This is a genomic window from Frigoribacterium sp. AC512, from assembly GCF_979258295.1.
In genome coordinates this window covers 284,931-513,694 of the sequence record NZ_OZ409850.1, presented here as the reverse complement: position 1 = coordinate 513,694, position 228,764 = coordinate 284,931, and the positions used below count along the sequence as shown (strand labels likewise).

At 73.2% G+C, this 228,764-nt stretch carries 207 protein-coding genes and 1 pseudogene (2 of these 208 cut by a window edge); 83 read left to right on the top strand and 125 right to left on the bottom strand.

Going from position 1 to position 228,764, the window contains the following annotated elements:
- The 7 genes from ACZZ97_RS02280 to ACZZ97_RS02250 all read left to right on the top strand — a co-directional run.
- On the top strand, positions 1–1,100 hold the 3' portion of the coding sequence (locus tag ACZZ97_RS02280; RefSeq protein ID WP_463472164.1) for a hypothetical protein. 52 nt of this gene lie to the left of the window's left edge; only the last 1,100 of its 1,152 coding nucleotides appear in the window; the start codon falls outside the window, past its left edge; its stop codon occupies positions 1,098–1,100.
- Complete coding sequence (locus ACZZ97_RS02275) at positions 1,097–1,792, top strand: bifunctional 4-hydroxy-2-oxoglutarate aldolase/2-dehydro-3-deoxy-phosphogluconate aldolase (RefSeq protein ID WP_463472163.1); 696 nt, start codon at positions 1,097–1,099, stop codon at positions 1,790–1,792. Before ACZZ97_RS02280 ends, ACZZ97_RS02275 begins: the two co-directional genes overlap by 4 nt.
- Entirely contained in the window at positions 1,789–2,844 is a 1,056-nt protein-coding gene (locus ACZZ97_RS02270) for a sugar kinase (protein WP_463472162.1), read from the top strand. Before ACZZ97_RS02275 ends, ACZZ97_RS02270 begins: the two co-directional genes overlap by 4 nt.
- Positions 2,845–2,958: 114 nt before the next feature.
- On the top strand, positions 2,959–3,594 hold the full coding sequence (locus ACZZ97_RS02265; RefSeq protein ID WP_463472161.1) for an MOSC domain-containing protein: 636 nt from the start codon (positions 2,959–2,961) through the stop codon (positions 3,592–3,594).
- Between the two features lie 249 nt (positions 3,595–3,843).
- The gene (locus ACZZ97_RS02260) at positions 3,844–4,434 is read left to right on the top strand and encodes a PadR family transcriptional regulator (RefSeq protein WP_314102230.1); all 591 of its coding nucleotides are present in this window, start codon (positions 3,844–3,846) and stop codon (positions 4,432–4,434) included.
- Between the two features lie 78 nt (positions 4,435–4,512).
- Complete coding sequence (locus ACZZ97_RS02255) at positions 4,513–6,072, top strand: MFS transporter (protein WP_463472160.1); 1,560 nt, start codon at positions 4,513–4,515, stop codon at positions 6,070–6,072.
- A gap of 290 nt (positions 6,073–6,362) precedes the next feature.
- The gene (locus ACZZ97_RS02250; protein WP_463472159.1) at positions 6,363–7,505 is read left to right on the top strand and encodes an acyltransferase family protein; all 1,143 of its coding nucleotides are present in this window, start codon (positions 6,363–6,365) and stop codon (positions 7,503–7,505) included.
- Between the two features lie 119 nt (positions 7,506–7,624).
- On the opposite strand, the gene ACZZ97_RS02245 is transcribed toward ACZZ97_RS02250, so the two are convergent.
- Both ACZZ97_RS02245 and ACZZ97_RS02240 read right to left on the bottom strand, forming a co-directional pair.
- Complete coding sequence (locus tag ACZZ97_RS02245; protein WP_463472158.1) at positions 7,625–8,494, bottom strand: ADP-dependent NAD(P)H-hydrate dehydratase; 870 nt, start codon at positions 8,492–8,494, stop codon at positions 7,625–7,627.
- Positions 8,478–9,245 carry a histidine phosphatase family protein gene (locus ACZZ97_RS02240; protein WP_463472157.1) on the bottom strand — a complete coding sequence of 256 codons (768 nt, stop codon included), beginning with the start codon at positions 9,243–9,245 and terminating at the stop codon, positions 8,478–8,480. Before ACZZ97_RS02240 ends, ACZZ97_RS02245 begins: the two co-directional genes overlap by 17 nt.
- Before the next feature lie 156 nt (positions 9,246–9,401).
- On the opposite strand from ACZZ97_RS02240, the gene ACZZ97_RS02235 reads away from it, so the two are divergent.
- Positions 9,402–9,755: an MmcQ/YjbR family DNA-binding protein gene (locus ACZZ97_RS02235; RefSeq protein ID WP_463472156.1), complete on the top strand. Its 354-nt coding sequence runs from the start codon at positions 9,402–9,404 to the stop codon at positions 9,753–9,755.
- A 193-nt stretch (positions 9,756–9,948) separates the two neighbouring features.
- On the opposite strand, the gene epsC is transcribed toward ACZZ97_RS02235, so the two are convergent.
- The 5 genes from epsC to ACZZ97_RS02210 all read right to left on the bottom strand — a co-directional run bounded on the left by epsC (position 9,949) and on the right by ACZZ97_RS02210 (position 15,450).
- Complete coding sequence (gene epsC, locus ACZZ97_RS02230) at positions 9,949–10,500, bottom strand: serine O-acetyltransferase EpsC (protein ID WP_463472155.1); 552 nt, start codon at positions 10,498–10,500, stop codon at positions 9,949–9,951.
- A gap of 1 nt (position 10,501) precedes the next feature.
- Entirely contained in the window at positions 10,502–11,440 is a 939-nt protein-coding gene (gene cysK, locus ACZZ97_RS02225) for a cysteine synthase A (protein ID WP_463472154.1), read from the bottom strand.
- 457 nt (positions 11,441–11,897) lie between these two features.
- A complete protein-coding gene (locus ACZZ97_RS02220; protein ID WP_369878173.1) occupies positions 11,898–13,604 on the bottom strand; it encodes an FAD-binding oxidoreductase in 1,707 nt (568 codons plus the stop codon).
- On the bottom strand, positions 13,601–14,614 hold the full coding sequence (locus tag ACZZ97_RS02215) for a lysophospholipid acyltransferase family protein (protein WP_463472153.1): 1,014 nt from the start codon (positions 14,612–14,614) through the stop codon (positions 13,601–13,603). Before ACZZ97_RS02215 ends, ACZZ97_RS02220 begins: the two co-directional genes overlap by 4 nt.
- A 2-nt stretch (positions 14,615–14,616) precedes the next feature.
- A complete protein-coding gene (locus tag ACZZ97_RS02210) occupies positions 14,617–15,450 on the bottom strand; it encodes an SDR family NAD(P)-dependent oxidoreductase (protein WP_463472152.1) in 834 nt (277 codons plus the stop codon).
- An 86-nt stretch (positions 15,451–15,536) separates the two neighbouring features.
- On the opposite strand from ACZZ97_RS02210, the gene ACZZ97_RS02205 reads away from it, so the two are divergent.
- From ACZZ97_RS02205 to ACZZ97_RS02190, 4 genes are all read left to right on the top strand, one after another.
- A complete protein-coding gene (locus ACZZ97_RS02205; RefSeq protein ID WP_314102400.1) occupies positions 15,537–16,358 on the top strand; it encodes a hypothetical protein in 822 nt (273 codons plus the stop codon).
- The gene (locus ACZZ97_RS02200) at positions 16,355–18,775 is read left to right on the top strand and encodes an SDR family oxidoreductase (protein ID WP_463472151.1); all 2,421 of its coding nucleotides are present in this window, start codon (positions 16,355–16,357) and stop codon (positions 18,773–18,775) included. The genes ACZZ97_RS02205 and ACZZ97_RS02200 overlap by 4 nt, the downstream gene beginning before the upstream one ends.
- A gap of 23 nt (positions 18,776–18,798) precedes the next feature.
- Positions 18,799–19,626, top strand: coding sequence for a ferritin family protein (locus ACZZ97_RS02195; protein WP_123546824.1), 828 nt, complete (start codon positions 18,799–18,801; stop codon positions 19,624–19,626).
- Between the two features lie 121 nt (positions 19,627–19,747).
- Positions 19,748–20,095 carry a helix-turn-helix domain-containing protein gene (locus ACZZ97_RS02190; protein WP_123546825.1) on the top strand — a complete coding sequence of 116 codons (348 nt, stop codon included), beginning with the start codon at positions 19,748–19,750 and terminating at the stop codon, positions 20,093–20,095.
- A gap of 58 nt (positions 20,096–20,153) precedes the next feature.
- Here ACZZ97_RS02190 and ACZZ97_RS02185 read toward each other — a convergent pair whose 3' ends face one another.
- From ACZZ97_RS02185 to ACZZ97_RS02165, 5 genes are all read right to left on the bottom strand, one after another.
- Positions 20,154–20,495: a biopolymer transporter Tol gene (locus ACZZ97_RS02185; protein ID WP_463472150.1), complete on the bottom strand. Its 342-nt coding sequence runs from the start codon at positions 20,493–20,495 to the stop codon at positions 20,154–20,156.
- 179 nt (positions 20,496–20,674) lie between these two features.
- Positions 20,675–21,883 carry a GAF domain-containing protein gene (locus tag ACZZ97_RS02180; protein ID WP_463472149.1) on the bottom strand — a complete coding sequence of 403 codons (1,209 nt, stop codon included), beginning with the start codon at positions 21,881–21,883 and terminating at the stop codon, positions 20,675–20,677.
- Positions 21,884–22,056: 173 nt separating this feature from the next.
- Positions 22,057–22,695, bottom strand: a complete 639-nt coding sequence (locus ACZZ97_RS02175; protein WP_463472148.1) for a hypothetical protein — start codon at positions 22,693–22,695, stop codon at positions 22,057–22,059.
- Between the two features lie 175 nt (positions 22,696–22,870).
- Positions 22,871–23,449, bottom strand: coding sequence for a type 1 glutamine amidotransferase domain-containing protein (locus tag ACZZ97_RS02170; protein ID WP_314102389.1), 579 nt, complete (start codon positions 23,447–23,449; stop codon positions 22,871–22,873).
- Positions 23,450–23,563: 114 nt separating this feature from the next.
- Positions 23,564–24,526, bottom strand: coding sequence for a sugar-binding transcriptional regulator (locus ACZZ97_RS02165; RefSeq protein ID WP_123547337.1), 963 nt, complete (start codon positions 24,524–24,526; stop codon positions 23,564–23,566).
- 132 nt (positions 24,527–24,658) lie between these two features.
- On the opposite strand from ACZZ97_RS02165, the gene ACZZ97_RS02160 reads away from it, so the two are divergent.
- Entirely contained in the window at positions 24,659–26,416 is a 1,758-nt protein-coding gene (locus tag ACZZ97_RS02160) for a glycerol-3-phosphate dehydrogenase/oxidase (protein ID WP_463472147.1), read from the top strand.
- A gap of 152 nt (positions 26,417–26,568) precedes the next feature.
- Here ACZZ97_RS02160 and ACZZ97_RS02155 read toward each other — a convergent pair whose 3' ends face one another.
- The 3 genes from ACZZ97_RS02155 to sigK are packed head-to-tail and all read right to left on the bottom strand — an operon-like array spanning position 26,569 to position 27,894.
- Positions 26,569–26,883, bottom strand: a complete 315-nt coding sequence (locus tag ACZZ97_RS02155; protein ID WP_463472146.1) for a DMT family transporter — start codon at positions 26,881–26,883, stop codon at positions 26,569–26,571.
- Positions 26,883–27,245 (bottom strand): DMT family transporter, encoded by a 363-nt coding sequence (locus ACZZ97_RS02150; protein WP_463472145.1) that lies wholly within the window; start codon positions 27,243–27,245, stop codon positions 26,883–26,885. The genes ACZZ97_RS02155 and ACZZ97_RS02150 overlap by 1 nt, the downstream gene beginning before the upstream one ends.
- Before the next feature lie 58 nt (positions 27,246–27,303).
- The gene (gene sigK, locus ACZZ97_RS02145; protein ID WP_463472144.1) at positions 27,304–27,894 is read right to left on the bottom strand and encodes an ECF RNA polymerase sigma factor SigK; all 591 of its coding nucleotides are present in this window, start codon (positions 27,892–27,894) and stop codon (positions 27,304–27,306) included.
- A gap of 231 nt (positions 27,895–28,125) precedes the next feature.
- Between sigK and ACZZ97_RS02140 the strand changes: the two genes are divergently transcribed.
- On the top strand, positions 28,126–28,803 hold the full coding sequence (locus ACZZ97_RS02140; protein ID WP_314102008.1) for a GntR family transcriptional regulator: 678 nt from the start codon (positions 28,126–28,128) through the stop codon (positions 28,801–28,803).
- A gap of 44 nt (positions 28,804–28,847) precedes the next feature.
- Here ACZZ97_RS02140 and ACZZ97_RS02135 read toward each other — a convergent pair whose 3' ends face one another.
- Positions 28,848–29,888, bottom strand: a complete 1,041-nt coding sequence (locus tag ACZZ97_RS02135; protein ID WP_463472143.1) for a hemolysin family protein — start codon at positions 29,886–29,888, stop codon at positions 28,848–28,850.
- Complete coding sequence (locus ACZZ97_RS02130; protein WP_463472142.1) at positions 29,885–31,315, bottom strand: hemolysin family protein; 1,431 nt, start codon at positions 31,313–31,315, stop codon at positions 29,885–29,887. Before ACZZ97_RS02130 ends, ACZZ97_RS02135 begins: the two co-directional genes overlap by 4 nt.
- 273 nt (positions 31,316–31,588) lie before the next feature.
- Here ACZZ97_RS02130 and ACZZ97_RS02125 point away from each other — a divergent pair, with 273 nt between their 5' ends.
- Positions 31,589–32,392 (top strand): hypothetical protein, encoded by an 804-nt coding sequence (locus ACZZ97_RS02125; RefSeq protein ID WP_463472141.1) that lies wholly within the window; start codon positions 31,589–31,591, stop codon positions 32,390–32,392.
- A gap of 81 nt (positions 32,393–32,473) precedes the next feature.
- On the opposite strand, the gene ACZZ97_RS02120 is transcribed toward ACZZ97_RS02125, so the two are convergent.
- The 3 genes from ACZZ97_RS02120 to ACZZ97_RS02110 all read right to left on the bottom strand — a co-directional run bounded on the left by ACZZ97_RS02120 (position 32,474) and on the right by ACZZ97_RS02110 (position 34,644).
- Positions 32,474–32,785, bottom strand: a complete 312-nt coding sequence (locus tag ACZZ97_RS02120) for a putative quinol monooxygenase (protein WP_314102002.1) — start codon at positions 32,783–32,785, stop codon at positions 32,474–32,476.
- A 41-nt stretch (positions 32,786–32,826) separates the two neighbouring features.
- On the bottom strand, positions 32,827–33,651 hold the full coding sequence (nadE, locus tag ACZZ97_RS02115; RefSeq protein WP_463472140.1) for an ammonia-dependent NAD(+) synthetase: 825 nt from the start codon (positions 33,649–33,651) through the stop codon (positions 32,827–32,829).
- A gap of 237 nt (positions 33,652–33,888) precedes the next feature.
- A complete protein-coding gene (locus ACZZ97_RS02110; protein ID WP_463472139.1) occupies positions 33,889–34,644 on the bottom strand; it encodes an esterase/lipase family protein in 756 nt (251 codons plus the stop codon).
- A gap of 90 nt (positions 34,645–34,734) precedes the next feature.
- Between ACZZ97_RS02110 and ACZZ97_RS02105 the strand changes: the two genes are divergently transcribed.
- The 4 genes from ACZZ97_RS02105 (at position 34,735) to ACZZ97_RS02090 (ending at position 38,783) form a co-directional block, all read left to right on the top strand.
- Positions 34,735–35,721: a helix-turn-helix domain-containing protein gene (locus ACZZ97_RS02105; protein ID WP_463472138.1), complete on the top strand. Its 987-nt coding sequence runs from the start codon at positions 34,735–34,737 to the stop codon at positions 35,719–35,721.
- Between the two features lie 84 nt (positions 35,722–35,805).
- The gene (locus ACZZ97_RS02100; protein WP_314101998.1) at positions 35,806–36,249 is read left to right on the top strand and encodes a hypothetical protein; all 444 of its coding nucleotides are present in this window, start codon (positions 35,806–35,808) and stop codon (positions 36,247–36,249) included.
- A gap of 61 nt (positions 36,250–36,310) precedes the next feature.
- Positions 36,311–37,735 carry an MFS transporter gene (locus ACZZ97_RS02095; protein ID WP_463472137.1) on the top strand — a complete coding sequence of 475 codons (1,425 nt, stop codon included), beginning with the start codon at positions 36,311–36,313 and terminating at the stop codon, positions 37,733–37,735.
- Between the two features lie 211 nt (positions 37,736–37,946).
- A complete protein-coding gene (locus tag ACZZ97_RS02090) occupies positions 37,947–38,783 on the top strand; it encodes an alpha/beta fold hydrolase (protein ID WP_463472136.1) in 837 nt (278 codons plus the stop codon).
- 192 nt (positions 38,784–38,975) lie between these two features.
- Here ACZZ97_RS02090 and ACZZ97_RS02085 read toward each other — a convergent pair whose 3' ends face one another.
- From ACZZ97_RS02085 to ACZZ97_RS02075, 3 genes are all read right to left on the bottom strand, one after another.
- Positions 38,976–39,560 carry a hypothetical protein gene (locus tag ACZZ97_RS02085; RefSeq protein WP_463472135.1) on the bottom strand — a complete coding sequence of 195 codons (585 nt, stop codon included), beginning with the start codon at positions 39,558–39,560 and terminating at the stop codon, positions 38,976–38,978.
- A gap of 256 nt (positions 39,561–39,816) precedes the next feature.
- Positions 39,817–39,999: a hypothetical protein gene (locus ACZZ97_RS02080; protein WP_314101994.1), complete on the bottom strand. Its 183-nt coding sequence runs from the start codon at positions 39,997–39,999 to the stop codon at positions 39,817–39,819.
- Between the two features lie 375 nt (positions 40,000–40,374).
- A complete protein-coding gene (locus tag ACZZ97_RS02075; RefSeq protein WP_314101993.1) occupies positions 40,375–41,418 on the bottom strand; it encodes a LacI family DNA-binding transcriptional regulator in 1,044 nt (347 codons plus the stop codon).
- A 218-nt stretch (positions 41,419–41,636) separates the two neighbouring features.
- On the opposite strand from ACZZ97_RS02075, the gene ACZZ97_RS02070 reads away from it, so the two are divergent.
- The 4 genes from ACZZ97_RS02070 (at position 41,637) to ACZZ97_RS02055 (ending at position 47,064) form a co-directional block, all read left to right on the top strand.
- A complete protein-coding gene (locus ACZZ97_RS02070; RefSeq protein WP_463473745.1) occupies positions 41,637–42,872 on the top strand; it encodes a sugar ABC transporter substrate-binding protein in 1,236 nt (411 codons plus the stop codon).
- Entirely contained in the window at positions 42,869–43,978 is a 1,110-nt protein-coding gene (locus tag ACZZ97_RS02065; protein WP_463472134.1) for a carbohydrate ABC transporter permease, read from the top strand. The genes ACZZ97_RS02070 and ACZZ97_RS02065 overlap by 4 nt, the downstream gene beginning before the upstream one ends.
- A complete protein-coding gene (locus ACZZ97_RS02060) occupies positions 43,975–44,910 on the top strand; it encodes a carbohydrate ABC transporter permease (protein WP_463472133.1) in 936 nt (311 codons plus the stop codon). The genes ACZZ97_RS02065 and ACZZ97_RS02060 overlap by 4 nt, the downstream gene beginning before the upstream one ends.
- Before the next feature lie 93 nt (positions 44,911–45,003).
- Positions 45,004–47,064 carry an MGH1-like glycoside hydrolase domain-containing protein gene (locus tag ACZZ97_RS02055; RefSeq protein ID WP_463472132.1) on the top strand — a complete coding sequence of 687 codons (2,061 nt, stop codon included), beginning with the start codon at positions 45,004–45,006 and terminating at the stop codon, positions 47,062–47,064.
- A 289-nt stretch (positions 47,065–47,353) separates the two neighbouring features.
- On the opposite strand, the gene ACZZ97_RS02050 is transcribed toward ACZZ97_RS02055, so the two are convergent.
- From ACZZ97_RS02050 to ACZZ97_RS02040, 3 genes are all read right to left on the bottom strand, one after another.
- Positions 47,354–48,241, bottom strand: a complete 888-nt coding sequence (locus ACZZ97_RS02050) for an NAD-dependent epimerase/dehydratase family protein (protein ID WP_463472131.1) — start codon at positions 48,239–48,241, stop codon at positions 47,354–47,356.
- Positions 48,242–48,503: 262 nt separating this feature from the next.
- Positions 48,504–48,887, bottom strand: a complete 384-nt coding sequence (locus ACZZ97_RS02045) for a cupin domain-containing protein (protein WP_314103673.1) — start codon at positions 48,885–48,887, stop codon at positions 48,504–48,506.
- 80 nt (positions 48,888–48,967) lie between these two features.
- Positions 48,968–49,711: an SGNH/GDSL hydrolase family protein gene (locus ACZZ97_RS02040; protein WP_463472130.1), complete on the bottom strand. Its 744-nt coding sequence runs from the start codon at positions 49,709–49,711 to the stop codon at positions 48,968–48,970.
- A 233-nt stretch (positions 49,712–49,944) separates the two neighbouring features.
- On the opposite strand from ACZZ97_RS02040, the gene ACZZ97_RS02035 reads away from it, so the two are divergent.
- Both ACZZ97_RS02035 and ACZZ97_RS02030 read left to right on the top strand, forming a co-directional pair.
- Positions 49,945–54,690 (top strand): Ig-like domain-containing protein, encoded by a 4,746-nt coding sequence (locus ACZZ97_RS02035; RefSeq protein ID WP_463472129.1) that lies wholly within the window; start codon positions 49,945–49,947, stop codon positions 54,688–54,690.
- 395 nt (positions 54,691–55,085) lie between these two features.
- A complete protein-coding gene (locus ACZZ97_RS02030; protein WP_463472128.1) occupies positions 55,086–55,529 on the top strand; it encodes a hypothetical protein in 444 nt (147 codons plus the stop codon).
- A gap of 237 nt (positions 55,530–55,766) precedes the next feature.
- Here the strand turns inward: ACZZ97_RS02030 and ACZZ97_RS02025 are convergent, their stop codons facing one another.
- The 8 genes from ACZZ97_RS02025 to ACZZ97_RS01990 form a co-directional block, all read right to left on the bottom strand.
- Complete coding sequence (locus ACZZ97_RS02025) at positions 55,767–57,068, bottom strand: Y-family DNA polymerase (RefSeq protein ID WP_463472127.1); 1,302 nt, start codon at positions 57,066–57,068, stop codon at positions 55,767–55,769.
- Complete coding sequence (locus ACZZ97_RS02020) at positions 57,061–57,471, bottom strand: LexA family protein (RefSeq protein ID WP_463473744.1); 411 nt, start codon at positions 57,469–57,471, stop codon at positions 57,061–57,063. Before ACZZ97_RS02020 ends, ACZZ97_RS02025 begins: the two co-directional genes overlap by 8 nt.
- Positions 57,472–57,598: 127 nt before the next feature.
- Positions 57,599–58,645 (bottom strand): medium chain dehydrogenase/reductase family protein, encoded by a 1,047-nt coding sequence (locus ACZZ97_RS02015; protein ID WP_463472126.1) that lies wholly within the window; start codon positions 58,643–58,645, stop codon positions 57,599–57,601.
- Positions 58,646–58,739: 94 nt separating this feature from the next.
- Complete coding sequence (locus ACZZ97_RS02010) at positions 58,740–59,321, bottom strand: TetR/AcrR family transcriptional regulator (RefSeq protein ID WP_463472125.1); 582 nt, start codon at positions 59,319–59,321, stop codon at positions 58,740–58,742.
- Positions 59,322–59,388: 67 nt separating this feature from the next.
- Complete coding sequence (locus ACZZ97_RS02005; protein ID WP_463472124.1) at positions 59,389–59,868, bottom strand: nucleoside deaminase; 480 nt, start codon at positions 59,866–59,868, stop codon at positions 59,389–59,391.
- A gap of 97 nt (positions 59,869–59,965) precedes the next feature.
- Positions 59,966–60,400 carry a VOC family protein gene (locus tag ACZZ97_RS02000; RefSeq protein WP_463472123.1) on the bottom strand — a complete coding sequence of 145 codons (435 nt, stop codon included), beginning with the start codon at positions 60,398–60,400 and terminating at the stop codon, positions 59,966–59,968.
- Between the two features lie 81 nt (positions 60,401–60,481).
- Positions 60,482–61,450 carry an aldo/keto reductase gene (locus ACZZ97_RS01995; RefSeq protein ID WP_463472122.1) on the bottom strand — a complete coding sequence of 323 codons (969 nt, stop codon included), beginning with the start codon at positions 61,448–61,450 and terminating at the stop codon, positions 60,482–60,484.
- Entirely contained in the window at positions 61,447–62,385 is a 939-nt protein-coding gene (locus tag ACZZ97_RS01990) for a helix-turn-helix transcriptional regulator (RefSeq protein ID WP_463472121.1), read from the bottom strand. Before ACZZ97_RS01990 ends, ACZZ97_RS01995 begins: the two co-directional genes overlap by 4 nt.
- Before the next feature lie 140 nt (positions 62,386–62,525).
- Between ACZZ97_RS01990 and ACZZ97_RS01985 the strand changes: the two genes are divergently transcribed.
- Positions 62,526–62,957, top strand: coding sequence for a VOC family protein (locus ACZZ97_RS01985; protein WP_463472120.1), 432 nt, complete (start codon positions 62,526–62,528; stop codon positions 62,955–62,957).
- A 165-nt stretch (positions 62,958–63,122) separates the two neighbouring features.
- On the opposite strand, the gene ACZZ97_RS01980 is transcribed toward ACZZ97_RS01985, so the two are convergent.
- From ACZZ97_RS01980 to ACZZ97_RS01970, 3 genes are all read right to left on the bottom strand, one after another.
- The gene (locus ACZZ97_RS01980) at positions 63,123–64,133 is read right to left on the bottom strand and encodes a MerR family transcriptional regulator (RefSeq protein WP_463472119.1); all 1,011 of its coding nucleotides are present in this window, start codon (positions 64,131–64,133) and stop codon (positions 63,123–63,125) included.
- An 87-nt stretch (positions 64,134–64,220) separates the two neighbouring features.
- The gene (locus ACZZ97_RS01975) at positions 64,221–64,571 is read right to left on the bottom strand and encodes a hypothetical protein (protein WP_463472118.1); all 351 of its coding nucleotides are present in this window, start codon (positions 64,569–64,571) and stop codon (positions 64,221–64,223) included.
- A gap of 57 nt (positions 64,572–64,628) precedes the next feature.
- On the bottom strand, positions 64,629–65,219 hold the full coding sequence (locus tag ACZZ97_RS01970; protein ID WP_463472117.1) for a DUF1349 domain-containing protein: 591 nt from the start codon (positions 65,217–65,219) through the stop codon (positions 64,629–64,631).
- 24 nt (positions 65,220–65,243) lie between these two features.
- Here ACZZ97_RS01970 and ACZZ97_RS01965 point away from each other — a divergent pair, with 24 nt between their 5' ends.
- The 4 genes and pseudogenes from ACZZ97_RS01965 to ACZZ97_RS01950 all read left to right on the top strand — a co-directional run bounded on the left by ACZZ97_RS01965 (position 65,244) and on the right by ACZZ97_RS01950 (position 66,933).
- Positions 65,244–65,831 carry a sugar O-acetyltransferase gene (locus tag ACZZ97_RS01965; RefSeq protein WP_463472116.1) on the top strand — a complete coding sequence of 196 codons (588 nt, stop codon included), beginning with the start codon at positions 65,244–65,246 and terminating at the stop codon, positions 65,829–65,831.
- Complete coding sequence (locus ACZZ97_RS01960; protein WP_463472115.1) at positions 65,828–66,385, top strand: TetR/AcrR family transcriptional regulator; 558 nt, start codon at positions 65,828–65,830, stop codon at positions 66,383–66,385. Before ACZZ97_RS01965 ends, ACZZ97_RS01960 begins: the two co-directional genes overlap by 4 nt.
- 30 nt (positions 66,386–66,415) lie before the next feature.
- Positions 66,416–66,685 (top strand): annotated as a pseudogene (locus tag ACZZ97_RS01955) (SDR family NAD(P)-dependent oxidoreductase); the annotation flags it as partial.
- 98 nt (positions 66,686–66,783) lie between these two features.
- The gene (locus ACZZ97_RS01950; RefSeq protein WP_314100628.1) at positions 66,784–66,933 is read left to right on the top strand and encodes a hypothetical protein; all 150 of its coding nucleotides are present in this window, start codon (positions 66,784–66,786) and stop codon (positions 66,931–66,933) included.
- Positions 66,934–67,051: 118 nt separating this feature from the next.
- Here ACZZ97_RS01950 and ACZZ97_RS01945 read toward each other — a convergent pair whose 3' ends face one another.
- Positions 67,052–67,654 (bottom strand): TetR/AcrR family transcriptional regulator, encoded by a 603-nt coding sequence (locus tag ACZZ97_RS01945; protein WP_463472114.1) that lies wholly within the window; start codon positions 67,652–67,654, stop codon positions 67,052–67,054.
- 62 nt (positions 67,655–67,716) lie between these two features.
- Between ACZZ97_RS01945 and ACZZ97_RS01940 the strand changes: the two genes are divergently transcribed.
- Entirely contained in the window at positions 67,717–68,364 is a 648-nt protein-coding gene (locus ACZZ97_RS01940) for an NAD(P)-dependent oxidoreductase (protein WP_463472113.1), read from the top strand.
- Between the two features lie 214 nt (positions 68,365–68,578).
- Here ACZZ97_RS01940 and ACZZ97_RS01935 read toward each other — a convergent pair whose 3' ends face one another.
- On the bottom strand, positions 68,579–69,679 hold the full coding sequence (locus tag ACZZ97_RS01935) for a VanZ family protein (protein WP_463472112.1): 1,101 nt from the start codon (positions 69,677–69,679) through the stop codon (positions 68,579–68,581).
- Positions 69,680–69,808: 129 nt separating this feature from the next.
- Between ACZZ97_RS01935 and ACZZ97_RS01930 the strand changes: the two genes are divergently transcribed.
- Positions 69,809–70,270 carry a hypothetical protein gene (locus tag ACZZ97_RS01930; RefSeq protein WP_314100624.1) on the top strand — a complete coding sequence of 154 codons (462 nt, stop codon included), beginning with the start codon at positions 69,809–69,811 and terminating at the stop codon, positions 70,268–70,270.
- Positions 70,271–70,298: 28 nt separating this feature from the next.
- On the opposite strand, the gene ACZZ97_RS01925 is transcribed toward ACZZ97_RS01930, so the two are convergent.
- The 5 genes from ACZZ97_RS01925 to ACZZ97_RS01905 all read right to left on the bottom strand — a co-directional run bounded on the left by ACZZ97_RS01925 (position 70,299) and on the right by ACZZ97_RS01905 (position 74,749).
- Positions 70,299–71,300: an NAD-dependent epimerase/dehydratase family protein gene (locus tag ACZZ97_RS01925; RefSeq protein WP_463472111.1), complete on the bottom strand. Its 1,002-nt coding sequence runs from the start codon at positions 71,298–71,300 to the stop codon at positions 70,299–70,301.
- 156 nt (positions 71,301–71,456) lie between these two features.
- Entirely contained in the window at positions 71,457–72,503 is a 1,047-nt protein-coding gene (locus tag ACZZ97_RS01920; RefSeq protein ID WP_463472110.1) for a sensor histidine kinase, read from the bottom strand.
- A 92-nt stretch (positions 72,504–72,595) separates the two neighbouring features.
- Positions 72,596–73,267 carry a response regulator transcription factor gene (locus ACZZ97_RS01915; RefSeq protein ID WP_314100621.1) on the bottom strand — a complete coding sequence of 224 codons (672 nt, stop codon included), beginning with the start codon at positions 73,265–73,267 and terminating at the stop codon, positions 72,596–72,598.
- Positions 73,254–73,922, bottom strand: a complete 669-nt coding sequence (locus ACZZ97_RS01910; protein WP_463472109.1) for a DedA family protein — start codon at positions 73,920–73,922, stop codon at positions 73,254–73,256. Before ACZZ97_RS01910 ends, ACZZ97_RS01915 begins: the two co-directional genes overlap by 14 nt.
- Positions 73,919–74,749 carry a phosphatase PAP2 family protein gene (locus tag ACZZ97_RS01905; RefSeq protein WP_463472108.1) on the bottom strand — a complete coding sequence of 277 codons (831 nt, stop codon included), beginning with the start codon at positions 74,747–74,749 and terminating at the stop codon, positions 73,919–73,921. The genes ACZZ97_RS01910 and ACZZ97_RS01905 overlap by 4 nt, the downstream gene beginning before the upstream one ends.
- Positions 74,750–74,889: 140 nt before the next feature.
- Between ACZZ97_RS01905 and ACZZ97_RS01900 the strand changes: the two genes are divergently transcribed.
- Both ACZZ97_RS01900 and ACZZ97_RS01895 read left to right on the top strand, forming a co-directional pair.
- Positions 74,890–75,687 (top strand): COG4705 family protein, encoded by a 798-nt coding sequence (locus ACZZ97_RS01900; protein ID WP_463472107.1) that lies wholly within the window; start codon positions 74,890–74,892, stop codon positions 75,685–75,687.
- 61 nt (positions 75,688–75,748) lie between these two features.
- Positions 75,749–76,246 carry a DUF2231 domain-containing protein gene (locus ACZZ97_RS01895; protein ID WP_463472106.1) on the top strand — a complete coding sequence of 166 codons (498 nt, stop codon included), beginning with the start codon at positions 75,749–75,751 and terminating at the stop codon, positions 76,244–76,246.
- Positions 76,247–76,449: 203 nt separating this feature from the next.
- On the opposite strand, the gene ACZZ97_RS01890 is transcribed toward ACZZ97_RS01895, so the two are convergent.
- From ACZZ97_RS01890 to kdpF, 5 genes are read right to left on the bottom strand one after another with little or no spacing between them, the layout of a single operon-like run.
- A complete protein-coding gene (locus tag ACZZ97_RS01890) occupies positions 76,450–78,948 on the bottom strand; it encodes an ATP-binding protein (RefSeq protein ID WP_463472105.1) in 2,499 nt (832 codons plus the stop codon).
- A gap of 4 nt (positions 78,949–78,952) precedes the next feature.
- Entirely contained in the window at positions 78,953–79,558 is a 606-nt protein-coding gene (gene kdpC / locus ACZZ97_RS01885) for a potassium-transporting ATPase subunit KdpC (RefSeq protein ID WP_463472104.1), read from the bottom strand.
- Positions 79,559–79,585: 27 nt separating this feature from the next.
- Positions 79,586–81,742 carry a potassium-transporting ATPase subunit KdpB gene (gene kdpB / locus ACZZ97_RS01880; RefSeq protein ID WP_463472103.1) on the bottom strand — a complete coding sequence of 719 codons (2,157 nt, stop codon included), beginning with the start codon at positions 81,740–81,742 and terminating at the stop codon, positions 79,586–79,588.
- 2 nt (positions 81,743–81,744) lie between these two features.
- Positions 81,745–83,418, bottom strand: a complete 1,674-nt coding sequence (kdpA, locus tag ACZZ97_RS01875) for a potassium-transporting ATPase subunit KdpA (protein ID WP_463472102.1) — start codon at positions 83,416–83,418, stop codon at positions 81,745–81,747.
- On the bottom strand, positions 83,418–83,507 hold the full coding sequence (gene kdpF / locus ACZZ97_RS01870; RefSeq protein WP_071257733.1) for a K(+)-transporting ATPase subunit F: 90 nt from the start codon (positions 83,505–83,507) through the stop codon (positions 83,418–83,420). The genes kdpA and kdpF overlap by 1 nt, the downstream gene beginning before the upstream one ends.
- Before the next feature lie 230 nt (positions 83,508–83,737).
- Between kdpF and ACZZ97_RS01865 the strand changes: the two genes are divergently transcribed.
- Positions 83,738–84,034: a potassium transporter TrkG gene (locus ACZZ97_RS01865; RefSeq protein ID WP_463472101.1), complete on the top strand. Its 297-nt coding sequence runs from the start codon at positions 83,738–83,740 to the stop codon at positions 84,032–84,034.
- Between the two features lie 115 nt (positions 84,035–84,149).
- Here the strand turns inward: ACZZ97_RS01865 and ACZZ97_RS01860 are convergent, their stop codons facing one another.
- From ACZZ97_RS01860 to ACZZ97_RS01850, 3 genes are all read right to left on the bottom strand, one after another.
- Complete coding sequence (locus ACZZ97_RS01860) at positions 84,150–86,015, bottom strand: BCCT family transporter (RefSeq protein WP_463472100.1); 1,866 nt, start codon at positions 86,013–86,015, stop codon at positions 84,150–84,152.
- Positions 86,016–86,069: 54 nt separating this feature from the next.
- On the bottom strand, positions 86,070–87,365 hold the full coding sequence (gene nhaA / locus ACZZ97_RS01855; protein ID WP_463472099.1) for a Na+/H+ antiporter NhaA: 1,296 nt from the start codon (positions 87,363–87,365) through the stop codon (positions 86,070–86,072).
- 132 nt (positions 87,366–87,497) lie between these two features.
- Positions 87,498–87,875, bottom strand: coding sequence for a TrkA C-terminal domain-containing protein (locus ACZZ97_RS01850; RefSeq protein ID WP_463472098.1), 378 nt, complete (start codon positions 87,873–87,875; stop codon positions 87,498–87,500).
- 86 nt (positions 87,876–87,961) lie between these two features.
- Between ACZZ97_RS01850 and ACZZ97_RS01845 the strand changes: the two genes are divergently transcribed.
- Positions 87,962–88,222 carry a GNAT family N-acetyltransferase gene (locus ACZZ97_RS01845; protein ID WP_463472097.1) on the top strand — a complete coding sequence of 87 codons (261 nt, stop codon included), beginning with the start codon at positions 87,962–87,964 and terminating at the stop codon, positions 88,220–88,222.
- Positions 88,223–88,481: 259 nt separating this feature from the next.
- On the opposite strand, the gene ykgO is transcribed toward ACZZ97_RS01845, so the two are convergent.
- Positions 88,482–88,604: a type B 50S ribosomal protein L36 gene (gene ykgO / locus ACZZ97_RS01840; RefSeq protein WP_055795327.1), complete on the bottom strand. Its 123-nt coding sequence runs from the start codon at positions 88,602–88,604 to the stop codon at positions 88,482–88,484.
- Positions 88,605–88,672: 68 nt separating this feature from the next.
- Positions 88,673–89,074: a hypothetical protein gene (locus ACZZ97_RS01835; RefSeq protein WP_463472096.1), complete on the bottom strand. Its 402-nt coding sequence runs from the start codon at positions 89,072–89,074 to the stop codon at positions 88,673–88,675.
- On the opposite strand from ACZZ97_RS01835, the gene ACZZ97_RS01830 reads away from it, so the two are divergent.
- Positions 89,024–89,689 carry a GTP-binding protein gene (locus ACZZ97_RS01830; RefSeq protein WP_463472095.1) on the top strand — a complete coding sequence of 222 codons (666 nt, stop codon included), beginning with the start codon at positions 89,024–89,026 and terminating at the stop codon, positions 89,687–89,689. The two genes, ACZZ97_RS01835 and ACZZ97_RS01830, sit on opposite strands and share 51 nt — an antisense overlap.
- Positions 89,690–90,366: 677 nt before the next feature.
- Here the strand turns inward: ACZZ97_RS01830 and ACZZ97_RS01825 are convergent.
- Positions 90,367–91,101 carry a hypothetical protein gene (locus ACZZ97_RS01825; protein WP_463472094.1) on the bottom strand — a complete coding sequence of 245 codons (735 nt, stop codon included), beginning with the start codon at positions 91,099–91,101 and terminating at the stop codon, positions 90,367–90,369.
- A gap of 234 nt (positions 91,102–91,335) precedes the next feature.
- On the opposite strand from ACZZ97_RS01825, the gene ACZZ97_RS01820 reads away from it, so the two are divergent.
- Together ACZZ97_RS01820 and ACZZ97_RS01815 are read left to right on the top strand one after the other, a co-directional pair.
- Positions 91,336–92,862 (top strand): MFS transporter, encoded by a 1,527-nt coding sequence (locus ACZZ97_RS01820; RefSeq protein WP_463472093.1) that lies wholly within the window; start codon positions 91,336–91,338, stop codon positions 92,860–92,862.
- On the top strand, positions 92,855–93,835 hold the full coding sequence (locus tag ACZZ97_RS01815) for an alpha/beta hydrolase (protein ID WP_463472092.1): 981 nt from the start codon (positions 92,855–92,857) through the stop codon (positions 93,833–93,835). The genes ACZZ97_RS01820 and ACZZ97_RS01815 overlap by 8 nt, the downstream gene beginning before the upstream one ends.
- 96 nt (positions 93,836–93,931) lie before the next feature.
- Here the strand turns inward: ACZZ97_RS01815 and ACZZ97_RS01810 are convergent, their stop codons facing one another.
- Positions 93,932–94,675: a TetR/AcrR family transcriptional regulator gene (locus tag ACZZ97_RS01810; protein ID WP_463472091.1), complete on the bottom strand. Its 744-nt coding sequence runs from the start codon at positions 94,673–94,675 to the stop codon at positions 93,932–93,934.
- Positions 94,676–94,755: 80 nt separating this feature from the next.
- Between ACZZ97_RS01810 and ACZZ97_RS01805 the strand changes: the two genes are divergently transcribed.
- Positions 94,756–95,622 carry an NAD(P)H-binding protein gene (locus tag ACZZ97_RS01805; protein WP_192129535.1) on the top strand — a complete coding sequence of 289 codons (867 nt, stop codon included), beginning with the start codon at positions 94,756–94,758 and terminating at the stop codon, positions 95,620–95,622.
- 28 nt (positions 95,623–95,650) lie between these two features.
- On the opposite strand, the gene ACZZ97_RS01800 is transcribed toward ACZZ97_RS01805, so the two are convergent.
- Positions 95,651–96,004, bottom strand: coding sequence for a hypothetical protein (locus ACZZ97_RS01800; protein WP_314100601.1), 354 nt, complete (start codon positions 96,002–96,004; stop codon positions 95,651–95,653).
- A 162-nt stretch (positions 96,005–96,166) separates the two neighbouring features.
- Positions 96,167–96,562: a hypothetical protein gene (locus ACZZ97_RS01795; RefSeq protein ID WP_463472090.1), complete on the bottom strand. Its 396-nt coding sequence runs from the start codon at positions 96,560–96,562 to the stop codon at positions 96,167–96,169.
- Between the two features lie 415 nt (positions 96,563–96,977).
- On the opposite strand from ACZZ97_RS01795, the gene ACZZ97_RS01790 reads away from it, so the two are divergent.
- The gene (locus ACZZ97_RS01790) at positions 96,978–97,241 is read left to right on the top strand and encodes a hypothetical protein (protein WP_463472089.1); all 264 of its coding nucleotides are present in this window, start codon (positions 96,978–96,980) and stop codon (positions 97,239–97,241) included.
- Here the strand turns inward: ACZZ97_RS01790 and ACZZ97_RS01785 are convergent.
- From ACZZ97_RS01785 to ACZZ97_RS01775, 3 genes are all read right to left on the bottom strand, one after another.
- Entirely contained in the window at positions 97,212–97,544 is a 333-nt protein-coding gene (locus ACZZ97_RS01785) for a helix-turn-helix domain-containing protein (RefSeq protein WP_399539818.1), read from the bottom strand. The two genes, ACZZ97_RS01790 and ACZZ97_RS01785, sit on opposite strands and share 30 nt — an antisense overlap.
- Before the next feature lie 65 nt (positions 97,545–97,609).
- A complete protein-coding gene (locus ACZZ97_RS01780) occupies positions 97,610–98,107 on the bottom strand; it encodes a helix-turn-helix transcriptional regulator (RefSeq protein ID WP_463472088.1) in 498 nt (165 codons plus the stop codon).
- Positions 98,108–98,283: 176 nt separating this feature from the next.
- Positions 98,284–100,305 (bottom strand): serine hydrolase domain-containing protein, encoded by a 2,022-nt coding sequence (locus tag ACZZ97_RS01775; RefSeq protein ID WP_463472087.1) that lies wholly within the window; start codon positions 100,303–100,305, stop codon positions 98,284–98,286.
- Between the two features lie 214 nt (positions 100,306–100,519).
- Between ACZZ97_RS01775 and ACZZ97_RS01770 the strand changes: the two genes are divergently transcribed.
- A complete protein-coding gene (locus ACZZ97_RS01770; protein ID WP_463472086.1) occupies positions 100,520–100,789 on the top strand; it encodes a hypothetical protein in 270 nt (89 codons plus the stop codon).
- 120 nt (positions 100,790–100,909) lie between these two features.
- Here the strand turns inward: ACZZ97_RS01770 and ACZZ97_RS01765 are convergent, their stop codons facing one another.
- The 3 genes from ACZZ97_RS01765 to ACZZ97_RS01755 all read right to left on the bottom strand — a co-directional run bounded on the left by ACZZ97_RS01765 (position 100,910) and on the right by ACZZ97_RS01755 (position 103,107).
- Entirely contained in the window at positions 100,910–101,320 is a 411-nt protein-coding gene (locus ACZZ97_RS01765) for a hypothetical protein (protein WP_463472085.1), read from the bottom strand.
- Between the two features lie 83 nt (positions 101,321–101,403).
- Complete coding sequence (locus tag ACZZ97_RS01760) at positions 101,404–101,973, bottom strand: recombinase family protein (protein WP_463472084.1); 570 nt, start codon at positions 101,971–101,973, stop codon at positions 101,404–101,406.
- Positions 101,974–102,129: 156 nt separating this feature from the next.
- On the bottom strand, positions 102,130–103,107 hold the full coding sequence (locus ACZZ97_RS01755) for a LacI family DNA-binding transcriptional regulator (RefSeq protein ID WP_463472083.1): 978 nt from the start codon (positions 103,105–103,107) through the stop codon (positions 102,130–102,132).
- Positions 103,108–103,348: 241 nt separating this feature from the next.
- On the opposite strand from ACZZ97_RS01755, the gene ACZZ97_RS01750 reads away from it, so the two are divergent.
- From ACZZ97_RS01750 to ACZZ97_RS01710, 9 genes are all read left to right on the top strand, one after another.
- Positions 103,349–104,173, top strand: a complete 825-nt coding sequence (locus tag ACZZ97_RS01750; RefSeq protein WP_314100586.1) for an ABC transporter permease — start codon at positions 103,349–103,351, stop codon at positions 104,171–104,173.
- Positions 104,170–105,003: an ABC transporter permease gene (locus ACZZ97_RS01745; protein ID WP_463472082.1), complete on the top strand. Its 834-nt coding sequence runs from the start codon at positions 104,170–104,172 to the stop codon at positions 105,001–105,003. The genes ACZZ97_RS01750 and ACZZ97_RS01745 overlap by 4 nt, the downstream gene beginning before the upstream one ends.
- Positions 105,000–106,109 (top strand): ABC transporter ATP-binding protein, encoded by a 1,110-nt coding sequence (locus ACZZ97_RS01740; protein WP_463472081.1) that lies wholly within the window; start codon positions 105,000–105,002, stop codon positions 106,107–106,109. Before ACZZ97_RS01745 ends, ACZZ97_RS01740 begins: the two co-directional genes overlap by 4 nt.
- 115 nt (positions 106,110–106,224) lie before the next feature.
- On the top strand, positions 106,225–107,298 hold the full coding sequence (locus tag ACZZ97_RS01735; protein ID WP_463472080.1) for an extracellular solute-binding protein: 1,074 nt from the start codon (positions 106,225–106,227) through the stop codon (positions 107,296–107,298).
- Positions 107,298–108,524, top strand: a complete 1,227-nt coding sequence (locus tag ACZZ97_RS01730; protein ID WP_463472079.1) for an adenosine deaminase family protein — start codon at positions 107,298–107,300, stop codon at positions 108,522–108,524. The genes ACZZ97_RS01735 and ACZZ97_RS01730 overlap by 1 nt, the downstream gene beginning before the upstream one ends.
- A gap of 34 nt (positions 108,525–108,558) precedes the next feature.
- On the top strand, positions 108,559–108,807 hold the full coding sequence (locus ACZZ97_RS01725) for a zinc-ribbon domain-containing protein (RefSeq protein WP_123546918.1): 249 nt from the start codon (positions 108,559–108,561) through the stop codon (positions 108,805–108,807).
- Between the two features lie 258 nt (positions 108,808–109,065).
- Positions 109,066–109,572, top strand: coding sequence for a DUF4383 domain-containing protein (locus tag ACZZ97_RS01720; RefSeq protein WP_463472078.1), 507 nt, complete (start codon positions 109,066–109,068; stop codon positions 109,570–109,572).
- Positions 109,573–109,787: 215 nt separating this feature from the next.
- A complete protein-coding gene (locus tag ACZZ97_RS01715) occupies positions 109,788–110,390 on the top strand; it encodes a TetR/AcrR family transcriptional regulator (protein WP_314100580.1) in 603 nt (200 codons plus the stop codon).
- A gap of 381 nt (positions 110,391–110,771) precedes the next feature.
- Positions 110,772–111,059 (top strand): hypothetical protein, encoded by a 288-nt coding sequence (locus ACZZ97_RS01710; protein WP_314100579.1) that lies wholly within the window; start codon positions 110,772–110,774, stop codon positions 111,057–111,059.
- A gap of 57 nt (positions 111,060–111,116) precedes the next feature.
- On the opposite strand, the gene ACZZ97_RS01705 is transcribed toward ACZZ97_RS01710, so the two are convergent.
- The 6 genes from ACZZ97_RS01705 to ACZZ97_RS01680 form a co-directional block, all read right to left on the bottom strand.
- On the bottom strand, positions 111,117–111,335 hold the full coding sequence (locus ACZZ97_RS01705) for a hypothetical protein (RefSeq protein ID WP_463472077.1): 219 nt from the start codon (positions 111,333–111,335) through the stop codon (positions 111,117–111,119).
- A gap of 166 nt (positions 111,336–111,501) precedes the next feature.
- The gene (locus tag ACZZ97_RS01700) at positions 111,502–113,025 is read right to left on the bottom strand and encodes a cryptochrome/photolyase family protein (RefSeq protein WP_463472076.1); all 1,524 of its coding nucleotides are present in this window, start codon (positions 113,023–113,025) and stop codon (positions 111,502–111,504) included.
- Positions 113,026–113,341: 316 nt separating this feature from the next.
- Complete coding sequence (locus ACZZ97_RS01695; protein ID WP_463472075.1) at positions 113,342–115,459, bottom strand: iron ABC transporter permease; 2,118 nt, start codon at positions 115,457–115,459, stop codon at positions 113,342–113,344.
- Between the two features lie 4 nt (positions 115,460–115,463).
- On the bottom strand, positions 115,464–116,456 hold the full coding sequence (locus ACZZ97_RS01690) for an iron-siderophore ABC transporter substrate-binding protein (protein WP_463472074.1): 993 nt from the start codon (positions 116,454–116,456) through the stop codon (positions 115,464–115,466).
- Positions 116,453–117,391, bottom strand: a complete 939-nt coding sequence (locus ACZZ97_RS01685; RefSeq protein WP_463472073.1) for an ABC transporter ATP-binding protein — start codon at positions 117,389–117,391, stop codon at positions 116,453–116,455. Before ACZZ97_RS01685 ends, ACZZ97_RS01690 begins: the two co-directional genes overlap by 4 nt.
- Positions 117,392–117,461: 70 nt before the next feature.
- Complete coding sequence (locus ACZZ97_RS01680; RefSeq protein WP_463472072.1) at positions 117,462–117,905, bottom strand: MarR family winged helix-turn-helix transcriptional regulator; 444 nt, start codon at positions 117,903–117,905, stop codon at positions 117,462–117,464.
- A 102-nt stretch (positions 117,906–118,007) separates the two neighbouring features.
- On the opposite strand from ACZZ97_RS01680, the gene ACZZ97_RS01675 reads away from it, so the two are divergent.
- The 12 genes from ACZZ97_RS01675 to ACZZ97_RS01620 all read left to right on the top strand — a co-directional run bounded on the left by ACZZ97_RS01675 (position 118,008) and on the right by ACZZ97_RS01620 (position 128,948).
- Complete coding sequence (locus tag ACZZ97_RS01675; RefSeq protein WP_192043249.1) at positions 118,008–118,376, top strand: VOC family protein; 369 nt, start codon at positions 118,008–118,010, stop codon at positions 118,374–118,376.
- Positions 118,377–118,469: 93 nt separating this feature from the next.
- A complete protein-coding gene (locus ACZZ97_RS01670; RefSeq protein WP_463472071.1) occupies positions 118,470–119,807 on the top strand; it encodes a hemolysin family protein in 1,338 nt (445 codons plus the stop codon).
- A gap of 457 nt (positions 119,808–120,264) precedes the next feature.
- Entirely contained in the window at positions 120,265–120,408 is a 144-nt protein-coding gene (locus tag ACZZ97_RS01665; RefSeq protein ID WP_158614632.1) for a hypothetical protein, read from the top strand.
- 100 nt (positions 120,409–120,508) lie between these two features.
- Positions 120,509–120,829, top strand: a complete 321-nt coding sequence (locus ACZZ97_RS01660) for a hypothetical protein (protein WP_314103999.1) — start codon at positions 120,509–120,511, stop codon at positions 120,827–120,829.
- Between the two features lie 165 nt (positions 120,830–120,994).
- Positions 120,995–121,459 carry a MarR family winged helix-turn-helix transcriptional regulator gene (locus ACZZ97_RS01655; protein ID WP_463472070.1) on the top strand — a complete coding sequence of 155 codons (465 nt, stop codon included), beginning with the start codon at positions 120,995–120,997 and terminating at the stop codon, positions 121,457–121,459.
- Between the two features lie 100 nt (positions 121,460–121,559).
- On the top strand, positions 121,560–123,188 hold the full coding sequence (locus tag ACZZ97_RS01650) for a serine/threonine-protein kinase (RefSeq protein ID WP_463472069.1): 1,629 nt from the start codon (positions 121,560–121,562) through the stop codon (positions 123,186–123,188).
- Between the two features lie 110 nt (positions 123,189–123,298).
- Positions 123,299–123,448 carry a hypothetical protein gene (locus tag ACZZ97_RS01645; RefSeq protein ID WP_314104307.1) on the top strand — a complete coding sequence of 50 codons (150 nt, stop codon included), beginning with the start codon at positions 123,299–123,301 and terminating at the stop codon, positions 123,446–123,448.
- A 195-nt stretch (positions 123,449–123,643) separates the two neighbouring features.
- Positions 123,644–125,140 (top strand): Mur ligase family protein, encoded by a 1,497-nt coding sequence (locus tag ACZZ97_RS01640; RefSeq protein ID WP_463472068.1) that lies wholly within the window; start codon positions 123,644–123,646, stop codon positions 125,138–125,140.
- 191 nt (positions 125,141–125,331) lie between these two features.
- A complete protein-coding gene (locus ACZZ97_RS01635; protein ID WP_314104302.1) occupies positions 125,332–126,003 on the top strand; it encodes a hypothetical protein in 672 nt (223 codons plus the stop codon).
- The gene (locus ACZZ97_RS01630) at positions 125,985–126,911 is read left to right on the top strand and encodes a S26 family signal peptidase (RefSeq protein WP_463472067.1); all 927 of its coding nucleotides are present in this window, start codon (positions 125,985–125,987) and stop codon (positions 126,909–126,911) included. The genes ACZZ97_RS01635 and ACZZ97_RS01630 overlap by 19 nt, the downstream gene beginning before the upstream one ends.
- Positions 126,908–128,230: a hypothetical protein gene (locus ACZZ97_RS01625; protein ID WP_463472066.1), complete on the top strand. Its 1,323-nt coding sequence runs from the start codon at positions 126,908–126,910 to the stop codon at positions 128,228–128,230. Before ACZZ97_RS01630 ends, ACZZ97_RS01625 begins: the two co-directional genes overlap by 4 nt.
- A gap of 262 nt (positions 128,231–128,492) precedes the next feature.
- Entirely contained in the window at positions 128,493–128,948 is a 456-nt protein-coding gene (locus tag ACZZ97_RS01620) for an SRPBCC family protein (protein ID WP_463472065.1), read from the top strand.
- A gap of 117 nt (positions 128,949–129,065) precedes the next feature.
- On the opposite strand, the gene ACZZ97_RS01615 is transcribed toward ACZZ97_RS01620, so the two are convergent.
- A complete protein-coding gene (locus tag ACZZ97_RS01615; RefSeq protein ID WP_463472064.1) occupies positions 129,066–129,407 on the bottom strand; it encodes a DUF3140 domain-containing protein in 342 nt (113 codons plus the stop codon).
- Between the two features lie 281 nt (positions 129,408–129,688).
- Between ACZZ97_RS01615 and ACZZ97_RS01610 the strand changes: the two genes are divergently transcribed.
- The 4 genes from ACZZ97_RS01610 (at position 129,689) to ACZZ97_RS01595 (ending at position 132,983) form a co-directional block, all read left to right on the top strand.
- Entirely contained in the window at positions 129,689–130,357 is a 669-nt protein-coding gene (locus tag ACZZ97_RS01610; protein ID WP_463472063.1) for a biliverdin-producing heme oxygenase, read from the top strand.
- 66 nt (positions 130,358–130,423) lie between these two features.
- Positions 130,424–131,377 (top strand): SDR family NAD(P)-dependent oxidoreductase, encoded by a 954-nt coding sequence (locus tag ACZZ97_RS01605; protein WP_463472062.1) that lies wholly within the window; start codon positions 130,424–130,426, stop codon positions 131,375–131,377.
- 83 nt (positions 131,378–131,460) lie between these two features.
- Positions 131,461–132,432, top strand: coding sequence for an AraC family transcriptional regulator (locus ACZZ97_RS01600; RefSeq protein WP_463472061.1), 972 nt, complete (start codon positions 131,461–131,463; stop codon positions 132,430–132,432).
- 119 nt (positions 132,433–132,551) lie between these two features.
- Complete coding sequence (locus tag ACZZ97_RS01595) at positions 132,552–132,983, top strand: BLUF domain-containing protein (protein WP_314103088.1); 432 nt, start codon at positions 132,552–132,554, stop codon at positions 132,981–132,983.
- Between the two features lie 139 nt (positions 132,984–133,122).
- On the opposite strand, the gene ACZZ97_RS01590 is transcribed toward ACZZ97_RS01595, so the two are convergent.
- The 9 genes from ACZZ97_RS01590 to ACZZ97_RS01550 all read right to left on the bottom strand — a co-directional run bounded on the left by ACZZ97_RS01590 (position 133,123) and on the right by ACZZ97_RS01550 (position 145,249).
- A complete protein-coding gene (locus tag ACZZ97_RS01590; protein ID WP_123546943.1) occupies positions 133,123–133,320 on the bottom strand; it encodes a hypothetical protein in 198 nt (65 codons plus the stop codon).
- Positions 133,321–133,492: 172 nt separating this feature from the next.
- The gene (locus ACZZ97_RS01585; RefSeq protein ID WP_463472060.1) at positions 133,493–134,578 is read right to left on the bottom strand and encodes an AraC family transcriptional regulator; all 1,086 of its coding nucleotides are present in this window, start codon (positions 134,576–134,578) and stop codon (positions 133,493–133,495) included.
- 327 nt (positions 134,579–134,905) lie between these two features.
- Positions 134,906–136,180, bottom strand: coding sequence for an ice-binding family protein (locus tag ACZZ97_RS01580; protein ID WP_463472059.1), 1,275 nt, complete (start codon positions 136,178–136,180; stop codon positions 134,906–134,908).
- Between the two features lie 281 nt (positions 136,181–136,461).
- The gene (yicI, locus tag ACZZ97_RS01575) at positions 136,462–138,681 is read right to left on the bottom strand and encodes an alpha-xylosidase (protein ID WP_463472058.1); all 2,220 of its coding nucleotides are present in this window, start codon (positions 138,679–138,681) and stop codon (positions 136,462–136,464) included.
- 94 nt (positions 138,682–138,775) lie between these two features.
- On the bottom strand, positions 138,776–139,717 hold the full coding sequence (locus ACZZ97_RS01570) for a carbohydrate ABC transporter permease (RefSeq protein WP_463472057.1): 942 nt from the start codon (positions 139,715–139,717) through the stop codon (positions 138,776–138,778).
- Positions 139,714–140,688 carry a carbohydrate ABC transporter permease gene (locus tag ACZZ97_RS01565; protein ID WP_314102149.1) on the bottom strand — a complete coding sequence of 325 codons (975 nt, stop codon included), beginning with the start codon at positions 140,686–140,688 and terminating at the stop codon, positions 139,714–139,716. The genes ACZZ97_RS01570 and ACZZ97_RS01565 overlap by 4 nt, the downstream gene beginning before the upstream one ends.
- Positions 140,681–141,976 (bottom strand): ABC transporter substrate-binding protein, encoded by a 1,296-nt coding sequence (locus ACZZ97_RS01560; RefSeq protein ID WP_463472056.1) that lies wholly within the window; start codon positions 141,974–141,976, stop codon positions 140,681–140,683. The genes ACZZ97_RS01565 and ACZZ97_RS01560 overlap by 8 nt, the downstream gene beginning before the upstream one ends.
- 84 nt (positions 141,977–142,060) lie before the next feature.
- Complete coding sequence (locus ACZZ97_RS01555) at positions 142,061–144,127, bottom strand: beta-galactosidase (RefSeq protein WP_463472055.1); 2,067 nt, start codon at positions 144,125–144,127, stop codon at positions 142,061–142,063.
- A gap of 105 nt (positions 144,128–144,232) precedes the next feature.
- Complete coding sequence (locus tag ACZZ97_RS01550) at positions 144,233–145,249, bottom strand: LacI family DNA-binding transcriptional regulator (RefSeq protein WP_463472054.1); 1,017 nt, start codon at positions 145,247–145,249, stop codon at positions 144,233–144,235.
- A 289-nt stretch (positions 145,250–145,538) separates the two neighbouring features.
- On the opposite strand from ACZZ97_RS01550, the gene ACZZ97_RS01545 reads away from it, so the two are divergent.
- Positions 145,539–150,755: a glycoside hydrolase family 3 N-terminal domain-containing protein gene (locus ACZZ97_RS01545; RefSeq protein WP_463472053.1), complete on the top strand. Its 5,217-nt coding sequence runs from the start codon at positions 145,539–145,541 to the stop codon at positions 150,753–150,755.
- Between the two features lie 374 nt (positions 150,756–151,129).
- Here the strand turns inward: ACZZ97_RS01545 and ACZZ97_RS01540 are convergent, their stop codons facing one another.
- The gene (locus tag ACZZ97_RS01540; protein WP_463472052.1) at positions 151,130–152,119 is read right to left on the bottom strand and encodes a LacI family DNA-binding transcriptional regulator; all 990 of its coding nucleotides are present in this window, start codon (positions 152,117–152,119) and stop codon (positions 151,130–151,132) included.
- Between the two features lie 126 nt (positions 152,120–152,245).
- On the opposite strand from ACZZ97_RS01540, the gene ACZZ97_RS01535 reads away from it, so the two are divergent.
- Together ACZZ97_RS01535 and ACZZ97_RS01530 are read left to right on the top strand one after the other, a co-directional pair.
- Entirely contained in the window at positions 152,246–154,384 is a 2,139-nt protein-coding gene (locus ACZZ97_RS01535) for an aldo/keto reductase (RefSeq protein WP_463472051.1), read from the top strand.
- 270 nt (positions 154,385–154,654) lie between these two features.
- The gene (locus ACZZ97_RS01530; protein ID WP_463472050.1) at positions 154,655–155,362 is read left to right on the top strand and encodes a hypothetical protein; all 708 of its coding nucleotides are present in this window, start codon (positions 154,655–154,657) and stop codon (positions 155,360–155,362) included.
- Positions 155,363–155,690: 328 nt separating this feature from the next.
- Here the strand turns inward: ACZZ97_RS01530 and aztD are convergent, their stop codons facing one another.
- The 4 genes from aztD to aztB form a co-directional block, all read right to left on the bottom strand.
- On the bottom strand, positions 155,691–156,974 hold the full coding sequence (aztD, locus tag ACZZ97_RS01525; RefSeq protein ID WP_463472049.1) for a zinc metallochaperone AztD: 1,284 nt from the start codon (positions 156,972–156,974) through the stop codon (positions 155,691–155,693).
- Positions 156,975–157,017: 43 nt separating this feature from the next.
- Positions 157,018–157,935 carry a zinc ABC transporter substrate-binding protein AztC gene (aztC, locus tag ACZZ97_RS01520; protein ID WP_314104628.1) on the bottom strand — a complete coding sequence of 306 codons (918 nt, stop codon included), beginning with the start codon at positions 157,933–157,935 and terminating at the stop codon, positions 157,018–157,020.
- A gap of 176 nt (positions 157,936–158,111) precedes the next feature.
- Positions 158,112–159,518, bottom strand: coding sequence for an ABC transporter (locus tag ACZZ97_RS01515; protein ID WP_463472048.1), 1,407 nt, complete (start codon positions 159,516–159,518; stop codon positions 158,112–158,114).
- Complete coding sequence (gene aztB / locus ACZZ97_RS01510) at positions 159,515–160,474, bottom strand: zinc ABC transporter permease AztB (RefSeq protein WP_463472047.1); 960 nt, start codon at positions 160,472–160,474, stop codon at positions 159,515–159,517. The genes ACZZ97_RS01515 and aztB overlap by 4 nt, the downstream gene beginning before the upstream one ends.
- A gap of 44 nt (positions 160,475–160,518) precedes the next feature.
- On the opposite strand from aztB, the gene aztA reads away from it, so the two are divergent.
- Positions 160,519–161,271, top strand: a complete 753-nt coding sequence (gene aztA, locus ACZZ97_RS01505) for a zinc ABC transporter ATP-binding protein AztA (protein WP_463472046.1) — start codon at positions 160,519–160,521, stop codon at positions 161,269–161,271.
- Positions 161,272–161,525: 254 nt separating this feature from the next.
- A complete protein-coding gene (locus ACZZ97_RS01500; RefSeq protein ID WP_463472045.1) occupies positions 161,526–162,206 on the top strand; it encodes a class I SAM-dependent methyltransferase in 681 nt (226 codons plus the stop codon).
- A 214-nt stretch (positions 162,207–162,420) separates the two neighbouring features.
- Here ACZZ97_RS01500 and deoC read toward each other — a convergent pair whose 3' ends face one another.
- From deoC to ACZZ97_RS01465, 7 genes are all read right to left on the bottom strand, one after another.
- Positions 162,421–163,119, bottom strand: coding sequence for a deoxyribose-phosphate aldolase (gene deoC / locus ACZZ97_RS01495; protein WP_463472044.1), 699 nt, complete (start codon positions 163,117–163,119; stop codon positions 162,421–162,423).
- Positions 163,116–164,753 (bottom strand): GMC family oxidoreductase, encoded by a 1,638-nt coding sequence (locus ACZZ97_RS01490; protein ID WP_463472043.1) that lies wholly within the window; start codon positions 164,751–164,753, stop codon positions 163,116–163,118. Before ACZZ97_RS01490 ends, deoC begins: the two co-directional genes overlap by 4 nt.
- Entirely contained in the window at positions 164,750–166,132 is a 1,383-nt protein-coding gene (locus tag ACZZ97_RS01485) for an alpha/beta hydrolase (protein WP_463472042.1), read from the bottom strand. Before ACZZ97_RS01485 ends, ACZZ97_RS01490 begins: the two co-directional genes overlap by 4 nt.
- Before the next feature lie 446 nt (positions 166,133–166,578).
- Positions 166,579–167,802, bottom strand: coding sequence for a DUF2254 domain-containing protein (locus ACZZ97_RS01480; RefSeq protein WP_463472041.1), 1,224 nt, complete (start codon positions 167,800–167,802; stop codon positions 166,579–166,581).
- Positions 167,803–167,980: 178 nt separating this feature from the next.
- Positions 167,981–170,626: an MMPL family transporter gene (locus ACZZ97_RS01475; RefSeq protein ID WP_463472040.1), complete on the bottom strand. Its 2,646-nt coding sequence runs from the start codon at positions 170,624–170,626 to the stop codon at positions 167,981–167,983.
- Positions 170,627–170,758: 132 nt separating this feature from the next.
- Positions 170,759–171,409 (bottom strand): TetR family transcriptional regulator, encoded by a 651-nt coding sequence (locus ACZZ97_RS01470; RefSeq protein WP_463472039.1) that lies wholly within the window; start codon positions 171,407–171,409, stop codon positions 170,759–170,761.
- Positions 171,410–171,639: 230 nt separating this feature from the next.
- A complete protein-coding gene (locus tag ACZZ97_RS01465; protein ID WP_463472038.1) occupies positions 171,640–174,231 on the bottom strand; it encodes an excinuclease ABC subunit UvrA in 2,592 nt (863 codons plus the stop codon).
- Positions 174,232–174,501: 270 nt separating this feature from the next.
- On the opposite strand from ACZZ97_RS01465, the gene ACZZ97_RS01460 reads away from it, so the two are divergent.
- On the top strand, positions 174,502–175,827 hold the full coding sequence (locus ACZZ97_RS01460; protein WP_463472037.1) for a GDSL-type esterase/lipase family protein: 1,326 nt from the start codon (positions 174,502–174,504) through the stop codon (positions 175,825–175,827).
- Between the two features lie 30 nt (positions 175,828–175,857).
- Positions 175,858–176,610 (top strand): L,D-transpeptidase family protein, encoded by a 753-nt coding sequence (locus ACZZ97_RS01455; protein WP_463472036.1) that lies wholly within the window; start codon positions 175,858–175,860, stop codon positions 176,608–176,610.
- A gap of 199 nt (positions 176,611–176,809) precedes the next feature.
- On the opposite strand, the gene ACZZ97_RS01450 is transcribed toward ACZZ97_RS01455, so the two are convergent.
- From ACZZ97_RS01450 to ACZZ97_RS01425, 6 genes are all read right to left on the bottom strand, one after another.
- Positions 176,810–177,175 (bottom strand): hypothetical protein, encoded by a 366-nt coding sequence (locus tag ACZZ97_RS01450; protein WP_463472035.1) that lies wholly within the window; start codon positions 177,173–177,175, stop codon positions 176,810–176,812.
- Positions 177,172–178,329 (bottom strand): serine hydrolase domain-containing protein, encoded by a 1,158-nt coding sequence (locus tag ACZZ97_RS01445; protein ID WP_463472034.1) that lies wholly within the window; start codon positions 178,327–178,329, stop codon positions 177,172–177,174. The genes ACZZ97_RS01450 and ACZZ97_RS01445 overlap by 4 nt, the downstream gene beginning before the upstream one ends.
- Positions 178,326–178,922: an ArsR/SmtB family transcription factor gene (locus ACZZ97_RS01440; protein ID WP_463472033.1), complete on the bottom strand. Its 597-nt coding sequence runs from the start codon at positions 178,920–178,922 to the stop codon at positions 178,326–178,328. Before ACZZ97_RS01440 ends, ACZZ97_RS01445 begins: the two co-directional genes overlap by 4 nt.
- Positions 178,923–179,121: 199 nt before the next feature.
- Positions 179,122–180,240, bottom strand: a complete 1,119-nt coding sequence (locus ACZZ97_RS01435; RefSeq protein WP_463472032.1) for an SDR family oxidoreductase — start codon at positions 180,238–180,240, stop codon at positions 179,122–179,124.
- Positions 180,240–181,157: an SDR family oxidoreductase gene (locus ACZZ97_RS01430; protein ID WP_463472031.1), complete on the bottom strand. Its 918-nt coding sequence runs from the start codon at positions 181,155–181,157 to the stop codon at positions 180,240–180,242. Before ACZZ97_RS01430 ends, ACZZ97_RS01435 begins: the two co-directional genes overlap by 1 nt.
- A gap of 62 nt (positions 181,158–181,219) precedes the next feature.
- A complete protein-coding gene (locus tag ACZZ97_RS01425; RefSeq protein WP_463472030.1) occupies positions 181,220–182,437 on the bottom strand; it encodes an ROK family transcriptional regulator in 1,218 nt (405 codons plus the stop codon).
- A gap of 126 nt (positions 182,438–182,563) precedes the next feature.
- Between ACZZ97_RS01425 and ACZZ97_RS01420 the strand changes: the two genes are divergently transcribed.
- Both ACZZ97_RS01420 and ACZZ97_RS01415 read left to right on the top strand, forming a co-directional pair.
- A complete protein-coding gene (locus ACZZ97_RS01420; RefSeq protein WP_463472029.1) occupies positions 182,564–184,759 on the top strand; it encodes an alpha-galactosidase in 2,196 nt (731 codons plus the stop codon).
- A gap of 175 nt (positions 184,760–184,934) precedes the next feature.
- Positions 184,935–185,219, top strand: a complete 285-nt coding sequence (locus ACZZ97_RS01415; RefSeq protein WP_463472028.1) for a hypothetical protein — start codon at positions 184,935–184,937, stop codon at positions 185,217–185,219.
- A 34-nt stretch (positions 185,220–185,253) separates the two neighbouring features.
- Here the strand turns inward: ACZZ97_RS01415 and ACZZ97_RS01410 are convergent, their stop codons facing one another.
- From ACZZ97_RS01410 to ACZZ97_RS01375, 8 genes are all read right to left on the bottom strand, one after another.
- The gene (locus ACZZ97_RS01410; RefSeq protein ID WP_314103663.1) at positions 185,254–185,847 is read right to left on the bottom strand and encodes a TetR/AcrR family transcriptional regulator; all 594 of its coding nucleotides are present in this window, start codon (positions 185,845–185,847) and stop codon (positions 185,254–185,256) included.
- Positions 185,848–186,013: 166 nt separating this feature from the next.
- Positions 186,014–187,057: an SDR family NAD(P)-dependent oxidoreductase gene (locus ACZZ97_RS01405; protein WP_463472027.1), complete on the bottom strand. Its 1,044-nt coding sequence runs from the start codon at positions 187,055–187,057 to the stop codon at positions 186,014–186,016.
- A gap of 213 nt (positions 187,058–187,270) precedes the next feature.
- Positions 187,271–187,966: a YqjF family protein gene (locus ACZZ97_RS01400; protein ID WP_463472026.1), complete on the bottom strand. Its 696-nt coding sequence runs from the start codon at positions 187,964–187,966 to the stop codon at positions 187,271–187,273.
- Positions 187,967–188,164: 198 nt separating this feature from the next.
- The gene (locus tag ACZZ97_RS01395) at positions 188,165–188,983 is read right to left on the bottom strand and encodes an SDR family oxidoreductase (protein WP_463472025.1); all 819 of its coding nucleotides are present in this window, start codon (positions 188,981–188,983) and stop codon (positions 188,165–188,167) included.
- A gap of 96 nt (positions 188,984–189,079) precedes the next feature.
- Positions 189,080–189,934, bottom strand: coding sequence for a cytochrome c oxidase assembly protein (locus ACZZ97_RS01390; RefSeq protein ID WP_463472024.1), 855 nt, complete (start codon positions 189,932–189,934; stop codon positions 189,080–189,082).
- Positions 189,927–190,469 carry a DUF2243 domain-containing protein gene (locus tag ACZZ97_RS01385; RefSeq protein ID WP_463472023.1) on the bottom strand — a complete coding sequence of 181 codons (543 nt, stop codon included), beginning with the start codon at positions 190,467–190,469 and terminating at the stop codon, positions 189,927–189,929. The genes ACZZ97_RS01390 and ACZZ97_RS01385 overlap by 8 nt, the downstream gene beginning before the upstream one ends.
- Before the next feature lie 66 nt (positions 190,470–190,535).
- The gene (locus tag ACZZ97_RS01380; protein ID WP_463472022.1) at positions 190,536–190,940 is read right to left on the bottom strand and encodes a hypothetical protein; all 405 of its coding nucleotides are present in this window, start codon (positions 190,938–190,940) and stop codon (positions 190,536–190,538) included.
- Between the two features lie 320 nt (positions 190,941–191,260).
- Positions 191,261–191,998, bottom strand: coding sequence for an SDR family NAD(P)-dependent oxidoreductase (locus ACZZ97_RS01375; RefSeq protein ID WP_463472021.1), 738 nt, complete (start codon positions 191,996–191,998; stop codon positions 191,261–191,263).
- A gap of 76 nt (positions 191,999–192,074) precedes the next feature.
- Between ACZZ97_RS01375 and ACZZ97_RS01370 the strand changes: the two genes are divergently transcribed.
- The 3 genes from ACZZ97_RS01370 (at position 192,075) to ACZZ97_RS01360 (ending at position 195,410) form a co-directional block, all read left to right on the top strand.
- On the top strand, positions 192,075–192,692 hold the full coding sequence (locus ACZZ97_RS01370; RefSeq protein ID WP_463472020.1) for a hypothetical protein: 618 nt from the start codon (positions 192,075–192,077) through the stop codon (positions 192,690–192,692).
- 124 nt (positions 192,693–192,816) lie between these two features.
- Positions 192,817–193,680 (top strand): DUF1775 domain-containing protein, encoded by an 864-nt coding sequence (locus ACZZ97_RS01365; protein WP_463472019.1) that lies wholly within the window; start codon positions 192,817–192,819, stop codon positions 193,678–193,680.
- A 341-nt stretch (positions 193,681–194,021) separates the two neighbouring features.
- Positions 194,022–195,410 (top strand): PepSY-associated TM helix domain-containing protein, encoded by a 1,389-nt coding sequence (locus ACZZ97_RS01360; protein WP_463472018.1) that lies wholly within the window; start codon positions 194,022–194,024, stop codon positions 195,408–195,410.
- 159 nt (positions 195,411–195,569) lie between these two features.
- Here ACZZ97_RS01360 and ACZZ97_RS01355 read toward each other — a convergent pair whose 3' ends face one another.
- The 4 genes from ACZZ97_RS01355 to ACZZ97_RS01340 form a co-directional block, all read right to left on the bottom strand.
- On the bottom strand, positions 195,570–198,023 hold the full coding sequence (locus ACZZ97_RS01355) for a beta-xylosidase/alpha-l-arabinosidase (protein ID WP_463473743.1): 2,454 nt from the start codon (positions 198,021–198,023) through the stop codon (positions 195,570–195,572).
- A gap of 134 nt (positions 198,024–198,157) precedes the next feature.
- Positions 198,158–199,099 carry a carbohydrate ABC transporter permease gene (locus ACZZ97_RS01350; RefSeq protein ID WP_463472017.1) on the bottom strand — a complete coding sequence of 314 codons (942 nt, stop codon included), beginning with the start codon at positions 199,097–199,099 and terminating at the stop codon, positions 198,158–198,160.
- Positions 199,096–200,118: a carbohydrate ABC transporter permease gene (locus ACZZ97_RS01345; protein WP_463472016.1), complete on the bottom strand. Its 1,023-nt coding sequence runs from the start codon at positions 200,116–200,118 to the stop codon at positions 199,096–199,098. Before ACZZ97_RS01345 ends, ACZZ97_RS01350 begins: the two co-directional genes overlap by 4 nt.
- Positions 200,119–200,125: 7 nt before the next feature.
- Positions 200,126–201,412 (bottom strand): ABC transporter substrate-binding protein, encoded by a 1,287-nt coding sequence (locus tag ACZZ97_RS01340; protein ID WP_463473742.1) that lies wholly within the window; start codon positions 201,410–201,412, stop codon positions 200,126–200,128.
- Between the two features lie 161 nt (positions 201,413–201,573).
- Here ACZZ97_RS01340 and ACZZ97_RS01335 point away from each other — a divergent pair, with 161 nt between their 5' ends.
- Positions 201,574–202,605, top strand: a complete 1,032-nt coding sequence (locus ACZZ97_RS01335; protein WP_463472015.1) for a LacI family DNA-binding transcriptional regulator — start codon at positions 201,574–201,576, stop codon at positions 202,603–202,605.
- A 192-nt stretch (positions 202,606–202,797) separates the two neighbouring features.
- On the opposite strand, the gene ACZZ97_RS01330 is transcribed toward ACZZ97_RS01335, so the two are convergent.
- Entirely contained in the window at positions 202,798–203,067 is a 270-nt protein-coding gene (locus ACZZ97_RS01330) for a GlsB/YeaQ/YmgE family stress response membrane protein (protein ID WP_123546987.1), read from the bottom strand.
- Positions 203,068–203,499: 432 nt separating this feature from the next.
- Here ACZZ97_RS01330 and ACZZ97_RS01325 point away from each other — a divergent pair, with 432 nt between their 5' ends.
- On the top strand, positions 203,500–203,970 hold the full coding sequence (locus tag ACZZ97_RS01325; protein WP_463472014.1) for a hypothetical protein: 471 nt from the start codon (positions 203,500–203,502) through the stop codon (positions 203,968–203,970).
- 34 nt (positions 203,971–204,004) lie between these two features.
- On the opposite strand, the gene ACZZ97_RS01320 is transcribed toward ACZZ97_RS01325, so the two are convergent.
- From ACZZ97_RS01320 to ACZZ97_RS01300, 5 genes are all read right to left on the bottom strand, one after another.
- A complete protein-coding gene (locus tag ACZZ97_RS01320; protein ID WP_463472013.1) occupies positions 204,005–205,174 on the bottom strand; it encodes an AI-2E family transporter in 1,170 nt (389 codons plus the stop codon).
- 81 nt (positions 205,175–205,255) lie between these two features.
- Positions 205,256–206,536: a saccharopine dehydrogenase family protein gene (locus ACZZ97_RS01315; protein ID WP_463472012.1), complete on the bottom strand. Its 1,281-nt coding sequence runs from the start codon at positions 206,534–206,536 to the stop codon at positions 205,256–205,258.
- Positions 206,533–208,110, bottom strand: coding sequence for an APC family permease (locus ACZZ97_RS01310; protein WP_463472011.1), 1,578 nt, complete (start codon positions 208,108–208,110; stop codon positions 206,533–206,535). Before ACZZ97_RS01310 ends, ACZZ97_RS01315 begins: the two co-directional genes overlap by 4 nt.
- 182 nt (positions 208,111–208,292) lie before the next feature.
- Entirely contained in the window at positions 208,293–208,958 is a 666-nt protein-coding gene (locus tag ACZZ97_RS01305; RefSeq protein ID WP_463472010.1) for a hypothetical protein, read from the bottom strand.
- Between the two features lie 255 nt (positions 208,959–209,213).
- The gene (locus ACZZ97_RS01300; protein ID WP_463472009.1) at positions 209,214–216,101 is read right to left on the bottom strand and encodes an IPT/TIG domain-containing protein; all 6,888 of its coding nucleotides are present in this window, start codon (positions 216,099–216,101) and stop codon (positions 209,214–209,216) included.
- 224 nt (positions 216,102–216,325) lie between these two features.
- Here ACZZ97_RS01300 and ACZZ97_RS01295 point away from each other — a divergent pair, with 224 nt between their 5' ends.
- Together ACZZ97_RS01295 and ACZZ97_RS01290 are read left to right on the top strand one after the other, a co-directional pair.
- The gene (locus tag ACZZ97_RS01295; RefSeq protein WP_463472008.1) at positions 216,326–217,453 is read left to right on the top strand and encodes an NAD(P)-binding domain-containing protein; all 1,128 of its coding nucleotides are present in this window, start codon (positions 216,326–216,328) and stop codon (positions 217,451–217,453) included.
- A gap of 169 nt (positions 217,454–217,622) precedes the next feature.
- Positions 217,623–217,841, top strand: a complete 219-nt coding sequence (locus ACZZ97_RS01290; RefSeq protein ID WP_463472007.1) for a hypothetical protein — start codon at positions 217,623–217,625, stop codon at positions 217,839–217,841.
- A 30-nt stretch (positions 217,842–217,871) separates the two neighbouring features.
- Here the strand turns inward: ACZZ97_RS01290 and ACZZ97_RS01285 are convergent, their stop codons facing one another.
- The 9 genes from ACZZ97_RS01285 to rhaS all read right to left on the bottom strand — a co-directional run.
- Positions 217,872–219,074, bottom strand: a complete 1,203-nt coding sequence (locus ACZZ97_RS01285; protein WP_463472006.1) for an FAD-dependent oxidoreductase — start codon at positions 219,072–219,074, stop codon at positions 217,872–217,874.
- Positions 219,075–219,270: 196 nt separating this feature from the next.
- The gene (locus ACZZ97_RS01280) at positions 219,271–220,233 is read right to left on the bottom strand and encodes an ATP-grasp domain-containing protein (RefSeq protein WP_463472005.1); all 963 of its coding nucleotides are present in this window, start codon (positions 220,231–220,233) and stop codon (positions 219,271–219,273) included.
- Positions 220,234–220,386: 153 nt separating this feature from the next.
- Positions 220,387–221,625, bottom strand: a complete 1,239-nt coding sequence (locus ACZZ97_RS01275) for an alpha-hydroxy acid oxidase (RefSeq protein ID WP_463472004.1) — start codon at positions 221,623–221,625, stop codon at positions 220,387–220,389.
- A gap of 4 nt (positions 221,626–221,629) precedes the next feature.
- Complete coding sequence (locus ACZZ97_RS01270; protein WP_463472003.1) at positions 221,630–223,144, bottom strand: rhamnulokinase; 1,515 nt, start codon at positions 223,142–223,144, stop codon at positions 221,630–221,632.
- The gene (locus ACZZ97_RS01265) at positions 223,141–225,186 is read right to left on the bottom strand and encodes a bifunctional aldolase/short-chain dehydrogenase (RefSeq protein WP_463472002.1); all 2,046 of its coding nucleotides are present in this window, start codon (positions 225,184–225,186) and stop codon (positions 223,141–223,143) included. The genes ACZZ97_RS01270 and ACZZ97_RS01265 overlap by 4 nt, the downstream gene beginning before the upstream one ends.
- Before the next feature lie 88 nt (positions 225,187–225,274).
- Entirely contained in the window at positions 225,275–226,438 is a 1,164-nt protein-coding gene (rhaI, locus tag ACZZ97_RS01260) for an L-rhamnose isomerase (RefSeq protein WP_463472001.1), read from the bottom strand.
- Positions 226,435–226,914 (bottom strand): L-rhamnose mutarotase, encoded by a 480-nt coding sequence (locus ACZZ97_RS01255; protein WP_463472000.1) that lies wholly within the window; start codon positions 226,912–226,914, stop codon positions 226,435–226,437. The genes rhaI and ACZZ97_RS01255 overlap by 4 nt, the downstream gene beginning before the upstream one ends.
- A gap of 100 nt (positions 226,915–227,014) precedes the next feature.
- A complete protein-coding gene (locus tag ACZZ97_RS01250; RefSeq protein ID WP_463471999.1) occupies positions 227,015–228,514 on the bottom strand; it encodes an arabinose isomerase in 1,500 nt (499 codons plus the stop codon).
- A 122-nt stretch (positions 228,515–228,636) separates the two neighbouring features.
- On the bottom strand, positions 228,637–228,764 hold the final stretch of the coding sequence (rhaS, locus tag ACZZ97_RS01245; RefSeq protein WP_463471998.1) for a rhamnose ABC transporter substrate-binding protein. The gene runs 937 nt beyond the window's last position; the window shows 128 of its 1,065 coding nt (coding positions 938–1,065); the start codon falls outside the window, past its right edge; its stop codon occupies positions 228,637–228,639.

Sequence of the window (228,764 nt, the reverse complement as noted above, 5' to 3'; positions counted from 1 at the left end):
CCCGCCAGCAGCTCCGCCGGGCCGGCGCTACGGATCGCGACCTCACCAGGGCCGTGCGGTCGGGCGACCTCCATCGGCCGCGCCTCGGCTGGTACAGCAACCTGCCCCTCGACGACGACCGCGTCACGGCGGTCCGGGTCGGCGGGCGGCTGACGGGCGCCTCCGCACTGTTCCACCTCGGCGGTTGGATGTGGGATCGTCCAGAGACGGTCTGCGTCTCCGTCCCGCCCCACGCCGCGCGGCTCCGTCGGTGTCGACGATCACGGGTCGTGTGGGATCCGGTCGAAGTCCGCAAGCGAGGCGGCGTGGCCGTCGTCTCGATCGCGGACGCCCTCGTCCGCGCAGTCCTCGAGGAGGACTTCGAGATCGCGGTCGCGCTCTGCGACTGGGCCCTCCACCAGGCGCGCCTCTCGGACGCCGAGTTCTCCGGGGTCCTCGCCCGTCTGCCCGCCGATGCCCGCGGCATCGCCGACTGGGTCGACGCCGACAGCGAGAGCATCCTCGAGAGCGTCGTGCGCACGCGGCTCCGGCGGGCGGGCTTCCACGTCACCTCGCAGGTGCCCGTCGGCTTCGGCCGCCACACCGACCTGGTCGTGAACGGTGTGCTCGGAGTCGAGACGGACGGGCGCAAGTGGCACGCCGACCGGTTCGACGCCGACGTGAGCAAGGACATGGCGACCTTCATCCGCCGGCGGATCCCCGTGCACCTCAGCTACGACCTGATCACGGAGCACTGGGACGTCGTCCTGGCCGCGATCGAGGCGGCGGTCCTGATGCACCGTGACGGGACGGCTGCCGGGCCCGTTCCCGCGACGCGCACGCGCGTCCGCGACGACCTGTCGACCGGACGGACACCAGGTCCGGGCCGAGGGCGGGACGACGCGCCCGGACGCCGGTCGACGCACGGACGCTCGCGACCTGGCCGACGGTGGCGCCTGCCACGTCGTCGGCCCGACGAGGCACACCACAGCTGGTCCCGCCGCCGAGAGCTCGCCCAGCGGCACCGAGCTCAGGCCCGGGCCCCGCGCGGGTCAGCCTTCTCCCGTGCCTCGAGTCATACTGGTCATGACCACCGCACCGGCGCGAAGGACTCACGATGACCGTCAGCAGCACGTCCACGGCCGCTCAGGCCCTGACCGGCCCGAGAGGCCGGACGCCCGCCTCAGCTGCTCTCCGAGGATCGCGCGTCATCGCCGTGCTCCGCGCGCCCACGGCCGGGGAGCTCGAGCCCGTGGTCGAAGCCCTCGTCCGCGGAGGCATCCAGAGCATCGAGCTGACGCTCACGACGCCAGGTGTCCTGGCCGTGCTGCCCGAGCTCGCCCGGCGCTTCGCCGACGCGGCCGAGATCGGCGTGGGGACCGTCACCACGGTCGAGCAGGGCCTTTCCGCCGTCGACCACGGCGCCTCCTACATCGTGACGCCGATCACGTCGCCGGCCATCGCCGCCGCGATCACGAGCTGCGGCGTGCCCTTCTACCCCGGTGGCCTCACGCCGACCGAGCTCTGGTCGAGCTGGGCGTCGGGCGCAACCGCGGTCAAGCTCTTCCCTGCCTCGACGGTGGGGCCCGGCTACCTGGGGCAGCTGCGCGGCCCCTTCCCCGAGCTGGAGGTCGTGCCGTCAGGCGGCATCGAGCTCGACGACGTCCCGGCATGGATCCGCGCGGGCTCCCTCGCCGTGAGCCTCGGCGGTCCGCTCCTGCGTGACGCGTTCGCCGGAGGCGCTGCGAGCGCCCTCGAGGAGCGTGCACGCCGCGTCGTCGGGCTGGCCCACGAGGCCGGGGAGGCGCGGTGACGGACGCGACCGCCACCTCCTCGAGCTCGACCAGGCGACCACGGGTCGTCACGCTCGGCGAGACCATGGGGCTGCTCTCGAACGCGGAGCCGGGGCCGCTCGCCCACGCGAGCACGATGCAGCTCGGCATCGGCGGCTCGGAGTCCAACGTCGCCATCGGCCTGAGCAGGCTCGGCGTGGACGTGACCTGGTTCGGCCGAGTGGGCGACGACTCCGTCGGCCGTCTCGTCGCTCGGGAGATCCGCGCCGAGGGCGTCGACGCCCGGGTCACGATCGACGACGGCGCGGCGACCGGCCTGATGATCAAGGAACGTCGGACCTCGACCTCGCAGAACGTCACCTACTACCGGGCCGGGAGCGCCGGATCGCGTCTGTCGGCCGACGACCTCGACGAGGCGGCCATCGCCTCGGCGGACGTGCTGCACGTGACCGGCATCACGCCGGCGCTCTCCGGCTCAGCGGCGCAGGCGGTCCGCCGAGCCGCCGACGTCGCCCGTGAGGCGGGGGTCCTGGTGTCGTTCGACGTCAACTACCGGCGTGCCCTGTGGTCGACGGACGACGCCGCGACGTTCTGCCGGGAGTTCGCAGCCGGCTGCGACGTGCTGTTCGCCGGAGAGGACGAAGCCGCGATGCTGCTCGGACCGGCCGCCTCGGCGTCGTTCGCGACCGACGCCGCCGCCGGTTCCCCGTCCGATGCCGCTGCCGCTGCCGCTGCCGCTGCCGCTGCCGCTGCACTGGCTCGCGGCCTCGCCGAGCTCGGTCCGCGGCAGGCCGTGGTCAAGTGCGGTGCGGCCGGTGCCGTGGCGATGGTCGACGGCCAGCTCGTCACGCAGGAGGCCGTGCCGATCGTCGCCCACGACACGGTCGGGGCCGGAGACGCGTTCGTCGCGGGCTACCTCGCGGAGCTCGCAGCCGGGAACGACGCACCGACCCGCCTGCAGACCGCCGTGACGGTCGGGGCGTTCGTCTGCCTGGCAGCCGGGGACTGGGAGGGCCTGCCCCGACGGTCCGAGCTGGGGCTGCTCCACGCCCGCGAGGCAGTCACGCGCTGACGAACGTCGACACGGTCGCAGGCCCGGAGGCACGCCGCCGCCGCGCCGTGTCTCGCGCGCCCGCCGTGCGCTGTCCGCCTTGTCGAGGGTCGTGGTCTCGGGCACGATGGCCCCATGCCCCACGTCACCGCGATCTGCCGCGTCCACGCTCTGCTCGACGACTCCGGCAGCGTCGGCGTGACCGCGATCGACAAGCGACCGGTCGCGGGGCCGGTGCCCGTCCGCAAGCTCGGCCTGAGGGGTGACGTCCAGGCCAGTCGTGCCCACCACGGCGGCGAGGACAAGGCCGTGTACGCCTTCGCGGACGAGGACGCCGACCACTTCGCCGACCTCCTCGGCCGTGAGGTGCTTCCCGGCTCGTTCGGCGAGAACCTCCGCACGTCGGGCCTCGACGTCACCGGCGCCGTCATCGGCGAGCGGTGGGCCGTCGGCGAGCGTCTCGTCCTCGAGGTGACCATGCCGCGGACTCCGTGCGCCACGTTCGCGCGTCGACTCGGCGAACGGGGCTGGGTACGGCGGTTCCAGGATGAGGGCAGGCCCGGCGCCTACCTCAAGGTGGTCGTCGGCGGCGAGGTCTCGGCGGGCGACGACCTCCGGGTCGTCTCGCGCCCCGGGCACGGCGTCACCATCGGCGAGTGCTTCGCCGGGCTCGCTGCCGAGCGCGCGGCGCTGCTGTTGAGCGATCAGGAGTCGCCGTCGCTCGCGCCCGTGATGCGCGACGTCGCCGAGCTCGCCGCTTCCCGCGCCTGAGTCCTCGACAGCGCGGCGGCGGCTGCGTCAGCGGTTCCGCTCGCGGCGTCGGCGTCGGCGGCGTCGGGGGCCGGGGGCGGAGCGCCGGGAGCCCGGTCTTCGGCGCGTCCGGCCTGCTCGACGCCTGAGGGCGCCCGCAGTGACCCCGCAGTGACCCCGCAGTGACCTCGCAGTGACCCCGCAGTGACCCCGAGTTGCGTGAACTGCATTTTATTTGACACGAACGACTACTCGTGCGAGAGTACCTCGGTGTCCTCCATCCGCCTCTTCGTGCTCGACTCGTTCGCACGCCACGGTGAGATGCACGGGCACCAGCTCAAGCTCCAGGCCGAGCAGGAACACGTCCACCAGTGGACCGACATCTCGGTCGGCGGGCTGTACGGCGCCCTCAAGCGCCTCGCCGCCGAGGGCCTGCTCGCCCCCGTCCGCACCGAGCGCGAGGGCAACTTCCCCGAGCGACAGGTCTGGGCGATCACCGACGACGGCCGCACGGCCCTCGCCGACTCCCGCCGGCACGCGCTCGAGACCGTCGTGCTGCGGCCCGACCCCTTCGACCTCGCGCTGACCCGCGTCGACCCCGATGCCATCGACGACCTGATCGACACGGTCCACGAACGCCGCCGAGCGGTCCGTCGCCTCCTCGACGACGAGATCGAGCACCACCGTCGCGCCAGCCCCTGGCTCTCCGTCGCCGAGAAGCACGCGATGGCGCACCGAGAGCACCGGCTCCGCGCCGAGCTCGACTGGCACGACACGCTCGTGGACGCGCTCCCCGAGATCGTCGCCGACGAGGAGGCGGGGGCCAGGCACGCACTGACCCCCGGCTCCCCCGGTCGGTAGCGACCGCCTCCTCGACTCCCGTCTCCCTCTTCCGGCCACCCGCCGGGCACCCGCCCCTGCCCCCTGAAAGGCACTTCCATGACCGACGCCACCGCCCGGGCAGCCGCCCCGGCGCCCGCCATTCCCCGCCAGTCGTGGCTCGCCCTGTCGGCGCTGCTGCTCGGCATGTTCATCGCCCTGCTGGACACGACGATCGTCAACGTCGCGCTGCCGACGATCAGGACGAACCTCGACGCCTCCGAGTCGACCCTCTCCTGGATCATCTCGGGATACGCGCTGGCCTTCGGACTGACGCTCATCCCGGCCGGCCGCATCGGTGACCGCATCGGGCACAAGTGGGTCTACTTCTCCGGTGTGCTGCTCTTCACGCTCGCGAGCCTCGCCTGCGGCGTGGCCACGAGCGACCACCAGCTCGTCGTGTTCCGCGTCGTGCAGGGGCTCGCGGGCGGCATCTTCGTGCCGGCCGTGACGGCGTTCATCCAGCTGCTGTTCCCGGGGCGGTCGCGCGGCAAGGCCTTCGCCATCATGGGAGCCGTCATCGGCGTCTCGTCGGCCCTCGGTCCGATCATCGGAGGACTGCTCATCCAGGCGTTCGGCGACGAGCACGGCTGGCGTCTCGTGTTCTTCGTGAACCTGCCCCTCGGCATCATCACGCTGATCGCGGCCGCCGTGCTGCTCCCCCGTCGTGACGAGTCCGTGCCTCGCCCGGACCGCGGGCTCGACTGGTTCGGCCTGCTGCTCGTGTCGGCGGCCTTCGTCGCGCTGCTCGTCCCGCTCATCCAGGGGCAGGACGAGGGCTGGCCCCTCTGGACCTACCTGAGCATCGCCGGCGGCCTCGTGCTGCTCGTGCTGTTCGGGCTGTGGGAGGTGGCCTACACCCGCCGAGGACGCACGCCGCTGGTGCCCCCGAAGCTGTTCTCCCACCCGCAGTTCACAGGCGGAGTCGTCTTGGCCCTGGTCTACTTCGCGGCCTTCACGAGCATCTTCTTCACGATCTCGCTGCTCTGGCAGTCGGGTCTCGGGAACAGCGCCCTCGCCTCCGGCGCCGTCGCCATCCCGTTCGCGGTCGGCAGCATCATCTCGTCGTCGCAGAGCAACCAGCTCGCCCAGAAGCTCGGCCGCAACGTGCTCGTGCTCGGCACGGCGCTCGTCACGATCGGGCTCGGAGCGATGTGGATCATCCTCCTCGTCGTCGAGCCGGCCGACCTCACCAACTGGATCCTGCTGGTCCCCCTCCTGGTGGCCGGCCTCGGGAACGGCTTCTTCATCGCCCCGAACGTGCAGTTCATCGTGGCCACGGTCGACCCGCAGGACGCCGGCTCGGCCAGCGCCGTGATCTCCGCGATCCAGCGCATCGGCTCGGCCGTGGGCATCGCCATCATCGGCAGCGTGCTCTTCGGGTCGCTGCCCGGCGGCCGCGAGCTGGCGACGGCGGCTGGTCGCGCCGCGGGCTTCACGGACGCCTCCGCCGCGGCCATGGGCGTCAGCGCGGCGTTCGCGCTCGTCGCCTTCGCGCTGGTGTTCGCCCTGCCTCGACGAGTGGGCCACGGCCGGCCCGCCGGAGCCGGCGACGGCAGCAGCTCCCGTCAGGAGACCCGCGACGGCTCGGGCGCACACGCCGAGGCTCCCTCGGCCTGACGGTCACGCGAGGTCCGCGCCTCGCAGCGCCCTCGGACAGGGCGTCGACGACTCAGGAGTCGCCGACGCCCTGTCGCCGTCCCGGCACGCTCCCTGCCCGCTCTCGCCACCGCCTCCTGAATCGTCGACGCGCTCGACGCGCTCGACGCGCCTGCCCCCTCGCCGCGCTCGACGCGCTCGACGCGCCTGCCCCCTCGACGCGCACGACGCGCCTGTCCGCCCCGCGCACCTCGCCGCCCCGGGGTGACCGCACCCGGGCAGATCGGAGGTCCGGCAGGCAGACTGGCCCGATGCCCCTCGCCTCTCCGACGACATCGACGCGCCGCGACCGCGTTCTGCCGCTCGACGGCCTGCGCACGGTCGCCATCGCGTTCGTGGTGCTCTACCACCTGCACGTGCCCGGCTTCGGCAGCGGATTCGTGGGCGTCAACGTCTTCTTCGTGCTCTCCGGCTACCTCATCACGACGCTGCTCCTCGGCGAGCACGCCCGCACGGGCCGAATCCGCCTGGGCCGCTTCTGGGTGAGGCGCATCCTGCGCCTCTACCCGACGCTGCTCACCGTGGTGGTCGTCGGCGCCGCCCTGTGGTGGCTGATCGGCGACTACCAGGGCTCGACCATGAGCGCCCTCGGCGCTGCCGCGGTCGCGCTCACCTACACGGGCAACGTCGCCCGCTCGTTCTTCGGCGAGTCGCAGGGCGTCTTCTCGCCCATGTGGAGCCTCTCGATGGAGGAGCAGTTCTACATCGTCTGGCCGCCCCTCCTCATGCTCCTCATCGCGGTCGTCGCCACCCGCCGGGTCATGGTCGCCGTGCTCGGCGCACTCGTCGTGGCCTCCGTGGTGGCGTCGGGCTTCCTCTTCGAGGCACCCGGGGGCGGGTCCACGCCCGACATCTACTTCAGCCCGGTGCTGAACGTGGCTCCCCTGCTGCTCGGCTGCGGGCTGGCGCTCGTCATGGGCTCCGAGAAGGGGCAGGCGCTCTTCCGCGGAGGCCTCGGCAGCGCCGCCACCTGGGTCGGCCTCGCCGGTGTCGTCGGCTCCCTGGCGGTGATCGGCAGCGGCTGGCAGCAGAGCGTCACGACGTTCACGGTGATGTTGCCCGGCGTGGCGATCGCGTCGGCACTGCTGATCGGCGGCCTGGTCTCCCGGCCGTCGCTCCCCGCCCGGGTGCTCTCGCTCAGCCCCGTGGCCTGGTTCGGCCGGGCTCTCTCGTACCCGATCTACCTGTGGCACGTCGTCTTCATCGCGCTGATCACCCCCGTCGTCCCCGGTGCGCTCGGCGTCGTGGCCGTGATCGCCGCGTCCGTCGTGACGGCGTACCTCTCGCACCGCTTCGTCGAGGGCCCTGCCCTCCGTCTCAAGGACCGGCTCGGCACGTCCGCCAAGGAGGCGCGGAGCGCGACACCGGCAGAGCGCGAGCTGACGAACGCCTGACGGGCGCGAACACGGCGGCGGCCGCGGCCGCCGTCTGGGCTCCCCATCCAGCCGCTCCACGACGCGGCGCCGGCGACGACGACACGCGACCCGGCGTGGCCTGACGCGCGTTCCTCGGCCTAGGAGCCGACCTCGACGAGCACGCGCGGCAGCTCCGTGAGCAGCTCGCTCGCGAGGAACCCGAGGGGCCCCACTCCGACGGCCAGCCGGTCGCCCGCCGACGAGTGGGCGTGGGTCGCCCACGTCGCGGCCTGTGCCGGCGTGGCCCCGCGGGCGGCGAGCCCCGCCACGGCCCCTGCGAGGACGTCCCCGCTGCCCGAGGTGCCCAGGCCGACGTGGCCGGCACCCGAGCGCAGGAGCCGCCCGTCCGGGGACGCGACCAGGCTCTGGCAGGCGACCACCGCCTCCCACCGGGCTGCGATCTCGAGCAGGTCGCTCGGCAGGTCGTCCACGTCTCGGTCGAGCAGCCGGCCGGCCTCGCTCGTGTTCGGGGTCATGACCAGTCGGCCGCGCAGCCGGTCGACCGCACCCCCGCAGCGCGGCAGCACCCCGAGGGCGAACGCGTCGAGGACGACCACCGTCTCGTCCCCCACGAGGTCAGGCAGGAGGCGCACCAGGGCCTCGGCCTCGTCGGCGTCGTCGAGCCCCGACCCGGCGAGCACGGCGTCGGCGCCCTGCAGGTCCTCGGCCGCGGCCCCCAGCGAAGAGCCGACCACATGCCCCTCCGGGGTCTCGCCCAGGGGAACGACGCCCGCCTCTGGCAGGGCCACCGCGACGTGCGGGGCGACCGAGCCGGCGACGGCGAGCGTGAGACGACCCGCGCCGACGCGCAGCGCTGCGAGCGCGCCGAGCATCGCTGCACCGGGCGTGCGCGCTGCTCCGCCCACGACGACGACCTGCCCTCGCGAGTACTTGCCGTCGCCGGCGGTCGGGAGGGGCCAGTCGCGCAGCAGCTCGGGGGTGATGACGTGCTCAGTGCGGTCGGACATCGCGGTCTCCTTCGTGGACGGTGACGGGTGCGTCCTGCTCGGCCAGGTGGTCGACGTCCGCGAAGCGGTCGAGGGTCCACCAGGAGGCGCCCGCCTCGCGGCGCAGGGTGGTCACGGAGGCGTTCGTGACGGTGTTGCCGCGGGCGAACTCGAGCAGGTCCTCCTCGCTCATCCCGGTGCAGACGTAGACGACGAGCATGATGACGGCATCGTGCGCGGTGAGCACGACGCGCTGGGTGTCGGTCTCGTCGGCCAGGTCGTCGAGGTCGCGGAGCACCGAGCGGACGCGGAGGGCCACGTCGGCCCAGGACTCACCGCCGGGCGGACGATGGTAGAACTTGCCCAGCCGGTGTCGTCGCGCCGCCTCCTCGGGGCGCCGCACCTCGACCCCGCGACGGGTCAGCAGGTCGAGCACCCCGAGCTCGCGGTCGCGGAGTCGTTCGTCCACGCGGATCGTGGGGTCGAGACCGGCCTCGTCCGCCGCCGTCTCGATGGTCTGTCGGGCACGCAGGTAGGGCGAGCACCAGAAGGCGGTGCCGCTGCCTCCGTCGCCCCCGGCGACCGCGCCCGGGTCGAGGCCGTCGAGCCATGAGGCGAGCGCGCGCGCCTGTGCGATCCCCTTCTCGCTGAGGGGGACGTCGGCGTCGCGCTCGTCGACGTCGATCGTCTCGGAATCGGCTGCCTCGGCGGCCGTGGCGGCGACGTTCGCGGTGCTCTCGCCGTGGCGGACGAGGAGGAGTTCCCTGATCATGTCGACGACGGTAGGCGGTCGCGCGGCGTCGCGACCACCCGGCCGTGCCGTCGGCGGCTAGAGTGTCGAGACCTGGCCGGCGCCTCCTCGCCACGACCTGCGGCGCGTGGCATCCTGCGGCGCGTGGCATCCTGCGGCGCGTGGCATCCTGGGCCCGTGGCGACGACGACCGAGCAGGTGCAGGCGATCTGCGCCGAGCAGCCCTCTGCCGAGCTGACGTTCCCGTTCGGGCTCGAGATCGCCGTGTACAAGGTGCGCGGGAAGATCTTCGCCCTCGTGCCCGTCGACGCTGACCAGCCGTCCGTCTCGCTCAAGGCGGTGCCGGAGCACGCCGAGCAGCTGCGTGCCGAGCACCCCGAGATCACTCCGGGGTGGCACCTCGACAAACGGCACTGGATCACGCTCGACCTGTCGGGCGACCTGCCCGCGACGATGGTCGAGGACCTCGTGGGCAACTCGTACGACCGGGTGATCGCGGGCATGCCGAAGTCGCGGCGTCCCCTCGCGTAGGCGGCCGCCCGCGCGGCGCGGCGGTGCCGTCGCGCGTTGCTGCGACGGCGTCGACGGCGTCGAGGACTCAGGCGTCGACGACGACCTGTGCCGCCCAGCCCGGTCCCGAGTCCAGCGTCGACGCCAGCACCTGATTCCTCGACGCGGAGGCAGGGAGGCGGACGAGCGGCGGGCTAGTACCGGCAGCGCCGGGCTAGCCGCGTCGCGGCCGCGCGACGGCGGGCACGCCCACCGCGACCGACCCGGGCGGCACGTCGTGCGTGACGACCGCGCCCGCGCCGACGACGCTGTCGGCCCCGACGACGACCCCGCCGAGCACGGCCGCGCCCGCGCCGATCGTGACGCCGCGCTCGAGCGTCGGGTGCCGACGTCCGGCGACGCCGCGACCGCCCTTGCCCCCGAGAGTCACCCCGTGGAACAGCGTGCAGTCGTCGCCGACGACCGCCGTCTCGCCGACCACGGTCCCCATCCCGTGGTCGATGAACAGCCGTCGCCCGAGCACGGCGCCCGGGTGGATCTCCACCCCGGTCGCCGTCCGTGCGACCTGCGACAGCACCCGGGCGACGAACCGAGAGCCGAGGAGGCGCAGCACGCCTTCCGCACGCCACAGCCGACTGGTCAGGCGGTGCGCCCAGACCGCGTGCAGCCCCGAGTAGACGAGTGCCGTCTCGAGCCGTCCGCGGGCCGCGGGATCACGTCGCCGGACGGTGGCGAGGTCCTCGCGGAGCCGCGCGACCAGCCGCACGCTAGGCGTCCGCGAGGTCCTGGAACAGCACCGTCGAGAGGTAGCGCTCGCCCGTGTCGCAGACGATCGCGACGATGCGCTTGCCGGCGTTCTCGGGGCGGGCGGCGATCTCGAGGGCGGCGTGCACGATGGCTCCCGACGACATCCCGGAGAGGATGCCCTCCTTCGTGCCGAGGTCGCGCGCGACGCGGAGGGCGTCGTCGAGCTGCACGGGGAAGACCTCGTCGATCTGCGACCGGTCGAGCACCTCCGGCACGAAGTTCGCGCCGATGCCCTGGATCTTGTGCGGTCCGGCCTTGCCCTCGCTGAGCAGCGGCGAGTCGGCGGGCTCGACGGCGACGACCTTCACGCCCGGCACCTCCTCGTGGAGCACCTGGCCGACGCCCGTGATCGTGCCGCCGGTGCCGACGCCCGCGACGAAGAAGTCGACGGCCCCGTCGGTGTCACGGATGATCTCGCGCGCCGTCGTACGGCGGTGGATCTCGGCGTTCGCCTGCGTCTCGAACTGCTGGGCCCAGATGGCGCCCTCGGTCTCGTCGACGATCTGCTTCGCGCGCTCGACGGCGCCGCGCATGCCCTCGCTGCCCGGGGTCAGGACGACCTCGGCGCCGTACGCCTTGATCAGGGTGCGGCGCTCGACGCTCATGGTCTCGGGCATCGTGATCACGACGCGGTAGCCGCGGGCAGCGCCCACGAGGGCGAGGGCGATGCCGGTGTTGCCGCTCGACCCCTCGACGATCGTGCCGCCGGGCTGCAGCTGGCCCGATGCCTCGGCCGCGTCGACGATGGCGACGCCGAGACGGTCCTTGACGCTGGCGCCCGGGTTGTAGAACTCGAGCTTCACGACGACCTCGGCGCCGCCCGGCACCGCCAGGCGGTTGAGGCGCACGAGGGGCGTGTCGCCGAAGGCGGAGGTGATGTCGTCGTGGATGCCGGTCATGCGCGTCTCTTCCGTGAGGTGGGTCGGTACGTACGAACAGACCTCAGTGTAGGCAGCGAGCCTGCGCCGCCGCCCCAGATGACGCCCGACGGCCGTCCGTCGACGCGGCGGCTCGAGCGGGCGGTCGACGCGCCGGCGCGAGCTGGCCGTCGACGCGCCGGCGCGAGCGGGCCGTCGACGCGCCGGCGCGAGCGGGCCGTCGGTGCTGCGGCTCGGGCGGGCCGACGACGCGTCGACGGATCAGGAGACGGAGGAGGCGCGGCCTGTCCCGCCGAGGACGCAGCACCCCTGACGACGCCCGCGCCTGAGTCCCCGACACGAGTGCGCGACGCGGTAGCGCAGCCGCGCGGGAAGGCGGAGCGACAGCGCGACAGCGCGAAGGCGCGACAGCGCGACGCCCCGCCGCACACGAGGTGCGACGGGGCGCCGAGCCCGAGCGACGGGCGGACGACGCTGCCTACGCGCCGGTGACCTTGCCCGGGTTGAAGACGCGCCCCGGGTCGGCCGAGTCGAACAGCCCCTGCATGACGGCGACGCCCTCGGGCGAGACGTCCTGGGCCAGCCAGGGCTGGTGCTCCAGGCCGACGCCGTGGTGGTGCGACACGGTCGCGCCGGTGTCGATGAACGCCTGCTGGATGGCGTGCTTGACGACGTCGTACTCTGCCTCGGCCTGCTCGCCGTGCTCGAACGCGAACGTGAAGTAGAGGCACGCGCCCGAGTGGTACGAGTGCGACAGGTGGCCCATGATCCAGCCCTGGACGCCGATCTGGTCGAAGGCCTGGTTGGCGGCCGCGTAGACACGTGACGACACGGCGCGCAGCTTCGACCAGGGCGCGGCGGTCTCCGACACGTCGGCTGCGCCGCCGTGGTCCATGAAGAAGTCGCGCAGGTAGGGCGTGTCGAACTTCTTCTGGTCGTAGAGCTTGCCCGGGCCCTTGCCGACGCCCATGCCCTTGTTCGCCTTGACGATCTTGGCGACCGCCTTCTGGGTCTGGGCGACGTGCTCGGGGCTCCCCTCGTAGCCGATGAACGAGAGGCACATCGCGTCGACGTCCCAGCCCTTGGCCTTGAGCACCTTCGGCAGGGCGTCGTTGACGACCTTCGAGATGCCCGTGCTGGCCTTCGACGTGGCGAACGAGAACGCCGTCTCGTGCGCGTCCGAGACACGGGTCACCGACGGGCGGGCGTCGCTCTCGGCGATGGCCTGCATGGCGGCCAGGCCGTCGTGCCACGACGGGAACAGGTAGGCGAGGATCTCGCGCTTCTCGGGCAGGCGGTGCACCTGGGCGGTGACCTCGGTGATGACGCCGAGGCGCCCTTCCGAGCCGATGATCATCTCGCGCAGCGAGGGCCCGGTGGAGGCGCTCGGCACGGCGCGGATCGCGAGGACTCCCCCGGGGCGCACGACGCGCAGCCCCTTCGTGATGTCCGCGATGTCGCCGTACTTGTCGCTCTGCATGCCGGAGGAGCGGGTCGCGACCCAGCCCCCCATGGTCGAGTGGGTGAAGCTGTCGGGGAAGTGGCCGAGGGTCCAGCCGCGCGCGTTGAGCTGTTCTTCGAGGTCGGGGCCCTGGCCGCCGGCCTGGATGCGGGCGAGGCCGCCGTCCTCGTCGATGTCGAGCACCTTCGAGAGGCGGCCCATGTCGAGCGAGACCACGGTGCGCTCCTCGGTCGGCATCGGCTCGAGGCTGCCGACGATGTTGCTGCCGCCGCCGAAGGGGATGAGCACGACGTCGCTCGCGACGGCGAGGTCGACGATCTGCTGCACCTCGGCCTCGTCGGCGGGGTAGACCACCAGGTCGGGCACGCGCTCGAGGATGCCCGCGCGGATGCGGATCAGGTCGCGGATGCTCTTGCCGTAGGTGTGGACGACGCGGTCGTGGTCGCCCTGGTCGACGTGCTCCGGGCCGACGATCTGCACGAGCGAGTCGAGCACCTCGGCCGAGGCGCGCGAGGCGGGGACGGTCAGCTGGGCGAAGTCGAGCCCGGTGTCGTGCTGGCCCTGGGTCAGCTCGACGCCGACGATCTTCTTCACGAACGGGGCGAACCCGGGCTTGTCCTCGTGGTGGAACGCGACGCCCTCGACGCCCCAGCCCCACCACTTCATGTGGGCGACGCCGTGGTCGGCGGCCGTGGTCTGGGGCTTGTTCTGGACGTCGGTCACGGTCGTGCTCCTTCAGAGGGGTGTTCGGGGCCCAGGATGCGGGCGGTGTTCGCGTCCTTGAGACGCAGGATCTCGGCGCGGAGCCGAGCGGAGAAGTCGAGGGGCGTCTCGCCGGGATCGGGACGCATCGGGTCGCCGAACGCGACGCCGACGGGCAGCCGGCCGGGTCGCGGCCAGCTCGAGCCGCGCGGGTGCGCGATGTGCGCCCCGATCAGCGCGAGGGGGATGATCGGCACGTCGCAGGCGGCGGCGAGCGCCGCGGCACCGGGCTTGAAGGAGGCGACGGTGCCGTCCTTGGACCGCGTGCCCTCCGGGAACACCAGCACCGGGTAGCCGCGCTCGAGCAGCGAGCGGGCGCTGACGGTCGGCTGGCCGGCGCGGCGGCGGGCGGCGACCTTGGCTGCGGCCTTTCGGCGCGCCGCGGACGGGATCGCCGTCGCGCCCGTCGACGGGTGCGCGGCCGCGGCGGCTGCGGCGGCCACGGCCCCCGGCGCCTGGGGCGTCGGGGACCCGGGCGTGCCCGCCGGGGTCGCGGTCGACGACCCGCGCTGCACGGGGAACGCGTTGAAGAAGAGCTCGGTCAGCTTGCGGCGCCACGGCACGTCGAAGAAGTAGTCCGCGGCGGCGCCGGTGGCGAGGTACCGGGCGAGTCGCCGCGGCAGGGCGCCGAGGATGAGCGGCGCGTCGAGGTGGCTCGAGTGGTTGGCGACCACGATGAAGCCGCCCTCGACGCCCTTGAGCCGGTCGCGGTCGATGACGGTGACGCTCGTGATCGACCAGATCGTGGGCTTGAGGACGACGCGCTGGGCGACGTAGCGGGCCATCGCGTGGCCGCGCGAGCTGAAGCGGTCCTTGACGTCGACGGCGGCGCGGGCGACGGCGTCGCGACGCGGGCGAGCCGCGCGAGCGTCGGCGGACGACGACGACGAAGGAGACGACGACGCAGCAGACGAGGCGGACTCCGCCTCGGCGGCCTCCTGGGTCTCGTCGGGTCGGTCGTCGCGGGCCACCGTCACCGCTCCACCGGAGCGTCCGTGCCGGCAGCACCGCCGGCAGCACCGCCGGCAACAGCGTCCGCGGGCGCACGGCGGCTCGACGAGATCGCGCCGGACACGGCGCGCACGGCGCTGCCCGGGGCGTGCTTGACCAAGCCGATCAGCACCTTGTACCGAAGCGTGGGCATGGACACCACCTTGCCTCTCTCGACGTCGCGCAGGCACGCGGACACCAGTCGTTCGGCGCTGAGCCACATCGAGTTGGGTATGGACGACGACCGGATCCCGGCACGCTGATGGAACTCCGTGCGCACCCACCCCGGCTGCAGGACCGTGACGCCCACGCCGGTGCCCTTCAGCTCGACCGCGAGGCCCTCGCTGAACGAGTTGACCCACGCCTTGATCGACGAGTAGCTGCCCATCGCCATGAAGCCCGCGACGCTGCCCACGTTGACGATGTGGCCGGAGCCACGGAGGCGCATCGCGCGCCCCGCGGACGCCGAGAGCACCAGCACGCTCCGCACCATCACCTCGAACGCCCGGTCGTGCACGGCCGTGTCGGTGCTCGTCAGCGGCTCGTGCACGCCGAAGCCGGCGTTGTTGACGAGCAGGTCGACCGGACGGTCGACCTCGGCGAGCCTGGCGGCCACCCGGTCGACGTCGGCACGGTCGCCGAGGTCGGCGGAGAGCACCTCGACGTCGCGTCCGAGGGCCCTCAGCTCGAGGGCGGTCAGGTCGAGTCGGGCGGGGTCGCGGGCGACCAGGACGAGGTCCCAGCCGCGGGCGGCGAGTTGGCGGGCGAATTCGGCTCCGATGCCGGACGTGCCCCCGGTGACGAGCGCTGTTGCCATGCCGCTTACGATACGGTCTTGTCGGGAAACTGCGTGCATCGTGTCCCGTTCACCACCGCGATGAGGTCCCCCGGAGGAACACAGCCATGACGACCGATCGCGACCCCTACGACTCGAGCACCTTCGACATCCGCGAGTTCACCCTGACCGCCCAGGGCACGCTCCGCGCCGAGCTCGACCTGGCGCCCTTCGAGGCCGCGCCGCTCGGCCCGGACGAGCTCCGCCTCCTGCGCCACCTCGGCCGCCTCGAGAGCGCGACGATGGAGCACCTCCGCAACCTGCTCGTCACCGCCACGCACAAGGACGCCCGGGTCACCGCGTTCCTCGTCACCTGGGCCTTCGAGAAGTACTGGATCGCCGACGCGGTCGACGCCGTGCTCGAGGCGAACGGCGAGCCGCGCCTCAAGGACGTCGAGGAGGGGCCCCGCCGACACAGCCCCGGCGAGGCGGTCGAGCGGCGTGGCCCGATCACCCGCGCGATCGAGGCCATCGGCCGCGGCGTGCCCATCGTGGCCGTGCACATGACCACCGGCCTCGTCGACGAGTGGGTGATGCGGCACGCGTACGACGTCCTCGTCGAGCGCGCCGACAGTCCCGCGCTGACCGCGATCGTCGAGCGCCTCCGCACCGTCAAGGCGCGGCACGAGGAGTTCTTCGACGTCGAGGCACGCTGGCGCCTCGAGGACTCGGCCCGTGCCGTGAAGCAGACCCGCGCCTCCTTGTCGACGGCGGTCTGGCCGCTGGGCGCCGTCGAGCGCTCGGACGCCGAGCGCACCTTCTTCGACGCCGCGGTGTGGGGCGGCGCGGCCGGCCACCTGCGAGCGGACGCCGTCGGCGACCGCGTCGCCTCCCTGCCCGGACTCGACGCCTCCGTGGGCGCCGCCGTGACCCGAAAGCTCACCGCATGACCGCCCCTGCCCCCTCCTCCGTCCCCGGCTCGACCGTGACCAGCCTCGGCTCGGCGCACGTGCTCCTGACCGGCGGCACCGGCTTCGTCGGCCAGGCGATCCTCGAGCGGCTGCTGTCGTCGCACCCCGACACGACGGTCACGCTGCTCATCCGCCCGAAGGCCGGCACGTCGGCCCTGGCCCGCCTGCGGCACCTCCTCAAGAAGCCCGTGTTCGCGTCCTGGCGCGAGCGCGTCGGGGCGGACGAGGTCGAGCGCGCGCTGACCGAGCGGCTCCGGGTCGTCGAGAGCTCCCTCGGCTCGCTGCCGGCCCTGCCGGGCGACCTCGACGTCGTCATCCACAGCGCGTCGACGGTGTCGTTCGACCCGCCGATCGACCAGGCGTTCGACACGAACGTGGGCGGCGCCGTCGGTCTCTACGAGGCGCTGGTCGCGGCGGGCGGCGACCCGCACGTCGTCCACGTCTCGACGGCCTACGTCGGGGGCATCCGCAAGGGCGTCTTCCCCGAGGCGGCGCTCCGCCACGACGTCGACTGGCGCGCCGAGCACGCGGCCGCCCGCGACGCTCGTGCCCGCGTCGAGGCGGCGTCGCGCCAGCCCGAGACGCTCCGCGGGTTCCTGGCCGAGGGCCGGGCGGGCCACGGCAAGACCGGCCCGCAGGCGGTCGCGGCCGCAGCCGAGGAGGCGCGGGTCGCCTGGGTGGCCGCTCGTCTCGTCGACTACGGGCGCACCCGCGCCGAGACCCTCGGCTGGACCGACGTCTACACGCTGACCAAGGCCTTCGCCGAACGCGCCGCCGAGCAGATCTGGGCGGCCGAGGGCCACCGGCTGTCCGTCGTCCGCCCCGCGATCGTCGAGAGCGCACTTCGCCACCCCTACCCGGGCTGGATCGACGGCTTCAAGGTCGCCGACCCGCTGATCATGTCGTACGCCCGCGGCCTGCTGCCCGAGTTCCCCGGGGTGCCCGACAGCGTGCTCGACATCGTGCCGGTCGACTACGTGGTGAACGTGGTCCTGGCCGTCGCCGCGAACCCGGCCGGCGCCTCCTCGGCCTCTGCCGTCGACTCCGGTGCGGCCGGCGCCGTCGCGTCGGGCGCTGCGACCGACGGCGCGGCCTCGGCCCCGGCACCCGAGCCGCAGTACTTCCACGTCGCGTCGGGCAACAGCAACCCGTTCCCGATCCTGCGGATGTTCGACAACCTCAAGACGTTCTTCACGGCGAACCCGCTGCCGCGCGACGAGCACACGAGCATCCCCGTGCCGCACTGGAACTTCCCCGGCGTGCGCAAGGTGGAGGGCGCGATCCGGACCGCCCAGCGTGCGAACGACTGGCGCGAGCGCGTGCTCGTCCGCCTGCCCTCGACGACCCGCACCCGCACGGCCCTGACCGGCGTGCAGACGCGGCGGGCCGACCTCGAGTCGCTGCAGAGCCTCACCGACCTGTACCGGCACTACGTGCAGTCCGAGATCATCTTCGACGACCGCCGCACGCGCGCCCTGCACGACGGCCTCCCCGAGGAGGCGCCGGCCGACATCGGCTTCGACGTCACGGACATCGACTGGGAGGACTACTTCCAGACCGTGCACTTCCCGTCGATCACGGCGATGACGCGGGCGTTCTCGGTGCGTCCCGCCGCGGCCGGTGCCGTGCTCGACGCCCGGGCGCTGCCGCAGCGCACCGACGTCGTCGCCGTCTTCGACCTCGAGGGCACCGTGCTCGACTCGAACATCGTCGAGCAGTACCTCTGGGTGCGCTCGAACGGCTTCCGCAAGGCTGCCTGGCCCGCCGAGGTCGCGTCGCTGTTGACCGGGCTGCCCGCCTACCTGCGCGCCGAGGGGCGCGACCGCGGCGAGTTCATCCGGGCGTTCCTCCGCCGGTACGCCGGCATGCCCGTCTCGCGCCTGAAGGGCGTCGTCCGCTCGGCCGGCTACGCCGAGACGGTCCGCCGGCACACCCTGCCCGAGGCGCTCGCGCGCATCGCCGAGCACCGCGCCGCCGGCCACCGCACCGTGCTCGTCACGGGCTCGATCGGCACCCTGGCGACGCCCATCGCCCACCTCTTCGACGAGGTCGTCGCGAGCACGATGCACGAGCGCGACGGCGTCCTCACGGGCTACCTCGCCCAGCCGCCGCTCGTCGACGAGGCCCGTGCCGCGTGGCTCGCGCAGTGGGCCCTCGAAGAGGGAATCGACCTCTCGGGGTCGTACGGGTACGGTGACAGCCACGCCGACCTGGCGTGGCTCGAGATGCTCGGCAACCCGTCCGCCGTCAACCCCGACGCCAATCTCGCACGCGAGGCGCTCCGAAGAAGATGGAGCATCCGAGATTGGTCGCGTGCCCGCGGTTCGTCCGCGTCCGGAACATCGACGGCCCCCGCCGTCGGCACCACCTCGAAAGGAGAAGGAGACAGGGTCTGACGACCCGCGCCTCCTCACGCCACATGGCATTCGACATCGACAAGTTCGCCGCCACCAGCGAGCGCATCACCTGGGACGACCTCGACCTGGACCACTTCAAGGAGAACCCGCTCAGCCCGGACTCCCTCCGCACGCTGCGCTACATGGCCGACGTGGAGTACCACACGGTCTGCTACACCCGTGACCTGCTGACGACGCCCTCGCACAAGGAGGGCGACGTCTCGACCTTCATGACCATGTGGAACCGCGAGGAGTTCTGGCACGGCGAGGCCCTCGCCGCGATCCTCGAGGTGCACGGCGAGAAGGTCGACTACGACCAGCTGCGCGCGAACCGCCTGAAGCTCGGCTGGCGCGACAAGCTCGACCCCGTCAAGCAGGGTCTGCTCGGCAAGTTCGTCGGCTCGGACTTCGTGGCCGTGCACATGTCGTGGGGCGCCGCCAACGAGTACTCGGCCGTCGCCGCCTACAAGCGGATGGCCGCCCTCGAGAAGGACCCGGTGCTCGCCGAGCTGCTCGTGCGCATCGCCCGCCAGGAGTCGCGCCACGTCGCGTTCTACGTCTCGCAGGCCCGTGAGCGCCTGCTCAAGAGCAAGAAGGCACAGAAGCTGACCCGCTTCCTGCTGCAGAAGGTCTGGGCACCCGTCGGCTCGTCGATCATGGAGCTCGACGACGTGAAGTTCGTCTTCGGCCAGCTCATGAGCGGCGAGGAGGGCCGCAAGGCCGCCGAGAAGCTCGACGCCAACATCTCGAACCTGCCCGGCATGTCGGGGCTGACGATCTTCCAGAAGGCGCTCGACGGGCTCGGCGTCACGCACGGCCCCGCCGCGGGCGGCTCGGTCAGCGTCGCCTGACGACCCGTCCGGCACAGCTCCCTTCCTCGGCCGCAGGTCGTCCCGCCTCGGCGGGGCGGCCTGCGGCTCCGTTAGTCTGGGGCGGTCGGGCACCCGGCCGACCAGCGAGAGGCGACACCACGTGAAGACGAGCCACCTGAGGCACTTCCTCGTCGCGGCCGAGGTGCTGCACTTCCCCGTCGCGGCCGACAAGCTCGGCATCTCGCGGCAGAAGCTCGAGTCGTCGATCGAGGCGCTCGAGCTCGAGTTCGGGCAGAAGCTGTTCGACCGCGACGCCTCGCCCTACCGCCTGACCAAGGCGGGCCGCGCGGCCGTGGTCGTCGCCGAGGAGGAGCTGGCCAGCCCCTCGACACCGCCCGCGCCGCCTGCTCCCCCGGCCGGCGGCAAGGCCAAGGCGTCGAAGGGCAAGGGGCGAACCCCGGCGGTCAAGGGGCAGCCGAAGCCGTTCAAGAAGCGCCAGGGGCGCTAGGGGCAGCAGGGCGCCCGGGGGCGCCAGGGGCCACAGGAGCCATGGGGCGCCAGGGGCCCTAGCCGACCTCGCCGCCGCTCGCCTCCGCGAACCAGTCCGCGTACCGGGTGTTCTCGGCCATGCGGCGGGTCTCGTCCGGGGCGTCGTCGTCCCACCAGACCGGGCCCCGCTCGCCGAGCGCCGTCTTCGCGGCGTCGACCCGGGCCCGGGCGGCCTCGCGGGCCTCGGCGTCGTCGTCGTCCAGCGCGGTCTTCTTCGCGCGCCGCGCCTCCATCAGCTCGTGCACGAGCTCGGCCCGACGCTCCTCGGGCAGCGACGGGTCCGTGCGGCGCCAGAGGCGACCGCGGACGACGAGGTAGCGGCCGTCGGGCGTGACGAGGGGTGCGGGTGAGTCGGCCATGCGGCCAGTCTGCCGCGCCCCGCCGCGCCCCGTGCCGCCCTGCCGCGCCCCGCCCCGGATCCCACGTCGACGATTCAGGAGACGGCGTCGACGGCGGTCCCGAGGTCCGGGCACGGGCACGTTCGCGACGACGTCTCCTGAGACCTCGACGCGGGTCCCGGACGCGAGCCCTCAGGCGCTCAGCCGCCGACCGGCGCGACCCTCAGCTCGCGCTGCACCTGCAGGGCCAGCTCACGCAGCAGCACGAGGTCGACGCTCTCGGCGCTCCGCGGCTCGGCGTCGACGACGCAGAGGGCGCCGATCCGCACGCCGTCCGGGCTCTCGACGGGGTGCCCCGCGTAGAACCGCACGCTCGGGTGCGAGACGAAGCGGTCGTCGCGCCAGGCGTCGGGCACGACCATCGCGGTGCCGCTCCGCACGGTCTTCGAGCAGAAGGACGACGCGATGGGCACCTCCACCTGTGACGACCCGGCGACCGACTTGTTCCAGTGGCGCCCGTCGTCGATGAGCGAGAACGCGGCCCCCTGGGCGCCGAGCAGCACCCGCGCCCGCTCGACGATGTCGTCGAACCGCTTCTCGGCCGGCGTGTCGAGCAGCCCGAGGGCGCGGACGGCGGCGATGCGCGTCTCGTCGGTCTGGGGCGCCTCGCGGGCGGTCCGCGCGGTGCTCCCCGCGGCCAGGGCGGCGTCGACCAGCGGCGCGACCACGGCGGCGAGGGCCGCAGCCCAGGCCGGGTAGGGGACGGAGGTGCGGGCCGGCTCCCCGAGGCCCTCGGGCGCGGCGACGGGGCCGGGCGGGCACACCATCGACACCCGGGCCCTGGCAGCGCAGAGCCCCTCGGTCACGCGGTTGAGCTCGTCGGCGTGGGCGTCCACGACGCCGCCGCAGCGCAGGGCGAACTTCGGCACCGAGCTCGGCGGCTGGATGCCCGTCACGACGATCTCGCACGACGGGTCGACCTCCTCCTCGAGGGCGTCGAGCAGTGCCGCGAGCCCGGCGGCCCAGCGCGACCGCGGGACCAGCCGCAGGGCGTCGCTCACACCCAGCACGACGACGACCGCGTCGTAGCGCCCGAGGTCGCGACCCCGGACGAAGGAGGCGGCGGTCGCTACGGACACGTCGGCGTCGGCCAGCGCGTCGACGTCGGCGCCGCGGCCGGTCAGCGCCGACAGGGCGCGGGCCAGCGTGCCCGGCAGGGCGAGGTCGTGGCTGCGGACGCCCCAGCCGACGGCAGGACCGTTGCCCAGCACGAGCACGCGATCGGGATCGGTGCCGGGGGCGTGGCCGCTCGGGTGGTCGTCCGGACACGGCGTCGAGAGCAGCTCGTCGACGACGCGGTACCGCGCGCGGACCCAGGCCCGGACGAGAGGGAGGGGGAGGCGGCGCATGCGGGTACTCCGACCCGGACGACGGGCGTGATCGAGGGGGCCGGGGCGGCGTGGTCGCCCGGGCACGACGGGTGGGGTGAGTCGATGATGCTCGCGCCGGGGCGCGCCGGCAAGCCCCCGCTCGGGGCGGGCCCGCTCTCGTCAGGAAGACCGAGAGAACGACGACGAGCGCGTCAGGAAGAGGACGACGACGAGGGGTCGGCCCCGGTCGTCGGAGCGGACCGGGACGCCGCCTGTGCCCGCAGCTCGGCGAGGTCGTCGTCGAGGCCGGCGAGCCGCTCGGCCCGGGCCTCGCCGTAGGCGGCGTCGACGACGACGGAGGCGGCGCGCACCCGGGTCACGACGGCCGCGCCGACGTCCCCCCAGGCTCGGGCGACCGCCGTCTGGACGATGTCGTCGACGTACTCGGCGTCGTCGCGCAGGGCGTCCAGCCGGTCGGCGACGGCCGTGTACGTCTTCTCGCGGAACCAGAGGGTCTCGTCGTCGCCCTTGCGGTAGTCGTGCTGGTGCCGGGAGCGGCCCTTGGAGCGGAGCGCCTTCTGGCGCGCCTCCCCGATGCGGCGGTTCTGGTACCGCTGCTCCTCGGCGAGGCGGTGGAGCGTGCGACGGACGGAGGCGGCGGTCTCGTCGTGGTCGAAGACGTCGTCGTCGCGCAGCGCACGCACGACGATGCGGTTGGCGACCGACACGATCGCGGCGGCCCGCGAGATCAGCAGGCCCTCGACGACCGCGCGCTCCAGGGCCCCGGGGTCGACCGGCGCCGGGTCAGGGCTCGCGGGGCCGGCGCTGCCGCGCGTGCTCCGCCACCTCACGACGCCTCCCCCGCTGCTGCCGCCCGTGCTGCTGCCGCTGCCATGACCTGCTCCTCGTCGACCGGGCCGTCCTGACACGGCGCCTCCTCTGATTAAAGACCCGGTGCCGGGACCGCGACGAATCGTCGGTCCCGGCACCGGGGCGAGGGCACCGCGGCAGGTGCGGCCGGGCGCCTCAGCCCTGGCTGCCGCCGGCGGTCACGAGGGCGTCCTGGACGGCGCCGACGAAGTCGTCGAGGTCGTCGGGGGTGCGCGAGGTGACGAGGGTGAAGCCGCCCTCGACGTCCGTGACGACGGAGCGGTCGACCCACGAGCCGCCCGCGTTCGTGGCGTCGGTCCGCAGCGAGGCGAAGGAGGTGAGCTCCTTGCCCTTCAGGAGGTCCGCCTCCACCAGCAGCCAGGGGCCGTGGCAGATGGCGGCGACGGGCTTGCCTGCCGAGGCGAAGGCCTCGACCAGCGAGACCGCGCCGTCGTCCTGGCGGATCGTGTCGGCGTTGATGGTGCCGCCGGGCACGAGCAGCAGGTCGAAGTCGGCCGCGTCGGCCTCGTCGAGGGTGGTGTCGGGGCGGACGGTCTCGCCCGGGTCCTTGTCGCCGACGAGCGTCTGGATCGGCTCGGTCGACTGCGCGGCGACGACGACGGTCGCGCCGGCCTCGCGCAGGGCACGGGCGGGCACGACGAGCTCGTCCTGCTCGACGCCGTAGTTGGTGACGATCGCGAGCACGCGTCGTCCGGTCAGATCGGTGGTGGCCATGGGGCTCTCCTCCTCCGGGCCCGCGGGGCGGGCCGATCGATGTCGAGCACCGGTCTACGCCGCGGGGCTGGAGGGGCACTCGGGAGCCTGTCCCCCGGTCGCCCCGGCTGCGCCTCAGCTCGCGAGCAGCGCCCGCGCCGTCCCCTCGTCGAGGATGAGGTCGGTCGCGAGCCCGGCGGCGAGGGCACCGCGCACCCCCGCGACCTTCGCCTCGCCGGCCACGACGCACACCCGACGCGGCGCACGTCGGATGGTCTCGAGGTCGGGTCCCGTGCCGCGGGCGTTCATGGCGATGTCGGCCGACGAGCCGTCCTCGCGGTAGAACACGGTCGCGACGTCGCCGACGACGCCGTCGCGGTCGAGGCTCAGCTGGTCGCTCTTCTCGAGGTAGCCCCCCGACCAGACGTGGCTCGGCACCCGGGCGTCGCGCGAGCCGACCCCGAAGACGACCAGGTCCATCGAGGCCTGCAGCTCGAGCACGCGCTTCGTGCTGCTCTCGCGCCAGAGCGCGCGCTTGGTCGCCGGGTCGTCGAAGAACGCCGGCACGGGGAACTGCTGCACCGCCGCCGAGTACGCGGCCCCGAAGCGCCGCAGGATCTCGCTCGCGTACTCGATGCCCGTCGTGCGCGTGTTCGCTGCGCCGTTCAGCTGCACCACGACGGAGTTGTGCGTCGCCCGGGGCACCAGCGACCGGCTGACGGCGCTGAGGGTCGCACCCCACGCGACCCCGACCACCATGTTCGAGTCGACGTAGGGCGTGATCGTGCGGGCCGCCGACAGGGCGACCCGCTCGAGCCGGTCGATCTCGCTGATCTGGTCGGGCACGGGCACGACGTGCGCGACGACGCCGAAGCGGTCGTGCAGGGCCGCGGCCGACCTCGTCGCCTGGTCGAGCGGCGACTTGATCTGGATCTCGACGAGGCCCGTCTCGCGGGCGGCCTTGAGGAGGCGCGAGACCGACGAGCGGGACGTGTTCAGCTCCGAGGCGATCGCCTCCATCGTCAGGTCCTGCATGTAGTACAGGTGCGCCGCACGGAGCGCGTCGTGGGTCTTCTCGGACGTCGTCGCCTCGGCCATGGGCACCTCCGTGCACATCTGTGCAGATACGTTGCACCCTCGTCAGGAGGGGTCGATCATGGACACTACCGGCCCGAGCAGCCGGCGCACGACCCCACCGCTCACCGAACGCAACGGGAAAGAAGCTCCACTGTGACCGAGTCGAAGAAGACAGGGACGATGCGCGCCAACGTGTCGCGCATCGCCGACCGCCCCCACGCCCAGGTGCTGATCGTCGGAGGGGGCATCAACGGCATCGCCACGTTCCGCGACCTCGCCCTCCAGGGCGTCGACGTCGTCCTCGTCGAGCGCGCCGACTACGCCTCGGGCGCCTCGGCTGCCTCGTCGCACATGATCCACGGCGGCATCCGCTACCTCGAGAACGGCGAGTTCCGCCTCGTCCGCGAGAGCGTGGAGGAGCGCAACGGCCTCCTCAAGATCGCGCCCCACTACGTCAAGCCGCTGCAGACGACGATGCCGATCTTCTCGACGTTCTCGGGCATCCTCAACGCCCCGCTGCGCATGCTCACGCACAAGCAGCGCAGCACGAAGGAGCGCGGCGCGCTCCTCATCAAGGTCGGCATGACCATGTACGACTCGTTCTCGCGCGACGGCGGCTCCGTGCCCCGTCACAAGTTCCTGGGCCGCAAGGCCGCGCTGGCCGAGATGCCGCACCTGAACAAGGACCTGAAGTACACGGGCACCTACTACGACGCCTCGGTCCACGAGCCCGAGCGCCTCGCCCTCGACGTGCTCAAGGACGGCCTCGCCGCAGGCGACAACGCGCGCAGCGCGAACTACCTCGAGGCCGCCGGCACCGCCGACGGCGGGGTCGTGCTGCGCGACGTCGTGACCGGCACGGAGTTCACCGTGACGGCCGACGTCGTCGTCAACGCCTCCGGCCCCTGGACCGACCTGACGAACGCCGCGCTCGGCGCCGAGTCGCAGTACATGGGCGGCACCAAGGGCTCGCACATCGTCGTCGACAGCCCCGAGCTGCTCGAGGCCACGAACGGCCGCGAGATCTTCTTCGAGAACAACGACGGCCGCATCGTGCTGATCTACCCGCTGAAGGGCCGCGTGCTGATCGGCACGACCGACCTCGAGGCCGACATGGCCGAGCCCGCGGTCTGCACCGAGGAGGAGGTGGACTACTTCTTCGACCTCGTCAAGCACGTCTACCCCGACATCGAGATCACGCGCGACCACATCGTCTACCGCTACTCGGGCGTCCGTCCGCTGCCGAAGCACGACGACCTCGCCGCCGGCTTCGTGTCGCGCGACTACCGCATCGTCGAGACCGAGGTCGCGGAGCTGCCGACCAGCAAGGTGCTCAGCCTCGTCGGCGGCAAGTGGACGACGTTCCGCGCCCTGTCGGCGCACCTGTCGACCGAGGCGACGAACCGTCTCGGCGTGACCCGCACGGTCGACACGACCGGCATGGCGATCGGTGGCGGCAAGGACTTCCCGACCACCGACGCGGCCCGCACCACCTGGGTCGCGGCCCACGCCGACGGCCTCAGCCGCGAGCACGTCGACCGCCTCCTCACCCGCTACGGCACCCGTGCGGAGAGCGTGATCGAGGTGCTGCTCGACCAGCCGTCCGAGCCTCTGGCGAGCGACCCGGGCCTCACCACGGCCGAGATCGCTTACTTCGCCGAGCACGAGGACGCGGTGCACCTCGCCGACGTCGTCCTGCGCCGCACCAACCTCGCCTTCGTGGGCGGCGTCACGATCGAGCTGCTCAGCGAGATCGCCGACGTCCTGGCGTCGAGCCTCGGCTGGACGGCCGACGAGCGCGAGGCCGAGATCGAGGCCACGCTCGACGTGCTGCGCACGTCGCACGGCGTCGAGGTGTCGTCCCAGCACGTGCCCAGCGGCACGCCCGTCGTGAGCACGCCCGCCTCGTAGGAGGCGCCTCCCGCGACCACGAGACCCGCCCGCCCCTCGGGGCCGGGCGGGTCTCGTGCGTCCGGGGCCGGGCGCGGTGGCGCCCGTCGCAGCACCGGGCCGGCCGGGCGCTCCGGCGACCGTCGCGGCGCCGGGCCGTCCGGGTGCGGGGACTAGTGCCCGACCTCGATGAGGACGACCCCCGCGACGATGAGGACGATGCCGGCGGCCATGGTCGCCGTCAGGGGGTCCTTGAACAGGAGGCGTCCGAGCACCGCGGTGAGGGCCACGCCGGTGGCCGCCCAGACCCCGTAGGCGACCCCGATCGGCAGGCCGAGCGCCAAGGCGCCTGCGAGCAACGAGAACGCGGTGACGTAGCCGAGGGCCACGGGCACGTACCAGCGCCTCCGCCCGTCGGTGGCGAGCTTGAGGCTGATCGTCGCGCCGACCTCGCAGACGATGGCGATCGCGAGCAGGACCCAGCCCATCAGGCGTCGCCCCCGCGCGCCCGCGCGGCGTGGGCGCGCTGCGACCCGAGCTCGACGAGCAGCACCCCCGCGATCACCAGCACCAGCCCGGCCACCGTCACGCCGGTCAGCGCCTGCCCGAAGAGCACGGCCGCCATGACCGCGGTCAGCGCCACGCCCGAGGCGCCCCAGATGCCGTAGGCGACGCCGATGGCCATGCCGCCCCGCAGCACCCGCGACAGGCAGAGGAAGGCCGACAGGTACCCGGCGACGACCAGCGCGTACCAGCCGGGGCTGTCGACGGCCGCCTGCAGCGACAAGGAGGCGGTGACCTCGACGACGATCGCGCCCGCCAGCCAGAGCCAGGTCGCGAGTGGGTGCACGGGGCGAGTCTACGGACCGTCGGCCCGGCTGCCGTCCGGGCGGGCGGGCGGGGCGAGCTCAGGCCTCGGCGAACCCGGCGGGCTCGACGAGGCGCCTCAGGGCGACGAGCCCGTCGCGGAGGCGCGTCTTCATGGTGCCGAGCGGCACGCCGGCGCGGCTCGCCGCCTCCGCGTGGGTCAGGCCGCCCCAGTACGTCAGCTCGAGCGCCTGCCGCTGCACGGCCGAGAGCCCGCCGAGCGCGCGGGTGACGCGTGCGTGCTCGAGGCGCACCGCGGCCGTCTCGGCGACGTCGTCGCGGACCGGGTCGAGGTCGCGGACGCCGACGGCGACGTCGCGGTCGCGGCTCGCCTGCGACGACCGCACCCGGTCGATCGCCCGTCGCCGCGCCTGCACGAGCAGCCACGACAGCGCGGTGCCCCTGGCCGGGTCGAAACGGGAGGCGTCCTGCCAGACCGCGAGGAACACCTCCTGCACGACCTCTTCCGACTGGGCGGGATCGACGAGCACCCGACGCACGAGGCCGTGCACGCGCGACGCAGTGCGGTCGTAGAACGCGGCGAAGGCACGCTCGTCGCCGCGGGAGAAGGCGACCACGAGGTCGTCGTCCGAGGGCGAGAGCTCGGCATGCTGCACAGGTGCGAGGGTCACGGTGTCGTCCGGTCGGTGTGGGGTACGAGGGGGTGGGAGGCGCTCCCCCCGAGTGCTGCGGCCACTGTATGCGCCTGCATGATTTTGGTGTCCCCCACTTCGGGGGCCGGACCCTCAGCAGCTGGTCCACTGGTACATCAGGATCGACGCTTCACCCTCCACACAGGACATTTCCTCGGTATCCTGGAGTGCAGAGCCGCACGCCCTGCCCGCCCACGATCGGAGACACCTGTGCCCGTCCCCACCTCTGCCCCCACGACCGAGCGGCAGCTGCTGCGCGACACGGTCCGCGACCGTCTCCGCGAGGCGATCCTCGACGGCACGCTCGAGCCCGGCGAGCGCCTGCACGACGACGAGCTCGTCGCCTGGCTGCAGGTGTCGCGCACGCCGATCCGCGAGGCTCTGAGCGACCTCGTCCGCGCCGGCCTCGTCGAGATGGCGCCGAACCGCTGGACGCGGGTCGCGACGCCCGACGCCGGCCAGGCCGTCGAGGTCGTCCAGACGCTCGGGGTGCTGTTCGGCGGGGCCGTCCGCCTCGCCGTGCCGCGCCTCCCCGAGACGGTCGTGAAGCAGATCAGCTCCGCTGTGGAGGCCTGCATCGGCGACATCGAGCGAGAAGACGGCCCGGCGCTGAACGCCCACGCCGTCGCCCTCTTCGACACCTACGTCGAGCACTGCGGCAACAGCGCACTCAAGAAGGTCTGCCGCGACGTCACGGACGGCCTCGCCTACTCGCTCCGCGTGCCGAACATCGTCCAGGTGCTGAACTGGGGCGAGATGAGCACTGCGCTCACGGCCCTCGAGCAGGCGACCCGCGACCGCGACCCGATCCGGGCCGAGCTCGCCGCCGAGGCGATGCACGAGCTGCCGGGCGAGCGGCCCCTCTCGCCCGAGCGCCCCGGCGCCTAGCGACCGACGCACGACCGGCAGGCACGACCGGTCGCGGCGCACGGCTAGACGGTCGTCGCGTCGTCGACCTCGCCCACGAGCTCCTCGATGATGTCCTCCAAGAAGAGCACGCCGGTCGTCTCGCCCATCACCGAGACGGCCCGGGCGACGTGCGCACCGCTGCGGCGCATCGACGCCAACGCGTCCTCGAGGTCGGCGTCGTGCGGCACCGCGCCGAGCCGCCGGACCCGCTTCGCCGGCACGGGCGCGTCGAGGGTCTCGGCCGAGGTCAGGTCCATGACGTCCTTGAGGTGCAGGTAGCCGGTCGGCTGCCCCTCGCCGTCGGTCAGCACGTAGCGCGAGTAGCCGTGCTCGGCGACGGCGAGCTGCACGTCGCGCGGGGTGGCTCCCGGCGCGAGCCGCACCATCTCGGCCACGGGCACCTCGACGTCGCGCACCTTGCGGGTCGTGAACTCGAACGCTGCCGAGAGCGTGCCCGACGCGTCCGACAGCACTCCCTCACGGGTGGACTGCTGCACGATCGTGGCGACCTCGTCGAGCGTGTAGGTGCTCGTCGCCTCGTCCTTCGGCTCGACGCGGAACAGACGCAGCACCGCGTTGGCGACGCCGTTCAGCGACCAGATCACGGGCTTGAACACGGTCGCGACGAACACGAGCGGAGGCGCGAGCAGCAGGGCCGCCCGGTCCGGCACCGAGAACGACAGGTTCTTCGGGATCATCTCCCCGACGACCACGTGCAAGAAGGTGACGAGCACCAACGCGATCACGAACGCGACGACGCCGATCGCCTCGGGCGTCAGGGGCGTGGCCGCCAACGGGATCTCGAGGAGGTGGTGGATCGCCGGCTCGGACACGTTGAGGATGACGAGCGAGCAGACGGTGATGCCGAGCTGGCTCGTCGCGAGCATGAGCGTGGCGTGCTCCATCGCCCACAGGGTCTTCTTCGCCGCCTTGCTGCCGGCCTCGGCCCGCGGCTCGATCTGGGAACGGCGAGCGGAGATGACCGCGAACTCGGCGCCGACGAAGAAGCCGTTGACGATCAGCAGCACGAACAGCCAGACGATGCCGGGCAGGTACTCGTTCATCGCTTCAGGTCCTCTCGCAGTCCGGCGACGACCCGGTCGTGGTCGGTGGGGGCAGGCTCGGCGGCGTGCGCCGTGTCGGCGGCGCCCACGTCGCGGGTGCCCGCGGGGGCGAGGCCGGAGGCGGTCGGCAGCTCGGCCGGCGAGGGCACGAACCGCAGGCGCTCGAGCCGCTGCCCGACCACCCGCTCGACGCGCAGCGTGCCGCCCTCGAGCTCGACCTCGTCGCCCACCTCGGGCAGGCGGTCGAGCTGCTCGGTGACGAAGCCGCCGACGGTCTCGTAGTCGCCGTCGTCGGGCACCCGCACCGTCGCGCGGTCCCAGAGCTCGTCGGGGCGGAGGGCGGCGTCGAAGACGACGGTGCCCGACGACCGCACGATGCCGGCCTTCGCGCGGTCGTGCTCGTCCTCGAGCTCGCCGACCAGCTCCTCCACCAGGTCCTCCAGGGTGACGAGGCCCGCCGTGCCGCCGAACTCGTCGGAGACCACGGCGATCTGGAAGCCCTCACGACGCAGCAGGCCGAGCAGGGTGTCGACGCCCATCGACTCGGGCACGAAGCGCGCGTCCGACACGAGGCCGGCGACCGGGACGGACGCCCGCTGCTCGGCGGGCAGGGCGAAGGCCTGCTTGACGTGCACGACGCCGACGATGTCGTCGCTGTCGTCACCGATCACGGGGAACCGCGAGAAGCCGCTCGCCAGCGCCGTCTCGACGACGTCGGCGGCGGTGTCGGTGGAGCGGACCGTCGTCATGCGGACCCGGGGGGTCATGACGTCGACCGCCGCGTGCTCGGAGAACCGCAGGGTGCGACCCAGGAGGGTCGCGTGGTCGTCGTCCAGCATGCCCTCGAGCGCCGAGCGCCGCACCAGCGAGCTCAGCTCTTCCGCGGACCGGGAGCCGGACAGCTCCTCCTTCGGCTCGATGCCCATCGTGCGGATCGCGGCGTTGGCGGTGTTGTTGAAGAGCAGGATGACCGGCTTGAACACGGTCGTGAAGGTCGCCATGAACGGCACGACGAACTTGGCCGTCGCGAGCGGCAGAGCGAGCGCGAAGTTCTTCGGGACGAGCTCGCCGACGACCATGGAGAAGAGCGTCGCGATCACGATGCCGACCACGGCGCCGATGCCCGGGACGACGGCCGCGGGCACGCCGAGCTCGCCGAGCGGGGCGGCGAGCAGCGAGCTGATCGCGGGCTCGAAGGTGTAGCCGGTGAGCAGCGTCGTCAGGGTGATGCCGAGCTGCGCACCGGAGAGGTGGGTCGACGTGATGCGCAGCGCCTTGATCGTCGGCGCGAGGCGCTTCTCGCCCCGGGCCTGGCGGGCCTCGAGGTCGTTCCGGTCGAGGTTCACCAGCGCGAACTCGGACGCGACGAAGAAGCCGGTGCCGACGGTCAGGACCAGACCGACGGCGAGCATGGCCCACTCGTTCACTGAGCCCCTCCTCGCTCGTCAGAGACACCATGGGGCGTCAGGGCGCGGAAGGGCGTCGGCATGTGAGAGGGAGGGTCGTCCATGCGGTGATGGTAAGGAGCGACGCCGCGACGATGCTGTGAACCTGCAGTGCGTGCAGGTCGCCCTCGCGGCCGAGTGGTCGACTCCTGCTCCGGCCGGCCGGCTGATCGACCGTTCGTGACCACTCGGCACCAGGGCAGTGGGCGTCGGTCGCAGCCCGTACGCTGGGAGCCGATCGATCGGAGACACCCTGTGACTGACATGAGCCTCCGGCTGCCGACCAGGCGCTTCCGCGCCGTGTTCGCGCTGGGCACGCGGCACGCGGCGACGCTGCCGCTGCCCACCGCCCTCGGCAAGCCCAACCTCTTCGGCGAGTGGGACGACGAGACCGAGCTCAGCAGCCTCTACGTGGGCTTCGGCACGGGCCAGGTGCACCTCGACGCCGTCGGCGGCGGGGTCGGCACCGGCGTCGAGCACCATTTCCACGACGCCGCGGGCGACGACACCGACACCAGCCCGTGGGGCCCCGGCGACACCGCCCAGGTCGTCGCGTGGGCGACGGCGTTGCTGACCGACCTGCAGGCGCTGATGCCCGACCTGATCGACGACGTCGACGACGCCGCGGCCTGGCACGACGCAGGTCTCGACCTCTGGGTGTGCGAGGTCGAGGAGCCGACGCACCTCGACCTGGTCGAGGTCGACATCGAGGGCGAGCTGCTCACCCTGCCCTGGCTCGGCGCCGGGCACGTCGAGCACGACCACGTCGACGAGGCGCCGGACGACGTCCGCGAGCACCCGATCGCCCTGCTCTGGGCTGCCGACGAGCACCGCACGCCCGACCAGCCGATCGCCGAGGCGTGGCTGACCCCGGGGACCGAGCAGACCGTCACCCGGGCGCTGCCCGGCGTCGACTGGGCCGCCGTCGGCATGCCCGCCGACGAGGTCCTGCCCTGGCTCGAGGGGATCTACCTGAACCACCACGTGCTGCCCGACCCTGCCGGCACCATCCTCACCGGCGTGCTCGAGCGCCTCGGCGGGATCGACGGGATCGACTGACCCGGGTCGGCCCGGGGCGGTCTGCATCGGCTCGGCCCAGATCGGGTCGGCCTGCATCGGCTCGGCCCAGATCGGGTCGGCTCAGGCCAGGTCGCCCGACTCCGACAGCGACGGCTCTTCCGGGCCGGTGAGCTGGTAGTCGTGCACGTCGCTGTGCCGGATCTCCGCCTCCTGCTCGTCGGTGGGGCCGGAGCCGCGGAAGTCGTCGAGCGCGTTCTGCGAGACCCAGCGCTCGGCGACGTTGATGCGGCCCGGGTCGACGATGTCGGGAGACAGGGCGTAGTCGAGGCAGCCGGGCGCATCACGGCCCGCCTCGACGAGGCTCACGCAGGAAGCGAGGTAGTCGTCTCGCAGCTCAGGGTCGACGAGCAGGTGGCCGGTCACGATGATCATGGGTCGCAGTCAACACCGGGCGACCGACAGCGGGACGCGTGTCAGGCGCGCCACCACTCGTCGACCGGACTGGCCGGCACGCGGCGCTTGTGCTCGGTCGCGAGGTAGCGCGCCTCGATCAGCTCGGCGATCGCCTCGTCGACGTCACCGCCCTCGAGGTAGTCGTCGATGTCGGCGTAGGTGAGGCCGAGGTTCGCCTCGTCGGTCTGGCCGGGGGTCTCGTCGAGCAGGTCGGCCGTCGGCGCCTTCTCGTACAGCCGCGCGGGTGCGCCGAGGTGGGCGAGCAGCGCCTTGCCCTGGCGCTTGCTCAGGCCCGTGAGCGGCACCAGGTCGACCCCGCCGTCGCCGTACTTCGTGAAGAAGCCGGTCAGTGCCTCGGCGGCGTGGTCGGTCCCGACGACGAGCAGGCCGCGCTCGCTCGCGATCGCGTACTGGGCGACCATGCGGGTGCGCGCCTTCACGTTGCCCTTGGCGAAGTCGCTGAGCGGGGAACCCGTCGCCTCGGCGACGTCCTGCGCCGTACCGTCGACGCCGTGCTGGATGTTGACCACGAGCCCCTCGGCCCCGTCGATGAACCGCAGGGCGAGCTGGGCGTCTTCTTCGTCGGCCTGCACCTTGTAGGGCATCCGCACGGTGACGAGCTCGGCCGTGCCGCCGTCGCGGCGGACCCCCTCGACCGCGAGCTGGCAGAGGCGCCCCGCGAGCGTGCTGTCCTGGCCGCCGCTGACGGCGAGCACGAAGCCGCCGGCACCGGTCGTCTCCAGGTAGTCGCGGAGGAACGCGACGCGTCGCTCGACCTCGGCGGCCGGGTCGATCTCAGGGCGGACGGCGAGCTCGGAGATGATGGTGGCCTGCAGCGCTCTCATGCGACGACTCTAGCCACGCGCCGCTCGACCGGCACCCGTCGCGCCGGTCGGATCGGCTCGCCGGGCGGGACTACTTCGACGTCGAGAGGGCCACGAAGGCGGCGACGGTCAGCCCGAGGCCGACGAGGGTGATCGCGCTGACGAGTCCGATGAAGAATTCGGCCATGGGAGGCTCCTGCCTGGTCGAGGTGACGGGAGCCCATCCTCTCAGACCGCGGCTGACCGGTCGGCGTCCGATCAGCCGAGGGCCGGCGAGGAGCCGTCGGCGTCGGGCGCAGGCCGACCGGCGACCGCGAGCACCGTCGCCACGGTCCGCGGGTGCGCCAGCACCCGGAAGTGCCCGCCGGTCGGCAGCTGCACGTTGTCGGCGCCGACCAGCACGCTGCTCTCGGGGATGTGCGGGTCGAACTCGCCGTAGATCGAGGTGATGCGCTCGTTGACGGCCTGGTCGCGCGACAGCATCACGGTCGTGGAGTCACGAGGCGAGAAGGCCCGCAGGCTCGGCAGCACCAGCCAGGCGGCGTACCGGGAGCCGCTGAAGGGCGTGCAGACGGCGACCATGCGGTCGACCCGACGGGTGTCGTCGAGCAGCGCCATCAGGTACTTGCCGACCAGCCCGCCCTTGCTGTGCGCGACGACGACCACGTCGCGCAGGTCGTGCTCGAGCACGTACGCGGCGACGTCGCGGGCGGTCGCCTCCACGGGCCGGCCGTTCCGTCGGAGCGACTCGATCACGTGCACCGGGTGCCCCTCGTCGTGCACCCGCTCGATCAGCGGGCGGAGGAACGCCCAGGTCTCCCAGATGCCGGGCAGCACGAGCACGGGTCGCCCGTCGCCCGAGAGGTAGTCGTCGGAGCCCCGCGGCGAGAGCACCGCGCGCAGCTGCCACCAGGCGGCGAACGCGTAGTCCTGCAGCCACCAGACGCCGTGCCGCAGCGCCCGACGGAGCGCCGGGCGGGGCGGCCGAGGAGGCGCGGCGGGGGCGTGCGACATGGTCCCTGCACAGTAGGGGGCCGGGAGGCGGCTGTCCGGTCGCCGAGTCGCCGACGCGACCCGCGCCTCCTGCGTGTGAGGATGTCGACGATGGACGAAGAGGCCGGCACCGAGGCGACGCCGCCGCCGTTCCGCGGTGCCGTGCACGGCGACGACCTCGACGCGGCCCGCGAGCTCTACGAGGCCCAGTACCCGGGCGAGGGATTCCGGCTCGACCAGCTCGACCGTCCGTTCGAGTACCGCTACGCGGCGGTCGGCGACGGCGACGTGTCGCTCCGCACCTCCGAGTTCCACGGGTCGGCCCGCGGCACGGCCGACGCCGTGCCCGAGTACGTCGTGTCGTGGCTGGTCGAGGGGCGCGGCACGGTCGACGTCGGACGCGACGCGGTCGAGCTGCGGCCGCTCGTGCCCCGGATCGCCCCGACCAGGGCCTATTCGTTCGACTTCTCCGACTACCGGCAGCGGCTCGTGCACGTCGGCGCGGCGCACCTCGAGCGGCTGGCCGCCGAACGCGGCGACGTGACGTCGGGGCCCGTCACCTTCTTCCATGCCGCCCCCGTCGGGGACACGGCGCTGCGGCGCTGGCGGGCCGTGCTCTCGGAGACGACCCCGGTGCTGCTCGACCTCGCCGCGCCTCCCCTGCTGCGGGCCGAGGCGAACCGGCGGCTCGCCCTCGCCGTGCTCGAGACGTTCCCGCACGAGGCCGGGCAGGCCTCGGCCGTGGCGCTCGCCCCTGGCGCCCCCGTCGTGCCGGGGGCCCGACGCCTCGCCCTCGCCGTCGAGTACCTGCACACGCACGCCCAGGAGCCGATCGGCGTCGCCGACGTCGCCCGGGCCGCCGACCTCAGCGTGCGGGGGCTGCAGGTGGCCCTGCAGCGGGCCCTCGACGTCAGCCCGACCGTGCTCCTGCGCCAGATCCGGCTCGACCGGGTGCACGCTGACCTCTGCGTCGCGACGCCCGAGACCGCCACGGTCGGGAGCGTCGCGCGCCGCTGGGGGTTCAGCCACCTCGGACGCTTCTCGGCGTCGTACCACGAGCGGTTCGGCGAGCACCCGAGCGTCACGCTGCGGAGCTGACGGGCGCCGCTCGCGAGCGGAGAGGGCGACGCACGGACCGGACATCGCCGGGCGGCCGGGGCCGAGTGGTGGCAACGTGGCAGGGTGACCGACTACCAGAGCACCCCAGACACCGCCGCACGACCCGGACGCGGACGGACGGGAACCGTCGACGACGCCTCGCACGCCCGGCAGCACGACGGCCGCGACCTGATGGGCCCGGTCGAGAACCTCACGCGCATCATGTGGACCGGCACGCTGTGGTTCGCCGCCGCCGTCGTCGCGGTGGCGCTCGCCCTCGGCGCCGTGCTCGTGTCGGGCTGGCGACCCGACGTGCTCTCGACGCCGGTCGAGACGCTGTTCTGGATCGGCGCCTCCGTCGTGGCCCTGAGCCTCGGCCTGATCGGCTGGTCGGGCTGCCCGATCCTCGAGGTGAGCGTGCCCGTCGCGGACCGGAACAAGACCCGGACGATGCAGCTCGGCACGTTCAGCTTCCTCGTCGGCTCGGCGGCGACGATGCTCGCCGTGCTGCTCGGGCCGGCCGGCTGAGGTCGGACCCGGGCCGCGCGGGACGTTGCCGTCACGGTCTCGGCTCCACTAGCATCGACGCGTGATCGAATCGATTCGATCAACTTTCTTCCCCCAGCCGAGAGACCCGACGATGTCGACGACGTCCCCCCGACCCGGCACGCCTGCCGCACCCGACCACGAGACCCGGAGGGCACGGCTGGCCGTCGCGCTGCTGTTCCTCACGAACGGCGCGTTGTTCTCGAACCTGCTGCCCCGCTACCCGGCGATCAAGGACGCGCTCGACCTGTCGAACGCCTCCTTCGGCCTCGCCGTCGCAGCCGGACCGGTCGGCGCCATCGTCGCCGGCCTCGCCGCCAGCTGGCTGATCCGTCGCTTCCGGTCGTCACGCGTCGCGGTGGTCGGCACGGTCGTGACGGCCGTCGTCGTCCTGCTGGCCGGCCTCTCCCCCGTCGGCGCGCTGTTCGCCGCCGCGCTGTTCGTGGCCGGCGCGCTCGACGCGATCGTCGACGTCGCACAGAACTCCCACGGGCTACGGGTGCAGCGCCGGTACGGGCGCTCGATCCTCAACTCGTTCCACGCGATCTGGAGCGTCGGCGCCGTCACCGGCGGCTTGATGGGCGGCGCTGCCGCCGGTCTCGGCGTGCCGATCGGCGTGCACCTGGCGATCTCCGGCGTCGTCTTCGGCGTGGTCGCGATCGTCTCGTACCGGCTCATGCTCCAGGGGCCGGAGCCCACCTCCGAGCTCGAGGAGGCGCCCGCCACGCCGACCGAGGGGGTCGCGTCGTCGTCGACGTCCGCCCCGGTGCCCGTGGCCGGTGGCGCACCCGAGGGCGGGACCGGTGCCGGGGACGGAGCCGGCGCCTCCTCGGGGGTCGACTCCGACTCAGTGGCCGACGCAGGCGCACGCGTCCGCCGCTCGGCCGTGAGGCTGGGCACCTGGGGCGTGCTGATCGCGCTAGTGCTGATCGCCGCCTCCGGCACGGTCGTCGAGGACGCCGGCAACACCTGGGCCGCCCTCTATCTCTCGGGCTCGCTCGGCGCCGGCGTGACCGTCGCCGCGCTCGGCTTCGTGGCGCTGCAGGGCGCCCAGTTCGTCGGACGGATCCTCGGCGACCGACTCGTCGACCGCTTCGGCCAGCGTGCCGTCGCCCGGGTCGGCGGGGCCCTGGTGTTCGTCGGGATGGGGCAGGCGCTGGCGTTCCCGTCGGTCGGGACGACCATCCTCGGCTTCGCCCTCGCCGGCTTCGGCGTCGCGACGTTGATCCCCGCGGCCATGCACGCGGCCGACACGCTGCCGGGGTTCCGGCCGGGCACGGGGCTCACGCTCGTCAGCTGGCTGATGCGGCTCGGGTTCCTCGCCGCCCCGCCGCTGATCGGCGCCGTCGCCGACGCGAGCTCGCTGCGGGTCGGGCTGCTGCTGATCCCGGCCGTCGGGCTCGTCGTGCTCGCACTGTCGGGCGTGCTCGCGGGGCGGCAGCGCTCGGCCCCGCAGCCGCACGTCTGACCTGCATCTGCGGAAGGGGCCCTGCAGCAGCGGCGGGGGCGCACCTCCTTCGGGCTCTCGCCCTGGAGCCTCCTGTCCGTGATGCGGGCGGTCCTGCGACTCGGGCTGTCCGCTGCGCGAAGCACGGGGACGGGCCCTCGGGCAAACCGCCAGGAGGCGGGCGTACGAACGAGAGGACAGGCCGCAGGTGCGGCCGAGGAAGGCAGGAACCATGACCGAGATCACCGCCCACCACGGGCTCTTCAAGGACACGAACCTCCACGTCGACGACTTCGGCGGCAGCGGACGCACCGTCGTGCTCATCCACGGCTGGCCCCTCTCGGGCGAGTCGTGGAGCAAGCAGGTCCCCGCGTTCGTCGAGGCCGGCTACCGCGTCGTCACCTACGACCGACGCGGCTTCGGGCGCAGCGACAAGCCGAAGACCGGCTACGACTACGACCACCTCACCGAGGACCTGCACACCGTCCTCACCGAGCTCGACCTCGACGACGTGACGCTCGTCGGCTTCTCGATGGGCGGCGGCGAGGTCGCGCGCTACGTCAGCAAGTACGGCACCGAGCGCCTGCACAGCGTCGTCTTTGCGTCGGCCGTGCCCCCGTACCTGATGAAGACCGACGACAACCCCGACGGCCCCCTCACCAAGGAGGCGGCTGCCGAGATGACCGCCGGCCTCACCAAGGACGAGGACTCGTTCTACGACGACTTCACCACCGGCTTCTTCTCGGTCGACGGCGTGCTCAAGGTGTCGGAGGCGGACCGCCAGGACGCGCTGCGCCTCGCGAAGCAGGCCGACAAGGCCGCGGCCCTCGCCGCGATGAACTCGTTCGCCACGACCGACTTCCGCGAGGACCTGACCAAGGTCACCGTGCCGACGCTGGTCATCCACGGCGACGGCGACGCGACGGTCCCCTACGAGGGCTCGGGCGCGCGCACCCACGCGGCGATCGCCGGCTCGGAGCTGCACGTCATCGCGGGCGCGCCGCACGGCGCGAACGTCAGCGACGCGGACGAGTTCAACCGCGTGGTGCTGGAGTTCCTCGCGCGCTGAGGCCGCCCGTGCTCTGAGCCCGCTCGTGCTCTGAGCCCGCCCGGGCTCTGAGCCCGCTCGCTCGATGAGCTGGCTCGAACGACACCCCCGTATCCGCACTGCACCCCTCGTTCCGAGGGTGTCCTGCCGGATCGGGGGTGTCGTTCGTGGCGGCGGCAGGCGCACCCGCGCGTGCGGTCGTGTCGGGCGCGGCTAGAAGTCGACCGGCGGTCGGTCCATGGTGGCGACTCCCGACGAGATGCCGATGATGATCGCGATCGCTCCGCCGAGCACCGAGAGCCCGAGGAACAGCCAGAGCGGTGCGGCGCTCCCTCCCACGCGGCGCCGCAGGACGACGCTCCGGCCGATCAGGTAGATGAGCACGCTGAGGATCGACCAGGCCCAGTGGAACGGCCGTTCGACGCCGCGTGCCCGCAGCGTGCGTCGGTCGAGCCAGGAGAGCACGACGAGGCCGATGCCGACGACGAGGCTGACGACCATCGCGAGCGTGTAGTCGCCCTGCCCCACGCCGGTGCTGCCCGGCGCCAGGAGCTCGACCGATCGCCTGATCTCGACCGCCGCGAACACGCACGTGACGATCGGCGAGAGCGCGATCGCGGCCACGTGAGGGGTGGCGCCGATCTGCTGCCCCGTCACGGGCGGCCGGGGCTCGGCCTGCTCGGTGGTCGGGGCGGCCTTCGCGCCGGTCGGGTGTGCGGCCAGTGGCTCCGCCGGTCGTGACGAGGAGGCGGCCGTCTCGCTCCCGGGCAGTCGGTCGTCTCGCTTCGGATCGGTCACGGTGTCCCCCTCGTGGTCGTCGCCGCCGGGGAGCCCTGCTCCGCGACGGCCGCCCGGACGTCTGCGTGCCGGGCTCGTCCCGTCAGCCTAGGACCGCCTCCTGGACGGTGTGCAGGCCGCGCACCCTGCCGCCGAGCGCCGAGCGCCGAGCGCCGAGCGCCGGGCGCCGGGCGCCGGGCGCCTCCGCACCCCTCGGACCCGCGCACACCCGTCGGCTCGACCCTGGATGTGCGCGGATCCCGCGGCTGCCGCAGGCTCAGGGCCGGTACTCGGGGCGCTGATCCGGGCCGGGCACGGGGCCGGGGTGCGGCTTGTGCGCGCCGTCGCTGCCGAACACGGCCACGGCCGAGAGAGCCGTCCGCACGCCGACCAGCAGCACTCCCACGACAGCGCCGAGCACGCGCAGGAGGCGGCGGCCCCGACCCACAGGACTCGTCACGACGCCCCCTCCCCGCGCTGGCGCCTCGGGGACCGGCCCGACCCTGACAGCCCTGGCCGCGCCTCCGGCGCTCGCTCGGTCGTTCCCGCTGCACGCGTCGCACGCCGCTGCCGCTGCTCGTCGCGCAGCACGACGCACAGCCCCACGAACCCCGCCGCGGCGGCGAGCGGCGCCACCCACCAGATCATCTGCCGACCCTGGCGCGTCGCGGGTGTCCCGTCCAGGGCCAGTGCGACGAGTTCAGGACGAGCGGGCCGGCGCGTCCTGAACCGTGCACAGATCATGACCATTTGGACCTGAGTTGCGCGAGTCAGGAGGCGAAGTCCTGAATGAGGAGGCGCGAGCGGGGCGAGCGGGGCGGGAGGCGGCGGCAAGCTAGCGGAGCACGAGGCGCGGGGCGAGCAGGCGGTGCCGCGGGTCAGCAGCCGACCCGGGCGACGCGACGCGGGCCGCGGGGCCCTGGTGCAGCAGCAGGTCCAGGGTGGCGTGGGCCACCTCCTCGACGGGCTGGTGCACGCTCGAGAGGCCGAGGGCCGCGGCGACGGGGGTGTCGTCGTAGCCGACCACGGGCACCGAGCGGCCGAGCACCATGAAGGCGCCGAGGGCGAGGGAGTCGCTGGCGCAGACGACCGCGTCGATCGTGCGGCCGGTCTCCGCGAGGTGCGCGACAAGCTGCCTGACCCGGTCGGAGGCGAGCGAGACCTGGTCGTCGACGGTCAGGTCGACTTCGTCGAGCTCCGCGGCGTGGAGCCCGCCGTGGGCGAGCATCGTGTCGCGCCAGCCCTGCCGTCGCTCGGTGCCGATGCCCGAGGTGGACGGCCAGCCGAGGAACGCCACGCGGCGTGCTCCCCCGTCGAGCAGGGCCCGGGTCGCCTCCGCGACGCCGCGGTGCCCGTCGACGTCGACCCAGCGCCGGGCGGGGTCGGCCACGTCGCTGCCCCACGGCCGTCCGAAGGACACGAAGTCGGCCTCGGCACGCAGCAGCCAGTCGGTGCGGGGGTCGTCGTACGAGGTCGACGTGAGCACGAACGAGTCGACGTCGGCCCCGTCGAGGAGGCGGCGGAACTGGGCGACCTCGTCGAGCGGGTCCTTCGCCGTGAAGAGCAGAACGCGGAGGCCGTGCTGGTCGGCCCGCTCGGTCAGGGCGTGCAGGAACCGGTCGAGCACCGCACCCGAGATGCCGTTCGCGACCGGGTCGAGGCGCACCCCGATCGTCGAGCTCTTGCGGGTGCGCAGCCGCCGCGCCGAGGCGTGGGGGCGGTAGGCGAGCGAGGCGATCGCCTGCTCGACCCGGGAGCGCGTGGCGGGAGCGACGATCTCGGGCGTGTTCAGCACGTTGGAGACGGTCTGGCGCGAGACCCCCGCCTCCTTGGCGACGTCCACGACCGTGGGCAGGCGCGGCGACTCGACACTCGGCACCGCCCACCTCGTCTCGCTCGTCGTCGTCGATCAGCCCCGCGTCGCAGCCCCGCGTCGTCCGCGGAGCGCACCCCGCCGCGACCTCGATTGACAGCCGCGCGAGCAGGTGCCTACTCTAGCGACCACCCGGTTTTGATCGTTCAAACCCGCAACGACACGACCACCGGGACGACCGTTCTCGACGAGGAGACACCGTGCAACGACGCATCCGCCGCCTGATGGCCTTCGGCGCCATCGCCACCGTGACCGGGCTCGCCCTCAGCGCGTGCGGCTCCGGCTTCAGCGAGGGAGGCGGCGACGGCGCGAGCTCCGACGGCGCCCTCACCTCGAGCGACGACTCGCTCACCGTGCTGATCGCCTCGAGCGGCGACGCCGAGGCCGCGGCCGTCCGCGACGCCGTCGCGAGCTGGTCGGGCGACAGCGGCACCGACGCCGAGGTGAGCGTCGCCAGCGACCTGCCGCAGCAGCTCAGCCAGGGCTTCGCCTCCGGCTCGCCCGCCGACGTCTTCTACCTCTCGACCGACGCCCTCGCGGGCTTCGCCGAGAACGGCAGCCTGCTCGCCTACGGCGACCAGCTGAGCGAGACCGACGACTTCTTCCCCACGCTCGTCGACAGCTTCACCTACGACGACCAGTTCTACTGTGCCCCGAAGGACTTCTCGACCCTCGGCCTCGTGATCAACGAGCAGATGTGGCAGGAGGCGGGCCTCACGGACGCAGACGTCCCCACCGACTGGGACGGCCTGTCCGACGTCGCGGCGAAGCTCACCACCGCCGACCACGTCGGCCTCGCCTTCGGGGCCGAGTACGCCCGCGTCGGCGCCTTCATGGCCGAGGCCGGCGGCTCGCTGACGAACGAGGACGGCACGGAGGCGACGGTCGACTCGGAGGAGAACGTCGAGGGCCTGACCTACGTCAAGGACCTCATCACGAGCGGGAACGCCGCGTTCGCCGCCGACCTCGGCGCCGGCTGGGGCGGCGAGGCCTTCGGCACCGGCAAGGCCGCGATGACGGTCGAGGGCAACTGGATCGCCGGCGCGATGAACGCCGACTACCCCGACGTCGACTACCGCGTCGCCGAGATGCCCGCCGGCCCCGGCGGCCAGGGCACCCTGCAGTTCACCAACTGCTGGGGCATCGCCGCCGACAGCCCCAACCAGCAGGCCGCGCTCGAGCTCGTCGAGCAGCTCGTCAGCACCGACCAGCAGCTCGCCTTCGCCGACGCCTTCGGCGTGATGCCGAGCGTGCAGTCGGCCGCCGACCAGTGGAAGACGGACAACCCCGACTCCGCCGCGTTCCTCGACTCGGCCGACTTCGCCGTCGGCGTGCCGACGCAGCAGGGCTCGGCCGACGTGATCGCCGACTTCAACTCGCAGCTCGAGGGCCTCAGCTCGGCGGAGCCCGCCGACCTGCTCGAGTCGTTCCAGTCGAACTACGCGGCGATCCTGCCGTGAGCACCGCCTCGCCCCGCGCCGGCCGAAGGGCCCGCCCCGGCACCGCCTCGCGGGGCGAGGCCACCTCGGGCTGGCTCTTCGTCACCCCGACCATCGTGGTCCTCGGGTTGTTCCTGCTCGTGCCGATGGTGATGGCCCTGTGGGTCAGCGTCTCGGACTGGAGCGGTCGCGGCTCGCCTTTCAGCTCCTCCGTCGGCTTCGTCGGCCTGCAGAACTACGACGACCTCGTGAACGGAGGCGGGCTGGCGGCCAGGGACTTCGGCATCTCGCTGCGCAACAACGCCTGGTACGTCGTCTTCGTCGTGCCGGTCCAGACCGCGGTGTCGCTGTTCCTCGCGGTGCTGGTGAACCGGCAGGTGCTGCGCGGCCGGGGCTTCTTCCGCACCGCCTTCTACTTCCCGTCCGTGACGAGCTCGGTCGCCATCACCGTCGTGTGGCTGTTCCTCTTCACGCAGACCGGCGCCGTGAACCGCGCCCTGTCGTGGCTCGGGATCGAGGGGCCGGCCTGGTTCCAGGACCCGAGCGGCGTCGTCCACAACGTCCTCGGGGCGGTGGGCATCACCGGTCCGGCGTTCCTCACCGACCACGACCTGCTCGGCGTGAGCTGGTGGGACTGGTTCGCCGGCCCCTCCGTCGCCATGAGCGCCTTCGTGCTGATGGCCGTCTTCACGACGAGCGGCACCTTCATGCTGTTGTTCATCGCGGCGCTGCAGAACCTCGGCGGCGACGTGCAGGAGGCGGCGATGATGGACGGCGCGAACGCCTGGCAGCGCTTCTGGCGCGTCACCCTGCCGCAGCTCCGGCCGACCCTCTTCACGGTGCTCACGCTCGGCCTGATCGGCACCTGGCAGGTCTTCGACCAGATCTACACGGGCACGCAGGGCGGGCCCGCCAAGACGACGCTGACGCCGTCGTACCTCTCGTACACCTCGGCCTTCGCCGGGCAGGACTGGGGCCGCGGCGCCGCCATCGCGTTCGTGCTCTTCGCGATCATCGTCGTGCTCACGATCGTCCAGCGGGCCGTGCTGCGCGAACGGCCCGTCTCGCGGCGACGGACGTCGCTGTACGAACCGAAGGACACGACCCAGAAGGAGGCGGGCCGATGACCGCCACTGCCCCCGTCACCGACCTGGTCGGCACGGGCCGACCCGCCGGACCTCCCTCGTCGTCGCCTGCTGCGGACCGCAGGGGTCTCCGGCCGCCTCGCCGCACCTCCTCGCTGGTGTCGTCGTCGGTGCTCTACGCGGCTCTGATCGCACTGGCGCTCGTCTACATCGTGCCGTTCCTGGTGAGCGTGGCGACGTCGTTCAAGACCGACGCGGACGCCGCGGCCGACCCGCTCTCGCTCGTGCCCGCCACGTGGACGACGGCGGCGTTCCAGACCCTGTTCGTCAACAGCGACTTCCCGACCTGGGCGACGAACAGCGCGATCGTGGCGGTGTTCGTGACGGCCGGCCGGGTGTTCTTCGACTCGCTGGCGGGCTACGCGCTCGCCCGGCTGCGGTTCCGCGGGCGGGGCGTCGTCTTCGCCGCGCTGATCGGCGTGATGGCGGTGCCGAGCGTGGTGCTGCTGATCCCGAAGTTCCTGGTGATCAACCAGCTCGGCATCTACGACTCGTACGCCGGCATGATCATCCCGCTGCTCGTCGACGCGGCCGGGGTGTTCATCATGAAGAACTTCTTCGAGTCGATCCCGCCGAGCGTCGAGGAGCAGGCCCGGATCGACGGCGCCGGCACGTTCCGGGTGTTCTGGTCGATCGTGCTGCCGATGGCCCGTCCCGCGCTGATCACGATCATCATCCTGTCGTTCCAGGGGTCGTGGAACGAGCTCTCGCACTTCATCATCTCGACCCAGTCGCCCGAGCTGACGACCCTCACGAAGGGCGTCGCGGGGCTCGCCTCGGGGCAGCTCAGCCAGGGCAGCCAGTACCCGGTGAAGCTCGCGGCGGCGGTCGTCATGACCATCCCCGTGGCCGTGATCTTCTTCGTGTTCCAGCGCCAGATCATGAACAGCAGCGACGGGGCCGTGAAGGAGTGAGGGCAGGGAGCCGGCCCTCACCGGGGCCGGCTCCGTCCCACTCGCACGCAGCACCTCCCCCGCACGCCCCTCAGCGCAAGGACCCCTCCCGTCATGACCGACGCCACGTCACGACCCACGACCGTCGCCGATGCAGCCGCCGACGCCACGTCAGCCGCCGCGGCCGAGCCGCTCCAGCCGTTCCTCGCCGCCGAGACCGTGGTGCTCAAGGCGCCCGCCCAGGCCTGGTCCGACGCCACCGGCGCGATGGGCGCCGCTGCGATCCACGGCGTCTGGGCCGGTGACACCCGCGTGCTGCGCGGGCACCGGGTCGAGGTCCGGGGCAGCAGGGTCGAGACGATCGCGGCGGTGCCGCTCGGCGCCTCCTCGATCCGGTTCGAGTCGCTGCTGCGAGGCCTCGACGACCACGGGGCCGACCCCGACGTGCGGCTGTCGCTGCTGCGCGAGGTCGGCACCGGCGGGGTCCGCGAGACGCTCACGGCGACGTCGCGCCTCCCCCGCGAGCTCGACGTCGTCGTGAGCGTGGCCGTACGGCCCGACGCGTCGTCGATGGACGAGGTGAAGGCCGGGCTGCCGGCCGTGCCGCCGCGTGACCTGCAGGTCGACGGGGTCCGCGCCTCCTGGTCGGGCGGCGACGCCGTGACGACGCTGACGCTGACCGCCTCGGGAAGCGCAGCGGGCGGGGCCGGCGGCGGAGGCACGACGGGCGGCGAGGACGCAGGAGGCGCGGTGCGGATCGAGGCCACCGCCGACGGCGAGCTGCGGCTGACCTGGCGACTGCACGTGCCGGCCGGGGGCGCCGCCTCGGCCGGGCTCGAGATCACGACCGTGCTCGAGGGCGCGGTCGTGGCCGGCGTCGAGGGCGACCAGCGATGGGGCGCACTCGACCCTGCGCCGCACGACGACCGTCTGGCCCGCTGGCTCCACCAGGCGCTCGGCGACCTGTCGGCCCTCCGCATGACGACGACCGACCGACCCGACGACGTCTTCTTCGCCGCGGGCGCCCCCTGGTTCTTCACCCTCTTCGGCCGCGACTCGATCTGGGCTGCGCGGCTCGCGCTGCCGCTCGACCCCGACCTCCGCGTCGCCGCCGGCACCCTGCGCGTGCTCGCGGGCCTGCAGGGCACGCGCGAGGTCACGGCGAGCGCCGAGCAGCCCGGCAAGATCATGCACGAGCTGCGGCAGCGGCCGCTCGAGATCCACGGCGAGGGCGTGACCCTCGCCCCCCTCTACTACGGCACGGTCGACGCGACTGCGCTGTGGGTCTGCCTGCTGCACGACTCGTGGCGAGCGGGCCTCCCCGACGACGAGGTGCGGGCCCTGCTGCCGCACCTGGAGGCGGCGCTCGACTGGATGCGCGACCACGGCGACAGCGACGACGACGGGCTGCTCGAGTACGTCGACGAGACCGGCCACGGCCTGTCGAACCAGGGCTGGAAGGACTCGGGCGACAGCGTCCAGTGGAGCGACGGGCGCCTCGCCGACGGACCGATCGCGCTCTGCGAGGTGCAGGCCTACGCGCACGAGGCGGCGGTGCACGGCGCCGACCTGCTCGACGCGTTCGACCGACCCGGGGCCGACGAGTGGCGCGGCTGGGCCGACAGCCTGCGGACGGCGTTCCGCGAGCGCTTCTGGGTCACGGACGCGCGAGGCAGGTTCCCCGCCGTCGCCCTCGACGCCGACAAGCGCGCCGTCGACACGGTCACGAGCAACATCGGGCACCTGCTCGGCACCGGACTGCTCGACGCCGACGAAGAGGCGCTGGTCGCCGCCCGTCTCGCCGGCCCCGAGCTCGCGAGCGGCTTCGGCCTCCGCACGCTCAGCTCGGACGCGGTCGGCTTCTGGCCCCTCGGCTACCACCTGGGCACGGTCTGGACCCACGACACCGCGGTCGCGATCGCCGGCCTCGCCGCGACGCACCACCACGAGGAGGCGCGCCTGCTGTCCGAGGGACTGCTCGCCGCCGCACCCTGGTTCGGCTACCGCATGCCCGAGCTGCACGGGGGCGACGCCGCGGCCGACGTGCCCGCGCCGGTGCCGTACCCGGCGTCGTGCCGGCCGCAGGCGTGGTCGGCGGCCGCCGCCGTCGCGGTGTGGGCGGCGACGTCGCGGCCGTGCGCCTGCGGCGCCGCCGCTGACGGCTCCCGCACCTAGGGACGCGACTGCTGCCTCCTCCTCGGTGCAGTTCCGCTCGGCGCAGTGGGTTCGGCGGGTTCCCGTCGCCCGCGGCGGGTCGGCGCCCACCCGCCGCGGGCTACGGCGACCCGCCGACTTCGCGCTGTGACCCGCCGCGGGCTACGGCGACCCGCCGACTTCCCACTCGGTCGCGGAGGAGGCGGGCCACCGGGACGTGGACCGGTACGGGTACGGGCGGCACCGCCCCGTCCTCAGCCCTCGAGGGGATCGATCCCCGTGACCGGGCCGTCGCCCCGTCCGATGCGGGTCACCGAGGCGCGAGTGCGCGGCCGTCGGCGTCGAGGTGGTCGCGCCACGAGCGCCTGGCCGTCCAGCCGAGCAGCCGCTCGGCCTTGGCGGTCGAGATGCCCGACGCGTCGACGCGGGCGAGCTCACGGAGCTCGACCGCGTCGCCGTGGTGCCGGCGCAGCGTGGCGGCGAAGTCGTGGCCGCCCGCGTTGTCGGCGGCGGCGACGTAGAAGACCTCGTGGCCCGGAAGGTCGGACTCGGCAGCGAGGAGGAGCGCGTCGGCGAGGTCGTCCGAGTCGACGTAGCTGCCGAAGTTGGCGCTCTCCGGCGACGCCTCGCGCACCTGGGGGCCGAGGTTCTCCTCCCAGTTGCTCTCGTCGTGCACCGTGCTGGGCCGGATCGAGATAGCCCGCAGGTCGGACCGCCGGATGGCCGCGTCCATCAGCTGTTCGCCGAAGGCCTTCGAGAGGGCGTACGGGTCCTGCGGGTGCAGCGGGTGCTCCTCGTCGACGGGGACGTAGTCGGGCAGGAACGGCCGCTCCGGGAAGAAGTTGCCCACGATGCTCTCGCTCGACACGTTGACGAAGCGGGGCACGCCGAACCGGACCGCCGCCTCCACCAGGTTGAAGGTCGACATCAGGTTCGTCTGGAAGACGACGTGCGCCGGGTTGCCGGTGGGCTGCGGGATGGCGGCGACGTGCACGACCGCGTCTGCGCCGGCGACTGCGGCGAAGGCGGAGCCCGCGTCGGTGAGGTCGGCCATGACGTACCGGCCGGGCACCACATCTCCCGCGTCGAAGACCGGCCGGACGAGATCGACGCCGAGCACGTCGTGGCCCGCCTCGACGAACCTGCGCACGGCTGCGCGGCCGACCTTGCCGCGTGACCCGGTGATGACGACCTTCACGGTGATCTCCTCCGACGACCGTCCGCGCCGCCGCCGGTCGGGGCGCCGGGGTCGTCCGCTGAGCCGACGTGCGCGACCCTACGCCGAGACCGCCGGTGCGGGGTGCCCGGTGTCGTCCGCCTCGCCCGGGCGGCCGCGGCCTCGGCCCGGGCCCGCCGACCCCGGTCCGTAGGCGAGAAGGGACGCGGCAGGGGCGGGCCCACGCCGGCCCAGTCCCTTCTCACCTGTCGCGCGGCCCCGGCGCGGTCGGCGACGCCTCCCGTCAGCGGAAGTCGCCGAGCTGGCGCTCGACCGGCACCGTCCCCTCGACGACGACGTCGCCGGTGTGCGCGGTGGTGACCGTCTCGATCAGGACGATCTCCACCTCCTCGTCGGCGATCGGGTTGTGCTGGACCCCCCGCGGCACGACGTGGAACTGGCCAGGGCCCAGCACCACCTCCTGGTCGCCCGGCAGCTGGATGCGGAGGCGGCCCGAGACGACCAGGAACATCTCGTCCTCGGCCTCGTGGGCGTGCCAGACGAGCTCGCCGAGCAGCTTCGCGACCTTCACGTACTGGTCGTTGACCTGCCCCACGACCCGAGGCGTCCAGTGCGCCTCGACCTGGCTCAGCTCGTGGGCGAGGTCGATGCCGCTGATGTCCGTCACGAGGCCATCCTGCCGTGCGGGCGCGCCCCTGCGTCGGACGGCGCGCGTCGGGCTCCCGCCACCGGTCGCAGACCGGCGCCCTAGGCGCCCTCGTCGAGGAGGCGCGTGAGCTCGGGCGCGAGGGCCGCGGCCCAGAGCTGGTGCACCCGCGACCACGACCAGAGGCGGCCGCGGACCTGCGCGGCACCGGCGTCGAGGTCGGGGAAGCGCACGAAGACGCAGTCGCCGCGACGACGCACGAGCTCTGCGGTCGCCGCGTCCAGCCGGGCGACCTGCCGCCGGATCAGCTCCCGGCCCGTCCAGGCGGTCTCGGTGAAGCGGTCCATCGGCGGGATGCCGCCGACGATCACGGGGGTGAGGACACGGCCGGGCCGACGAGCGCAGTCGAGGAGCCGGTCGAGGTCGCGCGTCCAGGCCTCGGCCGAGGTCATCAGCATGACGTCGCTGAAGCCGAGGGCGACGACGGTCACGTCGACGTCGGCGAGCGCCGCGGTCCCGTTCTCCGCCGCGTCGCGGACCGTGAGCAGGGCGGTCCCGGCCTCGCTCCAGACCAGCGGCCGGCCGCGCCGTGCCTCGACGAGCGACGCCACGCGGGCGAGGGTGGTGAGGTCGTCGTGGAGCACGCCGAAGCGGGCCCCGGCGGGGCTGCCGAGCCAGCCGACCCGGTCGGCCGACGGGTCGGCCCGAGCCTCGACTGCGGCCTGCAGATCAGCTGCCGTCGGGGCCGGCGGGAACGTCCCGCCGCGGACGAGGTGGCGGAACCAGGCCAGCCGGAGGCGCAGCACCGGACGCAGGACCCAACGCGCCAGCCCCGTCGCCCCCATGATCGCGACCGTACCCCGTCGCCCGTCTGCGACGACGTGGGTGATCCGCTGAGCGCACCCGCGCCTCCTGCGATGTCCGCAGAACGAGTGCCGCCCCACTCCTGACAGCCTCGGGGTACCCCACTTGACGGCACAAGTGAGGACAGTCGACCGATGTCGGGACCGGGGACCGCTTGACTCTGACGGCTCGATGATCCCCGTCGCCGAGCACCCACCCGACGAAAGGCTCCGCCGTGCCCACCAAGCACCGCGCTCGATCAGCGCGCCCCCACCTCCGACTGCTGGCAGGCAGCTGCGTCGTCGCGCTCGTCGCCGGCGGCTCGGCCCTGCTCGTGCCCCAGATGGCCTCCGCGGCCGAGAAGTTCTCGACCGCGACGATCTACGGGACCGTGTCCGGCTCTTCCTCCGTGGTGTCGATCGACCGGACCACCGGTGCGACGACCACCGTGCTCACCGAGCCGACCGGCGCGACCGGGCTGAACCAGCTCGGCTTCACGAACGACGGCGACAAGCTGCTGATGACCAACGGGACGAACGTGTACGAGTACACGGCGTCGGCGTCGACGCCGGGCACCGCCTGGGAGACCACCGCCCGCTCGACCGGCGCCACGGTGGCCAACCAGATGGGCGGGGTCGACCCCCGGACGGACAAGTACTGGTTCGGCGGGTTCGCCTCGTCGACGGCCGACGAGGGCACGTTCACCTTCACGAACTACGACCCGGCCACGAACACCATCGCCGGCACCCCGACGACGGTCAAGACCCTGTCGGCTCCCGGCGGCAACGGCGACCTCGCGTTCGACCGCCTCGGCAACATGTACTTCATCTCGAGCAGCGCCGTGCCGTCCGGGGGCACCGGCACCGCCCAGGTCTTCCGCGTCGACGCCGCGGCCCTGGACGGGTGGACCACGAGAGCGACCCCGGTGGGTCCCGTCATCGCGCCGCCGTCGGCCCTCACCTCGCTGGCCTTCGCCGACGACGGCTACCTCTACATCTCCGGCAGCGGGGCGAACAGCTTCCTCAAGGTGAACCCCGTCACGGGTGACATCCTCGAGCGGCGCTCCCCCCGTTCCGCCCTGACCGACATGGGCACGCGCCAGTACCCCTCCACCGGCCAGGCGTCGACGACGCTCTCCGAGGGGCGCCACGACGCCGACGACCAGTTCACCGTCGCCGTCGGCGGCGGGGACATCCCGAAGCCGGCCACCGCGAGCACGACCGACAAGGGCACGTCGGCGACCGCCGGTCCCGTCATCCTGCTGCCCGGCCAGTCGTACACGGCGACGCAGACGCCCGCCAACGACAAGACGAACCCGGCGGACTACGCGACGGAGTACCGGTGCACGGACATCGGGACCGGCGCCGTCGTGTCGGAGGGCACGGGCAGCACCGCCGCCTTCACCGTGCCGTCGGCCAACGGCAGCAACGTGAAGTGCGAGTTCACGAACCCGCTCGCGGGCCCGACCGCCCAGGACGACGCGTCGCGCGGCGCCGTCGAGGGCCGTCCGGTCACCGTCGACGTGCTCGCGAACGACTCCGGCGACCTCGACGCCACCAGCGTGCGCCTGCTCGCGCCCGCCGTCACCGGTGCACAGCTGTCGAGCGACGGCCGCACCCTCGTCGTCCCCGGCGAGGGCACCTGGACGGTCGACGCCGCCACGGGCCGCGTGACGTTCACCCCCGCCGACGGTCTCGTCGGGGACCCGACGAAGGTGAGCTACACCGTCGACGACGTCCGCGGCAAGCGCGGCTCGGCGGCGATCACCGTCGCCTTCGCGGGCACCGCGGTCGCCGACGCCGCGACGACCAGCCAGGGCGCCGCCGTCGAGATCGACGTGCTCGGGAACGACCGCGGCCGCATCGACCGCACCTCCGTGACGTTCCCTGCGGCCGGACAGCCCGCCGGCGCCGTCCTCTCGGACGACGGACGCACGCTGACCGTGCCCGGCCAGGGCACCTGGACCGCGTCGCCGACCACCGGCAAGGTCACGTTCACGCCCGACCCCGCGTTCCGCGGCGACGCGACGCCGGTGACGTACCGCGCCCTCGACGGCGACGGCACCGCCTCCACCGCTCCGATCTCCGTGTCGGTCACCTCTCTCGCCCCCCGGGCCACGGACGACATCGCGACGACCGGGCAGAACGCCCCCGTCACGGTCGACGTGACCGCCAACGACGCCCCCGGCGTGACCGGCGGCACCCCGGTCGACCCGACCACCGTCGTGTTCCCCGCCGCGGGCCAGCCCGCCGGGGTCACGGTCTCGGGCGACGGCCGCGTCGCGACCGTCGACGGCCAGGGCACCTACCGCGCCGACCCCCGCACCGGCGTCGTGACCTTCACCCCGGCGCCCGGCTACGCCGGTCGCGTCGACGTCGTCACCTACCAGGTGTCGGACATCAGCGGCCTGACGGACACCGCCACCATCGAGGTGACCGTGAACACGGTCGCCCCGACGGCGAAGCCCGACCGCCCGACCACGACCCAGGGTCGCCCCGTCGTGACCGACGTGCTCGACAACGACGTGGCCGGCAACGAGCAGACCCCGATCGACCCGACGAGCGTGTCGTTCACCACCCCCGGCCAGCCCGCCGACGCGACCGTGTCGAAGGACGGCCGTACCCTCACCGTGCCCGACCAGGGCGTCTACGAGATCGACCCGGGCACCGGCGAGATCACCTTCACGCCCGAGCCCGCGTTCCGCGGCGAGGCCACCCCGGTCAGCTACTGGGTCGCCGACAGCGACGGCGAGTCGTCCGTGACGACCGTCACTGTCACCGTCGCCCCGGTGGGCCCGGCGCCCGCCGACGACACGGACGCGACGAGCCAGAACACGCCCGTCCTGATCGACGTCACCTCGAACGACGCACCCGGCGTGGAGGGCGGCACGCCGCTCGACCCGACCACCGTCGTCTTCCCGACCACCGGCCAGCCCTCTGGCGCGACGGTCTCGGACGACGGCCGCACGCTGACGGTCCCCGGCCAGGGCACCTGGACGGCCGACCCGACCACCGGAAAGGTGACCTACACGCCCGCTCAGGGCGCCACCGGCACGACGAGCCCCGTCGTCTACCAGGTCGCCGACACGGGCGGGGCCCAGGGCGCCGGCCGGATCACGGTCACCGTGGCGCCCGTCACGCCGACCGCGACCGACGACACGGCCGAGACCCGTCAGGGCACCCCGGTGACGGTCGACGTGGTCGGGAACGACCGCGGCGGCAACGCCCGGACGCCGATCGAGCCGACCTCGGTCGTGTTCCCCGCGAAGGGACAGCCCGCGGGAGCAGCCGTGTCGACCGACCGCCGCACGCTCACGGTCGCCGACCAGGGCAGCTACACGATCGACCCGACCACCGGAGCGATCACCTTCACCCCGGTCGCGGGCTTCCGCGGCGAGGCCTCGCCGGTCGTCTACGGCGTCTCCGACGTCGACCGCACCTCGACCACGGCGACGCTCACCGTCACCGTGCGGGAGGTCGGGCCGAAGGCCCAGGACGACACGGCCAGCACGCCGCAGAACACCGCGGTCACCGTCGACCTCCCGCGGAACGACGCCCCCGGCGTGGCAGGCGGCACGGCGGTCGACCGGAGCACCGTGGTCTTCACCGCCGCAGGCCAGCCGAAGGACGCCGTCGTCTCCGACGGCGGCCGCACGCTGACCGTCCCGGCGCAGGGCGTGTGGACCGTCGACCGCACCTCGGGCGTCGCGACCTTCACGCCGGCCGACGGCTTCGCCGGCTCGACGACGCCGGTCACGTACCGGATCGCCGACGCGGGGGGCGCCACGAGCACCGCCGTCGCCACGGTCACGGTGACCCCGGTCGCCCCGCGTGCCGGGGACGACCAGGCGACCACCCCGCAGAACACCCCGGTCACGGTCGACCTCGTCGCCAACGACGCCGCGGGCGTCCGCGGCGGTGCGACGATCGACCCGACCTCGGTCGTGTTCACGACGACCGGCCAGCCGACCGGAGCCGCGCTCTCCGACGGCGGGAGGACCCTCACCCTGCCCGGCGTCGGCGTGCTGCGGATCGACCCCGCGACGGGCTCGGTCGTCTTCTCTCCGGCTCAGGCCTTCGTCGGCACCACGGCACCGGTCACCTACCAGGTCGCCGACGCACGCGGACTCACCGCGACGGCCACCGTCGTGGTCACCGTCACCTCGGTCGCCCCCACGGCCGCACCGGACAGCGCGCAGACGCCGGCCAGGACCCCCGTGACGATCGACCCCGTGGCGAACGACGCGCCCGGCAACGCCCGCACCCCGCTGGCCCCGACGTCCGTCAGGCTGCTCGACGGGACCGGCTCGCCGGTCACGACCGTCACGATCGCCGGCACCGGGACCTTCACGGTGGACGCGACGACGGGACGGGTCACCTTCGCCCCCGAAGCCGCGTACACCGGCACGGCGACCGTGCCCTACGTCGTCAGCGACGTCGACGGCGGCATCGCCCGCTCGACCGTCTCCGTGACGGTGGGCGCTCCCCCGACCGCCGTGGACGACCGCGGCACGACGGCCCCGGGCACGCCCGTGACCGTCACGGTGACGGGCAACGACAGCTCGGGCTCGACCGCGCTCGACCCGCGCTCGGTGCAGCTCGTCGACCCGGCCAGCGGCGAGCTCGTCTCGTCGGTGACGGTGCCCCGCACGGGCACCTGGCGAGTCGGCATCGACGGCACGATCACCTTCACCCCCGAGGCGGCGTTCTCCGGGACAGCGGCCGTCACCTACTCGGTCGCCGACGAGGACGGCAGCCGCTCGACCGCCGAGCTGGCCGTGACGGTGCCCGCGGCGCCGGGCGTCGCCGTCGCCCCGGCAGCTGACGGAGGCGGCCTGGTCGTCACCGCACCCGGCGGCGGCAGCCTCGCCTTCACCGGCACGGAGCTGGCGGTGCCCGCGAGCATCGCGGTGCTGCTGCTGGTCGCGGGCGGGACCCTGCTGGTGCTCCGTCGCCCGCGGAAGCCGGCACGCCGGCACTGAGCTGCGGGGCACCGGCCGGCAGCGCTGAGCTGCCCGCCCCGGTGAGCCGAGGAGGCGCACGGCACCCGCCGTGCGCCTCCTCCGTCGTCCGCGTGCGCTCGACGCTGCTGCGGCTGCTACTGCCGCTGCTGCCGCCGCCGCCGCTGGGCGCGGGGTCGGCGGGTTCCTGTCGCCCGCAGCGTGTCGCTGTCGCCCGCGGCGGGTCGCTGCCGGGTGCGGCGGGTTCCCGTCGCCCGCGGCGGGTGGGCGCTGACCCGCCGGCGGCTGCGGAAACCCGCCGACTCCAGGATGGTGGGCGCGGCGCGGCACGGACGGGCGGAGGCTCACGAAGGAGGCGGTGCTCCCCTCGATCGCGGGGGCGCGGTGCCGAGACGATCGGCCCTAGCGTCAGCAGCATGTCCTACGAAGAACCGATGGTCGCCTACGACTACGGACCGAGCTTCTCGTCCATCCTCACGACGCTCGCCGCGGTGGCGCTGCTCGGGCTGGGCATCGTGCTCGCGGTCCTGCTGGTGCGACTCTTGCTCGTGGCCACACGAGCGCTCACCGTGTTCAGCCGTGAGCGCGAGCTGCGCCTCGAGGTGCTGCTCGCCGAGTCAGGCGCTGCCGCGCCCCCGGCGCCCGCTGCCGCACCCGCACCCGCATCCGCACCCGCACCCGCACCCGCACCCGCACCCGCACCCGCGACCGTGGAACCGGAACCGGAACCGGAACCGGCACCGGCCGCACCGCCGGCACCGGCCGAACCCGCACCTCCCTCGGCGGACGGCGACGGTACCGAGGACACGCCTCCCCCGGGAGGCGACGCCACAGACGGCGGGGACGTCACGCCGCGCTGAGTCGCGAGACCCGCGATCCCCCCGGCGCTCCGAGCGAGTGTCGGCGGGTTCCCGTCGCCCACGGCGGGCGGGCGCTGACCCGCCGGCAGGCACAGGAACCCGCCGACCGCGACAGCGACCCGCCGACCGCGACAGCAACCCGCCGACCGCGACAGCAACCCGCCGACTCCGGCAGTGCGAGATGTTCCGGGTCCCGAGCGACGTGCGGACCGAGGCGTTCCACGCCGGTGACGAGGGTCAGTTCGCCTTGACGGTGGCGAGCTCGTCCCAGTGGGTGGTCGCTCGGGGCGAGACCATGTCGCGCTTCATCGACCAGCCTCGTCGGTGACGGAGGCCGGCGACCCCGAGCCCGAGGGTGTCCTCGCCGAACTTGCCCGCGATGCGGTCGATGACCGCGCCGTAGGCCGGGGGCGCGGCGCCCTCGAGGTCGAACACGTCGAGGCTCGCGTGCTCGTCGCGCGGGGTGAGCTCCATCAGCGTGACGCCCGCGCGCACGTACCGCTTGCCGGCCTCGAGCTGCGGGCCGAGCGCGGCTATCGCCGCGCGGGCGAGGGTCGCCGCGTCGTCGGTGGGCTCGGGGAACGCCACCGACACCGAGTGGTTCGTGTGCGCGGCGCTGTCGGAGAACGGGGAGGTCGCCGCGAAGCAGCGCATCATCCGCGTCAGCGAGCCCTGCCTCCGCAGGCGAGCCGCGGCCCGCTGCGTGTAGACGGACAGGACCTCCTCGAGCTCGGTCACCGTGGTGACCGGCACCGCGAACGACCGCGAGTGGTAGATCTGCTCGCGCTCGGGCTGGACCTCCTCGATGGGCAGGCAATCGACGCCGCGCAGCTCGTGCACGACCCGCGCCTGCACGACCCCGAACCGCGCGCGGATCCGAGCCGCGTCGGCGTCGCGGAGGTCGGCGGCGGTGTGGACGCCGAGCGGTGCGAGCTTCTTCGCCGTGCGACGACCGATGCCCCAGACGTCGCCGACGTCGACGCTCGCGAGGATCGCGGTCTGCCGGTCGGGGGCGTAGCTGCCCAGGTGACAGACGCCTCCCAGTGCCCGGTTCTGCTTCGAGCCGCGGTTCGCGAGCTTCGCGAGGGTCTTCGTCGGCGCGATGCCGATGCTGACGGGCAGGCCGATGAGCTTGCGCACGGCCCGCCGGATCTCTCGGGCCTGCGCGATCGTCTCGTCGAGGGTGCCGGTCAGCTCGATGAAGGACTCGTCGATCGAGTACACCTCTTGGCTGCTCGTGTAGCGGCTGAGCACCTCGGCCGACCGGGCCGACATGTCGCCGTAGAGCTCGTAGTTGCTCGAGACGGCCACGACGCCCTGCATCTCGGCGATCGGCGCGATGCTGTGCCAGGGCGCGGCCATGTCGACGTTGAGCGCCTTCGCCTCTTCCGACCGAGCGATGACGCAGCCGTCGTTGTTCGACAGGACGACCACCGGCCGCCCCTCGAGGGCAGGGTCGAAGACGCGCTCGCACGAGACGTAGAAGTTGTTCGCGTCGACGATCGCGATGCTGCGCTCCGACCTCCCGAACTCAGACACGGTGCAGGCACCTCGTCACGACGCCCCAGATCGTCGCCTCGTCGAGCTCGGACAACACGATCTCGGGGTAGGCGGGGTTCTCGGGGCTGAGCACCATCTGCCCGTCGCGCCAGGACAGGCGCTTGACCGTGAGCTCGGCGTTGACGACCGCCACCACGACGTGGCCGTCGTGGGCGTCCAGACCGCGGTCGACCACGAGCTCGTCGCCGTCGAAGATGCCGGCGCCCGTCATGCTGTCGCCGCTGACCCGCACCAGGAACGTCGCCGTCGGGTCGCGCATCAGGTGCCGGTTCAGGTCGACGGGCCCGTTGTAGTACCCCTGGGCGGGCGACGGGAACCCGGCGTGCACGGCCTCGGCCGCCTGCTGCGGGAGAAGGCGGTCGGGCCGCGGCTCGCCGCCCACCGCGCCGATCACCTCGGTCACGGTCGCTCCTCCCACGTCATGCCCGGACGGTAGCACCGGCCGCCGACACTGCCGCAGCGGCCGACAGCAGCTGCCCGCGGCCAACAGCCGGCAGCCGCCCGGCAGCTCACGGCACGAGCACGACCTTGCCTGCCAGCGTGCGCGACTCGGCCAGCTCCATCGCCTCGACCACCGCCTCCAGCGGGAACAGGGCCGCGACGTTCGCCGTCACGACACCGTCGCGCACGAGCTCGAGCACCTGCCCCAGGTCGCGCTCGAGACGGGCACGGAACTTTCGCGGCGTGCGGGAGTGCCCGCTCCACAGGTCGTAGAACGTCGCCCGTCGGCCGTTGGGGAGGACGCTCCAGGCCCCGATGCGGACGAGCTGCCGCAGGAACGGCGGCCAGATGCTCCCCGTGCCGCCGGTCGCGCTGGCGATCGCGTACGCGACGAGCGTGCCGCCGGGCGCGAGCAGCGTCCACGCGGTACGGGTGACCGCCCCGCCGATGTTGTCGAACACGGCGTCGACGCCGCCGGGCACCAGGGAGCGCACCCGAGCGGCGAGGTCGGGATCGGCGTAGTCCACGGGCTCGGCGCCGGCACGACGCAGCGCGTCGTGGTGGCGAGGCGACGCCGCCGCGATCACGCGCACGCCGTGGTGCAGCGCGAGCTGGATGAGGACGCCGCCCACTCCCCCGTTGGCGCCGAACACGAGCACTGTCCCCCCGGGCCGGACCCGCGCCGACCTGTGCAGCATCTGCCACGCCGTCACCCCGTTGACCGTGACGGTCTCGGCGTCCTCCGCGGCGACGCCGTCCGGCACGACGACCGAGTCGCGCTCGCGCACGACCGCCTGGGTCGCCCACCCGCCCGTCCTGGTGAGGCTGGCGACGCGACGGCCGACGAGCGAGCCGTCGCCGCCGGGGCCCACGGCCGAGACCGTCCCGACGAGGTCGTAGCCGGGCGTGAAGGGGAACGCCGGCTGCCCCGGGTAGCGCCCGCGGCGCATCGCCTGCTCCGCGAACGAGATGCCGGTCGCCTCGACGGCGACGAGCAGCTCGCCTGCTCCCGGCTCGGGCGTCGCGACCTGTTCGATCAGCAACCCGGAGGGAGGCACGACGCCCGGCAGGACGACGCGGGTGGTGGTGGCGGAGGCAGCAGTGATGTCGGTCATGGAGGTCTCTCTTCTCGGGGCGGTGGTGAATGGAGTTACTGATTGGTCAGTCACAAATGCAGGCAGTAGAATCGAGGGGCCGAGGAGGCGCCCGTCACCGGTGCCGGATCCCCGCGGTCACCGAGGCGGCCCAGGAGTCGCGCACGGAGGCGAGGTCCGTCTGCACGATGAGGTGGCACAGCTGCCCGTACGCGATGAACCGCTGCACGTCGGCCGGTGCCGCGCCGGAGACCCGCTCGACCGCCCGGACCACGTCGCGGAGACCGTCCCGCACGGCGGCGCGGATCTCGGGCACGGCGCTGGCGCTCTGCGCCTGCGACTGCATCATGATCAGGTCGCGGTCCTCGACGAGGGCGACGTACGCCTCCGTCATCGCGTCGAGACGGCCCGACGGGTCGGTCGACGAGCTCGCCTCGCCTGCCTCGACGAGGGCGTCCGCCACTCGCGAGTACGTGTCCTCCACGGCCGCGAGGAACACCCCGAGCTTGCCCGGGAAGAGCCGGAACACGTAGGCAGGCGACACCCCGGCGGCGGCGGCCACGTCCGCGACGGGTGTCGCGTGGTACCCCTTCTCGGCGAACACCCGCACCGCGGCCGAGGTGATCCGGGCGCGCTGCGCCTCCGCGGTCGAGCGGAGGGCGGTGCCGGAGGCGGTGCCTGTGCTGGTCGGGGACATGTGACTGAGTGAACACTTACATGTCGCACCTGTCAAGGGGCGTCGCGACGCACCCGTCGAGGAGGCGTCAGGACGAGTGCCGTGCGGTCCAGTCCGCGAAGGGCGCCGTCGCGCCCTCGACGTGCCCCTGCTCGGCCGCCAGGGCGCGGTCGTCGGGGGCCTTCGCGTACTCGTCGTAGAAGGTCGCGAGGCTCATCAGCCGGTTGCCGTCCTCGTAGTGCTCCCCCTCCTCCTCGCGGCTCACCGCGTAGATCACGCGGTCGGGCTGCGCGTAGTAGAGCGCGCCGAGGCACATCGGGCAGGGGTACGCGGTCACGTAGGCGTCGAAGCCACTGAGGTCGGTGATGCCCTGCTCGGCAGCCTGGCGGATGGCGAGGATCTCGGCGTGCGCGGTCGGGTCGCCGGTCTGGGCGACGTGGTTGCTCGCCTCGACGACGACCTCGCCGTCACGGACGAGGAGGCACGCGAAGGGCTTGCCCCCGGCGTCCACGTTCTCCTGGGCGCGCTGGACGGTGAGGGCGGTGAAGGTGTCGTCTCGTTCGGTCATGCCCCGAGAGTGCACCTCGCGGACGCCGAGGCGTCCAGCCAGGCCGCAGCATGCAGGCAGCAGGGAGCAGGCCACGCCCCCAGGAGGCGGTGAGCTGCTACGCGGAAGCGGTCGCGTCGGCGTCGGCGTCGGCCTCGGGCTCGGGCGCGTGCTTCATCCAGAACGGCGAATAGTGGTACCCGTCCAGGTCGTCGAACTGCCGCTGGTACATGAACGGGTAGTCGTCGGTGTCGCCGACGCGACCGCCCGCGGCCGCGGCGCGCTCGACCAGCTCGTCGACCGCCTCCTTGCTGGGCAGGTCGAACGAGACCGTCACCTTCGAGGGGGTGTCGGGCCCGCCGATCAGTTCTTCGACGCCGCCGACGCTCTCGTACATCGCGCGGCTCGTCAGCATCACGTTCTGCTCGGGCGCGATCGCGAAGCACGACGACTCGGGGCCCGACATCCCCGCCTGCAGCTCCCAGCCGAGCGCGGCGTAGAAGGCTGTTGCGCGCTCGACGTCCGCGACGGGGCAGCTGAGGAAGAGGGTCATGCGCACACCCTCGTCCTCGGCATCCCCGCCGTCAAGGTCCGGACGTCCCGGATGCCGCCCGAGCCGGTCGAGCGCCGTGGGTCACCACCAGAAGGGCGCCTGTGGCACGTAGCGCTCCTCGAGCCGGCGGACGTCGTCGTCGGTCAGCTCGACCTCGAGCGCGGCCGCCGCCTCGGCGAGGTGGTGCGGCTTGGTCGCGCCGACGATCGGGGCCGACACCACGGGGTTCCGGAGCACCCACGCGACGGCGATCTGCGCCATCGACACCCCGTGCTCGGCGGCGACCTGCTCGACGGCGTCGATGACCGGGCCGTCGGCGTCGGTGTCGAACGCCTTCGCGACCTCGTCGACGGCCGAGCGGTCGGTCGTCACGTCGCGCGGCCTCGTCAGCCGCCCCTTGCCCTGCGGCGAGTACGGGACGAGCCCGACGCCGAGGTCGGCGCAGAGCGGGATCATCTCCCGCTCCTCCTCCCGCTTCAGGAGGTTGTACTGGTCCTGCATCGCCGCGAACGGCGTCCAGCCGTGCACGGCCGCGGCCGTCTGCAGCTTCGCGAACTGCCACGCGAACATGCTCGACGCACCCGTGTACCGGACCTTGCCGGCGCGCACGAGGTCGTGCAGCGCCTCCATCGTCTCCTCGACCGGCGTCTCGTCGTCGAAGCGGTGGATCTGGTACAGGTCGATGTAGTCGGTGCCGAGGCGCCGCAGCGACGCGTCGACCTGCTCGAGGATCGCCGCGCGCGACAGCCCCGAGCCGCCGGGCCCGTCGTGCACCCTGCCGCTCACCTTGGTGGCGAGCACGATCTCCTCGCGTCGCGAGTACTCGCGAACGGCACGCCCGACGAACTCCTCGCCGGTGCCCTGCTGGTACACGTTCGCGGTGTCCCAGAACGTCACGCCGAGCTCGACCGCCTGGCGGAAGAAGGGCGCGGACGCCTCCTCGTCGAGGGTCCAGGTGTGCAGGCCCCGCGTGGGGTCGCCGTAGCTCATGCAGCCGAGGCCGATCCTGCTGACGCGCAGGCCGGTGGTGCCGAGTCGCCCGTACTTCATCGTGGGGTGTCCTCGCGTCGCGCGTCGTCCTGCCTGGGGTGCCGGCCCGTGGCCAGCCCGGTCGCCCGCACCTCCTGGCTGGCGGGGGTCGCGCCCCAGCTGGCGAGGAGGCGGAGGCGCTCCTCGGTCGGCGAGCCCGGCTCGGCGCTGTAGATCAAGAAGTTGAGCCCCTGCTGCCCCATCGGCTCCATGGCCTCGTAGACGAGCTCGAGGTCGCCGACGACCGGGTGCCGGAACGCCTTGTTCCCCGACGCGTGGTGCCGCACCTCGTGCGCACCCCAGCGGGCGCGGAACTCGTCGCTGCGCGTCGAGAGCTCGCCGACCAGGTCGTGCAGCGCCTTGTCGTGCGGGTCGCGGCCCGCCTCGGTGCGGAGGATGGCCACGTTGATGTCGGCGGCGATCGACCACGACGGGTAGAACGCCTCGGCCAGCTCACGGTGCAGGAACACGAAGCGGGCCAGGTTGACGGGGCGCCCGGGCAGCGCGTACAGGTCGGAGTACAGGGCCCGGAACAGCGCGTTCTCGCCGAGCACGTCCATCCGGCCGTTCCGGACGAACGCCGGGCCGGCCGTCACCGAGTCGAGGGCGAGCTGCAGGGCACGGGAGATGCCCGACGGCCGCGAGCGGGCCCGCGAGCGGCTGCGGACGGGCGACTCGTTGGCCGCACGGGCGAGGTCGCCCAGGTGCGACCGCTCGGCGTCGTCGAGCAGCAGAGCGCTGCCGATCGCCTCGAGCACCGCTTCCGAGACGCCCCCGAGGTCGCCGCGTTCGAGCCGCGAGTAGTACTCGACGCTGACGCCGGCGAGCATCGCCACCTCGGTCCGTCGAAGGCCCGGCACCCGCCGACCAGGGCCGCCGGGCAGCTCGACCTGCTCGGGCGTCACACGGGCTCGCCTCGTGGTGAGGAAGTCCCGCACCTCGCTCTTGTTGTCCATGGCATCGACCGTACGACGCCGGGGCGGCCGGATGGGTGCTCCGGTGGGGCACCCCGACGAGAGCCTGCGGCACACGGCCCGTCGGCGCTCAGCCACCAGGGGCCCTGGAGGCGCGGCCGGCCCAGGCGTAGCCTCCCGCCATGACCGTGCACCTGCGACAGACCGTCCTCGACGCCGAGGACGCGCGCGCCCTGGCGAGCTTCTACTTCGGGCTGATCGGCGGGCAGTACCGCCCCGGCGACGAGCCCGCCGCGGACGGGACCGACGACGGCGCCGAGTGGGTGGCGTTCCGGACTCCTGCCGGGGTGCGGCTCGCGTTCCAGCGGGTGCCCGAGCTGCCCCGGTCGACCTGGCCCGACGGCCCGGTGCCCCAGCAGCTGCACCTCGACTTCATGGTCGCCGACGCCACGGAGCTCGAGGAGCACCGGGCCCGCGCGGTCTCGCTGGGCGCCACGGTCGTGGACGACCAGAGCGCCGACCCGGCGGAGGCGCTGTACGTGTTCACCGACCCTGCAGGGCACCCGTTCTGCATCTTCGTCGCCGAGGGGGCGGACGACCCGACGGCCTGGTGACCGACTGCGCAGGAGGTGGCGGACCGGTGGGCGAGCGACGGCCTCAGCCGGCAGCGGCCAGGGCCCGCACCTCCTGAGCTCGATCCGAGGCCTCTCAGCCCGAACGACCAGGTGAACCGGCGGAGAGCGCTGTCCCGCGTCCCTCCGAGAGCACTTCGTGTCGGTTCACCGGGCGAGGTGCGCCCCCGCGGTCGCGCTCGACTCGTCCACGGCGCCGGCCAGGGACAGCTCGAGGGCGAGCTCCAGGCAGCGAGCCCGGGCCGGGGAGAAGTCGTAGGGCATCATGCCGACGGCGTCCGCGAGGCTCCGCGACCTCCGCCGACCACCGGACCCGGACCCGGCCCCGGACCCGGCCCCGGCGCCGGCGCCGGCGCCGGGCTCAGGGTCGGCCCCCTCCGGGTGCAGCTCGTCCCAGGCCGCGACGAGTGCGTCGTCCTCCGAGTCCTGGCCGGACTCCTCGATGACCGCGAGCAGCGCCTCCTCGAAGGCGTGCCGTTCAGCGGCCACCTCGGCCACGCGGGGGTCGTCGACGGCGACCGTGTCGTCGAGCGCAGTCTCGGCCGCTTCGACGCGATCGGACTCCGCGCGGAGCTCCGGTCGGGTCGCGAGCGCGACGAACCGGCCGGCCTGCACCGCGGCGCCGAGCGGGCCGAAGATCCGCTCGGTGACGAGCAGGGCGTCGAGGTCGTCCTGCCGGAGCGAGCCCTCGGGCAGGCCCGTGAGCCGCTGAGAGACGAACTCGTCGAGCAGGCCGGTCCGGCTGCCCAGGGCGCGCATGCGGCGGACCGCGGCGCGCTGGCGCTGCAGCTCCGCCTCCTTCGCCTCGAGCGTCGCCTCCAGCTGCTCGAGCACGTCGGCGACGTCGCCCTGGCCGGCGGCGGCACGGTCCGGGGCTCCGGCACCGGCCGCGCCGTGGGCGGCGGGACCGTCGACGGAGGAGCCCGCGAAGGCATCGCGGATGTCGCCCAGGGCGATGCCCGCGTCGGTCATCTTGCGGATCCAGAGCAGCCGGATCATGTCGTCGTAGTCGTAGCGGCGGCGCCCGCCGCCGTCGCGCTCGGGCTCGGGCAGCAGCCCCAGCGAGTGGTAGTGGCGGATCGCCCTCGGCGTCGTGCCGACGAACGAGGCGGCGTCGCCGATGGCGACCTGACGGGGCGGGATGAAGGACGTGGACACGGGGGGCCTTCCTGAGGGGGGCGCGGGAGGTGGTGCAACGGTCCCCACCAGACCACATGACGTCGCGTCAGGTGCAAGTCCCGCAGCTCACCAGGGGCCGAGGTCGCCGCCGTTCAGGCCGTAGAGGGCGATGCCGACGATCGCCGCGATCGCGAGCACGGCGACGACGAGGGGCGCCCAGTCCATGAACACCGCGGAGCGGGACCGGGGAGGCACAGCCGCACCGGGGCCGCCACCACGTCGGCGAGCCGCCGGGCCGTGCGTCTCGGCCTCGCGACCGCCGTGCGCGTCGCCTTCACTCAGGCTCCCGGCCTCGGCCTGGCCCTCGAACTGTCCCTCGGACCGGCTCTCGCGCTCGGCGGCAGCGAGGCCCTCACGGAGCGCTTCGCGGAAGCGGCGATCCGCGGCGGAGCCACCGAGCTCGTCGGGGTCGGTCATGGTGCTCCTGTCGGTGTGCGGGGACTCCTGTCTACCGTCTCCGCGGCCGATGCGCCGTCAGCCCACGGCCGCCGTCACCGCCACGTCGGCCTCGCCGGTCGTCCACGAGGTGAAGTGCACGGTGAGGTCGCCGCGCGACGGGGCACAGCACATCGGCCCCGCCGAGACGCGGGCGCGAGGATCGAGCGGAGCCACCCGGACGAGCCGCCAGGGCTCGTCGTCCACTCGGGCGCGGACGGTGAGCGCGTCGCCCGAGCGGCTCGCGCGGATCGTGACCTCCCGGCCGTGCCAGCCGGGCACCGGCGAGAGCGACCAGTCGGACACGCCCCGCGTGACGACGGCCCCCAGGCTCTCCTCGCCGTCGCTCCGCTCGACGCCGGCCTTGGTCCAGGTCTCGTCGTCGACCTTGACGAAGATGCCCGCCTGGTCGAACTGGGCGGTGAAGTCCAGCCGGAAGGTCACCTCCTGGGCGGTGCCCTGCTCGAACGGGACGAGCAGCGCGTGCTCGGTGTCGTGCACGAACCCGTAGGAGGTGGTGCGCCAGGCGTCGCTCCCCTCGACGGCCGTCACGTGCAGGCCGTCGGACGCGACGTGCACCTGTGCGGGGGCCGTCGTCCAGGTGCCGGAGTTCCAGTCGATGTCGGTCATGACGTCGAGTGTACGCTTGTACACATGACACAGGACCACTTCGCGGGCGATGACCGCAGCAACCGCGAGCGGATGCTCGCCGGCGACCTCTACGTCGCCGACGACCCCGAGAGCGCCCGGCTCGCCCAGCGCGCCGTCCGGCTCGCCGACGCATACCACCGCGCCGCGATCGAGGACGAGGCGGCAGCTCGTCCCCTGCTGGAGGAGCTGCTGGGATCGTTGGGGGAAGACGCGTTCGTGAAGCCGCCGCTGTTCGTCGACTACGGCGAGAACATCCGCATCGGCGCCCGGACCTTCGTCAACTACAACCTCACGGCCCTCGACGTCGCCGCCGTGACGATCGGCGAGGACTGCCAGATCGGGCCGAACGTCCAGCTCCTGACGCCGACCCACCCCGTCGAGCCGGGGCCGCGACGCGACCGGCTCGAGGCGGCCCTGCCGATCACGATCGGCGACAACGTCTGGCTGGGCGGCGGGGTCATCGTCTGCCCGGGCGTCAGCATCGGCGACGACAGCGTCATCGGCGCGGGCGCGGTCGTGACCCGCGACGTCCCTGCCGGCGTCGTCGCGGTCGGCAACCCCGCGAGGGTCGTCCGGAGCGTCACCGGATGACCGCTGCCCGGTCGCCCCGCCGGGCGGACCCCGGCCGACGGGACCGCATCCTCGAGTCGTGCCTCGACGTCGTCGCCGATGTGGGAGTGGACGGCACCACCCACCGGCGCGTGGCGGTCGCCGCCGACGTGCCCCTCGGCTCCATGACGTACCACTTCGACGGGATGGACGAGCTCCTCCTCGAGGCCTTCGCGCTCTTCGCGGACCGCGTCGCCGAGCGGTTCCGACGCCGCCTGGCCGGCGACCTCACACCACAGGAGGCGCGGCGCGCGGTGGTCGAGATCGTCACCCACGACGTCGTCGGCAGCCAGCGCGACCTGGTCCTCACCCACGAGCTCTACACCCTCGCGGCGCGACGCCCCGAGTACCGGTCGATCACCCAGGCGTGGATGGCCCGGAGCCGTGCCGCGCTCGAGCAGCACTTCGACCCCGAGACGGCCCGCCTGCTCGACGCCCTGATCGAGGGCCTCACGATCCACCGCGCCCTCGACCCGGAGCCGGCCGACGAGGACGTCGTGGCGACGGCCGTGGGACGCATCGTGCGTCCTGGTTGACTTTCCGATTCGGAAACTCTCAGTGCCGTCGTGACCGGGGCGTCCTCCGGCCTGGGCGTCGAGACGGCTCGGGCCCTGGCCGCGGCGGGCGCGAGCGTCACGCTCGCCGTCCGGGACACCGACCGCGGCGAGGCCGTCCGAGCACAGATCGAGGGACGGACCGGCAACCGCAGGCTGGACGTCCAGCAGCTCGACCTCAGCGACCTCGACTCCGTCCAGTCGTTCGTCGGGCGACGGCAGGCGCCGCTCGACGTGCTCGTGGCCAACGCCGGGATCATGAACCTGCCCGCCCGCCAGCTGACCCCTCAGGGCTGGGAGGCGCAGTTCGGCACCAACCACCTCGGCCACTTCGCCCTGGCGCTCGGGCGACCTCGGTCCTCCTCGCCGGCTCGCCGACCGTGGACGGCGTCACCGGGCAGTACTTCGAGGACGCTCGACCCGCCGAGGTCGTCTCCGAGCCCGCGGACCACGGCGTGCTGTCGGCCGCGCTCGACCCGACGACCGCCGACGAGCTCTGGGACTTCTCCCTCGCGGCCGTCCGGCGCTGACAGCCCACGGCACTCTCCCGGACGGGGACCCTCCGGGCGTCGCGTGAGCATCGCGATCGACCTGCCCGGCCACTCGCACCGCACGTCGAGGCGATCGGGCCAGCCCGCACTCGATCGTCTAGGACGACCGGGTGGCCCTCTCTCGGAGGGACGACTCGAGCATCGTGTCGACGGCGGCGTCCACGAGGCGGTCGGCCTGCGCCCGGGCGATGCGGCCGGACGAGACGAGCGCCGCGATCCCCTGCATGGTCGCCGCGAAGAGCATCTTGAAGACGTCACGAGCGTCGGCGTCGGAGGGCGCGTCCGCGGCGGGCCCCAGTGCACCGTCGAGCACGGAGAAGAGGACGCCCGCCGCCTCGTGCAGCCGGCCGGCCCGCTGGGTCACCTTGGCCTGGAACATGAGCTCCATCAGCGCGGCGTCGTCGATGGCGAAGTCCACGTAGGCCCGGGCCACGCGTCGGAACCGGACGGGCAGGTCGCCGCCGGCCTCCAGCACCCGGCGCACCTCGGCCGTCAGCCGCTCGAAGCCGAACTCCGCGAGGGCGTCGAGCAGCGCCTGACGATCGACGAAGTGGCTCCGTGGGGCGCCGTGGCTGACACCGGCCCGGCGAGCCAGGTCGCGCAACGACAACCCGTCGACGCCCGACTCCCGGAGGACCGCGGTCGCCTCGTCGAGCAGCACGGCCCGCAGGTTCCCGTGGTGGAAGGGCCGCTGCGTCATCGGCCCAGCATAGACCCGCACTAGTCATTGCCTATTTTCTAGTCAGTGACTAGATTATCCGCATGACAACTCAGCGATCCCTCCTCGTGTTCGGCGGCACGGGCCAGACCGGCCAGCACTTCACCCGCCTCGCCCTCGCCGACGGGCACCACGTCCGCGTCCTGGCGCGGACTCCCTCGAAGCTCGCCCTCGACGACGACCGCCTCGAGGTCGTCCAGGGCTCCGTCACCGACGACCTCGACCTCGACGCGCTGCTCGACGGAACCGACGCGGTCGTGATGATGCTCGGCGACGCGGCAGCCCAGCGCGAGCGCCCGGTGAACACGCCCCTCGTCCGGGCGCTCGTGCCGGCCATGCGTCGCACGGGCACCGAGCGCCTCCTCTACCAGGCCGGCGGGCTGAGCGCCGCGCCCGGCAAGCCGCTCGCCCCTGCCCTCCGGCTGGTGCGGAGCACGATCGCCCGCGGCTACATCGGACAGCACGAGGACAACGAGGCGGTGATGCGGTACCTGGACGAGGAGGCGCGGGACATCGCCTGGACGGTGCACCGTGCCGGGATCGGCTCCGACGGCCCGTCCCGGGGCGAGCTGCAGCGCTCGGCCCGCAGGATCAGCATCGGCACCTTCGTCGACTGCGCGAACTACAACCTCAGAGCCCTCTCGGACGACTCGGCCGTGCACACCTGCGACGGCAGCGCCTACCGGCGCTAGCTCAGGCCGGGCTCCCCCAGGCGGCCGCGGGGGTCCCGGCGAGCGCCCCGGTGACGAGGGCCTGCACGAGGCGGTCGGCGTCGTAGTCAGGGTCGGTCGCGGCCCCGATGCAGAGGTTGCCGACGGGACGTCGGGCGCGTGTCGCGTCCTGTTCCGAGCATCACGTCTTGTCGCGGCGAGACGTGATGCTCGGAACAGGACGTGACACCGCCACCTAGGCGCCGAGCTGCGCCGACGGCGCGTCACCCGGTGACCGGTCGTCCTCGACGTCCACGCGCAGGACTGCGAGAGCCAGGCCGCGCCTCCCTCGTGTCGACCACACCGCGATGACGGACGCCATCGCCAGCAGGGAGGCGACGAACGCGAACAAGGGGACGTCGAGGGCGAGGAGCGTCGCCCACCCGCCGGAGCCGAGCGCCCAGCGCAGCAGGCGCCCACCCGCCCCAGGACGAGGTGTCGGCCGAAGGCGGACGACGTGCTCGCCGAGGGTGCGGCCGGAGGCCAGGACGACGACCAGCTGCACCGCCGGCGCCACGAGCGCGCCGGTCGTGACGAGCGCCGCCAGCAGCGGGTCGTCGGCGTCGCGTCCGGCGAGCACCCAGGCGAGCGTCGTGCCGACGCTGAGGACGCCCGAGAGCAGCCAGATGGCCAGGACGTCCGAGAGCATGCCGGAGAACCGGCGGGCGGCGGTCACGGGCCGGGGCCGGTCGGCGTCGACGGGGTCGCTCGAGCCGGCCAGCAGCCCGACGAGGGGTGCCAGCAGGGTGCCGACGACGGCACCGGCGGTGTTGGCCATGAGGTCGTCGACGTCGAAGAGCCGGTACGCGCAGGGGTAGAGGAACCAGTCGCCGGTGAGCTGCGTCAGCTCGATGAGCAGCGAGACGACGAAGCCGGCACCGAGGCCGACCAGGAGGCCGCCGAGGAGTCGCCTCCGGGCGACGGCGTGCCGGGCGAGGGCACCGAGCGGCACGAACAGCAGCACGTTGAAGAGGACCTGCGCGATCGCCGGGTTCGTCAGCAGCGAGCGCGGCCCGGAGATGCCGCCCTCCTTCACGATGTCGCCGACGAACGCGAACGGGGTCAGCTGCGGAGAGGCCGGGGCGGCGCACATGTTCGCGACGTCGGCAGGCAGGGGAAGCAGCGTGTAGGTGACGAGCGCGAGGGCGTAGACCAGGGTGCCGAACGCGACGAGGCTGCGTCGGACGCCGAGGTGGCCGTGTCGGCGGTACTCGGCCGCCGTCCACGGCACCAGCGCGCCGACCGCCAGCACGGAGCCGATCCCGAACGCGAACACTCCCGGCAGCACGTTTCCCATGCCCAGAAGCTACCGGGATCAGGACCGCCGACACGTGGCCCCGGGGGCCCGTCCGAGTCGTCCCCGGGTACCGCGACGCCGGCCCCTCAGGGGGACGACCCTGAGCCCGGGCGCCCCGAGACTCGAGACATGACGAACGACACCACCCCAGCCCGTGCCCGCATCCGTGTCCGAACGGCGGCCGCAGCCGCCGCTGCCCTGAGCGTCGCCCTCCTGGCGTCGGGCTGCGCCTTCATCCAGCAGCACGTCGGCGACGCCTGGAGCGTCACGTACGAGGTCAGTGTGGACCAGCCGGTCGGCGCCGAGCTCACCGGGACCCGGTTCGACGGTGCTGACGCACGCGGCGACGAGGTGACGACGCAGGACGTCGGCCCCGTGCGCACGGCCACCGCGCAGGACGGCGGCTCGTCGTGGGAGGCGGAGTCGATCGTCCTCGCCCAGGGGCAGGCCTCGGTCACCGCGACGCCGGCACCGGGCGCGACGGCGACCTGCCGCATCCTGCTCGACGGCACGCGCGAGATCGCGACCGCGACCTCGGCGAGCCCGGGTGCACCCGTGGAGTGCACGGTCGACACCCCTCGCTTCGACTAGGAGGCGCCTGGGCAGGTGCGACGAGCGGTCAGGCTCCGAAGGCGCGAGCGCCGGCGAGGAGCCGCTCGAACGCCGCCTCCGCCGCCGGGTCGACCTCGCGACGCGAGGCCTCGGCGTCGTACCACTCGACGACCTCCCGAGCACCCGTGGCCCACGACGTCGTCGCCTGCCAGCCGGGCACGAACGCCTTGACCTTCGCGTTGTCGAACACGACGGAGTGCGCCTTGTCGCCCAGGAGACCCGGGCCCCACTCGGGCTCCACGAGCGCGACGCTCTCGCTCGCCACGTGCACCAGCCTCGGGTCGTCGACGCCCGCCGCGGCCGCGAGGCTCGTGTAGATCTGGTCCCACGGCAGGGCCTCGTCCGAGGTGATGTGGAAGACGTCGCCGACAGCGGCCGGCAGGCCGAGGAGCCCGACGAACGCACGGGCGAAGTCGGCGTGGTGGGTCAGCGTCCACAGTGACGTGCCGTCGCCGGGGACGACGACCTCGAGTCCGCGCCGCATCCGGTCGACGACGGTCCAGCCGCCGGTGACCGGGATCGTGGTCCGGTCGTAGGTGTGCGAGGGGCGGACGATCGTGACCGGGAAGCCGCTCTCCCGGTAGGCACCGACGAGGAGGTCCTCGCAGGCGATCTTGTCCCGGGAGTACTGCCAGAACGGGTTGCGGAGCGGAGAGGACTCGCGGATCGGCAGCGCGGCGACGGGCTTCTGGTAGGCCGACGCCGAGCTGATGAAGACGTACTGGCCCGCCCGACCGGTGAAGAGGTCGATGTCGGCCTGCACCTGGTCGGGGGTGAACGCGACGAAGTCGACGACGACGTCGAACGACCGGTCGCCGAGGGCCCGGCTGATCGACGAGGGGTCGGACACGTCCCCCGTCAGCACCTCGACCCCAGGAGGCGTGGGCCGGGTCGACGACGCCCCGCGGTTGAGGACGGCGACGTCGTGGCCGAGCTCGACGGCTCGGGCCGCGGCCGCCGAGCTGATGATGCCGGTGCCGCCGATGAACAGGACTGTCAACGCTGACATGAGGAGGTCTTCTTTCTTCGAGGAGGACCGCCCCAGTCTGCTCGTTCCGGCGGGGGCCCGGACGACGGGTCAGGCGCGGGAGCGGCTGGCGCGTGACCCGGTGGCCGACCCGCCGTCCGGCACCGGTCGGGACACGTTCGGAGCGACCAGAGTGCGTCAGCCGGCGCCGTCCACGAGAGGCAAGGTGAGCTCGATCGTCGTCCCGGCGGCCGAGGTCGAGGCCACTCGGACGCTGCCCCCGTGACGCAGGGCGACCTCGCGGACGAGCGCGAGGCCTATGCCGAAGCTCGGGCGAGTTCCCTGCCCTCCGCTCGTCGGAGCCGGGGCCGGGGCCGGGGCCGGGACCGGGACCACCGAGCTCACCGCGGGCGACTCCGACCGGGCGAACCGGCCGAAGACGCGCGTCGGGTCGATCCCCGTGATGCCGGGCCCGTGGTCGGTGACGGCCAGCACGACCGAGTCGCCCTCAACACGGGTCGACACGGTGATCGTGGACCCGCCCGGCGCGTGGCCGAGGGCGTTGTCGACCAGGGCCAGCACGGCCCGTCGGAGGCTGGCGGGCGGCACGGCGACACGGACCGACGCGTCGCCCTGCTGGTCGAGCGCCACCGCGCGCTCCTCGGCCAGCACCGACATCGACCGCAGGACCTCCGCGACCACGTCGTCGAGCGAGGCGGACCCCGCCGAGACAGCTCCCTCGGCAGGGTCGCCCCCGGCCGCCTCGAGCAGGTCGCCGACGATGTCGATCAGGGCCCGCGAGTCGTCGCGGAGCCTCGCCAGGTCGGCGGTGACGCCCTCGTCGGCGGTCGCCGCGCCTCCTGCGATCCTGCGCTGCAGTGCCTGGAGGCGGGCGTCGAGCACCGCGAGGGGCGTGCGCAGCTCGTGGCTCGCGTCCGCGACGAACTGGCGCTGCAGGCGCAGGGCCTCGCCGAGCGGCCGGACAGCCCGCCGGGCGATCACGACCGTGACGAGACCGGCGAAGACGACGCCCGCGACGCCGAGGACGACGAGGCCGGCCACGACGTCCGTGGCCGAGACGAAGACCTCGCCCTGGCCCGCGGCGGCGACCTGCTCGAGGCGCTCCTGCGGGACGGTCTGGTGCAGCACCCACGCGATCGTCAGGGCGAGGGCGCCGACCACGACGAGGCCCGAGACGAGCACGATCTGTCGGCCGATCGACCGGGCGGCGGCCTGCAGGGCCACGGCCTCGGGATCGGCAGCGGGCGTGGCCTGGGCACCGGCAACGGCACCACCAGGCCCGCGCCCTCGTCCGCGCCCGCGCCCGCGCCCGCAGCTCACAGGGCACCCACCCGATACCCGCGCCCGCGCACGGTCAGCACGACGTCGCGGTCGATCTTGCGCCGCAGGTAGCTGACGTAGGTGTCGACGGTGCCGAGCTGCTCGCCGTGCGGGAACACCCGGGCGAGCAGGTCGGCCCGGTCGAAGGTGTGGTCGGGGCGGCGGGCCAGCTCGGCGAGCAGCGCGCTCTCGCGCTCGCTCAGCACGACACGGCTCGACCACGGCGTGACGACGATGCGGCTCTCGGGATACAGACGGGCCTCCCCCACGTCGAGCCAGCGCTCCTCGGCGGCGAACGACCGCGTCAGGGCGCGCAGCCGGGCGAACAGCTCGTCGAACTCGAACGGCTTGACGAGGTAGTCGTCCGCACCGCCGTCGAGCCCCGCGACCCGGTCGGCGGTCGTGCCGAGTGCCGTCAGCATCAGCACGGGGGTCGTCACGTGTTCCCGACGGAGGGCCGCGACGAGCTCGGTGCCCTCGAGCCCGGGGAGGCGCCGGTCGACGACGAGCACCTCGTGCCCGCCTGCCCGAGCGGCCTCGAGCCCCTGCCGGCCGTCGGTCACGAGGTCGACCTGCCAAGCCTCGCCGAGCACGTCGGCCACGATGGGCCCGAGCGCCGGGTCGTCCTCGACCAGCAGGAGGCGCGGGCGCGTGTCAGGACCGGTCACCCACCGCCTCCTCGTCCGTCGTCGTCGTCAGGCTCGTCGCCGTCGCGGCCTTCTCGGCCCGGGCGGCGCGCGACCGCCGCAGGGCGGTGACCACGATCGGCAGCACCGACACGACGACGAGCCCGACGGCGAGCAGGTCGATGTGGTCTGCCACGAACGGTAGGCCACCGAGCAGCGATCCGAGCACCGTCATGCCGACGGCCCAGAGGAACGCACCGGTGAGGTTCCACACGATGAACCGGCGGTACGGGTAGCCGCTGGTGCCGGCGGCGAGGGGCACGAAGGTGCGGACGACGGGCACGAACCGGCCCAGGACGAGCGCCTTCCCGCCGTGCCGCTCGAAGAACGCCTCGGCCTGCTCGAGATGCGCCGTCTTGAGCACGCGGGCGTCGGGTCGGAACCAGCGACGCCCGAACCGGTGGCCGAGGAAGAAGCCGACCTGGTCGCCGGCCGCCGCCGCGAGGAACGCGCAGAGCGCGATCACGACGACGCTCAGCCCGAGGCTCAGGTGCAGCAGGCCCGCCGTCACCAACAGCGAGTCGCCCGGCAAGAACGGGAAGAGCAGGCCCGACTCGACGAAGATCATGAGCGACAGGCCGCCGAAGGCCCACGGACCCATGCCGGCGAGGAGGGTCTGGGGGTCGAGGATGCTCACGAGCGGGTCCGTCCTGGGTCGGTGGTCGGGGAGGAGTTCGGCGCCGAGGGCCCGACGGGATGGGCCGAGGGCCCTCCGGGGTGGGCCGAGAGCGCCGGTGCGGCGCGGCCCCCGACCCGGTCGACCAGACGCAGCCACGGCGGCAGCAGCAGCGCCACCACCGAGCAGCCGAGCACGACCGAGGCGACCGTGTCGCTCGGCCAGTGCACGCCCGCCCAGACGCGAGACAGCCCGGCGCCGACCACGCCGAGCGCCGCCGTCGCGACCACGACGGGTGCCCCGCGCCGCCCCCAGGCGAGCAGGACGAACGCCAGCGCGAGCCCGGTCGCGAGCGCCGTGTGCCCGCTGGGGAACGAGAACGAGTGCGGCTCGACGATCAGCGGGTCGACGAGCAGCCCCGGGTCGGGCCGGTCGCGCTGCACGACGACCTTGAGCAGCTCGGCCGCGGCCCACGGACCGGCCGCGACGCCGAGCACCGTGAGGGCTGCGGCCGCTCGACGGCTGAGCACCCACACAGCGACCGTCAGCAGCAGCACGAGGGCCGCGCCCAGCTGCGGCCCGAGGAGCCGGTCGACGAGCAGTGCGGCCCCGTCGAGCACGGGAACGTGCGTGCGGCTCGCGTGCTGGGCGAGGGCCAGGTCGACCTCGCCCACGCCGCCCGCGCCCGAGGTGATCAGCAGCCCGGCGACGACGACGCCAGTGACGCCGGTCGCGCCCCACGCCGTCCACGCCCGGTCGTGGACGACCGCGCGGACGGCAGGGAACAGAGGAGGCGCGGTGCGCCCACGAGGGAGCGCCGACGAGCGCGGACGGTGCAGGACGGTCATGGACGCAGCCTCCGCCCGGCCGTCCCAGAAATCGCCCAGATGCCCTGGCGGGCCGACCCGCGCCTCCTCGTCTCGGGCGGCGCGCCTCCTCGTCTCGGCCTCTGGGGGCTTTCTGGGAGGCGACCCCCGACCGTCGTCGCATGACGACACGCGCTGTTCCGACCGGGGCCCCGGACCTCGACCGCCGGGCCCTGCTGAGCAAGGTCCCCGAGATCACCCTCGCGTTCTGGATGATCAAGGTGCTGTGCACCACCGTCGGCGAGACCTTCGCCGACTTCCTCGCCGACGGCCTCGGACTCGGACTGACCGTGACGAGCATCGTGATGGCGGCCCTGCTCGTCGTGGCGCTCGTCGTCCAGTTCCGGTCGAGGGCCTACGTCCCGGTCGTCTACTGGCTCGCGGTCGTGCTGATCAGCGTCGTCGGCACCCTCCTCACCGACACGCTGACCGACTCGCTCGGCGTCGACCTCTGGGTCTCGACGGCCGTCTTCGCGGTGGCGCTGGCCGCCGTGTTCGCCGTCTGGCACCGCGCCGAGGGCACCCTGTCGATCCACGAGGTGACGACGCCCCGTCGCGAGTCGTTCTACTGGGCAGCCGTGCTGATGACGTTCGCGCTCGGCACCGCGGTCGGCGACCTCCTCGGCGAACAGCTGGCCCTCGGCTACCTGCCCTCGGCGCTGCTGTTCGCCGCGGCCATCGCCGTCGTCGCCCTGGCGCACCGGTTCGCCGGCGTCGGGTCGGTGCTCGCCTTCTGGGCCGCGTACGTCCTCACCCGCCCGCTCGGCGCCTCCGTCGGGGACTTCCTGTCGCAGCCGGTCGCGGACGGCGGGCTCGGCCTCGGATCGACCGTCACGAGCGCGGTGTTCCTCGCGGCCATCGCGGCCCTCGTCGTCGTCCTCACGGTGCGGCGACCGGCGCGCCCGGCTCTGCGCGTCTGACCGTCCCGCCCCGCCCCGCCCTCACCCTCACCCTCGCCACGCCCTCGAGAGAGAAGACCCCATGGACTGGCAGATCAACGGCCTCCCGATGCACCCGCTCATCGTCCACCTCGTCACCGTCGCGTTCCCGACGGCGTCCCTGCTCGTCCTCGTCGGGGCGTTCTGGCCCGCCTTGCGCCGACGGCTCGGCGTCATCACCCCCCTGATCGCCCTGGTGTCGCTGATCGCCGTGCCCCTCGCCACCTCGTCGGGCGAGTCGCTGGAGGAGCAGGTTGGCGGGAGCGCACTGCTCGAGGCCCACACGCAGCTGGGCGACACCCTGCTGCCCTGGGCGATCGCGGTCTTCGTCGTAGCCGTGGCCCAGTGGGCGTGGCAGCACTGGGTGCTGACTCCGGAGGGGCAGCGCCCCCGTCCAGCCGTACGGGGCAGCGCCCGACTGATCGTCGGCGCCTTGCTGACGGTCCTGGCCGTCGGGACGAGCATCGGGGGGATCGTCACGACGGTCCGGATCGGCGACTCCGGCGCGAAGGCCGTGTGGTCGGACTCTTCGCAGGGATGAACGAGGGCGGGCTCGCGTCCGGCTCAGGGCCTGGGCAGCAGCCCGAGCGGCCCTGATGCAGCTGGTGCCGGAGCCGCCGCTCCCGCCCCGCTCCGCCGACAGGAGACACGCATGCCCCTCATCAGGATCGACCTCGTCGAGGGCCGCTCCGACGAGCAGATCGCCGCGATCGGCGGCACCCCCACGCGGACCCTCGTCGACGTCTACGGCCTGCCCGAGCGCGGGTCGGGGAGGGTGGGGAGGGAGACGACCATGGTGAGACCGCCTCCCGGGGTCTCCTCGGCGGTGAGGGTGCCGCCCATGCCCTCCGTGAAGCCCTTGGCAATGGCCAGCCCGAGGCCCAGGCCTGCGGTGTTGTCGGTGTCGCCGAGGCGCTGGAACGGGACGAACACCAGATCCAGGCGGTCCGGGCTGATCCCGGGCCCTCGGTCGGCGACGCGGATCTCCACGACGTCCCCGAAGGTGCTCGCTGAGAGCCGGACGGGGACTCCGGCCGGAGCGTACTTGACGGCGTTGTCGAGGAGGTTCACGAGCACCCGTTGCAGGAGGACGGGATCAGCGTCGACCAGGGGGACGTCATCGGCGATCTGCAGCTCCACCCGCCCGAGGCCGGCTTGAAGTTCGTCCATGGCGGTGAAGAGGACGTCGTCGACGTCGAGGGGTCGACGGGAGACCGCGAGGGCACCCGCTTGGACCCGGCTGACGTCGAGGAGGGCGGTGACGAGGGCCGACAGCGCGTCGAGGCTCTCGCGGGCCGTGGTCAACAACTCGTCGCGATCGTGGTCGTCCCAGACGACGCCACGCTGCTGCAGGCCGGTCACTGCTGCGGTGGCCGAGGCCAGGGGGCGCCGGAGGTCGTGTCCGACGGCTGCGAGCAGTGCTGTTCGTACTCGGTCGACCTGGGCCATGGGGCCGGCGGAGTCCGCCGTGGCCGAGAGGGCCTTGTGTTCGAGGGCTGTCTCGACCTGCGCGGCGATGACGGCGAGGAGCCGGCGCTCGGAGGCGGCGAGGGGCGGCCCCGTCATCTCCAGGCGCGTCGTCTCGCCGGCGGCCACGACGGTGGTCTCCTCGCCTGCACGAGGAGTCCCGACGCGGTCCACGACGGTGCCGTCGGCGTCGACGACCGAGACCGATCGGAGCCGGAACGCGTCCTGGGTGCGGGACAGGAGTGCGTGGAGGGCGTCCTGGCCGCGGATGACTCCGCCGGCGACGGCTGCGAGGAGCTCGGACTCCGCCAGGGCCCTGGCGGCCGAGCGTGCCTTGCGGGCGGCCTGGTCGACGACGTAGCTGACGAGCAGCGCGATGACGACGTAGAGGACCAGGGTCAGCAGGTGCAGCGGACGGCCGACGGTGATGCTGTCGTAGGGCTCGACGAAGAAGAAGTCGAGCGTCACCCCGGAGAGCACCGCGGCGAAGAGGGCAGGCCAGATCCCGCCGACCAGGGCGACCACGACGACGAGGAGCTGGTAGACGAGGACGTCGCTCGTCAACGACTCGTCGCTGCGGAAGGCCACGAGCAGCCAGGTCAGCAGGGGGCCGAGGACGAGGGCGAGGGCCCCGCCGAGGAGCCTGCGGCGGAGGGTCAAGGCGCCGCCGGCTCGCGGGAGCGTGAACCGGTCGCCGGCAGCGGCGTGGGTGACGATGTGCACGTCGATGTCGCCGGATTCGCGGATGACGGTGGCGCCGATGCCGGGGCCTGACAGAGCTGCGGCGATCCTGCTCCGACGGCTGACGCCGATGACGAGCTGGGAGGCGTTCATCGCCTTGGCGAACTGGACGAGCGCCTCCGGCACGTCGCCTCCGACGACCTGGTGGTAGGTGCCGCCGAGCTTCTCCGTCAGGGCGCGTTGGGCTGACAGCGCCCCGGGGTGGGCGTCGCGGAGGCCGTCCTGGGCGATGACGTGGACGGTGACGAGCTCGCCGCCGGAGGACCGGGCGGCGATCCGCGCACCCCTCCGGATGAGGGTCTCGCCTTCAGGGCCGCCCGTGAGGGCGACGACGACTCGCTCCCTCGCCTCCCACTTGCTGTCGATGCCCTTCTCGCGCCGGTAGGCCTTGAGTGCGCTGTCGACCTCGTCGGCGAGCCACAGCAGGGCCAGCTCCCGGAGGGCCGTGAGGTTGCCGAGGCGGAAGTAGTTCGACAGGGCCGCATCGACCCGGGCGGCGGGGTAGACGTTGCCCTCGGCGAGGCGGTCACGGAGGGCCTGCGGTGCGAGGTCGACGACCTCGACCTGGTCGGCGCCGCGGAGGACGCTGTCCGGGACGGTCTCCCGTTGCGCCGCCCCGGTGATCTTCTCGACGACGTCGTTCAGGGACTCGATGTGCTGCACGTTGACCGTCGAGACGACGCTGATGCCGGCGTCGAGGAGGACCTGGACGTCCTGCCATCTCTTCTGTCGGACCGACCCCGGTGCGTTGGTGTGGGCGAGCTCGTCGACGAGGGCGAGGTCGGGGTTCCGCTCGAGGACAGCGTCGACGTCCATCTCGGTCAGCTCGACGCCGCGGTGCGACGTCGTCCGTCGGGGGACGATCTCGAGGTCTGCCAGCATGGCTGCGGTGGCCTCGCGACCGTGGGTCTCGACCACGGCCACGACCACGTCCTTGCCGTCTCGGCGGAGACGGGTGCCCTCTTCGAGCATGGTGCAGGTCTTGCCGACGCCGGGGGCGGCGCCGAGCAGCACCCGGAGCCGCCCTCGCTTCACGGTGTCAGCGTCCCGTCTCGGCCAGGGCCGTGTTCAGCTCGAGCACGTTCACCGTGGGCTCTCCGAGGTAGCCGAGGTCGCGGCCCTGGGTGTGCTCCGCCACGAGGGCCTCGACGTCCGCGACGGGCAGGTCGCGGGCGTCCGCGATCCGCTCGACCTGGAGTCGGGCGTACTCAGGGCTGATGTGGGGGTCGAGCCCCGAGGCGGAGGCGGTGAGGGCGTCGACGGGGACGTCCTCCGGGTCGACGCCGTCGCTCTCGGCGATCGCTGTACGGCGTTCGTCGATCGCGGCGATGAGGTCCTCGTTCTCTGGCCCGTAGTTGCTGCCGCTCGAGGCCGAGGCGTCGTAGCCGTCTCCGGCTGCGGAGGGCCGTGACTGGAACCACTCGGGCAGGGCGGCCCCGTCGGCGTCGGTGAACGACTGGCCGATCAGGGAGGAGCCGACGGTCTCGCCGTCGAGGGCGACGGCGGATCCGTCGGCCTTGCCTCCGAGGGCGAGCTGTCCCACCCCGGTGATGACGGCCGTGTAGGCCACGCCGAGGACGACGGTGAAGACGAGCATCGCGCGGAGGGCGACGCCGTACTGGCGGAGGAGGGTGCGTGTGTTCATGGTCTCTTTCTCGGTTCTGGTCGCCGGCTAGAAGCCGGGGACGACGCTGACGACGAGGTCGACGATCTTGATGCCGACGAACGGGGCGACGACGCCGCCGAGCCCGTAGACGAGGAGGTTGCGCGACAAGATCGAGGACGCCGACGCCGCGCGGTACTTCACACCCCGCAGGGCGAGCGGGATGAGGACGACGATGACGAGGGCGTTGAAGATGATCGCCGAGAGGATCGCGGAGGCCGGCGAGCTGAGCTGCATCAGGTTGAGCAGCCCCAGCCCGGGGAACACCCCGGCGAACATGGCCGGGATGATCGCGAAGTACTTCGCGATGTCGTTCGCGATCGAGAACGTCGTGAGGGCGCCGCGGGTGATGAGCAGCTGCTTGCCGATGCGGACGATGTCGATCAGCTTCGTCGGGTCGCTGTCGAGGTCGACCATGTTGCCGGCCTCCTTGGCGGCCGACGTGCCGGTGTTCATCGCGACGCCGACGTCGGCCTGCGCCAGGGCCGGGGCGTCGTTGGTGCCGTCGCCGGTCATGGCGACGAGCGCGCCGCCCTCCTGCTCGCGGCGGATCAGCGCGAGCTTGTCCTCCGGGGTGGCCTCGGCGAGGTAGTCGTCGACGCCGGCCTCGGCCGCGATGGCCTTGGCGGTGAGCGGGTTGTCGCCCGTGATCATCACGGTGCGGATGCCCATCGTGCGCAGCTCGGCGAACCGCTCGCGCAGCCCGGTCTTGACGACGTCCTTCAGGTAGACGACGCCGAGGACTCGGGCCTCGGCCGTGGTGCTCTTCACGGCGACGACGAGGGGTGTGCCGCCGGCGTGGGAGATCTCGTCGATGCGGGCCTGGAGTTCGTCGTGCTCGGTGCTGGCGAGGTGGCGGTCCTGCTCGATCCAGGCGATGACGGAGTTCCCGGCGCCCTTGCGGATCTGGGTGCCGTCGGGCAGGTCGAGACCGGACATGCGGGTCTGGGCCGTGAAGGGGACGATCTCCCCCTGCTGACCGCCCGCGTCGTGCCAGCCCGTCGTCAGGGCGAGGTCGACGATCGACTTGCCCTCGGGCGTCGGGTCGGCGAGGGAGGACCGCGCTGCGGCGTCGACGAGCTCGGCTCGTGCGATGCCGTCGAGGGGCGTGAACTCGGCAGCCTGCCGGTTGCCGTAGGTGATGGTGCCGGTCTTGTCGAGCAGCAGGGTCGTCACGTCGCCGGCGGCCTCGACCGCGCGGCCCGACATCGCGAGCACGTTGCGCTGCACGAGGCGGTCCATCCCGGCGATGCCGATCGCGCTCAGCAGCGCACCGATGGTGGTCGGGATCAGGCAGACGAGCAGGGCGATGAGCACCGGGATGCTGACGGACGCGTCGCTGTAGCTGGCGATCGGGTTCAGCGTCAGGGTCACGACGACGAACACGATCGACAGGCTCGCGAGCAGGATGTTGAGCGCGATCTCGTTCGGGGTCTTCTGTCGGGAGGCGCCCTCGACGAGGCGGATCATCCGGTCGACGAAGGTCTCGCCGGGCTTGCTCGTGATGCGGACGACGACCCGGTCGGACAGCACGCGGGTGCCGCCGGTGACGGCGCTGCGGTCGCCGCCCGACTCGCGGATGACCGGGGCGGACTCGCCCGTGATCGCCGATTCGTCGACGCTCGCGATGCCCCAGACGATGTCGCCGTCGCCCGGGATCAGCTCGCCGGCGGTCACGACGACCGTGTCGCCGAGCGTGAGGTCGGCGGACGACACCGACTCGAGGGAGGCGCGTTCGGCACCGGCGTCGGAGGTCGCGTCGTAGGACGCCACGCGCTGGGCGGTGGTGCTGGTGCGGGTGGCCTTGAGGGTCTCGGCCTGTGCCTTGCCGCGGCCCTCGGCGACGGACTCGGCGAGGTTGGCGAAGACGACGGTGAGCCAGAGCCAGACCGCGATGGCCCAGGCGAAGGACCCCGGGACGGCTGAGCCGCCGGATGTCTCCGGACCGGTGAACAGGCCGGCGATCGCGAGGATCGTCGTGTAGGCGGCGCCCACCTCGACGATGAACATGACCGGGTTGTGCCACATCTCGCGCGGGTCGAGCTTGCGCAGGGCACCGGGCAGGGCGGCGACGAGCTGGGCGGCGCTGAAGGCGCCCCCGCGGTTCGTCGGCGCGACGTCCAGGTCGTGGTCGGTGGTGGTGGGTGTGTCGGTGACAGCGGACATGGTTACTGCAGCCCTTCAGCGAGCGGTCCCAGTGCGAGGACGGGGAAGTAGGTCAGCGCGGTGATGATCACGGAGACGCCGGTGAGCAGGCCCACGAACTGCGGGCGGTGCGTGGGGAGGGTCCCGGCGGTGGCGGGGACCTTGTCCTGGGCGGCGAACGAGCCGGCGAGGGCGAGCACGAGCACGATCGGCAGGAACCGGCCGAGCAGCATCGCGACGCCGAGGGCCGTGTTGAACCAGGGGGTGTTCGCGGTGAGCCCCGCGAAGGCCGAGCCGTTGTTGTTCGACGCCGACGTGAACGCGTAGAGCACCTCGCTGAAGCCGTGCAGGCCCGGGTTCCAGATCGACGTGCCCTCGACGTCGGCGCGCACCGCGGGGATCGCGAAGCTCAGGGCGGTCCCGGCGAGCACGAGGGTCGGCGTGACGAGGATGTACAGGCTCGCGAGCTTGATCTCGCGCGGCCCGATCTTCTTGCCGAGGTACTCCGGCGTGCGGCCGACGAGCAGGCCGGCGATGAACACCGTGATGACGGCCAGGACGAGCATCCCGTAGAGGCCCGAGCCGACGCCGCCGGGGGCGATCTCGCCGAGCATCATGTTGATCATCGGCATCATGCCGCCGAGGGCGGTGTACGAGTCGTGCATCGAGTTGACGGCGCCGGTCGAGGTGAGGGTCGAGGTGGAGCCGAACAGGGTGGATCCCCAGATGCCGAACCGCGCCTCCTTGCCCTCCATCGCGCCGCCGGCGAGCTGCGGTGCCGTGCCGGCGCCCCGCAGCTCCGCCCACGTGAGGGCGGACAGGGAGACCGCGAAGATGGTGGCCATGACGGCCGCGATCGCGACGCCCTGCTCGGTGGAGCCGACCATGCGGCCGAAGGTGCGCGGCAGCGAGAACGGGATGACGAGCATCAGGAGGATCTGCAGCAGGCTCGTCCAGGCTGTGGGGTTCTCGAACGGGTGGGCGCTGTTGGCGTTGAAGAAGCCGCCGCCGTTGGTGCCCAGCAGCTTGATGGCCTCCTGCGACGCGACGGGTCCGCCGGGGATCGTCGCGGTGCCGCCGGTCAGGGTCGCGACGTCGGTGAACCCGGCGAAGTTCTGGACGACGCCGCCCGCGATGAGCGCCACGGCCGCGACCGCGGCGAGGGGCAGCAGGAGGCGGACGAGCGTGCGGGTCAGATCGACCCAGAAGTTGCCGAGCGTCCCGGTCCTCACTCGGGCGAGACCTCGGATGAGGGCGACGGCCACGACGATGCCGACGGCCGCGGAGACGAAGTTCTGCACGGCGAGGCCGCCGAGCTGCACCGCGTACCCGAGGGTCACGTCCGGCGAGTACGACTGCCAGTTGGTGTTCGTGACGAAGGAGGCGGCGGTGTTGAACGAGAGCCCCTCGGGCACGGCGGGGAAGCCGAGCGAGTACGGCAGGACGCCCTGGAGGCGCTGCAGGGCGTAGACGAGGAGGACACCCACGAGGGAGAACGCCAGGACGCCACGGAGGTAGGCCTGCCAGGTCTGTCCGGAGGCGGAGTCGACGCCGATGAGACGGTAGAAGCCCCGCTCGACGCGGAGGTCCCCCGCCGTGGTGAACATGGTCGCCATGTAGTCGCCGACAGGCCGGTAGAGGACCACCAGGACGACGACGACCGTGAGGACCTGGAGGATGCCGAAGACGGTGTCCATCAGAACCGCTCAGGCTTCACGAGCGCGTACACGAGGTACGCGAGAGCGGCCACCGCGAGGACAGCCGCACCGATGCTGAAGACGATCACAGCTTCTCGACCCCCTTCGCCACGAGGGACACCACTGCGAACACAGCGATGACGGCGAGCACGTACACGATGTCGAGCACTACGACTCCAAGGAGAACGATCGACGAGCCACCAGGGCCCGGTGCCCGTCGTGGGCACAGCGAGTCAGTAGACACCCCGGGGAACGCCCGATCGGCGGCCCTCACGGGTTCCTCACGCCAGGACGTGGATTCCTCACGAACACCACACGGGTGGGCGCGAGATCGTCGACACCGGCGCCTCCCACCCTCGTCCTCGCCGCGACCGCGCTCATCATGACCGTCAGCGACGAACCCCTCGGCCGCCTCCTGTTCGAGGTGATCTCCGCCTTCGCCCCCTGCGGCCTGAGCGTGGGGCTGAGCGCCGAGCTCGACCCCTTCGGCGAGTACGCGCTCGCCGCCCTCATGTTCGCCGGCCGCGTCGGGCCCATCGGCCTCGCCTCGGCCCTCGCCGTCCGCCGCCGCACCCTGCTGTACGACTACCCGGAGGACCGCCCCGTCATCGGCTGACGCCGGACCAGGGACGGGACCGGACGGGCACGCCGTTGGGCGGGACGGCGACGGGCGGGACGGCGACGGGCGCCGTCTCCGAGGAGACGACGCCCGTCAGGCCGACACTTCGAGGTCAGCGCTCTCTCGTACCTTCCTGGTCGGCTGTGCCGGGTGCGCCCTCGTCGAGGCGCCCGTCGATGGCCGGGTCAGGCGACACGACGTCGACCCGCAAGGGCGGCTCGGCCACGACCGCGGAGGCGGACGCCTCCGGACCCGAGACGGAATCCGCACGGGCTCCACGGACGCGGCGCTTGACCGCCTCCCACGGCCGGGCCAGGCCCTTGCCGCCCGCACGGCCGGGCGCGTCGACCTCGAGGCCGTAGTACGCGCCCACGTGCTCGAGGAGGACGTCGCGTTCGGCCTTGTCGTACGCACGTCGTTCGCGGTTGAAGGCGATGATCGTCGACCAGCACGTCAAGAGCAGCACGATGCTGAACGGCAGGGCGGTCGTGATCGCCGCGGTCTTCAGGGCGTCGAGACCACCGGTCAGGAGGAGCGCGACGGCGAGCAGGGCGGCCACGAGGGCGAAGAACACGCGGAGCCAGTTCTTCGGCTCGATGTCGCCGCCGGACGCGATCATCGCCATGACGAGCGATCCGGAGTCCGACGACGTGACGAAGAACACCCCGATGAGCAAGATCGCGCCGAAGGTGAGGACGGTGCCGGCGGGCAGGCCGCCGAGCAGGGCGAACAGCGACCCCTCGACGTCGACCGAGCCGTCGGCGCCGACGAGGCCGCCGGCGCCGTCGGTCTGCTGGTGGATCGCGGCGCCGCCGAGGACGGCGAACCACAGGAAGGTGAGAGCGGTCGGGACCAGCAGGACGCCGAAGACGAACTGGCGCACCGTGCGGCCCTTGGAGATGCGGGCGATGAAGATGCCGACGAACGGCGCCCACGACATCCACCAGCCCCAGTAGAAGGTGGTCCAGGCGCCCTGCCACTCCTCACCGGCTGCGCCCTGCTGGGCGGTCACGTTGAACGACAGGCCGACGACGTTCTGCAGGTAGGCGCCGATCGACTGGACGAAGTCGCGGAGCAGGAACTGCGTGGGCCCGACGATCAGGATGAACAGGAGAAGGGCCGCGGCGAGGATCAGGTTGAAGTTCGAGAGGATCTTCATGCCCTTGGTGACGCCGGTGACGAGCGACACGATGGTCACGGCCGTGATCACGGCGATGATCGAGATCTGGCTGACGATGCTGCTCTCGGCGATGCCGGCAGCTTCCAGGCCTGCGCCGATCTGGATGACGCCGAGGCCGAGCGACGTCGCGACGCCGAAGAGGGTGCCGACGAGGGCGATGACGTCGATCAGGTTGCCCCAGCCGCCGCGGACGCGGTCGCCGAGGAGGGGTTCGAGGGCCCAGCGGATCGAGACGGGACGACCTCGGCGGTGGATCGCGTAGGCGAGGGCGAGGCCGAGCACGACGTAGATGGCCCAGGCGTGCAGCCCCCAGTGCAGGAAGGTCTGGGTCAGGGCCTGCTGCGCGAGCTGGTCCTCCGTGCCGGTGACGCCGGGGCGGGGGGAGGCGAAGTGGCTGAGGGGCTCGGAGACGCCGTAGAAGACGAGTCCGATGCCCATGCCGGCGGCGAAGAGGAGCGCGAACCAGGAGCCGGTGGAGAACTCGGGTTCGTCCTTGTCCTTGCCGAGCTTGATGCCGCCGAACCGGCTGAAGCCGATGAAGAGGCTGAACCCGACGAAGAAAGCGGCGATCAAGACGTAGTACCAGCTGAAGTTCTTGACGATCCCGCTCTGCAGGCCGAGGAACAGCGCCTCAGCCGACGCGGGCGCGATCAGCGTGTACGCGACGAAGCCGAGGACGACGACGGCGGCGGGCCAGAAGACCCAACGTCGCAGCTGCGGGGTGGTCGAGACGGTCTCCGTCAGGGAAGCGGGATGGTCGGCGGAGGGCCCGGATGAGGGCGGTGTTGTCGTGGCCATGCACCCATGGTGACGGGTCGAGGGCGTGCTGTCCCAATCACGCCGTCGAGTCGGTCACTGATCCTGGTGACGGTAGTGACGGTTGCGAGGCCGGAGGACAGCCGTGGCGAGGCCCGCCGCGACGACCGAGGCGATGAGGATGGCGACCTTGGCGTCGTCGTCGTGGGCGCTGCCGAGCCCGTAGCTGAGCTCTGCGACGAGCAGGGAGACGGTGAAGCCGATGCCGCCGAGGAGGGCGACACCGGTGAGGTCGATCCACGTGATCGTCCGGTCGAGCTCTGCCCGGGTGATCCGCGTCGTGATCCACGTCGTCGCGAGGATCCCGATCGGCTTGCCGAGCACGAGCGCGGCGATGATGCCGATCGTGACCGGGCTGGACAGCGCTGTCCTCAGTCCGTCGAGGCCGCCGAAGGCGACCCCGGCGGAGAAGAACGCGAAGACGGGGACGGCGAAACCGGTGGAGATGGGCCGGAAGCGGTGCTCGAAGACCTCGGAGAGCCCGGGGCCGGTGCCCGGCCCGCCGCTGGCCTGGCTGCGGATGACGGGGACGGCGAAGCCGAGGAGGACGCCGGCGACGGTGGCGTGGACGCCCGAGGCGTGGATGAGGCCCCACACGAGGACGGCGACGGGCAGCAAGATGAACCAGTTCGCCGCCGGGTGCAGGCCGAAGAAGCGTCGGAACCGCTGCGTGAGGAAGACGTACGCGGCGAGCGGGACCAGCGCCAGCACCAACGGGAGCACCTCGATGGCGCTGGTGTAGACGAACGCGATGATGCCGATGGCGATCAGGTCGTCGACGACGGCGAGGGTCAGCAGGAAGATCCGCAGCGCAGCCGGCAGTCTCGAGCCGACGATCGCGAGCACGGCCACGGCGAACGCGATGTCCGTCGCCGTGGGGATCGCCCACCCGCGCACCGCCTCTGGGTCGGAGACGTTGATGACGGTGAAGATCAGGGCAGGAACGAGGACTCCGCCGAACGCGGCGGCCACCGGCACGATCGCCTTGCTGATCTTCCGCAGCTCTCCCGCGACGAATTCTCGCTTGAGCTCCAGGCCGACGAGGAAGAAGAAGATCGCCAGCAGCCCGTCGGCGGCCCACTCCCCCACGCTCAGGTGCAGCCCCAGGGCGGCCGGGCCGAACTCGAAGTCGCGCAGGGCGAAGTAGGCACCGGCCCACGGCGAGTTCGCCCACACGACCGCGACGACCGCCGCGATGACCAGGACGATGCCGCCCACGGTCTCCTTGCGGAGGATCTCCCCGAGGCGGGTGGACTCCAGGGAGGTGTCCTCAGCGAACAGCCCGGGAGAAGCGGCGGGAGAGCGGGAAGGGGTGAGGTCGTCGTGTGGCATCGTCCCCTGTCTTACCAGACGGGGCAGCTCGACTCCTCACCAGCACGGGACGCCCCGAGACCGGTCGACCTGTCGACCCGGCACGACCACGGAGCACACGAGCCACTTCGCCTCGACGTGGGCCTGCCGGGATCAGAGTGCGCAGAACCGCTCGGTGCGTTCGCGGGGCCCGGTGACGATGATGAGGTCGCCCTCAGCGGGGACCGTGTCCGCAGAAGCCGCCCGCCAGTGTCCGTCGAGGGACCGGATCTTGACGACCGTGACGTCGAAGCGCCGTCGCATCCCGCTCTCGTCCAGTCGACGACCGACGATCTCCGCGGGAGCGACCGTCTTCGCGACGACGAGGTCGTGGTCGAACTCGACGTAGTCGAGCATGGAGCCGCGCACGAGGTGCGCGACCCGACGACCCATGTCGGCCTCCGGGTAGACGACGTGGTCGACGCCGAGCTGGTCGAGGATCAGTCCGTGCTGGGGGTTGATGGCCTTCGCCCAGATGGAGGGGACCTGCATCCGGCGCAACATCGAGGCGGTGAGGATGCTGGACCGGCTCCTGGACTTTCCGGCACGTCGTCGACACCGCCGGGGACGTCGTCGGGATGGGGCGCGTCGTCGGGGACGGCGCCTGGTACTTCCTCATCGCCGACATGGCCACCCTCCCCGCGCACCAAGGCCGAGGGATCGGAGGAGCCGTCCTGGACGCCCTCCTGGCTCACGTCGCTGAGCACGCGCCTCCGGGGGCCTACGTGACCCTCACGGCTGACCCGCCGGGCAGACGCCTCTACGAGCGACGCGGCTTCGTCGACGTCGCCCCCGGACGAACCGGGATGCACCTCGTCATGCCCGCTCCGGGCGCCTGACGGACGATCCCTCGTGGCGGCATCGGTTCCCGGCGCGACGTCGCCATCGAGCACTGAGCGCTCGATGCGGTCGCGCAAGCGCTCTTCGTCACGCCGCTGGAGGTCGGTGACGAAGGTGCGGACGTGAGGGTGGCGGAGGTGTCGACCATGACGGCACTGCTCGTCAGGCAAGCGTCCGTGAATGCGACGAGGGCCTCACCAGATGGTGGGGCCAGATGCGCCGACCCCACGGCCGCGAACGCGAGAGCAGTGACCGCCGTCAGCCCTGACGGGCCTTCCAGCGCGGGTCTTTCTTGTTGATGACGAAGACCCGGCCACGCCGGCGCACGACCTGCGATCCAGGGATGGCCTTCAGTGCCTTGAGCGAATTGCGGACCTTCATGACGCCTCCGATTGTTAGTGAGAACAGTTATCAACTAGCGTAGTGGCATGACCACCGGACCCGCTTCCTCACCCACCTCGCGACACCGGGGCATCGTCCTCGTCGGCGGGCAGGACGCCGCCGAGATCGAACGGATCGCGCAGGTGATCGCCGGCGATGCGAGTCATCTCGTCACCGTCGGCCCCGACGTGCAGGAAGGCGCTGACGATGTCCATCGGCTCGCCCTCGACCTGGCGAGATCTGGTGACCGCGTCGACGTCGTCGCCGCCCTCGTCCCGGGCACCCCGTTGCGGGCGTCGGCGCTGTTGCTCGGCGCGCTGGTGGACTCCGACCTGGGCAGGCCGAGCGGAGAGTGCCTGCTCCAGCACGTGGTGGCCGGGGTCAGCGCGGTCGATCTCGCCGATCTGGCACTGCGCGGTGTGGACGACAGGTTCTTCGCCGCCGAGCACGTCATCGACCTCGTCGAGCACGCCACCGTCGTCATGCTCACGGACACCGCAGCTGTGCCCCCGCAGGACCTCCAGATCCTCGAACGACTGCTCGCCCGGCTCGCACCCGAGACCGCAGTCCTCAGAGCTGAGGACCTTGCCCGTGACTCCCTGTCGGCACGAGGAGGCGCAGCGCAGCTCGGCGGCGCGGCCGGCTGGATGCAGGCACTCTCGGAGCACACCCCCGACCACCACAATGACGGGACGATCACCACCTTCGTCTACCGGGACGAGCGCCCCTTCCATCCGGAGCGTCTCGCGGCAGTCGTGGAGCGCACCTTCGCCCCGGGGGCCGTCGGCACGGTGCTCCGGTCACGCGGCTTCACGCAGTTCGCCACCCGTAGCGACCGGGTCGGCTCCTGGTCGAGCGTCGGACAGATGCTGAGCCTGGACCCCACGTCACTCCCGTCGTGGCACCCCGACTCACCTCACGGGCAACAGATCGCCTTCTTCGGCCTCGACCTCGACGTCGCGGCCATCCGCCGAGACCTCGACACGTGCCTCCTCACCAACGACGAGCTGCTCAGCGACCCCGCCTCGTGGCGTGACCTGGTCGACCCCTTCCCCGTCTGGGACGGCCACCGACACACCCACTAGCGCCGCCCGTGAGCCGATGCTCTGCGGGGCGGACGCGGGTTGCTAGCTAGCGGCGCGGTCGCTGAACTCGGTCATGCCAAGGAAAGCCTCGGAGTAGGCGGTCGAGTGGACGGAGGTGGACCGGTTCAGGCCGGTGCTCGGCTTGGGGAGCGTCACCACGATGATCCACATCGTTCACGGAGTCGGCGGGCTTGAGCGCTCTCGCGTCAGCCTCGGCGAACCATCCGCGTTCTTCGAAAATGACGACCTCCGTCGGTTCCGAGAAGCATCCCAGCGGGACAGGTCTTGGTGAACGATCCCCTATCGAGATGCTTGCCGGTCCACTCCGAGCCGGCTTGCTCGAGTCACGATCGGTCGACGTACTCACAAGACGACACGGCGACTACACGCCCGAGACTCTCACTAGGCTCGGCTTCGTTTCGAGCGACCCTGTCGACTTCGCCGTCCAAGCAGTCGGACTCGATTCCGGGAAGCGTCCGTCCAAGAAGCAGTTGTGGTCCGTCAACCCGTCCCTCCACGTGATCGACATCGACACAGACCAAGGCCCTTTGCAGCTCGGCCTGCAATCCCACCAGGTAGACACCATTCGAACGCAGCTGCAGCCGGCCGGCCCGCCGAGTTGAAGAGCACCAGCTCAGTGCCCTGAACACGTCAACGATCGTCTGTCACGGTCACCGCTAGGCGATCGTCAAGTGAGACGGGTGCACGGTCCAGGCCGCGCGGCCGGGCGCGTAAGGGAGAAAATGCAGCTGACGAGGACGCAGCCGATGCGCTCCGTCCCGATACGAGCCTCCGACGACAGCGCCATCGACGTCCAGTAGGTGACACGTACGCCACGTGCTCCGAACGGTGCCGCCTCCGACCACGAACTGCGTCACGACGCGGAGCGCCTCGACCAGGCCGTCATCGCCATCGCCGCCCAGATCCCACCAGCCGAAGTCGTCGCCGCTGACGACGACCGAGTCGTCCTTGATCACCAGGACCTCGAAAGGCAGGGCTCGGTGCCGGTGCGGGGTCACTGTCACCACACGGTCGAACTCGGCCTGAACGGTGGAGACCTCGACGTCGCCAGCCTGGCCGACCAGGGCTACGACCCGGGCGACGAAGGCGTCGAGACTGCCAGGCTCGAGGCGCCCGGTGAGGAGATGGTCCGCAAGAAGAAACCAAGCCTCTGCGAAGTCAGCCTCATCCCAGCCCAGCTCCCACCGCCGGGCGGGCATGCCTGAGGTCGGGGCTATGTCGATCACCAGCCCATCAGCCGCGACGACCGAGAACTGGCCTACTTGGAGCTGCGGCAGCCTCGAGATGCCGGAACTGAATGATCTTGACCGGACGGCGCTGCCGAACTCCTCGCCGGCGCGAGTGGCGAACAACTCGAACCGCTCGATGACGTCGCCGGGGACCGGTGCCATGACCTTATCTTGCGGCATCAAGACCAAGCTCGGCCATCACACTTACGGTTCGTGCCCGGTCGGTAAGCCATCCCCTATCGGGCACCTGCATATGCGGCAGAACTGCTGGAGTTCTTCTTCAGCAGTAGGCGGTGTATCGTGCCCATCACTGAGGTAAAAGGCGTCGCGCTCTGCGACGCACCCGCACGCGGCATCGAACGAGTCGCCACTTCTTCCCCGAAGGAGTGCGTCCCCGTGTCCCCCAGTACCTCTCTCCGCCGCGGTCGACTGCGTGCCGGCGACGCGCCTCTGCGGCTGTCCGACGCCTGGATCGCCCTGTTCGGGTTGTCCGCGGTGTTCCTGTTCGAGATGCTCGACACCTCGGTCCTCAACGTCGCCCTGCCGTCGATCGGCCGTGAGCTGGGCTCCTCGACGACGGGCCTACAGTGGGTGTCGGGCGCCTACGCGGTCGCCTTCGGCGGACTCATGTTGCTCTTCGGCGCCGTCGCCGACCGGGTGGGGCGACGTCGCGTCATGCTCGCGGGCCTAGCGCTGCTGGCCGTGGCGAGCCTCGCCACCGTGGCGGTCACGACGACGGAGCAGCTCATCGCCGTCCGTGTGCTGACGGGCGTCGCCGCAGCGATGACCACCCCCGGGTCGATGGCGCTGGCGTTCCGGCTGTTCGACGACGAGGGCCTCCGCGTCCGGGCCCTCACGGTGATCTCGACCGCGGGGCTCGTCGGCCTCGCCGTCGGCCCGACCGTCGGCGGGTTCGTGCTCGCCGTAGCTCCGTGGCAAGTGCTGCTGCTGGCCGACGTGCCGATCGCCCTGCTGGCGTTCGTCGGCATCCGGTGCGGTGTCGCTCGGGACGACGCCGCAGGGCTGCGGCCAGACCCCGTCGACGTGGGCGGCGCACTGCTCGGGACCGCGACCGTGGCGGGACTGCTCGTGACGCCGACCGTCCTCGTCGGGCCGGCCACCGCCTCCTCGTGGGGGTGGGCCGCCGTCGCCCTCACCGTCGCATGCGGCGCCGGGTTCGTCGTGCGCCTGCGGACGGCGCGGCACCCGGTGGTCGACCTGCACCTGCTCGCCCGCCCCCTGGTGTCGAGCGGCCTGGCGTTCAAGGCCGCGTCGGGCCTCGCCGTCGCCGGGCTGTCGTACCTCGTGACGCTGCAGCTGCAGTTCGCCTGGGGTTGGCCGCCCGCCCTCGCCGCCGTCGGCACACTGCCGCAGGTCGTCGTGCTCCTGGCCGGGGGCCGCCTCGTGGGGCCGTTCGTACAGCGGGTCGGCCTCGGCCGGGCCGCGTGGGTCAGCGCGGCCTCCGTCGTGTCGGGCCTCGCCGTCTTCGGCGCCCTGAGCCGTCACGGGTACGTCTGGGTGCTCGTCGCCCTCGTGCTCGTGGCCGCCGGCATGCGCGTCGTCGGCGTCGTCGCGGGAGCCTCCGTGCTGACGGGCCTCCCGGCCGACCGCACCTCGGTGGGCGCGGCCCTCGTCGACACGTCGAGCGAACTCGCGGGAGGAGCCGCGGTCGCCGCCGCGGGCACGATCGTCGCGGCCTTCGTCACCGGCAGCATCACCACCACCCCGTGGACGCCCCTGCGGCTCGCGGGCTTCGAGGACGCCCTCACCGTCGCCGGGCTCGGCCTCGCCGCCGTCGCCGCCGCGCTCGTCGTGGTCGGGATGCTCCGGGCGCGAGCCGCCGACCCGACCCCCGACGCCACGACCGCACCCGCCCCCTCGACCACCCTCACCCCCACCACCCAGGAGCCCTCCCGTGCCTGACACCACCGTCCTGCCCCGCCCCCCGTTCGACCCCGAGTTCGTGCCCTTCCTGGAGGCGATGGACGCCCGCGGCCGCTTCCGCCTCGAGACCGCGATGCTGCCGCAGATGCGCCAGCTGGACACGACGGAGGCGCGGCTCGACGAAGGACTGCGCGCCCGCGGCCTCGAGAGGCGCAGCATCACCGTCCCCGGGCACCTCGGCGACCCGATCACGCTCGCGGTCGTCCAGCGCATCGGCCGCGCCGGGACGGCGGCCTGCGCCTACGCGATCCACGGCGGCGGCATGATGTTCGGCCACCACCTCGGCAACCTCGACGCGTACGACGACTGGCTGCTCGTGCACGACGTCGTCCTGATCAGCCCCGACTACCGTCTCGCCCCCGAGCACCCCGACCCGTACCCGGTCGAGGACTGCTACGCCGGCCTCGTCTGGGTCGCCGAGCACGCCGGCGAGCTCGGCGTCGACCCCGAGCGGATCGTCCTGGTCGGCCAGAGCGCCGGGGCAGGGCTCGCCGCGGGCACGGCGCTCCTCGCCCGCGACCGACAGGGGCCGGCCGTCGTCGGGCAGGTGCTCGTCAGCCCCATGCTCGACGACCGTGACACCACCCTCTCCGCCCGTCAGTACGACGGCGTGGGCGTCGCCGACCGAGAGATGACCCGGTTCGGCTGGGACGCCTACCTCGGCGACCGTCGCGGCGGTGACGACGTGTCGATCTACGCCGCTCCCGGGCGCGCGACGGACCTCGCGGGCCTTCCGCCGGCGTACGTCGACTGCGGCAGCGCCGAGGTGTTCCGCGACGAGACCGTCACCTACGCCAGCGCGCTCTGGGCGGCCGGCGTGCAGGCAGAGCTGCACGTGTGGCCGGGGGCGTTCCACGGGTCGACGAGCATGGTGCCGGGAGCGACCCTGTCGCGCCGGGCCGTTGCCGCGCTGCGCGACTGGACCGGGCGCCTCCTCGGCCCCACACCCTGACGGCATCCCGGAGCGGGCAGGTGAATCGCCCGCTCCTGGCCCGCCCCTGGAAGAGTCGACTCAGGGCCCCCGACTACGAGACCGGTGGACGATCCCCTATGGGGCGGTCGGCTCGGAGATGATCCGGTCGAGCCATTCCCCGAGGAGGCGTCGCTCGGGGTCGCTTAGCTGGTTGAGCTCGGGAGCGACGGCGCGGAACGCGACGGCTGCAGCCAAATGACCTGACCGGGCCGCCACGGGCGCATCCGTCAGGATCTGCGCCAGGACGCCCTCGAACACGGCATCCGCCAGTCCGGGATCACGCTCGGCGGGAGGCGTGGCAAGGATCGTCGTGATGACGCCCGCTCCCGCCGATTGGATGAGTCCCACCGCCCGCGCCTCCGGCACCGCGAGGCGCCCGGCGGCGGCGACCCGGCGGACACGAGCAGTAAGAACGTCCTTGCCCAGGCGAGCAGCAGGCGAGCCCGCGACTCGACGCGAGTCGCTGAGGAGGGCGAAGAGAGCCGGGTTCTCGAGACCGAACTCGACCTGACGACGCCACCCGTCGCAGAGCTCCTCGACTGGATCGACATCCGCCGCGGCAGCGGCGGCCACGGTCGAGGCTTTGTCCGCGACAAAGGACGCCATGACGTGCTCAGCAACGGCCTCGAGCAGGCCGTCCTTGTCACCGAAGAGCCGGTAGATCGCGGGGGCCTGGACGCCAGCGGCCTGCGCGACGCCTCGCGTTGTGACAGCGCTCGGGCCCTGCTCACGGAGGAACCGGGCAGCGACCTCGACGATGCGCATCCGGGTGTCAGCAGGAACGGTTTCGTCATTCACGAAATCAACGATACCGCCCACTTGCTATCAGCGCGATTCCGGCGATACTCTTGCGGCGTTCCGCTGATATCCGGTCGCGGTTCGACGAGAGGCTCACCCCCATGATCATCATCACCGGCGCCACGGGCGCCCTGAACGGCTCCACCGTCGAGCACCTCCTGAAGACCCTTCCCGCATCCGAGATCGCCATCGTCGCCCGCGACGCCGCCAAGGCCGTCCACTTCGCAGACCGCGGAGTCGAGGTGCGGACGGGCGACTACGCCGACCCTGCGTCCTTGCCCGCCGCCTTCGCCGGAGCAGACCAGCTTCTCCTCGTCTCGGCGAGCGACCCGCACGCCGACGCCGTCGCGCTGCACCGCAACGCCGTCGAAGCAGCAGTGGTCGCCGGTGTCGGCCGGGTCCTCTACACGAGCCACCAGGGGGCGGCACTCGACACCCCCTTCGGACCGGGCCGCGACCACGCGGCCACCGAACGGCTGCTCGCCGAGTCGGGACTGGTCTGGACGTCGCTGCGCAACGGCTTCTACGCGCACAGCCTGACCTGGTTCCTCGGCGACTGGCGCGAGACGGGCGTCATCACGGTCCCTGCCGACGGGCCTGTGTCGTGGACGGCCCGGGAAGACGCGGCCGAAGCCGCCGCGCGCATCCTGCTCTCGGACGGCGCCTACAACGGGCCGACGACCCTGACCGCGCCCGCGGCTCCCACGTTCGCGGACGTCGCAGCGATCGCTGCCGATGTCGCCGGGCGACCGGTCGAGACCGTGGTGCTCGGGGACGACGACTGGGTCGCGCACCAGGTGTCGTCGGGGCAGCCGGAGTTCATGGCACGCTTCATGCTCGACATGTACCGCGCCGCCGCCGGCGGGTTCTTCGCCGGCACCGACCCTTTGTTGGGCAAGGTCCTCGATCGCGAGCCCGCGTCCGTCCGCGACCTGCTTACGGCGCAGCTCGCGACGACCGGCCACTAAACGACATCTCGTCCCACAGGCCGATCCCCTATCGGGCGCGATTACCGGGCCAGCGACGAGACGCCTCAACCTTTTTGGCGCGACGCGCGGCGACATGGCTGGCAGCCAGGCCAGCGCCGACTAGGAGCAGCGCGATCAAGGACGTCACTCCGGAGCCTGGTCCTCCCTCGTTCACGGCGAGACCGATGAGGCTCACCCCGATCGACAGTGCCGCGAGGGGAGTCAGGGCCCAGGTGGCGGCGCGACGTGACGCCTCGTTGTCGACGGTCTGCAACCTGAACAGGCGCAGCGCCTCAACAGAACTCGTTCGGGCGTGCGGCGCCAACATCGCGAGCACCGCGGCCGCAACAGCGGCGAATGCAATGACAGTCCAAACGGTCATGAAATCTACCTCCGGCATCCCACGCTAGTCACGAGCTCGAAGGCTGTCGCGGCAGGCTCGCGCGCACCCCGCACCTACCGGCCCTCGAGAGTCGGGGCCTGGGTCGTCGTGCGTTCTGCCGGGCACCGAGACCGTGGCCGAGTCATACGCCGAGGCGGTGCCTCACCAGTAGCTGCCGACGACGTGAACGGTCAGCCCGTTGAGTGTGGCTTTGGCATAGACGAACCGGGAGTCGGAGAAGGAACCCAGGATGGGGCCTATGTTTGCGCCCTCGATCTCTGCCGTGAGCTCTGTTGCGGTCATTCCTGGGGGCGGAGCTACGTAGAACGTCGACCAGCAGCGCTCGGCACGGCAGTGCTTCTCCGTGTCGACTACGACGGAGCCAGCAGGGAAACGCATGGCCGCGGCTGCGGGAACGTCACCGCTGGTCTTGCTGAATTCGAAGAGGAAGCAGAGACCCCAGAAGACCAGGAGGGCAACGACACCGACCCCGATGGTGACGCGCTTGACCACCGGAACAACCCCCGGCCCCGCCGGAGACGCCTTGGCACGGATCATTCTGGTCCGCCCTCCGCGCTGTTCTGCAGCCAGCGTCGACCAGTCGCCTCATCAGCACCCTCGGGCGATCGCTGACTCAGAAAGTGGTCGAGTCCGCTGACCTCATGTGGCCGTTGTTGCCGCCCTCGACGTCAGTGTGGATCAGGACGACCTCCCGGACTAGAGGTGATCGCAAGAACTTGCCAGATGCGCAGGACGTTGCGGTGTCTCGTTGTCTGTCGGGCCCTAGGAGCAAGGCCACGCGGCTACATTGCGGGGGCAGCCAAGACCTCGCTGCCGATGGCGGGGTTCCTGACCTTACTCAGGTTCCCCGTCAGGCCCTCCCCCACCGGAGACCCACACCCCGTGGAGGCCCATCCAGTTGAACCCATCGGCAGCGGCCTCTGAGTTTTTTCCCGTGCGGATGCGAAATTGTATGAAGTGGTCCTACCTCGGAGAGTCGTTTGAGGTGTGCGACTTCACGGCGTTTTTCCGGGTCCACCGACACGGGACAGCCACCTCGACGGCCGCCGTCCACGACGTCCACCCGTCCGACCATTGGACGACCGTCGTCAGAGACGGCAGCGAGGTATTCACCTTCGCAGCCCGCAGCGGATCACCGATCAGGGTCGTCGCCCCCGCCGCAGTAGGAGCGATCTTCCGCAGATGGTTAGACGGCCTGACCGCTATCGAGGCGTGATTCGGACACCCTGAGCAGGCGCGTCACGGTTGGGGGCGTCACACCGAACCGTGTCGCCAAGGCACCAACGGAAGTTCCCTCAGCCGCCCGGCGCCGCAGTTCCGTGATGTCATCGTCGGTCAGCTTCTGTAAAGAACGATGGGTGATCGGGCCTCCCGCATCGACACGAGCGCGCCCCACGACGAGGCTCGAGACCGTGCTCTGGCTGACGCCAAGCTGCGCAGCCAGCTCCACTTGAGTCGTTCCGTTCCTGTATCTCTGCCGAAGAGCCACCACTTGGGAATCACTCAGGCGCACAGGCATGGACCCATTCTCGCCTCTGACGCATTGCTTCCTGCCCGTCCGACGATCGGCATCTGACGCTGTGTCTACCTGCTCGCCACCTCGTCAGTCGCGGCACGGGAGAGGGGATAGGCGCGGTCGAGGCGCGGGCTGAGGACGACGAGGAACAGGAACATCGACAGCAGCCAGCCAGCGACCCAATACGCGGGAATCAAGAAGATGGCGACGTTCGGCACGACGTCGGTGGCGACTGCAACGACCACGGCGATCGTGAAGAGCACGCCCACCCCGTAGAACAGCGCTCGGAAGCCTTCCTCGACACGGCCCCGCCGTTCCTGCTGGCGACTTGTCCGGTCGTCGAGGGCGGTGACCGAGCGGCCGTAGTCGTCCTCGGCGACGGTGACGAAGAGATCACGCACCGGGACACCGAACGCCTTTGCCACTCGCGGGAGAGTGTCGAGGCTCCCGTCGTTGCCCGCCTCAAGTCTCTGGACGGTGCGGACGGTCACGCCGCTTTCGTCTGCAAGGCGTTCCTGGGTCCAGCCCATCTGAGTCCGGAGATCGACGATCCGTGTCTCGTTCATGCCCCTCACACTAAGAACGAGCCACCCCGAGGTCCACGACACGGACCCGACACCTCCACGACGGAGCTCCCGCCTCGCTCACGACGGGCCCCCGAACACACTGCAGCTCACCTCCGGTCGGCAGCGCAGGGACATGCGGCGATTCCCGGGCCTGCGGCGGGCGGTTCGGCCGCCCCTCAGTAGGAGATGTCGGGGAGCAGCAGGCCACCGGTCACGGCTGCGTACCCGAGCCCCATGAACGCGAGGACCAGCAGCGCCTGACCGACGACGGCGACGACCTTCTGGAGGCGCGGAGGTGCCCCGCCCTCTGCAGTCCGCTCAGCAGGCGCGCGCCTCACCCGCCCGACGAGTACGACCACCGCCGGCAGCACCCCGGCCGCGGTGACGGCCGTCAGGGCCTGCGCCGTCCGCAGCACGACCGCAGCAGGCTGTCCGGCGTCGCTGAGGAGGGCGGACGCGACCGTGGCCCAGAGCACGCCGGCGACCACGAGGGCCAGCAGGGCGACGGCGACCCCGACTCGACCGATCGACTCTGCACGCGACTGGTCGGACCCCGTCACGCGCCTCCCGGACCAGACTCGGCGTCCCGCCGCCACGACGGTGCCCACCAGAGCGAGCACCAGCACGGCCAAGGACGCGACGAGGACGAGGGGCAGGACCTGCCGCGTCGCCGGCATCGGCTGCAGGGTGAACGCCGGGTTCAGCCCCACAGCGTGAACGGAACCGTCGACCTGGTCGACGGCGACCCTCCTATCGCCGTCGACCTCCTGCCAGACCCACGGCTCGACCTCCACCAGCTCGACGGGCGCCCCCGAGGTGTCCGTTAGAGCCGAGATGAGGACGGAGTCGTCAGGACCACGGGAGATGCCCACCGCCGACAGGGCGTAGAAGAGCCGGACGAAGGTCGACTCCGCACGCCTCGACACCTGGTAGCTGCCCACCAGGGCGTCCGCGTGCTCACCGGCAGTCTCCGTGGCGGTCACTGCCGCCCCCTCCGCGGCGTCGGACGGGAACCACCGGTCGGCGAACCCCTCCACCAGGGCTTCGCGCACGGCAGTCGTGGCATCGCCCCGCACCCCCGTGCTGTTGAGGGAGACGTAGATCCCTGCGTCGTCGTCGGGCCAGAGATCCATCTGGGCGTGGAAGGCCGTGAGGTCGCCGCCGTGCCCGAGGACCCGGCGTCCGTTCCGGTCCTCCTCGAAGAGGCCGAGCGTCATGCGAGGCCCGGCAGCGAGCCCACCCAGGTCGTCACCATCGAGGGCAGGTGCGTGCATCTGCTCGAGGGCCCCCGGCCCGAGCATGCCGTGGGCGTGCCCGAGCTGGGCGAGCATGAACGCGCTCATGTCCGACGCCGTGGCCGACACGGCCCCGGCGGGCGCCGGAGAGACGATCTCGAAGGGCACCGCCGCCGCCCCAGCAGCGTCCCAGCCCCCGGAGACCACGGCAGCGTCGCCGGAGGAGAGGGGCTGGTCGAGCGTCGCGGACACCATGCCTGCGGGGTCGAAGACCCGCTCCTGCACGAGCTCGGCCCACGGGCGTCCGGTGGCCTGCTCGGCGACGTACGCCGCGACTCCGTTCGACCAGTTCGAGTAGGCGGGGGTCGTGCCGGGCTCGTAGATCTGCTCGGGCGGATCGACGGCCACGGCTTCCCGCAACGTCGTCGGCCCCTCCCCCGGGCCTGCGATGACCCCGGCCAACTCGTCCTCGAAGCCGGCGGTGTGGCTCAACAGGTGCCGCAGGGTCACCGGACGGTCGAACGCGTGGGGCAGCGTGACGTCGAGGCGGTCCTGGACGGGCTCGTCGAGGTCGAGGACGCCTTCCTCGACGAGCGACATGACGACGGTCGCGGTGACGACCTTCGAGATCGACCCGATCCGGAAGAGCGTGCTGTCGGGGTCGACGGGACGTCGGTCCGCCCGCTCGTCACCGAGGTCGGACCAGCCCCAGCCTCGTTCGGTGACGACCTCCCCGTCGGCGACGATCGAGACGGTCGCGCCGACGATGCCCTCCCGCTCGAGGGCGGCCGGGACGAACCCGTCGAGCCAGGCATCCGCGTCGGCGGTCGTCAGTTCAGAGGCAGTCCCCCCAGGGGGAGGGACGACGGACGCCCGAGGCGCTGCAGCGCACGAGGCCACGAGCAGGCAGGCGACCAGCGTCGACACGACACCTGCGACGGTCCGGGGGCGGGCAGGCGTCACGGGCGTCCTCCTGGGCGCGAGCGAGGGCGGACCGAGCGTCACACCTCGACGACCATATCGGTCCGCGACGAAGCCTCAGATACTTGATCGCTGGCTGGCCTTGCTCAGACACAAGGCCGCAACGGGAAGAGTCAAGAGGTTCAGGGCATCCCACGGGACGATCCCCTATCGGGCGGGACGCATAGAGACCCAACCTTCGGCCTATGGTGCCTTTATGTCATCCCGAAGCAGCCAACGGATCTACTTTTTCTGCGCCGTCGGTTTTGCGGTTGGCATACTCCTGCTGGTCCTTCTGGATGGCGCAGCTCTCACCCTTGCAGCACTACCTCTTGGTCTCTCGATCGGTATCGCGCTGCGCACCTGGTGGACGCGCCACGGCTGGAATCCGGGCATCACCATCACGGAAGACGTAGCCGAAGGCGAAGCACTTAGAAACGAGGGCGACAGCGTCGACGGGACTTCCCGAAAGCCAAGAGGCCGCTGAGCGATGGTCATGCGGGCGCCCCTTTACCGACGCTCTAGCCTCGCGGGGGCTGTCATCAGCGCAACCTCTACGTCGTCATATCGCCGAGCCGCCTCGGGTGCGAGTCGACGTTGCGAGGGATCAGAGGTAGACACCGTCTTCGCGCAAGCTTGATCTCTCCTGTGTTCGTGCCCCGCGTGAGCGCCAGAACCAACCCGCGGACTGGCGTTCGACGACCTGCTGACCACCGATCTCGATCCACCAGAAGAGGTGCCCACCTCTCGTGGACGACAGCACCACGAAAGCCTCATCTCGATCGAACTGCCGGAACAAGTCGTGCAGGTCATCAAGTCCAGAATCAGACTCGACGACAAGGGACCCTGCCAGTGTGATCAGCAGGTATTTTCCCCCCAGCAACTCGACTTCTAGGGACACATGAGTGGCATGCCCGAAGAGCCGCCATGTGTGCCCTTCACCCTGCAAAGACTCGTCGACGCTGGGAGCGAGGTGCGACACAACGGACAGCCTCAGCGCTTGTATGTCAGTGGTCATCGGTTTCCTTCGGGGCTGACAGGCGATCCGTCACCGTTGCTGCGCCGTTTGCGGTGCAGCCGCTTGGGCTCAAGGGTGGACACCTACGCCTGCTCAGCTCGCTGGATGGCCCGGTAGACCGTCGACCGAGCGACGCCGAAGAGCTCCGCGATTTCGCTCGTGGTGTGGGCGCCGGTGCGGTGCAGCTGCACGAGGTGCTTCTCCTGCGAGGCGGTGAGCTTGGGCTTGCGGCCGCGGAGCTTGCCGGCGGCCTTGGCGATCGCCATGCCTTCTCGGATGCGGGCCCGGATGAGGTCTGCTTCGAACTCGGCCACCATGCCCAGGACGTTGAACAGGAGCCGGCCGACGGGGTCGGTGGGGTCGTAGACCGCTCCCCCGAGGTTCAGGGCCACGCCCTTCTTCGTCAGCTCATCCGCGATGTCGGTCGCATCACGGAGGGACCGGGCCAAGCGGTCGAGCTTCGTGACCACGAGGACGTCACCGGCACGGCACGCAGCCAGCGCCTCCCGTAGGCCCGGCCGGGCTCGAGTCGTGCCCGACAAGCCGTGGTCAACATGCACGTGTCGATCATCAACACCGAGTGCTGCAAGACCGTCACGTTGTGCTGCGAGATCCTGTCCCGATGTCGAGACGCGGGCGTAGCCGATGAGCATCCGATGACTGTAGCGTTCAGACCCCCGTCACCGGGCTTTTTTGCGGGACAGGCATACGCGAATCTGCAGGCCGGGCCCCACTTGGCCTCGACCGGCTGAGACGAGCCGGCGCAGGTGTCCCGATGAACGACCGGCACCCGGGCGCCCCGGGCAGCGTCATGCCCCGGCGGGCCAGCGCACCGGGACGGGGAGGCGACGCTGCGCGCGCTCCGTGCCCGCGCCTCCTCGGCCGTCGACCAGGTCGAGCAGCAGGCCCGTCGCGACGCGGCCCAGCTCGTCGCCGTCGACGTCGATCGCCGGGACCCCGACGAGGCCGAGCGAGTCGACGACCATCCGCTCCGAACTGACGACGACCCGGGAGGAGGCGGGCCGGTCGCCCAGCGCGAACATCAGCCCCAGCCCGATCGCGGTCGCATAGGGCACGACGGCGGTCGCCTGCGCCTCGAGCACCGCGGGGAGCACCGAGACCCCGGCCGCGAAGGTGGACGGGAACGGCCCGAGCCGCACGAGCGACGCACGCCCGTGGGCAGCTCGGGTGACGGCCTCGGTGCGCTGGGCGTCCTGCCACGAGCCCTCCGGCCCGCCGACGTAGACGAGGCGCTCGTGGCCGTCGTCGACGAGGCGCGTGACGAGCGAGCCGAACGCCGCGGCGGTGTCGGCCACGACCGACGAGAGCCCGTCGACCTCCCGGTCGACGACCACGGTCGGCTTCGAGGAGGCGGCGGCCGCGACGACCTCGTCGGGCCCGCGGGGCGCCACCACGATGAAGCCGTCGACCTGGGCCGAGAGCCGCTCGAACGCGACGAGCTCGCCGGGGTGCGCGAGCGGGTGCACCGCGACGGTCAGCTGCACGTCGTGCTCGCCGGCCAGCGCCTGCGCGCCCGCGATCACGGGCGTGAAGTACGAGTTCTCGAGCGTAGGGACGACCAGGGCGATCAGCCCGCTGCGACCCCGGGCGAGCTGGCGGGCCGCGCGGTTCGCGACGAAGCCGAGCTGCTCGGCGGCGGCGAGCACGCGACCCGCGGTCTCGGGCAGCACCAGCTCGGGACGGCTGAGGGCGCGGGAGGCGGTCGCCTTGGAGACCCCCGCGAGCGCGGCGACGTCGGCCAGTGTCGACATGCGCGGTGTCGACATGCGCGCCCCCTCCGTCGTCGTGCCTGCAGCGAGCCTAGGGGCACGGTCCGACCACGTTTCACATGATCGTTACACGCGGTGGTCGTGCTGCCCCCAGGGGGACCCTATGGTTGATGAGACCGGTTGCACAACCGGTTGCACCGCCTCCTCGACTCCCCTGTCACCGCTCCCTCGGCGACCTGGGCGCCGACGAGGCGGCCCCGTACGAACGTCGTACCCCGACCGCCACGAAAGGCTCGTCGTGACCACTCGCAAGACCGCCCTGCTGCTGTTGCTGCCCGGGCTCGCCTTCCTGCTCGTCGGGTTCCTCGTCCCGTCGTTGGCGATGCTCGTCGCCCCTCCCGGCGTGGGCACGGGCGAGGTGCTCGGCCGCGTCGGCCAGATGCTCACCGACCCGTACGACCTGCGGATCATCGGCCGCACCGTGGGCCTCGGGCTGATCGTCACCGTCGTGTGCATCGTGCTCGGGTTCCCGATCGCGTACCTGCTGGCCCGCTCGACGTCGCGCTGGTCGAGCGTGCTGCTCGCCCTCGCGATCTTCCCGCTGCTGCTCAGCAACGTCGTCCGCACCTTCGGGTGGCTCGTCGTGCTCGGCTCGCAGGGCGCGATCGGTCAGCTGCTCGTCGGGCTCGGCCTCGTCGACCGGGCGCCGCAGCTGCTCTACACCGAGCTCGCGATCGTCCTCGGCCTCACGCAGCTGTTCCTGCCGCTCGCGATCATCTCGTGCTACTCGGCCGTCGCCCAGGTCGACGCCGGCCTCGACGACGCCGCCCGCGGCCTCGGCGCCAGCCGGTCCCGCACCTTCTGGGGCATCGTCGTCCCGCTCTCGAGCCCGGGCATCGTCGTGGCGGCGACGCTCGTCTTCGCCGGGTCGGTCACCGCGTACACGACCCCTTACCTGCTCGGCGGGTCGAGCCAGCGCATGCTCAGCACCCAGCTCTTCTCGTACTCGAGCGTCACGATCGACTGGGCCGGCGCCTCCGCCACGGCACTCATCATGACCGTGCTCGTCTTCGTCGTCTCGGGCCTCTCGTCGCTCGTCGCCCGCAAGGGAGCCACCCAGTGACCCGCACGAGCACGACCCGCAGCAGCAAGACCCCCGGCACAGGCCGCCCCGTCGCCGGGACCCTCGCGGTCGCGGGCTACGTCGTGATGATCGTGCCGATCCTGTTCGTCGTCGCGACGGCGTTCACGGGCGGACGGACGCTGACGTTCCCGCCCCAGGGCTTCTCGCTGCAGTGGTTCGAGAAGGCCGTCACGTACGCGCCCTTCACCGGCGCCCTCGTCTCGAGCCTGCAGCTCGCCGTGCTCGCCACGGTCATCGCCCTGGCGGTCGGCGTGCCGGTCACGCTCGCGATCCACCGCGGCCGCCTGCCCGGCAAGGGCCTGATCGAGGGCATGTTCCTCTCGCCCCTGATCGTCCCCGAGCTCGTCGTCGGCCTCGCGCTCTACCAGCAGCTGATGATCGGCTTCGGGCTCGCGAACTTCCCCACGCTGCTGATCGGCCACACCGCGCTGATGATGCCGTACGCGGTCCGGGTGACGGGCGCCTCCCTCGCCCTCGCCGACCCGTCGCTCGAGGAGGCGGCCCGCGGACTCGGCGCCAGCCCGGTCCGCGCCTTCTTCACCGTGACGCTGCCGCTGCTGCGGCCCGGCATCTTCTCGGCCGCGCTGCTCAGCTTCGTCACCTCGTTCAACAACGTCCCCCTGTCGCTGCTGCTGCAGAGCCGCGACTTCCGCACCCTGCCGGTCACGATGCTCGACTACGTGCAGCAGAGCTACGACCCCATGGTCGCCGCGATGGCCACGCTGATCCTCGCGGCCACCGTCGTCGTCGCCGTCGTCGCCGAGCGCACCGTCGGCTTCGCCAAGATCTTCGGAGGCATCAACAAGTGAGCACCACGGACCCCGCCGGCACCCGCCCCGGCGCCGAGCACGCCAGCACCGGCACCCAGCCCGGCTCCGAGAGCCCCTCCGCCGACCGCCCCGCCGCCGAGCTGCGCGGCGTCAGCCAGGTCTTCGGCGACTTCACCGCCGTCGACGGCATCGACCTGTCGATCCGCCGCGGAGCCCTGACGACACTGCTCGGCCCCTCCGGCTGCGGCAAGACGACGACGCTGCGCATGCTCGCGGGCTACTCGGCCCCGACGAGCGGCACGATCCTGATCGACGGCGACGACATGACCCGCACGCCGCCCGAGAAGCGCGGGCTGGGCATGGTGTTCCAGTCGTACGCGCTGTTCCCGCACCTGTCGGTCGCCGAGAACGTCGGCTACGGCCTGAAGCTGCGCCGGGTGCCCGCCGACGAGCGCGCCCGTCGCGTCGCCGAGACCCTCGACCTCGTCGGCCTCGGGCACCTCGCGGCGAGCAAGCCGAAGAAGCTCTCCGGCGGTCAGCAGCAGCGCGTCGCCCTGGCCCGGGCCATCGCGATCCGGCCGAAGCTGCTGCTGCTCGACGAGCCGCTCTCGAACCTCGACGCCCGCCTCCGGGTCCAGATGCGCGCCGAGATCCGCCGCATCCAGGGCGAGACCGGGCTCACCGTCGTCCTCGTCACCCACGACCAGGACGAGGCGCTCGAGATGAGCGACGACATGGTGCTCATGCGCGCCGGGCGCATCATGCAGCAGGGCGCCCCGCAGAGCGTGTTCCCCGCCCCCGCGAACCGCTTCGTCGCCGACTTCCTCGGCTACGAGAACTTCGTCGCAGCGGCCGACGGAACCTCGCTGACGGTGCGGCCCGAGCACCTGGTGGTCGAGCCGACCGCAGGAGGCGCGGGTCGGGCGGCAGCACCGGCCGCGGCCGGCCTGCACCTCCCCGGCACCGTCACCGACGTCGCGTACCGCGGCGTCGACCTGCTCGTCACGGTCGCCGCGATCGACGCCTCCGGCGCCCGAGTGCGGCTCGTGTCCGACGTGCGCGCGACGGGCACGTCGTCGCTCGCGCCCGGCGACGACGTCGTCGTGACCGCGCCGGAGTCCCGGCTCGTCGCGCTGGCCGACTGAGCCGACCCGCACCTCCTCTACCTGCCCCTCCGCGCCGCCCTCCCCTCGACCGCAGCCGCGCCTCCGGCCCTCTGCGCCTCCCGCACCCCCTCTGCCCTTCCTCGAAAGGACCACCATGACCCGCACCTCCCGCACACGGCCCCTGGCCCTCGCCGCCGGCCTCGCCGTCTCCGCCGTCGTGCTCGCCGGCTGCTCGTCGGGCGACGCGTCGTCGTCGGACGCCGAGAGCATCGTCGTCAGCACGTTCCCGTTCGGCGTCGAGGAGTTCCAGGAGGCGGTGGTCGACCCGTTCACCGAGGCCACCGGCATCGAGGTCGAGATCGAGACCGGCTCGAACGCCGACCGGCTGTCGAAGCTGCAGCTCGCCGACGGCGACCCCGGCATCGACGTCATGCTGATCAGCGACTACTACGCGGCCCTCGGCCAGGAGGACGACCTGTTCCAGCAGGTCGAGGCGGCCGACGTGCCGAACCTGGAGACCATCGCCGACTTCGCGACCGAGGACGCCTACGTCGGCCCGGCCTACAGCTACCAGCTCAACGGCACCCTCTACTCGACCGACGAGCTCGACGCGGACGAGGCCGCCGACTGGTCGCTGTACGGCGACTCCGACCTCGAGGGCCGTGTGGCCCTGCCCGACATCTCGGTGACCGCCGGCCAGCTGATGGTCTCGGGCGTCGCCTCCGAGTTCGGCGACGGCCCCTACGACATCGACGCCGCGCTCGAGCAGCTCGGCGAGTGGTCGCCGAACGTGCTGCAGTTCTACAGCTCGTCGACCGAGGTCACCAACCTGCTGACGCAGGGCGAGATCGTCGCCGCCGACGCGCTGAGCGGCTTCGCCACCGACCTGGTCGCCTCGGGCGAGCCCGTCGCCTGGACGCCGCCCGCGACCGGCAAGTACATGGCCACCAACCGCGCCATGATCCCGACGGGCGCCGAGAACGTCGACGGCGCCTCGCAGTTCGTCGACTACCTGCTGTCGGCCGAGGCGCAGTCGTCGTCCGCCGAGATCGTCGGCGATCTGCCCGTGAACCCCGACGCGACCATCCCCTCGACCATCCAGGACGTCGTGGGCGACATCGCCGCCGACCCGATCGCCGCCGGCTACGCCACGCTCGACCCGACCGAGCTCGTCCCGACGCGCGCCGAGTGGGTCGACCGCTTCGCTCGCGAGGTGACGTCGCGCTGATGGGTGCCGACGCACGCGCCCTGACCTCCGACCCGCTGCCGGCCGGCTCGCCGACCGCCTCCTCGCCCGCCGCCGGTTCGCTGGCCGTCTCCTCGCTGCCCGGATGGTACCTCGATCGGATGCCGAAGACCGACCTGCACTGCCACCTGATCGGCACCGTGCGGGCGTCCACCTTCGCCGAGCTCGCCCGGCGCGAGGGCCTCGCCCTGCCCGCCGAGCCCGAGCGGATCTTCGCCGACATCAACTCGCTGCCGCCCGACCCGGCGCTCTACCGCGACACGCGCGTCCCCGTGCCGCAGGGCCGCAGCGAGGGCGAGCCCGACGTGTCGTACTCGCTGTTCCAGGCGTCGAACTGGGTCGTCGAGGTGCTCCGCGACGCGGACGACCTGACCCGCATCACCTACGAGGCCTTCGAGGAGGCGCACCGCAGCAGCGGGACCCGTCACCTCGAGCTGTTCTTCGACGCCGTGCCGCCGCACCTCGAGTCGCTCGGCTACGCCGGGTCCGTCGAGGCGTACGCGGAGGGCATCCGCATGGCGGAGCGCGACTTCGGCATGACGGGCCGGATGATCCAGGGCATCGACCGCAGCAAGTCGGGCGAGCACGCCCTCGCCCTCGTGCAGCAGGTGGTCGACCACCCGCACGAGTACGTCGCGGGCATCGGGCTCGACAACCTCGAGACGTCGGGCCCGCCCGAGCGCTTCGTCGACGCCTACCGGCTCGCCGGGGAGGCCGGCCTCGGCCGCACCGCGCACTCGTCCGAGCACGCGCCGACCGCGGTGAACACGATCACCTGCCTCGACCAGCTCGGCTGCGACCGCATCGACCACGGGTACTACGTGCTCGAGGACGACGACGTCGTGGCGCGGATGCGCGACGAGCAGGTCGCGTTCACGGTCGTCTCGACGACGTCGCGCCGCTCATGGCGACCGTGGCGGCGCGCGTCGATCGCCGCGATGCTCGACGCCGGGCTGAACGTCGTCCCGGCGTCGGACGACCCGGGCATGTTCCCCACGTCGCTCGCCCAGGAGTACCGCATCGTCTCGGAGCAGATCGGCGCGAGCGCCGACCAGGTGCGGCGCATGGCCCTCGCCGGCGTCGACGCGTCGTGGCTGCCCGCGGCCGAGAAGGCGGCGCTGCGCGAGCGGTTCGTCGCCGAGCTCGCGGCGCTCGACTCGCAGCTGGGGTCGGAGGTCGGGTCGGAGCTCGGGGTCGGTGCTGGCTGAACGTCGGCGGCCGGGGCCTCGGTAGCGTCGGGGGATGTTCCTGCTCTTCGGCACCTCCGTCCGCCAGGCCCTGCTGACCGTCGTCGTCTTCGCCTGCCGGTTCTGCGGACGCACCGTCGACCAGCAGGTCGCCCGCCGCTCGACGCGCTTCACGCTGTTCTTCGTGCCTCTGTTCACCGTGTCGAAGCGGTACCACGTGCAGTGCACGAACTGCGGCGGCGTCACCGACCTCACGCGGGAGCAGGCCGAGCACTCGCAGGAGTGGGCGGCACGGCAGGGCTGACGGGCACCTCCTCGGCTGCTCGCACCGCGCCTCCTCGGCTGCTCGCACCGCGCCTCCTCGGCTGCTCGCACCGCGGCTCCTCCTGTCCGCCCCGTCGTCGCGCCGCCCCTGCCTCGCGCTCCGTCGCCGTGTCAAGGGGTGCAGCGCGACGTGATCGCGGGCGAGGGCGCGGTGGTCGACTGGGGCGTCAGCGAGCCGCCGCCACCGGGCGGCCCGGACCCCGGGGCGCCGACGCGCCCACGACCGACAGGAGCCGCCATGAGCACCACCGCCCGCACCGACGACCGCCGCTACGCCGCCACGCCCGTCCAGAAGGCGAGCCTCGTCGTCGGCGTCGTCTTCTTGCTCGTCGGGGTCGCCGGCTTCGTCCCGGGGCTCACCACCGACGTCGACTCGCTCCAGTTCGCCGGGCACATGTCGGGCGCGATGCTGCTCGGGGTGTTCCAGGTCTCGGTGCTGCACAACCTCGTGCACCTGCTCTTCGGCGTCGCCGGCGTCGCGCTCGCCCGCAGCGCCTCGTCCTCGCGCAGCTATCTGATCGTCGGCGGCGTGGTCTACCTCGTGCTCTGGATCTACGGCCTGTTCTTCGGCGACCACGCCGGGAGCAGCAACTTCGTGCCGCTGAACCAGGCCGACAACTGGCTGCACCTCGGCCTGGCCGTCGGCATGGTCGCGCTCGGCCTGCTGCTGGGGCGTCGCCGCACGGTGACCCGATCGACCGGTCCTGTCGGCTCGACCGGCTCGGCTCCTCGCACGCGCGGCTGAGGCGGCCGCCGCGCCAGCGTCCCCCGTGGTCGCCGCGAGGTGGGGCGGGGCCGGGACGACCGGCGTCGCGCCTCCTCGTGCGTGGGTGGGCGTGGCACCCGGGTTGGGGGCGCGGAGGGGGTGGTCGGGACCGGCTGCCTGCTCCAAGCTGGGGACACGGACGACAGGCGGGGACTCACCCACCCGCCGCGACCGCCAGCCACCGAGGAGACCGCGTGAGCACCATCACCGCGCACCACGAACCGAGCGCGTTCGAGACCAGCGTCGCGGACCGCAAGCGCATCGTCGCCGCCACCGTCGAGACGCTCGACGTGCTGGGCTGGGACGCGACCGACGTCTCCGCCGTGGCCCGGACCGCCGGCATGTCGCCTGCCTGCGTCGAGCGGCACTTCCCGTCGTGGGAGGGGCTCGTGCTCGCCGCCGTCGACCGGTGGAACCTCGACCGCTTCGAGCAGGTCGCCCGCGAGACGGCGGGCGCGGCGACGCTCGGCTTCGTGCGCGGACTCGTCGCCCACAGCAACGTGCACCGCGGGCTGTCACGCTCGCTCATGACGCTCTCGATCGGCTCGGCCGACGCGGGCGACCTCTCCGGACGGTTCGTCCGCGACAGCTACCGCGACTTCCACGCGATGGTGTTCCAGGGGCTCGCGTTCGACCTCAGCCAGGGCGACGTGCCCGCGGGCACCGACGTCGCCGCGCTCTCGACGAGCGTCGTCGCGCTGTACATGGGCCTGCAGCTGCAGATGCTGCTCCAGCCCGACCACGACGTCGTCGTCGCGTTCGACCTCGGGCTCGAGGGGCTCACCCGCGGCTGGTGACCGCCGCCCGCTCCCTCGTCGCCGGTCTCTCCTCATTCAGGAAGATCTGTCCTGCGTTGCGCGACGGGGGGAGCGGGGGCCCTGAGTCGTGCACGGATCAGGAGTCCGCGACGACCGCCTCCTGAGTTGCGCTGCGGCGCGGTCGACGCGGCGTGCGCATCGGCCGGCGCCGAGGGAGCGAGCTCGACGACCGAGACGCGCGCGGCGTGAGAGACGAGCGCGAGCGCAGCCGCGGCATGACGTGTCGAGGACTCAGGCGTCCGTGTCGTCGAGGCGCCCGCTGCTCGGCAGCGAGCACGCGTCACGACGCCGATGCCTGAATCCTCGACACGGGGAGGCGCGGACGAGCGCCGAGGACCCCGGACGTGTCAGGCTCGGTGCATGCGCATCGACGAATGGTGGTCCGAGCTCGTCCCCTCGACCCGACAGTGGCTGATCGACAACGCGGGCGACGTCGTCCCCGCCTGGGTGCTCGAGCAGATCACCGCCGTCACGGGCGAGCCGACGGCCGACGACGACTGGGCCGCCGACGTGGACGCCGAGGAGTTCTACCTCTCGGACGACGCGACCGACTGGATCGAGGCGGCCGGCAACGACGAGCTCGACGACCTGGACGAGAGCGAGCTCGTCACGGACGACGAGGAGGCGGCGGGCACGTCCGCCAGCTGACTCGCGACCACGATGGTGACCGCGTCGGCGGTCGCGTCGCTGAGAGCCGCAGGGAGCTCAGAGCGCGGGGACCTGCGCGTCGTCGTCCGCCGAGCCGAGCAGCGCGCGCGGGGCGGCGCTGACGCCGAGCGCCTCGCCGAGGTGGTCCGCCGTGCGGCGGGCGAACGAGCGACGGGCCGAGGCGGCGAGGGCACGCCGCTCGGCGGCCGCCTCCCACACGCCGGGGTCGGTGACGTCGTCGACGAACAGCGGTCGGCGTCGTTCCTGCTCGTTCATCGTGGCCTCCTCGGGGTCGTGTCGGGTCTGCACGATGTTCGCAGCCCGAGGCCCAGAGGAGGGAATCGAGGACGCCCCCCAGTTCTGGTGATTCGTTCGACGGCCAGGCAGCCGTCCGGAGTCGAGGGACGGCGCGGCGCGGCGCGAGCCGAGCGTGACGCGATCGTCAGGGGGTCGTGCGCGCCGCCTCCTGCGCGATCACCTCGTCGAGGTCGTCCAGCCGACGGAGCCCCTGGAGGGGACGCATCATGCGCGGGTTGCCCTGCAGCGCCGGCTCGACCCGGTCGAGGAACGCCCAGTAGCCCGCCGTGAACGGACACGCCGTCGGGCCGACCCGGACTGTCGGCGAGAACGGGCACGAGCCGCAGTGGTCGCTCATCGAGTGGATGTAGCGGCCCCCGGCGGCGTAGGGCTTGGTGGCCACCACTCCCCCGTCGGCGTGCTGGGACATGCCCACGATGTTCGCCGGCATCACCCACTCGGTGCCGTCGACGAAGACGTCCGTGAACCAGTCGGTGAGCTCGGCCGGCCGGTAGCCGCGCTGCAGCGCCCAGTTGCCGAGGATCATCAGCCGCTGGATGTGGTGCGTCCAGCCGTGCTGGTGCACCGTCTCGAGGGTGCTGCGCAGGCACTCGGCCTGGACCTCGGTCGCGTCGACCTCCCGCCACCACCGGGGCAGCGGCTCGGTCGCGCCGAGGGCGTTGTTGTCGGTCGTGTACGACTCGCCCAGGTGCCAGTACAGGTGCCAGACGTAGTCGCGCCAGCCCGCGATCTGACGGACGAAGCCCTCGACGCTCGCCAGGGGCGCGCCTCCTGAGGCGTGGGCCTCGAGCACGCGCTCGATCACGTGCCGGGGGTCGAGCACGCCGAGGTTCATCGGGACGCTGAGCAGGGAGTGCGACATGGTCCAGTCGTTCGAGAGCATCGCGTCCTCGAAGGGGCCGAAGTCGCCGAGGCGGGTCTCGACGAAGTCGTCGAGGGCAGCCTCGGCCTCGGCCGGGGTGACCGCGAAGCGGCGGCGGTCGTCGGCACCGACGAACACGACGCTGCCGTCGGCGACCCACGCGTCGAGGTCGGCACGCACCGCGTCGTCGATCTCGTCCTCGTCGGGCCAGACCGGGTCGGGCAGGCCGAGCGTCGTCGCGCCCTTCGGCGGCGGGTTGCGGTTCTGCTCGTCGAGGCTGAACTTGCCGCCTGCCGGCCCGTCGCCCTCGATCAGCCAGTCCTCGCGGCGACGGACGGTCTCGTAGTGGTTCTCCATGAGGAGGCGCCCCTTGCGGGAGGCCGCCCAGGTCGCGAACTCCGCCTCGCTCGTCACGAACCCGCGGCTCGGCAGCACGCGGACGTCGCGGCCCTCTCGGCGGACGGCCGCGCGGAGCTGGCGGTCGGGCGGGTCGACGACCTCGAACGGGCCGAGCCCGGCAGCGTCGTCGAGCACCTCGTCGAGGGTCTCGACCTGCACGTGGGCGGCCCGGTCGCCGAGCGCGGCGACCCGGTGCCGCAGCGCGGAGAGCCAGAGGTGCGCCTTCGCGCGGTGCATCGGCCGACGGGTGAAGGCGTCGCGCGCCTCGACCACGACGACGGGCCCGCCGTCGTCGAACTCGTCTCCGTACTGCCCGGGCAGGATCAGCCGGGCGCGGGCGCGGGCGGGGGCGGGGGCGCGGACGTCGGCGGCAGGCGTCTCGGACATGCTCGGAACCTACGCCCCGCCTCCGACATCGCCCCCGGCTGGCCGACGACTGACGCCGCCGCCTCGCCGAGTGGTCAGCAACTGTCGTCCGGACGGCCGACAGGGCCGAATTCGGACCACTCGTCAGCCGCCGCCGGGCGTCCCGACGCCCAGCCCCGGCCGAGTGGTCAGAAAGTGTCGTCCAGACGGCCGACAGGGCCGAATTCGGACCACTGGGTGGTGACAGAGGCGGGATAAGCGACGGGAGGGGAAAGAGGAGGCCTGGTGCGAGGAGGCGCGACGGCAGGAGGCGCGGTGGCAGGAGTAGGGGCAGGGGCTAGCGCCGGCGGGCGGCTCGGCCGCGCCAGAGGAGCCAGACGAAGTACGGCGTCCCTATCAGCGCCGTGAGCAGCCCCGCGCCGAGCTGGGCCGGGGCGATGACGGTGCGGCCGAGGACGTCCGCGAGGCCGACGAGCGCCGCGCCGAGGACGACGGCGACGGGCAGCACGCGGGCGTGGCGGGCTCCGACGAGCGAGCGGGCGGCGTGCGGGGCGACCAGCCCGACGAACCCGACCACGCCGACGGCGGCGACCGCGGCGGCTGTCAGCAGCACCGCGAGCGACAGGAAGAGCAGGCGCGACCTCGACAGCGAGACGCCGAGCAGCCGGGGGGTGTCGTCGTCGAGGGCGACGAGGTCGAGTGCCCGGTGGCTCGTCCCCGCGACGACGAGGCCGACGACCAGCCCGAGGGCGACCGGCACCGAGTCGGCGAACGAGCGGCCGTAGGTCGACCCCGACAGCCAGGTCAGGGCCTTCGCGCCGTTGAACGGGTCGGTCAGGATGATCAGCAGGCTGATGGCCGCGGCGGTCGCGGCGGCCACCCCGACGCCGATCAGCACGAGCCTGTTCTGCGGGAACCCGCCGCGTGCGGCCAGGCCGAAGACGACCACCGCCGCGACGACGGCCCCGGCGAACGCGGCCCCGGCGACGCCCCAGCCCGAGATCGCGGGCACGCTGGTCACCGCGACGACGGCGCCGAGCCCGGCTCCCCCGGAGACGCCGAGGATGCTCGGCTCCGCCAGCGGGTTCCGCGTCACCGACTGCACGAGCCCCCCGGCGAGGGCGAGCGCAGCCCCGGCCAGCAACGCGGCGACGACCCGCGGCACCCGCGTGTCCAGCACGTAGCTGACGACCGGACCAGCCCGCCCGGTCGCCCAGTTGGCGACGTCGCCGAGCAGCAGCACGGCGTCACCGAGCAGCACCCCGGCGACGGCCACGCCGACCAGCACGACCACGAGCGCGGCGAGCACGAGCACGAAGCGACGCCGCGAGACCACCCGGTGCTGCTCGGTCGGGGTCGACCCGCCGTGGTCCGCCGCCCGGAAGGCCAGCACCACGAGCACGACCGCGCCGACGATCGACGTGACGATGCCGGTCGGCACCTGGACCGACGCCTCCGGCCCGACGACGGCACGCAGCAGCACGTCCGAGGCGAGCACCACGGCGGCGCCGGCGAGCCCGGCGAGCGACACGAAGACCCAGGTGCGGCGGACGCTCGGCACGAGCCGCCGCAGCGGCCGCACGAACGCGGGGGCGCAGAGCCCGACGAAGCCGATCGGCCCGGCGACGGTGACCGCCCCGGCCGAGAGCAGCACCGACGCGACGACGGTGACGACGCGGGTGGTGCGCACGTCGACCCCGACGCTGCGGGCCGCGTCGTCGCCGAGGCCGAGCGCGTCCAGCCGGCGCGTCATGAGCAGCACGACGACGAGGCCGACGAGCACGACCGGGGCCATCTGGGCGACCGACGAGAAGCCGTTCTGCCCGACGCTGCCCTGCCCCCACTGGTAGAGCCCCGCGGTCTCGCGAGGGAAGAGCAGCAGCAGCGCGCTCGTCACGCTGGCGAGTCCGAGTGCCAGGGCACTGCCCGCGAGCACGAGCCGCACCGACCCCGAGCCGAGGCCCGACAGGGCGAGGACGACGCCCGCGGCGAGCAGCCCGCCGACGAACGCGATGCCCGAGGAGGCGACCAGCGGCAGCGACAGACCGGTCACCGACGCGACCGCGAGGGCCGCGTACGCGCCGGCGTTCACCGCGAGGGTGTCCGGCGACGCGAGGACGTTGCGGCTGACGGTCTGCAACGCCGCCCCCGCGGCGCCGAGGGCCACGCCGACGAGGATCGCCGCCGCCATCCGCGGCAGGCGCGACGCCACGACGACGGAGGCGTCGCCCGCGGTCGCGGAGCCGGTCAGGGCCCGCCACACCTCGCGCGGCCCGACCGCCGCGGTGCCCTGCGTGACGTCGACGAGGGCGAGGAGCACGACGACCGCCGCCAGCACGACGACGACCGCCACGGCGCCGAGACCGGCACGGGGCGGGGCGGTGAGCCGCGCCTCCTGCCGGTCTGCGGCGACGGGCGGCGCGTCGGCGACGGGCGCCGGCTCCGTGACGGTCACCGGGTCAGGCCGTCAGCGTCTCGACGAGCGCGTCGACGTAGGCAGTCATCGAGGCAGGTCCGCCGAAGACCCAGACGCCGTCGGGCAGGCGGCGCACGTCGCCCGACTGCACGAACGGGAGCGACTGCCAGACGGCGTTCGACGACAGCGTGTCGGCGAACGGGTCGCCGTCGACGGCGTTCGAGAAGTAGAGGAACTGGGTGTCGGCGGGCAGCTGCGTCAGCCCCTCGACGTCGGTCGACGCGAGACCGTAGGCCGGGTCGCCCTCGAGCGTCCAGGCGTTGGTCAGGCCGAGCTCCGTCGTGACGTCGCTGATCAGCGAGCCCGTCACGTAGGGGCGGATGCTCACCTGGCCGGCGTCGACGTACCCGTCCGCGAAGGCGAACTGCGTGCCGGCGAGTCCGGCGTCGGCGAGCGCCTTCGTGCCGTCGGCCACGGCTTTCTCGTAGTCGGCGAGGACCTGCTCGGCGGCGTCCTCCGTGCCCGTCGCCGTGGCGATCATCCCGAAGTTCGTCTCCATCTGGCCGATCTGGTCGGAGGCGTCGGCCGAGACCACCTGCAGCACCGGCGCGATGTCGCGCAGCTGCTCGACGGCGTCCGCGGGCAGGTCGGTGGTCGCGACGATCAGGTCGGGAGCCAGGGAGGCGACGGTCTCGACGCTGGGCTCGCCGCGGGTCCCGATGTCGGTCGGGTCCCCCGTCAGCGGCACGGCCGAGGACCACGCCTCATAGCCCTCGACGTCGGCGACGCCCACGGGCTCGACGCCGAGCGAGACGAGGTCGCCGACGACGTTCCACTCGGTGCCGACGACCTTCGTCGCCGGTCCGTCGAGCGTGATCTCGGTGCCGGTGCCGTCGGTGAGCGTGATCTGCTCGCCCGAGCCCGAGCCGGTGGTCGAGCCGCCGGCCGCCTCCTCGGTGGTGCCGCAGCCGGCGAGCACGAGGGCGGCCGAGGCGGCGAGGGCGGTGACGGCGAGGACGCGTCGTCTGCTGGTCATGGGTGGAGCCTCTCGGTTCTGGTGTGGTGACGGGCGACCGCACGGGTGCGGAGCCGGCCGGTGGAGGGATCGGTGTCGACCTCGATGTCGATGCCCCAGACCTCGGAGAGGAGGTCGGGGGTCAGCACGTCGGCGGGCGTGCCCGTCGCGCGGACGCGGCCCTCGTGCAGCAGCACGACCGTGTCGGCGAGCGCCGCGGCCTGGTCGAGGTCGTGCAGCACGACGCCGACGGCGATCTGCGACTCGTCGGCGAGGTCGCGCACCAGGTCGAGCAGCTCGACCTGGTAGCGCAGGTCGAGGTAGGTGGTGGGCTCGTCGAGCAGCAGCACCCCGGTCTGCTGCGCGAGGCAGCTGGCGAGCCAGACCCGCTGCAGCTGCCCGCCCGAGAGCTGGTCGACGCCGCGCTCGGCGAAGCCCTCCACGCCGGTGAGCTGCAGGGCGCGGTCGACGGCCGCCGCGCCTCCCGGGTCGGTCCTGCCCCAGCGCCCGCGGTGCGGGTAGCGGCCGAACTGGACGACGTCGCGCACGCTGAGGCCGCTCGGCACCGGGCGCCCCTGCGTGAGGAGGGCCACGTGCCGGGCGAAGTCGCGGACCGAGAGCGCCAGGCCGTCGGTCGGCGCGGCGGACGCTTCGGCCTGCCGGAGAGGCTGCTGCTCGAGCGACAGCGTCCCCGCCCGCGCCCGCTGCAGCCGGGCGGCGGTGCGGAGCAGCGTCGACTTGCCGCTGCCGTTGGGGCCGACGAGCGCGGTGACCCGGCCGGGACGCAGCTCGAGCCGGGCGTCGTGCACCACGTCGGAGGCGCCGTACGAGACCGAGACCCCGTCGGCGACGAGCGCGGTGGACTCGGTACGCGCCCCCGGCGCAGCGGGCGCCGCTGCGGCCGCGGACGGGGCCCAGGAGGCGGGCGTCACGAGGGCCGTGTCAGTCGGGGTCACGAGAACTGAGGTTAGCCTACCCTTAGCGACCGCCCGCAACCCGGTTCCTCGACGCCGAGACAGCCGGTCGTCAGCCGGGGTCGGCCTGCAGCGCGACCACCATGCTGCGCAGCAGGCGGCGCGCCTCGGGCCGGTCGGCCTCGCTCATCCCCGAGAGCATCCGCAGCTCGACGCCGCGCACCGCCGCGGTCGCCGCCGCGAGGCGTCGCCGCCCCGCGGGCGTCAGGCGGGCGGGCAGCGCCTTGCCGACCGGCGCCTCCGCGGGCCGGGTCACCGACCCGTCGCGCTCGAGCGCCTGGAGCAGGACGTTCATCGACTGCCGGGTCACGAAGGCCCCGCGGGCGAGCTCGGAGTTCGACAGCCCCGGCCGCTGCGCGAGCAGCTCGAGGCACGAGTAGTGCGTGACCGTCATGTCGAGCGGCCGGAGCACCTCCTCCATCGCCGTCCGCAGAGCGCTCGCCGCCTCCTTGAGCAGGTAGCCCAGCGACGTCTCGAGGTCGATCCCTTGACTCATGTCAGCAGTCTGACATAGGTTGATCCGTGTCAGAATACTGACACACAAGGCCGCGTCGCCTCACCACGACGTCACCTCACCCCGATCAGCACAGGAGCACCCATGCCCGTCACCGGCCCCGACTTCGTCTCCCTCCAGGTCCGCGACCTCGACGCCTCCCGGGCGTTCTACGAGACCCACCTCGGTCTCGTCCGATCGCCCGCCGGCCCGCCGCACGCCGTCGTCTTCACGACGACGCCGATCGCCTTCGCCCTGCGGGGCCTCCTGCCCGGCACCGACCTCGATGCGGTCGCCCAGCCCGGTCTCGGCGTCGCGCTCTGGCTGCACGCCACCGACGTGCAGGCGATCCACGACGCCCTCGTCGAGGCCGGCGTGACCGTCGTCGCCGAGCCGATCGACGGCCCCTTCGGCCGCACCTTCACGTTCGCCGACCCCGACGGGTACCACGTGACCCTGCACGACCGGGCCTGACGCACCCCCTCGCCCGCGGGTCGCGACGTGCAGAGCCTGCACCTCGCGCACGTTCGGGGCGATCTCCCGGTCCGCCCCGCCAGGATCGAGCGCATGGACACGGACACCCTGCTCAACATCGGCCTCGTCGTGCTCTTCGTGCTGATCGGCGGGGTGTTCGCAGGCACCGAGATGGCGATCGTCACCCTCCGCGACAGCCAGGTGCGGGCGATCGAGGCCAGCGGCGAGCGCGGCAGGAAGATCGGGCAGCTCGTCCGCAACCCGAACACCTTCCTCTCGGCGGTGCAGATCGGCGTGACCCTGGCAGGCTTCTTCTCGTCGGCCTACGGCGCCTCGACGATCGCCCCCGACCTCGTGCCCGGGCTGATGGCGCTCGGCCTCGCCGAGAGCACGGCGTCGACCGTCGCCCTGATCGGCATGACGCTCGTGGTCGCGTACCTCTCCCTCGTCTTCGGCGAGCTCGTGCCGAAGCGGCTCGCGATGCAGAAGTCCGTCGCGTTCACGAAGACGCTCGCGCCGCCGCTGAACGCCCTCGCCCGGCTGATGCGGCCGGTCATCTGGCTGCTGTCGGTGTCCACGAACGCCGTGGGGCGCCTCCTCGGCCTCGATCCCGACCAGAAGGAGGACGAGGTCTCGGCCGACGAGGTCCGCGACATCATCTCGAACACGAGCGAGATCGACCGTGACAGCCGCAGCATCCTGGCCGACGTGCTCGACGCCGACGACCGCCGCGTGGCCGAGGTGATGAGGCCGCGGCCGGACGTGTCGTTCCTCGGCGGCGACTCGTCCGTCAGCGACGGCTACCGCACCGTGCTGGCCCTGCCGCACTCGCGCTACCCCGTGGTCGGCGTCAGCCGTGACGACGTTCTCGGATTCGTGCACGTCCGCGACCTGATGGCGTCGGTGCCCGCGGCGGGCGGCGACCAGGCGACGACCGTCGCCGACATCACCCGGCCGATCCTCGCCCTGCCCGGCACGACCAAGGTGCTGGCGGCGCTCAGCACCATGCGCGACGACGGCCACCAGATCGCGGTGGTCATCGACGAGTACGGCGGCACCGACGGCATCGTCACGCTGGAGGACCTGCTCGAGGAGCTCGTCGGCGAGATCTACGACGAGTACGACACCGGCGACCGCGGCGAGGGCACGCTGGAGGCGGGCGAGAGCCGGGAGGTCGAGGGCGGCCTGATCGTCGAGGAGCTCGAGGAGCAGACCGGCGTCTCGCTGCCCGACGGCCCGTACGAGACGGTCGGCGGCTGGGTCTTCGACGCGCTCGGCCGCCTGGCGGTCGTCGGCGACACCCTCGCCGTCGACGGCGCCACCGTGGAGGTGGTCCGCATGGAGGGCTACCGGATCGCGACGGTGCGCGTGACGCCCCTGGAGCACCACGCCGAGCCGCCCGCAGAGGACCGCCTCCTCGCCGAGAGCTGAAGATAGCTCGGCATCGAGCGATTGGCAACCCCCTCGTCCTGGCGCGCCCGACGCCCCTAATGTCGACGCAGCGCACCGACGCGGGGTGGTCGACCCGAACCTCCGCCCCGTCGACGTCGATGCGCACATCCCGGTCGCCTGAACCCGGCCGGGGCGCCTCGAGCACCCTCCCCTGGTCTCCCCGTTCCGGAGGAGGGTGCTCGTCCAGGCCTCTCGCCGCGCGCACGCCGCGCACACGCCGCGTCCGTGCCGCGCGCACGTCGTTCGCGCGCCCTGCGTGGGCACTCCGGGTCCTTCGTCCTCGAGGGATGTCCGTTCTGCGAACTCTCTCAGCCATCTAGTTAGAGCGACTAGCGAGTCTGTGTAACCATTCGTGTGTACCGATTCACGGCGGTACGAGGGACACGAACCACATGCACCTCGAGGTCAGCGCAGGGCTGGCAGGAACGAGCAGGACATGACCACCACGCACCACTCCCCCTTCTCCGAGATCCGCGACGCCGACCGTCAGCTGACGCTCTTCGTCGTCGCCACCTCGGCTCTCGCCGCCTGCGGCACGCTGATCGCGGGCATGCTCTTCGCGATGGGCGCCGGCGCATGAGCGCCTCGACCTCCGCGGCCGTGACCGACGCCGGCCACCACCTCCTGGCCGAGACCCAGCCGCTGGACCTGGCCGAGCTCTTCGACTCGGAGGCACTCCGATGAGCGTCGACCTCCGTCGCCTCACGCACGAGGACCTCGTCGCCGCCGTCAGCGGTCGCGTGGGCGGTGCCGTGCGCCCCACGGCGACCGAGCTCGACAGCTTCTACGTCCGCGAGCGGTCCGTCCCCGCGGCCCGCATCGAGACCTACCCGCGTCGCCGCCGGGTCCGCGACGTCGTGGCGTCGATGGCCCAGGCGGTCGAGAACGGCGCCCGTTCCCTCGACGTCGTGCGGCCGCTCGAGGTGAGCTACGCCAGCTTCTTCGTCGACCCCGAGGCCGTGTCGGCCCGCGACGACCGCGAGATGGCGGTCGCCTCGTGACCTTCGCCGACCGCATCCTCGGCTCGGTGCCCGACGACCACGTCGCCTACTTCGACACCTCGATCGACGACGACGACCTCGACTGACCGTCCGCGCCCGACACGGACCACCGGCACTCGCCGCCGCTCCCCGACGACCTGACCACTCAGAGGACACCACCCCCGCATGCCGCACAAGATCCAGGCAGCCCGCCTCCACGCCGCCCTCGAGGCCTGGCGCATCACCGAGCAGCGACTCGACCGCCGAGGGTCCGCAGGTGCGCTGCCGCGGACCGAGCGTGACGCGCTGGCCCTGGTGCTGGCGGCGGAGCAGACCGACGAACCGATGACGCCCAGCACGCTGGCCGCGACCCTCGGCTTCTCGACGCCCGCGGTCTCGAACCTGCTGCACCGCCTCCAGGACGCCGAGCTGATCACCTGCACCCCCGACCCTGCCGACGGCCGCCGCAAGATCGTGACGACCACCGCGACCGGGCGCGACGCCTGCGACACGGTGACGAGTGCGCCCCACGTGCGCAAGTTCCTGATGGGCGTGCCGGCCGAGCAGGCGGAGGCGGTCAGCGCGTTCCTGGACGAGCTGAACTCGGTCATCGCCCAGCAGCAGACCACGGCTCCCGTCTCGGCCCGCTAGGCGCCGCTCCCCAGCCTGCGCGGCCCCTCGGCCTGGCCGCGCCCCGACCCCGTCGCCCGGCGCGGACACCTGTCCCGCCCCGCCGGGTAGCCTCGGGGTCATGGACGACCGGGACGACGACGCGACCGTGGACGACCGGGACGCACCGCGCCTCCTCGCTGGCCGCTACCTCCTCGGAGACGTCCTCGGGCGGGGCGGCATGTCGACGGTGCACCGCGCCGACGACCAGCTGCTCGGGCGGACCATCGCCGTGAAGCTGCTCAGCGCGCAGGGCTCCGACCCGGCCGACGCCCAGCGGGCCCAGAACGAGGTCGCCGTGCTCGCCTCGCTGAGCCACCACGCCCTCGTCACCCTGTACGACGCCGACGTCGCGCCGACCAACGGCCCGGGCTGGCTCGCGATGGAGCTCGTCGACGGACCGTCGCTCTCGTCGCGTCTGGCCGAGGGCCCGCTCGACACCACCGACGCGGCGCAGCTGCTCGTCGACCTGGCGGGCGCGCTGCACGTCGTGCAGACGGCAGGCATCGTGCACCGCGACGTCAAGCCGAGCAACGTGCTGCTCGCCCCCTCCCCCGTTCCCGGTCGCCGCTGGTCGCCCAAGCTCGCCGACTTCGGCATCGCCTCCCTCGTCGACTCGACGCGCGTGACCGCGACCGGCGCCGTGCTGGGCACGGCCGCGTACCTGAGCCCCGAGCAGGCCCTGGGCACGCGGGTCGGTCCGGCCTCCGACATCTACTCGCTCGGACTCGTGGTGCTCGAGGCTCTGACCGGGGAGCGGGCTTTCCCCGGCTCGATGATGGAGTCCCTGACCGGGCGCCTGCACCGTGACCCCGTCGTGCCCGACGCGCTCGGCCCGGAGTGGGCCTCGCTGCTGCGCGCGATGACCGCGCGCGTGGCGGACGCACGGCCGACCGCCCTCGAGGTGCACGCCCGGGCGGAGGCGCTGGTCGCGGGAGGAGGACGTGCCGACGACGCGCGCACCGGCGCGGCCACGGCGCTGATGCCGAGCGCTGACGGCGACGCGCCCACGCGACGTCTCCCGGCGGGTGCTGCGGCGGCGGGGCTCGGGGCCGCGGCCGGGCTCGGCGCTGCAGGAGCTGCAGGCGCGGGCGGCGCGGCAGGCGCGGCGACCGAGCGCTTCACCGCCCTGGGCGGCGAGGGCGGCACGGGCGGCACGGGCGGCTCGGGCGGCGCGGCAGGCTCCCCCGGGGGTCCGGGCGGCGCCTCCTCCGCGCCGGCCGAGCGCCGCAGCCGTCGCGGGGTCGTCATCGCCGGGCTCGTCGCCCTCGCCCTCGGCGCCGCCGCCCTGATCGGCTTCGCGGTCAGCCAAGGCGGCGACGAGCCGGTCGCGCCGGCGACGAGCGACAGCCCGGCCCCGTCCGAGACGACGCCGGCCGAGACCGAGCCCGCGGACACCCCGTCGCCCTCGACGGAGGACGAGGAGCCCGCTCCCGCGCCGTCGACGTCCGAGCCGACCGACGAGCAGAGCTCGCAGGCCCCGGCGCCGGAGCCGACGACCCCCGTCGAGGAAGTGCCCGCGCCGACCCAGCCCAGCCAGCCGGCGGCGCCGGGCAACAACGGGAACGGCGGCGGCGGCGGCAACAACGGCAAGGGCAACGGCAACGGCAACGGGGTGGGCGCCGGGGTCGGCAACGGGAACGGCAAGGGCGTCGGCGGCACCGGGATCGACCTGGGCAGCGTGAGAGGAGCTGTCGCCCCCTCTCCTTGATCGCTGGCCGCTGAGCGAAGCACCCCGGACGGGGTCTGTGCACGGGCGGCCCGAAAGGTCCATGCTGGGCGCGCCCGGGACCGACCGGGCCTGACCCGAGGGAGGCGCCCGTGACGTACCCCGATCCGCACCGCACCTCCTCCGTCCGGTCGGTCGGCGACCGCGAGCGCCGCCTGACGCTCCTCGTCATCGTCGGCTCGGCCCTCGCTGCGGGCGCGACGGCCACGGCCGGACTGCTCACGGCGCTCAGCCTGCTCTAGCCGCACGGCGCGTCGGGGTACACGCTCACGGAACCTCCTGCGGGTCACGGCGCACGATGGTCGTTCCGCCGCCGTCGTCCCGGGAGACCCGTGCCCCAGTTCTCGTTCCTTCGCCCCCGGCGGCCTGCCGGAGCGCGTCTGTCCGACCTTCTCGGCGACGGGTTCCGTCTCGTGCCGGCCGCCTCTCGCGACGACATGGGCAGGTCCGACGAGGAGGCCGCCCTCGACGTGCTCGTCACGAACGTCGCGGTGAACGACGCCGAGCTGTCGCCCGACGGGCTGTTCGCCGCCCTCCCCGGCCGTCGGGGCCACGGGGCGGACCACGTCGCCGCGGCCGCCCTGGCCGGCGCCGTCGCCGTGCTGACCGACGACGCGGGGGTCGAGCGCGCCTCCGCCGCCGGCCTCCCCTCGCTCGTCGTGGCCGACCCCCGTCGGCACCTGGGCCGCCTGTCCGCGAGGGTGAGCGGGACCGAGTCGCGGCGACCGCGCCTCCTCGGGGTCACGGGCACGAACGGCAAGACCACGACGGTGCACGTGCTCCACGCGGTGCTCCGGCAGCTGGGCGTCCCCGCCGGCCTGAGCTCCACCGCCGAGCGACGCAGCCTGGACTCGGCCGTCGCGAGCCGCCTGACCTCGCCCGAGGCGACGGAGCTGCACGCCCTCCTCGCGCGCATGGCCGAGGACGGCGTCCACACCGCCGCGCTCGAAGTGAGCGCCCAGGCGCTCAGCCGGCACCGGGTCGACGGGCTCCGCTTCGACGTCGTCGGCTTCACCAACCTCAGCCACGACCACCGCGACGACTACCCCACGTCCGCGAGCTACCTCGAGGCGAAGCTCGCCCTCTTCGACCAGCACCGTGCCGAGCGCGGGGTCGTGCTGCTGGACTCCCCTGCGGGCCGGGAGGTCGCGGCGCGCTCCCGCGTCCCCGTGACGACGATCGCGACGGAAGACGTCGAGGACGGGGAATGGAGGCTGCAGGTGACCGCGACCAGCGCCTCCTCGACGAGCTTCCGCCTCGAGCGGCGGGACGGCCGCGTGCTTCGGTCGTCAGTGCCGCTGATCGGACGGCACATGGCCGCCGACGCCGCGCTCGCCCTCGTCATGCTGGTCGAGGCCGGCCACGCCGTCGATGGGCTCCAGGAGGCTGTGGAGCTGGGCATCGAGGTGACGGTGCCCGGCCGCACCCTGGACGTCTCCGGCGTCGACGGGCCCCGGGTCTACACGGACTTCTCGCACACCCCCGACTCCGTAGCGAAGACCCTGGAGGCCCTGCGGACCGTGACGGACGGGCGCCTGGTCGTCGTGATCGGCGCGGACGGCGACCGGGACCCGTCGAAGCGCGAGCCGATGGGCAGGGCCGCCGCCGAGGCGGCCGACCTCGTCGTCGTGACGGACCACCACCCCCGCACCGAGGACCCCGCGCTCATCCGCCGGGCCCTCGTGGCCGGCGCGAGGACGGCCGCGGACGAACGACGACGACACCGGTGCCGAGAGCGCGTCGCCACGGTCGTCGAGCTCGCCGAGCCTGCGGCTGCCATCCGACACGCACTGAGCGACGTCGGCCCCGGTGACACCGTGCTCTGGGTGGGGCCCGGCGACACCGACTACCGGGTCGTGGGCACCGACGACGTGCCGTACTCGCCCCGCCAGGACGCCCGTGCCGCTCTGCGCGAAGCAGGCTGGCAGGCCTGAGCCGACCCGTGCCCGTCCGGGATCGGCCGAGCCCCACGAACTGGGGTGTCCTCACTTCTGTGGACATCGATAGCGTTGCATCGACCGGTGGGGGATCAGTCGTCACCGTCGTGCAGCCGCTGGGAATCGGCCTGTCACGACCGCGCCGGTCGCGACCGTGACCGACCGACCCGACTTGAAAGACCGATCACATGGCCTCCTCGTCCCACCGCGCCCGCGCGCGCCTCCGCACCACTCCCCTCGCCGTCGTCACCGGCCTCGCCGCCGCCGTGCTCATGGCCCTGACGATGTCGGGCACGATGTCCGCCTTCACCGCGAGCATCACGAACGCGAACGCCAACGTCAGCTCCGGCACCCTGCTCATGCGGCAGGAGGGGGCATCGGGCGGCGCCTGCTACAGCAACGGCACCGACAAGACCACTCCCATCTCCGCAGCGAACAGCACCTCCTGCACGAGCATCAACACGTTCGGCACCGGGTCGCTCGTGCCGGACTCGAGCGAGCCCCGGGCCGCCTCCACCCTGACCGTCTACAACGACGGAACGGTGGCCGCGAAGACCTTCACCCTCCGCAAGGCCGACATCTGCAAGCAGACCGCTTCCAGCGCCGCCAGCGGCACGGCCACCGGCTCGGCCAACGACGTCTGCGGCAAGATCACCCTCGTCATCTCGTCCGGCGGGACCCCGATCTACTCCGGAACGCTGCTTCAGCTCGGCGACAGCACGACCGCCATCACCCTGCCGAGCGTCGCAGCGAAGTCGAGCCAGTCGTTCAGCTTCGCGACGAAGCTCGCCGACGGCCTCTCCAACGACTACCAGGGCCTCACCGCCACGGTACCGCTCACGTGGACCTTCACCGCCTGAGCCGACCGGTCGCGGCGCCCGACAAGGCGTCGCGGCCGGCTCGCTCGCCGGGCCGGTCACCGCTCGGCCGCCGCGACGCCGCCCTCGTCGCCGGCGTCGTGCTCGCCCTCGGCCTGCTCATCGCCCTGGCGGTGCTGCACCTGTTCGGGGCCCGCACGTTCGTCGTCCGCACCGCCTCCATGGGGACCGCGGCGCCCGTCGGCACGCTCGTCGTGACGTCGCCCGTCACGGTCGACGAGCTGCGCGTCGGGGACGTCGTCACCTTCACGCCGCCCGGACGCGCGGGCACCACGTTCACGCACCGGGTCGCCGCTCTCGACCCCGACGGCGTCGTCACCCGCGGCGACGCGAGCGAGGCCGACGACCCGTGGCGCCTCGTCGACGCCGACCTCGTCGGCCGGGCCGACGTGCTGCTGCCCGGTGTCGGGTGGCTCGCGAGGGCCCTGCCGTGGCTGGTCGTCGGGGGCGTCGCGCTCTGGGCCGTCACGCTGCTGGTGCCGTCGCGGACCCACCGCTCCGCCCTGCGCGTCGTCGGCGCCGCCGGCGTGGTCGCCGCGGTGGCTGCGGCCCTGCGCCCGTTCACGGCCGCGACCGTCCTCGCCACGACCGCGAGCGACGGAGGTCGAGGAGGCGTCGCGACCGTCGTGTCGACCGGCCTGCTGCCGTCCCGCCTCGCGACCGAGCACGGCTCGTCCGTCGTCCTCGCCTCGGGCGAGGTGGGGGCGCTCGACCTGCCTGCCCTCACGACCGACACCCCGGCCGGCGGAGGCGTGCTCATCTCGATCGCCCCGCACCTCGACCCCGCCGGCTGGGTCGTCTTCGCGCTCGTCTGCCTGCTGCCCCTGGTGTGGTGCCTCACCGTCGGACTCGCGCCGCAGACGGCCGGGCGACGATCGGCCGCCTCGTGACCGGGACGATCGGCCGGCGCCGCCTCCTCGTCGTCGCCCTGCTGCTCGCGGCGCTCGTCGCCGGGCTCTGGACCGCCAGCCCCACCTCGGGCGCCTTCACCGCTGCCGTGCGGGGCACGGGGAACACGGCGACGACCGCTGCGTCGTTCCCGCGCACCTCCGGCCCCCTGCCGTACCGGTCCGGCTTCGCGGGCGGCGCCACCGACTGGACCACCTACGACGGCTGCTGGGCGACCACGACCGCCGAGGGGTTCGGCTACTACACGGAGAAGTGCGGCTCGCCGACGGCGGCCGCCCCCAAGGCCGTCACGGGCGACGCGGCCTGGACCGACTACACGGTGCAGGCCGACGTCAAGCTCGACGGCGGCAAGCAGGTCGGCCTGCTCGCCAGGGTGAGCGACCCCTCGCCGGGACTCGACCAGCACAACGGGTACTGGGCCTACGTCTCGTCGGCGGGCAAGCTCGAGCTCGGGAAGATGACCAAGGGCTCGTACAGGTTCCTCCAGACGATGGACGTGCCAGGGGGCATCGCCCTGAACACCTGGTACCACCTCGTCGTCCAGGTGACGGGCTGCACCGTCACGGTGTCGCAGAGCACGGCCGGGGCGAACGGCGACACCGGCGTGCGCGGGTTCACCTACGTCGACACCGGCTGCTCACCCACGCACCTCCAGGGCAAGGTAGGCCTCCGAGACTTCGAGGGGACCGGGGCCTGGCGGTTCGTCACGGTGACGGCCGGCGCCACGGCCAGCACCGAGCCACGGCCGTGGAACACGCCGTGGAAGGTCGCGGACATGTCGGCCTTCACGCCGTACGGAGGCGCCTGGTCGAACGACCAAGCGAAGGAGACCTACTCGAACACGCAGTCGGGCAAGGGCGACAAGTCGGTCGAGACCTCGCGCACCTGGGGCAACGCGTCCGTCACGGGCGAGGTGAGGTTCGACACCGCGACGAGCGCCGACCTCGACGCGGGCTACAACGTCCGGGTCCGGAACCCGGGCACGGGGACCGACCAGCTCGACGGGTACTACGGCGGCGTCTCCCGCACGTCGCTGATCCTCGGGAAGCACGTCGGCGGCACCTGGCGCGAGTTCGTCCGCACGCCCCTGCCCGCCGCCGTCCCGCAGGGCCAGTGGCAGCACCTGACGGTCGAGATGGTCGGCTGCACGATCACGGTGACGGCGCAGGCGTCGTCGGGCGGTCCGCGGACGACCGCGTCGCACACCGACACCGGGTGCGACACCACGCCCGGCAACGTCGGGGTCCGGACGCTCGGCATCCCCGCGTCGTTCCGCAGCATGGCGGTCACGCCGCGCTGAACGCGCGTCGCCCCGACGGGCACGGAGGAGGCGCGGGCCGGCCGGGCGAGTACGCTGCCGGCCCGCAGCGGGCGACGGGGGACGCCGCGTCACCCGGCACCTGACCATCGCCTCTGCACGTGGACGGGGCCGGCCCGCGCCTCCTACCGTTCACGTCGGCGGGCACGGCCTCGGACGAGGCCGCCCACCAGGGCCAGCCCCTCCGGGCCCCGGCCCACCGGGGCTCGCCCGCCCCACGACATCACGACAAGAGGAGAACACCATGGCACAGGCCATCGAGACGATCGACGTCGAGGTCCCCGTCCGCACCGCGTACGACCAGTGGACCCAGTTCGAGGAGTTCCCGAAGTTCCTCGACGAGGTCGAGTCGATCACGCAGACCACCCCCACGCTCACGGTGTGGAAGGTCAAGGTCGGACCGGTCGAGAAGACCTTCGAGGCGGAGATCACCGAGCAGCACCCCGACGAGCGCGTCGCCTGGACGAGCACCGGCGGCGAGGTCGACCACGCCGGCGTCGTGACGTTCCACAAGCTCAGCGACACCGAGACGCGCGTCACCGTGCAGATCGACTGGACCATCGAGGGCGTCCTCGAGAAGCTGGGCGCGGCCATCGGCTCCGACGGCCGGGCCATCAAGAAGGACCTCGCCAACTTCAAGCAGTACATCGAGTCGAAGGGCCAGGCCGACGGCGCCTGGCGCGGCGACGTCCAGGCGTAGTCCGTACGCCCGGGCCCCGGCCCGCAGACGGCGACGGCCCCGTTCCTCCTTCGTGGAGGGGCGGGGCCGTCGCCGTGCGCGGCCGCGTCGCGGCGGCCGCGGCCGCTACTTCTTCGTCTACTCGCTCTTCTCCGGGTCGTTGCCCCAGTTCATCAGCGAGAAGCGCCACTTCGAGTCGTGGGCGTCGCCCTCCGGCCCCTGGGCGGCGTGACGGTGCACGTAGCCCGTCACCTTCTTCATGTGCGCGTAGTCGTCGTCCCCCAGGTCGGCCACCTTGGTGCGGAGGATGCCGACGATCTTGCGTCCGCTGTCGTGCCCCACCGACTCGGCGCCGTCGGAGGACTTCTGCCCCACCTCCTTCGCCTCGTCGGTCTCGAGCCACTGCTCGAGCTCGTGCGGGGTCATGTTCACCGCGTCGTGGAAGTCGTCGCGGATGCTCTTCTTCTCGTCGTCGTCCATCGGCCCAGCATGCCCCCGACCCTCGCGGCCGGCCCGCCCCGCACGTCCTCCTCTCCCTCTCCTCATTCAGGAAGACGGCTCCTGATCTGCGCGGCGGGGGAGACTCCTTCCTGAGCCGTGCACGGATCAGGAACCGCGCGTCGCGAAGTCCTGAATGCTGAAGACGTGGCCCGAGCCCTCGACAAAGTAAGGGTGGCCTAAGTACGATCGAGCAGGAGGCGGCCCCGCCGTCTCGTGCACCGCCCCCGCCAGCAGCACCGTCCGACCGAGCGGAGTCCATCGTGACCGACGTCGTCCCCTTCTCGGAGTTCCTGCGGGCCCGGACGACCAGTCGCCACGGCACCAGCGGCGGCGCCGACTTCATGACCGACCTGCTGCGCGGCACCTGCGGCGTCGACGACTACGCCCAGCTCGTCGCGCAGTACTGGTTCGTGTACCGGGCGCTCGAGGGCGCCTCCTCGGCGATGGCGGCGCACCCGGTCGTCGCGCCGTTCGTCACGACCGGCGCGACCCGGCTGCCGGCCCTCGAGTCCGACCTCGAGTTCCTGCTCGGCGACGCCTGGCGCGACCGCGTCGTCGCCCTGCCCGCGACGCGTGACTACGTCGAGAGGCTCGAGACGGTCGCCGCGACCTCGGCGGGGGCCCTCGTCGCGCACCACTACACGCGCTACCTCGGCGACCTGTCGTGCGGGCGCTTCATCAGCACGCTGCTGCAGAAGCACTACGGCTTCGACGTCAACGGCGTGGGCTTCTACGTCTTCGCCGAGGTCGCCGACCCGGCGCTCTTCCGGGCCACCTACCGCGAGCAGCTCGACGCCGCCCCGTGGACCGACGCCGACAAGGAGGCGGTGGTCGCCGAGGTCGCGCTGGCCCACTCGCTGGACACCCGCCTCCTCGACGGCCTCGAGGCCGACCGCCGGGCGCGCCGCGCGGCAGCTGCCGCCGCCTGACGCCGGCGATTCCGCCTGACGTCGGCGGCCCGGCGTAGGGTCGCGACGACGAGCGAGAGGGACGACGTGACGACACGCGACATCAGCACCTTCGGGGCGAGGACGACGGCGGCCGAGACGCTCGAGGGGGTCGACCTCGGCGGGCGGACCGCCCTCGTGACAGGCGCCTCCTCGGGCATCGGGGTGGAGACGGCACGCGCCCTGGCCGGGGCCGGCGCCCGGGTGACGCTGGCCGTGCGCGACCTGGCCGCGGGGCGTGCGGTCGCCGACGACATCGCCCGCTCGACCGGCGGGCCCGCGCCCGACGTGGTCGAGCTGCACCTCGACCGGCCCGCCTCGGTCGAGGGCGTCGCGGCCGCGTGGACCGGACCGCTCGACATCCTGATCGCCAACGCCGGCGTCATGGACTCGCCTGAGACCTACACGGCCGCGGGGTGGGAGCTCCAGTTCGCGACGAACCACCTCGGCCACTTCGCACTGGCCCTGGGCCTGCACGACGCCCTCGCCGCGGCCGGCGGCGCGCGGATCGTCTCCGTCTCGTCGAGCGGCAACGGCGGGTCGCCCGTCGTGTTCGACGACCTGTTCTTCCGGCGGAGGCGCTACGAGCCCGGCCTCGCCTACGCCCAGTCGAAGACGGCGAACGCCCTCTTCGCCGTCGGGGCGAGCGCACGCTGGGCCGACGACGGCATCGTCGCGAACTCGTGCATGCCCGGCGGCATCTGGACGGGCCTGCAGAAGCACTGGGACCCGGACGTGCTCGCCGCCACCAAGGTCGCGGCGGCCGACGTGGTCAAGACGCCCGAGCAGGGTGCGGCGACGTCGGTGCTGCTCGCCACCGCGCCGGAGCTGGCGGAGGTGCGGGGCCGCTACTTCGAGGACTGCCACGAGGCCGAGGTGGTCGACGCGATCGTCGACGGGCTGCACGGCGTCCGCGCCTGGGCGCTCGACCCTGCCCAGGCCGACCGCCTGTGGGACGTCTCGCTCGCCCTCGTCGACGCGGAGGCGCGCTCGCGCGCCTGACCGTCCACGGGTCGGATGTCGGCGGCCTGTGGCACGATTCAGCTCTTCCTGCCCAGACCCCTGCAGAGACGAGACGATCCCCGATGTCGGACGAATCCGCGCGCCTCGACGTGCCGGCGTACAGCCGTGCCGTCGAGCAGGGCACGGACCTGCACGAAGTGCTGCGCAGCCGCGCCGACCACCACGGCGGGCGCCGGTTCGACGCACGCCCCTCCAGTGTGCCGTTCTCGTACCGCTACGTCACGGCGGGCGACGAGCGCGTCAGCCTGCAGACGTCGCGGTTCAGCGGGCACATGGAGGGCGAGATCCCCTTCCCCGACGCCCACTTCGTCATGTGGTTCCGCAGCGGGTCGGCGACGGTCCGTCGCGGGTCGGAGACGTACCGCACCGAGGGGTCGACCCCGTTCCTCATCCCCGCCGAGGACTCGTTCGAGTTCGAGTTCCGGCCGCGGCAGAGCCACCTGGTCCGGCTCGGCACCGAGTTCCTCGAGCAGACCGCGACCGAGCTTCACGGCGGGCCCTCCCAGCGCGTCGCCTTCGACACGTCGAGCGCGCCCGGCGCGGAAGCGATCGCCGACTGGCGGACGACGATGGCGGGGGCCACCGAGGCCGTCGTCGGCGAGGTCGTCCCTCCCCTGCTCCGGCTCGAGGCGCAGCTGAGCACGGCGCGGGCCGTGCTCCGCACCTGGCGCTGGCAGGTCGTCGACGTCCCCCGCTCGCTCCGCACGCCCGGCACCGTCCGCGTGCGGCACGCCCTCGAGTACCTGCACGCGCACGCGGCCGAGGCGATCAGCCCCTCCGACGTCGCGGCTGCCGTCGGCCTGCACACCCGCAGCCTGCAGCTCGCGATGAGCGAGCACCTCGGCACGTCGCCCTCGGCGTACCTGCGCCAGGTCCGACTCGACCGCGTCCGGGCCGACCTGCTCGCCGCCTCGCCGCACGAGACGACCGTCGCATCCGTCGCGCGCCGCTGGGGCTTCGGCAACCTCGGCCGCTTCTCGGCCAGCTACGCCGACCACGTCGGCGAGTACCCCCGCGACACGCTCGCGCGCTAGCGGCGCTGACCGGGCGGCGCGGGGGTAGACGGCTCTGACGGCGCGGAGCAGCCCCCGCTCTGGGGCGTGACGGCGCGGTGCACAGCGGGCAAGCTCGAAGGATCCCCCGAAAGGCCCTCATGCTCTCGATCGTCTACACCAGTGCCTCACGCGTCCGTCCGACCGACGGCGACCTCGCCACCTTGCTCATGAACAGCCGCGCGAACAACCGCCGGCTGGGCCTGTCGGGGTTCCTGATGCACAAGCAGGGGCGCTTCGTCCAGGTGCTCGAGGGTCCCGACGAGGTCGTGCAGGCCCGCTACGAGCTCATCGCCGCCGACCCGCGGCACACCGATGTGGTCGAGCTGCTGCGCGAGTCGATCGATCAGCCCCGTTTCGCCGAGTGGTCGATGGGCTACCGACCCACGACCGACGAGCTCGCCGAGGCGATCCCCGGCTACGCGGACGTCAGCGGCGCGGCGCTCGACCACTCACGCAGCCGGGCCGACCTCGACCCCGCGGTGCGCGCCCTGCTCGACTGGTTCCGTGCGCCGGTGCCCGCCGGAGCCTGAGCCCACCCGCCGCAGCCGCAGCCGCAGCCGACCACGAGCTACACCCCCGGACCGGCACTACACCCCCTGAACGCGAGGTGCAGTGCGGGATCGGGGGTGCAGCTCGGGGTGGCGTGCCCGCGGCCGAGCCGCCTGGCGGTCAGACGTCCGACTGAGCGTCGTGCTGGGCGGCGCGCTCGCGCACGTCGCCCTCGCGGCTGCCGGTGCCGCCTCCGTCGCGGTGGTCGGCGTCGGCCTGCTCGGACAGGCCGTCCGTCTTCTCCTCGGCCGTCGCCTCCTCGGCGCCGTCCATCATCGGGCTCGTCATGGTCTCGTCGGACTTGTCGTCGGTGCTCATGTCGCGGACCGTACGCCCGGCCCCCGCGAGAGCACCCCGAGCTGCCTGTGAACCGCCGACCCGAGGAGGCGCGGGCCGGGCACCGCAGGAGGTGCGGGCACGGTCCAGCAGACGCGAGCCGGGCAGCGCAGGAGGCGCGGGCCCGGCACCGCAGGAAGCACGGCAGTCGCGCTCAGCGCGCGAGCGTGTCGCGCGGGTACTCGCCGAACCGCGCGGAGTACGACGCCGAGAAGCGGCCGAGGTTGCCGAAGCCCCACTTGCGGGCGACGTCGGACACGAGCACCGAGCCGGGCTCGGACGAGAGCAGGTCCTGTCGGGCGCGGTCCAGGCGCACGTGCCGGACGTAGTTGGTGGGGCTCGAGCCGAGGTGCTCGCTCATCAGCAGCTGCAGGGTGCGGGTGTGCATGCCCGCCGCGGTCGCGATGTCGGCGGTGGTGATGGCCTGGTCGGCGTAGGTGTGCACGTACTCGGCCGCCTGGCGGAGGCGACGGGTGCGCTCGGTCCGCAGGGCGTCGGGGACGTCCACCGCCTGCCAGGGGAACAGGTCGAGCATGCCCCGGACGAGCGCCTGCTGGGCGGCGTGGCGGGCCAGCGCGGGGGTCTCCTCGCCGACGATCAGCGGGGTCACGTCGCCGAGGGTCGTCCGCCACGCGGCGAGCGCCGCGTCGGTCGGCACGGCCGCGTAGTCGAAGACGATCCGCTGCGGCGGCCCCGCGTGGCGCTCGCTGGCGACCGCCTCGAAGAACGACGCGTCGACGTGCACGATGCCGTGCCGGTGCGGCGTCATCGAGAACGCGAACGACGTCTCGGTCGGCGTGAGGAACGGGCGCGAGCCCTCGCTCGTCAGCTGCCCGACCGGGTAGTCGACGGTCACGGAGCCGGAGCGGAACCACGACATCGCGTAGTCGCGCGACCACGGGATGACGCCCTGCAGGTGCGCCGTGAAGGTGCCGGTCTGCAGGCTCAGGCGCGAGTCGCCCGCGGAGGCGAAGCGGAACGCGAACGGCTCCCCCGTGGCGCGTGCCCGGAACTGGCGGCCGTCGTAGACGCTCTCGAGGCTGCCGCGCGCCTCCTCGAGGTCGTCGCTCGCGAACTGGACCTTCTCGAAGCGCGGCTCCGCCTCGGGCTCGACGGCGGCGGCGGAGTCCTCGACGCGCTCGGAGAGACGGGTCTCCAGGTCGCTGACGGTGCCGGACGCGGCGCCGGTGCTGGCAGTGCCTGTCGTCCCGGTGGATCCGACGGTCTCGGTGCTGGTCATGAGTGGTTCTCCTGGTCCGTTCCCGGCCTGCACTCGTCGCTGGTGAGGCGGGCCCGCCTCTGTCAGGACGTGCCGGCGGGCCGGTTCGTCACAGATGCGCGGTCGCGGAGGTGCTGGCACGGATGAAGCGGCTCCATCCTCTCGCACCGACGACCCCGCGTCACCACCCCCGAGCACGGGCCTGCTCGGACGCGCCCGCCCCCGTGTCCCGTCTCGTTCCGAGCATCCCGTCCCGTCGTGGCGCGACGGGATGCTCGGAACGAGACGGGACACGAGAGGCCGGGCGGGCGGCCGCGGACGGCCGCCCAGCCGGTCAGCAGGGTCGTCTCAGCGGGCGACGTGGGCGCCGCGGCGGCGACGCGACGCGGCCGTGACGACGAGCGCGACGCCCGACACCAGCGCGAGCCCGGCGAGCAGTGCGGGCAGCGTGCTCTCGGCACCCGTGTTCGCGAGGCGCTGGGCGGAGAGCTGGCCGCGGGTGCGGTCGGCGACGGGAGTGACCGGGACGGCGGGCGTCACGGGCGGCGTCGTGACCGGCGGCGTGGTCACGGGCGGCACGACGACCGGCGGCACGACCGCCGCCGCGTCGACGGTGATCACGTACGTCTCGCTGTCGTCGGGCGCGTCGCCGTTCGAGGCGGTGATCGTCACGGTCGTCGAGCCGGGCGTCGTGGGCGTGCCCGAGATGACGCCGGCGCCGGAGTCGAGGCTCAGTCCGGCGGGCAGGGTGCCCGCCGTGACCGTGAAGGTCGGGGAGGGGGCTCCGCTGGCCGTCACGGGGAAGGTGTAGGGCGTGCCCGCCGTGGCCGTGGTGGGCGCTCCGGAGGTGATGGTCGGGTTGCTGGTCACGTCGCCGGCCGCGCAGTCCTCCGGCACGGTGATCGCGTCGTTGATCAAGGTCACGGCGCCGGTGCGGGCGAGGAGACGGCCGATCACGGTCGAGCCGTCGTTCACGCTGACGGACGTCTGCGCGAGGACGGTGCCCCGGAACTGCGATCCGGTGCCGATGGTGGCCGAGCTGCCGACCTGCCAGAAGACGTTGCAGGCGCTCGCGCCCGGGGGCAGGATCATCGTCGTCGCCGAGCCGATGGTGAGGGTGCTCGACGCCTGGATGACCCAGACCGACTCCGCCGTGCCGGCGAAGGTCAGGGCGCCGTTGGCCGACAGCGCGACCTCGCCGCCCGAGTAGACGCCGGGGGTCAGCGACCGACCGGCCAGCTCGGTGACGCCGGATTCCTGCGGCGTCAGCGACCGCGCGACGTCGTAGGCGGTCGTGAGGTCGGCCTGCGCCTGGGCCGAGGCGGCGTCGTTGACGTGCACGACGCCTCCCGCGGCGATCACGCCGGGGCCCGTCGCGGGGTCGAACCCGGTGATCGCGCCCTCGGCGCTCACGCCGATGTCGCCGTCGACGACGCTGGGGCCGGTGTTGGTGATCGCCGAGCTCGCGAGGACGCCGTAGGTCGCGGCGGAGCCGAGCCCCACCGGGCCCGGGATCACCGTGTCGGCCTGGGCCGGCAGCGCGGCCGTGACCGTGAGGGCGGCGGCGACGCCGAGCACGACGGCCGTCCGCGAGAGAAGGAGGGTGGACGTCGTGCGGGCCATGGCGGCACCTGACTGCGGAGAGGAGGCACCAGAGCACACGTGTCGGACGTGCTGACGTTCCCCGTTGACTGAGATATACGCCTGATCGGCGACGAGCACAATGATCGCGCTGGTTCTCCCGGCTGACGCGCGACCGGTCGTACCCCGGCCGGTGGCGTCGCCCCGTACCCCGGGCTGGCCCCCGGCCGGGGGTGGCGAGTGTCACGTCTCGTTCCGAGCATCGCGTCCCGCCGTGGCGCGACGGGATGCTCGGAACGTGATGCGACAACCGAGCGAGCCGCCTAAGAGGCGCGCACCACCAGGGCAGGCAGGGTCGCGCCCTCGGGCCCGGTCACCTCCATCGCGCCTCCTCGTCTCTCGACTCGGAAGACGGTCGGCGACGCTGTCGCCTGGTCGGTCACGGTGACCTCGCGTACCCCGTCGGGCCCGGGGAACACGTGCAGCGTCAGCCCGTCCAGGTAGTCGTAGTCGGGCCGGTCGTCCCGGGCGCCGACGGGCACGACCGCGCCCTCGCGGACGTACAGCGGCAGGGTGTCGAAGCCGTGCCGCTCGGTGCGCCACGACCCGCCCTCGACGACCTCGCCGGTGAACCAGTTCGTCCAGCGGCCGTGCGGCAGGTACACCTCGACGGTGCCGTCGGCCGAGAACACCGGCGCGACGAGCAGGTCGGGGCCGAGCATGTACTGCGTGTCGACGTGCACGACGGCGCGGTCGCGGTCGAACTCGAGCACCATCGGCCGCATGACGGGCACTCCCCGCTCGTGCGCCTCGACGCCCGCCTGGAACAGGTACGGCATCAGCGACAGCTTGAGCTTCGTGAACGACCGCGTGACGTCGACGGCCTCGTCGTCGAACAGCCACGGCACCCGGTACGAGCTCGACCCGTGCAGCCGCGAGTGCGACGAGAGCAGGCCGAAGGCGAGCCAGCGCTTGAAGACGCCCGCGTCGGGCAGCCCCTCGAAGCCGCCCATGTCGTGCGCCCAGAAGCCGAAGCCGCCCATCGACAGCGACAGCCCGCCGCGCAGCGTCTCGGCCATCGACACGTGGCTCGACGAGTTGTCGCCGCCCCAGTGCACGGGCATCGTCTGGCCGCCGACGGTCGCCGAGCGGGCGAAGACGACGGCGTCGCGTTCGCCCCGCTCGTCGACCAGCACCTCGTGCACCGCGCGGTTGTAGAGCTGCGCGTAGAGGTTGTGCATCGCCTCGGGGTGGCTGCCGTCGTGCCAGACGACGTCGGTCGGGATCCGCTCGCCGAAGTCGGTCTTGAACGAGTCGACTCCCTGCGCCGTGAGCTGCCGCAGGTAGCCCTGGTACCAGGCCACCGCCTCCGGGTTCGTGAAGTCGACCAGCGCCATGCCCGCCTGCCACATGTCCCACTGCCAGACGTCGCCGTTCGCCTTCTTCACGAGGTACCCCGCCGCGGCGCCCTCGGCGAAGAGCGGCGAGCGCTGCGCGATGTAGGGGTTGACCCAGACGCAGACGTGCAGGCCCTTGTCGTGCAGCCGCGCGAGCATCGCGTCGGGATCGGGGAACGCGCGAGGGTCCCAGACGAAGTCGGTCCAGCTGAACTCCCGCATCCAGAAGCAGTCGAAGTGGAACGCCGACAGCGGCAGGTCGCGCTCGGCGAACCCGTCGATGAACGACGTGACCGTCGCCTCGTCGTAGTCGGTCGTGAAGCTCGTCGTCAGCCAGAGGCCGTAGCTCCAGGCCGGCACGAGGGCAGGGCGGCCGGCGAGCGCCGTGTAGCGCTCGAGCACGTCCTTGCCCGTCGGCCCGGCGATCACGAGGTACTCGAGCGACTCGCCCTCGACCGAGAACTGCACGCGCTCGACCGACTCGGTGCCGACCTCGAACGAGACGGCGCCCGGGTCGTCGACGAGCACGCCGTAGCCCTTGTTCGTCAGGTAGAAGGGCACGTTCTTGTAGGCCTGCTCGCTCGACGTGCCGCCGTCGGCGTTCCAGATCTCGACCGTCTGGCCGTTCTTCACGAGCGGGCCGAAGCGCTCCCCCAGGCCGTAGACGTGCTCGCCGACGCCGAGGTCGAGCTGCTCGTGCACGAACGACCGGCCGGAGGCGTCGGTCACGTACCCGACTGACCGGTGCCCCGAGCCCGTCAGCCGTTCGCCGCCCGAGCTGAACTCGAGCGACCAGGGCGCGCCCTCGGAGACGGTCGCGGTGAGCTCCCCCGAGGTGAGCGTGCCGACGCCGTCGACGACGCTGACCTCGCCGACCCGGGAGCCGTCGTCGCCGGGCAGGTCGAACCCGCCGCGGCCGCGCGCGCCCTGGTGGTGGTCGATCCGGACGCGGATGACGCCCTCGGCCGGCGACGACAGCGACACGGTGAGCATCGGCCGGTTGAGGGTGTCCCCGCGCCCCGCGATGCGCTTCGTCGGGGCGTAGGCGACGAGGCCGCCGTCCTGCTCCCAGACGTCGTGCGCCTCCTGGGCGTACAAGGCGGTGACGCCGGGCAGGATCTCCCAGTAGCCGTCGGTGAACTTCATGCGGTGCTGCCTTCCGGGCGTGCGCGGGACGCGGGGGTCGAGGGGGTGGTGGACGGCGAGCTGACGGCCGAGGAGGTGCGGAGCGGGTCGGTCATCAGCCCTTCAGCCCTCCCGAGATCAGGTCGAGCCGCCAGAAGCGCTGCAGGAACAGCACGAGCAGCGTCAGCGGGATGATCGACACGGCCGCCCCGGTGATGGCGAGCGAGTACAGCGCCGGGGCGCCGGACCCCTTCGACAGCAGCGTGTAGAGGCCGACGGTGAGCGGGTAGTCGGCCTGGTCGCTGAGCATCACGAACGGCAGCAGGAAGTTGTTCCAGATGCCGACGAACTGCAGCAGGAACACGGTCACCATGCCGGGCACCATGATCGGCAGCACGATGTGCCGGAAGATGCGCCACTCGCCCGCACCGTCGATGCGCGACGCCTCGAGGATCTCCTGCGGCACCGCCGACTGGGCGAACACCCGCGAGAGGTAGATGCCGAACGGGCTGATGATGATCGGCAGCAGCACCGAGATCGGCCCGCCCGCCAGCCCGATCTCGCTGAGCAGGATGTACTGCGGGATCGCCAGGGTGATGCCCGGGATGAGCACCCCCGCGAGGATCATGAAGAAGATCAGGTTCCTCCCGCGGAACGCGAACTTCGCCAGGGCGTAGCCCGCCATCGTCGAGACGAGCGTCGACAGCACGCCGCCGACCCCCGCGTAGAGCAGCGAGTTCGCGGCCCACAGCCCGTACTGGCCGCCCTCGTAGGCGAACAGGTCGCCGAGGTTGCCGAGCAGGCCGGTGCCGGGGGCGAACGAGAACGAGGTGAAGAGCTCGCCCGGCGACTTCGACGAGGCGACGAACACCCAGGCGACCGGCACGAGGCAGTAGAAGGCGCCGATGAGCAGCACGATGGTGGGCAGCAGCTTGCCCCGGCGGCTCGCGTGGGGCGAGGGGCCGCCCGAGCGGGTGGTCCTGCGGGCCGCGCCCGCGCCTCCTCGGCCGGTGTCGGCCTCGGCACGGGCGCCGCGGCGCGTGTCGAGGGCGGTCACGAGACGCCCTCCTTCCGGCGGCGGTTCGCGACGGCGAGCACGATCGCCGAGAGGGCGACTGTCCCGAGCGCGAGGATGGTCGAGGAGGCGGCGGCCGACGGGAGGTCGTCGGTCAGGAACGCGTCGCGGTAGATGGTCATCAGCGGTGCCCAGCTCTGGGTGATCTCGGTGGTCAGGGGACGGAGGGTGTTCGGCTCGCCGTACAGCTGCAGCGTGCCGATCAGCGCGAAGACGCCGGTGAGGACGAGCGCGGGGACGACGAGCGGCACCTTGATGCGCAGGGCGACCTGGAGCTCGCTCGCGCCGTCGAGGCGGGCCGACTCGTAGATCTCGGCCGGGATGCCGCGGAGCGACGTGTAGATGATGATCATGTTGAAGCCGACGCCGCCCCAGACGGCGATGTTGGCGAGCGAGCCGAACAGGCCGCCGGCCTCGAGGAACGGGATCGGCCCCCAGCCCAGCGCGTTCGTCACGTACGAGAACGGGCTGGTGCTCGGCAGGTACATGAAGCCCCAGAGCAGCGCCGCGGTGATGCCGGGCACGGCGTAGGGGATGAAGATCGCCGTGCGCGCGAACCGCTTCGCACGGACGGCGGGAACGTCGAGCAGCAGCGCGAAGAGGAGCGCGAGCCCGAGCGTCAGCGGCACCGCGATCACTCCGTAGATGCCGAGCCGGCCGAAGCTGGCGAGCAGCTCGGCGTCCTGCAGCACGGCGACGTAGTTCTCGAGGCCGACGAAGCGGTCGACGCGGACGCCGAGCACCGACGCCCCCTCCTCGATCCGGTAGGCCCGGAGGCTCGACCAGATCGTGTAGCCGAGGGGGATCAGCATGAACACCACGAACAGCACGACGGCCGGCGCGACGAACAAGTAGGGAGCCAGCGGGCTCCGGCGACGGCCGCGCGCCGGGCGCGGGGCCGGGCTCGCGGTCACGGGGTGCGTCATCTCCGGGCGCAGCGCGGTGTCAGCCATTCGTGGTCACCTGGTATCCCACTTCCTCCATGTCGGCCACGACGACGGCCTGGGTCGCGACGAAGGCGTCGCGCCACGGGGTGCCGGCCGCGATCGCCGCGTTCAGCTCGTCGGTGAGCGTGGTCGTCGCGAGCGCGACGTTGGGGCCCCACGTGGTGGGGAGGACGTCCTCCGAGACCTCGGCGGCGACGTCGTAGAAGTCGGTCTGCTGCGGCATCAGCGAGGGCGGCGCGTTGCCGATCGCGAGCCCCTGGCCCTCGATCGACGCGGGGTAGACGCCGCGCACGTCGAGCAGCGACTGGTTGCCCTCGGTGCTCGCGTTCATCCACTTGGCGAACGCCGCCGCCTCCTCGGGGTGCTCGCTGTTCTTCGTGACGATCAGCGCCGAGCCGCCCTGGAACGGCACCGCGGCGTCGCCGGGCGTCCACTCGGGCAGCGGCGTGATCGCCCACGAGCCGGAGGTGTCGGGGGCGACGCCGCCGAGCACGCTCGGCGCCCAGATGCCCGCGGCCCAGCCGCCGATCGTGCCGTCGTTGACGCGCTTGTTGTACTCGGGCGAGAGCACGGGGTCGGTGTCGATCGAGCCGTCGGCGGCGAGCTGCTCGAAGAAGTCGGCCACCTCGAGCATCCGCTCGTCGGCGATGCCGACCGTCCAGCCGTCCTCGTCGACCGACCACCAGTCGGCACCGGCCTGGGCCGAGACCCCGGCCCAGAAGCCGAGCTCGCCGGCCGGGACGGCGGCGAGCACCGTGTCGGGCCGCTGCTCGTGCACGGCCCGGGCGACGTCGCCGAACTCCTGCCACGTCGTCGGGACGGCCTGGCCCGTCTCGGCGAGCAGGTCGGCGCGGTAGGTGAGCACCATGGGCCCGGCGTCCTGCGGCAGGGCGTAGACCTGCCCGCCGAACGTCGTCTGGGCCCAGGTGCCCTCGGTGAACGCGTCGTCGACGTCGGCCACGAGGTCGGTGATGTCGCGCGGCACGTCCGCGATCACCAACGAGGGGATCGTCGTGTACTCGGCGAGCGCCACGTCCGGGGCGTTGCCGGCCCGGCTCGAGGTCAGGAGCTTCGCGGCCGAGTCCGTGCCGCCTCCGGCGTCGGTGTGCCGCACCTGGACGTCCGGGTTCGCGGCGTTCCAGAGGGCGACCTGCTCGGTCTGGCCGACCCCCCAGCCCCAGTACTCGAGGCGGACGACGTCGTCGCCGCCCACGGCGGAGCAGCCGCTCAGCGCGGCTCCCCCGATCAGGAGGGTCGCGAGCGCTGCGGCCCTCACGGTCTTCGGGTGTCTCATCTGCATCTCCTTCGACGCGGGCGGTGCGGTGGCGGTACGGGTACGGGTGCGGTGCGGTGCGGGTACGGTGCGGCGCGCAGCGGGTCAGCGGGCGGTGGTCTCCTCGATCACCGCAACTGCGCCGGCGGGGACGGTGAACGAGCCGTCGGCACGCTCGCCCGACACGAGGTCGACCCCGGTCGCGACGACCTGCTGGTCGACGTCGCCGTGGTTGATCGCGAAGAGCCACGACCCGGTCGAGGAGGTGCGGCGCACCCTCTCGAGGCCGTCGTCGCCGGCCGCGGCGGGCGCGATCCCCTGCTCGGCGACGAGCTCGTCCACGAGGGCGGCGAGCGAGGCGTCGTCGAGGTGCGTGGTGAGGTAGAGCGCCGCTCCGCCGCCCGGGGCCTCACGGCGGAAGGTCGCGGGGTGCCCGGCGAGCTGGCCCGTGGCGTAGGTGCTCGTGACCGTGGCGGCCGCGCCGGCGGCCCAGGCGCGGGGCTCGGCGAGCTCGCTCCAGACGCGGCCGCGACGGCCGTCGGACAGCTCGACCTCGGCGCCCTGCAGCAGCGGGTAGAACTCCTCCGAGCGCACCCCGAGCAGCTCGCGCAGCACGCCCGGGTAGCCGCCCGCGACGACGCGGTTGTGTCGGTCGACGATGCCGGAGAACGGGGTGACGACGACGGTGCCGCCGCGGGCGACGACTGCCTCGAGGCCGGCCACCGCCTCCTCGGGGCACAGGTAGAGGGTCGCCACGACGACGAGGTCGTAGCCGGAGAGGTCGCTCGCGGGCGCGACCACGTCGACCGCGACGCCCTTGCGCGTCAGCGCGCGGTGGAACGCGAGCGGCTGGTCGAGCGCGGTGACGTCGACGCTGGGGTTGTTCCCGGAGCGGAGCGCGTTCGGGCTGATCTCGTCGAAGAGGATCGCGACACGGGCCTGCTCGACGGTCGACCCGCGCACGGCGCCGATGCGGCGCAGGGTCGCACCGAGCGCCTCCACCTCGCGGTAGACGCGGCTGTCGGCACCGGCGTGCGGCACGACGGACGAGTGGTGCTGCTCGCTGCCCGCGGTCGACTGGCGCCACTGGAAGAAGAGGGCGCCGTCGGCTCCTCGTGCGACGTGGGCCAGGCTGTTGCGCGCCAGCTCGCCGGGCGACTTGGCGCGGTTGCGCGGCTGCCAGTTGACGGCCGAGGTCGAGTGCTCGATCAGCAGCCAGGGCTCGCCCTGCGACATCCCGCGCGTGCGGTCGGCGCTGAAGGCCAGCTCGCCCCAGCGTTCCGGGTCGACGCCGATCGTGTAGTGGTCGTTGGCGACGAGGTCGACCTCGCGTGCCCAGCCGGCGTAGTCGTGCACGCCCGGGTGGTTCTGGATCATGAAGTTCGTCGTGATCGGCACCTCGGGCGTCACGCGCCGCAGCACCTCGCGCTCGGCGAGGTAGTGGCCGAGCAGGGCGTCGCTGCTGAAGCGCTCGAAGTCGAGCAGCAGGCCGGGGTTGTGGCTCGTGCCGGTGAAGCGGGGCGCCTCGACCTGGTCGAACGACGTGTAGCGGTGGCCCCAGAAGGCCGAGCCCCAGTGCGCGTTCAGCGCGTCGACCGTGCCGTGCCGCGCCTCCAGCCAGGTCGCGAAGGCGGCCGAGGTCTCGTCGCTGAAGCAGTGCGAGTTCTCGTTGCCGAGCTCGTTGCTTACGTGCCAGAGGCGGAGGGCCGGGTGGTCGGCGTAGCGGGCCGCCATGGTCTCGACGAGCCGCAGCGCGTAGCGGCGGAACACGGCCGAGCTCGGCGACCAGCCGAGCCGGCCGCCCTGCGAGACCCGCACGCCGCGGTCGGTGACGAGGCCGATCTCGGGGTGTGCCCGGAACAGCCAGATCGGCGGCGCCGCGGTCGGCGTCGCGAGGTTCACGCCGATGCCGGCGTCGGCGAGCAGGTCCATCGCGCGGTCGAGCCAGCCGAAGTCGAACTCGCCGTCGGCGACCTCGAGCAGGCCCCAGGAGAAGACGGCGAGGTTGATGCTGTTCACCCCGGCGCGGCGCATGAGGGCGACGTCGTCGGCCCAGAGCTCCTCGGGCCACTGCTCGGGCGACCAGTCGCCGCCGAGGGCGAGGCCGTCGGTGATCCAGGGGAAGGTGCGGGGCTCGGGCAGGTCGCGGGAGCGGGACGTCAGCGTCGACATCGGGGGCCTCTCGGTGGTGGGTGGGTGCGGGCGGGTGGTGCGGGTGGGGAAGGAGTGTCGAAGCGCTTCGACGACGGGCCGTCGAGCGCCGGGCGCGTCGAGGAGTCAGGAGACGGCGACCTCCGCGGTCGAGCGGCCCGCGATCCAGGTCGGCGCGATCAGCTGCACCTGATCCGTCGACCGGCCGTCGAGCTGGGCCATGGTCAGCTCGACCGCGCGGCGACCCGACTCCTCGGCGGGCAGCGGCACGACGTCGAGCGCCGGCACGAACTCGGCCGTGTCGAAGCTCGAGCAGGCCGAGACGACGGACACGTCGTCGGGCACGCGCAGGCCGCGGGCGGCGAGCGACCGGAGCACGGCGCGGTGGGCGCCCTCGTTGCAGTTCAGGACGAGCGCGGTCAGGTCGGGCAGCGCCTCCTGCAGCACCTCGACCGCGTCACGCAGGTCGCCGGGCGCCGGCGCGTGCGCGACGGCGCCGCGCAGCCCGCGGGGGTCGGCCTCGATCGCCGCGACGAAGGCGTCGCGGAACCGCGGAGCGAAGTTCGAGCCGTGCTCGTAGAGGGCCGCGGCGTGGCCCACCATGCCGATCGACCGGTGGCCCTGGTCGGCGAGCCGGCGGACCGAGGTGCGCGCCGCCTCCTCGAAGTCGAAGTCGACGCAGACGAGCCCGGTCGTGTCGCGGGGCACGCCGACGACCGTCGCCGGCAGGTCGAGCTCGCGCAGCAGCGGGAGGCGGACGTCATCGGTGTCGACGTCCATCAGCACGACGCCGTCGACCAGCTGGCTCGACGCCACGCGGCGGAGGCCCTCGAGCGGGTCGGCCTCGGTCAGCAGCAGGATGTCGTAGTCGTGGTGACGGGCCGCCGTCGCGATCGCGACGACGAACGACATGAACGCGGGCGGGTGCGTCTCGGCGTGCATGGGAGCGCTGAGGGCGAGGATGTTCGTCCGCGTGCCGGCCAGCATCCGGGCTCCGGCGTTGGCGCGGTAGCCGAGGTCGCGGACGGCCGCGTCGATCCGGAGGCGGGTGTCGGCCCGGATGGACCGCTTGCCGCTGAGCGCGTACGAGACGGTGCTGATCGAGACGCCGGCGGCCTTGGCAACGTCGTGGATCGTGGTCATCTCGGCCTCCTCGTCGAGTCGTCGTACATCTGGTCACTCGTCTCGGCGAAGCGCTTCGACGGCTGTGTCGGACCTGAGACTAAATCACCGTGAACGTTCACGCAAGGCGCGGGAGGACGCGCCGGGCCCCTTGCCTCTGCGCCGCCTGTGTGAATACGATGAGCCGATCCGCCCCTGGCCCCCGTTCGCGGGGTCGGCGAGGGCGGTCCTGCCTCGCGACAGCACGCGGCCACGACGACGTGGCGGCGTGGACTGTCCCGCGTCAGTTCGTGATTACAAGGGAGTAATCGTGGCCGTCGGTCCTGTCCGCACTCGTTCACCTCGCACCGCTGGCTCGTCCTCGCGACGCGCGCCCGGCTCCCGGCACCGCGCCCGCGGCCTGCTCGGCCCCGCCGCGCTGACCGCCGTCTCGGCCCTGCTGCTGAGCGGTCTGCCCGCGGTCGCCGCCTCGGCCGCGCCGGTCGACCTCGCGCGGTACGGCACGGTCGTCGCCTCGGCGACGCAGTCGGACAAGGACGGCACGTTCCCGGCCGACGCCCTGATCGACGGCGACTCGACCACGCGCTGGGCGAGCGGCAACGGACCCGACGAGGACGTCCCGTTCACCGCCTCCGTCACGGTCGACCTCGGCGGCGTCTCCCGCGTCGACTCGATCGGCATCGACTGGGAGACGTCGTACGCGTCGAGCTACCGGATCGAGACCACGCAGGGCGACCCGGCCCTCGAGGCGAGCTGGACGGTCGCGAAGACGGTGACGAGCGACGGCGAGCGGGACGAGGAGGCGGTCGGCACGCCCGACGCGCCCGTCGAGGCCCGCTACGTGCGGCTCAGCATGCTGCAGCGCGCGGCCGCGACCTGGGACCTGCCGCGCCAGCACTGGTACGGCTACTCGGCCTTCGGCCTGCAGGTCTTCGGGGAGTCGCAGACCCGCGCCGTCACGCTCGACCGGTCGACCGCGACGGTCGCCGCCGGGCAGCCGCTCGCCGTCGGGCTCAGCCTGACCGGCGCGAGCACCGAGCCGGTCACCGCGCGCGTCCGGTCGGCCGACGGCACCGCCGTCGCCGGCACGGACTTCGAGGCGGTCGACCAGGAGGTGACCTTCGCACCCGGCGAGACCACCGCCTCCGTAGTGGTCACGACCCTGTCGACGGGCGGCCTCAGCCCGCGTCGCGCCTTCACCCTGACGCTGTCCGAGCCGAGCGAGCCCGTGACGCTCGGGGCGCGGTCGACGCTGGCCGTCACCGTGACGCCGACCGGCGCGCTGCCGAACGTCGGCGCCACGACCGTGATCGACGACTTCGAGGGCGACGTGCCCGCCGGGTACTTCCCGTGGGGCGCGAACGGGCCGGTGACGCCGACGCTCGGCACCGTCACGGCCGATCGTGCGGGATCGTCGGGGACGAAGGCGCTCAGCGCGGTCGTCGCGGGGCCCACCACGCAGGCGGACTGGTTCGGCTTCGCGCACGACACCGCGGCCACCGACTGGAGCGACCACGACGGCTTCTCGTTCTGGTTCAAGGGGAACGCCACCGGCCTGCCGCTGCGGTACGAGCTGAAGAACGGCAACGACGCCCTCTTCGAGCAGACCGTGATCGACGACAGCACGGAGTGGAAGGAGGTCAGCGTGCTGTTCGCCGACCTCCGCTCGAAGACGGCCCCGACCAGCGACGCCCGCTTCGACCCCTCCGCCTCGACCGGCTTCGCCGTCACCCTGACGGCCCTCGGCGCGGGCACCTGGCTGTTCGACGACGTCGCCGTGTTCGACCGCGCGACGATGATCGAGGACTTCGAGGGCGACGTGGACCTCACGACCGGGGCCGACCCGGTCGGCTTCTTCACGTGGGGCTCCCCCGCGCCGCTCGAGCCGACCATCAGCCGCGAGGTGACGACCCAGGAGCGCGCCGGCGTCGCCGACAACCACGTGCTGAGCGGCACCTACTCGATCCCCGAGGGCGGCTACGGCGGGCTCAGCCACGACCTGGCCGACGCGCAGGACTGGTCGAGCTACCAGGGCCTGCGGTTCTGGTGGTACGCCTCCCAGGCGAACAACCCCGCGTCGCCCACCGCGGGCGCCGATCTCAAGGTCGAGATCAAGGACGGCGACCCCGCGGGCGGCGGCGACACCGCCGAGACCAGCGAGCTCTGGGCCGCCACGTTCAAGGACAACTGGGGCAGCAGCACCAGCCGCTGGAAGCTCGTCGAGCTGCCCTTCTCGTCGTTCACGCCGTCGGGCTACCAGCCCGGCGACGACGCGACGAAGAACGGCACCCTCGACCTGACGAGCGCGTTCGGCTACTCGATCACCTTCGCCCCCGGCACTCCGGCGCCGGTCGGCTGGGCGATCGACGACACGCAGGTCTACGGGACCCCCGCGACCGCCGCCTCCGTGACCGTCGACTCGACGCAGGACGTCTGGCTCGTCGACGCGGGCGACACCGCGGAGGTGCCGCTCACCCTCTCGACGGCGGGCGACGAGCCCCTCGCCTCCGACGTCGTCGTCGACTGGGCGACCGCCGACGGCACCGCGGTCGAGGGCGTCGACTACGACGCGGCCTCGGGCACGGCGACGTTCCCGGCCGGCTCGCCCTCGGGGACGGTCCAGACGATCAGCGTGACGACCCGCGCCTCCTCGGGGCCGGCCGAGTCGAAGGAGCTGCAGCTGACGCTCGCGTCGACCACGGCCAAGGTCGGCGAGGGGCCGCGCATCGTGATCGGCGCGCACGACCTGCCCTACCTCGACGCGTCGCTGCCGACCGCCGAGCGCGTCGCCGACCTGCTCGGGCGGATGACGCTCGAGGAGAAGGTCGGCCAGATGGCCCAGGCCGAGCGCCTCGGACTGTCGTCGCCGAGCGACATCAGCGGACGCGCCCTCGGCTCGCTGCTCAGCGGCGGAGGCTCGGTGCCGCAGGGCAACACCGCCGTTGCCTGGGCCGACATGGTCGACGGCTACCAGCGCGAGGCGCTCTCGACCCGCCTGCAGATCCCGATGATCTACGGCGTCGACGCCGTGCACGGCCACAGCAACGTGGTCGGGGCGACGATCTTCCCGCACAACACCGGCCTCGGCGCGACCCGCGACCCGGCGCTCGTCGAGCAGATCGCCCGCGTCACGGCGCAGGAGGTGCGCGCGACCGGCGTGCCGTGGACCTTCGCCCCCTGCCTCTGCGTCTCGCGCGACGAGCGCTGGGGCCGCAGCTACGAGTCGTTCGGCGAGGACCCGGATCTCGTCCGCACCTTCGCGGCCCCCTCGGTGATCGGCCTGCAGGGCGACGACCCGACCGACATCGGCGGCGCCGACGAGGTGCTGGCCACCGCCAAGCACTGGGCCGGCGACGGCGGCACCACGTACGACGAGTCCGTCGTCGGCACCGGCGCGTACCCGATCGACCAGGGCGTCACCGAGGCCGAGTCGCTCGAGGACTTCACCCGGCTGCACGTCGACCCGTACCTGCCTGCCCTCGAGGCCGGCGTCGGCACGATCATGCCGTCGTACTCGGCGGTCGACCTCGGCGACGGGCCCGTGCGCATGCACGAGAACGCCGCGCTCAACAACGATCTGCTCAAGGGCGACCTCGGGTTCCAGGGGTTCCTCATCAGCGACTGGGAGGGCATCGACAAGCTGCCGGGCGGCAGCTACGCCGACAAGGCCGTCCGCTCGGTGAACGCCGGGCTCGACATGGCGATGGCGCCCTACAACTACGGCGCGTTCATCGACAGCATCGTCGCGGCCGTCGGCTCGGGCGCCGTGTCGCAGTCGCGGGTGGACGACGCCGTGCGGCGCATCCTCACGCAGAAGTTCGACCTGAACCTGTTCGAGCAGCCCTTCGCCGACCGCACCAACGTCGACGGCGTCGGCAGCGCCGCGAACCGTGCGGTGGCCCGCCAGGCCGCGGCCGAGTCGCAGGTGCTGCTGAAGAACGCAGGAGGCGCGCTGCCGCTGGCTGCGGACGCCGACCTCTACGTGGCCGGCTCCAGCGCCGACGACCTCGGTCGCCAGATGGGCGGCTGGACGATCAGCTGGCAGGGCGGGTCGGGCGACACGACGACCGGCACGAGCATCGCCGAGGGCATCCGCGAGGTCGCGCCCGGCGCGACCGTCACGGTGAGCCCCGGCGCCACTGAGCCGATCCGCTCGGACCAGACCGGCGTCGTGGTCGTCGGCGAACGGCCCTACGCGGAGGGACAGGGCGACGTCGGCAACAACGGCTCGAGCCTGTCGCTCACGCCGGCCGACCAGGCCGTCGTCGAGAAGGTCTGCGCGGCGACCTCGTCGTGCGTCGTGCTCGTCGTGTCGGGCCGCCCGCAGCTGCTCGGCGACGTCGTCGGGCTCGCCGACGCGGTGGTCGCGTCGTCGCTGCCGGGCTCCGAGGGCGCCGGCGTGGCCGACGTGCTCTTCGGCCGCCTGCCCTTCGCCGGGCGCCTGCCCGTGACCTGGGCGGCCAGCGCCGACCAGGTGCCGATCAACGTGGGCGACGCCGACTACTCGCCGCTGTACCCGTACGGCTGGGGCCTGCGCACCGACGGCGCGCGCGACCGGCTGGAAGCGCTCGTCGCGTCGCTGCCCGCGGGCGCGGCCCGCGACGGCGTGCAGGACGTGCTCGACGGCGACGTCTGGGCGGCGGACGGGACGGTGGCAGGCGGGGACGCCGAGGCCGTCACGCGCCTCCTCCGCTCGCTGGTCGAGGCGGTCGGCCCGTTCTCGGGGACCGACCTCGACTCGATGGGCGCGGCCGACGACCTCGTGTCTGTCGCCCGCGACCTCGCGCAGGACGCGATGGTCGACGGGACGGCCGCCACCGGGCCCGCGGGCGTCGGCGCGGCGGCGCTGACCGCCGACGCGGAGAACGCGTTGCAGCGCGGGCTGCCCGACGTGGCGCTCGCGCGCCTCGCGACCGTGCTGGGCGTCGACCTCGGCGTCGTCGAGCCGGCCAAGACGGTCGTGCCGGGCACGCTCTCGCCGGCCACGGCACGGCCGGGCGACACGGTGTCGATCACGGCGACCGGCTTCGTCGCGGGCGAGGAGCTCGCCGGGACGATCTTCTCCGAGCCGCAGTCGATCGGCGACACGACCGCGACCGTCGCCGGGGTGGGCGTGCTGCGGTTCGTCGTGCCGGCCGACCTCGAGCCGGGGGCGCACGTCGTCGAGCTCGAGGGCGGCGCGCAGCTCGCTCGGGCGACGCTGACGGTGCTCGCCGCCGCGGGGCCGGGCGACCCCGGTGACCCCGGTACGCCGGGCGGGGGCACCCCGGGCGGCGGCACGCCGGGTGCGGGCACTCCGGGCGGCGGTACACCGGGTGCGGGCACGCCGGGCGGCGGCACTCCGGGCGCGGGCGCAGGCGTCGGCGGCGGGTCGGGCGGCGCGGCCGCCGTGGCCGGCCGCGACGGCCTCGCCTTCACCGGCTCGGACGCCTGGGTCGGCATCGCCGGCACGGCGCTCCTGCTGATCGCGGTCGGTGCGTGGCTGACGCTGCGCCGCCGCCGCCCCGGCGCCCTCGGCGACGAGTAGCCGGCCTCCGGCGGCGGCGGCGGCCGGCTCGGCTCGCTGCGTCACCTCGAACCGCGTTCCGAACCATGAACCGCGTTCTTTCGCGGTTCATGGTTCGGTTCGCGGTTCATCGCCCACGGGACGATGAGGGGGCGCGACGGGCGCGCGGGGCGCGCGGGGCAGGCGGGGCGCACGGGGTGCGGGCGCGGGATCCGAGCGGGAGGGCGGGCTGCCGCGAGCCACCCGTCGCCCGCCTGGAACACCCCGGAGTGGACGGAACACCCCGGAACTACGGGGTGCTTCGTCCACTCGGGGGTGTTCGGCGTGCCGGGCGCGGGGCGCGGGGCGCGGCGAGTGCGCGACGCGCTACGCCGGCGCGGCGAGTGCGCGGCGCGCTACGCGGACTCGCGGAGCAGCAGCGTGCGCGCGACGCGGCGCCGCGGCGGCTCCGCGCCGGCGAGCATGTCGGCCACGACCTCGACCGCGACGCGCGCCAGCTCGGCCTTGTCGATCGAGAGCGTCGTCAGCTCCGGGGTGACGAGCGAGCCGAGGTCGAGCCCGTCCATGCCGACGACGGCGACGTCGTCCGGCACGACGACGCCGAGCCGCGCGAGGCCCTTGAGCGCCCCGATCGCGAGCACGTCGTTGAAGGCGAGCAGGGCGTCGGCGTCCGGGTACGCCCGGAGCAGCTCCGCGACCGCCCGCACCCCGTCGGCGTGCGTCTGCTCGACCCGCACCTCCGAGGCGGGGCTCCACGCCAGGCCGTGCTCGGCGAGGTACTCGCGGTAGGCGAGGGCCCGCCCCGAGCCCTCCACGCCGGAGTCGATCATCGCGACCCGGCTGCGGCCCGCCGCCCTGAGGTGGTCGAGGGCGCTGCGCACGGCCGTCCGTGTCTCGATCTCGATGACGCCCTGGGCGCCTCCGTCGGGATCGGTGTCGACCTCGACCGTCGGGACTCCCGCGACCTGCTCGCGCAGGTCGCCGAGCGGCATGAGCGAGACGAGCACGTCGACGCGCGGCACCAGGGACGCGAGGCTCTCCCGGGCCACGGAGGCGTCGTGCCCGAGGTCGCAGAGCAGCACGCCCCAGCCGCGTGCGGTCGCGGCCCGGCTGAACTCCGACGCGACCTCCGGGTAGTAGGGGTTGCGGAGGTCGTCGAGCACGAGTCCGACCGTCACCTGCCGGCCCTTGACCAGGCCCTGGGCCGCACGGTTCGGCCGGTAGTTCAGCTCGCGGGCCGCCTGCACGACGCGTTCGCGCGTCGCCGCGCTGACGTCGGGCAGGCCGTTGAGCGAACGGGTCACCGTCTGGCGCGAGACACCGGCGACCCGGGCCACGTCGAGGATCGTGGCAGGGCGAGGGAGGCGGGGGCCGGCAGTCGTCACCCCCTGAGGTTACTGGTAGCGTCGTCGATGGCCGTGAACGTTCACGGTCGCTCGCTCGCTCGACTGCACGGCCCCGCGACCGCCCGCTCGCTCGCCGGGTGCTCGCCGACCCCGTGAAGGACACCGATGTCTCCCCTCCGAACTCCCGCCGACGCGACCGCCGCCTCCTCGACCCTCGCCGCCTCCTCGACCCTCGCTGCCTCCTCGACCTCCGACCGTCTGGCCGAGCCGGGCGCCGCCGCCCGCTGGGCCGTGCTCGGCGCCGGCTCGATCGCCCGGAAGTTCGTCTCGCAGCTGCCCTCGTCGGGCGGGGTGCTCGCCGCGGTCGGCAGCACCGACGCGGGGCGCGCCGCCGAGCTCGCGACGTTCGCCGTCGAGCAGGGCGCGGCGCCCGCCGGCGAGGCGCCCCGCGCGGAGGGCGCCGCGGGCGCCTCCACCGCGGTCGTCCGCACCGGGACGTACGCCGAGGTCCTCGCCGACCCGACGATCGACGCCGTCTACGTGGCGACGGTGCACACCACCCACGCTCGCCTCGTGCTCGACGCTGTCGCCGCCGGCAAGGCCGTGCTCTGCGAGAAGCCGCTGTCGCCGAACGCGGGCACCACGATGGCCGTCGCCGACGAGGCTCGCCAGGCCGGGGCGACCCTCGTCGAGGCGGTCATGTACCGGTTCCACCCGCAGACGCGGGCCCTGCTCGAGCTCGTCCGCGACGGCGCGATCGGCGAGCTCGTGCACGTCGACGCCGCGTTCTCGTTCGCGGCCTCCGAGCGTGAGGGCCGCCTGTTCGACGTCGACACGGCCGGCGGCGGGATCCTCGACGTGGGCGGCTACCCCGTCTCGCTGGCGCGCGCCGTCGTCGGGGCCGCTCGCGGCCGCGCGTTCGCCGAGCCCCTCGCCGTGACCGCCAAGGGCACGCTCGGCCCCACCGGCGTCGACGAGTGGACCCTGGCCCAGCTCGACTTCGGCGACGGCGTGACCGCGGCCGTGCGGTGCGGCGTCCGCGTCGACGACGCCAACATCGCGACGATCACCGGCTCGCTCGGCAGCGTCGTGCTCACCGACCCGTGGTTCGGCGACGACGCGGAGCTGACCGTCCGCACCGTCGACGGCGAGACGCGCACCCTGTCGTTCCCCGGGGCACAGCCCTACGGCCTCGAGGCCGCCGCGACGATCGCCGCCCTGCGCGACGGCACCGGCGAGGCCGCCGAGATCAGCCTCGACGACAGCGTCGGCACCGCCCGCGTGCTCGACCAGTGGCGTGCCGCGATCGGCCTGCGCTACCCGTTCGAGCGCGAGGACGTCGACATCCCCACCGTCACCGGCCGCCCGCTCACCGTCTCCCCCGACGCCCCGATGGTCTACGGCGAGATCGCCGGGGTCGGCAAGAAGGTGTCGCGACTGGTCATGGGAGTGGACAACCAGCAGGACCTGGCGCACGCCTCCTCGATCTTCGACCACTTCGTCAGCCAGGGCGGCAACGCGTTCGACACCGGCTGGCTCTACGGCGACGGCGAGATGGAGGCGCGGCTCGGCCGCTGGATCGCGAACCGCGGCATCCGCGACGACGTCGTCGTCATCACGAAGGGCGCGCACACGCCCTACTGCGACCCCGAGTCGCTCACCCGCCAGCTGCTCGAGAGCCTCGACCGCCAGGGCACCGACCACGCCGACATCTACATGATGCACAGGGACAACACCGACGTGCCCGTGGGCGAGTTCGTCGACGTGCTCGACGAGCACCGCCGGGCCGGGCGCATCCGCGTCTACGGCGGCTCGAACTGGACCCCCGCCCGTGTCGACGAGGCGAACGAGTACGCCCGCGCCCACGGCCGCGCCGAGTTCTCGGTGCTCTCGAACCACTTCGGCCTCGCCGAGGCCTACGACGTGCCGTGGGCCGGGTGCGAGCACGTCACCGACCCCGAGTCGAAGCAGTGGCTCGAGCAGCGCCAGATCCCGCTGCTGCCATGGTCGTCGCAGGCGCGCGGCTTCTTCACGGGCCGGGCCCGCCCCGACGACCTCACCGACGCGGAGCTCGTGCGCTGCTACTACAGCGACGACAACTTCGAGCGCCTGCGCCGCGCGGAACAGCTCGGAGCCGAGCACGGCGTCGCGGCGACGGCGATCGCCCTGGCGTACGTGCTGCACCAGCCGTTCCCGACGTTCCCGCTGTTCGGTCCGCGCACCATCTCGGAGGCGCGGTCGTCGATGCGCGGCCTCAGCGTCTCGCTCTCGGACGAGCAGGTCGCCTGGCTCGACCTGCGCTGACCCGGCTGCGTCTCTCGTCATTCAGGAAGATGGGTCCTGGGTCGCGCAACTCAGGACCCGTTCGTCCTGACCTGTGCACGACTCAGGACCCGTGCACGCTCGATTCCTGACCGCTGACGTCGAGACAGCGGGCCGAGGAGGCGCGAGCCCCGTCCCCCCGACGTGGCCACCACCTCCTCGGTAACAGTCAGGTAACGCACCAATCTCATCCAGCGAGGGTGGCGAACCCCTGTCAACTCCCCACCGGGAACCACAGACAAGGAGAAACCCATGAACATCTCGCGCAAGACCATCACCAAGTCCGCCTTCGGCATCGTCGCCTCCGGCGCCCTCATCTTCAGCCTCGCCGCCTGCTCCTCGACCGACGCCGGCACCGGCTCGTCGTCCTCCGCTGCCCCGTCGTCGTCCTCGTCGGCCGCCAGCACCGAGCCCGTCGCCTCGCTCCCCGACCTCAGCAAGGGCGTCGACACCCAGGTCGCCGTCGACGCGTCCTTCGTCGAGGCCCTCACCAGCCTCGGCCTCACCCCCGGAGTCGTCGGCACCGCCGGATTCGACGCCACCACCGGCACCTTCTCCTTCCCCATCACCGGCGGCAACGTCGACTACTACGACCCCTCCTCCGACGTGCGCCCCTACGTCCAGGGCGAGATCGACCACGACGGCTCCGGCCTGTCCCTGACCGCCGCCGACGGCACCGTCGTCGAGCTCACCGACTTCCGCATCGACCCGGGCGAGAGCAAGCTCTACGGCACCGTCACCGCCAACGGCACCGTCGCCGCAGAAGACGCCTACCTCTTCAACCTCTACGGCGGCTCGCTCAAGCCCCTCCAGATGGAAGGCACCAACGCCGTCCTCGAGGGCACCACCGTCCACATCAGCCCCGACGCCGCCGGCCTGCTGAACCAGACCTTCAACACCGACGCCGTCCAGGACGAGATGCTCGTCGGCGTCGCGAAGATCACCGTCGCCACCGAGTAGGGTCCGCCCTCACCCGAGTGACGACGACACCGGCCCCGACCCTGCACGTGGGCCGGTGTTCCCGGTGGGGCCCCGCTCTGCGCTCCGGCGCGGGGCGGGGTTCTCCCTCCGCTCGGTCATGAACCGTCAGAAAAGGTCCTTTCCCTTCTGGGAAAGGACCTTTTCTGTCGTCTCGCCGCGCGGCGACGGGACAGAGACGGGACCGACTCGGCACCGTCACCGTTCAGGAGGTGCGGGCCCGCGCCTCCTGAACTGTGCACGACTCAGGACTCCTGCTCCCCCCGTTGCGCGACTCAGGACAGATCTTCCTGAACGGGGAGAGCCCGGGCTAGCCGGTGACGACCGCGATCTCGTTGGCCGCGACGCCGAGGTCGCCCGTGGCCGTGACCTCGCCGGTCGCGACGTCGACCGCGTGGATCGAGCCCGACGCCGGGTCGGTCACGTACGCGGTGTCGCCGACGACCGAGAGGCTCGGGTGCGAGTCCTGCCACTCGGCGGGCCCCTCCCACGCCTCGATCACGGGGAAGGACGCCCCGAAGGAACCGGCGGCGACGTCGAGCACGTGCAGCGCTCCGTCGGTGCCGAGCACGAGCGCGTCGTCGTCCGCGGTGCGGCCGACGCCCTTCCAGGTGTACGCCACGCCGTCGGGCAAGTCGAGCACCTGCGAGCTGGCGGCGGCCGTGTCGACCATGGTGAGCTGCGTCAGCTCGTAGCCCTCGGAGTCGGGGTCGCTGTTGTAGTCGCCGAGCATGACGGGCGACGAGTCGGTGACGTAGGCGTTGCCGGTGCGGCCGTACTCGTCCGCGGCGGCGATCTTCGTGAACGCGCCGTCGTCGTACAGGAGGACGCCGTCGCTGCAGCCGAACACCGCGACCTCGTCGGCCGTGGTGCCCTCGCCGTGCACGGAGGGGCACTCCTCGCTGCGCGCGGTCTCCTCGCCCGAGGCGTCGAGCGCGCGCACGCCGACCCGGGACTCCGAGTCGCCGATCGTCGTCAGCAGGGTGCCGTCCTCGAGCTCGATCGAGACGCCGTGGTGGGCCTCCGGCGACGAGATCGTCTCGGTCGCCGGCAGCTCGCCGGTCGACGAGACGTCGAGCAGGTCGGCGGTGTCGAAGACGGTGGTGTCGCCGGTGCCGTCCGAGAACAGGATCGTCTTGTCGCCGTGGCGCACGACGTGGCCGGGCGTCGGCGCCTCGAACACGAGGTCGGTGAGCTCGGGCTCGGCGGTGTAGTGAACGGACTCTGCCGACGTCCCGTCGGCGGTCCAGGCCCCGGTGTCGAGCACCTGGAACCCCTCCTCGGTCGAGACGAGCACGTGCCGTCCGTCACCGGCCGGGTTGACCCGGTTGAAGCCGGCCAGCTCGATGTCGGCCACGGTCTCGAGGGTGGTCGCGTCGAGCACGAGCACCCCGCCGTCGTAGGTGGCCGCGATGCGGGGCTGCGCCGAGGAGGCGGTGGTCGCGCCCGCCCCGGAGGCCGCGCCGGTCGCGCCGTCGCCCCCCGCGCCTCCTGCACTCGAGCACGCCGTGAGGGCGAGCGCGGCCGAGGCGGCGAGGGCGAGGCCCGCGAGGGCCCTGGTCTGGTGTCGCGAGATCTGGTGTCGCTGGGTCATGTGATCCGTTTCCGTGTTCGGTGATGGGGGTGGTGCGGGCCGGTCAGGGCGACAGGCCGGTCGCGATGAGCTGCTCGTTCGAGCGCATCATCTCGAGGTAGGTCTCGGCTCCCCCGCCGGGGGCGCTGAGCGACTCGGTGTGCAGGGCGACGACGTCGACCTCGACGTCGGCCTCGTCGGCGAGGACCTGCACGAGGCGGTCCGGCTGGGAGGCGTCGGCGAAGATCGTCGCGACCCCCGCCTCCTCGATCGCGTCGGTGAGCCCGGCGAGGTCGGACGCGCTCGGCGCCGCCAGCGTCGTGCCGCTCGGCAGCACGGCCCCGACGACGCGGAACCCGTACCGCTCGGCGAGGTAGCCGAAGACGTGGTGGTTCGTGACGAGCGCACGACGCTCGGCGGGGATCGCGCCGAAGCTCGCCTCGAGGTCGGCGTCGAGCTGCTCGAGCTGGCCCCGGTAGGAGGCGGCGGCCGACTCGAGCGCACCGGCGTCGAGGCCGTCCACCTGCGTCGCCAGCTCGCGCTCGAGCCCGTCGACGACGTCGAGCATCCGCTGCGGGTCGGTCCAGAAGTGCGGGTCGAGCTCGCCCTCGGCGTCTCCCTCGGCGTAGGCCAGGGGCTCGATCAGGTCCCCGGCCTCGACGACGGGCACGCCCGCCGCGGCGGCGGAGTCGACGTGCTGCTGCAGGCCCTCCTCGAGGCCGAGGCCGTTCGAGACGACCAGGTCGGCGTCGCGGAGGTCGGCGGCCTCACGGGCCGAGATCTCGACGCTGTGCGGGTCGGCTCCCGGGGGCATCAGGGTGACGACGTCGGCCTGGTCGCCGATCAGCTCGCCGACGACGTCGCCGAGGATGTTCGTCGTGACGACGACGCGCGGGGTGCCGGCGGCCGCGCCGCCTGTGCCGGCGGGGCCGCCGGTGCCGCCGTCGGCGAGGGCCGAGCAGCCGCTCGTGACGAGCAGCACGGCGAGGGCGGCGGCGGCGGCTGCCGCGGTTGCTGTTGCCCGTGCGGGTCGCCCGGGTCTGACACCCCCGAGTGGACCATGCACCCCGGAATGACGGGGTGTTCCGTCCACTCTGGGGTGCCGGAGGGGGGCGGGCGCGGGCGCGGCGGCGGAACCGGCGAGGAGGCGCGCGCGGCTCATCGACCCGTCTCCACGACCAGGCGGCCGGGCAGCGGCAGCGTGCGGGCTACCCGCGCCGAGTCGGCGTGGTCGATCTCGTGCACGACTCCCGCCGACGGCGAGTTCACGTAGCTGCGCGACGCGTCGACCTCGAGCACGACGCCCGCGGGCAGCTCGGGCCCGTCGGCTCCGGCGACGAGGTCGGCGGCGACCAGCGGCTCGGTCCGGGCGAGCACGCCCTCGGGCGAGAGGACCACCACGCGTCCGGAGGTGTCGACCGCCACGACCGTGTCGTCGGAGTCGCCGACGGCCGTCGCTCGCAGGAGCGGCTCCGGGGTCTCGATCAGCGTCCAGCTGCGGGCCCGCGTGTCGAGCAGCCAGGCACCGCGGGTGCCGGCGACGGAGGCGACGGCCGGGCGTCCGGGACGCGCCTGGAACGAGGTGGCCACGTCCGACGCGGCCGTCCCGACCGGGTACGGGATGCGCTCGAGCGTCACGTCGCCGACGCTGTCGGCGGTGGCGAGCACGGCGCCGTCGGCGCAGCCGACGACGACGCCGACGCGGGTCGCTGCCGAGCCTCGGAGGGCGGGGCAGGGCTCCTCGAGGCCGTCGACGGGCTCGCCCTCGGCGGTCGTGACGACGACCGTGTCGGCGAGCACGGGCGAGGCCGGCCCGGAGGCGTCGGCTCCGTCGCCGACGACGCTCGCGATCAGCTGGTCGCCGAGCGGCACGAGCACGCCGTCGTGCGGCGTCCCCTCGGTCCGGCCGACCACGTCGAGCTCGCCGTCGGCCAGGGCGTCGCCGTCGAGCACGAGCCCCGCGCCGGTGGCCGGCCAGGACGCGGCGGTGAGGGAGGCGCTGGAGGCGGCCCGCACCTCCTGCGGACCGCCCTCGGACGCACCGGCCTCGTCGGAGCCGCTGCCGGCGCCGCTGCCGCTGCCGGTGCCGGTCTCGACGCCGAGGTCGGCCAGGTCCTCGGGCTCGGCGACGACCCGGGGATCCGCGAGGTAGTAGTGCGAGTGGTCACCGTGGGGCACCGTCCAGGCGCCGCCGTCGACGACGGTGAGCCGCCCGTCCGGGGTCGCCGCGAAGAGGTGCCGGCCGTCGGTCGTGAGCGAGGAGGCGTCGCCGAGCGAGCCCCCGGACGCCAGCTCGACGATGTCGCCCGAGGCAGGGTCGAGGGCGCTCAGCACGTCGCCGTCGAGGGCGACGAGGCGGAGCTGCGGCTCCTGGAGCTCGCGGGCTCCCTCGACGTACCCGTGCGGGACGGCGGTCTCGTCGGCACCGGTCGTGCCGGCGTCGGTCGCGCCGGCGTCGGTCGTGCCGGCGTCATCGGCGTCGTCGGCGGAGCCGGGGCTACAGGCCGAGAGGGCGAGCAGCGCGACGAGGGCGGCGGGGAGGAGGGCTGTGCTTCTTCTGGTCACGAGTGCGGGGTCGCTTCCTGTCGCGCCGCGGGCGCGAAGTCGAGGGTCGGGCGGTCAGGTGCGGGGTGGGCGGCGACGGAGTCGACGAGCGCGGACGCCGTCGCCCCGGCGGTCGCGTCGGACGTCGATGCCGAGGAGGCGCGGTCTCCGACCACGGCACGCGCTGCGGCCGACAGCCCGGCCAGCGCCACGGCGCACGCGGCGATGCTCGCGCCCGCCGCCGTCGAGGCGTGCCACGAGACGAGCAGCCCGACGAGCACGGCCAGGGCACCGACGAGAGCGGCGGCGGCCATGGTGGTGGGGATGCGACGGGTCCACTGGGCGGCGGCCACGGCCGGGGCGATCAGGAGGCCCACGACGAGGAGGCTGCCGACCGCCTGGTACGAGGCGACGACGACGAGGGTGACGAGCCCCACCAGCACGACGTGGGCGAGCCCCGGGCGGAGGCCGGACGTGCTCGCGACCCGGGGGTCGAAGGCGAGGGCCACGAAGGGGCGGTGGAACGCGGCCGTGACCACGACCCCGACGACGACCGCGACGGCGATGAACACGAGGTCGCCCTGGTCGACGGCCAGCACGTCGCCGAACAGCACGGCCGTGAGGTCGGTGGCGAACGAGCGCGAGCGGGAGACGATCACGACGCCCACGCTGAGCATCGCGACGTAGAGCAGGCCGATGGCGGTGTCGGGAGAGACCCGCGATCGTCGCGTGACGAGCCCGACGCCGGCCGTCATCACGGCGGCGCTGACGGCGGCGCCGAGCACGGCGGGCAGCCCGAGGAGCGCCGCCAGGGCGACGCCGGGCAGGACTCCGTGCGCCATGGCCTCGCCGAGGAACGCCATGCCGCGGACGACGACCCAGGTGCCGACGACGCCGCAGAGCACGGCGACGAGCACGCCGCCGACGAGGGCCCTGAGCATGAACGCCGTGCTGAACGGGTCGAGGAGGAAGGTCACGAGGCACGACCATACATGAAAACGATTATCAGTATGATCAGGGCATGGACATCGCACCGGGACCCCTCGCGCCGCCCGCGGCGGCCGCCCGCGACCTCGCCGCCGCCACCGACCCTGCCCTCACGCCCGCCCATGACCTCACCCCCGGCCGCGCCGGACGGGTCTCGGGGACGGTCGCGCGCCTCCTCGGCGTCAGCGCCCGCCACGACGGACGCACCGCCCTGCAGGGCGTCGACCTGGAGGTGCGTGCCGGGCGCCTGACCGTGCTCGTCGGGCCGAACGGCTCGGGCAAGTCGACGCTGCTGGGCGTGCTCGCCGGCACCCACCGCGACCTGGAGGGGCAGGTCGACGTGCCTGCATCGGGCACGACGGCGTTCGTCGTGCAGCGGAGCGCGGTCACCGACCGGCTGCCGATCACCGTGCGGGAGACCGTGTCGATGGGTCGGTGGGCGTCACTCGGTCCGTGGCGGCCGCTCGGGCGGCGGGACCGTGCCGTGGTGGACGACTGCCTCGAGGCGCTCGACGTCGCCGACCTGGCACGGCGTCCGCTGGCGGCGTTGTCGGGCGGGCAGCGGCAGCGCGTGCTCGTGGCTCAGGGGCTCGCACGCCGGGCCGACCTGCTGCTGCTCGACGAGCCGACGGCCGGGGTCGACGCCTCCGCCACAGCCCTGATCCGAGCAGCCGTCGACGCCGAGCTCGCCCGCGGGGCCACCGTCGTCGAGGCGACCCACGACCACGCGCTGCGCGGGCCGGGCATCGACGTCGTGCACCTCGTGGACGGCCGTCGCGTGGGGTGAGCGCGGCTGCACGCGCTGCACGCGCGGCGGCTGCAGCCGCCGCACGCGTCTCCCCGGGCGCGAGCTACACCCCTGAACCCGCACTACGCCCCCTGATCGCGCGGTGCAGTGCGGGTCTGAGGGTGCAGCTCGCTCTGCGGCCGCGGCGCGCACGGCGCGCACGGCACGCGCGACGACCGGACCCCGCGAACGCGCGCACACCGGAGGGTGCGCGTGGGTCCGCGGGGTGGAGACGGCGCGCGATGATGGTCGGTGTGCAGCTACCGCATAGTGGGCCCCCGCGTGAGCCCGACGCGGGCACCGACGCCGAGGCGGGCGCGGGTGCGGGTGCGGACGCCGTCCGTGCGGCCTACGCCGAACGCGCCGGCGAGTACGCGGCAGCGCTCGGCTCGATGAGCACGGTGCACCCCGACGACCTCGACCTCGTCACCCGCTGGGCCGGGGGCCTCGACGGCCCCGTGCTCGACCTCGGATGCGGTCCGGGCCACTGGACGGCGTTGCTCGCGCGGCGCGGCGGGCTCGACGTGTCCGGAGCCGACCCCGTGCCCGCGTTCGTGCAGCACGCCCGACGCACGCACCCGGGCGTCCGCTACGAGGTCGACTCGGCGGAGCACCTGCGTGCCGCCGACGGGAGCCTGGGCGGGGTGCTCGCGTGGTACTCGCTGATCCACCACGCTCCGGACGCGATCGGGGAGCCGTTGCGCGAGATCGCGCGCGTCCTGCGGCCGGGCGGGCGCCTCCTCGTGGGGTTCTTCGAGGCGTCGGCGCTCGAGCCGTTCGACCACGCGGTCGTGACTGCCTGGCGCTGGCCGGTCGACGAGCTCGCCGCACAGCTCGGGTCAGCGGGGCTCACCGTCCTCGAGACGACGACGCGCACCGACCCCGGCTCACGCCCGCACGCGGCCCTGATCGCCGAGCACCGCATCGGCCGCTGACCGGGAAGCCCCTGCGCGGCCTGCGCAGCCCGGGCTCGGACACCGCCGAGTGGACGCGACACCGGCGAACGACGAGGTGTTCCGTTCACTCGGCGGCGTCAGGGGGAACAGGCGGCAGGTGGCAGACGGCCGGGAACGACGCTGCCGGACGGCCGGACGCCCCGCCGCCGGGGAGGCAGCGGGGCGTCCGGACGAACGGGAATGCTCGGTGCGACTAGTACGAACCGGCCCCCGAGGAGACGGCGGCCGAGTCGGCGAGGAGCGCCCGCGACCCCGAGACGCCCAGGCGCGTGGCGCCGGCGGCGACGTACTTCTGCGCGTCGGCGAGGGTGCGCACGCCGCCCGAGGCCTTGACGCCGAGGCGTCCGCCGACGGTCTCGGCCATCAGCGTGACCGCGTGCTCGGACGCACCGCCGGCCGGGTGGAACCCGGTCGAGGTCTTGACGAAGTCGGCACCGGCGGACTCGGCGGCCTTGCAGGCACCGACGATGGCGTCGTCGCTCAGCGCTGCCGACTCGATGATGACCTTGAGCACGGTCGGGGCCGGGACGGCCTGGCGGACGGCGGCGATGTCCTCCTCGAGGGAGGCGTAGTCGCCGGCGACCGCGGCGCCGACGTCGATCACCATGTCGACCTCGTCGGCCCCGGCACGGACGGCCTCGGCCGCCTCGGCGGCCTTGACCGCGGAGGTGTGCTTGCCGCTGGGGAACCCGGCGACGACGGCGACCTTGAGGTCGGCGCCCTCGGGCAGCACGAGGGGCAGCATCGACGGCGAGACGCAGACCGAGTACGTGCCGAGCTCGACGGCCTCGGCGATCAGGGCGTCGACGTCGGCGCGGGTCGCCTCGGGCTTGAGGAGGGTGTGGTCGATGAGGCGCGCCGCGTCGGCGCTGGTGAGGGTCGTCTCGGTCATGAGACCAGGGTACGGCGGTCGACCGCACCGTCCGGCGCCGCGTCGCCGTCGGCCCCGCCGTCCCGGACCTCGACGACCGAGGCCGTCGGGTGCTGGGCGAGGAACCGGTCAGCCGTGCGGAGCGACATCGCCATCTGCAGCAGGGCGGGGTTCGCCACGACGGCGCTGGGGAACGTCGAGTTGTCGCAGACCCACAGGTTGGCCACGTCGAAGCTGCGGCCGTCGGGGTCGACCACGGCGTCGGCCGCGTCGTCGCCCATGCGGCAGGTGCCGAGGGTGTGCGCCGTCCGGGCCAGGACCCGTATGTCGGTGCCGCCCGCAGCCTCGACGATCGACCTCATGGTGCGGATCGCGTGCTCGTCGATGGCCTGCTCGTTCGGGCCCGCCGTGAACGAGATGCGCGCCTTGGGCACGCCGACCCCGTCGAGCTCGTCCGACAGCACGAGGCGGTTCTCGTCGCTCGGCAGGCACTCGGCGTTGATGCCGATGCCCGCCAGGTGCCGGTACCCGCCGATGACGTCGGCCAGCTCGTCGCCCCAGAGCCCCCCGCCGCGCACCAGCGTCGTGGCGAGCGTGAGCGGAGGCACGCCCAGGCTCTGGATGAGGTAGCCGCCCACGAAGTCGGCGTCCGCCGGCGCCCTCAGGTCTTCGGTGATGATCGACGACGGGTAGCCGCGGTGCCCGCGCATCTCGCCCGCGAAGGTGCCCCAGACCTGGGTCGCGCCGTGCGCCATGAAGTTGCGACCGACTTGGCCGCTGCTGTTCGCGAGGCCGGTGTGCAGCAGCAGCCGCGGGGTCTCGACGCCGCCGGCGCAGAGGAACAGGGCCGCGGTGCGCTGCCGGTGCTCGACGCCGTCGTGCACGTAGACGACGGCCGTGACCTCGCCGTTCTCGTCGGTGTCGATGCCCGTCACCGTCGAGTCGGGCCGGATCTCGGCGCCGTGGGCGACCGCGCTGGGCAGGTACGTGACGTCCATGCTGACCTTGGCGCCGTTGCGGCAGCCCTGGTGGCAGCTGCCGCAGCTGACGCAGGCGTGGCGGAGGCCGGCGTGCTCCTGGTGGTGATCGTGCGTGATGAGTGCCTCAGGGGCGTCGGCCGTGCGGATCCCGACGACGTCGCAGCCGCGCACCATCATGTCGGCCGCCGCGTTCCGCCCCGCGGGCGGGTACGCGTAGTGCCGCGAGGGATCCCACGGGTAGTCGCTCGGCCCGGAGACGCCGACGAAGGCCTCGACCTGCTCGATGTAGCGCGTGACCTCGGCGGAGTCGACGGGCCAGTCGACCCCCTGGCCCGTGACGGTCTTCAGGTGCAGGTCGCGCTCGTCGGGCCGGGGCACGAAGGCGCCCCAGTGCAGGGTCGAGCCGCCGACGCCGCGACCCGAGTTGTTCGGGCCGAAGGCGTTCGGGTCTTCGCCGTCGCTGAGGCGCTCGTCCATCCAGTTGATGGCCGTGCCCGCGTCCTCGTCGTTCGTGTACAGCTCGGGATCGAAGTTGGGCCCCGCCTCGATCGCGACGACGCGAAGGCCGGCCGCCGCCAGCTTCGCCAGCAGGGGCGCGCCTCCGGCTCCGGTGCCCACGACGACGGCGTCCACGACCTCGTCGTGCCCGTAGGTGGTCATGTCGTCGAGCTTCATCGTGCTGCCTCCATGGTCGGTTCCCACGCTTCTCGGGCATCGGCGGCCAGCAGCTGGAAGCCCTGGAAGCGCGGCCCGTCGCCGCCGTTCGCGTAGCCGTCGTAGCCGATGCGCGACATCGTCGCCGGGTGCGAGAGCCAGGTGCGGACGAGGTCGACCCGGCAGTCCTCGAACCAGAGCGTCATCTGCTCGGCCGTGAAGTCGTCGGACCGGGGCTCGTGCTCGCCGGCGATGATCGCGGTGACGAGGGCGTCCTGCTCGGCCCGTGACAGGTCGCCGAAGCCGGCCAGCTCGTCGAGCCCGCGGCGGTAGGCGTCGGGGTCAGGCGGCAGGGCGGCGTTCCGCCAGCCGTCGCCGCGGCCGGAGCCGACCTGAGCGTCGACGCGGGCGGCGAGGTCGATCCCCTGACGCGGCTCGGGTGCGCGCTGCGGCACGATGCGGTCGCTCAGCTCGCGCAGCGTCTGCAACTGCGCCTCGTCGAGGACGACGGGGCGGTAGCGCGGGTCGTCGGCGAGCACCCGTCGGGCGTGCAGCGCGCGGGTCTGTGTGCTGACGCGAGAGGAGGCGAGGGTGCGGACCACGTCGACGGGCACGACCGGGCCGGTGCCGGCCTCGTCGCGCCAGAAGTCGCGGATCGCGGCGGCGACCTCGTCGGGGCGCTCGAGGGGCAGCAGGTGCCCCGCGCCCTCGAGCACGTGCACCTGGGCCCGCGGGTAGACGCGGCCGTTGAGCTCGCGCTGGGCCGCCTCGCCGAGGTCGCCGTCGCTGCCGCCCGCGAGGATCACGGCGGGAACGTCGAGCACGCCCACCGCTTCTGACCAGTCTTCTCGGCTGCCGCGGTCGAACCAGGCCGTCCAGGCCTCGGCGGAGGCGCGCTGCACGTCGCCGACGGCGGTCGCGTCGGACGTCGGGTCGAGCGGCGCACCGACGTTCGCGTCGACGAACGCACGTGCCGACGCCGCGTCGAGCGCCCCTCCGTCGGCCATCGCGCGCTTCTCGGCACGGTCGTCGTCGCTCATCGGCTCGGGGGTCGGCGGTGAGGCCGCGAGCAGCACGACGCCGCTCAGGCCGAAGAGCCCGTGTTCGCCGGCGAGGGCGCGGGAGGCCACGACGGACGCGATCTTGCCGCCCATGCTGTGGCCCACCAGCAGCCAGCGACCCGGCGCGTGACGGCGGACCTTGCGGACGACCAGGGCGGCCATGTCGTCGACCGAGACGCCGGAGGCGGCGCTCGCGTCGCCGAAGCCGGGCAGGTCGAGCGCGACCACGTCGGCCGTGTCGGCGAGCCGTGCCGCGACGCCGTCGAACTCACGGGCGCTCATGCCCAGGGCGTGCAGGAAGAAGATCGTCGGACGGGCAGCGTCGACGGGTGTGTTCACGGGTGCTCCTCGAAGGGCCTCGGCGCGGTGCCCCCGGGCAGCGGGGGCACGTCGGACACTACGAGGCACCGCCGACACTACGAACGCACGCCTGACCGGCCTCCCAGCCTGCCGCCTCCTGCCGGGGTACGTCGCCTCCTCGAACTGTGTGTCGGCGGGTTCCCGTGGCCGTCGGCGGGTCAGCGCCGACCCGCCGGGGACGACGGGAACGCGCCGACACCAGTCATGACCCGCCCGGGACGACGGGAACCCGCCGACACCAGTCACGACCCGCCCGGGACGACGGGGACCCGCCGACACCAGTCACGACCCGCCCGGCATGACAGGGACCCGCCGACACACGCTCTGGCCCGCCCCGCGCGACAGCGACACGCCGACATGCGGAGGCCGGGTCGCGGCGGCTCAGGCCCGGGTCACGCCCGGTCGTGCGGGCTCAGGCTGCGGGCTCAGGCCGCGGCGGCGGCCGGCAACGCCGCCAGACGTCGCTCGAGGTCGTCGACCGTGCCGAGCCGGCGCTCCGGCGACACGTCCCGCAGGCGTCCGACGAGTCGTCGCGCCGCCGCGACCACGGCGGGCTGGTCGGCGCCGTACGTCTCGACGCCCGCCACGACCGAGTCGACGAGCGACTCGACCGACGGCAGCCCGACGACGACGCGGAGCGTCCCGTCGCCGTCGCGGTGCCCGGTCACACGGTCGCGTCCGCGCCACAGGGGCACGAGGACCGCCGTCGACATGTCGAGCGCGCTGACCGCCGTGTAGGGGTCGTTGGTGCCGGAGGCCAGGCCGCGCACGGCGATCTCCACGAGCTGCTGCAGCGCGTAGCCGACGTCCTGGTGCGGGGTCCGCGACGAGCCGAGCGTCACGCAGGCGCGGATCGCCGTCGCCGTGGGGGAGGACGCGGTCGTCGTCGTGCCCACGAGCTCGTCGCCGACGATGACCCAGCTGCCGGGCATCGAGCGCACGACCACGACCGTGTCGGCGTCGGCCGCGACGCGGACGAGCCGCGACCAGTCGACGGCCTGGACGTAGCCGTCCCGGTCGGTGCGCACCGCGGCCGTCGTGCAGGGCGCCTCCTGCGGCTCGGTCTCGACACGGTCGCCGGGCGAGGCCGGGTAGGCGAGGTCGGCCGCCGTCCGGAGGTCGCCGAGCACCTGCTGCTGCAGCGACGTGATCTGCACCGACGTCGCGATGTGGTGGATGAAGAAGACGAGCACGCCGACGTCGACCACGCCGAGCAGCACGGCTCCGTGCACGGCGAGCAGGGGCACGAACGCGTCGGCGCCGTCGACCTCGGTGTGCACCGAGCGCATCACGACGATCGCGTAGAGGAACGTCGAGGTGAAGGCCGCCAGCACGAGCTGGTTGGAGCGGTCGGCCATGAAGTTGCGCACGAGCCTCGGCCCGTAGGTCGACGACGTCGTCGCGAGCACCGAGATGGTGATCGAGAACGAGGTGCCGGCCACGGTCAGCATCGACGAGCCGATGATCGAGAGCAGGGACCGTCCGCCGCTCGCGCTCAGCGCGTCGAGGAACGGCAGGCCGACGGTGCCGCCGCCGATCAGGCCGCGGTCGACGGCGACGAGCAGCTCGGCCGCGACGATCGCGACGACGCCGAGCAGCGCCGGGAAGAACCAGAACGACTCCCGCGCGCGGAGCAGGACGGCCCTCACGGGCGGCCCCCGAGGGCGGAGGAGGCGCGGAAGCGGCAGAGGGACATGTCCCACACTGTGCCCGGTCGCGCCCTCGACGGCCCGGCCCGGGTCGCGCACGCAGACGAGGAGGCGCGGCGCGGCAGGGTGCCGCACCGCGCCTCCTCGACGCTGGTCGGGCCGTGGCCCGGGGGACGGGTCAGGCCCGGTGGGCGCCGTCCCCGTGGTGCCGGGTCGACGTCTCGGCGTCGACGGGCGCCTCGGCCGCGACGTGCGACACGGCCTCCGACGAACCCGAGCCCGAACCCGAGCCCGAGCCGGACCTGGACACGGACCCGGACCCGGCACCGCCGTCAGCGCCCGCAGCCGGGTGCGACCGCTCGAGCGACGCGCCCTCCACGTCGACGTCGGGCAGGATGCGGTCGAGCCACTTCGGGATCCACCACGCGGCGTCGCCGAGCAGGTGCATCACCGCGGGGATCAGCAGCAGGCGGACGACGAACGCGTCGACGAGCACGCCGAGGGCGAGCCCGAGGCCGATCGACTGGATCATCACGGAGTTCGAGAAGACGAAGCCCGAGAAGACCGCCGCCATGATCAGCGCCGCAGCGATGACCACGGTCCGCCCGGCGTGGACGCCGCGCTGGACGGCGAGGCGCGCCGGCGACCCGTGGGCGTACGACTCGCGCATGCCGCTGACGAGGAACAGCTGGTAGTCCATCGCGAGCCCGAACAGCACCCCGACCATGAGGATCGGCAGGAAGCTGAGGATCGGGCCGGGGTCGTGCACCCCGAACACCGGCCCCAGCCAGCCCCACTGGAACACCGCGGTGACGCCGCCGAACGCGGCGAACAGCGACAGGACGAAGCCGAGCGTCGCGGTCACCGGCACGAGGATCGACCGGAACACGAAGATCAGGATGATCAGCGACAGCCCGACGACGACGAGCAGGTACAGCGGCAGGGCCGCGGCCAGCTTCTCGCTGACGTCGATGTTGCCGGACGCGTTGCCGGCCACGCCGAGCGACGAGACGCCCTCGACGTCGAGCGAGCGCAGGTCGCGGACCAGCTGCTCGGTCGACTCGGCCGTCGGCCCGCCCTCGGGCACGACCTGGAACGCGAGCAGGGTGTCGTCGTCCGAGGCGCCGATCGGCGCGATCGCGGCGACGTCGTCCTGGGCGGCCAGCTCGGTGCCGACGCGCACCTGCTCGGCGACGAGGTCGTCGTCCGAGACGGCCTGGTCGAGGTCGGCGACGACGAGCAGGGGGCCGTTGACCCCCGCACCGAACTTGTCCTCGACGATCTTGTACGCCTGGTAGGCGCTCGACTCGACCGGCTCGGACGAGCCGGCCGGGAGGCCGAGGCGCATCGACAGCGCCGGGATGGCGACGATCAGCAGCACCACGACCCCGCCGATCAGCGTCAGGACGGCACGGCCGGTGCCCATCGGCTTCGACGGCACCTTCACGGCCCCGGTGCGGCCGACCGCGGCGCGCGCCTTCTTCGTGAGGATGCGCGGGCCGACGAGGCGCAGCAGCGCCGGCGTCAGCGTGATGGCGATGAGGATGGCGACGAACACGCAGACCGCGCCGACGGTGCCCATCAGGCCGAGGAACGGGATGCCCGTCAGGTTCAGCGCGAGCAGGGCGATGAGCACGGTCGAGCCGGCGAACACGACGGCGTTGCCGGACGTGCCGTTGGCCAGGCCGATCGACTCCTCGAGCGGCACGCCCGCCTTCAGCTGCGTGCGGTGCCGGTTGAGGATGAACAGCGAGTAGTCGATGCCGACCGCCAGGCCCAGCATCACCCCCAGCACCGGCGTGACCGACAGCATCTCGACGGCGCCCGAGAGCGACAGCGACGCGAGCACGCCGACGCCGACGCCGACCAGGGCGTTGACCAGGGGCAGTCCGGCGCCGATCAGGGTGCCGAGCATGACGAAGAGGACGACGGCCGCGATCAGCACGCCGGCGATCTCGCCCGGACCGAAGATCTCGGGGATCGTGGAGGCGATGTCGTTGGAGACCTCGACGTCGACGCCGGCGATGTCGGCGTCCTCCAGGTGCGAGACGACCGCCTCCTTCGCCTCGGAGGGCACGAGGTTGAGCGCCTTGTCGAACTGGACGGTGGCGACGGCCGTGGTGCCGTCCTCCGACACCTGGCGGATGCCGGACGAGAGGTCGAGCAGCGAGGCGCCGTCCTCGAGGGTCGTCTCCTGCGTCTCGAGCTCGGAGAGGCTCGAGTCGAGGGTGGACTGCTGCGTGTCGATCTGCTGCTGGCCCGCCGTGATCTGCGCCTGCTGCGCGTCGAGCTGCGGCTGCGCGGCGGCGAGCTGGCCGGCAGCCTCGGCCTGCGCCCGGGCGGCGTCGAGCTGCTGCTGGCCCGCGGTCAGCTGCGCCTGGGCGGCGTCGATCTGCGCCTGGCCCGACTCGATCTGGGTGCGGCCGTCGGCGATCTGCTGACGACCGGCGTCGATCTGCGCCTGCGAGTCGGCCAGCTGTGCCTGCGTCGCGAACGGGTCGACCGTGCCCTTGACGTCGTCGAGGTCGGTCATGCCGCCGAGCAGCGAGACGATGTCGGCCTGCTGGTCGTCGGTGAAGGCACTGTCGTCGCTGGTCGTGAAGACGACCGAGCCCGTGCCTCCGCTCGCCTGCGGGAACTCGTCCGCGAGCTGGTCGGACACCTCCTGCGTCTTCGTGCCGGGGATGCTCACGGCGGTGGTGAGGGTGCCGCCGAACAGGGCGAACGAGCCGCCGGCGAGGCCGAGCACGACGATCCAGGCGGCGATCACCACCCAGGCGCGTCGGGCCGAGAGCCGGCCGAGTCGGTAGAGCAGGGATGCCATGGGCGGTCGTCCTCCTGGTGGTGCGGTGGGCCGGTGGTCGGTCCGTGGGGTGGTGGAGCCTCGCGTCGCGTCGTCGGGAAGGAGGTGCGGGTCGGGTCGGTCTGGTGGGGGTCGGGCCTGGCTGGTCGCTGGTCAGTCGGGGGGCGCGTAGCCGGTGCGCACGCTCGTGACGAGACGGTCGAGCAGCTCGGCCCAGACGGCCCGGCCCTCGTCGTCGAGGGCGCCGTCGGTGCGGCGCACCCAGTGCTCGGCGATCACGGCGATGCCGTGCAGCAGCGAGCTCACGAGGAGCTCGACGTCGAGCTGGTCGACCGCGATGCTGCGCCGGGCGGCGTCGGCGGCGAGGTGCTCGGTCGCGCGCGAGAAGACGTCCTGCACGCCCTTGTTCGCCCCGTTCGCCTCGGCGTCGCCGTCGAGCACGCGCCAGAGGTACGCGACGACGGCGGGCAGGTCGATGCTGCGCAGGGCGAGCACGACCTCGTCGAACAAGGAGGAGCGGGTCCCGGCGACCTCGGAGGTCGCCACCGCGGTCGTGGCCGTCTGGAACTCGTCGATCGCGTCGGTCAGAGCCGCCGTGCAGAGCGTCATCACGACCTCGTCGAGGCTCGCGAAGTGGTTGAAGATCGTGCGGCGCGACACGTCGGCGCGGTCGGCGAGCTCGTCGACGCTGAAGCGCGGGGCGCCGCGCTCGGCGATCAGCGCGTCGGCCGCGTCGAGGATCGCCTGACGGTGCCGCGCCTTGAGGGCGGCACGTCGGTCGAGAGCGGGAGCGGTCGAGGGCACCTGCCTACACTAAGTGCAGCGACGCACTCGGTGCACGGCGCCCAGGTGGGGAATCGCTGGGAAGTTCTGGCCCGGGGAGGTGCGCGGCGGCAGAGCGAGACAGATCCGCTGCGCCGGGGCTTCTCCACGGGGCCCCGGCCCGCTGGGGATGCGGAACACTCTCAAATCACGGGAACGAGCGCCCCGAGACGCGGATCTCTCTCAGATCACGGGCCGACGTCCCGGGAGCGTCAGCGGCCGAGAGCCCGGGCCAGGTATGGGGCCGTGCGGCTCGCGCTCGACGCGGCGACCTCGCGCGGCGTGCCCGTCGCGACGACCTGCCCGCCCGCGTCTCCCCCGCCGGGGCCGAGGTCGATCACGTGGTCGGCGGCCGCGACGACGTCCATCGCGTGCTCGACCACGACGACCGTGCTGCCCGCGTCGACCAGCCGCTGCAGCTGCGCGACGAGCAGCTCGACGTCCGCCGGGTGCAGGCCGGTCGTCGGCTCGTCGAGCAGGTACAGGGTGTGGCCGCCGCGCATCCGCTGCAGCTCGGTCGCGAGCTTGATCCGCTGCGCCTCGCCGCCCGACAGCTCGGGGGCCGGCTGCCCCAGCCGCAGGTAGCCGAGCCCGACCTGGCGCAGGGTCGAGAGCGCGCGGGAGGCGGCCGGCACGTCGCCGAGGAACCCCTCGGCCTCGTCGACCGTCATCCCCAGCACGTCGGCGATCGTCGCGCCGTGCCAGGTCACCTCGAGGGTCTCGGCGGTGTACCGCGCGCCGTGGCACTCCGGGCAGGGCGCCCAGCTGCCCGGCAGGAACAGCAGCTCGACCGTGACCGAGCCCTCGCCCTGGCAGACCTCGCAGCGACCGCCGACCACGTTGAACGAGAACCGTCCCGCGCCCCAGCCGCGGGCCCTCGCCTCGTCGGTCGCCGCGAAGGAGGCGCGCACCGCGTCGAACAGGCCGGTGTAGGTCGCGAGGTTCGACCGCGGGGTGCGGCCGATCGGTGCCTGGTCGACCTGCACCACCCGGTCGACGAGCGGGTGCTCGGTCGCGCGCTCGGCGAGGACGCCGCCGACGAGGCTCGACTTGCCCGAGCCGGACACGCCCGTGACGGCGGTGAGGACCCCGAGCGGCACGTCGACGTCGAGGGCACGGAGGTTGTGCCGGGCGACGTCGCGCAGCTCGAGCCACGCGACGGGGACGCGCGGCGAACGGGAGGCAGGCGCGTCCTCGGCGGTCTCGCGCGCCTCCTCGGCGGTGTCGAGCGCCTCGTCGGCCCCCTCGTCGCGCCCGGGGGCCGACGTCACGGCCGCTGCGCCGCGCGGCGCGAGGAACCGGCGCGTGACCGACGCCTCGACGTCGGCGAGGCCGTCGACGGGGCCGCTGTAGAGCACCTCGCCGCCCCCGGTGCCGGCGCCCGGCCCGACGTCGACGACCCAGTCGGCCCGACGGACGATCTCCATGTCGTGCTCGACGACGAACACGCTGTTGCCCCCGGCGCGGAGGGCCTCGAGCACCTCGACCAGCGACTCGGCGTCGGCCGGGTGCAGGCCCGCGCTCGGCTCGTCGAGCACGTAGACGACGCCGAAGAGCCCGGAGCGCAGCTGCGTCGCGATCCGCAGCCGTTGCATCTCGCCGGGCGAGAGCGTCGGCGTCGCCCGGTCGAGGCTGAGGTAGCCGAGCCCGAGGCCGGTGAGCACCTCGACCCGCGACAGCAGGTCGCGCGCGATGGTGACGGCCACCTCGGTGCCCTCGCCCGAGGAGGCGCGTGAGGTCGCCGCGGTCGCGTGCGCCAACGAGGCGGTCGGCCGCAGCACCTCCGCGACCTCGGACAGGGGCAGCCCGTTCAGCTCGGCGATCGTGCGGCCGGCGAAGGTCACGGCGAGCGCCGCCCGCGTCAGGCCGGTGCCGCCGCAGAGCGAGCACGGGCCCGACTCGACGAACTGCAGCACCTTGGCGCGCTGCGTCTCGCTCTGGGAGTCGGCGAGGGTGTGCAGCACGAAGGCGCGGGCGCTCCAGAACCGGCCCTTGTACGGCTTCGCGACGCGGTCGCGCTGCGGGACGACCTCGACGACGGGCTGTTCCTCGGTGAAGAGGAGCCAATCGCGGTCGGCCTCGGGCAGCTCGCGCCACGGGCGGTCGATGTCGTGGCCGAGCACGGCGGTGACGTCGCGGAGGTTCTTGCCCTGCCAGGCGCCGGGCCAGGCGGCGATGGCTCCCTCGCGGATGCTGAGCGAGTCGTCGTGCACCGCCGACGCCTCGGTGACCTCGTGGGCGATCCCGAGCCCGTGGCAGCGCGGGCAGGCGCCCGCGACGGTGTTCGGCGAGAAGGAGTCGGACTCGAGCCGCTCGGCGCCCGCCGGGTAGCTGCCCGCGCGCGACCAGAGCATGCGGGTCGAGTTGGAGAGGGTCGTGAGGGTGCCGACGGTGGAGCGCGAGCTGGGCGCGCCGCGACGCTGCTGCAGCGCGACGGCCGGCGGCAGGCCGGTGATCGACGCGACGTGCGGGGTGCTGCCCTGGGCGATGAGGCGGCGGGCGTAGGGCGCGACCGACTCGAGGAACCGGCGCTGCGCCTCCGCGAAGATCGTGCCGAACGCGAGGGACGACTTGCCCGAGCCGGAGACGCCGGTGAACGCGACGATGCGGTCGCGGGGCACGTCGACGTCGACGTCGCGCAGGTTGTTCTCGCGGGCGCCCCGGACGCGGACGAAGCCGTCGGCGGGCGCCGCCTCCGGTGCGGCGGCCGCTCCGGCGTCGGGGATGCCGACGGACGGGTCGCCGGGTGCGTCCGCGGACGCGTCGGCGGGTGTCGAGGAGGCGCGCGAGCGTGAGGAGGGCATCCGGGCGATGGTAGGCGGTGCTGCGGCAGCGGGTCCGGGTCGGCGGGTGGGCGTCGCCCTCGGCGGGTGGGCGCGGACCCGCCGCGGGGCACGGTGACCCGCCGACCCCGAGCGGGCGCCGAGTCCGACAGCTGGCTGCGAGAGGGGCAGACGACCTTGTCCGTCCGCCCCGGCGTGGCTAGCGTGGAGGCACGGCACCGGGGGGTGCCGGGCGCGAGGCAGCCCTGCTGCTCACCGACTCGCGGGCACGACGGATCAGGGAGACGGACCATGTCGACGACGACGACGAAGACAGGCGGCGACGCCGGCGAAGGCAGCACCCGCACGGGCACGGGAGGCGCGACCGACGGCCGACGGGACGGGTTCGCCGTGACCGCCGGACGCCTCCTCCGCTCGCCCGTCTCGGCGGCGCGGTACGCGTGGCTCTGCGCCCGTGCGAGCTCGACCCCGCGTCCGCGCGACGTCCCCTTCGGCGCCGGGGCAGGCGTCGATCCCGACCGCGTGCTCGTCGTCGGGGCCGGCCCGGCCGTGGGCTGGGGCGTCAGCTCCCACGACCTCGCGCTGCCCGGGCGGGTCTCGCGGCGGCTGGCCCGCCGCACGGGCCGCGGCTCGCACGTGGCAGCGCTCGCCGAGCCCACCCACCGCCTCCCGGCGATCCGGGCCGCCCTCGACGACGTCTTCCTCGAGAACTGGGACGTCGTGGTCGTCGCCCTCGGAGCTGCCGACGCCCTCACGCTCCGCTCGACGCGAGCCTGGGCCCGCGAGCTCGACGGGCTCGTCGCCTCGCTCCTGGCGCGGCTGCGGCCCTGCGCACGCGTGGTCGTCGTCTCGGCGCCCCTGGTCGACGCGCTCTCGCCGTTCGGGCTGCACCCGTCGGCGGCTGCCGACCGTCACGCGCAGCTGTTGCGCGACGTCGCCGACGAGGTGTGCTCCGCCCACGCACGGGTGACGCACCTCGCGCTGCCGGAGCTCCCGCCCCTGGCCCAGGGCAGCCGGGCCCAGGAGGCGCCCGTCGCCGTCCAGGACCCCACCGGCCGCCTCTACGAGCAGTGGGCCGACGCACTCAGCGAGCACGTGGCGCCCCTGCTGCACGCCCAGCGCGCCCGTACCGACTCGCCGCAGAGGGCACGCAGCCGCCCGCAGCCCGAGCGCGTCCGGCTGGACGCGATCACCGCCTCCGGGCTGGAGCAGGCCGAGCCGACGGCGGCGCTGCACGACATCGCCGACCGCGCGAGGGAGGCCTTCTCGACCGACGGAGCCGCGTTCGACCTCGTGCTCGACGACCACCAGTGGGCCGTCGTCAGCACGCTCGGGTCCGCGCGGGCGATGCCGCTCAGCGAGTCGTTCTGCGTCACGACGATCCGCTCGGAGGAGCCCTTCGTCGTCGCCGACGCGTGGGCGGAGGGGCTCGACCTGCCCCGCAACGACATCCGCTTCTACGCGGGCTGGCCGGTCCACACGGCCGACGGCACGCGGATCGGCGCCCTCTGCGTCTTCGACCCGCGGCCCCGCGACGCCTCCGAGGTGCCGGTCGAGAAGCTGCGCGGGTTCGCGCTCGACGTCGAGCGGGAGCTGTTCCGCCTCACGGCTGCCTGAGACTTCGTCACGTCCACGTAGACTGACGCCGTGCTCCGTCGCCTCGCTCCCCTCGCCGCCGTCGTGCTCTCCGCCGCCCTCCTCGCGGGGTGCTCCACCGAAGACGACGGGCCCGACCGTCCGTCGCCGACCTCGACCCCGTCGGCCACCGCCCCCGCGCCGACCCCGACGCTCAGAGCCGCCCCCGCCGTCCCCTCGACGTCGACCGTCGCGAGCGTCACGGGCCGTTCGGTCGAGGTGCACGACGCCCCCGACGGCGCCGTCACGACGACCCTGGACAACCCGCAGCCGTCCGGGGCGCCCCTCGTGCTGCTCGTGCTCGGCCAGGAGGGCGACTGGGTGAACGTCTCCGTCGCCCAGCGTCCGAACGGGAGCAGCGGCTGGGTGGCGGCCTCCGCCGTGACCCTGACCACCACCTCCTACGCCCTGGTCGCCTCGACGACGAGCAACACGCTCGTGCTCTACGACGCCGGCGTCGAGAAGAAGTCGTTCCCGGTCGCGACCGGCACCGGCGGCACGCCGACGCCGGTCGGCTCGTTCTACCTCACCGAGCTGCTCGCGCCGACGAACCAGGGCTACGGGCCGTTCGCCTACGGGCTCTCCGCGTTCTCGGACGCACTCAACTCGTTCGGCGGAGGCCCCGGCCAGATCGGCCTGCACGGCACGGACGACGAGGCCAGCATCGGCCAGGCCGCCAGCCACGGCTGCATCCGCCTGTCGAACGCCGACATCAGCGAGCTCGCCGCGATGCTCCCGCTCGGGACGCCGATCACGATCACGTAGCGGTCTCCTGCCGCGGGCGCTGGCGCGGGCGCGGGCGCGTGCTGGGCGCCGGGCCCGGGTTCCTCCTGCGCGTGGGGCCCGCACATGCCGCCCGTTCGCGCCGCACGGGCCCTGCAACACCCGGATATCCACGTATCGCAGGGCTGACGGTCGGCATCTGCGGCGCTCGAGCCCGCCATGGCCGATCCACCGCTCCACCTCAGAGGACGACCAGCACCACCACGACCGCGGCCGCGACGACGACCTCCAGCACGACGTCCGCCACGATCCGCCGACGCGACCGGTCGGGCCGCAGCCACGGCAGGCCCGGCCATCGCAGCACGGCGCCCACCACGCCGGCCGCGACGAGCAGCACCGGCAGCAGCCAGAGCGCCACGGGGACCGAGCTCCAGGGCAGCAGCTGGTGCAGCACCACCAGGACCACGACCGAGTTCAGCGCGGCGATCAGCAGGTCGACGCGGCTGCGGGTGCGCCGCGCCTCCTTCTCGGTCCAGACCGAGACCACGAAGGCCCCGGGCACGAACAGGGCGAGCACGCCGACGACGACGGCCGGGATCCAGGTCACTTCTCCTCCTCCAGCAGCGCGAAGGCGAGGTCGTCGAGGCTGACGGCCGAGCTGCTCAGCACGACCACCGCACGGTCGGAGTCACGGTCGAAGCCGATGAAGCTCGCGTAGCCGCCCGTCATCCCGTTGTGCCAGGTCGACGTGCCCCCGGGCGCCGAGCCGCTGTCGCCGTCGCCGTCACCCCGGCCGCCGTCGCCGTCGTCGTCGCCGTCGCCGTCGTGCGGCGTCGTCATCCACGCCCAGCCGATCTCGGCGCCGCCGCCGCCCGCCTCGACGAGCGGCTCGGTCGCGATCACCCCCGGAGCCCGGTCGTCGCGCTGCGCCACCGTGTAGGCGACCATGTCGTCGAGGGTCGAGCGGACGCTGCCGGCGGGGCCGAAGGCCCGCATCGTCCAGGCGTCCGCGTGCCGGCCGCTCGCGGTGACGCCGGTGGGCGCGTCGGCGCGGAGCCCGTCCGGGTCGCCCGGAGCGTACGTGTCGGCCAGGCCGAGCGGCTCGGCGACGCGCTCGGCGACGAGCTGCTCCCAGGGCGTGTCGGCCGCCGCCGCGAGCGCCTGCCCGAGCAGGGCCATGCCGAAGTTGGAGTAGCCGTACGGCTTCTCGTCGTCGACCTCGGCACGCGACGCCTGTCCGACGAGGTCGGCGACGTCGTCCGTGTAGGGGTCCGCGCCCGTGAGGTTCGCGAGCAGCACGCGCCCGACGAACGACAGGTCGGCAGGCAGCCGCGGCAGGCCGCTGTGCTGCGTCGCCAGTTCCTCGAGGGTGATCGAGGAGGCGTCGCCCGTCACCCCGAGGAGCTCGCCGAGCGTGCTCTCGCGCTGCACCTCGCCGCGCTGCTGGGCGACCGCGTACAAGGAGGCGGTGACCGTCTTCGTCACCGACCCGATCTCGAACTCGTCGGCCCCCGGCCCCGCGGCCGTGCCGAACTCGGCACGGGTGACCTCGTCGCCGTCGACGACCGCGACGGCGAGCCGGTCGAAGGCGCCCGCGGGCAGCTCGTCGCGCACCCGCTGGATCAGCGCCTCGTCGCCCGCCGTCTCGGCCGAGAGCGACGGCGGGCGCGGGATCGCGGCGGCCCCGAGGCCGAGCGTCACCACGCCGGCGACCACCGCGGCGACGACGCGGCGACCGGCACGGCGCTCGCCCCCGCTCACGAGGTCCTCCCCGCGGCGCCGAGCACGACGAGCAACGGCACGACCCGCTCGGGCGGCACGGCGTACCGCCCACGCCCGGCGGCCACGAGCCACCCCGTCGCGACCAGCTGCCCCAGGTGGTGGTAGAGCTGCCCGGTCGACCCGAGGCCCCCCTCGGCCGAGATCTGCGCGACCGTGTCCGCACCTCCCACGACCGCCTGCAGCAGGCCGAGCCGCGTGGCGTTGCCGAGCGCGGCGAGCGACGGAGCGGCCTGCGCCCAGTCGGCGGCGAGCAGCCCGTCGGTCGTCAGCGTGATCTGCCAGTCGACGGGGCCCGCGGGCACCGCGACGGAGCCGGCGAAGACGATGCCTCCCGGCGGGTCGAGGCGCTGCTTCACGCCGTCGAGCGCCCAGAACACGTCGCCGGAGGCCGACGCGGCGGCCGGGTCGCGCGGCGAGGTCGAGGCCGATGCCGATGCCGAGGAGGCGCGGCCAGGGTCGCCGACATCGCCCTCGGCGACGCTCTGCTCGAGCACGTCGAGCCGGGCGAGCGCCCCTGCCAGTGCGTCGCGCAGCTCGTCGAGCTCAGCGCGAAGAGGATCAGCTGGAGTCATGACTCCACGATAACCACAATTCTGGAATTACCGAAGGCGAACCACCCTCGTCACGGCGCCAGCACGCTGCGCATGCCGCAGATGCCGACTGACAGACGTCACGAGCTCGTACAACGACTGGATCTCCCTTCATTGCCGCGCGCGGTCGGCATGTGCGGAGAGGCCGCTGAGCAGGGACGAGGACGAGGACGGGATCGGCTCAGGGCCTGCGCGATGCCCGGCTCGTGACGGCGGCCGCCCCCGCGGCCACGACGCCGAGGAGCAACGCCGCACCGCGGAGCCCTCCCCGGTGCCGGACCGCCCAGAGCCAGCTGCTGCGCTCCCTCACGAGCCCCGGGTGCCGGCCCCGCACGCCCACCCGTCGCCCCGGCGACCACAGCGCCGAGTCCGACGGGGCCTGTGACGGCCGGTCGTCGTGCGACGACCACGGCAGGTAGCGCTCCATGACCCGGTCGGTCGCCCTCGGGAAGAGCCCCGCCAGGACTGCACCAGCCTTGGCCTGGCCGCCCACGTGCAGGTCCCGGACAGGGTGCTCGGCCGCGTGGAGGACGGCCTCGGCGACGACCTCGGGCGCGTACACGACGTCCCGGTGGGCAGGGTGCTGGTCGATCAGGCTCTCGGCGTGGTCGCCGTAGGGCGTCGCGACCCGGCCGGGGTGCACGAGCGTCACGGACACCGGCAGTCCCGAGACCTCGGCCTGCACGCGGACGCCGTCGACCCAGCCGTGCACGGCGTGCTTCGCGCTCGCGTAGACGGGCTGGACGGGGTCCGCGCGGTCGCCGAAGACGCTGCCGACGGTGATCAGCGCACCGGCCCGCCCGCCGACCTCGAGCGTCCCGGGGCCGTGCTCCTCCCGGCGGGCTCCGCCGAAGTGCCTGAGGGCCGCCCTGGTGCCGTGCACCACGCCCCAGAAGTCCGTGTCGAACAGCCGGCGCATGTCGTCGAGGGGCACCTCGTCCACGCCTCCGAGGATCGACACCCCGGCGTTCGAGACCCACGTGTCGAAGCCGCCGAACGTGTCGACGGCCACCTGGGCCGCGGCGTCGACGGCCGCGGGGTCGCCCACGTCCGCGACGGCGTGCGCGGCCCGGCCGCCCTCGCGGCGGAGCCGGTCCGCCTCGGCGACCAGCACCTCCTCGTCCCGGGCCACGAGGACGACGGCGGCGCCCCGAGCGGCGGCGAGACGGGCCGTCGCGAGGCCGATCCCGCTGGTGGCCCCGGTGACGACCACGACCTGGTCGGCGATCGCCCGGAGATCGCCCTCGCGCACGTGCGACGGGCGACGGAGGACCGACACGAAGGAGGAGGGGGTGCGCATCAGAGGATCGGCTTCCCGCCCGTGACCGCCACGCGCGCGCCGGACACGTAGCTGGCCTCGTCGGAGGCGAGGAGCACGTAGACCGGTGCGACCTCGGCCGGCTGGCCCGGGCGTGCGAGGGGAACGTCCTGGCCGAACTGCTCCACCTGCTCGGGAGGCATGGTGGCCGGGATCAGGGGCGTCCAGATCGGGCCGGGGGCGACCGAGTTGGCGCGGATGCCCGCATCGGCGAGCATCTGCGCGAGGCTCGCCGTCATGCTCGCGATGCCCGACTTCGTGACGCTGTAGGGCAGCAGCGTCGGGGGCGGGCTGTCGGAGTTGACGGACGAGGTGCCGATGATCGACGAGCCCGGCGCCATGTGGGGCACGGCGGCCTTCACGAGATGGAAGAACGCGCTCAGGTTGACCGCCATCGTGCGGTCCCACTCCTCGTCGCTGATGTCGAGGATCGAGTCGTGGGTCCACTGGACAGCCGCGTTGCTCACGAGCACGTCGACGCGGCCGAGCTCGCGGACGGCGGTCGCCACGACCTCGCGGCAGTGGGCCGGATCCGCGAGGTCGCCGGGCACGAGGACGGCACGACGGCCCGCCTCCTCGACCAGGCGACGCGTGTCCTGGGCGTCCTCCTCCTCGTCCAGGTAGCTGACCACGACGTCGGCGCCCTCACGCGCGAACGCGAGGGCGACGGCCTTGCCGATGCCGCTGTCCGCCCCGGTGACGATCGTCGCCTTGCCCTCGAGGCGGCCGGAGCCGCGGTAGCTCCGTTCGCCGTGGTCGGCGCGGGGGGCGAGGTCGCCCTCCGCGCCGGGGAGGTCCTGCTGCTGGGCGGGCTGGCCGTCCTGGGGCGCGTCGGCCGACCGGGCCGGGGTCTCGGTCGCGGTCGTGGTCTCGGTCTCGGTCTCGTCGTGGTCGCTCATGGCCTGACGCTACGCACGCCCGGCCGCACCCGGACCGGGGTCGACAAGACGCCCCGGAGGCGCTAGCCGGGACCGTCCCGACCAGCAGGCACCGTGACCGGTCTGCGGCCGACGACGAACGTCTCGACCGCCGCGACGGCCGCGCCCCGCGCCCACCGCGCGAACCCGGTCGCCTGCAGGTCGACCGTCACGGGCTCGGCATCGGCGGCGCGACGAGCCCGCATCGCGGCGTCGACGACGTGGCGGCCCGCCAGGGCGAGTCCGATCCCGTCGCCCGTGACGACGATCGCGCGCGGCCAGGCCAGGTCGGCGACGAGCGCGAGCAGCGCGCCCAGCGCCTCCGCCGCCTCCTCGACGACGGCCGTCGCCCCGGCGTGCCCGGACGCGTGCGCCGCCAGCAGGTCGTCGAGCGAGACGTCGCCGCCCCGTCCCAGGGCCTCGGCGGCCCGGTCGAGCACGGCCGGCAGGGCCAGCACCGAGGAGGCGCACCCCCGGTGGCCCTCGTCGCAGACGCCGTCGCCGATGCCGAGCGGCACGTGGGCGATCGGGCTCCGCGCGCTCGTCGGCAGGTCGAGGATCTCTCCCCCGACGACCAGGGCGTAGCCCAGGCCCGCACCGATCGTCACCAGGGCGAAGCGGTCGAGGTCCCGAGCGGACCCGAGCCAGCGCTCCGCGCGGACGAGCGACACCACGTCGTTGTCGACGACGACGGGCAGGTCGAGGCGCTGCCGGAGGGCGGCGCCGAGGTCGACGTCGACCCAGCCGAGCAGCGGCGCGACCGAGACGCGGCCCTCGGCGTCGAGCTGTCCGCCGACGCTCACCCCGACCCCGTGGACGGCCCGGTCCGGACACAGGACGAGCAGCTCACGCACGAGATCGACGACGGCGTCCGCCACGACGACGGGATCCGTCGACGCGAGCTCCGTCGACGCCTCGTGCAGCACCTCGGCGCGCAGGCCGGCGACCACGCCCCAGACGCGGGCGGCGGTGATCTTGACCCCGACGACCACGTCGCGGTCGAGGACGAGGTCGAGCGGGGTCACCGGGCGCCCGAGGCCGGGGCCGAGCACCGGGCCGAGCTCGGACACCACCCCGGCGTCGAGCAGGGGCCGGACCGCGCGCGTCACCGAGCCCGGGGTGAGGCCGAGCGCGAGCCCCAGCTCGCCGCGGGTCAGCGGGCCGTGCAGCAACAGCTCGACGATCACCTGGTGACCGGTGCCGCGGCGCGGCAGCAGCGGTGCGGGCCTCGTGACGCTCAACGGCTCGGCTGGGTCGTCCACGGCGCCTCCTCCGACGCTCAGAGTGTAACGAGGGACCCCCTCCTTGACCGACCACATCGTTGCGCACTACAAATAAACGTCGAGGTCGACCCCCTCGGCAGCACGCGACCCCGCCAGAGGAGCACGATGACGACGCCGTCCGACCCCACGACCGACCGGACCACCGACCCCGCGACGGTAGGGCCCACGGCTGACGCGATCCCTTCGGTCGTCCACCTCACCTCGGGCGGCGTGAGCGTCGTGCTCGACCTCGGCGCAGGCCGCCTGCCCGTCGTCGCCTGGTGGGGCGCCGCCCTCGGCGACCTCTCGGCGGACGAGCTCGACGCCGTCGTCCGCGGCGGCCTCGCCGGCGTCGTGCCGAACGAGCTCGACGAGCCCGAGGTCGTCGAGCTGCTGCCCCTCGCCTCCGGCGGCTGGCGGGGCCAGCCCGGCCTCGAGGGGCACAGTGCCGGGACGTCCTGGACGCCGCTCTTCCGGGCTGAGGCCACCACGCTCGAGGGCCGCGTCCTCACCGTGCACGGCGTCGACGAGCAGTCGGGCCTCGCGGTCGACGTCGTCGTCGAGCTGCTCGGGTCGGGGCTGCTGCGCAGCCGCGCCGCGGTCACCCGCACCGCCGGCGACGAGTTCGTCGTCGACTCGCTGCAGATCGCCCTGCCCGTGCCCCGGCGCGCCCAGGAGGTGCTCGACCTCGCCGGCCGGTGGGGCCGCGAGCGCGCCCCGCAGCGGCTGCCGTTCGTCGTGGGCGCGCACCTGCGCGACTCGCGGCGCGGACGGACCGGGGCCGACGCCTCCTTGGTGCTGGCCGCCGGCACGCCCGGCTTCGGCTTCTCGTCCGGCGAGGTGTGGACGCTGCACGTCGCGTGGAGCGGCGACCACCGCGAGTACGCCGAGCGCATGGCGAGCGGCACGAGCGTGATCGGCGGCGGCGAGCTGCTGCTGCCCGGCGAGGTGCGGCTCGCGGCCGGCGAGACGTACCAGGGGCCGTGGGTCTACGCCTCCTGGGGGCGAGGCCTCGACGCCGCCGCGGCGCGGTTCCACGAGCACCTCCGGTCGCGCGACGGGCACCCCTCGTCGCCGCGGCCCGTCGTCCTCAACACCTGGGAGGCCGTCTACTTCGACCACGACCTCGACCGGCTCGTCGAGCTCGCGCGCGCGGCCGCCGAGGTCGGCGCCGAGCGGTTCGTGCTCGACGACGGCTGGTTCCGCGGGCGGCGAGACGACACGGCCGGCCTCGGCGACTGGTTCGTCGACGAGACGGTCTGGCCCGACGGCCTCGAGCCGCTGATCGGCGCCGTCCGCGAGCTCGGCCTCGACTTCGGCATCTGGGTCGAGCCCGAGATGGTGAACCCCGACAGCGACCTGGCCCGCGCCCACCCCGAGTGGATGCTCGCGCCGGCCGGCCGGCTCCCCATGACCGGGCGCAGCCAGCAGGTGCTCGACCTCGGGCACCCCGAGGCGTACGCGTACCTGCTCGAGCGGCTCACCGACCTGCTCGGCTCGCACGACGTCGCGTACGTCAAGTGGGACCACAACCGCGACCTGCTCGAGGCCGGCCACTCCCCCACCGGCACGCCGGGCGTGCACGAGCAGACCCTCGCGCTCTACCGCCTGCTCGACGAGCTGCGCGGGCGGTTCCCGGCCGTCGAGATCGAGTCGTGCTCGTCCGGAGGCGCCCGAGCCGACCTCGGCGTGCTCGAGCGGACCGACCGGGTCTGGGCCAGCGACAACATCGACCCGCTCGAGCGCCAGCAGATCCAGCGCTGGACCTCTCAGCTGCTGCCCGGCGAGATCACGGGCTCGCACGTCGGCTCACCGCACTCCCACTCGACCGGCCGCACGCACACCGTGGCGTTCCGCGCCGGCACCGCGCTCTTCAGCCACTTCGGCATCGAGTGGGACGTCTCCCGGGCCTCGGCCGACGAGCGCGCCGAGCTGGCCCGGTGGGTCGACCTCTACAAGGAGGTGCGACCGCTCGTGCACACCGGTCGCGTCGTGCGCGCCGACCACGTCGACGAGTCGTCGCTGCTGCACGGGGTCGTGTCGCAGGACGGGTCGGACGCCCTCTTCGCCTTCGTCCAGCTGACGACGCCGCTCACCTCGGCGACGGGGTCCGTGCCGCTGCCCGGGCTCGACCCGGCCCGCCGGTACCGCGTCGAGCTGCAGGCGCCCGGCGACGTGCCCCGCACGCGGTCCGACTCGCCGCCGCCGTGGGTCGTCGACGGGGGCGTCGTGCTGTCGGGCGGCGTGCTCGCCGAGCAAGGGCTGCAGCTGCCCGCCCTGCACCCGGAGCAGCTGCTGCTGCTGCGCGCGACCGCCCTGTAGGAGGCGCGGGCCGGCCTTGGCCCGCTTCTCGCGAGTCGTAGGCGAGAAGGGGCGACATGGACGCGGGCCCCCGCCGACGACGTCCCTTCTCGCCCATGGAGCCGCTCGGGTCCCTCGGGGGGCGATCACCGCCTCCTGGGTGTCGCCCCTCGGGACACGGCGTACGCTCGCGCCCATGACCAACGACGATCACAGCAAGCGGCCCTCCGAGGCGACCACGGACACCGACGACCCCACGTTCGACAGCCCGCGCAGCGACGAGACGATCGACGAGATGCAGTCGACCCCCGTGTCGGACTCCCCCGCCGTCGACGACGACATCGACGAGGACGCGATCACGACCCTGCCCGGCACCGGCGGCCCGGACGACGTCGGCACGGTCGAGGTCGACCCCGACGACCTGAACATGTCGGGCGACTCGATCCCCGGGCACCCCAAGCCGGGCCCGCCCAAGCAGTAGTCCGCAGTCGCGCGCGGGTCGGCAGCCGCTGCCCTCAGGCGCCGACGCCGTCCCGGAGGAGTCGGACGGCGCCGTCGACCGACTCCTCCGTCAGGTCCCGCCGCGTCACGATGTGGTAGCTGAGCAGACCCACCAACGCCTCGACCGCCGTCGCGATCGGGGCGCCGGCGCGCACCTGACCGGCGGCCGCCGCGCGGTCGAACCGCGCCTCGAGGGCCACCCTCGTCACCGTCGTGAGCTGCTCGTCGTAGCGCGCCGCCACCTCGTCGTCCTCCGCGGTCGCCGCCGACGTCGCCCTCAGCAAGGCGGCCGTCGACGGCGTCGCGAGCGCGCGGCCGAAGTCGCGCAGCCACCCCGCGACGTCGGCCCAGACGTCGGCGCTGTCGGTCTCGGGGCTCGGCACGGCGAGCCCGGGCATCAGGTGCCCCTCGAGGACGCCCTCGGCCACGAGCGCCGCCTTCGACGACCACCAGCGGTAGATCGTCTGCTTGCCGACGCCGGCCGCGACCGCGACCCGGTCGAGCGACAGCTTGTCGTAGCCGCGCTCGGCGAGCTCGTCGCGGGTCGCCAGCAGGATCGCGAGGCGCGCCTCCTCGCTGCGGGCCCGGCCGGGTCGTGTCGTCACCATGCCTCCAGCTTCGCCCATCCGCGGCTCGTGACCGCGCCGTCCCCTCCTCATTCAGGACGTTGAGTCCTGAGTTCGCGTTGCGCAGGACTCCCGGGCCTGGATCGTGCACAGGTCAGGAGGCGGCACGCGACATCTCCTGAATCGTGCGAGCACCGGAGTCCGCGGCCTACTGCACCGACCAGCCGCCGTCGCTGGCGAGGATCGCACCGTTGATGTTGACCGCGTCGTCGCTCAGCAGGAACGTGATCGACGCAGCCAGCTCCTCGGCGGTCGCGATGGTGGGGATCGCCGCCTGGAACGGCCGCAGCCGCGCCGACCCGACCTCGGACACGGTCGCCGGGAAGGGGATCCCCGTCGCGACCCCGCCGGGCGCCACCGCGTTGACCCGGATGCCCTGGCCGGCGTACATGAACGCCGCCGACTTCGTCAGGCCGACCACGCCGTGCTTGGACACCGTGTAGGCGTTGCCCGAGGCGTTGCCGCGCAGCCCGGCCTCGGAGGCGACGTTGACGACCGAGCCGCGACCCGCCTCCTGCATGAGCGGCAGCACCGCCCGCGAGAGCTTGAACGCGCCGGTGAGGTTGACGGCGATGACCTTGTCCCACATGGCGTCGCTCGTCTCGTGCAGCGGCGAGAAGTCGTCGTTGATGCCCGCGATGTTCGCGAGGGCGTCGATGCGCCCGTCGGCGGCGGCGACGATGCGGTCGACGTCCGCCTGCGCCGTGATGTCGGCGGCGACCGTGACGAGGGGGACGTCGAGATCCGGCAGGTCGGCGACGAGCGCCTCCAGCTTGTCGGCGAAGAGGTCGACGGCGACGACGCGGCCGCCCTCACGGGCCACGCGGGAGGCGGTGGCCCGGCCGATCCCGGAGGCCGCGCCGGTCACGATGACGGTCTTGCCCGTGAACCGGCCCGGCGTGGCCTTCTCGCGCCAGGGGCCGGTGCCGTCGTCGTCGCCGTGCACCGCCTCCTCGGGGAGCACGCCGCCGTTGGCCCGGAGCACGAGGTCGTCGACGACCGCCTGCGGCAGCTGGCCCTGGCTCAGCGCGACGAGCTGCTGCAACGGCAGGCCCCGGACGGGAGCGAGCGACGACTCGTCGAACGCGCCTCCCTGCCCGAGGACCTCACGGACGAGGGCGCCGCCCTCGGGGTGGTCGAGCCAGTCGCCGATGGAGGTCGAGCCGGTCAGCGGGCGGTCGTTCGTGGTCATGGTGTCTCGCTTCCTCGCGTTCAACGAGACCGTTTGTCTCGTTTTGGTGAGGGTAGGGGCGGAGGCTGAGCGTCAGCCGCGCGAAGGGTCGACCGCACGAGCTGGCGCAGTTCAGGACCCGTGCCTTCCGCTTTCCTGATCCGTGCACGATTCAGGACTGCGCCTCCCCCCGCCGCACGGCTCAGGACCGATCGTCCTGAACGAGGAGGACCCTCAGCCGCGTGAGTACCGGACGACGACGCCCGGCGACCACGTCGTGAGGTCGGGCTCGTGGTCGACGAGGCCGGGCAGGCCGGCCGCCGCGAGCAGCTCGTCGTCGAGGCGGGTCACCGTCGCGGTCCGCAGGGGCCACGGCTCGTGGGCCCTCCGCCACCAGCGGGTCCGGCCGAGGGAGGCGGCGTGCACGCCCCAGCGCTCCGTCAGGAACTCGAGGGCCGGGTCGGGCACGACCACCTCGTCGCCCGGGGCGACGCGGACGAGGCTGCCCGCACCTCCTCGGTGCCGCTGCGTGCGGTGCGCGACGTCGTCCGGCCGCACGCGGGACCCGGCCCGGGCCCAGACGTAGGGCAGGCCGATCGTGCGCGCGGCGAGCACCGCCGGGAGGTGCTGCGTGTCGATCGAGCGGTAGGCGACGCCCTGTCGACCCCGGTCGTCGATCGTCGCGAGCTGGACGACGATCTCGGTCATCGTGCCGAGCCGGCCGAGCCTCGGCAGGGGCGGCACCGTGCTGTCGACGAAACGGTAGGCGACGAGGCTGGCCCAGGCCGTGCCGTCGTGCTCGTCGGGGCGGGTGCCGGGCGGCACGAGCGGGGCGACGAGGTCGGGCTCGACCCGCCAGTGCAGGCCGACCACCTCACGCCAGTCGTGCTGCGTGACGGGTCGGTGCGGGAGCGGAGGGGCGGCGGACACGCGTCCGTTCTACGCCCCGCCGCGCGTTGCGCGCCGCGCGTCATGCGCCGCAGACGGGCGAGTCCGTCGCTGCCGGGCGACCACGACGGCCCGAGACCGACGAACTCGCCCGTCTCGGGCTCGACCTGCCCCCGCAGGCCGCGGAGGCTCAGCCCTGCGACGACCCCTGGCGACGGCGACGGCACTCGGCAGGCGGAGTCAGTACGCCGCAGACTGCCCGCCGTCGATCGGCACGACGGCCGCGTTGACGTAGGAGGCGTCGTCCGAGAGGAGGAACGCGACGACCGACGCGATCTCGGGAGCCTCGCCGTAGCGCTTCGTGGGGTTTCCCTGGATGAACTGCTCGGCTGCACCGCGGGGGTCGTCCGCGCTGATCTGCTTCATGGAGGCCTCGACCATCGGCGTCCAGATGGCACCCGGGGCGATCGCGTTGATGCGGATGCCGAACCGGCCGTACTCGACGGCCGAGTTGCGGGTCAGGCCGACGACGCCGTGCTTGGCCGCGGCGTAGCCGGACTGGTTGCCGACGCCGCGGATCCCGCCGACGCTCGCCGTGTTGACGACCACGCCCGAGCCCTGGCGGCGCATCACCGCGAGCACCTTCTCGAGGCCGAGGAACACGCCGCGCAGGTTGATCGCCACGACCTTGTCGAACTCGTCGGCCGTGAAGTCCTCGGTGAGGTTCTGGCGGCCCTCGATGCCGGCGTTGTTGAAGAAGCCGTCGATGCGCGAGAAGCGCTCGAGGGTGGCCGCGACGTAGGAGTCGACCTCCGCCTCCTTCGAGACGTCGGCGACGACGGTCAGCACCTCGGCGTCGGGCGTCGACGAGCGGATCGCCTCGACGCTGTCGGCGAGGCCCTTCTCGCTGACGTCGACGAGGGCGAGGGAGGCGCCCTCCGCGGCCAGGCGGACGGCGGCGGCACGGCCGAGGCCGGAGCCCCCGCCGGTGATGAGGACGACCTTGCCGGCGAACCGGTCGACGGCGGGCGTGGGGGCAGGTGCGGGCGTGGTGGTCATGGTGCTCTCCTGGCTTCGACGATGAAGGGCTCGGAGCTCGGGGATGCCGCGAGTCCTGGTCCCGGGGAGACGCGGCACGCCCTCCCGGGACGCCGTCTACGCTACACCTGTCGTCCTGGGCGACGACTGCTCGGCAGACTGCGCACCGCGCGCCCGCCGCCGACGGGCCCGCTGCGACCAGAGCACGACGACCAGGGCCAGGTCGACCGCGTCGCCGCCGAGGTACATCACCAGGGCTCCCGCGCGGGCGTCCGGCCCGACGCCGGGCGGCGGGTCGACGGCGAGCGTCGCCGCCAACACGTCGTGCGCAGCGAGCGCGAGCACGACGACCGCCGACCGGACCACGAAGGAGGCGCGGTGCGGGTCAGGGTCGACGCCCACCAGGGAGGCGGTGAGGAGGTACCCGGAGACGAGCACGTGCACCGACACGAGCGCTCCGAGCAGCGGCACCTCGTGCGACGCCGACCACAGGTCCGTGCGGAACAGGAGCCAGAGTCCGCCGACGCTGAGGACGGCCGCGACGACGGGGTGGGAGACGACCCGGACCGGGACGCTGCGCAGCAGCCGCACGAGTCGACGTGCCGGGACAGGGTCGAGGGTCCGCAGCATCAGGGTGACGGGAGCCGCGGGCACGAGGAGGAGCGGCGCGGCCATCCCGAGCAGCAGGTGCCCGACCATGTGCGCGACGAGGTCGGCGTGGTCGGCCGCCGCCGTCGGGCCGAGGGCTCCCGCGACGGCGGCGGCCACGCCTGCCGTCCAGAGGACGCCGCGGCGGCGCGGCCAGGGGCGTCGCGTCGACGACCGCCGCGCGGCCAGCAGGTAGGCGGCGACCGAGACGGCGGCGAGGCCGAGCACGACCGCCTCGACGGGGACGCCGGAGGAGCCGTGCTGGTGCCCCGCCGGCGGCAGGACCCCGAGCACGGCCGTGGGCAGGTGCGCCAGCTCAGGCACGGCCGCGGAGACCGAGGTCGGCAGGGTCGGCAGGGTCGGCAGGGTCAGCGGGGTCAGCAGGGTCAGCGCGGTCGGCGCGCGGGCGCCTGCTCCGCACGACGAGCAGGGCACCGACGACGAGCAGCAGCACGGCCACGCCGTTCCACGCGAGGTCGTAGGGCAGCAGGTCGACGCCGTACCGGATCTGGTGCAGCCCGAGCAGCGCGTGCTGCACGAGCCCGTCGTACAGCTGGAAGCCGCCGAGACCGAGCGACACGCCGCCCCACCAGCGTGACCGCCGGACGGGGCAGGCGCGCTGGAGGTCGGCGAGCAGGTACAGCCCGCCCACCGTGGCGAACCAGCCGAAGGCGTGGAAGAGCCCGTCCGAGACCAGGGCCGCGCGCGGGGTCGACCCGTCCCAGAAGTGGTGCCAGCCGAGCACCAAGTGGAACACCGCCTGGTCGACGAAGGAGGCGACGCCCACGCCCAGCAGGGCTCCCGACACCAGCACGGCGGTCCGTCCCGACGGCGCGAGCCCCCGGCGGGCTCCGGTCATCTCGGCTGGGCCGGGTCGGTGGGGTCGCCCTGCGACGGCGGGTTCATCGGCGGACCTCAGCGTCGCTCATCGCTGCTCCTCGGCGACGTCGGTGATCGGCTGGCCGTGGGCGGAGGGGTCCGCTCCGTCGGTCTCCGCGCCCTCGGGCTCGACGCCCTCCGGCGTCTCGGTGGTCAGCACGACAGGGTCGGCGGTGAGCCCCGCCGCGGTCTCGCTCAGGGTGTCGTCGTCGCCCTCGGCGTCGGCGATGGACGGCCCGGGCGTGCTGTCGGTGGTGTCGTCGGCGAGGCCCCCGTCGATGCCCGCGGCCTGCACCACCTCGGACGAGTCGGTGTCCTCGGGCAACGGCTCGGTCTGGCGGGCCTCGTCGACGTGGCCGACGCCTCCCTGGCCCTGGACGATGCCCTGCGCCTCGTGGCGCAGCTGCTCGTCCTGCTCGGGGTCGTGCTTCGTGTTGCCGCGCTCGATCACGAGACCGCTCCCGTCAGCGCCGGGACTCGGCCGGCGGACGCGTCGGCGGGCGAGCCGGCTCTGCCCCTGGCGTGAGCGTGTCTGGCGTGAGCGTGTCTGCCGCGAGGGTGGCTGCCGTGAGGGCGGCCGTGGTTCACGTGCTCGTTCAGGGCTGTGGCCTTGTCCACGACGGAGACCAGGAGGACGTAGGCGACGATGCGGGCGAAGCCGCGTGTGGGGATCGGCATGTCCCCGTCGTACGCGTCGTCGGAGCCCCGATCCGGGGGTTGCCAAGACGGACGATCGCGAGGTAGTGAGGGTCTGTCAGGACGTTGGGGCGATCAGCGCTCGGGCAGCTCGACCCCGGTCGCCTCGGCGAGCGCCACGAGCAGCTCGTCCTGGAAGGACTCGTCGAGAGCCGCCGCCTCGGGCTGCTGCTGCCGGTCGTGGTGCCAGTACGCACCGCTGACGTCGGAGTCGGCGCCCTCGCCGACCACGAGCCGGTCTTGCGTGCGGTGGCCCAGCTCGAAGTCGTCGGGGGCCGAGGGGCCGCCCATCTTCGTCGCGACCCAGCCCGGGTCGACCGAGGCGGTGAAGAGGGAGGGCGAACGACGCGCCACCGCGGCTGACAGGGCCGTGGCGAACAGCTTGCTGTCCGAGTAGCTGCCCGTGGCGCGCGCGCCGCTCCAGTCGATCCCTTCGAGGGAGGCCGTGCCGCTGCGGTGCATCCCGCTGCTGAGGTAGACGTGCCGCGTCGGGTGCTCGAGCAGCGCGGTGAGCAGGTACGGCGCGACCACGTTGACCGGGAGCAGCGGCGCGCCCGAGTAGACGCCCGCGTTGTGCACGACGCCGTCGAGGGCCGGGCCGTCGTCCAGCTCGCGGACCGCGCGGAGGACTTCGTCGCGCACGCCGAAGTCGGCGACGAGGAGGCGCGCACCCCGCTCGAGGAGGCCGGCCACCGCCTCCCTCCGCTGCTCGCCCCGCACGTGCACGACGACGTCGTGCCCCTGCTCGAGGAGGGCCGCGGCCGAGCCGTGCCCGAGGCCGTCGGAGGAACCGGTGACGAGGAGGTGTGCCATGCGGGCCATCCTGCACCCTGCCCCCGACACCGTCCCGCGCTCGGCTACCGTGGGACAAGACCCCCAGGAGGCCCCCGTGGACGCACGCCGGCAGCGAATGCTGCGCGCCGCGCTGTCCGCGGGCGTCAGCACCCTCGTCACGGCCGCCGCGCACGCGCTCGGCGGCGGCACGTTCCCGCCCGCGCTGCTGCTCGGCACCGCCGTCGTCGTCAGCGTGCTCGTCTGCTTCGCGCTCGGCGGCCGCCGGGTGACGCTGCCCCGGCTCGTCGTCGCCGTCGCGGCGACCCAGGGCCTGCTCCACGCCGTGTTCACGCTCGCGGGCGGCATGGCCCCGATGACCGACGACCAGGGCGCAGGAGGCGCGGGCGGCGCGCACGCCGGCCACCACCTCCCCGGAGCCGCCGTGCTGCCCGAGCTCGCCGCCGGAGCCCACGACGGCAGCATGGTCGGCGCGCACGTCGTGGCCGGTCTCGTGACGATCGCGTCGCTCCGTGCGGGGACGTCGGCCGTGCGGCAGCTCGTCCGCGCGCTGGGGCTCGTGCTCGTGCGGCTCGTCGCCCGCGCGGTCGCGCTCGTCGTGCCGCACCGTCCGCGCGGGGCGGTGCGCGTCGAGCGCGCGCCGCGGCCGCTCGTGACGCTGCTGCTCGCGACCACGCGCGCCCTCAGGGGCCCGCCGGCCCCGGCGACGACCTAGAGCCGCGCGCGCCTCCTGACGGCGAGTGCGGCGTCGTCCGTGCTCGACCGCTCCCGTCGGTCCGGCCCGGCACGGCCTCCCCTGTCGCCGCGGGGTCCGCCCCGCCTGCCCGAAGGACACCTCCATGCGCCCACGCGCCCGCACCTCCTCCCCTGCCCGCACTTCCTCCCCTGCCCACAGCTCCTCCCCTGCCCAGGCCGACGCCATCGCGACCGCCGGCGCACGCGCGACCAGCAGCCGCCCGCGCCTCGTCGGTGCTGTCGTCACGTCGGCGGCCGGGCTCGCCCTCGCCCTGGCGGCGCCCGTCGCCGCCCAGGCCCACGTCGAGCTCGAGGCCTCGTCGACCGCCCCTGCGATGCTCAGCGTGCTGACCTTCGCGGTCGGCCACGGCTGCGAAGGGTCGCCCACCACCTCCCTCGCCGTCACGTTCCCCGCCGAGGTGCAGGCGGTCACGCCGACGATCAAGCCCGGCTGGTCGATCACCGAGGCACCGGCCGTCGCAGCAGTCGGTGCCGAGACCGCCGAGACCGCCGAGGCCGACACCGACACCGGGGCGGCCACCGGCACGACCGTGACCTGGACGGCCGACCCGAGCTCCGCCCTCCCCGACGGCTTCCGCGACACGGTCGCCGTCTCGGCCCTGCTCCCGGTCGGGGGCGCGGCAGGCGACCTCGTCGCGTTCCCCACCGTGCAGACATGCGAGGTCGGCTCGTACGACTGGGTCGAGGTCGCCGAGCCGGGCTCCGACGCGCAGCCCGCGTCGCCGGCGCCTGTCCTGACCCTGACCGACGCGGACGGCGGCGGAGCGGGTGCCGGCGGCACCGACGACGCGACCGGCTCGCCGGAGGCGGCCGCCGCTTCCTCCGCACCTGCTCCCGTCGATGAGACGGCCAGGGCCCTCGCCCTGGGTGCCCTCGTCGTGGGAGTCGTCGGGCTCGTCCTGCTCACGACGACCCTGCGCCGTCGCGCTGCAGAGGCCCGCCGATGAGCGCGAGCGCCCCTCCCGTCCCCGCTCCCGCTGATCCGTCACGAAACGGAACAGCAGAGACACCGCCCACGCCACCAGCCGATCCGTCACGAAACGGAACAGCAGAGACACCGCCCACGCCTCCAGCCGATCCGTCACCGAACGGAACAGCGGAGACACCGCCCACGCCCCCAGCCGATCCGGCACGTGACGGAACAGCCCAGACGCAGAACAGCACCCCCGCTCGCGAGCTCGGCGCACCCGGCGGCCCGCGAGCGCCCCTCGCCGAACGGGCCGCACCCGGCGGGATCGGCAGCTGGCTCGGCCCGCTGCTGCTCCGACTGCACTTCTGGGCAGCCATCGTGGTCGGGCCGTTCATCCTCGTCGCGGCGCTGACCGGAGCGGCGTACGCCCTCGCGCCGACGCTCGAGAAGGTCGTCCACGCCGACGAGCTGACCGCGCCGGGCACCGGGGCAGCGCTCCCCCTCGCCGACCAGGTCGCCGCGGCCGAGGAAGTGGTGGGCGACGGCGGCGAGCTCGTCGCCGTGCGTCCCGCGCCCGAGCCGGGCGACACCACGCGCGTGCTGTTCACCGGCGACGACCTGATCGAGAGCCAGACCCGGGCGATCTTCGTGGACCCGGCGACGGCCGAGGTCCGCGGCGACCTGCCCGTCTACGGCACGAGCGGCTCGCTGCCGCTGCGGACGACGATCTCCGACCTGCACCGCAGCCTCGGGCTGGGCGACGCCGGCCGCCTCTACAGCGAGCTCGCCGCCAGCTGGCTCGGCGTCGTCGTGCTCGCGGGCCTCGGCCTGTGGATCGCCCGCCGACTGCGGGCACGTGGGCCAGGGAAGGCGAGGGCACGTGCACGCCGCGACCTCGTGCGGCCCGACCTGCGGGCGACCGGCCTGCGTCGGTTCTTCTCGTGGCACGCCTCCGTCGGCATCGTGTTGACGGTCGGGGCCCTGTTCCTCTCGGCGACGGGCATCACCTGGTCCCAGCACGCAGGCGACAACGTCACCGCGCTGAGGGCCGCGCTCAGCTGGACCGCCCCGGCGCTCGACACCGCCCTGCCCGCCGAGGGCACGAGCACAGGAGATGCGGGCACGAGCACAGGAGGCGCAGCACCCGAGGCCGAGGACGTCGCGGCCGACCCCCACGCCGGCCACCACGGAGCCGCCGTCCCCGGTGCGTCCGAGGTCGACCCTGCCCTGTTCGACGACGTGCTCGCCGTCGCGCAGACGGTGAACGTCGACACCGGTCTCGTCGAGGTCAAGCCGCCCGCCGACGCCGACAGCGCCTGGACCGTCACCGAGATCAAGCGGAGCTGGCCGACCCAGGTCGACTCCACGGCGGTCGACGGCACGACGCTCGCCGTCGTCGACCGCACCGACTTCGCGGACTACCCGGTCATGGCGAAGCTCGCGCGGTGGGGCGTCGACACGCACATGGGCACCATGTTCGGGCTGCCGAACCAGCTCCTCCTGGTGGTCACGGCCCTCGGCGTCGCCGCGATGGTCGTGTTCGGCTACCTGATGTGGTGGCGGCGAGGCCCTGCAGGAGGCGCGGGCCGCCTCCGTGCCGGACGCCCTGCTCCCGCAGGCGCCCTCGTCCGCGCCCCGTGGCAGGGCCTCGTCGCGGTGGTCGCCGTCGGCCTCGTCGTCGGGCTGTTCCTGCCGATGGTCGGCCTCGGGCTCGTGCTGTTCGTCGTGGTCGACGCCCTCGTGACGGCGGCCCGCACCCGCGCGTAGCCCGCACCCGCGCGCTCAGCGGCCGAGCTACACCCCCTGCCCGGCGCTGCACCCTCAGTTCCAGGGGTGCAGCGCGGGTTCATGGGTGCAGCTCGGCCGCGGGACGGGCCGCGGGCCGGGCCAGAGGCCGGGCCCGGCGAGCCGTGCCGCGGGCCGGGCTCAGCGCAGCTCGACCTCGACCGTGACCACGCGGGCGTCATCGAGCCCGACGAGGTGCACCGGTCCGGTGATCGCGAGGGCCGCCTCCGTCTCGCGCACGGCGCACGAGGCGCCGACCCAGAGCTGGACGGCGCCGGGCTCGACCACGCGGCGCATCCGGCGGTCACTGAACGCGAGCCGCTGCGTCGGCACGTGGAACGTGACCCGCGCCTCCTGCCCCGGCTCGAGCTCGACCCGGGCGTAGCCGAGCAGCTGCGCGACCGGACGGGTCACCGAGGCGACGACGTCGTGCGCGTAGAGCTGCACCACGTCGGCGCCGGCCCGCCCGCCCGTGTTCCGCACCGTCACGGTCGCGGTGAACGCGCCTCCTGCGGGCACCTCGCCCGAGCCCGAGTCCGAGCCCGAGCCCCTACCCGTGTCCGAGCCCGCGTCCGAGCCCGAGCCCCGACCCGAATCCGAGCCCGCGTCCGAGTCCGAGCCCGAGCCCGCACCCGAGCCCGCACCCGCACCCTCGACGACGAGGCCCGACCGCTCGAAGGTCGTGTACGAGAGGCCGTGGCCGAACGGCAGCACCGGCGTGCTGTCTGCGCTCGTCACCTCGCTCGGGCCGCCGAGCAGCGGATGCAGGTACGAGAAGGGCTGTGCGCCCGCCGACCGCGGCAGCGAGACGGGCAGCCGACCCGACGGCACGACGCTGCCCGAGAGCACGCCGGCGATCGCGGGTCCGCCCTCCTCTCCCGGGAAGAACGCCTGGACGACCGCAGCCGGGGCGCCCGGCCCCGAGACGGCCCAGCCGATCGCGTAGGGACGACCGGACAGCACGACCAGCACGACCGGGGTGCCGGAGGCGACGACCGCCTCCACGAGGTCGCGCTGCGGCCCCGGCAGCTCGAGGCTCTCGACGTCGTTGCCCTCGCCGACGGTGCCGCGGCCGAAGAGCCCGGCGCGGTCGCCGACCACGACGACGGCGACGTCGGAGGCAGCTGCCTCGCGGACGGCCTCGTCGATGCCCGAGCGGGCGTCCGCGTCGAGAGCGCCCTCGACCGCGCAGCCCGGCACGACGACGAGCTCGGCGGCCGGCAGCTCCTCGCGGAGCGCCTCCGCCACCGTCGGCACGGCGATGCCCGTCGGCACCCCGGGGTGGTGCGCCAGCACGTGGTTGACGAACGAGTAGCAGCCCATCAGGGCCTCGGTGCTGTCGGCGTTCGGGCCGATCAGCGCGACGCGAGCCGGGCCGGCAGCCGCATCAGCACCAGCACCAGCACCGGCACCAGCACCGGTACCGGCACCGGCACCGGCGCCCCCGCCCAGCGGCAGCACCCCGTCGTTCGTCAGCAGCACGACCGACTCGTCGGCCAGGCGGCGCGCGACCGCGCGGTGCGCCGGGCTGTCGAGGTCGATCTCGGTCGGCGGCCCGGCTGCCTCCGCAGCGTCGAGGGCGGCCTCGTCGAGCAGGCCGAGCTCCTCCTTCTCCGCGAGCACGCGGGCGACCGCGAGGTCGACCAGCGTCTCGTCGACCAGCCCGGCCCGCACGCGCTCGGCGAGCGGGGCGAGGTAGGCGTCGCCGGTGGGCAGCTCGACGTCGATCCCCGCCTCGAGGGCGAGCGCCGCGGCCTCGCCCCGGTCGGCGGCGACGGCGTGCATCACCTCGAGGAAAGCGACGGCGAAGTAGTCGGACACGACGACGCCGTCGAAGCCCCACTCCCCGCGCAGCAGGTCGGTCAGGTACTCGGGCGTCGACCCGACGGGCACCCCGTCGACCTCGGCGTACGAGTTCATCACCGAGCGCACCCCGCCGTCGCGCACGGCCATCTCGAACGGCGGCAGCAGCACGTCGGCGAGGTAGCGCGGCCCGACGTTCGCAGGGGCGTGGTTGCGGCCCGCGTCCGAGAGCGAGTAGCCGACGAAGTGCTTGAGCGTGGCGTGCACCCCGGCCGACTGGAGGCCGCGCACGTAGGCGGTGCCGATGGTGCCCACGACGTACGGGTCCTCGGCGATGCACTCGTCGACGCGTCCCCACCGCGGGTCGCGGACCACGTCGAGCACCGGCGCGAGGCCCTGGTGCACGCCGAGCTCGCGCATGGAGCCGCCGATCAGCGCCGCCATCCGCTCGACCAGGTCGGGATCGAAGGAGGCGCCCCACGCGAGAGGCGTCGGGAACGTCGCGGCCTGCCAGGCGGCCAGGCCTGTCAGGCACTCCTCGTGCACGATCGCGGGGATGCCGAGACGCGTCTCGGTGCGCAGCCGGCGCTGCTCCTCCCACAGCCAGGAGGCGCGCTGCACCGGGTCGACCGGTCGCGTCCCGTAGACCCGGGTCAGGTGCCCCAGCCCGTGCTCGGTCGCCGCTCCGTAGTCGTCGCTGGGGGTCATCGCGCCCTGCATCGGCGCCACGGCGCCGCCGCCCTGGTCGACCCACCAGCCGACCAGCTGGGCCAGCTTCTCGTCGAGCGACATGTCGTCGAGGAGGCGGCGGACGCGGTCGCTGAGGACGAGACCGGTCGCGCTCGTCGCGGCCCGCGCCTCCTCGGCTCGGCCCTCGGCCCGGCCCTCGTCGCCGTGCCGTCCGGTCGTGTGCTGCATCTCGATGGTCATCCCTTCACCGCCCCCGTCAGGCCGCCGACGATGCGGCGCTCGAACAGGCTGAAGAAGATCAGCGCGGGCAGCATCGACAGCGCCGTGAAGGCGAGCACCCGGGCCGTGTCGACCGAGTACTGCGACGAGAACGCCTGCACGCCGAGCGGCAGGGTGAACGTCGACGGGTCGTTGAGGATGAACAGCGGCAGCAGGTACGAGTTCCACGCGCCGATGAAGGCGAGGATGCCGACCGTGATCACGCCGGGCAGCGACAGGCGCACGACCATGCGGAAGAAGAAGCCGAGACGGCTGCAGCCGTCGATGAACGCGGCCTCCTCGATCTCGTCGGGGATCGCCCGCAGGAACGGCACGAGGATGATGATCGTCGTCGGCAGCGCGAAGGCGATCTGCGGCAGGATCACCCCTGCCAGCGAGTTCGTCAGCCCCAGGTCGCGGATCACGAGGTAGAGCGGCGTGATGGCGACGGTCATCGGGAACATCAGCCCGGCGGCGAACAGCGCGTAGAGCACCCCTCGCCCGGCGAACCGGTAGCGCGCCAGCACGTAGCTCGCGGCGAGGCCGAGGGCGACCGTGCCGATCGTGGTGGCCCCGGCCGAGATCAGCGAGTTGCCGACCTGCCGCCAGAAGGTACCGCCGGTCAGCACGTCGAGGTAGTTGCCGACCTGCCAGGGGCTCGGGAACCCGGAGGGGTCGGTCGTGATCTGCGCGTTGGTGCGGAAGCCGCCGATCACGATGAACGCCACGGGGGCGAGCATCGCCACGATGACGACCACCGCGACCACGTACGCGACGCCGCGCCCGGGGTCGGCGATGCCGCGCCTCCTGCGGGGCGGCCGGCCGGCCGCGGACCGGGGGGTGCGCGCGGGTGCGCCCACGCCTCCGCCGTCCGGGCCCGCCGCGCCGCGGGGGCGGGCAGGCAGGGTGCTGGCGGTCATGACTCGTCTCCTGACGTGGTGAGGGCGCCGGCCGTGTCGCGCCGCAGCACGAAGCGCTGGTAGACGAGGGCGACGACGAGCGAGATGAGGAACAGCACCACGGCGACGGCGTTGCCGTAGCCGTAGCTGCCCGAGGTGCGGCCGTTTGCGACCATGTACGTCGCCATCGTCGAGGTGCCGGCGGTGGCAGCGATGTACTGGCCCCAGATGATGTAGACGAGGTCGAACAGCTGCAGGGAGCCGATGATCGACAGGAACGCCCAGATTCGCAGGGTCGGGCCGAGCAGCGGCAGCGTGATGCGGCGCTGGATCTGCCACCAGCTCGCGCCGTCGATCGCCGCCGCCTCGCTGAGCTCCTCGGGCACGCCCTGCAGGCCGGCGAGGAACAGGATCACGGCGAAGCCGACGTACTTCCATGTGATGATGACGAGCAGCGTCCAGATGGCGATGCTCGGGTCGGCGAGCCAGTCCTGGGCGAGCGAGCCCAGGCCGACCTTGGCCAGCATGTCGTTGACGGCTCCGCTGCCCTGGAGCATGAGGCTCCAGCCGGTGCCGACGACGACCTCGCTGATCACGTAGGGCACGAAGATCAGCACCCGGATCAGCGACTGCCCGCGCAGCTTGCGGTTCAGCAGCAGGGCCAGGCCGATCGCGACCGGCCCCTGCAGCACCAGCGAGAGCACCACGATCGTGGCGTTGTGGCGCAGGGCGTCGAGGAACGTCGCGTCCTGGAAGATCGTCAGGTAGTTGCGGAACCCGACGAAGTCGGTCGGGGGGCCGAAGCCCTGCCAGCTGAAGAAGCCGTAGTAGGCGGCCATCACGATCGGGAAGACCACGAAGGCCAGGAAGACCACGAGGGCCGGGCCGACCAGCAGCGCGATCTCGAGGCCTCGGGCACCACGCCCCTGCCGGGACACGGCCCGGGAGGCCGCCGGGGGCGAGGCGACTGCCTCGCCCCCGGCGGTGGCGTGAGCCCCCGAGGGTGCGGCGGGCCGCACGGAGGGTTCGCGGAGGCTCACGAGGGGCCTACGCCTTCTTGGCGGCCGCGTCGACGGCGTCGACGAACTCCTGCGGCGTGCCGTCGCCCGAGAGCAGGTCGACCACGGCGACGTTCATCGCGTTGCCGACGTTGAGGCCGTAGACGGTGTCCAGCCACTGCGAGACGAACGGGGCGTCGTTGTAGGCGGCCAGCACCTCCTGCAGGTAGGGCTCGGTAACGGCCTCCTGGGCGACCGTGTTCACCGGAGGCGCGTTGAAGGCCTTGTAGTAGGCCTCCTGCACGTCCGGGGTGGCCAGGTAGTTCAGGAAGTCGACGCACGAGTCGGGCGCACCGGCCGAGCACGAGTAGCCGTCGACGCCGCCCATGATCGCGCCGGGCTCGCCGTCGCCGCCGTCGATCGCGGGGAAGGGGAACCAGCCGAGGTCGGGCAGCGGCTTCGCGTCGGGGGTGAGGGAGGCGATGACGCCCGGGTCCCACGCGCCCATCAGCTCCATGCCTGCCTGCTTGTTGGCGATCAGGCCGGCCGAGCTGCCGGCGCCCTGCTGGGCTGCCGTGGTGAGGAAGCCCTCGTTGAAGGGCTCGGTGTCGCGGAAGTCGGCGAGGTCCTGCGCCGCGTCGACCCAGCAGGGGTCGCTGAAGTCGCGGTCGGTCGCGGCCTGCTCCAGGGTGTCGCTGCTGCAGGCGCGCAGGGCGAAGAAGAAGTACCAGTGCGCGGCGGGCCAGGCGTCCTTGGCGCCGAGGGCGACGGGCTGGGTGCCTGAGTCCTTCAGCGCGGCGACGGCGTCGTCGAGCTCGTCCATCGTCGTGGGGGGCGTCGTGATCCCGGCCGCCGAGAAGACGTCCTGGCTGTACCAGAAGCCGCCGGGCAGCACGGCGATCGGCATCGAGTACACCTTGCCGTCGATCGAGCCGGCCCCGAAGGTGCCCTCGCTGATGTCGGCGCGGGCGTCGTCCGAGATGCCGTCGGTGATGTCCTTCACCTGGCCGGCCTGGACCATCGCCTGGAGCTTCCCGCCGCCGCGCTGCAGGAACACGTCGGGGGCGTCGCCCGAGTTGAGGGCGGTCTGCAGCTTGCTGTCGAAGTCCTCGTTCTGGACCGTCTGGACGTCGATCGCGACGTCGGGGTTGGCCTCCGTGAAGTCGGCCGCCGCCTGCGTCCAGAAGTCCTGGCCGGGGCCGGTGGTGGAGTTCTGCCACAGGGTGAGGGTGCCGTCGTCGGCCCCGCCTCCGCCACCGCCTGCGCTGCAGCCGGTCAGGAGCCCTGCTCCCATCAGCAGGGCTGCGGACCCTGCCAGGAGTCGCCGGGTCGTCATCGTCTTGCTCGGCATCGTTGCCACCTGTTCCTCGTCGTTGAGCGGCCGTGGTCGGCCCGTGACGCAGCGCTCCGATGTGCTGCGTCGGACCAGTGTCAGAAATGCCCGAAGGAGTGTCAAACGTTTTCGAAAACCATTTCGACGGCGCTAGGCTCGCGCTCGTGAACGCCCGTCCGACCATCCACGACGTCGCCGCGGCGGCGGGCGTCTCGCTCGCGACCGTCTCGAAGGCGGTCAACGGCCGCTACGGCGTCTCCCCCGAGACGACGGCGAAGGTGATGGCCGTCGTCGACGCGCTCGGCTACGAGTCGAGCCTCGTCGCCAGCAGCATGCGGGCCCGGCGGACCGGGGTGATCGGCGTGCTCGTGGCCGACTTCGAGCCGTTCAGCTCGGAGGTGCTCAAGGGCGTCGGCACCGCCGTGCGCCAGCTGGGCGCCGAGTACGACCTGCTCGCCTACAGCGGCGCGCACCAGGGCGGCGCCGACGGCTGGGAGCGGCGCTCGCTCAGCCGCCTCAGCGGCACCCTCATCGACGGCGCGATCCTCGTCACCCCGTCGGTCCTCACGACCACCACAAGCGTGCCGGTCGTCGCGGTCGACCCGCACAAGGGGCGTGCCGACCTGCCGAGCGTCGAGGCCGACAGCCGAGGAGGCGCGGTGCAGGCGGTCGAGCACCTCGTCTCGCTGGGGCACCGGCGCATCGGGTTCCTCGCCGGGCGGCCCGACCTGCGCTCCGCGTCGCTGCGCGAGGCCGGCTACGCGGACGCGCTCCGCTCGGCGGGCATCCTGCGCGACCCCGCGCTGACCCGCGACGGCGACTTCGAGATGGGCGCCGCACGCCGCGCCGCCCGGGAGCTGCTCGACGTCGGGCCGGCCGACCGCCCGACCGCCGTGTTCGCGGCCAACGACCTGTCGGCGATCGCCGTGCTGCGCACAGCCCACGAGCTCGGCCTGCGCGTGCCCGACGACCTCAGCCTCGTCGGGTTCGACGACATCCCCGAGGCCTCGCGGGAGCAGCCGGCGCTGACGACCGTGCGGCAGCCGATGCACCGGCTCGGCACCGTCGCCACGACGATGCTCTTCACCCTGCTCGAGGGCGGGGTCATCGACCGGCCCGAGGTGCAGCTGCCGACGAAGCTCGTCGTCCGCGGGACGACGGGGCCGGTGCCGGCGCCGGTGCCTTCGCGCGGGTAGCTGTCGCGCGGGCCTGCCTCACGGCTCAGGAACCGGCTGCCCCGTTCACCTGGATCGTGCACGACTCAGGACAGAGAGTCCCCGCTGCGCGGATCAGGACCCGTCTTCCTGAATGAGGAGAGGAACACGGAGCGGGGACGGCGAAGGCCCCCGCCGCAGAGCGACGGGGGCCTTCGGGTGCTGCAGGTCGAGTCAGCGCTTGGCGCCGCGACGACCGGTGATGAGGCCCCAGATGAGCAGGACGACGATGGCGCCGACGATGGCGATGAGCCAGCTCTGGATGGAGAAGAAGCCGTCGTAGCCGACGCCGAACACGGCGCCGCCGATCCAGCCGCCGATGAGGGCGCCGATGACGCCGAGGACGAGGGTGGCGAGCCATCCGCCGCCCTGACGGCCGGGGAGGATGAGCTTGGCGATGGCGCCGGCGATGAGGCCGAGGAGGATGAAGGCGAGGAAGCCCATGATGAGCCCTTTCTTAAGAAGGTGAGGGGCCGCTTCGGGGCAGGCGACCCGAGGTCGACCACCAGCTTGCTCTCAGACGGGCACTTTGTCCGGAATTGGTCAGGAAGACCCCCTTGTGCGCCGAGGGCATGAGGGCTACATGAACGGGAGGTGTCCGCAGCCGACGCACCGGGCGAGCCCCCTGGCAGGCCCGTGCGTCGCCCTTGACGCAGGAGCCCGTGCCGAGAGTCGGGGCTCTCGGCGTCCGCCGGGAGTTCGGGCTCCCGGAGGTGCACGACCGCGAGCCGTGCCGGGTGCCTAGGGAACACCCGGGCATGTCTTCGGAGCCGAGGCGCCCCCCGATCGGGTGACTTTCCCGGACGTCGCAGGAGGCGCCTCCCGCGAGCGCCCGCGCGCCCCGCGGAGCATGCTGGAGACCTACCGAGGGGGCACATGAAGTACATCGTCTACGGCGAGAACCGCGTGATGACGGGCGACGCGATCGCCGAGGCCGTCATCGCCTACGCCGCGGCCCTCGGGCAGAACGGCACGACCGACATCGTCGACGTGCCCACGAGCGACGAGCACGGGTCGGCGGCGACCTCCGAGCTGCTGCTCGGCCCGGCCAGCCAGCTGATGATCGAGACCGCCCCCGACGACGAGCTCGAGCCCGAGGACGAGGCGCTCGTCGCCGAGCTCGTGCGCCGCGCCGCCGCCGTGGGCGGGGCGCGCTTCGTGGACGCCGCCTCCGGCAGCTCGGTCGACGAGGAGGAGCACACGGCGGAGTCCGGCGACGATGCTCCGCTCCGCACCCGCCCGCCGGAGCCCCGTGACCCCGACGACCGCAGCCAGCCGGCGCCCGCATTCCGACCGGCCCGCCCTGCACGACCCGCGGGCTACGCCGACGACGCTCCGTCGACCTGAGGCGCAGGTACTCCGACGATCTGTGCCCTCGGGCTCAGAACTTCTGCTGTCGCGGCACGACGACGCGCTCGAACACGACGACCCCGGCCGTGGCGATCGGGATGGCGACGAGGGCGCCGAGCACGCCCCCGAGCGCGCCCCCGCCGAACGCCGCGACGATCACCAACGCCCCCGGCACGGCTACTGCCTTCGACATCACCCGCGGAGTGAGCACGTACGCCTCGATCTGCGCGTAGACCAGCAGCACGACGCCGACGACGATCGCGGTGACCGGCGAGACGCTCAGGGTCGCAGCGATGATGACGGCGTACGCCACCACGGTGCCGACGACGGGGATGAGCGCTCCGAGGAACGCCAGGGCCGCGAACAGCACCGGCACGGGGCCGCCCGCGATCGTCAGCACGAGGAACACGAAGACGGCGTTGATCGCGGCGAGCGCCACCTGTCCCGCGACGTACCGGCCGACGGACAGGAAGATCTCGTCCGAGATGTCCATCACGCGCTCGCGGTGGCTGCGCGGCACGGCCCGGCTGAGCGAGCGGAGCATCTGCGGCAGCGTCACGGCGAAGTAGATCGTGAGGATCGCGACGATGATCACCGCGGTGATGCCGTTGGTGATGCCCTGGCCGACGGCGAGCACGCCGCCCCCCAGGGCGAGCAGGCGGTCGGGGTCGAGCAGGTACGAGCTGACGGCGGCGACCGCGTCGTCCACGTCGACCTCGAGGCCGAGGGTCTCGACGGCCTGCTGCACCCAGGGCTGGCGCGAGATGTCCTGCAGGGCGGCGGGCGCCGTGCGGATCACGTGGCCGACCTGCTCGACGAGCGCGGGCACGACCGCGGCGAGGATGCCGACGACCGCGCCGAGCACGAGGACGACGGAGACGACGACGCCGACCCAGCGCGGCGCGCCGGCCCGGGCGAGGCGCCGCACGACGGGCTCGAAGGCGAGGGCGAGGAAGAACGCGAGGCCGATGTAGACGAGGATCGTCGAGAGCGCCATCAGGGCGACGATGATGCCGACGCCCAGCCCGCCGCCGAGGGTCGCGATCAGGCCGAAGCGGAACGCCCCGGGGCGCCGCAGGGGGCTGGACGGCTCGTCACGTGAGGCGGCCGATCGCGCGGACGACGAGGCGTCGGACGTGCCGGACGCACCGGACGGCGCCGTCGAGCGGCGAACGGAGCGGGCACGGTGCGAGAGGGCCATCCGACCATCCTGGCGGTCACCGCAGCCGGAGGGCCGCCTGAGGACTGCCGGAGCTGCTCCGAGGCCGCGCCGCGTCGCCGCTCAGATGGGCTTCTCGACCATCCCCCACGGCGAGTCGTGCCCCTCGGGCGAGGAGAGCAGGTCGAGGAACGGCCCGGCCGGGAACGCCTCCGGCCCGAGGATCCCGACGCCCGACCAGACGCCCGTGGCGAGCAGCTCGAGGGCGATGACCGGACCGAGCGCCGTCTGCCACACGACGGCCTGCGAACCGTACTCGCGCATCGAGGTCTCGTTGTCGGCCACGTGGTAGAGGTACGTCGACCGCGGCTGGCCGTCCTTGCCCGTGCCCCGCACCCAGACGCCCGCGCACGTCTTGCCCGACATCACGTCGCCGAGCGTCGCTGGGTCGGGCAACACCGCCGCGACCACGTCGCGCGGCGAGACCTGCACCCCCTTGACGTCGACCGGGGCCGTCCTGTCGAGCCCGAGCTTGTTCAGCGTCCTCAGCACGTCGATGAACTCCTGGCCGAGGCCGTACTTGAAGGTGACGCGCTTCGCGCTCGTCCAGCGGGGCATCAGCAGCACCTCCTCGTGCTCGACGTTGACGCACTCGACCGGGCCGATCCCCTCGGGGAAGTCGAAGACCTCGGGCTCGCTGAACGGGGCGGTGGTGTACCAGCCGCGCCCCTCCTCCCAGACGACCGGGGGGTTCAGGCACTCCTCGATGGTCGTCCAGATCGAGAACGAGGGGGCGAAGTCGTGGCCCTCGACGACCAGGTTCGCCCCGTCGCGGACGCCGAGCTCGTCGATCTCGCTGAACAACTCGTCCTCGGCCCAGCGGGCGAAGACGTCGGACATGCCGGGCTCGACGCCCATGCCCACGAGCGCGAGGCGTCCTGCGTCCCGCCACCGCGCCTCCTGCGCGAACTGCTCGTCGCCGAGCATGACCCCGGTCAGCTCGTGCGGCTCGTCGGGGTGCGGGCTCGACAGGCTCATCGCCATGTCGAGGTAGACCGCGCCGCCCGCGAAGGCGCCCTCGAAGATCGGCATCACGAAGCGCGGGTCGACGGCGTTCAGCACGTGCGTGATGCCGTGCTCGCGGATCAGGGCCGTGACCGAGTCGGCGCTCGACGCGTCGACCGAGGCGCCGAGGAGGCGCGGGTCGCCCAGCGAGTCGACCAGCGCCTGCGGGCGGGCCGGGTCGTGGTCGGCGACGACGAGCAGCTCGAAGAACGTGCGTCGCACGGCGATGCGGACGGCTGCGGAGCCCACGCCTCCCGCGCCGACGATCAGGATCCGGGCCGGTGAGGTCGGTGCCGCGTCGGGGCTGCCGGGTGCAGGGGCGGTCGGTTCAGGGGTCATGCCAGTCCTCCGTCGATGGAACGCGTGTAGATCTCGGGCTCGTCGGGCACGAGCACCTCCGTGTCGCGGTTCAGGCTCTCGCCGCGGAAGAACGGGCGGGACTCCGCGAAGGCCGACCAGACGACCATCAGCACGGCGCCGAGCAGCAGCGAGCCGATGCCGATCACGAAGGTGCCGCCGATGCCGAACAGCACCGTGTAGCCGTAGTCGGGCGCGAGCATGTCGACCACCGACTGCACGAAGGCGTACGTGAGCATCAGCGCGCCGAGCAGCGGCAGCAGCCCCTTGAACAGGAACGCCTGCCAGGACGACGTCAGCTCGCGCCGGAAGAACCAGACGCACGCGTAGCCGGTCAGCCCGTAGTAGAAGGCGATGGCGAGGCCCAGCGACAGGATCGAGTCCTGCAGCACGTTCGCGCTCACGAGCGTCATGACGACGTAGAAGACGATCGCGACGACGCCCATCACGAAGGTCGAGAACGACGGGGTGCGGAACCTCGGGTGCACCCGCCCGAACCGGGCGGGCAGGGCGCCGTAGACGGCCATCGCGAGGGTGCCGCGGGCCGTCGGCAGGATGGTCGTCTGTGTCGACGAGACGGCCGAGACGAGCACCGAGATGACGAGCACGACCGAGAGCGGGCCGAGCACCGGGTCCTTGAGCGCGAAGAAGACGTCGTCGGCGTTGGCCTCGTTCGCGAGGCCGATGCCCGTGCTGCCGAGGCCCGCGAACGACATCGCGACGACGGTGACGCCGACGTAGGTGACGAGCAGGATCGCCGTCGACAGCACGGCGGCGCGGCCGGGGGTGCGCTGTGGGTCCTTGGTCTCCTCGGTGAGGGCGAGGCACGCGTCCCAGCCCCAGTAGATGAACAGGGCGAGCAGCACGGCCTCGACGAAGCCCGACCAGTCGGTGAACGCGGTCGGGTCGAACCAGCTCCACTCGACCGGGGTCGCGTTCGGGGCGTCGCCCGTCGCGATCTTGTAGAGCGCGACGACGACGAAGAGCGCGAGGGCCACGTACTGGACGCCCAGCAGGACGTTCTGCACGCGTTCGCCCAGCTCGAGGCCGCGGTAGCTGACCCAGGTCATCAGGGCGATGAACACGACGCCGGTCGCCGTGACCAGCGGCACGTTCTCGGCCAGGGAGCCGTCGCCGACCATCAGCCAGGTGTACTGCCCGGCGATCTGCGAGAGGTTCGCCAGCACGACGATGCCGGCGATGGCGACGCCCCAGCCGCCCATCCAGCCGACGCGGGGGCCGAAGGCCTTCGTGACCCAGGTGAAGGTCGTGCCGCAGTCGGGCACGACCCGGTTCAGCTCGCGGTAGGCGAAGGCGATGAACAGCATCGGGACGAACGCCACGATGAACGCGATCGGCGCCTGCGCCCCGACGGCGGCGACCACGAAGCCGAGCGTCGCGACGAGCGAGTAGACGGGAGCGGTGCTCGCGAGGCCGATGACGGTCGAGCCCCAGAGGCCGAGGGTGCCCGCCGCGAGGCCCTTGCCGGCGACCGCGTCGACAGGGCGCGAGGAGGAGGTCGGCACGCGGCCGGGCGAAGCGTCGGGACCGCTCATGGCCAGAACGTAGTCCCGCGGCCCGGGCGTGTCAACGAGGCTTCCTCGCTACCACCCGGCCCGCCGCCCGGGCCGCCGTGCCGCGCCGCCGTACCGCCCGTGAACCGGGTTCCGAACCATGAACTGCGCTGTGTCGCGGTTCGTGGTCCGGAACCCGGTTCTTCGTGTGCGCGGCGGGCAGGTCAGCGAGCTGTGCGCAGCCCGGCGACCAGCCACGCGACCGCCACGAACAGCAGGGTGACGATCGTCAGCACCTGCCCGCCGTACGCGACCGCGGTGATCGAGGAGGTGCCGAGCGCGAACCCGACCGGGGTGGAGAACACGACGGTGCGGACGAGGGCCACCACCGTCCAGGGCACGAGGGCCCAGCCGGCCACGCCCCGGACGCCGTCGCGGGAGCGCGCTGCCAGCACGGCGCCCACGAGGGCCGCGACGACGGACACGAGCGTGAGGAGGAGGACCGTGAGCGTCCCCGGGCCCGCGGCGAGGACGGCCGGGATGAACGCGAGGACGGTGACGAGCACCTGGGTGACGGCAGCGATGCGCAGTGCGACGCGTCCGGCGGGCGAGGTCGCGCAGATGCCCCCTCGGCCGCTGACCAGCCAGAGCGCCACGGACGTGGCGAGGGTCGCGACCAGGGCGAAGACCGGCAGGACCGCGTACAGCGAGGTCGTCGAGAGAGCGGCCAGGCCGATCAAGAAGCGCGCGGCCGTGACCAGGGCGCCCAGACCGGCGAGCGCGCCCGCGACGACGAGCGCCCTGCGGTCGAGTCCGGCGGGCACGGGCGGCCGCGTCGGACCCCGCTCGGGGTCGCGGGCCGAGGCAGGAGACGTCGCCGATTCGCTCATGCCCTGACGATATCGACAGACCGTCCCGTGTGGCACGTCACGCCGACGCCGGAGAGCGAGAGTGATCGGAGCCGGCTGGCCCGCGGGGACAGGGTTCCTGGGCACGCCGACACCGGATCACGCGCGGATCACGGGACACGGGCCGGTGGCACACGGTGCGGGACGGGAGCGCAGACGCGGAGGTGCCCGTCCGGCGTGGCCGGACGGGCACCTCCTGGGGCTGAGCGGGCTCAGCGGCTCAGCGGCTGAGCGGGCTCAGCTGCGGCGCGACCTCCTCCGCAGGGTGAGGAACCCGCCGGCGACCATCAGCAGCAGCGCCGCCAGCAGGACCGGCGCGGTGTCGCTGCCCGTGAAAGCCAGCGGGCCGCTGCCCGCAGTGCCGGCGTAGTAGCCGCCCGAGCCCGAGCCGCCGTTGCCGCCGGCACCGGGCGTGCCGGCGCCGGGCGTCCCGGCACCGGGTCCGCCGGCAGCCGGCAGGTCGACCGCGAACCGGACGGGAGCCGAGGCCGCCGAGGAGACCCCGTCGGGCCCGGTCTGCGTGGCCGTCAGCGTGTACTCGCCCTCGGGCAGCCCGCCGAGCGGCGAGCAGGCCCAGGTGCCGTCGGCCGCGACGACCGTGGTGCAGAGCACGCGGCCAGGCAGGTTCACGGTGACCGTGTAGCCCGGCGTCCCCGTGCCCGTGACGACCGGGTTCGGCGTCGTGACGACCTGGCCCTGCACGGGCGAGGTGACGACGGGCGGCGCGCCCGCGTCGGCGTACACGAAGGGCAGCGGGGCGCTGGTCCCTGCGGCGTTCGTCACGGTGACGGTCGTGCTGCCCGCCGTGCCGGCCGGGGTCGTGAACGTCAGCGTCGTGCCGTCGGCCGAGATGCTGCCCGGCGTGATCGGGGCGGAGCCGCCGACCGAGACGGTCGAGCCCGGCGTGAACCCGGTGCCCGTCACGGTGACGACGGTGCCGCCGCCGACGGGACCCGTGGGAGGCGTCAGCGACGTCAGCTGGGGAGCCAGCGCGGCCGCGGCCTGGTACGAGTACGTCAGCGGGGCGCTCGTGCCCGTGGCGTTCGTGACCGTCACGCTGACGAGCCCTGCGACGTGCGCCGGGGTCGTGAACGTGAGCGACGTGCCGTCGGCGCTGATCGTGGCGGGCGTGATCGCTGCTCCGCCGTCGACCGAGACCGTGGACCCGGCAGCGAAGCCGGTGCCCGTGATCGTCACCGTCTGGCCGCCGCCGACCGGGCCGGAGCTCGGCGTGAGCGAGGCCAGCACCGGCGCCCCGGCGGGAGCCGCGACGTAGGTGAAGGTGAGCGGAGCGCTGGTGCCGCCGGCGGTGGTCACCGTGACCGGCACCGGGCCGGCCGTGTCGGCCGGGGTGGTGAAGGTCAGCTGCGTGCCGTCCAGCGAGACGAACGAGGGCGTCAGGGCGGCGCCTCCGTCGATCGAGACCGTCGTCGCGCCGACCACGAAGCCCGATCCGGTGATCGTCACGACGGTGCCGCCGCCGACCGGGCCGGACGCGGGCGCCAGGCTCAGCAGCAGGGGCGCGGTGGACGCCGGTGCCAGGTACGTGAAGGGCAGCGGCGCGGAGGTGCCCGTGCCGTTGGTGACCGTGACCTGCACGAGGCCGGCGGCGTGCGGCGGGGTGTCGAACGTCAGCGACGTGCCGCCGGTGCCGAGGGAGACCGGCGTGATCGGCGCGGAGCCGTCCACGGAGACCGTCGAGCCCGCGGTGAAGCCGGTGCCCGTGATCGTGACGCGGGTGCCGCCGCCTGCAGGGCCGCTCGTCGGCGACAGCGTCGCCAGCACGGGCGCGCCGGCCGGGGCCGCCTGGTAGGTGAACGGCAGGGTGCCGCTCGTGCCTGCCGGGTTCGTCACCGAGACGTCGGCCTGGCCCACGGCGCCGGCCGGCGTCGTGAAGACCAGCGAGGTGCCGTCGGTCGAGACCGAGACGGGCACGATGCCCGTCGTGGTGCCGACCGTGACCGTCGAGTCGCCCGTGAAGCCGGTGCCCGCGATCGTGACCGGGGTGCCGCCTCCCGCAGGGCCCTCGGCGGGCGTCAGGCTCGTCAGCGTCGGTGCGACGACGGGAGCCGCCTGGTAGGTGAACGTCAGGGGCGCGCTGGTGCCCGTCCCGTTCGTGACCGTCACGGGCACGTCGCCGGCGGTGCCGCCGGGGGTCGTGAACGTGAGCTGCGTGCCGTCGGGCGAGAGGGTGCCGACGATGCCCGTCGCGTCGCCGATCGTGATCGTCGACCCGGCGGTGAAGCCGGTGCCCGTGAGCGTCACCGGGGTGCCGCCCGCGGCCGGTCCGGCGTCGGGCGTGATGGCCGTCAGCACAGGCGAGCCCAGAGGAGGCGCGACGTACGTGAACTCGAGCGGCGCGCTCGTGCCCGCCAGGTTGGTCACCGTCACCGGAGCGTCGCCCGCGGCGCCCGGGGGCGTCGTGAAGGTGAGCGTCGTGCCGTCGACGCCGATCACGTCGGGGACGATGCCGTCGGTGCCGCCGACCGTGACCGTCGACCCGGGCAGGAAGCCGGAGCCCGTGATCGTGACGGAGGTGCCGCCGCCGGCCGGGCCGGACTCCGGCGTCAGCGACGCCAGGACCGGAGCGCCCGCCGGAGCAGCCTGGTAGGTGAAGGTCAGCGGCGCGGAGGTGACGCCGTCGGTCGTCACCGTGACCGGCACGCCTCCGGCGACGTTCGCCGGGGTCGTGAAGGTCAGCTCGGTGCCGTCGTCGGAGACGTCGTCCGGCACGATGCCGGCCATGCCGCCGATCGAGACGGTGGCGCCGGGCGTGAAGCCGGTGCCGGTGATCGTCACCGGCGTGCCGCCGCCGACCGGGCCCGAGTCGGGCGTCAGCGTCGTCAGCACGGGTGCGGTCACGGGCGCGGCGACGTAGGTGAAGCCGAGCGGGGCGCTGGTGCCCGCGTCGTTCGTGACCGTGACCGTCACGGGACCGGCGGCGTTCGCCGGGGTCGTGAAGGTCAGCGACGTGCCGTCATCGGCGATGTCGTCGGGCACTATGCCCGAGGACGCGCCGATCGACACGGTCGACCCGGCCGCGAAGCCGGTGCCGGTGATCGTCACCGAGGTGCCGCCGCCGACCGGTCCCTCCACGGGGTCGATCGTCGCGAGCACGGGTGCGCCGGCCGGGGCGGCGACGTAGGTGAAGCCCAGCGGGGCGCTGGTGCCCGCGCCGTTCGTCACCGTGACCGTCACGGGTCCCGCGGCGTTGGCCGGGGTCGTGAAGGTCAGCGACGTGCCGTCGTCGGCGATGTCGTCGGGCTCGAGGCCCGTCGTGTCGCCGATGGTGACGGTGGAGCCGGCCGTGAAGCCGGTGCCGGTGATCGTCACCGGGGTGCCGCCGCCGACCGGGCCCTGGTCAGGGTCGATCGTCGCGAGCACGGGGGCGTCGGCCGGGGCAGGCAGGTAGGTGAACGGCAGCCCGGCGCTCGTGCCGGCGGCGTTCGTCACCGTGATGCTCACGGGTCCCGCGGCGTTCGCCGGGGTCGTGAAGACCAGCTGGGTGCCGTCCGTCGAGATCGAGTCGGGCACGAGGCCGACCGTGTCGCCGATCGAGACCGTCGAGCCGGGCGTGAAGGCCGAGCCGGCGACGGTGACGACCGTGCCGCCTCCGACCGGTCCCTCGGCCGGGGTGGCCGAGATCAGCACCGGAGCGTCGGCCGGGGCAGGCAGGTAGGTGAAGCCGAGCGGCGCGCTCGTCCCCGCCAGGTTCGTCACCGTGACGGTCACGGGCCCCGCGGCGTTCGCCGGGGTCGTGAAGGTCAGGGTCGTCCCGGTCGGGTCGATCGAGTCGGGCACGAGGCCCGTCGTGTCGCCGATGCTGACGGTCGAGCCGGGCAGGAAGCCCGAGCCGGTGAGCGTCACGACGGTGCGGCCGGCGACCGGTCCCGAGGTGGGGTCGATCGTCGCGAGCACCGGAGCACCCGCAGGAGGCGCGGTGTACGTGAACGGCAGCGGAGCGGACGTGCCCCCGGCGGTGGTGACCGTGACGGTCACGTCGCCGACGGTGTTCGGCGGTGTGGTGAACGTCAGCGACGTTCCCGCCGGGTCGACCGAGTCGGGCACGAGGCCCGTCGTGTCGCCGATGGTGACCGTCGAGCCGGCGGTGAAGCCGGTGCCGGTCACGGTGACGACGGTGCCGCCGCCGGCCGGTCCCTGGGCAGGGTCGATCGTGTCGAGCACCGGCGCCGTCGGAGGAGCAGGCAGGAAGGTGAAGTCGAGCGGGGCGGAGGTGCCGCCCGCGTTCGTCACCGTGACGGGCACGGTGCCGGCGACGTGCGCCGGGGCCGTGTACGTGAGCGAGGTGCCGTCCGCAGCGATCACCGTGGGCGTGATCGGCGCGGAGCCGTCGACCGAGACCGTCGAGCCGGCCTCGAAGCCGGTGCCGGTGATCGTGACGGCGGTGCCGCCTCCTGCCGGCCCCTCGTCGGGGTCGATCGTGGCGAGCACGGGCGCGGCGAGGGGTGCGGGCTGGTAGGTGAAGTCGAGCGGGGCGGAGGTGCCGCCCGCGTTCGTCACCGTGACGGGGACCGTGCCGGGGACGTGCGCGGGCGACGTGTACGTCAGCGACGTGCCGTCGGTCGCGATCGTGTCGGGCGTGATCGGCGCGGAGCCGTCGACCGAGACCGTCGAGCCGGCGGTGAAGCCGGTGCCGGTGACCGTGACGGCGGTGCCGCCTCCTGCCGGTCCGACCTCGGGGTCGATGTCGGTGAGCACCGGCGCAGCGGCCGGGGCGGGCGTGTAGGTGAAGTCGAGCGGGGCGGAGGTGCCGCCGGCGTTCGTCACCGTGACGGCGATGGTGCCCTCGACGTGCGCGGGCGTCGTGAACGTCAGCGACGTGCCGTCGGCGGCGAGCGCGTCGGGCGTGATCGGGGCGGAGCCGTCGACCGAGACCGTCGAGCCGGCGGTGAAGCCGGTGCCGGTGATCGTGACGGCGGTGCCGCCTCCCACCGGGCCCTCGTCAGGCGTGATCGTGGCCAGGACGGGAGCGGCGAGCGGAGGCGCGAGGTACGTGAACGTCTGGGGCGCCGAGGTGCCCGTGCCGTTCGTGACCGTCACCGGCACGGGGCCGGCGGCGTGGGCGGGCGTCGTGAACGTCAGCGACGTGCCGTCGGGCGCGATCGTGTCGGGCACGATCGGGTCGGACCCGTCGACCGAGACCGTCGAGCCGGCGGAGAAGCCGGTGCCGGTGACCGTGACGGGGGTGCCGCCTCCTGCCGGGCCCTGGGCCGGCGTGATGCCGGTCAGGACGGGTGCGCCCACGGGTGCGGGCTGGTAGGTGAAGGTCTGCGGGGCGCTGGTGCCGCCGCGCGTCGTCACGGTCACGCCGACCGGCCCGACGGCGTGCGCCGGGGTCGTGAACGTGAGCGAGGTGCCGTCGCCGGCGATGCTGTCGGGCGTGATCGGGGCGGAGCCGTCGACCGAGACGGTCGAGTCGGCGAGGAAGCCGGAGCCGGCGACGGTCACCGTGGTTCCGCCTCCGACGGGGCCCTGCGCGGGGGTGAGGCCCGTGATCGCGGGGACGGGGACGTAGGTGAACGTCTGAGGGCCGGAGGTGCCGACCGCGGTGGTCACGGTGACGGGCACCGGGCCTGCCGCGTGGGCGGGCGTGACGAAGGTGAGCGACGTGCCGTCGTCCGAGACCGCAGTGGGCGTGATCGGCGCACCGCCGTCGACGCTCACGCGCGAGTCGGCGGTGAAGGCCGAGCCGGTGAGCGTGACGGCGGTGCCGCCCGCGACCGGGCCCTCGACGGGCGTGATGCCGGTGAGCGTCGGCGCGGCGAGCGGGCCGGCGTTCGGGCCGACCGAGGCGGAGGCGAGCTCCACGGCGGTGCCTGCCTGGAGGACGCCGAGCAGGCCGACGCGGAGGGCGCTCTGGGTGAAGGTGCCGCCGGCGGTCGTCTTGTTGTTGACCCGCAGCGACACGACACCGGTGAGCGCTGTGGCGAGCGGGGTGACGACGGTGCTGCCGAGGCCGGTGAGGACGGTGTTCACCGGTGCGAGGACGGTGGCCAGCACGGTGTTGAGCACCGGGCTGAGGACGCCGAGGTCGACCGGGACGCGGAGGCCGAGGACGTTGACGGTGGCACCGACCCCGTTCAGGCTGCTCGTGAGCTGGGTGACGAGGTTCTGCACCGCCGTGGTGAGGGCCGGGAGCAGCTGCGTCGTGAGCGCGGTCGTGATGTACGGCGTCAGGTCGGTGCCCGCGGGGAGGCTGTTGAGCGCGACGCCCTGCGACGCGAGGGCCGAGGGGACGTCGAGCGTGATCGCGCCCGTCTGCAGGTTCGCGGTGATCGACCCGTCGGCGCTCGTCACGGTCGTGAGCGAGTTGCCGAGCGTGGTCAGGTTCGGCAGGCCCGTCACCTGGACGGTCGGGCCGAGCAGACGGGTGAGCGTGCCCGGGATCGCGTCCACTGTGGGCTGCAGGCCCGTGAGGGTCGTCCGGAGGCCGTTGATCGTCGTGGCGAGGACCGGGCTGGTGAGGCTCAGGTCGAGGTCCGCGATCTGGTAGGTGCCGGTCTGCGCGCCGTTCGGCCCGGCGGCCTGCGCCGCGGTCGCCGAGAGCGCGCCCGTCGTGACCCGGAGGTTCGCCAGGGCCTGCGTGTTCGCCAGACGGCTGAGGTTGAAGCTGGCGTTGGCCTGCGGCACCCCGCCCTGGCCGCCGACGCCGATCGCCCCGGCGTTCGTCACGGCGCCGGAGGCGGCGGTCGAGCTGCCGTTCGCGTTCGCCTGCGCGAACTCGTTCACGGCGCCGACGGTGAGGAGCCCGTTCGGGCCGAGCAGCTGGATGCCGCTGCCGAGGTCGGCGCGCGCGGCGTTCAGCACTGTCGCGTCGAGGGGCGTCGACTGGGTCGCAGGAGCAGGCTGACCCGTGTTCGTGGCCGCGGCGGGCTGCAGCAGCAGCACGTTCGCCAGGTCGAGGCCGAGAGCGGTCCCGTCGAGGAACCGGCCCTCGGCCGTCGAGGCTGCAGGGGCGGCCATGGCCGGGGCCGCGGCGAGCACGCTGCCGCCGATGCCGAGCAGGGCGGCCGTGAGCACGGCCACGCCCTGCTTCGCCCTGGAGTGGTGACGGTGCGCGGTCGGTCGCCCTTTTTCGGCGCGCGCGAGTGCTTCAGTCCTCATGGACTCGCTCCTGATCCTCATGGCAGCGGTGGTTGGCGTCCGCGCCGTCGGTTGGTGAGACCGGGGCAGCAGACTCGCTACCTGGCCGACGATAGGGCACTTGCGCGAGGATCGCTCGTCCTATTTCGCCGCATGTCCCCCGATCCGGCCGGTCGGCCCCCGGAATGGGGGTGTGCGTCGAGAGCCGGTACGGGCTCATCGGCCCCCGGCCGTAGCGTGGTCCCGTGGACCAGCTGACCGACCTCCAGCACGCGACCGCCACCGTCGTGGGGGCTGGGCAGGCAGGGCTGTCCGCGGCGCACCACCTGCGCCTCCGCGGGTTCGTGCCCGCCGTGGGCCGTGCGGACGCGGGAGGCCCTGCGGACGGCCCGCCGACGTTCGTCGTCGTCGACGCCGGCGAGGCACCAGGAGGCGCGTGGCGGCACCGCTGGGAGTCGCTGCGGATGGCCACCGTCAACGGCATCTTCGACCTGCCGGGCATGGCCCTGCCTCCCGTCGACGAGGCGGAGCCGAGCCGGGTCGCCGTGCCGCGCTACTTCGCCGCCTACGAGGAGGCGGAGCAGCTGCGGGTGCACCGTCCCGTGCGGGTGACGAGGGTCGAGGCCGTCGACGACGACCCCGCGGGCCTGCTGCGGGTCGAGAGCGACGCCGGCACGTGGACCACGCGCGCGGTGGTGAACGCGACCGGCACCTGGGACGAGCCGGTGCTGCCGGACGTGCCCGGCGCCTCCTCGTTCACGGGTCGACAGCTGCACACGCGCGACTACGTGTCCGCGGCGGAGTTCGCGGGCAGGCGCGTCGCCGTGGTCGGCGGCGGGATCTCGGCGGTGCAGCTGCTCGACGAGATCAGCCGCGTCGCGACGACGCTCTGGTACACGCGGAGGGAGCCGGTGTTCCTCGACCACGACTTCACCTCGGGGTCGGACGGCGTCGACGTCGAGCGCCGGGTCGCCGAGGACGCGGCCGCCGGGCGCCTCCCGGGCAGCATCGTGTCGTACACGGGGCTGATCTGGACCGGCTGGGCCCGCGACGCCGAGCGACGGGGAGCCCTCGCCCGCCGACCGATGTTCACCGCGATGGGGCCGCGGCACGTCGTCGAGGCCGACGGCTCGACGACGAGCGTCGACGCCGTGCTGTGGGCGACGGGGTTCCGGCCGAGCGTCGGGCACCTCGACGGGCTCGACCTGCGGGGGCCGCTCGGGGGCGTCCCGCTCGTGGGCACCCGGGCCGCCCGCGACCGGCGGGTGCACCTGATCGGGTTCGGGCCGTCGCAGTCGACCGTGGGCGCGAACCGGGCCGGCCGCGCCGCGGTCCGCGAGCTCGCGCGCGACCTGCTCGGCCCGGCCGCCTGACGCCGTACCGCGAACCTCCTCGAGAGCGACGAACCTCCGGGGAACATCGCGTCGCTTCGTCGCTCTCGCGGAGGGACGCGTCGTGAGGGATGCGCGGACGGGAAGGCCGCCTCCTCGGGTCCGTCGCACGGGGGACGCCCCTGCCGGGGCGCCTGCCTAGCCTGGAGCGATGGACGAGGAACGACCCGAGACCGAGGCAGGCGCGAAGGCAGCCGCCGAGAAGAAGCGCAACGACAACGTCGGGGTCGGGGTGGTCTTCGCCCTGGTCGGCGTCGCCCTGTTCCTGACGCTCGACAGCCCGTGGGCGGGCGTGCCGATGCTCGTGGTCGGCGTCGTGCTGGTCTCCTTCGGGATGAAGGGCAGCAGACGCCGCGGCACCCGCGACTGACGGGGTCCCACGGCGCGCCGCGTCCGACGCTCAGCGGCGGCGCAGCCGGAACCGCTCCGGCGCGGGGGTCCCCGTCGCGACCCCGGCGAGCAGCTCGCCGAAGACGGCGCCGAACTTGAAGCCGTGCCCCGAGAACCCGGTCGCGACGGTGACGGAGCCGACGCGGTCGAGCACCGGGTCCTCGGTCGGCGTCGTGTCGTAGAGGCAGCTGATCGGCGCGAGCGTGTCGACGTCGACGCCGGGCACCCACTCCGCGACGTACGCGCGCAGCACGGCCTGTCCCTCGGCGCCGGGCGACGCGAGCCGGGCGTCGGGATGCACCTCACGCCCGGTGCCGTGGGTCCCGACCTTGACACCCTCGCCGGGGGTGAGCAGCCCGTAGATCGTGCTGACCCGGGCCTGCAGCTCCGGGTCGGTGGGGTAGTGGACGAAGCTCGGCCAGGCGTCGTCGGGCAGCTCCGTCCCGAAGTGGGCGGGCTCCTCCTGCGTGACCCTGACCTCGGGCAGGGCCGCTCCCCCACGCTCGACCAGGTCGCCGGCGACGTGGTGCGCCCAGGAGCCGACCGCCAGCACGACGCTGGCCGACACGGCCGCCGAGGAGGCGCCTCCTGCGCCCTCGAGACGGAGCACGACGTCGTCGCCCTCGGTGTCGATGGCGGCGACGGCGGTGTCGAAGCGGAGCTCGGCGGCCGCGGCCGCGGCGCTGTCGAGCAGCGCCTCGACGGCGTCTGCCGAGCGGACCCGACCGGCCTGCGCGTGGACGAGGACGCTCGTGTCGAAGCGGAGCCCCGGCCAGCGCGTCGCGGCCTCGTCGGGGGTGAGCCGCTCGTGGGCGACGCCGCCGCGCTCGAGCGCCGCCTGGATCTCGTCGAGCACGTCCGGGTCGCCGTGGTCGAGCGCGCCCGTGAAGTCGAGCAAGGTGCGGCCCGTCTCGGCCTCGAGCTCCTGCCACGCCGTGATCGCGTCGCCCGTCAGCGCGACCCAGTCGTCGGCGGTGTACCCGCGACGGAAGATCCGGCTCGCCCCGTGCGACGAGCCCTTGTCGTGGCCGCGGCCGAACTGCTCGACGAGCAGGACGCTCGCGCCGCTGCCGCCGTCTCCGCTGCGTCGCGCGAGTGCCCGCGCGGTCGCCGCGCCGATCACTCCGGCGCCGACGACGACGTGGTCCCAGCGCTCCGGTGTGCTCGCGGTCGCGGGTGGGGGTGCGGCGGCGGCAGGCTCGGACGTGCTCATGGGTCTCCTCGGGTCTGCGTCGACACTAACGGCGGGTGCCGGCGCCTCGGCTCCGGTGGCGCCGGGCTCGGCCCCTCGTTCAGCGGTACACCCCCGAACCAGCACGACACCCTCGACGTGCGGGGTGTGGTGCTGGTTCGGGGGTGTGGCTCGCATCGCAACAGCCGCATCGGGCAGCAGGACCCCGCAGGCGCGCCTACGCGGCCTCCGCCAGCGCGTCCCCGAGGAACGCGGCGAGCGCCGCGGTCGCCGACACCGACGACTCCCGCTCGACGTCGGGGTTGTAGTTCGTGTTCGTGTTGACGTCGTAGGGCACGACCAGGCCGTCGACCGTCTCGATGAACTCGACGCCGGCCACCTCGATGCCCTGCGCGGCGAGGAACTCCTCGAGCCGGACCACGAGCGGGTGCTCGGCGGTCACCGACGGACGCACCGCGAACGGCGCCCAGGTCGCCGGGTCGGCACCCGCCGGGACGACGCAGGCGTCCGCCGGGCACAGCTCGAAGCTGCCGGCCGACGTGTCGACCCTGACCGCGTAGACGAAGCGGCCGCCCACGAACTCGGCGCGGGTGACGAACGGCTCCTCGGCCTGCAGGTACTCCTGCAGCAGCGTGACGCCGTCGGCGGGCTGCTCGAAGTCGGGGCCGCCGACGTACGCGTCGAACGACTCGTGGTCGTCGAACCGGCGGACCCCGATGCCCTTGCCGCCCTGGTTGTGCTTCGTGATGAACGGCGTCGGGAGCTCGCGCGCCCGCGCCTCCAGGTCGGCGGTGCCGAACACCGCGACCGTCCGCGGCACGTCGAAGCCGTGCGCCGACAGCGCCAGGTACTGCGCGACCTTGCTCACCTCGAGCTCGACGACGCCGCTGCCGTTGACGACCCGGCGACCGTGCCGCTCGGCCCAGCGCAGGGTGGCGCGCGCCACCTCCTTCGCGGTCGCCCTGCCGCGGGTCGCGGCCGACGCGCTCAGGCGCGACCAGAACACCCCCGCAGGAGGCGCGGCCGACAGGTCGAAGGAGCTCCCGTCGAGCAGGTGCTCGGCGTGCGGCACCCCCGCGGCGTCGAGCGCGGCGAGCAGCGGCGGCAGCCACTCCTCGTTGTCGTGCAGCACGTGGACGACGGGTGTCGGGTCGGCGGTGTGCGGGTCGGGGGAACTCATCACCCCACCCTGCCCGCCGCCGCTGACACCCGCACCACGGTGACGGCGCGTGACGCCGCCCGCCTGCCCGCCTCGAGCCGAGGCGAGTTGCCCCGATCAGCTGCCCCCGCGCCCTCGAGCCAGCAGATCAGGGCAACTCGTCGACCGCTACGGTCAGCTGCGGGCGCGCGGTGCCAGGCGCTCGAGCTGGGTCACGTGCCGCGGCTCGAGCTCCTCGAGCGAGTGCGCTCCGAGCAGCTTCATCGTCCGCACGACCTGGTCCGAGAGGATCTCGATCGTGCGGTCGACGCCCTGCCGCCCGCCGGCCATGAGCCCGTAGAGGTACGCCCGCCCGATCAGGGTCGTCTTGGCCCCGAGCGCGACGGACGCGACGATGTCGGCGCCGTTCATGATGCCGGTGTCGACGAGGACGTCCGTGTCCGCGCCCACCTCGCGCACCACCTCCGGAAGGAGGTGGAAGGGGATCGGCGCCCGGTCGAGCTGCCGCCCGCCGTGGTTCGACAGCACGATCCCGTCGACTCCCGCGTCCACGAACTTCTTCGCGTCGTCGACGCTCTGCACCCCCTTCACCGCCAGCTTGCCCGGCCACATCTCGCGGATGATCCGCAGGTCGTCGAAGCTGATCGTGGGGTCCATCGCCAGGTCGAGCAGATCGCCGACCGTCCCGCCGGTGGCGCTCAGCGACGCGAACTCCAGCTTGTTCGTGGTGAGGAAGTCGTACCACCACCACGGTCGGGGCAACGCGTCGAGCACCGTCCCCAGCGTCAGCTGCGGCGGGATCGAGAACCCGTTCCGCTTGTCGCGGAGCCGCGCCCCAGCGACCGGGGTGTCCACCGTGAAGAAGAGGGTCTCGTACCCGGCGGCCGCCGCTCGCTCCACGAGGCCGTACGAGATGTCGCGCTGCCGCATGACGTAGAGCTGGAACCAGTTGCGCCCGTGCGGGTTGGCTGCCTTCACGTCCTCGATCGACGTCGTCCCCAGCGTCGACAGCGTGAACGGGATGCCCGCCGCCGCGGCAGCCGAGGCGCCGGCCGTCTCTCCCTCGGTCTGCATGAGGCGGGTGAACCCGGTCGGCGCGATCGCGAACGGCATCGCCGACGGCGCCCCGAACACCGTCGCCGTCGTGTCGATCTCGGCCACGTCCCGCAGCACCTCCGGATGGAACTCGACGTCCTCGAACGCCTGCCGGGCCCGCGTGATCGAGATCTCCGCCTCCGCGCTGCCGTCCGTGTAGTCGAACGCGGCCTTCGGCGTGCGGCGCTTGGCGATCGTCCGCAGGTCCTCGATCGTCAGGGCGGCCTCGAGGCGGCGCTTGCGCCCGTCGAGCTCGGGCTTCTTGAAGCTCAGGTACTCGAGCAGCTCGACGGGCTTGGGGAACTGACGCTGGACCATGGTCTCAGCCTCTCTGCGAGGTGGGGGCCGCGGTGGTCCGCGGCTCGTAGCGGACGGGGGAGAAGCTGTGACGCACCAGGGCACGCAAGGACTCGAGGCTCCCGTGCACGAGCCCCGCGGCCCGCGCCTGCACGAGCACGTTGCCGAGCGCCGTCGCCTCGACCGGCCCGGCCAGCACGGTGCAGCCCGTATGGTCGGCGGTCAGCTGGCAGAGCAGCTCGTTCTGCGAGCCGCCCCCGACGACGTGCACGGTACGGACGACACGGCCCGAGAGCCGCTCGGCATCCCGCAGCGTCTCGGCGTACGCGGCCGCGAGCGACTCGAGGATGCTGCGCACGGTCTCGGGGCGGCCCCGCGGCGGCTCCACGTCGTGCTCGACGCACCACGCCTCGATCCGCGCGGGCATGTCGCCCGGCGGGGTGAAGCGCACGTCGGTGGCGTCGAAGACGGCGACGGGCCGGGTCACGGCCGCCGCCTCGGCGAGCAGGGCCGCGAGGTCGCTGCTGCGCTCGGCGGCCGAGGTGCCCGAGCGGCTCCACGCACGCATCGACTCGCTCAGCAGCCACAGGCCCGACACGTTCTTGAGGAAGCGCACCCGCCCGTCGACGCCGCCCTCGTTCGTGAAGCCGGCCGCACGGACGTCCTCGCCGAGCAGCGGTGACGGCAGCTCGAGGCCGACGAGCGACCACGTGCCGCTCGACACGTAGGCGGCGTCGTCGCCTGTGAGCGGCACGGCGACCACCGCCGAGGCGGTGTCGTGCGAGCCGACCGCCGTGACCCCGAGCGACGCCGGGGCACCGATCACCGTGGCGACCGACGGCAGCAGCGGTCCGAGGGAGGCGCCCGGGTCGACGAACGGTGCGAACAGGTCGGGCGCCAGCCCGAGCCGGCCCATCAGCTCGAGGTCCCACTCCCCCGTCGTCGGCGACAGCAGGCCGGTCGTCGAGGCGTTGGTGCGCTCGGTCGCGGCCGTGCCGGTGAGCCACCACGACACGAGGTCGGGCACGAGCAGGGCACGATCGGCCGGAGCCAGGACACCCGCCGCGCGGTCGGCGGCGAGCTGGAACACGGTGTTGAACGGCAGGTGCTGCAGGCCGGTGCGCGCGAAGAGCTCACCGGGCGGCACGACCGCGTGCACCGTCTCGACCCCCGCTGCCGAGCGCTCGTCGCGGTAGTGGTAGGGAGAGCCGAGGAGGCGCCCCTCGCGCAGCAGCCCGTAGTCGACGGCCCAGGAGTCCACGCCGATCGAGGCCACGCCCGGCTCGTCACGGAGGGCCTGCGTCAGCCCCGCCGAGACCGACCGCCAGAGCCCCAGGACGTCCCAGTGCAGGCCGACCCGGCCCGCGCCTCCTGCGCCCTGCCCCTCGGGCAGCGTGACCGGGTCGTTCGCGAACCGGGCGACGTGCTGCAGCCGGACACCGTCGCGGTCGACGTGCCCGAGCACGACGCGCCCGCTCGTCGCCCCGAGGTCGACCGCGGCGACCACGCCTCCCGCCGGCCTCGAGCTGCCCTGGCTCATCGCAGGAAGGCCGCGGCGACCCCCGCGTCGACCGGCACGTGCAGCCCGGTCGTGTGCGAGAAGTCGCTCGTGCAGATCGCGTAGACGGCGGCGGCGACGTTCTCGGGCACGACCTCGCGCTTGAGGATGGTGCGCTGGGCGTAGAAGGCGCCGAGGTCCTTCTCGTCGACGCCGTAGGTCGCCGCGCGGTTGGCGCCCCAGCCGCTGGCGAAGATGCCCGAGCCGCGCACGACGCCGTCGGGGTTGATGCCGTTGACGCGGATGCCGTGCTCGCCGAGCTCCGCCGCGAGCAGCCGCACCTGGTGGGCTTGGTCGGCCTTCGTCGCGCTGTAGGCGATGTTGTTCGGGCCGGCGAAGACCGAGTTCTTCGACGAGATGTAGACGATGTCGCCGCCGAGGCCCTGGTCGACGAGCACACGGGCCGCGTTCTTCGCGACGAGGAACGAGCCCTTGGCCATCACGTCGTGCTGGAGGTCCCAGTCGGCCTCAGTGGTGTCGAAGAGCGACTTCGACAGGCTCAGCCCGGCGTTGTTGACGACGAGGTCGAGCCCTCCGAACGCGAGCAGCACCTCGGCGATCGACGCCTGCACCGCGGCCTCGTCGCTGACGTCGGCGGCGACGCCGCGGGCGACGTCCGGCCCGCCGATCTCGGCCGCCGCGGCCTGCGCCTTGGCGAGGTCGAGGTCGGCGATCACGACGCAGGCCCCCTCGGCGGCGAGCCGGGTGGCGATGGCCTTGCCGATGCCCGACGCGGCACCGGTCACGAGCGCGACGCGGGTGGCGAGCGGCTTCGGCGCGGGCCGTCGCTGCAGCTTCGCCTCCTCGAGGGCCCAGTACTCGATCCGGAACTTCTCGGCCTCGTCGATCGGCGCGTAGCTCGAGACGCCCTCGGCGCCTCGCATCACGGCGATCGCGTTGACGTAGAACTCGCCGGCGACGCGCGCCGTCTGGGCGTCGCCGCCGTACGAGAACATGCCGACGCCGGGCACGAGCACGATCAGCGGGTCGGCCCCGCGGATCGCGGGGCTGTCGGGCGTCGCGTGCCGGTCGTAGTACGCCTGGTAGTCGAGGCGGTACTGCTCGTGCAGTTCCCGGAGGCGCGCGATCGACTCGTCGACGGTCGCGTCGGCCGGCAGGTCGAGCACCAGCGGCCGCACCTTCGTGCGGAGGAAGTGGTCGGGGCAGCTCGTACCCAGCGCCGCGAGCCGCGGGTGCTCGGTGCTCGCGAGGAAGTCGAGGACGACATCGCTGTCGGTGAACGAGCCGACCTGCGGCCGGTCGTGCGACGCGATGCCGCGGACGACGGGCGCGAGCGCCGCGGCCTTCGCGCGGCGTTCCTCGGCGGGCAGGGCCCCGTACCCAGCGAGCGGGGCCCCGAACGGCTCGGGCCGCGAGTGCTCGTCGAGCCAGGCCTGCGTGGTCTCGATGATCCAGCGGGAGGTGGCCTCCGCCTCCTCGCTGGTGTCGCCCCACGCGGTGATGCCGTGGCCGCCCAGGATCGTGCCGCGCGCCTCCGGGTGCTCCGCCTTGATCGCGGCGATGTCGAGCCCCAGCTGCCAGCCCGGTCGACGCCACGGCACCCAGACGACGGCGCCGCCGAAGATCTCGGCCGTCAGGCGCTCGCCGTCGGCCGCCGTCGCGATCGCGATGCCGGCGTCGGGGTGCAGGTGGTCGACGTGCGCCGCGTCGACGAGGCCGTGCATGGCGGTGTCGATTGACGGCGCCGCGCCTCCCTTGCCGTGCAGTGCGTAGTCGAAGGCGGCGACCATCTCGTCCTCGTGCTCGACCCCGCGGTACACGTTCGCGAGCCCCCGCAGCCGGTCGATGCGCAGCACCGCGAGGCCCTGCTCGGTGAGGGTGCCGAGGTCTCCCCCGCTGCCCTTGACCCAGAGCAGCTCGACCGGCTCTCCCGTCGCCGGGTCGGTCGCCGTGCCCTTGGCCGAGGTGTTGCCGCCCGCATAGTTCGTGTTCGCCGGGTCGGCGCCGAGGCGGTTGCTGCGCGCGACGAGGTCGGCGGCGGTGGAGGGCGTGGTGCTGGTCACGAGGTGGGGTCCGTTCGAGGTCGGGTGGGTCAGGTCGAGGAGGCGCGGGCGGGGTCGCGGACAGCGGTCCGGCCTCGCTCGTCGCGGGTCAGGTCCAGCTGAGCTGCTTGCCGCCCACGCGCTCGGCGGCCAGGCGCTCGGGGGTGCCGCTCGTGAGGTAGGCCGCCATCGGGTCGCGCGGCAGGCCGCGGCCCTCGCGCCAGTCGGCCAGGGCAGGGCGGACGTCGGTGTAGAAGGCGTCCATCAGCACGGCGTTCGCACCGAGGACGTCGTGGGAGGCGCGGGCGGAGTCGAGCGCCGGGCGGTCGACGAGCAGGGCGCGCGCCGTCATCTCCTGCACGTTCAGCACGCTGCGGATCTGGCCGGGGATCTTGTCCTCGACGTTGTGGCACTGGTCGAGCATGAACTGCACGGGCGAGCCGACCTCGAGGCCGCCTCCGTCGACGACCTCGAACAGGATGCGGAACAGCTGGAACGGGTCGGCCGCCCCGACGATCAGGTCGTCGTCGGCGTAGAAGCGCGAGTTGAAGTCGAACGAGCCGAGCTTGCCGAGCCGCAGCAGCTGCATGACGATGAACTCGATGTTCGTGCCCGGGGCGTGGTGGCCGGTGTCGAGGCAGGTCAGCGCGCGGTCGCCGAGGGCGCTCACCTGCGCGTAGCTCGTGCCCCAGTCGGGCACGTCGGTGTGGTAGAACGCCGGCTCGAAGAACTTGTACTCGAGCACGAGGCGCTGCTCGTCGCCGAGGCCCGCGTAGATCTCGGCGAGCGACTCGGCGAGGTGGTCCTGACGCTGGCGGAGCGAGTCCTGTCCGGGGTAGTTGGTGCCGTCCGCGAGCCAGATCTTGAGGTCGCGCGAGCCGGTCTCGTGCATGATCTCGAGGCAGCGGAGGTGGTGGTCGACCGCCTTGCGCCGCACGGCTGCGTCGCTGTGGGCCAGGCTGCCGAACTTGTACGCGTCGTCCTGGAACGTGTTCGAGTTCACGGTGCCGAGGGCGACGCCGAGCCCCTCGGCGTGCGAGCGGAGGGCGCCGAAGTCGTCGACCTCGTCCCACGGGATGTGCAGGGCCACGCTCGGCGCCAGGCCCGTGTGCTCGTGGACGCGCGCCGCGTCGGCGATCTTCTCCTCGGGCGTGCGGGGCGTGCCCGGCGTGCCGAACACCTTGAAGCGCGTGCCCGAGTTGCCGAAGGCCCAGCTGGGCAGCTCGATGGCCTGGCGCTCGAGCGTCGGCGCGATGTCGTCGAAGGTGGTCATGATGCTTCTCCCGTGGTCGTGGTGCCGGACGTCGTCGATGACGCCGGGATCGTGGGGGCTGCGGCAGCCGGGGTCGTGGGGACCGCCGCCGTGGGGCCCGTGCGGTCGGGCTGGCGGCCGCCGCCCGGGAGGCCGAGCTGCGCCTCCAGGTTGAAGACCTGCGTGAGCAGCTCGAAGCCCTCGTCAGGAGGCGTGCCGTCGAGCGAGGTGAAGAACTCGGCCATCGAGGCCTGCCAGCGGGCGTTGACCTCGGTCCGGGCCATCGCCGCCTGGGCGGCCTCGAGCGACACGGCCTCGACGTAGCCGACGAGCAGGCCGTCGGGGGCAGAGAAGAGGGAGTAGCCGTGCCAGCCGCTGTCGTGGAGCGCGTGCAGCATCTCGGGCCAGACATCGGCGTGACGACCGGCGTACTCGTCGAGGCGGTCGGGCGCGACCTGCAGCCGGAACACGTATCGCTCGTGGTCGTGGGCGGTCATCAGGTGGTCTCCGGTTCGTCGTTGAATCGTTTCAATGGATCGAGCGTAGCGTGCGTCCGGGCGCTAGGCAAGACGATCCGGCGACCGGCCGCGCCACTGCTCACGACGTCGCGCGGCCCAGGCTGCGCTCGAAGCCGTCGGCGTCGTCGAACGGCGCCGCGACGTGGCGGTGCTCGATGCCGAGCAGCGACGCCGCGGCGGCGACGTCGCGCGCGACGTGGCCGACGCAGAGCCCCCAGTGGTGCCCGATGCCGCTGCGCGACCACTCGTCGACCCACTCGCCGGGGTCGCCGCCGAAGTCGACGCGCGAGGTCGTGTTGCCGATGGCGAGCAGCGGTCCCGGCACCACGGTGCCCTCGCTCGTGACGAACGACAGCGCGCCGTCGCGGTCCTGGCCGAGGCCGAAGGTCGTGACCGGGCCCGGCTGCACGTCGAACTCGACGCTCACGCCGTGGCCGCGCTTGCCGTGGAACACGCCGAGCCCCCGCAGCACGGGGCGTGACGACGAGATCGCGAGGTGTGCCGGCCCGTCGTGGCCCATCTCGACCACGTCGTCGTCGAAGTTGATCGCCTGGATCTCGGTGAACGACCCGCCGACCCCGAGAGCCTGCGCCGCGAGCATCGCGACGGAGGTGCGCAGCTCGTACTCGCCCACGGCCGGCACTCCGCGGGCGTTCAGCAGGGACGCCCCGAGGATGAGGCCCGCGCCGAGCCGTTCGTGCTGCTCGCCCGCGAGGCCACGGTGGTAGTAGGCGAGCGAGTCGAGGTCGAAGTCGTCGACGAGGCGGTCGAGCCCGACCGAGACGCGGGCGGCCCAGTCGAGGTCCTCCTCGGCGACGGAGGGGTCGACGTCGAACACCTGGCGGGCGAGGGCGACCCGCTCCCCGACCGCGGCGTCGGAGACCTCGTCGACGCGCACGCGGAGGTCGTCGAGCTCGAGCACCTCGACGTGCGACCCGAAGTGCGTCGAGAGCAGGGTGAGGTCGGTCGAGACGTCGAGCATGCCGGGGTAGAGGTGGCCCATCAGCCCGTGGCGGGCCTCGCGCAGCCGTGCGCGGACGCCGGCGGCGTGCACCCAGCGCTCGATGCGCCTCCAGGCCCGCTCGCTGCGGAGGTGGCCCGTGACCGATCGGAACTCGATGCCCGCCCGGGCGAAGACGTTCGCGACCTCGGGCACCGGGCACTGCCCGCAGTAGGCGAGCCACAGGCCGGTGTCGAAGCGGTCGTGGTCCATCGACGGGGTGGGCTGCAGGTCGATGACGAGCACGGGCACGCCGGCCCGTTGCGCGATCGGCAGGACCATCGACGAGGTCAGGTACGTGGTGAGGAAGACGACGATCAGGTCGCAGTCGGCCGTGCGCAGCGTCTCGGCCGCGACCCGCGCCTCCTGCGCGTCCGAGATGAAGCCGGTGTCGATCGTCTCGGCGTCGAGGGCGCCGAAGCGCTCGACGACGTAGCGGGTGGACTCCTGCAGCTGGGGCAGGAGTCCGGGGAACTGGGGCCAGTAGGTGCCGAGCCCGCCGGCCACGAGGCCGACGCGGGTGCGACGACGGCGGAACGGGGGCAGCAGGTCGCCGACCGACGAGGAGGTGGTGCTCATGGAGATCGCTCCGGTGCAGGGGCCGAGGGAAGAGAAGAAGGAGGGGGAGGACGTGCCGGGGGCGGCGGTGCCGGGGGTGCACACCGCCGCGCCCCGTCACGGGCTACGACTGGGAGCCGGGCCTAGAAGTCGTAGTCGTCGATGTTGTCGGCGTCGAACTCGGTCGGCGGGCCGACGATGACGATGCCGTCGGCGCCGACGGTGCGCTCACCGAGGTCGCCGGCGGTGAAGGTGTCGCCCTCCTCGCCGG

Coding starts and splice junctions, on each gene's coding strand:
- ACZZ97_RS02275 (WP_463472163.1), top strand. CDS start 1,097: ATGACCGTCAGCAGCACGTCCACGGCCGCTCAGGCCCTGACCGGCCCG.
- ACZZ97_RS02265 (WP_463472161.1), top strand. CDS start 2,959: ATGCCCCACGTCACCGCGATCTGCCGCGTCCACGCTCTGCTCGACGAC.
- ACZZ97_RS02255 (WP_463472160.1), top strand. CDS start 4,513: ATGACCGACGCCACCGCCCGGGCAGCCGCCCCGGCGCCCGCCATTCCC.
- ACZZ97_RS02250 (WP_463472159.1), top strand. CDS start 6,363: ATGCCCCTCGCCTCTCCGACGACATCGACGCGCCGCGACCGCGTTCTG.
- ACZZ97_RS02245 (WP_463472158.1), bottom strand. CDS start 8,494: ATGTCCGACCGCACTGAGCACGTCATCACCCCCGAGCTGCTGCGCGAC.
- ACZZ97_RS02240 (WP_463472157.1), bottom strand. CDS start 9,245: ATGATCAGGGAACTCCTCCTCGTCCGCCACGGCGAGAGCACCGCGAAC.
- cysK (WP_463472154.1), bottom strand. CDS start 11,440: ATGACCGGCATCCACGACGACATCACCTCCGCCTTCGGCGACACGCCC.
- ACZZ97_RS02210 (WP_463472152.1), bottom strand. CDS start 15,450: ATGGCAACAGCGCTCGTCACCGGGGGCACGTCCGGCATCGGAGCCGAA.
- ACZZ97_RS02205 (WP_314102400.1), top strand. CDS start 15,537: ATGACGACCGATCGCGACCCCTACGACTCGAGCACCTTCGACATCCGC.
- ACZZ97_RS02200 (WP_463472151.1), top strand. CDS start 16,355: ATGACCGCCCCTGCCCCCTCCTCCGTCCCCGGCTCGACCGTGACCAGC.
- ACZZ97_RS02195 (WP_123546824.1), top strand. CDS start 18,799: ATGGCATTCGACATCGACAAGTTCGCCGCCACCAGCGAGCGCATCACC.
- ACZZ97_RS02185 (WP_463472150.1), bottom strand. CDS start 20,495: ATGGCCGACTCACCCGCACCCCTCGTCACGCCCGACGGCCGCTACCTC.
- ACZZ97_RS02180 (WP_463472149.1), bottom strand. CDS start 21,883: ATGCGCCGCCTCCCCCTCCCTCTCGTCCGGGCCTGGGTCCGCGCGCGG.
- ACZZ97_RS02170 (WP_314102389.1), bottom strand. CDS start 23,449: ATGGCCACCACCGATCTGACCGGACGACGCGTGCTCGCGATCGTCACC.
- ACZZ97_RS02165 (WP_123547337.1), bottom strand. CDS start 24,526: ATGGCCGAGGCGACGACGTCCGAGAAGACCCACGACGCGCTCCGTGCG.
- ACZZ97_RS02155 (WP_463472146.1), bottom strand. CDS start 26,883: ATGGGCTGGGTCCTGCTCGCGATCGCCATCGTCTGCGAGGTCGGCGCG.
- ACZZ97_RS02135 (WP_463472143.1), bottom strand. CDS start 29,888: ATGAACGAGTACCTGCCCGGCATCGTCTGGCTGTTCGTGCTGCTGATC.
- ACZZ97_RS02120 (WP_314102002.1), bottom strand. CDS start 32,785: ATGATCATCGTGACCGGCCACCTGCTCGTCGACCCTGAGCTGCGAGAC.
- nadE (WP_463472140.1), bottom strand. CDS start 33,651: ATGAGAGCGCTGCAGGCCACCATCATCTCCGAGCTCGCCGTCCGCCCT.
- ACZZ97_RS02110 (WP_463472139.1), bottom strand. CDS start 34,644: ATGTCGCACGCCCCCGCCGCGCCTCCTCGGCCGCCCCGCCCGGCGCTC.
- ACZZ97_RS02105 (WP_463472138.1), top strand. CDS start 34,735: ATGGACGAAGAGGCCGGCACCGAGGCGACGCCGCCGCCGTTCCGCGGT.
- ACZZ97_RS02090 (WP_463472136.1), top strand. CDS start 37,947: ATGACCGAGATCACCGCCCACCACGGGCTCTTCAAGGACACGAACCTC.
- ACZZ97_RS02070 (WP_463473745.1), top strand. CDS start 41,637: ATGGCCTTCGGCGCCATCGCCACCGTGACCGGGCTCGCCCTCAGCGCG.
- ACZZ97_RS02060 (WP_463472133.1), top strand. CDS start 43,975: ATGACCGCCACTGCCCCCGTCACCGACCTGGTCGGCACGGGCCGACCC.
- ACZZ97_RS02055 (WP_463472132.1), top strand. CDS start 45,004: ATGACCGACGCCACGTCACGACCCACGACCGTCGCCGATGCAGCCGCC.
- ACZZ97_RS02040 (WP_463472130.1), bottom strand. CDS start 49,711: ATGGGGGCGACGGGGCTGGCGCGTTGGGTCCTGCGTCCGGTGCTGCGC.
- ACZZ97_RS02030 (WP_463472128.1), top strand. CDS start 55,086: ATGTCCTACGAAGAACCGATGGTCGCCTACGACTACGGACCGAGCTTC.
- ACZZ97_RS02015 (WP_463472126.1), bottom strand. CDS start 58,645: ATGACCGACATCACTGCTGCCTCCGCCACCACCACCCGCGTCGTCCTG.
- ACZZ97_RS02010 (WP_463472125.1), bottom strand. CDS start 59,321: ATGTCCCCGACCAGCACAGGCACCGCCTCCGGCACCGCCCTCCGCTCG.
- ACZZ97_RS02005 (WP_463472124.1), bottom strand. CDS start 59,868: ATGACCGAACGAGACGACACCTTCACCGCCCTCACCGTCCAGCGCGCC.
- ACZZ97_RS02000 (WP_463472123.1), bottom strand. CDS start 60,400: ATGACCCTCTTCCTCAGCTGCCCCGTCGCGGACGTCGAGCGCGCAACA.
- ACZZ97_RS01995 (WP_463472122.1), bottom strand. CDS start 61,450: ATGAAGTACGGGCGACTCGGCACCACCGGCCTGCGCGTCAGCAGGATC.
- ACZZ97_RS01990 (WP_463472121.1), bottom strand. CDS start 62,385: ATGGACAACAAGAGCGAGGTGCGGGACTTCCTCACCACGAGGCGAGCC.
- ACZZ97_RS01985 (WP_463472120.1), top strand. CDS start 62,526: ATGACCGTGCACCTGCGACAGACCGTCCTCGACGCCGAGGACGCGCGC.
- ACZZ97_RS01975 (WP_463472118.1), bottom strand. CDS start 64,571: ATGACCGACCCCGACGAGCTCGGTGGCTCCGCCGCGGATCGCCGCTTC.
- ACZZ97_RS01970 (WP_463472117.1), bottom strand. CDS start 65,219: ATGACCGACATCGACTGGAACTCCGGCACCTGGACGACGGCCCCCGCA.
- ACZZ97_RS01965 (WP_463472116.1), top strand. CDS start 65,244: ATGACACAGGACCACTTCGCGGGCGATGACCGCAGCAACCGCGAGCGG.
- ACZZ97_RS01960 (WP_463472115.1), top strand. CDS start 65,828: ATGACCGCTGCCCGGTCGCCCCGCCGGGCGGACCCCGGCCGACGGGAC.
- ACZZ97_RS01945 (WP_463472114.1), bottom strand. CDS start 67,654: ATGACGCAGCGGCCCTTCCACCACGGGAACCTGCGGGCCGTGCTGCTC.
- ACZZ97_RS01940 (WP_463472113.1), top strand. CDS start 67,717: ATGACAACTCAGCGATCCCTCCTCGTGTTCGGCGGCACGGGCCAGACC.
- ACZZ97_RS01935 (WP_463472112.1), bottom strand. CDS start 69,679: ATGGGAAACGTGCTGCCGGGAGTGTTCGCGTTCGGGATCGGCTCCGTG.
- ACZZ97_RS01930 (WP_314100624.1), top strand. CDS start 69,809: ATGACGAACGACACCACCCCAGCCCGTGCCCGCATCCGTGTCCGAACG.
- ACZZ97_RS01925 (WP_463472111.1), bottom strand. CDS start 71,300: ATGTCAGCGTTGACAGTCCTGTTCATCGGCGGCACCGGCATCATCAGC.
- ACZZ97_RS01905 (WP_463472108.1), bottom strand. CDS start 74,749: ATGACCGTCCTGCACCGTCCGCGCTCGTCGGCGCTCCCTCGTGGGCGC.
- ACZZ97_RS01900 (WP_463472107.1), top strand. CDS start 74,890: ATGACGACACGCGCTGTTCCGACCGGGGCCCCGGACCTCGACCGCCGG.
- ACZZ97_RS01895 (WP_463472106.1), top strand. CDS start 75,749: ATGGACTGGCAGATCAACGGCCTCCCGATGCACCCGCTCATCGTCCAC.
- kdpC (WP_463472104.1), bottom strand. CDS start 79,558: ATGAACACACGCACCCTCCTCCGCCAGTACGGCGTCGCCCTCCGCGCG.
- kdpB (WP_463472103.1), bottom strand. CDS start 81,742: ATGTCCGCTGTCACCGACACACCCACCACCACCGACCACGACCTGGAC.
- kdpA (WP_463472102.1), bottom strand. CDS start 83,418: ATGGACACCGTCTTCGGCATCCTCCAGGTCCTCACGGTCGTCGTCGTC.
- ACZZ97_RS01860 (WP_463472100.1), bottom strand. CDS start 86,015: ATGGCCACGACAACACCGCCCTCATCCGGGCCCTCCGCCGACCATCCC.
- nhaA (WP_463472099.1), bottom strand. CDS start 87,365: ATGCCACACGACGACCTCACCCCTTCCCGCTCTCCCGCCGCTTCTCCC.
- ACZZ97_RS01850 (WP_463472098.1), bottom strand. CDS start 87,875: ATGCAGGTCCCCTCCATCTGGGCGAAGGCCATCAACCCCCAGCACGGA.
- ACZZ97_RS01845 (WP_463472097.1), top strand. CDS start 87,962: ATGGGGCGCGTCGTCGGGGACGGCGCCTGGTACTTCCTCATCGCCGAC.
- ykgO (WP_055795327.1), bottom strand. CDS start 88,604: ATGAAGGTCCGCAATTCGCTCAAGGCACTGAAGGCCATCCCTGGATCG.
- ACZZ97_RS01825 (WP_463472094.1), bottom strand. CDS start 91,101: ATGGCACCGGTCCCCGGCGACGTCATCGAGCGGTTCGAGTTGTTCGCC.
- ACZZ97_RS01805 (WP_192129535.1), top strand. CDS start 94,756: ATGATCATCATCACCGGCGCCACGGGCGCCCTGAACGGCTCCACCGTC.
- ACZZ97_RS01800 (WP_314100601.1), bottom strand. CDS start 96,004: ATGACCGTTTGGACTGTCATTGCATTCGCCGCTGTTGCGGCCGCGGTG.
- ACZZ97_RS01795 (WP_463472090.1), bottom strand. CDS start 96,562: ATGATCCGTGCCAAGGCGTCTCCGGCGGGGCCGGGGGTTGTTCCGGTG.
- ACZZ97_RS01790 (WP_463472089.1), top strand. CDS start 96,978: ATGAAGTGGTCCTACCTCGGAGAGTCGTTTGAGGTGTGCGACTTCACG.
- ACZZ97_RS01785 (WP_399539818.1), bottom strand. CDS start 97,544: ATGCCTGTGCGCCTGAGTGATTCCCAAGTGGTGGCTCTTCGGCAGAGA.
- ACZZ97_RS01780 (WP_463472088.1), bottom strand. CDS start 98,107: ATGAACGAGACACGGATCGTCGATCTCCGGACTCAGATGGGCTGGACC.
- ACZZ97_RS01770 (WP_463472086.1), top strand. CDS start 100,520: ATGTCATCCCGAAGCAGCCAACGGATCTACTTTTTCTGCGCCGTCGGT.
- ACZZ97_RS01765 (WP_463472085.1), bottom strand. CDS start 101,320: ATGACCACTGACATACAAGCGCTGAGGCTGTCCGTTGTGTCGCACCTC.
- ACZZ97_RS01760 (WP_463472084.1), bottom strand. CDS start 101,973: ATGCTCATCGGCTACGCCCGCGTCTCGACATCGGGACAGGATCTCGCA.
- ACZZ97_RS01755 (WP_463472083.1), bottom strand. CDS start 103,107: ATGTCGACACCGCGCATGTCGACACTGGCCGACGTCGCCGCGCTCGCG.
- ACZZ97_RS01735 (WP_463472080.1), top strand. CDS start 106,225: ATGACCCGCACCTCCCGCACACGGCCCCTGGCCCTCGCCGCCGGCCTC.
- ACZZ97_RS01730 (WP_463472079.1), top strand. CDS start 107,298: ATGGGTGCCGACGCACGCGCCCTGACCTCCGACCCGCTGCCGGCCGGC.
- ACZZ97_RS01725 (WP_123546918.1), top strand. CDS start 108,559: ATGTTCCTGCTCTTCGGCACCTCCGTCCGCCAGGCCCTGCTGACCGTC.
- ACZZ97_RS01720 (WP_463472078.1), top strand. CDS start 109,066: ATGAGCACCACCGCCCGCACCGACGACCGCCGCTACGCCGCCACGCCC.
- ACZZ97_RS01710 (WP_314100579.1), top strand. CDS start 110,772: ATGCGCATCGACGAATGGTGGTCCGAGCTCGTCCCCTCGACCCGACAG.
- ACZZ97_RS01705 (WP_463472077.1), bottom strand. CDS start 111,335: ATGAACGAGCAGGAACGACGCCGACCGCTGTTCGTCGACGACGTCACC.
- ACZZ97_RS01700 (WP_463472076.1), bottom strand. CDS start 113,025: ATGTCCGAGACGCCTGCCGCCGACGTCCGCGCCCCCGCCCCCGCCCGC.
- ACZZ97_RS01690 (WP_463472074.1), bottom strand. CDS start 116,456: ATGACCAGCAGACGACGCGTCCTCGCCGTCACCGCCCTCGCCGCCTCG.
- ACZZ97_RS01680 (WP_463472072.1), bottom strand. CDS start 117,905: ATGAGTCAAGGGATCGACCTCGAGACGTCGCTGGGCTACCTGCTCAAG.
- ACZZ97_RS01675 (WP_192043249.1), top strand. CDS start 118,008: ATGCCCGTCACCGGCCCCGACTTCGTCTCCCTCCAGGTCCGCGACCTC.
- ACZZ97_RS01670 (WP_463472071.1), top strand. CDS start 118,470: ATGGACACGGACACCCTGCTCAACATCGGCCTCGTCGTGCTCTTCGTG.
- ACZZ97_RS01665 (WP_158614632.1), top strand. CDS start 120,265: ATGACCACCACGCACCACTCCCCCTTCTCCGAGATCCGCGACGCCGAC.
- ACZZ97_RS01660 (WP_314103999.1), top strand. CDS start 120,509: ATGAGCGTCGACCTCCGTCGCCTCACGCACGAGGACCTCGTCGCCGCC.
- ACZZ97_RS01655 (WP_463472070.1), top strand. CDS start 120,995: ATGCCGCACAAGATCCAGGCAGCCCGCCTCCACGCCGCCCTCGAGGCC.
- ACZZ97_RS01650 (WP_463472069.1), top strand. CDS start 121,560: ATGGACGACCGGGACGACGACGCGACCGTGGACGACCGGGACGCACCG.
- ACZZ97_RS01640 (WP_463472068.1), top strand. CDS start 123,644: ATGGGCAGGTCCGACGAGGAGGCCGCCCTCGACGTGCTCGTCACGAAC.
- ACZZ97_RS01635 (WP_314104302.1), top strand. CDS start 125,332: ATGGCCTCCTCGTCCCACCGCGCCCGCGCGCGCCTCCGCACCACTCCC.
- ACZZ97_RS01620 (WP_463472065.1), top strand. CDS start 128,493: ATGGCACAGGCCATCGAGACGATCGACGTCGAGGTCCCCGTCCGCACC.
- ACZZ97_RS01615 (WP_463472064.1), bottom strand. CDS start 129,407: ATGGACGACGACGAGAAGAAGAGCATCCGCGACGACTTCCACGACGCG.
- ACZZ97_RS01600 (WP_463472061.1), top strand. CDS start 131,461: ATGTCGGACGAATCCGCGCGCCTCGACGTGCCGGCGTACAGCCGTGCC.
- ACZZ97_RS01595 (WP_314103088.1), top strand. CDS start 132,552: ATGCTCTCGATCGTCTACACCAGTGCCTCACGCGTCCGTCCGACCGAC.
- ACZZ97_RS01590 (WP_123546943.1), bottom strand. CDS start 133,320: ATGAGCACCGACGACAAGTCCGACGAGACCATGACGAGCCCGATGATG.
- ACZZ97_RS01585 (WP_463472060.1), bottom strand. CDS start 134,578: ATGACCAGCACCGAGACCGTCGGATCCACCGGGACGACAGGCACTGCC.
- ACZZ97_RS01580 (WP_463472059.1), bottom strand. CDS start 136,180: ATGGCCCGCACGACGTCCACCCTCCTTCTCTCGCGGACGGCCGTCGTG.
- yicI (WP_463472058.1), bottom strand. CDS start 138,681: ATGAAGTTCACCGACGGCTACTGGGAGATCCTGCCCGGCGTCACCGCC.
- ACZZ97_RS01565 (WP_314102149.1), bottom strand. CDS start 140,688: ATGGCTGACACCGCGCTGCGCCCGGAGATGACGCACCCCGTGACCGCG.
- ACZZ97_RS01560 (WP_463472056.1), bottom strand. CDS start 141,976: ATGAGACACCCGAAGACCGTGAGGGCCGCAGCGCTCGCGACCCTCCTG.
- ACZZ97_RS01555 (WP_463472055.1), bottom strand. CDS start 144,127: ATGTCGACGCTGACGTCCCGCTCCCGCGACCTGCCCGAGCCCCGCACC.
- ACZZ97_RS01550 (WP_463472054.1), bottom strand. CDS start 145,249: ATGACCACGATCCACGACGTTGCCAAGGCCGCCGGCGTCTCGATCAGC.
- ACZZ97_RS01535 (WP_463472051.1), top strand. CDS start 152,246: ATGTCTCCCCTCCGAACTCCCGCCGACGCGACCGCCGCCTCCTCGACC.
- ACZZ97_RS01530 (WP_463472050.1), top strand. CDS start 154,655: ATGAACATCTCGCGCAAGACCATCACCAAGTCCGCCTTCGGCATCGTC.
- aztD (WP_463472049.1), bottom strand. CDS start 156,974: ATGACCCAGCGACACCAGATCTCGCGACACCAGACCAGGGCCCTCGCG.
- aztA (WP_463472046.1), top strand. CDS start 160,519: ATGGACATCGCACCGGGACCCCTCGCGCCGCCCGCGGCGGCCGCCCGC.
- deoC (WP_463472044.1), bottom strand. CDS start 163,119: ATGACCGAGACGACCCTCACCAGCGCCGACGCGGCGCGCCTCATCGAC.
- ACZZ97_RS01490 (WP_463472043.1), bottom strand. CDS start 164,753: ATGAAGCTCGACGACATGACCACCTACGGGCACGACGAGGTCGTGGAC.
- ACZZ97_RS01475 (WP_463472040.1), bottom strand. CDS start 170,626: ATGGCATCCCTGCTCTACCGACTCGGCCGGCTCTCGGCCCGACGCGCC.
- ACZZ97_RS01465 (WP_463472038.1), bottom strand. CDS start 174,231: ATGCCCTCCTCACGCTCGCGCGCCTCCTCGACACCCGCCGACGCGTCC.
- ACZZ97_RS01460 (WP_463472037.1), top strand. CDS start 174,502: ATGTCGACGACGACGACGAAGACAGGCGGCGACGCCGGCGAAGGCAGC.
- ACZZ97_RS01440 (WP_463472033.1), bottom strand. CDS start 178,922: ATGACTCCAGCTGATCCTCTTCGCGCTGAGCTCGACGAGCTGCGCGAC.
- ACZZ97_RS01435 (WP_463472032.1), bottom strand. CDS start 180,240: ATGCGCACCCCCTCCTCCTTCGTGTCGGTCCTCCGTCGCCCGTCGCAC.
- ACZZ97_RS01430 (WP_463472031.1), bottom strand. CDS start 181,157: ATGAGCGACCACGACGAGACCGAGACCGAGACCACGACCGCGACCGAG.
- ACZZ97_RS01420 (WP_463472029.1), top strand. CDS start 182,564: ATGACGACGCCGTCCGACCCCACGACCGACCGGACCACCGACCCCGCG.
- ACZZ97_RS01415 (WP_463472028.1), top strand. CDS start 184,935: ATGACCAACGACGATCACAGCAAGCGGCCCTCCGAGGCGACCACGGAC.
- ACZZ97_RS01410 (WP_314103663.1), bottom strand. CDS start 185,847: ATGGTGACGACACGACCCGGCCGGGCCCGCAGCGAGGAGGCGCGCCTC.
- ACZZ97_RS01405 (WP_463472027.1), bottom strand. CDS start 187,057: ATGACCACGAACGACCGCCCGCTGACCGGCTCGACCTCCATCGGCGAC.
- ACZZ97_RS01395 (WP_463472025.1), bottom strand. CDS start 188,983: ATGACCACCACGCCCGCACCTGCCCCCACGCCCGCCGTCGACCGGTTC.
- ACZZ97_RS01385 (WP_463472023.1), bottom strand. CDS start 190,469: ATGACCGGAGCCCGCCGGGGGCTCGCGCCGTCGGGACGGACCGCCGTG.
- ACZZ97_RS01375 (WP_463472021.1), bottom strand. CDS start 191,998: ATGGCACACCTCCTCGTCACCGGTTCCTCCGACGGCCTCGGGCACGGC.
- ACZZ97_RS01365 (WP_463472019.1), top strand. CDS start 192,817: ATGCGCCCACGCGCCCGCACCTCCTCCCCTGCCCGCACTTCCTCCCCT.
- ACZZ97_RS01355 (WP_463473743.1), bottom strand. CDS start 198,023: ATGTCGCTCGACGAGAAGCTGGCCCAGCTGGTCGGCTGGTGGGTCGAC.
- ACZZ97_RS01350 (WP_463472017.1), bottom strand. CDS start 199,099: ATGACCGCCAGCACCCTGCCTGCCCGCCCCCGCGGCGCGGCGGGCCCG.
- ACZZ97_RS01340 (WP_463473742.1), bottom strand. CDS start 201,412: ATGACGACCCGGCGACTCCTGGCAGGGTCCGCAGCCCTGCTGATGGGA.
- ACZZ97_RS01330 (WP_123546987.1), bottom strand. CDS start 203,067: ATGGGCTTCCTCGCCTTCATCCTCCTCGGCCTCATCGCCGGCGCCATC.
- ACZZ97_RS01325 (WP_463472014.1), top strand. CDS start 203,500: ATGAAGTACATCGTCTACGGCGAGAACCGCGTGATGACGGGCGACGCG.
- ACZZ97_RS01320 (WP_463472013.1), bottom strand. CDS start 205,174: ATGGCCCTCTCGCACCGTGCCCGCTCCGTTCGCCGCTCGACGGCGCCG.
- ACZZ97_RS01315 (WP_463472012.1), bottom strand. CDS start 206,536: ATGACCCCTGAACCGACCGCCCCTGCACCCGGCAGCCCCGACGCGGCA.
- ACZZ97_RS01310 (WP_463472011.1), bottom strand. CDS start 208,110: ATGAGCGGTCCCGACGCTTCGCCCGGCCGCGTGCCGACCTCCTCCTCG.
- ACZZ97_RS01305 (WP_463472010.1), bottom strand. CDS start 208,958: ATGAGCGAATCGGCGACGTCTCCTGCCTCGGCCCGCGACCCCGAGCGG.
- ACZZ97_RS01300 (WP_463472009.1), bottom strand. CDS start 216,101: ATGAGGACTGAAGCACTCGCGCGCGCCGAAAAAGGGCGACCGACCGCG.
- ACZZ97_RS01290 (WP_463472007.1), top strand. CDS start 217,623: ATGGACGAGGAACGACCCGAGACCGAGGCAGGCGCGAAGGCAGCCGCC.
- ACZZ97_RS01285 (WP_463472006.1), bottom strand. CDS start 219,074: ATGAGCACGTCCGAGCCTGCCGCCGCCGCACCCCCACCCGCGACCGCG.
- ACZZ97_RS01280 (WP_463472005.1), bottom strand. CDS start 220,233: ATGAGTTCCCCCGACCCGCACACCGCCGACCCGACACCCGTCGTCCAC.
- ACZZ97_RS01275 (WP_463472004.1), bottom strand. CDS start 221,625: ATGGTCCAGCGTCAGTTCCCCAAGCCCGTCGAGCTGCTCGAGTACCTG.
- ACZZ97_RS01270 (WP_463472003.1), bottom strand. CDS start 223,144: ATGAGCCAGGGCAGCTCGAGGCCGGCGGGAGGCGTGGTCGCCGCGGTC.
- rhaI (WP_463472001.1), bottom strand. CDS start 226,438: ATGACCACCTTCGACGACATCGCGCCGACGCTCGAGCGCCAGGCCATC.
- ACZZ97_RS01255 (WP_463472000.1), bottom strand. CDS start 226,914: ATGACCGCCCACGACCACGAGCGATACGTGTTCCGGCTGCAGGTCGCG.
- ACZZ97_RS01250 (WP_463471999.1), bottom strand. CDS start 228,514: ATGAGCACCACCTCCTCGTCGGTCGGCGACCTGCTGCCCCCGTTCCGC.